Origin of the sequence: Rhizobium anhuiense bv. trifolii, from assembly GCF_024346605.1 — a bacterium.
GTDB classification, from domain to species: domain Bacteria; phylum Pseudomonadota; class Alphaproteobacteria; order Rhizobiales; family Rhizobiaceae; genus Rhizobium; species Rhizobium anhuiense.
Map to the genome: position 1 here is coordinate 302,501 of NZ_CP098803.1, position 227,859 is coordinate 530,359.

The window sequence follows — 227,859 nt, forward strand, 5'->3', positions numbered from 1 at the left end:
TGTTTGCAGTCTTCGGACTGCATCTGACGGACGATCGGATTACCGTTGCCTGACCGCGCGGTATCGGATTCAATCTCGAGAAGCTGGTCTTAAGACAGGCTGCAAGTGGGCTGCTCGGCGTAGCTCCAATAAAGCAGACCTGTCGAACACGTCGATGGCATTGTTGGATTGACTGGGTTGTAAAAGGTAACCCGGTCTGTTGCCGTTTCTTTGAAGCGGGCAACGAGATGATGAGCATTGGCAATGAGAACGATTAAGTGTCGTAAGGGCATTTGGTGGATGCCTTGGCATGCACAGGCGATGAAGGACGTGATACGCTGCGAAAAGCCGTGGGGAGCTGCGAATGAGCTTTGATCCATGGATCTCCGAATGGGGCAACCCACCTTAAATGCTTGGAAAATCATTCTGGTTGTTTGGCCTCTGGCCGGGCAACCCGAGTGGTTTCCAAGCATTGTGATAAGGTATCTACACCTGAATACATAGGGTGTAAGAAGCGAACGCAGGGAACTGAAACATCTAAGTACCTGCAGGAAAGGACATCAACCGAGACTCCGCAAGTAGTGGCGAGCGAACGCGGACCAGGCCAGTGGCAATTGTGATTAAAGTGGAACGCTCTGGAAAGTGCGGCCGTAGTGGGTGACAGCCCCGTACGCGTAGATATCACGATTGTCCTAGAGTAGGGCGGGACACGAGAAATCCTGTCTGAACATGGGGAGACCACTCTCCAAGCCTAAGTACTCGTGCATGACCGATAGCGAACAAGTACCGTGAGGGAAAGGTGAAAAGCACCCCGACAAGGGGAGTGAAATAGAACCTGAAACCGGATGCCTACAAACAGTCGGAGCCCGCAAGGGTGACGGCGTACCTTTTGTATAATGGGTCAACGACTTAGTGTAACAAGCAAGCTTAAGCCGGTAGGTGTAGGCGAAGCGAAAGCGAGTCTGAATAGGGCGATTTAGTTTGTTGCATTAGACCCGAAACCGAGTGATCTAGCCATGAGCAGGTTGAAGGTTGGGTAACACCAACTGGAGGACCGAACCCGCATCTGTTGCAATAGATTGGGATGACTTGTGGCTAGGGGTGAAAGGCCAATCAAACTCGGAAATAGCTGGTTCTCCGCGAAATCTATTTAGGTAGAGCGTCGAGCGAATACCCCCGGGGGTAGAGCACTGGATGGGCTATGGGGACTCACCGTCTTACTGATCCTAACCAAACTCCGAATACCGGGGAGTACTACTCGGCAGACACACGGCGGGTGCTAACGTCCGTCGTGAAAAGGGCAACAACCCTAACCTCCAGCTAAGGTCCCCAAGTCATGGCTAAGTGGGAAAGGATGTGAGGATCCCAAAACAACCAGGATGTTGGCTTAGAAGCAGCCATCATTTAAAGAAAGCGTAACAGCTCACTGGTCTAAATAAGGGTCTTTGCGCCGAAAATGTAACGGGGCTGAAGCCATGCACCGAAGCTGAGGATTTGCGAGCAATCGCAAGTGGTAGCGGAGCGTTCCGTAAGCTGATGAAGGGAGACCTGTGAGGGCTCCTGGAGGTATCGGAAGTGCGAATGTTGACATGAGTAACGATAAAGAGGGTGAGAGACCCTCTCGCCGAAAGACCAAGGGTTCCTGCTTAAAGTTAATCTGAGCAGGGTTAGCCGGCCCCTAAGGCGAGGCAGAAATGCGTAGTCGATGGGAACCACGTTAATATTCGTGGGCCTGGTGGTAGTGACGGATTGCACAAGTTGTTCTGGTTTATTGGATTATCAGGGCAGCGGAGCGGTTCCAGGAAATAGCTCCACCGTATAGACCGTACCCGAAACCGACACAGGTGGTCAGGTAGAGTATACCAAGGCGCTTGAGAGAACTATGTTGAAGGAACTCGGCAAATTGCACGCGTAACTTCGGAAGAAGCGTGACCCCATTTTACGCAAGTATGATGGGGTGGCACAGACCAGGGGGTAGCGACTGTTTATCAAAAACACAGGGCTCTGCGAAGTCGCAAGACGACGTATAGGGTCTGACGCCTGCCCGGTGCTGGAAGGTTAAGAGGAGAGGTGCAAGCTTTGAATCGAAGCCCCAGTAAACGGCGGCCGTAACTATAACGGTCCTAAGGTAGCGAAATTCCTTGTCGGGTAAGTTCCGACCTGCACGAATGGCGTAACGACTTCCCCGCTGTCTCCAACATAGACTCAGTGAAATTGAATTCCCCGTGAAGATGCGGGGTTCCTGCGGTCAGACGGAAAGACCCCGTGCACCTTTACTATAGCTTTACACTGGCATTCGTGTCGGCATGTGTAGGATAGGTGGTAGGCTTTGAAGCGGGGACGCCAGTTTCCGTGGAGCCATCCTTGAAATACCACCCTTATCGTCATGGATGTCTAACCGCGGCCCGTCATCCGGGTCCGGGACAGTGTATGGTGGGTAGTTTGACTGGGGCGGTCGCCTCCGAAAGAGTAACGGAGGCGCGCGATGGTGGGCTCAGACCGGTCGGAAATCGGTCGTCGAGTGCAATGGCATAAGCCCGCCTGACTGCGAGACTGACAAGTCGAGCAGAGACGAAAGTCGGTCATAGTGATCCGGTGGTCCCGCGTGGAAGGGCCATCGCTCAACGGATAAAAGGTACGCCGGGGATAACAGGCTGATGACCCCCAAGAGTCCATATCGACGGGGTTGTTTGGCACCTCGATGTCGGCTCATCGCATCCTGGGGCTGGAGCAGGTCCCAAGGGTTTGGCTGTTCGCCAATTAAAGCGGTACGTGAGCTGGGTTCAGAACGTCGTGAGACAGTTCGGTCCCTATCTGCCGTGGGTGTAGGAATATTGACAGGATCTGTCCCTAGTACGAGAGGACCGGGATGGACATATCTCTGGTGGACCTGTTGTCCTGCCAAGGGCATAGCAGGGTAGCTATATATGGACGGGATAACCGCTGAAGGCATCTAAGCGGGAAACCCACCTGAAAACGAGTATTCCCTATCAGAGCCGTGGAAGACGACCACGTTGATAGGCCGGGTGTGGAAGTGCGGCAACGCATGAAGCTTACCGGTACTAATAGCTCGATTGGCTTGATCGTTCTCATTGACTATGCTCATCCCCCGGCGAAGGCTTTGCCTTCGTCCGGATCGATGAAGTGAGTAGTGAATAGGCAGTAGTGAGCAGTGAAAACTCTCGCGGCTGCCCTCACAAGCCTCAAAAGACGTGTTCAAAACAAACCACGACCGACTAGTCACTAACTAGTCACTCAGTGTACCAGCTTCTCAAATCAATAAGTTGCGCTTTGCCGACCTGGTGGTTATGGCGGGGTGGCTGCACCCGTTCCCATTCCGAACACGGCCGTGAAACGCCCCTGCGCCCATGGTACTTCGTCTTAAGACGCGGGAGAGTAGGTCGCTGCCAGGTCTGCAAAGCGCAACTTATATCAATCAATCTTCTCAATCACGCCAAACGGCCCATAGCCGAGACAAAAGGGCCGCCCATAAAGCGGCCTTTTGTGTTAAATTATATCTCGCGGGGTGGAGCAGCCCGGTAGCTCGTCAGGCTCATAACCTGAAGGCCGCAGGTTCAAATCCTGCCCCCGCAACCAAATCTCACACAGACCGCCATACACACTGATACAAAAAGCCCGCCTCGTGCGGGCTTTTGGCGTTTCCAGATGGAATTAAGCCAAGGCTTCAGCACTCGCCCCAGAGCCGATGGCAGCGTGGAAACGGAAAATGTGTCGTGTCGGAACCGTCGGACCGCCTTTCCGCACCATGGCAAAACGTCCTCAATGCAGACGCGGTCGGCGTCGTTCGCTGAGCTGCCGTCCCCGGTTCCAGCGGGCGATGGTTTCCGGCACGATGTCCGTCTTGCGGGCCGCCGGCTCGGCACATTCGCGAATGCGTTCAAGCGCCGCACTTGCCTTGGCGGCATAATCCAGTGCGGCCGGATCGTCCGAATGCACTCCCTGGATCGCAGCGAAGACGGCTTCTGCTTCAGCCAGCCGTCTGCTGGCAGTAAGGGCGATGCCGCGCTTGTAATGCGCCTGGATGAGATGCGGCCCGATCTCGCCGACCTGGCGGAAAGTCTCTGCGGCCTGGTCGTATTGATGCAGGGCAAGCTGCGTGTCGCCAAGCCGCATCTGGATCGGTGTCGGATCGGGCGCTCGCTCGGTGAGCGCGTTGTAGGCAGTCAGTGCCTCCGTCAGCTTGCCGCGGTCGAACAGCAGATTGGCAAGGCCGAATTCCGCGCCGGTATGGCCGGGAGCCGATTGCAGGACCTGGTTGAAGGCAATCTCCGCCTTACCGCGGGCGCCGTTGCGGTACATATCGAGCGCCTGTTCATAGACGAAGCGAATGCTGCGCGGGTTGAGCACGCCATGCAGGTTCTGGCCGTTGCGGGTGCGGAACAGGGTGCAACTGATCCGCCGTTCCTCTACCCCGAACATATATTTGTAAGGTTCGTTGCCGCGCAGGAAGTCATAGGTCTTGAAACCGTCCTCGATCGCCCGCCGGATGCAGTAGCCATGCAGGATAAGGCCGGGAGACGGCGTCTTCCAGTTCTCGTCGCGGCCGGTGATATAGAAGAGGATGGCCTTCTTCTGCCGGTCGACGATATTCGCCAGCGCGCCGAGCGGCTGGTCGCCGTACCACAAGACCGGCACGTCGAGATTGCCGCTGTTGAAGCAGTCCATCAGCATCTCGCGCGTGGTGACGATTAGCCGCTCGGTCCGCTCCGCACCCTTGCGGGCGCTCCATTTGGTCCGCCAGAGATTGAAGAGGATGTTGAGGTCGCGATCGATGGTCTCGGGGGTTGCCATGGTGATCCGGTAGATATCGTCGCCTTCGACCTTGCGCAGGAACCGCCGGAGCTTCTGGCGTGTCTGGCTGCTCATGCGCTGTTCGAGATAATCGTCGAAGCTTGCCGGCAGCGGGACGATCGGGCAGATCGTGTTGTCGATGTTCTCGCTGTTCATCGGCGAGCTGTCGCGAAACATCACCTCCGGCCCTTGCAGCGCCTCGATCATCTTCTCACGCCGGCCCGCTGGGCCGCTGAAATATTCGATCTTCAGATCGGTCCAGTTCTGATGTTTGATAAACGAAGCAAAACCGGCAATGGCATGATGCTCGTAATCCGGCCTGACGATGAAGCCGGTGTAATCGGCCGCAAAATTCCCGGCCATTATGATTTCGTCGTAGAAGAGCCCGGTCTTCTCGTTCAGATGGGTGATGAGGCGCAGCGGAAAGAAGGCGACATAAGGTGCTGCGGGATCGCGCTCGCGAAGGGCAAGGATGAACCAGCGGCGCCGGCGAGAGAGATAATTCTTCAGCCAGATCCAGGAGAGGAAATGCTGCGCGTCGGGATCTTCCATGAAGACCCGATCCCAGTTGTCGCGTAGCGCCTCGAACCCGGCAATAGTGTCGATAACATCTATGCGCATGTCCGCCCCCCAATACCCCATACGTCACTCGGGAGGTTTCATTCTAATGGGAAACACCGATCTTCAAATAAACCGTCCGGATGATTTGCAGGGCTTAAATATGATTAGTCCTGAGCCGGCGCTTAACCCAAAATCGAAGTCGGTTTTCAGTAAAGATCACATATCAATTCAAAGACATAGAGCGCGATGCCCCTGTCGAATGCGACGCTTCAATCTATCTCGCCCGAAAGTGTGCAACGGTTTTGGAAAGAGATACTCGTAAGAGTTACTCAGAGCTCGCCGGCGATCCTCGGGCTCGCATGGATGAAGGCCCAGAGCGTCCGGCTGATGGCGACGATTTCGGCGATCGACTTTTCCAGAAGGTCGAGCTCGCGCGCGTCCATCTGCTCGATCTTGCCATAGCGGATCTCCTTGTCGTCCTCGACCAGCCGCATCAGCTGCGTGCTGGAGATCTCTCCCTTTTCGTCGAAGGAATAGATGCAGTGATTGTATTTGTTGCGTGTCTTGGATTCCTTCTTCAGCCGCGACATGGCTGAAAGGATCGCCTTCCGGTCGGAAGCTGAGGTCGAAGCGAGCTTGGCAAGCCGTTCGATGAGATCGATCCGGGCGCGCGTCGTATTGAGCGTCAGGAACACCACGATCGCCGCATCCTTTTCGACCCGGAGAAGATGGGCGATGATGTAGATCAGCAGGCTTTCGGTATTCGTCCAGACATAGTTCAGGCGGCCGACCCGCAACAGGACATCGGACATCGCCGCCATGCTCTACCCTTTCTCCCCCTGAGGGGACGACCCATCCCCAAGGGGATGATACGTGCCGACATTATATCAGAACAATGGACGAGGCCGTCATATTGCCGGACCGCTCCCTGCCTGATTGCGAGTGATCAGCGTTCCTTGAAAGCCCGTGACATGCTGTCGGTGATTGGTTTGCTCAGATATTCGAAAAAGGTGCGTTCCGACGTCTGGATCAGCACTTCTGCTGGCATGCCGGGAACGGGATGGAAATTGTGCACCCGGGAAATCTCGGAATCGGGTATTTCGACGCGGACGATATAGACGTCCTTGACCGAGACCCCGGAACTTTCCTCGATCGAGTCGGCCGAAACGTAGAAGACCCTGCCTTGCAGCACCGGCGTCGTGCGCCGGTTGAGCGCCGTCAGGCGGATCGAGGCCGTTTCTCCCTCGTGCAGCTGATCGATGGAGGTACGCAGCACCTGCGCCTCCAGGATCAGCGGCACATGCGCCGGCAGGATTTCCATGATCGGCTTGCCGGTCGTGATGACGCCGCCGGCGGTATGAAAATAGGAGCGCACCACTGTGCCCGTCACCGGTGAGCGGATGGTGGTGCGTTCGAGCACGCCGGCAGCCTCGCGCATCTGTTCGCGCACGCTGTCCAGATCGGATTCGGCGGTTTCGAGCGCATCGAGTGCCGCCTGTTTGTTGGAGTTGACGGCGATGATGGCTTCCTGGCGGAATTTGGCGATCTCCGCCTCGCTCTCGTTGAGCTCGCCGTTCAGGCGAGAAATATCGCCCATCGCATCGGCGATCGCCCGTTCGATTGCCAGGAGATCCGTCTTGCGCATATAGCCGACCTTGACCAGTCGCGCCTTGGAATCGCGTTCCTCGGTCAGCAGCGCCAATTGTCTCTCGAAGGATTCGCGTTGGCCTTTATAGCCGCCGAACCGGTATTCCAGCGACTTGATGTTTTTCTCGATCAGATTGAGCTGCTCTTCGAGCTTGATCTGCTTGCTGTGGAAGACGACGTTCTGGCTCTGGATGATCGCGTTGATGTCTGGATCGCTTGCTTCCTTCATGACGATATCGGGAACCTGGAATTCCCGCAGGCCCTGCGCTTCGGCACGGAGCCTTGCGACGACGGCTTCCAGGCGCAGGCGCCGAAGCTGCAGCATCCGTTCGTTCGAGCGGGATGCTGTCGGGTCGAGGGTCAGCAGGACGTCGCCTTCCTTCACCGTGTCGCCCTCGCTGACGCGCATCTCCTTGATGATGCCGCCTTCCAGATGCTGGACGATCTTGTTGTTGCCGGTCGCAACGAAGCTCGCCTGGGCAATGACGGCCGAGGCAAGCGGTGCCGTCGCAGCCCAGAAGCCGAACCCGCCGAACGAGGTGAAGAGAACCGTCAGGCCGACGATGCAGTGCACGCGGATCGAGCGCGGCACGTCGCTATACCATTCGAGCTGCGCCGGGCCTGATGTCTCCCGATTTTTGCGTCCCATGTCGTTCACCCTTCGATACGCGGTGCTTGTTGACCGTTATTGCCGTTGTTCTTGGAAAGCGCCTGCAGCACCTCGATCCTTTCCCCGAACATGGCGACAGTGCCCTCCTTGAGCACGAGGATCTTGTCGACGCATTGGAGAAGGGCGGGGCGCTGGGTGATGGTGACCGTGGTGATGCCCTGCTTCTTGGCGTGGATCAGCGCCTTGGCAAGCGCTGCCTCGCCCTGGGTATCGAGGTTCGAATTCGGCTCGTCGAGAACGACGAATTTGGGATTGCCGAAGAAGGCGCGGGCAAGCGCGATGCGCTGCTTCTGGCCGCCCGAAAGCGGAGCGCCGTCTGCCGCCACGATGGTTTCATAGCCCTGCGGGAAGCTTGCGATGAGCTCGTGCACGTCGGCGAGCACTGCTGCCTCGTAGATCTGATGATCGTCGACGTCGTCGCGCATGCGGCAGATATTGGCTTTGATCGTACCGGGAAAGAGCTGCACGTCCTGCGGCAGGTAGCCGATGCTTTCGCCGAACTGACGCTGATCCCAGTTGCGCAGATCCATCAGATCGAGGCGCACATTTCCCGATGTCGGAACGATCGAGCCGACGAGCATCTTGCCGAGCGTCGTCTTGCCCGATCCGGAATTGCCGATGATCGCAAGCGATTCCCCCTTCCTGAGCGAGAAGGAGATGCCGTTGAGAATGACTTTCTTCTGTGGCGGCGGCACGAAGAGAATGCGCTCGACATCGAGCCGGCCTTCCGGATTGGGAAGGCGCAGGCGCGGGAAGTTCAAGGGAGAGTTCAACAGCAGTCCCTTGATCCTGCCATAGGCGGCTGCCGACCGGTTGAACTGGTGCCAGCCTTCGATGGCGCCTTCGATCGGCGCCAGCGCGCGTCCCGAAATGATCGAGGCCGCAATCACCATGCCGCCCGTCAATTCTCCGGCGAGCGACAGATGCGCGCCCCAGCCGAGCAGGGTAACCTGGGTAATCATGCGGCAGGCCTTCGATATGCCCGAGAAGATAATGTTGCGGTCCTGAGCCTCGACTTGCGATTTCAGCGAGCCCGCCGTTTCCCGGCCCCACATCTTCACCGCCTCGGGGATCATCGCCATGGCGTTGATGATTTGCGAATTGCGCGACATGGAATCGAGATGGAAATTCGCCCGGCTGAGATAGCCGTTGGATTCGGCGAATTGCCGGGCGGTGAATTTCTGATTGAGATAGGCGATGAAAAAAAGCACCGCACAGCAGACCATGATGATGATGCCGAGATGCGGATGCACGAAATAGACGACGACCACGAAGAACGGCATCAGCGGCGCATCGAGAAATGCGATCAGCGTGCCTGACGTCACGAAGCCGCGCAGCAGCTGCAGGTCCTGCAGCGTCTGATAATCCTTGCCGCTGCCATGCAGCGACGCCCTCGCCGCAGCGCTGAGGATCGGCGCGCCGAGCTGTACTTCGAGCTCCACCGCGGTGCGCATCAGGATGAAGCGCCGCACCGAATCCATGAAGGCCTGCAGCAGCACGGCGCCGAGCACGGCGATCGAAAGCATGACGAGCGTGTCGATGGAGCGGCTGGTCAGCACCCGGTCGGATATCTGGAAGAGATAGAGCGGGATCGCCAACAGAAGCACGTTGATGGCGATCGTGAACATCATGACCACAGCCATGTTGCGTCGGACCGCCGCCATGCCGCGCGAGAGGCTGGCGGCGAAATTCACAGGCTCACTGCGCTTGTGAAAACCGCCGCCACTTCCCCCGCCCCCGCCCGCGCCGCCACCGGGATCGGAATCCTTGCCGGTTCCGCCGCCGCCGGTGCGCAGCCGTCTGTCATTCTCGCTGATCGGACCGCCCTCGCCTTCGATCGTCTTGCCGAAGGGCATCGTCGGGTTCGATTTGAGCTCGGTCGTCTCTTTCGGCAGTTCAGGCGCCGCCCGCGCTTCGATCTGCGGTTGGGCGGGCGCTTCCGCCGGTTTTGCTGTGGCCGGGGCCTGCACCACCCCGGCGAAAGGCGCCGTTTCCGCGGCCGAAGGTTTCGGCGAGGCTTCCGGCATCACCACCTTTTGCGCAGAGGGTGGCGGCGCTGTGTCTTCGCGCGCCATAGCGGCAGCCTCGCGTACTGCAACTTCGGCCGTCTTCTTGCCGCCTTCGGTCGATGAAGCAGCGGCGCCGCTGAGCCTGCGAAGGTTCTCGACCGCCTCGTCGATCGCAGAGATGCACAGATTGGCCGGCGCCGTTTCCGAAGGGGCAGCGGAGGGAATATTGCCCGACCTCAGATCGAGAGCGCTGCCTGCTGCAAAAACTTGTTTCGAAATCTGGTTCATCGTGGTTCCTTCGCAATACTTAAGGTCACGCGACCATGGCTTGCATTACGTCGGCGGGGTGCGCCGACGACCATGAAAGATCATGCCCGGCATTGATGACGCCATCGGCGGAACAGCCGCCCGTGGGATCGTCGTCATCGAGAAAGGCGATGACTTCGTTGGCGAGCCTGTCGTCGGCTGACTGCGGCTGCGTCGCATCATGCTCCACCAGCCCGCCTTGAATGAGGATGGCGTCTGAATAGAGCTGGCCTGCCAGATAGGTGGTCTGGCCGAAACTGTCGTAGTCGACGATCTCGGCGATGTTGATGACCGCATTGCTGCCAGTGTCGATCGTCACCGTCGCATCGGGATTGTTGCCGAGGAGCGTCGCCGCCGCCTGGGTCACATCGTCGGAATCGCCGAGGATGCTCACCTGCTTTATGATCGTCATGTCGTAGAGATTGCCGGTGATGTAGAGCACGTTGAGGCCGGCATATCCCTGAAAATTCACATCGAACGACAGCCCCTCCGGCATATTGGGATCGCGATCTTCGATCGCCTTCTGCGCTTCGATCATATAGTCCGGCATGGCCTCGAACGGGGTGCCCGTCCCGACATTGTGGATCGAGGCGAAATTCCAGATCAGGTTGTTGCCGGTCTGGATGTCGGCGCCCGGATCGACGCCGTCTTCCGCCCGCACCCAGTCATTGTCGTAGAGCAGCGAGATCTGCGTGATGCTGTTGATGTCGAGCACATTGCCGCCGATGATCACCAGGTCATACTGCATGCCCATCCCGAAAAAGGAGGATAAGTTGATGGAGGTATTGCCACCCGTCAGAACCGTGGCTTCGGATCCCGAGGTGGTGACCGTCATCGTGTCGTTGTCGCTGATGAAGTGATACTGCTCGATCCACTGTACGAAGGAGACGTCGCCATCGATGACGTTGACGCGCCAGCTGTTCGGGAATGTCGGGTCGGCAGCATCGGTGTCGGCGTGGCTCGATGCTGCGAAGGTGCTGTTTTCGAAGACGGCGATATTCTTGGCGATCGTTCCCGCCTCCTCGGCCGAATGGCCGGATGAGCGCAGCGTCGAGGCGATCTCGTCATTGTCGCTGTAGACGAAGGCCTGGGAGACCGCGTCGATCTGGTGGTAATTGCCCATGACAGCGGTGACCGAGGTGATGACGCCGGTATTGATCACCGAGGCGATGTTGACCACGAAATTTGCGCCGGCGGTCACATCAAGGCTGTTGCCGCTGGGATCTGTCTGCTCGACGGATGAATTGCTGTCGTCAGCTTCTTCCTGGAGCTTGGCGAGACCGCGGTCGGGCAGGAAGTCGTCGAGGACGGGGATGTCGGCTTGACGTTCGCCATTGACATAGATGATGGGGTCGTCGCCCACCAGATCGGTGGTGACGAAATGATGCGTCGGGTCGGTGCTGAGCGAGGTTGTTCCGCTGTCCTCGGTATTCTGGGCATTCTGGATATAGGTTTCGATATCCTCGGCAATCTTCAGCGCGCCATCATAGGTATCAATCCGGTGCAGGCTCGAAAAAGGCGTGAAGATCTCGGCTTTGGCGCTGAAATCCGCGAGCCGTTCGATGACGAAACTCGTGTCGCGAGGCGCATGGATGCCATTCGTCATGTCGAGATAGTCGTCGTCGTAGAGAACGTTGACCTGAAGGACATGGCTGATAGCCGAGCCGGGCCCGGCAAAGACGGTCAGTTCCGGCTCATCCGACAGCACGATATCCGTAGGATCGCCGAAATGCGGTAGCGGGATGTCCTTTGCGGCGATCGCCGCCAGCTTCTCAAGGCTTTCTTCGAGGACGCGGCCCACATGGCGCGTCGGACCATATTCGATCTCGTAACTGCCGCTTTGGTAAATGACGCCCGGATCGTAGTCCTTGAGCTGGAAATCGGAAGAAAAGGCGGCGGTAAAGGCATCCTGATCCGGCAGAGCCGGTCCATCCGCGCCGGGTCCTGCCCCTTCGGCATAATTGGTGCGCAACCTCATCTCGTCGATCGTCATCTCGAAGACACCGATGAAATGCGCAATGATTTCCGAAATCTTCTCGATATGCATGGTTCGGCCCTCCCATTCGAAATGACGATCGGCCTTATCAGGCGCCCCTCGTTGGGAGCCGTGGTGTGGTCGTCAAACCGTTTTCAAGCAGTCAAACTGCACCGGCCGGAGCCGGTGCAGTTCGTCTTGGTCGTTGGAGGTCAGTGTCAGGTGCCGGTATCCTCGCCGACGTCGGAGACATGAGAATTGCCGCCGATGACGCTGGAGTCGACTGTATTGCTGAGCAGGTTCGCACCCTGAACGAGCTCGAGGTGGAAGCCGGAATTGGCAAGGACTGCCGAAGCATCGGCCGTGCTCGAGCCGCTGGCATCGTCGCCCGCCTTGAGGTCCCAGCCCTTGCCGTCCATCTCAATGCCTTCGGCACTGTCGGCGTGACCGGCGTCCGCCTTCAGGTGGTTGTCGGCGCCGCCATTGTCCATCTTGATGTTCCAGGCCTGGTCCTGGTCGGCCAGATGGTTTGCCTGGACGGCACTGAAGCCGCTGTCATTGCCCTCGCCGGACAGCGAATTGTTCAGGATGCTGTCGACGTCGAGCGTGAAGGAGAAGTCGTCGCCGAGATTGAAGGTGAGGTCGTGGCCGGCAACGCCGAGGTTGTCGAAGTCCTTGACGTCCTCGATCACGGCGAAGTCGGTGTCCGTCTTGTTGAAGCTGTCGGAGGTGTTGTTGCTGTCGGAGACCGTCTTGGTATCCGTATCCGTGATGGTCTTGATATCGGTGTCGGTCACGGTCTTCGTGTCGGTATCCGTGATCGTCTTGGTGTCGGTGTCGTTGTCGCTGTACGACTTGCTGTCATAGCTCCAGTCGTAATCGGTTTTGGTGTCGGTGTCGGTGATCGTCGTGGTCTTGACGCTCGTATCGTCGTCGGACTTGTAGCTCCAGTCATAGTCGTTGTCACGGTTGTCGCCATTGCTGGCGGAGATTTCGGCCTTAACGTCGACGTCGACGCTGTTGTCCGTATTGTCGCGATTGTCGCCATTGGCGACGCCGACATAACCGGTCGAGCCGTCGTCGACTTCAGTTGAATTGACAGCACTGTTTGCAAAGCCGTCGGCCAGAGCCCCGACCTTCGTGATTTCGGTTTCGTCGCCCGAAGATTTCGGGGGCTTATAGTCGTCAGACATTGCAGTTACTCCAGAAAAAAACCGGAGCAGCTTTTCGAAATCCCTCTCATCTCAAATGGGATTTTGCTCGCGCTCGCTCCGATGCGGTGAACATCGGCAGATGTATTCGATACTAGTCATCTGCGGGTTTGTCGCGACTTGTTGATCAAATCGATAGTATTGGGAACGCACGTACTCAGTACAATGCCGCACATATCCGACTCCCTATCCTGAAGAGGATAAGGAGTATTCAGGTTTTCTTTTAGTTGAGTTGCCATAAATGGAAGTCATGCATCAAAAAGGCATGCAGATACATAGCTCTTCCATGTCACCACTTGGACGACGACCACAGATTGGTGGAAAAAATACGGATCCGATAGATATCAATTCGGGCTAAGGCGGATCTGCCACGTCCGGATAACCCCGTCGCGGGAGCGTTAAGACCTTGTCGGAATCGATGTTGCTGAGCAGCTGGAATGCGGGACGCCCGGCATTCGCGGCTGGGTTGAGAGGCGACTTTCGACACGTCTCTGCCTCATCCCGGTGCATCCCCGCATGACGAAAATATGACAATTTGTACTGAAATATTACATTCAGTCGATCATCTATAGTCACGACAAATATAACCTTGAAGTATCTATCGCAGTGAAAATACAACCAAAGCATTGTAACGTATCGTTTTTCGTCCGCGAAAACTAATCACTTTGGGCCATTTCCTTCCTTCTCAATCCGTATTAACATAATTAAGAAATGTCTAAAAAATAAAGCGGTGACATCAGGGGCCGGCATTTCATACTATTTAATACCCGCCATCGCTCCACGTTTGAGTAAAGTGTAACGCTAGGGGAGGCGTATATGTTCATGACAGGCTCAGGAATGGAGAATGCGGACCAGGGAAGGAAGTTGGGTTCGTCCGGAAATACTATACTAGTGGTGGCCAAGGCGGATCTGTTTTCAGAGTGCATGGTAGAGGCGCTCGCAAAGAAATTTCCGAACTGTGAAGTGACAAGTATAGCGAGTACAAATCCGATGCTGGAAAAAGACACCAGCGATATAAAGCTCGTTTTATTTTACCATATACCCGCCCCGGAGCTTCATGAAGCGCTGCAGGCTGCCCGCGAAAACCACCCCGAAACCTCAATCGGGCTCGTCGTTGAAGCGATCGACATGCTCGAACCCTATGTCAGCCGGCTGGTCGAGGCACGGATCATCGATGGTGTCCTGCCGCTCAATCTCCGGCTCGATGTCTTCATGGCCGCAGTGGATCTGCTGATGAAGGGCGGCGAACATTTTCCGTCAGCGCTTCTCAATCGTCTGACCAACAAGAATGCCCAGCTGGAACCTTCGCTCTATCAGACAAAATCGGTCGATGTGGCGCGCAGCAATGCGCTCAAGCTGAGACGTGACAGCATCTCCGCTTTGACAACCCGGGAGGTTCAGATCCTGGACCTCATTTGCAAGGGGACGCAGAACAAGATCATCGCCGACAAGCTGCATCTTTCCGAAAACACCGTGAAGGTTCACGTCCGCAACATCTACAAGAAGATGAACGTCCGAAACCGCACCGAAGCGGCATCGCGCTTCTTCAATGAGCATCCCGTCGGCGAAGACGACATGTCCGGCCGGTGGCGCAATTGATCTAATGGTTTTATTTCAGATCGAAGGACGCGCAAAGCAGCGCGACTTCTGTCCGAAGCCGCTCGGAGAGCAGATATAAGGCGCTGAGCCGTGATAGGCGACGGTGCGAACCGTTGCCGCAGCCCGGCGCTCGGTCCGGCTTGCCGGATAAGCATAGGCCTTCGAGACACGCGGTGCCTCGACCACGACGACATTCTTTTTCGCGACGACGGCGATATCGTCATCGACGGCCGTACAGGCCGTCGGCCCGGTCGCTAGAAGCGCCATTCCCCAGACAAACATTGTCGAGCGAAGACGCCAGCCTTTCAGCTGCGCTACATCTTGCTTTTTCAACATGGCCAAAACCCCTCGCATATCGCGCTCCCCGATGCAAGACCGGCCGTGCGGTCAAGCGCGGCCAAGCTGCACGCCGTCCGTTCTATATTAGTTTCATTGCGTGAAGCTTAAGCAATGGATGATAGGCGTTGCGGCGGAAAAGTGTCCGGAGTGATTAATCAATTGTTACTTTGAAGAATATTTGCGTAATTATTTTGGATATCTAGAATTTTTAAAGTTGACCTTGTCGGCAATAGACTTATCATTGAAATACTAATTCAGTTATCCGAAGAATAACTCAGAAAGTTATTCAAACTTGATAGTCATAATAATGAATATCAAGGCGGATAAGGGAGATATGACGGGCATACCCAAATCAAAAGACTAAAAACATGGGAAGGAGTTTGTAATGCGTAGTTTCGTTCCCAACGACGGCTATTCTCAAGTGTCAGGCATGCCGGTGCCCCAAGGCGCGCGCACCGTCCTTGTGAATGGTGGGGCCGGCTTCCTCGGCTCTCATCTCTGCGAAAGGCTTCTGCAGCGCGGCCACAAGGTCATATGCCTTGATAATTTTTCGACCGGCCGCCGTGTGAATGTCGATCACCTTCTATCGAATAGCCGCTTCCACATCGTCGAGCACGATGTTCGCCAGCCCTTCGATATCGACGCGTCACTCATCTTCAATTTCGCCTCTCCCGCCTCTCCGCCGGATTATCAGCGGGATCCTGTGGGAACGCTGCTCACCAACGTGCTCGGTGCGGTCAACACCCTGGACTGTGCGCGAAAGACCGGTGCGATTGTCGTTCAGTCGTCGACGTCGGAGGTCTATGGCGACCCGACCCACAGCCCGCAGCACGAATCCTATTGCGGCAACGTCAACCCGATCGGGCCGCGCGGCTGCTACGACGAAGGCAAGCGCAGTGCCGAAACCCTGTTCTTCGACTATCACAGGACTTACGGCGTCGACATCAAGGTTGGCCGCATCTTCAACACCTACGGGCCACGCATGCGCCTGGACGACGGGCGGGTTGTTTCCAATTTCATCGTGCAGGCCCTGCGCAATGCCGACCTGACGATCTATGGCGATGGCGAGCAGACCCGTTCTTTCTGCTATGTCGATGATCTTATCGAGGGTTTCCTGCGTTTTTCGGCTGCCGGCAGCGCCTGCAACGGTCCGATCAACCTCGGCAACCCGACCGAAATCACCGTTCGCCGCCTGGCGGAAATCATTCGGGACCTGACGAATTCCCGTTCGCGGATCGTCCACCTGCCTGCGGTCGCCGACGACCCTCGTCAGCGGCGGCCGGATATTTCCCGGGCCATGGCAGAGCTGGACTGGCAGCCCCGCATCGGGCTCGAAACCGGTCTGGCTCGCAGCGTCGACTATTTCGACGGACTGCTGGCGGGCACAGAGAAGGCGGAGATCGTATGAGATGCCCCGCTACATTCTGGTTACCGGCGGTGCCGGTTTCATAGGCAGTCATATCTGCAAAGCGCTGTCGCGCGCCGGCATGACCCCGGTTACCTACGACAATCTGTCGACGGGACATGCCGACAGTGTCCGCTGGGGCCCCCTCATTCGGGGCGAGCTTGCCGACGCCGCCATGCTGCGCCGGACTCTCGCAGAGTTTTCGCCCGATTGCGTTATCCATTGCGGCGCCAATGCCTATGTCGGCGAATCCGTCGACATGCCGAGGAAATATTACCGCAACAACGTCGTCGGCAGTCTGACGCTGCTCGAGGCGTGCCTCGACCAGGATATCGACCGGATCGTCTTTTCGAGCAGCTGCGCCACCTATGGCGTTCCCGACTCCTTGCCGATACGAGAGGAAAGCCCGCGGTTACCGGTCAATCCCTATGGGCGCACCAAGCTGATCTTCGAGATGGCCCTCGAGGATTTTGCCGCTGCCTATGGCATCCGCTTTGCCGCGCTGCGCTATTTCAATGCGGCCGGAGCCGATCCGGACGGTGAGCTTGCCGAGCGCCATGACCCCGAAACCCATCTCATTCCTCGCGCCCTTCTCGCCGCCGCCGGCAGGCTGGAGCGGCTCGATATTTTCGGCACCGATTATGCGACCGAGGACGGAACCTGTGTTCGCGACTATATTCATGTCAGCGATCTGGCGCAGGCGCATCTCGCCGCCGTCAACCACCTGATGGCGGACGGCGGCTCGCTCAGCGTCAATCTCGGCTCCGGCCGGGGCACCTCGGTGCGCGAGATTCTCGAAGCGATCCGTCGCGCGAGCGGCCGCGAAGTTCCCGTCCGTTATCGCTCCCGCCGCATCGGCGATCCGCCGATCCTCTTTGCCAACACGGCAAGGGCAAAGGCGGAACTCGGCTTCGTGCCGGTTTTCTCGGATATCGATACGATCATCCGCACCGCCGGTCCCACCTTCGGACTGGAGATGACCGCATGAGCGACGCTTCGCAAGTTGGCCACGGCGTCGGCATGGCGAAAGCCGCCACCGCGGCCGATGCATTCGATCCTGTTTTCACCGGCTGGAACCGCGTCGCCTATGGCTTCGGCATCCTCTGCTGGCTGGCGTCGCTCGGCTATTTCTGGATCTGGTGGTGCCAGTCCGCCCATATCATTTCCTGGGCGGCTTTCGTGCTCATCACCCTCGTGCTTGCCTGGATTACGCTGGTGCCGGCCTATTTCATCCTGATCTTCCTCGATGCGAGGACGATCAGCCCGCACGCACGGCTGCCGGAAGGGCGGGTGGCAATGGTCGTCACCAAGGCGCCGTCCGAGCCCTTTGCCGTCGTCCGCGCCACGCTGCAGGCGATGCTCGACCAGGTTGGCGTCGATTTCGATGTCTGGCTGGCCGACGAGGACCCTTCGGAGGAAACCAGGCGCTGGTGTGCGGCGCACGGCGTACTGATCTCCACCCGAAAGGGCGTGGCGGAGTATCATCGCACCATCTGGCCGCGTCGCACACGTTGCAAGGAAGGCAACCTTGCCTATTTCTACGACCACTTCGGCTATGAGCGCTACGATTTCGTCGCCCAGTTCGATGCCGACCATGTACCGACGCCGACCTATCTCCGTGAAATCCTGTGCCCCTTCACCGATCCTGAGGTCGGTTATGTCTCGGCTCCCAGCATCTGCGATGCCAACGCCGGGGCAAGCTGGGCGGCGCGCGGCAGGCTCTATGCGGAGGCAAGCCTGCATGGTTCGCTGCAGACCGGTTACAACAATGGCTGGGCGCCTCTTTGCATCGGCTCCCACTATGCGGTTCGCACATCAGCCCTTCGTCAGATCGGCGGCCTCGGTCCCGAACTTGCCGAAGACCATTCGACGACGCTGATGATGAATGCCGGCGGTTGGCGCGGCGTGCATGCCGTCGATGCGATCGCCCATGGCGACGGCCCGGCAAACTTCGCCGATCTCGTCGTCCAGGAATTCCAGTGGTCGCGCAGCCTCGTCACCATTCTGCTGCAACATTCCCGCCACCATGTCATGCACCTGCCCTGGCGGCTGCGGTTCCAGTTCGTGTTCTCGCAGCTGTGGTATCCGCTCTTTTCCGCCTTTATGGCCGTAATGTTCCTGCTGCCGGTTGCCGCGCTTCTGACGGGCCATGTCTTCGTCAATGTGACCTATCCGGAATTCCTGCTGCATTTCGTGCCGATCTCGATCGTGCTGACGCTGTTTGCCTTCTTCTGGCGGGCCACGGCGACCTTCCGGCCCTATGATGCGAAACTGTTCGGCTGGGAAGGGCTTGCCTTCATATTCCTGCGCTGGCCATGGTCGCTGGCCGGCAGCCTGGCGGCCGTTCGCGATCATATCTGCGGCTCCTTCGTCGATTTTCGCATCACGCCGAAGGGAAGGCAGCAGCAGCAGTTGCTGCCGCTGCGCGTCATCGCACCCTATATCGCGTTCGCCGGGATGTGCGCTGTCGCGATGGTGCTCGCCAGTGAGGCCGCTGCCGCTCAGGGCTTCTATATTTTCGCGGCGATGAATCTTTCGATCTATCTGTCACTGACGGTGCTGATCGTCATTCGCCACGCAATCGAGAACGATCTGCCATTACGGCCGCAATCACGCGGGCTGTGGCTTGCGACGGCCATGGGGTTTGCGATCTGCATCACCGGCGGCATGCAAGCGGGTACCCATGGTCTGCACAGCCTCGAGGCCCTTTCCCACGGCCAGACGCTCGTCAGTTTTACCCAATCGCAATTTGCCGTGGCCGGGGCCGGCCTCGGCGGCGGCAAGACCAGGATAGTGAAATTCCACTTGAGATGGAATGGTTTCGGCAGAACCGACCGAGACGAACGTGGTGTGTAAGCCGGCGGAACCGGCAAGTGTCGAGTATGGAGGATGTAATGAGTATCGGATCGAGACTATGGGGAGCAGCGCTTGCTCTCAGCCTGTGTCTGCCGGTGGCGGCGCACGGCGCCGAGATCGCCAAAACGAAGGCGCCGACGCCGCTGAGCGCCTATGAGCTCTATCGGATCTACGGCGACAAGACCTGGACCTGGAATACCGGAGGCGGCCGTTTCTTCGACGATGGTCGGCGGTTCGTCGCCTGGAGCAACGACAAGGGGAAACCGTCTTTCGCCGAAGGCAAATGGGTGGTCGACGATCTCGGCCAGCTCTGCATGCGCGCTACCTGGACGAATGCCGAGGGCGCGGCCCGCGCCAGCACCTGTTTCGGGCATCGCAAGGTCGGCAACACGATCTATCAGCGGCGCCAGCCGAGCGGCGAGTGGTACGTCTTCCGCCATGCATCGGTGCGCCAGGACGATGAGTTCGGGAAGCTTGTTGCCGCCGATACCGTAAGCGCGAAGGCAAGCGAACTGAAGCAGATCCTGCTGAGCCAGGAAGTAGCCCGAAAAGGAGGGTGAGCCATGAAGAAGCTAATGAAAAACCACCTCTCGACCGCCGCGATGGCGCTGCTGTTATTGTGTGTCGCGGATCTGCCGAGCCGAAGCGAGGTGCAATATGCCGGCATTGTCCCGAACCCGGCGGCGGCCGTGCGGACGATCATCGACAAACGCCCCGTCCTTCATGCCGACGGCATCAAGTTCGGGGCCTATGATCCGCACGGCGATTTCGGCGCGCAGGCGAATGTCGCGACCGAAGCCTTGTTCCTGCCCTGGGAGGACGTCGACCTCGAAACCTTGCGCGTCGCCGACGCCTATGCGCTGGCCAGAGGCCGCAACCTGCTGATAACAGTGGAGCCCTGGTCCTGGGACGTCGATTGGCGGCTGACCTCCGCTCAGCTTCGCGCAAAGGTCCTGCGCGGCGACTACGATGTCAACATGCGTGCGATCACGCAGATGATATCCCAGCTGAAAAGCCCGGTGATTGTCCGCTGGGGGCAGGAGATGGAAGACAAGTCGGGGCGGTTCTCATGGTCCGGCTGGAGCCCGCAGGACTATATCACGGCCTACAAGCGGATGATGGATATCGTCCGCGAGGAGGCGCCCGGCACACAGATCATGTGGTCGCCGAAGGGACTGCCCGGCCTCGAGGCCTATTATCCCGGCGACGATTATGTCGACCTCGTCGGACTCTCGGTCTTCGGCCTGCAGCGCTATGACGAGCTTGCCCACAATGAGCACCGCACGTTCTCGGAAGCGTTGAAGCAGGGCTATGATCTCGTCGCCGGCTACGGCAAGCCCATCTGGGTGGCGGAACTCGGTTATCAAGGTGGCGACGCCTATATGAAGCCGTGGATCGAAACTGCCACGTTGAAGCAGAGCGCCTTCCCGAATCTGCAGGAGGTGGTCTATTTCAACGATCGGGATGTGCACGCCTGGCCCTTCGATCTCGGCCGGCCGGATTGGCGCGTGGTTGAAAGCCTGGGCAACTGACACCACGCAATTCCAGCAAAAGTGTGTAGCGGTTTTGCGTCCGGAATTGCGTGAAAAAAACTATAGCATTTCTGTGAAAACGGAAATTCTCTAGCATAAAACAGAAAGGCCCGCCGGGGTTTTGCGGGCCTCTCCTCTCATATCCGGCAACAGATCAGCCTTTGATCGTTGCCTTACCCTCTTCGATGAGCCGGGTTGCCGCGTCGGCGGGCGAGACCCGTTCGAAGGCGAGTTCGTCACAGATGGGGCGAAGCACCCGCTGGTCGAATTGGGTTGCGCCCATCGGCACCGGCGGCGGATATTCGCCAACCTGATCCTTGAGCAGGTTTACGTACTTGACCGTTTCCTGCTCCGTCGGGTTGAGTTGCGGCAGGATGGCTTCGCGCACTGTCGTTGACATGGGCACACCGCGTTCCACACCGAGAATCTTGCCGGCTTCGGGATCGTTGACGAAGAAGCTGATGAACTTCGCGGCGGCTTCGCCCTGTTTGCTCGTCGCGCCCACACTCCAGATCAGTGCCGGACGGTAATAATGGCCGGATGGACCGCCCTTCTTTTCGCGCGGCAGCATGGTGATGCCGAGCTTGTTCTTGATGATCAACTGATAGCCGATCATCTGGTTGGAATAGGCCATGCCGATCACCGATTTGCCGAGACCGAGGCAATTGGTATCGATGGTATTCTGATCGAGCGTCTGCACGTCGGCAGCAACGGTGCCGCCCGCCTTGCGCAGCTTCTCCCAGTAGTCGAACCATTCCCTGGCATCGTCGGCCGTGAAGCCGAGCCCAGCGCTTTCCCTGGCAAAGAGGCTTTTGCCGCGCTGGCGCAGCCAGGCGTCGAATACATAGGCGTAGCGCGCCGCATAGGGGCCGCCGCCCTTGCCCGAGGACTTGGCGAGTTCTACGGCGAGCTTGGCATACTCATCCCAGGTGAGGTCGGCCGTCGGCAGCGGGATGCCTGCCTTCTCGAATTCGACCGTGTCGAAGAACATCGAGAAGGAGTTGAGACCGAGGCCGACACCATAGAGCTTGCCGTCGATGGTGGTCAGCTTCAGCATGTCGGCGCCGAAGCTGTCGACCTTCAGCGTCGAGGGGACGAATTCATCGAGCGGCAGGCAGGCGCCGCGCTTAGAATAGTCGGAAATCGTTCCCGGCTCGAGCTGAAAAATGTCGGCGATCGAGCGGCCGGCCATCTGCGTTGCGAGCTTCGTCCAGTAACCGTCGCCCGAAAGCGATTCACCAACAATGGTGACGCCGGGCGTCTTGGATTGATAGAGCTTGGCGACATCGAGCGTGCGCTTGGCGCGGTCGTTGGAACCCCACCACATGGCCCTGAGCTGCGCGTCTTCGGCAAAGGCCGGAATGGCGCTTCCGGCGCCGAAGGCGAGGCCGGCGGCCGCACCGGCTGAACCCATCAGGAATGAACGGCGATTGACCTGCATGATATCCTCCTTGTCCCAATATGCCCCGCTGCCATCCTCCAATGGCCTGTCGGGGCATTTCGGCAAACAGGGTACGCAAAAAAATATTTATTGCAAGAAGTAATCATTTTCTTGCAAATTTGCATAACTTGCATAATGTTTGCCTATGAACGACCAAAAGATCAGACGGCCGCGTCAGGCCGATATAGCCACATTGGCCGGCGTCTCCGTCTCCACGGTGTCGCGCGTGCTTGCCAACGAACCTGGTATCAGCGAAACCGTTCGCCGCCAGATCTTGAAGGTGGCGGCCGAGCACGGCTATCCGGTCAAGCCGGCTTCCGAAGCCGTTGCCGGGGGGCTGGCGCTGATTGCCAGCGACGGCGTCACGGGCGGTCTCAGCGTTTTCTATGAAGCGATCGTCGACGGCTTGCGTGCCGGAGCCGTCGACGCAGGCATGCCGTTCGAGGTCCGGCTGGTCCGGGAGGATCGCACCACGCCGGATGCCGTGCGCGACCATATGCAGGCGGCAGGCGCCGAAGGTCTCTTCCTCGTCGGCATCGATCCGAACGAGATGTTGCGCGGCTGGCTGCAAGCCGGCATGACGCCGACCGTTCTTGTCAACGGCACCGATCCCAGGATGCAGTTCGATGGCGTTTCGCCGGCTAATTTCTTTGGAGCCTATGAGGCGACCAGCCGGTTGACCAAGGCCGGCCATCGCCGCATCCTGCATCTGAGCGGCTCCCACCGCCATACGATCCGGGAGCGCGTGCGCGGTTTCGAGGCGGCGATCGCCGCCGTCCCCGGTGCCGAGGGCCGTTTTGTGTCCATGACGCTGCAGGGCAGCGCCAGCCGCGAGGCCCATGAACACACGGCTGCGATCCTTGCCGAAAATGCCGGTTTCACCGCCGCCTTCTGCATGAATGATTTCATCGCCGTCGGCGTGCTCGAGGCGGTCACCGAAGCCGGTCTGCGCGTGCCGGAAGATTTCGCGATCGTCGGCTTCGATGATCTGCCCTGCGCGCTGATGACCAATCCGCAGCTTTCCACCATGCGCGTCGACCGCGCCGCCCTCGGGCGCGAGGCCGTTTCGCTGATGCTGTCCCGTTTCCGCGACAGGACGGCACCGGCGCGCCACATCTGCCAGGCAGTCGTTCCCGTTCCGGGAGGGACCGTTGTGAACGTCGAACCCCGTGAGTGACGCCGATGACCTATGATCCCGCCAGCGCCAACCCGCTCGCAGGCAATCCGCTCGAAACCCGTGCCGATATGAGCCGCGCCCTCCTTGATCTGTTCGATCCGCTGCTTCCCTGCTTTTCGAAGGACAATGCCCGCGTCAGGTTGAGCGGCACCGCCGCCCATTTCGACCGGGCGGCGGCCGACCTCGAAGGCTTCGCCCGGCCGCTCTGGGGATTGGCGCCGCTTGGTGCCGGCAACGGCGACTTTGCCCATTGGCATCGTTTCGCCGAAGGCCTCGCAAACGGCACCGATCCCGCCCATCCCGAATATTGGGGAACGGTCAATGGCCGCGATCAGCGGATGGTCGAGCTTGCCGCTCTCGGTTTTGCCCTGGCGCTGGTACCGGAAAAGATCTGGGAACCGCTCGATGCGCGTGCCCGCGGCAATGTGATCGCCTATCTCAAGCATGTCAGGCAGTTCGACTATGCCGACAACAACTGGAAATTCTTCCGGATTTTCGTCGACATCGCGCTCGATCGTCTCGGCGCCGATTTCGACCGCAGCCTGACGCGGCAATATCTGCAGGAACTCGAAGGCTTCTATATCGGCGACGGCTGGTATCGCGACGGCAACGTGCGCCGCATCGACCATTACATTCCCTTTGCCATGCATTTCTATGGCCTGATCTATTCGAAGCTCGTCGACGACGATTATGCAAAGCGCTATCGCGAGCGCGCGATCCTTTTTGCCCGGGATTTCCGGCATTGGTTCGCCGCTGACGGGGCGACGATCCCCTTCGGCCGCAGTCTGACCTATCGCTTCGCCTGCGCCGGCTTCTGGTCGGCGCTTGCCTTTGCCGATGTCGAAGCCCTGCCCTGGGGTGAGGTCAAGCATCTCTGCCTGCAGCACCTGCGCTGGTGGAAGGACAAGCCGATTGCCGATCGCGACGGCGTGCTGTCGATCGGTTTCGGCTATCCAAACCTGCTGATGTCGGAAAGCTACAATTCCGCCGGTTCGCCCTATTGGGCCTTCAAGGCCTTCCTGCCGCTGGCGATCGCGGAGGATCATCCGTTCTGGACCGCGACGGAAAAAGCGCCGGAGCAGGCGCCCGAGGTCGTTCCCCAGCGTCATCCCGGCATGGTGATCATGCGGGCGGGCGGCGATGTCGTGGCGCTGTCCTCCGGCCAGGAAAACCTGCAGATGCGGTTCGGCACGGAAAAATACGCCAAGTTCGCCTATTCCGCCCGCTACGGCTTCAGCGTCGAGGCCGATGAACGTGCCTTTGCGCTCGCCGCCTTCGACTCGATGCTGGCCTTCAGCGATGACGGCCTGCACTACCGGGTGCGCGAAACGAACGAGGAGGCCAGGCTCGCAGGCGACGTGCTTTTTGCGAAATGGTCGCCTTTCCCGGATGTCGGCGTCGAAACCTGGCTCGTGCCCGCAGTACCTTGGCATATCCGCCTCCACCGGGTGAGGACAAGCCGGCCGCTGCGGATTGCCGAAGGCGGATTTGCCATCGGTCGCCGGGATTTCGAGCTGGATAGGCTGTCCGCCTCGAATGGGGTTGCCTATGCAATCGGCGAGGCCGATTTCACCGGCATTCTCGATCTCGGCTCTTCGGTGAAACGGTCCGGGCTCGTCCAGAAGGCAATGCCCAACACCAATGTGATCGTTGCGAAAACCCTCGTGCCGCAGCTGCGCGGCCAGATTCCGGCCGGCGAAACCATCCTGGTGACGGCGGTGCTGGGGCTTGACAATCCCGCTGCCGTTTCGTCTGCCTGGACAAGACCGCCGAAAGCGCCTGACATTACGGCGCTGGGGGCCGTGGTGAGGGAAAGGGGCGTGACGGTGAGCGCCATCGAAGCGCCGGGGCAGATGCCATGAGCCATCCGGCGATTGTCCTTGCCATGCAGCCGTCGCGCACCGAGCATGTCTTGCCGGATGAGGTTCTGCGCCGGCTGGACGGCATCGGCCGCCTGCTGGACGCTAAACCGCTGCAGCGTTTCGACGACGAGCGTGCGAGGCGTCTGCTGGCCCAGGCCGAAATCCTGATCACCGGCTGGGGCGGACCCTATGCCGGGACCGAAATGCTTACCGCGGCGCCGCACCTCAAGCTCATCGTTCATGCTGCGGGCACGGTCAAGGGCGTCATCGACGACGCCATCTTCGCGGCCGGTATCCCGGTCAGCCATGCGGCCGAGGCCAACGCCGTGCCGGTTGCCGAATTCACGCTTGCCGCGATCATCTTCGCCGGCAAGCGGGTCTTCCGTTTCCGCGATCTCTATGTCGCCGATCGCAACCGCGACCGGACCCATTCGATGCAGCGTCAGGCGATCGGAAATTACCGCCGCACCGTCGGCATCGTCGGCGCTTCGCGCATCGGTCGGCGCGTCATCGAGCTGTTGAAACCCTTCGACTACAGGCTGCTGCTCTCCGATCCCACGCTCGATGCCGCCGAGGCGGCCTGCCTCGGAGCGGAAAAGGTCGAGCTCGACGAATTGATGCGGCAAGCCGATATCGTTTCCCTGCATGCGCCGTCGCTGCCCTCGACGCAGCATATGATCGATGCGCGAAGGCTGTCGCTGATGAAGGACGGGGCGACACTCATCAACACGGCGCGCGGCATTCTTATCGATGAGGCCGCACTGCTCTCAGTGCTGAAGAGCGGCCGCATCGACGCGGTCATCGACGTCACCGATCCGGAGATCCCTGAGCCCGATTCTGCTTTCTACGATCTGCCGAATGTCTTTCTGACGCCGCATATTGCCGGCGCCGTCGGCCTGGAACGGGCGCGCCTCGGCGAGATGGCGGCTGACGAGGTCGAGCGCTTCGTGGCCGGTCGGCCGCTGCTCTACCAAATCCGCCGGGAGAATCTCGAAAACATCGCCTGACGCGCGCCTCGCCGAGCGAGCTTACACAGCAGGCGTCAGCGTGACGACCTCAGCGAATTCGGCGAACCGTCATTGGCAAGCTCAGGCATCAGCTCGGCGATGTCGACCACCTTGCCGGTGCGCGAGCTCGTCAGCGCGGCAATACCGCAAAGCACGGACATGGCGCCCGCCCGCGTGCCGGCGCGCTGCGCGAGCCTGTCTTCCATATCCGGCTTGAAGATCATGTTGCGCATCCGGTCGTCGCCGCCGTAATGGCCGCCGGTGAAATGCGGAACGACGATGCGCTCCACCGCCTCCTTGCCGTTCGGGAAATTACGGATCAGCAGAATCGTGTCCTGCTTCGGCTCTTCCCAGGGCTGGGCCTCGTATTGGCGAAGCTCGATCCGCCCCTTGGTGCCGTTGAAGGCCAGGTGATGGCCTTCGATCGGCTGGAAAGTGTTCAGCGAATAGGAGACGTGGACGTTGTTGCGGTAACGGAGCGACACCACCATCGTATCGGGAATGTCGATGTCCTCGCGGAAGACGCAGCCGTCGCGGAAGTAGCCGTCGATCTTCGAGGGATCCTCGTAGAGCTGGTCGAGGAAGGGATCGGCTTCAAGATCGAGATAGTAGTCGCATTCCTGCGTGTGCGGACAGAGCTTGCAGCGGGGCCCGCGGAACGGGCCCTTGCGGCCGTAATTCTGCAGGTCGGCAAACGAGGTGACGGACTCCGGATCGCTGTCGAGATACCAGTTCAGCAGATCGAAATGATGCGTTGCCTTGTGGACGAACAGGCTGCCGGAATTTTCCGTATAGGCGTGCCAGCGACGGAAGTAGTCGGCGCCGTGCTTGGTGTTGAGATACCAGTGGAAGTCGACTGAGGTCACCCGGCCGATCTCGCCGGCGTTCAGCAGTTCCTTGATCTTGGCGGCCGTCGGCGCATAGCGATAATTGAAGGAGACGTCGACCCGGCGGCCGGTGCGCTTTTCTGCGTCGAGAATCCGGCGAATTTTCTCGATCGAGGTGGTCATCGGCTTTTCGGTGATGACATCGATGCCGGACTCCAGCGCCCGCACAATGATATCGTCATGCGTATGGTCGGGCGTGCAGACGATGACCAGATCCGGCTTCTGCTCGACGAGCATGGAATCGATATTGTCATAGAGCGGCGCGTTGCTGCCGATCATGTTGCGGGCGCGCTCGCCGCGCAGCGAATTCTTCTCGACGATGGCTGTGAGGTCGACATGTTCGCGCCAGCCGGCCAGCAGATCCTTGCCCCACATGGTGGTGCCGCGGTTCCCGGTGCCGATCAGGGCAAAACGGCGTTTCTCCATCGAATGATCCTCCTGCATGCGTGATGAAACAAATATTGAAAATCAGATCTGGCAGCAGCTCCGGAAGCGTTCGACGCAGGTGGCGATCACCTCGTCGGCCGGGCGTTTCCACCAGGTCTCGGCCGAGAAGATCTCCACCTCCTGCGCGCCGAAGAAGCCGGCGGCCTCGATCATTCGTCTTATGCCTTTGAGGTCGATCACGCCATCGCCCATCATGCCGCGGTCGAGCAGCATATCCCGGGTCGGCACCAGCCAGTCGCAGATGTGATGGGCAAAGATGCGTTTCATGCGGCCCGCTCGAGCAATCTGGTTGGCAAGATCGGGGTCCCACCAGACATGGTAGACATCGATCGCCACCCCGACATCCTCGCCAAGCGGCTCGCACATGTCGAGCGCCTGACCGAGCGTGTTCACGCAGGCGCGGTCGGCGGCATACATCGGATGCAGCGGTTCGATCGCGAGCTTCATGCCGGCCGCCTGCGCATGCGGCAGCACGGCGGCAATGCCGTCGAACACCATCTGACGGGCCGCAACGATATCCTTCGAACTGCCCGGCAGGCCGCCGACGACGAGCACGAGGCAGTCGGCTGAAAATGCGGCCGCCTCGTCGATGGCGCGCCTGTTGTCGTCGAGATTTTTCTGCCAGTCGGCATTATTTGCCGCCGGGAAGAAACCGCCGCGGCAAAGCCCGGTCAGCTTGATGCCGTTCGATTTGACGATGCGCACCGCCTCGTCAAGACCGACCTTGGCGACCTGATCGCGCCAGGGCGCGATCGAGGTGATGCCGTGTTTCAGGCAGATGTCGACGGCTTCGGCAAAGCCACATTGCTCGCGGATCGTCGCCAGATTGATCGAAAGTCCTTCGACCTGCATGTCATTCTCCTCCCAGCCGGTGTCCCGCTTCAGTTGACGCCGTGGACGGCGAGCACCTGGCGCATGCGGCTTGCGGCGAGTTCGGGGTCGGCCAGCACCCGCGCTTTGTCGGCGAGACGGAAAAGCTCCGCCAGGTGCGCCAGCGAGCGAGTGCTCTGCTGTCCGCCGACCATGACGAAATGATCCTGCAGACCGTTGAGATAGGCGAGGAAGACGACGCCGGTCTTGTAGAAGCGCGTCGGCGCCTTGAAGATGTGGCGCGACAGCGGTACGGTCGGCTCCAGCAGATCGAAGAATTCATGGTTGCTCTTGCGGCCGAGCGCTTCGAGGGCCGCCGAAGCTGCCGGCGCGATCGCATCGAAAATACCGAGCAGCGCGTCGGAATGGCCCGCTTCGTCGCCGGCGATCAGTTCGGCATAGTTGAAATCGTCGCCTGTATACATGCGCACGCCCTTCGGCAGTTGGCGGCGCATCGCCACTTCCTTCTCCTTGGAGAGCAGCGAGATCTTGATGCCGTCGACCTTGTCGGCATGGGCCCTAATCACCTCGAGGCAGGTCTCCATGGCTTTCAGATGGTCGCCATTGCCCCAATACCCCTCGAGCGCCGGATCGAACATTTCGCCGAGCCAATGGATGATGACAGGGTCTTTCACCTGGCGGAGGATGCGGTCGTAGACGCTGACATAGTCGTCCGGCCCCTTGGCGGCGGCGGCAAGTGCCCGGCTCGCCATCAGGATGATGCGGCCGCCGGCCGCCTCCACCGTTTCGATCTGCTCCTCATAGGCCCTGAGAATAGTGTCGACGGTGACGTCGGGGCCAGGCGTCAGATGATCGGTGCCGGCCCCGCAGGCAATCATCGCATCCTTGCGCCCGGCCGCTTCATCAAGCGCCCGGCGGATCAGCTCGCGCGCTTCCGGCCAGCCGAGGCCCATGCCGCGCTGCGCCGTATCCATCGCCTCGGCAACGCCGAGGCCGAGATCCCAGAGCCGGTGGCGGAAGGCAAGCGTCCGCTCCCAGTCGATCGCCGGCGTCAGCCACGGATCGTTGTCGGCAAGCGGATCGGCAACGACATGAGCGGCGGCAAAGGCGATGCGCGGAAAGGCCTTGGCGTCGCGCTTGGCGACCGCGATCGGCGTGCCGGTCAGCGTATAGGGGACGATCTTGCCGTCGAGGGGGAGATTGATCGTCGTCACGGTTCAGAGCTCCAGTGCGGGAACGTCGAGCCAGCGGCGTTCGGCCCAGGATTTCAGGCCGAGCTCGGCGAGCTGCACGCCCTTGGCGCCGGCTTCCAGGCCATAGGGCCACGGCGCATCTTCGACGACATGGCGGATGAACATTTCCCACTGCGCCTTGAAGCCGTTGTCGAAGGCCTGGGTGTCCGGAACCTCGTCCCAGGTCTTGTAGAAGTCGATCGTCTGCGGTTGATCCGGGTTCCAGACCGGCTTCGGCGTGTTGACGCGGTGTTGGCTCCAGCATTTCGTCAGGCCGGCGACGGCCGAACCATGGGTGCCGTCGACCTGGAAGGTGACGAGATCGTCACGACGGACGCGCACCGCCCAGGAGGAATTGATCTGCGCGATCGCGCCGCCCTCGAGCTCGAAGGTCGCATAGGCCGCATCATCCGTATCGCAATCATAGGGCTTGCCCTGTTCGTCGATGCGGCGCGGAATATGCGTCGCGCCAAGACAGGAGACGGCCTTCACTTCGCCGAACAGATTGTCGAGCACGTAACGCCAGTGGCAGAGCATGTCGAGAATGATGCCGCCGCCGTCGCCCTTGCGGTAGTTCCAGGACGGACGCTGGGCGGGCACGCCCCAATCGCCTTCGAAGACCCAGTAGCCGAATTCGCCGCGCACCGAGAGGATCTTGCCGAAGAAGCCGGAATCCCTGAGCAGCGCCAGCTTGCGCAGGCCGGGCAGGAAAAGCTTGTCCTGCACGACGCCGTGCTTGAGGCCCGAGCGGCGCGCCTTGCGGGCAAGGTCGACCGCCACTTGCAGGTCGTCGGAGATCGGCTTTTCGCAATACACGTGCTTGCCGGCATCGAGCGCCTTGGACAGCAGCTCGGCGCGCATCAACGTCGTGCCGGCGTCGAAGAAGATCGTGTCGTCGGGATTGGCGAGCGCGGCGTCGAGATCGGTCGACCAGCGCTTGATGCCGTGCTTCTTCGCCAGCTCTTCCATCTTGGCGCCGTTGCGGCCGACGATGATCGGGTCGATCTCGAGTTTCTCGCCCGATTTCAATGTGATGCCGCCCTGGTCGCGGAAGGCGAGAATCGAGCGCACCAGGTGCTGATTGTAACCCATGCGGCCGGTGACGCCGTGCAAGATGATCCCCAAGCGTGCCATTTTATCCTCCCAGCAATCTTTTGCGGCGGGAGCGGGCATCGTCGCCCGGCCCTCCCGAGCCGGTAACTAAACAGTTACTTGATGGCAGAAGAGCGGCGCGGCTGTCAAGCGTCAAATCCGATTTTTGAAATTCAGCGCTTGATCGAGGCGAGCGTGACGTGGACGATATGCCTTTCCCAGGCATTGAGATGAGTCGGCTCGATCAGGTCGCGGCCGAAGATCGTCGAAAGCGTGTACTGGTTCGACAGGTAGAAATAACCGAGTGAGGCGATTGTCAGGTAGACATGCAGGGGATCGGCGGTTTCGATGAAGACACCCTGTTTCTTTCCCTGCTCGAGCACTTGAGAAAGCTCGCCGATCAGATGCGAATGCAGTTCCTTGAGCCGGACGGACTGGCGCAGCCAGCGGGCGCGATGCAGATTTTCTGTGCCGAGCAGGCTGAGGAATTCCGGGTGCTGGAGAAAATAACGCCAGGTGAACAACGCCAGTTCGCCGATGCCCTCCTCCGGGCTGCGGTCGCCGATATGAAGCGCGCGCTCGGCGGTACGGATGCCGACATAAGCTTCTTCGAGCACGCGGAGATAGAGCTGCTCCTTGTCGCCGAAATAATGATAGAGCATGCGCTTGTTGGTGCCGGCGCGTTCGGCGATTGCGTCGACGCGGGCCCCGCCCATGCCGTTTTCGGCGAATTCCCGGGTTGCCGCCTCAAGGATCGCGGCGCGCGTCCGCTCCGGATCGCGCTGCGTCGTCCGTTCCTGAGGTGGGCGTCGAGACCTTTTCTTCTCCCCATTCTCCCCGCTGTCGTTCATCGCTCCACCTCCGTCTCGCATGTTGCGCTCATAAGCCTTCGGTGCGAAATTGTAAAAACCGAATTTGCAGGGCTCAAACAGCCGGAGCACGATGTCGCCCGAAACCGCTCACACTTTTCGGCACCACGCTCTGGCCGACACCGCTTGACACACTTGCCGCTTTGCTCGTAGCTTGTAACCAATTAGTTATTTATGCAAGGGTAACTAGTTTCGGAAGCGTGTGGAGGCGCTTCCCTTTGGAGGAGGAAAAAATGACCCTACGTGTAAGCAGACGTAATTTCGTTGCGGGAGGGGCCACGCTCCTTTCGCTCTCGGCGCTTGGAACCAGCGCTTTGGCACAGGAAAAGCGCTTGCGTCTCCTGTGGTGGGGCTCGCAGCCGCGCGCAGATCGTACCAACAAGGTATCGCAGCTCTATCAGTCTAAGAATTCGGGCACGTCGATCACCGGCGAATTCCTCGGCTGGGGCGATTACTGGCCGCGCCTTGCGACCCAGGTCGCCGGTCGCAACGCGCCCGACGTGATCCAGATGGATTACCGCTATATCGTTCAGTATGCCCGGCGCGGCGCGCTTGCCCCGCTCGAATCCTATATGCCGGCCAAGCTCAACCTCGACGATTTCGACAAGGCGCAGATCGAAGGCGGCAGCGTCGACGGCCATCTCTATGGCGTCAGCCTCGGCGCGAATTCGGCCGCCACGGTCCTGAACACCACCGCCTTCAAGGAAGCCGGCGTCGATCTGCCGACGCAGGCGACCACTTGGGAAGAGTTCGCCCGCATGGGTGCGGAGATCACCAAGGCCGGTAAACGCAAGGGCATGTTTGGCATGGCCGACGGCAGCGGCGGTGAACCGCTGTTCGAAAACTGGCTGCGCCAGCGCGGCAAGGCGCTTTATACCGCCGACGGCAAGATCGCCTTCGGCGTGGACGACGCCTCGGAATGGTACGACATGTGGGCCAAGTTCCGTGAGGCCGGCGCCTGCGTTCCCGCCGATGTCCAGGCTCTCGACAAGAACGATATCGACACCAACACGGTCTCGCTCGGCAAGTCGGCTGCCGGTTTTGCCCATTCCAACCAGTTCGTCGCCTATCAGGCAATGAACAAGGACAAGCTGGCGCTGACCAACTATATGCGGATCAAGGCGGATTCGAAGGGTGGCCATTATCGCAAGCCTTCGATGTTCTTCTCGGTCTCGGCCCAGTCGCAAGCGGTCGACCTGGCCGTGGACTACGTCAATTTCTTCGTCAAGAACCCCGAGGCAGCGGTCCTCCTGGATGTCGAACGCGGCATTCCGGAATCGAGCGCCATGCGCGAGGTCGTCGCGGCGAAGCTCGATGAGAACGGCAAGGTTCCGCTGGAATATGTCAGCGGCCTTGGCGATCTCGCCGGCAAATTGCCGCCGCCGCCGCCCGCCGGCGCCGGTGAAGGCGAACTGATGCTGCGTAACATCGCCGAGCAGGTGGCCTTCGGACAGCTATCTCCTGCCGATGGCGGCAAACAGCTTGTCACCGAAATCACGCAGATTCTCGCACGAGGCTGATCCCGTATGAGCAATGCGATGCGCACGCCCGCAGGGGCCATAAATGTGGAAAGATATCAGGGGGCCGTGGCCGAAGGACGTTTCAGGCGTCTCTGGAACGCCAATGCTCCCGGCTATCTCTTCCTTCTTCCATGGCTCATCGGCTTTTTCGGGCTGACGCTCGGGCCGGCCCTGATTTCGCTCTACCTCTCCTTCACCGACTTCGACATGCTGCAGTCGCCGAGGTGGGTGGGAATAGCGAATTACGTGCGCATCGCCACGGCGGATCCGAAATTTTCGGCCGCCATGCACGTCACCTTGACCTATGTCGTCTTCTCCGTCCCGTTCAAACTGACCTTCGCCTTGCTGGTCGCCATGGCGCTGAACCGCGGCCTGCGCGGGTTGCCGATCTATCGCGCCATCTTCTATCTCCCCTCGTTGCTGGGCGGCAGCGTGGCGATCGCCGTGCTCTGGCGTCAGCTTTTCGCCAGCGATGGCCTCGTCAATGCCGCGCTCTCGCATTTCGGCATCGAAGGTCCGAGCTGGATCTCGCATCCGAACTATTCGATCTACACGCTGGTGGCACTGTCGGTCTGGCAGTTCGGCTCGCCGATGATTATTTTCCTGGCTGGCCTGCGCCAGATCCCGCAGGACATGTATGAGGCGGCCAGCCTCGACGGCGCCTCGAAATTCCGGCAATTCTACAAGATCACCCTGCCGCTTCTGACGCCGGTGATCTTCTTCAATGCCGTCGTCCAGACGATCGAAGCCTTCAAGGCCTTCACGCCGGCCTTCATCATATCAGGCGGCACGGGCGGCCCGATCAACTCGACGCTGTTCTACACGCTCTACCTCTATCAGGAAGCCTTCGGCAATTTCCGCATGGGCTATGCCTCGGCGCTTGCCTGGATCCTGGTGGTGATCATCGCGATCTTCACCGCTTTCTCCTTCCTGACCTCGCGTTATTGGGTGCACTACGATGACTGAGATGACCGCTTCCGTCACTGCGGCCAGGCCGCCATCGGATATCAACAAACGCAGCCTGCCGGGGTCGCTCATCATCCACGCCCTGCTGATCGCCGCGTCACTTCTCATGCTCTATCCGCTGTTGTGGATGGTTTCGGCATCGGTCAGACCGGAAAACGAGATCTTCTCCTCGACCTCGCTTATCCCGTCGTCGATCGATCTCTCCTCCTATGCGCGCGGCTGGGTCGGCCTCGATGTCAGCTTTGGCCGGTTCTTCTGGAATTCGCTCGTCATCTCGCTGCTGGTGGTGACCGGCAATGTTATCGCCTGTTCGCTGACGGCCTTCGCCTTTGCGCGGCTGCGTTTTGCCGGCCGGAACTTCTGGTTCGCGATCATGCTCGGCACGCTGATGATCCCCTATCACGTGACGCTGATCCCGCAATATGTGCTCTTCCTCAACCTCGGCTGGGTGAACACCATCCTGCCGCTCGTCGTGCCGAAGTTCCTGGCAAGCGATGCCTTCTTCATCTTCCTGATGGTGCAGTTCTTCCGCGGCATCCCGCGCGAACTCGATGAGGCGGCGATGATGGATGGCTGCAGCGCCTGGCGCATCTACTGGAAGATCATGCTGCCGCTGTCGCTGCCGGTGCTGGCGACGGCCGCCATCTTCTCCTTCATCTGGACCTGGGACGATTTCTTCGGTCCGCTGATCTACCTGAACGACATGAACACCTATACGATCCAGCTCGGCCTGCGCACCTTCGTGGATTCCACCAGCGCATCGGATTGGGGTGGCCTGTTCGCCATGTCGACTCTGACGCTGGTGCCGGTCTTCTTCTTCTTCCTGTTCTTCCAGCGCCTTCTGATCGAGGGCATCGCCACGACGGGCATGAAGCGCTGATGGCGGCAACGGGAAAGAACGAGATGAGCATCAGGACGGTCGCGATTGTCGGCTGCGGTATCGGCCGCTCCCATATCGTCGAGGGTTATCTGCCGCATGCAGACAAGTTCAAGGTCGCGGCAATCTGCGACCTGAATGAACAGCGTCTGGCGGCCGTCGGCGACGAGTTCGGCATCGAACGGCGTACCACCTCCTTCGCCGAGCTGCTCGCCGACGACACGATCGACATCATCGATATCTGCACCCCGCCGGGCATCCATCTGGAGCAGGTGGTCGCCGCGCTCGCCGCCGGTAAACATGTCGTTTGCGAAAAGCCGTTGACCGGTTCGCTTGCCGGCGTCGATACCATCATGGAAGCGGAAAGGAACGCCAAAGGCGTGCTGATGCCGATCTTCCAATACCGCTATGGCGACGGTATCCAGAAGGCCAAGCGGATCATCGACGCCGGTATTGCCGGCAAAGCCTATACGGCCTCGGTCGAAACCTTCTGGCTGCGCAAGCCGGAATATTACGCCGTGCCCTGGCGCGGCAAATGGGCGACGGAACTCGGCGGTGTGCTCGTCACCCATGCCCTGCATCTGCACGACATGCTGATGCATCTCATGGGTCCGGCGGCAAGGGTCTTCGGCCGCGTCGCCACCCGCGTCAACGATATCGAGGTCGAGGATTGCGCCTCCGCCAGCCTGCTGATGGAAAACGGTGCCTTCGTCTCGCTGTCCTGCACGCTGGGTTCACAGGAACAGATGAGCCGGCTGAGGCTGCATTTCGAGAATGTCACTTTCGAAAGCACCCACGAGCCCTACACACCAGGCAAGGATCCCTGGAAGATCATCGCCGCGAATGATGACGTGCAGGAAAAGATCGACCGGGTGGTCGGCGACTGGCAGCCGGTCGCGCCGCGCTTCACCACCCAGATGGGCCAGTTCCATGCCTTCCTCAGCGGTCAAGGACCGCTGCCGGTGACAACGACGGACGCGCGCCGCGCGCTGGAACTCGTCACCGCCATCTACCAGTCTTCCGACAGCGGCGCTGAAGTGCCGCTGCCGGTCGGTCCCGACAGTCCGAAATACGCCGATTGGCGCGCAAGAACGAAGTAACCGGCAAAAGAGAGGTTTTGAGAAGATGGCAACCAGTGTCGTTCTTCAGAAGGTCGAGAAGCGCTATGGCTCGCTGGACGTGATCCATGGCATCGACCTGACGATCGATCCCGGCGAATTCGTCGTTTTTGTCGGCCCCTCGGGCTGCGGAAAATCGACCCTTCTGCGCATGATCGCCGGTCTCGAGGAGATCTCGGGCGGCGCGTTGCTGCTCGACAGCGAGCGCATGAACGAAGTGGCGCCGGCCAAGCGCGGCATCGCCATGGTCTTCCAGTCCTACGCGCTCTATCCTCATATGTCGGTCTATAAGAACCTCGCCTTCGGCCTGGAGACGGCGGGTTACAAGAAGGCCGATATTCAGCCGAAAGTGAAGCGGGCCGCCGAGATCCTGCAGATCGAGAAGCTCCTGGAGCGCAAGCCGAAGGCGCTCTCCGGCGGCCAGCGTCAGCGTGTCGCGATCGGCCGCGCCATCGTGCGCGAGCCGCGTATTTTCCTGTTCGACGAGCCGTTGTCGAACCTCGATGCCGAACTGCGCGTGCAGATGCGCGTCGAAATCTCCCGCCTGCACCGCAGCCTCGGCAACACGATGATCTATGTCACCCATGACCAGGTCGAAGCCATGACGATGGCGGACAAGATCGTGGTGTTGAATTCCGGCCGCATCGAGCAGGTCGGCGCGCCGCTCGATCTTTACAACAACCCGGCCAACCGCTTCGTCGCCGGTTTCATCGGCAGCCCGAAGATGAATTTCCTGAAGGCCCGCATCGAGCAGGTCGGTGAGACCGAAACCAGCATCCATGTCTGCGGCAATTCCGTCCATCTGCCGCGCCGGTTGAAAGGCGCGGTCGGACAGGATGTCACCTTCGGCATCCGCCCCGAGCATCTTTCGCTGACCGAAGGCGCTATCACGCTCTCGACCGTCAATGTCGATCTCGTCGAAAACCTGGGCGGCGCCACCATGCTCTACACCACGACGCCGGACAGCCAGCTTCTGACTGTCGCGCTTGATGGCCAGCAGAAGGTGGAACGTGGCACCAATGTGAAGACCTTCTTCGATCCGGCCCGCTGCCACGTCTTCGATGCCGCCGGCAAGACGATCTAAGCGCTGCTTGACATAGGATCCTCCTCTGCCCATCATTTCGGAAGGGGCTGTAGGGGAATAAGCATGACGCCTGAAGATAGGATTCATGCGCTTGGCATCTGGCAGGGCCCGATCGATATTTCGCCGATAGCAGGCGGCATCACCAACAGGAACTACCTGGTCAGCGATGCCGTCGCGCGTTGCGTCGTCAGGCTCGGCACCGATATCCCGATCCATCACATCAGCCGGCAGAACGAGCTTGCCGCAAGCCGTGCGGCGCATGCCGCCGGTATATCGCCTGCCGTCATCCATCATTCGCCGGGCGTTCTGGTGCTCGAATATATCGAGGCGAGAGCGCTTTCGCCTGATGATATCAGGAGGCCGGAAACGCTCGCCCGGGTCGTGCCGCTGGTGCGCGCCTGCCACCGCGACATCGCCCGGCATTTCCGCGGCCAGGCGATGATCTTCTGGGTCTTTCACGTCATCCGCGATTACGCCGCCAATCTGAAGGCCGCGGGCAGTGCCTATCTGCCTCTGCTGCCGGCGCTGGTCGGCCGGGCTGAGGCGCTGGAAGAAGCGGCAGGGCCTTTCGAAATCGCCTTCGGCCACAACGACCTGCTGGCCGCCAATTTTCTCGACGACGGCAAGCGGCTCTGGCTGATCGACTGGGATTATGCCGGCTTCAACACGCCGCTTTTCGATCTCGGCGGATTGGCCTCCAACAATGAGCTCCCGCAAACGGCAGAACACACGATGCTGGAGACCTATTTCGACCGGCCGCTGACCGATGATCTCAGCAGGCGCTATGGCGCGATGAAATGCGCTTCGCTGCTGCGCGAGACGCTCTGGAGCATGATTTCGGAAATCCATTCCAGCATCGATTTCGACTATGCCGCCTATACGGCCGAAAATCTCGCGCGTTTCGAACGCGCCTATCAAGCCTTTGAACAGGATCAATAAATGACGAGGGAATTACCGAAGACGGCGAAAGCCGTGGTCATCGGCGGCGGCATCATCGGCTGTTCGACAGCCTATCATCTCGGCAAGCTCGGCTGGACCGATACCGTCCTGCTGGAGCGCAAGAAGCTCACCTCGGGCACCACCTTCCATGCCGCCGGCCTCGTCGGCCAGCTGCGCACCAGCGCCAACATCACCCAGCTTCTCGGTTATTCCGTCGATCTCTACAAGCGGCTGGAGGAGGAGACCGGCCTCGGCACCGGCTGGAAGATGAATGGCGGCCTGCGCCTTGCCTGCAACGAGGAGCGCTGGACCGAGGTCCGGCGCCAGGCGACCACCGCCCAGTCCTTCGGCCTCGAAATGCAATTGCTGACGCCGCAGGAAGCATTCGATCTCTGGCCGCTGATGACAACGGACGATCTCGTCGGCGCCGCCTTCCTTCCCACGGACGGCCAGGCCAATCCCTCCGACATCACCCAGGCGCTGGCGAAAGGCGCCCGCATGTCAGGCGTTTCGATCTTCGAGGACACCGAAGTCATCGACCTGGAAATCGACAAGGGAAGGATCCGCGCCGTCGTCACCGCTGAGGGACGCATCGAATGCGAGCGCGTCGTCGTCTGCGCCGGCCAGTGGACGCGCGCCTTTGCCGCCCGCTTCGGCGTCAACGTGCCGCTGGTCTCCGTCGAGCATCAATACATCATCACCGAATCCTTCGGCGTGCCCTCCAACCTGCCGACCCTGCGCGATCCCGATCGCCTGACCTACTACAAGGAAGAAGTCGGCGGCATCGTCATGGGCGGCTATGAGCCGAATCCCATTCCCTGGGCGCAAAACGGCATCCCCGACGGCTTCCACTACACGCTGCTGGACAGCAATTTCGATCATTTCGAGCAGATCATGGAACAGGCGCTCGGCCGCGTTCCGGCACTGGAAAATGTCGGCGTCAAGCAGCTGCTGAACGGCCCGGAAAGCTTCACGCCGGATGGCAACTTCATTCTCGGCGAGGCGCCGGAGCTGAAGAATTTCTTCGTCGGCGCCGGCTTCAACGCCTTCGGCATCGCCTCGGCCGGCGGCGCCGGCATGGCGCTTGCCGAATGGGTGACGAAGGGCGAACCGCCCTATGATTTGTGGCCGGTCGATATCCGCCGCTTCGGCCGTCCGCATTTCGATACCGACTGGGTGCGCACCCGCACGCTCGAAGCCTATGGCAAACATTACACCATGGCCTGGCCGTTCGAGGAGCATTCGAGCGGCCGCCCCTGCCGCAAATCGCCGCTTTACGACCGGCTGAAGGCGCAGGGCGCCTGTTTCGGCGAAAAGCTCGGCTGGGAGCGGCCGAACTGGTTTGCCGATCTCTTCGCCAACGAGGAGCCGAAGGATGTCTACAGTTATGCCAGGCAGAACTGGTTCGACGCCGTCGGCCGCGAGCACAAGGCGGTGCGTGAAGCGGCCGTCATCTTCGACCAGACCTCCTTTGCCAAATTCGTGCTGAAGGGCAGGGATGCCGAGGCAGCGCTCTCCTGGATCGCTTCCAACGATGTCGAAAGGCCTGTGGGATCGCTCATCTACACGCAGATGCTCAACGACAAGGGCGGCATTGAATGCGACGTGACGGTCGCCCGCATCGCCGAGAACGAATATTACATCGTCACCGGCACCGGTTTTGCTACCCATGATTTCGACTGGATCGCCCGCAATATACCGGCAAAGATGCATGCCGAGCTGGTCGACGTCACGTCAGCCTATTCGGTGCTGTCGCTAATGGGACCGAATTCGCGCGCCGTGCTGGAAAAGGTGACGGGCAGCGACGTCTCGAATGCGGCCTTCCCCTTCGGCCGGGTCAGGACCATCGGCATATCAGGCTGCCCGGTGCGGGCGCTGCGCATCACCTATGTCGGCGAGCTTGGTTACGAGCTGCATATTCCCGTTGAATATGCGACGACGGTCTATGACGTGCTGATGGCATCAGGTGGCGAATTCGGCCTGGTCAATGCCGGCTACCGCGCCATCGAGAGCTGCCGCCTGGAAAAGGGCTATCGCGCCTGGGGATCGGATATCGGTCCCGACCATACGCCTGTTGAAGCCGGTCTCGGTTGGGCGGTGAAGATGCGCAAGGCCATTCCCTTCCGCGGCCGCGAAGCGATCGAACGGCAGCTTGCAGGCGGGGTGAACAAGCGCCTTGCCTGCTTTGTTCCCGAAAATGCCGATACCGTGTTGCTCGGCCGTGAAACGATATATCGCGACGGCAAGCGCGTCGGCTGGCTTTCGAGCGGCGGCTTCGGCTACACGCTGGGCAAGCCGATCGGCTATGGCTATGTCCGCAGCCCCGAGGGGGTGACCGAGGATTTCGTCCTCTCCGGCACCTATGAGCTCGATGTCGCGCGGGAGCGTATCCCCTGCAAGGTGTCACTGTCGCCGCTCTACGATCCCGATATGGCGCGTATCAAGGCGTAGCGGGGGAGTCTAGAACAGCGGCAACCTATCGTCCTGGATCAGAATCTCCAGCTTGTCGGAGACATCCTGCGTCCACGCCCGGTGTCCTGTCAAAGCCGCCGGGAAAAGTCCAGGAAGGGTGAAGAGTGCCGCCGAAATCGCCAGACCGGTGCGCGGGACATCGGCGATGAGGGCGGCGATCTCAGCCGCACGGGGATCGCGCAACTCGTAGCGCTCGCCGTTGCCGTGTTCGCCGATCGCATAGCGCATCCACGCCGCAACGGCGATCGCATAGGTCTCCGCCCGGTCGCCATGCGAAAGCGCCTCGCATGCCGGTTCCAGCAGCCGCTGCGGCAGTTTCTGCGTGCCGTCCATGGCGATCTGATAGGTGCGATGGGCGATCGCCTTGTTTGCAAAGCGGGCTATCAATTCATTGGCGTAGGCATCGAGATCGATACCGGGCACAGCGTCGAGCGTTCTCGCAGCCGCATGCATGTGGCGGTAGGCGAGGGCCGCCAGGCCGGCATCGTCCATCACGTCGCGGATGAATTCATAGCCGCCGATATAACCGAGATAGGCGAGCAGCGAATGCGCGCCGTTCAGCATCCGCAGCTTCATCTTCTCGTAGGCGGAGACATCTTCGACCATCAGCGCACCGTGCACCTTTTCCCAGGCCGGCCGGCCATTGGCGAAATGGTCTTCGATGACCCATTGCGTAAAGGGTTCGGTCTCGATCGCCGCCATATCCGTGCGGCCCGTCAGCCGCTCTGCATCGGCATAGGTCGCGTCCGTGCTGGCCGGCGTGATACGGTCGACCATCGTGGAGGGGAAGGGTACATTCGCTTCGATCCAGCGATGCAGGTCGGGATCGATGCGGGAGGTGAATTCCAGCACGAGGCGTTTCAGCACGGCGCCGTTGCTCGGCAGGTTGTCGCAGCTCAGCGGCGTAAAGGGCGCTATGCCCTTCTTCCGCCGGCGTGCCAGGCCTTCGACGAGATAGCCGATGACGCCCCGCGGCGCATGCCGGTTGGCAAGGTCGGCGACAATATCGGGATGCTTCAGGTCGAGGCCACCCGTCGCAGGATCGAAGCCATAGGCCTTTTCCGTCACCGTCATGCTGACGATGCGGATATCAGGGTCTTCGAGCCGCGCCAGCAGGCCGGCCGGATCGCGCGGCGCCACATGCGCCTTCAGGATCGGCCCGATCACCTGCGCCGTCGTGCCTGACGTATCGCGGATCAGCATCGTATAGAGGCCATTCTGGGCAGTCAGATTATCCGCGACGTCAGGCGTGCGCAGGCTTGCCACTTCGATGCCCCAGTCACCGCCCGCGGCCGAGAGCGCATCATCCGTGAAGGGCGCGAAATGCGCGCGGAAGAATGCGCCCGGCCCGAGATGCAGGATGCCGCTCTTCAGCCGGCTGCGGTCATAGGCGGGAAGCTTCGCCGTCGGGGCGAGGCCGGAAAGGGTCTGCAGTCGTTCGCTCACAGCTTGTAGGCCTTCTTCGCATTGCCATAGGAGAGTTCGCCCGCGACGATCTCGGCGTCCCGTTTGGAAATCCGGTGCTCGGCGGCGAGCTGGGCGAGGAAGCGGCAGACTTCGCGGCGCCACACATCATGCCGCGCTGGGATCGACAACAGCGCGCGCGTATCATCGTTGAAACCCGCCATATTGGCAAAGCCTGCCGTCTCGACGACCTGGTCGAGATAGCGCCTTATGCCGTTCGGGCTGTCGTGGAACCACCAGGGCGGGCCGATCATCAGGCAGGGCCAATGGCCGACCATCGGCGCCATCTCGCGCGCATAGGTCGTCTCGTCGAGCGTGAAGAGCAGCACCCTGAGCCCCGGCGCATGGCCGTATTTGGAAAGCAGCGCATTCAGGCCGCCGACCCAGTCCGTGCGTGTCGGGATATCAGCGCCCATATTGGGGCCGCGCGCCGCAAAAAGCCCGCTGTCGGTATTGCGTCGGGAGCCGGCATGGATCTGCATCACCATGCCGTCTTCGGCCGAAAGCCCGGCCATCTCCGTCATCATCAGGCCGCGGAAGAGTTCGGCGTCTGCAGGCGAAAGCGGTCCCTTCAAGGCCTTGTCGAGCAGCGCCTGTTTTTCCGCAAGCGGCAGATCCGCGGTAAAGGCGGTGGGCACGCCATGGTCGGTCGCGGTGGCGCCGAACTGGCGGAAATAGGCGCGCCGGCGGCGATGCGCCTCGACCAGGCCGTCCCAGCGCGTTACGTCGGCGCCGGTGATCTCTCCGAACTTGACGAGATTGTCGCGGAAGCCGACGGCGTCGGGATCGGTGATGCTGTCCGGCCTGTAGGTGGTGCGCACCTTGCCGATCCAGCCGTCCGCCGCCATCTTCTGGTGATGCGCCAGCGGGTCGAGCGCGCCTTCGGTCGTCGCGATCGTTTCGATGCCGAATCGCTGATGCAGCGCCCGCGGGCGGAATTCAGGAAGAGCAAGCTGAGCATTGATATGGTCGTAGAGCGCATCGGCATTGTCTGGTGTCAGCGGCTCGGTGCAGCCGAGCACGGCCGACATCGCATGATCGACCCAGATGCTGGAAGGCGTCCCGCGGAAGAGATGGTAATGCGCGGCAAAGCTCCGCCAGATCGCCCGCCCCTCAGCCACCGGCTTGCCGTCGAGCCGCGGCACGCCGAGTTCGTCCAAAGTGACGCCGACGCTGTGCAGCATCCGGAAGAGATAGTGATCGGGAATGACCAGCAGCGAGGCCGCGTCTTCGAAGGGCTTGTCGTCGGCAAACCAGGAGGGTTCGGTATGCCCGTGCGGGCTGACGATCGGAAGGTTGCGCACTGTCTCGTAGAGGTCTCGCGCGATGGTCCGTGTTGCCGGATCAGCCGGAAAAAGCCGGTCCGGATGAAGAAAGCCGTTCCCTGCATCCATCAGTATTCCTCCCTGGTGGATAAGGGCCTACCCCACAACATCAGGCACGGCAAGGTCTTTTAGTAACCAAACGGTTCAGTTTTGCGCATGGCTGCATTGGGCATGGAAAGCATTGACGAGGTGGCCTATTTCCGCTTTGGGAGAACCATCTGTTCTGCCGGTTTCGGCAAAGGAGGATCGATGTCCGACGAGACGAACCGCATCACCCGGCTGGAAGAAATGCTGGCCTACCAGGCAAAGACGATCGAAGAGCTTTCCGATCAGCTCGCCGAGCAATGGAAGACGGTGGAGCAGATGCGCACCAAGCTCGACCGGTTGACCGAACGCTTCCTGTCGCTGGAGGAGCAGTCGCTGGAAGCTCCTGGTATCACCCGTCCGCCGCATTATTGACGACACGCGGCTGAATGCCGCGTGTCCCAGTGCTTCTTGTATCGTAGATGACCCGGATCAGACGCCGCCGATGCAGAGATATTTCATTTCCAGATAATCGTCGGCGCCGTGACGCGAGCCTTCGCGGCCGAGGCCGGATTGCTTGATGCCGCCAAAGGGCGCCGTCTCCGACGACATCAGGCCGGTATTGATGCCGATCATGCCGTATTCCAGCGCTTCCGCCACCCGCCAGACCTTCTTCAGGTCACCGGCATAGAAATAGGCGGCAAGACCGAATTCCGTATCATTGGCCTGGGCGATAACATCCTCGACCGTCTCGAAACGGAAGAGCGGCGCCACCGGCCCGAAGGTTTCCTCGCGCGCCACCTTCATGCCGCGCGCCACACCGGTCAGCACCGTCGGCGCAAAGAACGTGCCGGCGCCGTCGATGCGCTTGCCGCCGATCAGCACCTTGGCGCCCTTGGCAAGCGCGTCGCTGACATGGTCTTCCACCTTGGCAAGGCCCTGCTCGTCGATCAGCGGCCCGATCAAGACACCCGGCTCGAAGCCGTCGCCGACCGGCATCTCGGCGACCTTGGCGGCGAGCTTGGCCGCAAAGGCGTCATAGACGTTCGACTGGACGTAGAGGCGGTTGGCGCAGACGCAGGTCTGACCTGCATTGCGGTATTTGGAGGCGATCGCGCCCTCGACGGCGGCGTCGAGGTCGGCATCGTCGAAGACGATGAACGGCGCGTTGCCGCCGAGCTCCAGGCTCACCTTCTTGATCTGGTCGGCACACTGCCGCATCAGGATGCGGCCGACTTCCGTCGAGCCGGTGAAGCTGATCTTGCGCACCTTTTCATTGCCGCAGAGCTCGCGGCCGATCGCCGGGCCGTCGACGCCGACGATGACGTTGAAGACGCCTGGGGGAATACCGGCCTGCTCGGCGAGCACGGCAAGGGCGATCGCCGTCAGCGGCGTCTGTTCGGCGGGCTTCGACACCGCGGTGCAGCCGACGGCAAGTGCCGGCGCGATCTTGCGGGCAATCATCGCCGCCGGGAAATTCCACGGCGTGATCGTGCCGACGACGCCGACCGGCTGCCTGATGACGATCATGCGCTTGTCTTGGGAAGGCGCGGGAATCGTCTCGCCGTAGATGCGCTTGGCCTCTTCCGCATACCATTCGATATAGGCCGCGGCATAAAGGATCTCGCCGCGCGCTTCCGGGAACGGCTTGCCCATCTCGGCGGTCAGGATCGCCGCGAGCTCGTCGGCATTGGCGACCATCAGGTCGAACCATTTGCGCAGGAGCGCGCTGCGCTCTTTGGCTGGGCGGGCAGCCCAGGTCGGTTGGGCGGCATGCGCTGCATCGATCGCCGTCCGCGTCTCGCCCGCACCCATATCGGGCAGCGAAGCGAGCAACTCGCCGGTTGCCGGGTTGAGCACGTCGAAAGTCTTCGTGGCATCGCCTGATGTCCAGACGCCGTTGATATAGCCGGCATCGCGCAGCAAGGGCGAGGAGAAGGGAACGTGCCTGGTCAGTGCAGTGGTGAAAGCCATGTCATATCCTCCTGGGGAGTGCGGCTGCCGGTGGCCGGCAGCCATTGAAATCCGGTTCCGGTGCGCTTAGCTGGCCGCGCTCGCTTCCAGTATCGAGGCCTCGAGAATGTCGAGCGCCTCGCCGAGGATTTCGTCCTGGATGGTGATCGGCGCCAGGAAGCGGATGACGTTTCCGTGGGTGCCGCAGGTGAGCAGGATCAGCCCCTTGTCGAGCGCGATCAGCCGCACCCGGTTGGCGAAATCAGCACTCGGCAATCCCGTCGTCCGGTCATTGAATTCGACGGCGTTCATGAAGCCCGGCCCGCGGATATCGACGATCTCGGGCACCGTATCGCGCAGCGATTCCAGTCGCTGCTTCAGCCGGCCTCCGAGCTGGTTGGCGCGGTTGCAGAGATCTTCGTCCTTGATGACGTCGAGCACGGCATGGGCGGCTGCGATCCCCAGCGGATTGCCGCCATATGTGCCGCCAAGCCCGCCCGGCCCCGGCGCATCCATGATCGCGGCGCGGCCGGTGACGGCGGCGAGCGGAAATCCGCCGGCCAGGCTCTTTGCCATCGTCGTCAGGTCGGGCGCCACCTCGTGGTGATCCATCGCGAACATCCTGCCGGTGCGGGCAAAACCGGTCTGCACCTCATCGGCGATCAACAGGATGCCGTGTTGGTCGCAGAGTTCGCGCAGCGCCTTCATGAAGGCACCGGGCGCCGGGTAGAAACCGCCTTCACCCTGGACCGGCTCGATGATGATGGCCGCGACGCGCTGCGGATCGACATCGGCGGCGAAGAGTTTCTTCAGGGCTGCCAGCGACTGGTCGACCGTGACGCCGTGCAGCTCGACCGGAAAGGGAACGTGGAAGACATCGCCCGGCATCGCGCCGAAACCGACCTTGTAGGGCACGACCTTGCCGGTCAGCGCCATGCCCATGAAGGTGCGGCCGTGGAAGCCGCCGCCAAAGGCGATGACCGCCGAGCGGCCGGTTGCCGCACGTGCGATCTTGACGGCGTTCTCGACCGCTTCGGCCCCCGTCGTGACAAAGATCGTCTTCTTCTCGAAGTTGCCCGGCACCAGTGCGTTCAGCCGTTCGGCGAGATGCACGTAGCTTTCGTAAGGCACCACCTGATGGCAGGTATGGGTGAAGCGGTCGAGCTGGTCCTTGACCGCGGCGATGACCCGGGGATGGCGGTGGCCGGTGTTGAGAACGGCGATGCCGGCGGCGAAATCGATGTAGCGGTGGCCTTCCTTGTCCCAGATCTCGGCGTTCTCTGCACGATCGGCATAGATCTGGGTCGTCATGCCGACGCCGCGTGAAATGGCTGCGTTCTTCCGGTCCGTAAGGCTTGTCGCGGTCATCGATGCGCTCCTGCGCTGAAAAGGGGCTTGAGAACTATCTTGCATAAATTCTGCAAGACATGTAGAAAACTCCTACATTTTTCCTGCAAGAAAACAAGTGGGATTTTTTGCTTCAAACATCACGCCTTTTGATGAATGCTCGCGGGCGATTGGAATCAGGGATATTTCGGATGGGTGACAACGGACCTGTGCGCTACAAGGTGGCGGAGGCCGCGCGGCTGGCGGGCGTTTCGGCCTCGACCTTGCGCCTCTGGGAAAGCCAGGGTCTGCTGGTTCCCGGCCGTTCGCAAACCGGCCATCGGCAATACAGCGCCGACGATGTGGCGCGGCTGAAGCGCATCTCCTGGTATCGTGTCGAACGTGGCCTCAATCCCGCGGCAATCCGGGAGGCGCTGGAGAGCGAGGAACCTTCCGCCGATGGCGCCGAGGCGAGCCAGGATTCCGGCATCGGCCGCAAGCTGCGCAGCCTGCGCCATGCGAGCGGCAAGACGCTCGATCAGGTCGCCGGCGACATCGGCGTCACCGCGTCGACGCTCTCGACGCTGGAGCGCACCTCGCAGGGCGTGAGCTTCAAGACGCTGCACGATCTCGCCGAATATTACGGCACCACCGTCTCGCGCCTCTCGGGCGAGGAGCGCGCGGACGTGCCGACGCTGGTGCGCGCCGGCGAATGGCGGACATGGCCGGAAACGACGCCCGGCGTCACGGTGCAGCTCCTCGCCGAAGGCCGCAGGATGATGGACTGCCATCGTTTCGTGCTGGCGCCCGGTGCCGCCAGCGAAGGCGCCTATCGCCACGAGGGCGAAGAATTCATGCATGTCCTGTCCGGCCGGCTGGAACTGGTGCTCGACAGCGATCAGTTCTTCGATCTTGGCCAGGGCGATTCACTTTATTTCGAAAGCCGACGTTACCATTCTTGGCGTAATCGCCATGATGGTGAAACCGTGATTCTCTGGATCAACACGCCGCCGACATTCTGACCGCTGCACGAAGCGGAGATTGAAGATCAAAAGAGTAGAGCGTCCTTTGCGCGTCCGAGAGGACGGGAGGGCTCTGCGGCAGGAAAGCGGTTTCGCATTCTGCACCTTTGCGCTATAGCGCTGCTGCATAATTGCTTAAATCGGCATGGATTTAAGGATAAATTATACAGCCATTCAAAGCGCTACAGCGTCCTTTGCGCGTCTGAAAAGACGCACCGCGCTGTAGAGGATGCATTCGAACGAAAGATTGTCTCATGGCGGCTACCATACGTTATCACGAAGGCGATATTTCCGCGGCCGATGCCGCCCGCTACACTGGCGCGGTCGCGATCGACACCGAAACGCTCGGCCTGGTGCCGCGCCGCGATCGGCTCTGCGTCGTCCAGCTTTCGCCGGGTGACGGCACTGCCGACGTTATCCGTATTGCTGCCGGCCAGAAGCAGGCTCCCAATCTCGTCGCTCTGCTCGAAGACCCCACCCATCAGAAGATCTTTCATTACGGCCGTTTCGATATTGCCGTGCTATTCCATACTTTCGGCGTCACGACGAACCCGGTTTTCTGCACCAAGATCGCCTCGCGCCTGAGCCGGACCTATACGGATCGCCACGGCCTCAAGGACAATCTCAAGGAGATGCTCGACGTCGATATCTCCAAGACGCAGCAATCTTCCGATTGGGCGGCCGCGACGCTGTCCCCGGCCCAGCTCGAATATGCCGCTTCCGATGTGCTTTATCTGCACGCGTTGCGCGACAAGCTGACGGAACGCCTGATCCGCGACGGCCGCTTCGACCATGCGACGGCCTGCTTCGCATTCCTGCCGACCCGCGCCAAGCTCGACCTGCTCGGCTGGGAAGAGGCCGATATCTTCGCTCATAGCTGAGCGATTCATTCTTCGACAGGTGACCAAGGACCGTGGGCATGTTTGCCTGCGGCCGTTATCGATTCGTTAACGCCTCTTTCCTAAAATTCCAGTTAATATTTATGCATTCGATGACGCGAGAATGCGTCATGCGGACAGGAGGATCTGCTGGGATGCAAGGGGACCGGATGAGCGCGGTCCTTTTATAGAGCCTGCTTTCATCGTCACTTTGCGAAAGGAGCATGCCATGTTGACTCCCGTTCGTGCAGCGTCCAATGCAAGCTTTTCGTCCCAAGGCCAGACTGCGGCGATCGTCGCCGGTGGTCTCGGTCGTTCAGTGATTGCCCCCGCGCCTGTCAACGCCGTCGAAGCGGCTGATCTCAATTCCGCCATTGCCGGCAAGCTCAATATTCTGCTTCTGGCCGCGCGCGAGCGTATGGTCGAAGCGCTTTTCGATGTCATCGATGCGGCAGGCCGCTCGATCTCGCTGGATCGCGGCGAGGACGAGACCAATCTTGCCTTTGCCTCCCGGCTTGCCGATGCCATCCGGCGGCTGCCGGCTGTCAGGATCGACGAGGTCGAGCGCCAGCTGACCGATGAGGGCCATAGCCTGCCGTTGCGGATGATCGCCGAAGCCCTGAAGAACCCGGCAGGCCCGGAAGCAGCCCGCATCGTCGCCTATCTGGAAATCATCCGCTACAAGGATCGCGACCTCGCCGCCCGCGCCGTCGTCCGCTCTTATGGCCAGAACGACGCTTCGCCGATGCGCGCCGAAACCCGTCCCGAGATCCAGCTGCATGAGGACAGCCTGCCTGCCGCCATGCGCCAGCCTGCGGAAAAGGCGCCTGTGCAAGCCGATCCGCTGATCGAGGCCGCAACTTCGGCGACTGCCGAGGAAGCGGTCATCGCCGAAGCTGTGGAAGCTGCCGATCCGGAAACGCCGCAGGCTGCAAACCGGGCTCAGTCCGCCCCGGCGACGACAAGCGAGGTAGCACCGAAAAAATCGGCGCCGCAGGAGATCGAAGACCGGCAACCGCTGTCGACGAATGCCGCAGCGGCCGACGACGCGCAGGAAACGCCGGCGCCGCCTGCCATCCAACCCCACGCGACATCGGAAAAAGTCGATCCTGTCATTCCGAAGAACTGGACAGGCATTGTCGCCTCCATGACCGGAGAAGCCTCCGAGATGATCGCCACCATCATCCGCGAGCAGGACGTCGAAGCCCTGCTGGAGGATGTCCCCGTCGAGGCGGCGGTGGAGATCGATACGATCCTCGATGACGCCGTGATCAGCGATGCGACCGAGACCTTGACCCGGCAGCCGGCCGAATTCGTCGCTCCCGATGCTCGCCAATCCGCAGCGCTCCACCCCTCGCAGATGGATATCGAGAGCGCGGTCGCGGTCGCCCGTCAGCCGAAAGAAATCTCCGCGCAACCGCAAATCATCCCGATGTCCGAGACCGTCGAGGCTTCCTATATGCCGCTGGCGGCAAAGATGCCGGAGGGGTTTGCCTATGCCCAGCTGCCTTACCAGTTCGCCAAGGATACGCCACCGAACGAGACGGCAGGCGAAACGCATCACCAGCATCAGCACCATCGCGACGACGCGTCCGAGGATCAGCAGCAGGCGCAGTCCGGTGGCGAGGATGCCGAGCCTGATGCCGAAGAAACCGAGGCAGCGCCCGGGCGAAGAACGCCAAGGATGATCGATGCCGAGCCGTCCGTTTATCAGGCAGGCACGGCTGCCGACCCGGTCTATGCGCTCTATCAGCGCATGGTCGGCTGGGAATAAGATTTCTATCGCCTGAAAATGAAGAACCCGCCGGATCGCTCCGGCGGGTTCTTCAATTCAGAGGCGGATGCGAGGCTTATTCGCCGCCGCGGTTCTTCAGGGCTGCGCCCAGGATGTCGCCGAGCGAAGCGCCGCTGTCGGACGAACCGAACTGGGCGACGGCTTCCTTCTCTTCCGCAATCTCCAGAGCCTTGATGGACAGCATGATCTTGCGGTCCTTCTTGGAGAAGTTGGTGACGCGGGCATCGAAGACCTGGCCGACCGAGAAGCGCTCGGGGCGCTGCTCGTCGCGGTCGCGAGCGAGGTCGGCGCGGCGGATGAAGGAAGTGATGTCCTCGTGGTTGACGAGCTTCACTTCGACGCCGCCGTCGTTGACTGCGATGACTTCGCAGGAAACGACTGCATTCTTGCGCAGGTCGCCCGATGCAGCGGCTTCGCCGACCGCATCCTTGCCGAGCTGCTTGATGCCGAGCGAGATGCGTTCCTTCTCGACATCGACGTCGAGAACGACGGCCTTGACGACGTCACCCTTGTTGAACTCCTCGATGACCTGTTCGCCCGGACGGTTCCAGTCGAGGTCGGAGAGGTGCACCATGCCGTCGACATCGCCGTCGAGGCCGATGAACAGGCCGAATTCGGTCTTGTTCTTGACTTCGCCTTCGACTTCAGTGCCGGCCGGATGGCTGCGGGCGAATGCTGCCCACGGATTTTCCAGCGTCTGCTTGAGGCCGAGCGAGATACGGCGCTTGGACGGATCGACTTCGAGAACGACGACTTCGACTTCCTGGCTGGTGGACAGGATCTTGCCGGGGTGAACGTTCTTCTTGGTCCAGGACATTTCCGAGATATGGATCAGGCCTTCGATGCCCGGCTCCAGCTCGACGAATGCACCGTAGTCGGTGATGTTCGTGACGGTACCGGAAATCTTCTTGCCTTCCGGATACTTGGCCTGGATGCCATCCCACGGATCGCTCTCGAGCTGCTTCATGCCGAGCGAGATACGGTGGGTTTCCTGGTTGATGCGGATGATCTGAACCTTGACCTGCTGGCCGATGTTCAGGATTTCCGACGGATGGTTCACACGGCGCCATGCCATGTCGGTGACGTGCAGCAGGCCGTCGATGCCGCCGAGGTCGACGAACGCACCGTAATCGGTGATGTTCTTGACGACGCCGTCGACAACCTGGCCTTCTTCGAGGTTCTGAACGATTTCAGAACGCTGTTCGGCACGGGATTCTTCCAGAACCGTACGGCGCGAAACCACGATGTTGCCGCGGCGCTTGTCCATCTTGAGGATTTCGAAGGGCTGCGGGTTGTGCATCAGCGGAGTGACGTCGCGGATCGGGCGGATATCGACCTGCGAACGCGGCAGGAAGGCGATCGCACCGTCGAGGTCGACCGTGAAGCCGCCCTTGACCTGGTTGAAGATCACGCCTTCGACGCGCTCGCCGGCTTCGAACTTGGCTTCGAGCTTGATCCAGCTTTCTTCGCGGCGAGCCTTCTCGCGCGATAGAACGGCTTCGCCAAGCGCGTTTTCGATGCGCTCGACATAAACTTCGACTTCGTCGCCGACCTTCAGCGAACCGTCCTTGGCGCGTGCGCCGAATTCCTTGAGCGCGATGCGGCCTTCAACCTTGAGGCCGACGTCGACAACGGCGACGTCCTTCTCGATGCCCGTGACGATGCCCTTGGTGACATAGCCTTCGGCCAGGTCGTTCTTGGCAAAGGACTCTTCGAGAAGAGCCGCGAAATCCTCGCGGGAGGGGGTAGCTACTGACATAAAATCTCCTGCGTGCCCTAAACGGAAGCGGACACGTATGCGCCGGTTGGTTTGCGTTGAACGGGCCTGAACCCAGTCCGCCCTCTCTCGAAGGCAATCCGGCGCTTGGACGGAATTTCAGGCTGCTGCATTAGAAGCGATCCGTGCTCAGAGCACGCAAAATCGCTTGAATTTAGGCATTTCGGCTCAAGACCGCATCGATGATCGATTGAGCGGCATGAAACGCGGCCTCTATACTCATTTCCGACGTATCAAGCAAGTGCGCATCGACCGCTGGTTTCAAAGGGCTGTCGGCCCGTCCCATGTCACGTTCGTCGCGCCGCTTGACGTCCTCGAAAATCGCATCGAAATCCGCCGTCGCCCCCTTGCCGAGGATCTCGTCGTAGCGGCGTCTCGCGCGAACCTCGGGCGACGCCGTCACATAGAGCTTCACTGGCGCATCGGGGCAGACGACCGTGCCGATATCGCGCCCGTCGAGCACCGTCCCCGGCGCTTTCGCCGAAAACCGCCGCTGCGCCTCGACCAGCGCCCGGCGCACCGCCGGCATGACGGCAATCTTCGAGGCGGCTTCGCCGATCTCATGTTTGGAAAGTATATCGCGATCCAGTCCGGCGAGTTCAACCTCGCGCGCGATCTTTTCCGCCACCGCCTCGTCGTCGAGCGGCAGGCCGGCGTCGAGCAGCGCCTTGGCCGTGGCGCGATAGGTGAGGCCGGTGTCGAGATGATGGAAGCCATATCGCTCGGCGATAAGGCGCGAAAGCGTACCCTTGCCGGCCGCCGCCGGGCCATCGATGGCGATGATGAAAGTCTTGGTTGTCATGCGATCAATCCTGCGGCAGCGCATGGGAACGGCAAATGAGATCGTCTTTGCGGAAATGCGGGGCGTTGGTCCATCACTGCGGCACCTCCTCGATCTTTGCTCCAAGGCCGGCCATCAGCTGCATGAATTCCGGAAAGCTGGTCGCGATCATCGCCGCGTCGTCGATCGTCACAGCATGCTCCGATGCAAGCCCCAGAACAAGGAAGCTCATGGCGATGCGATGGTCGAGATGCGTGCTGACCTTGCTACCTCCAGCGCTGCCGAGGCCCTTGCCGTCCGGCCGGCCGCGGACGATCAGAAAATCCTTGCCTTCGTCGCAGTCGACGCCATTCAGCTTCAGGCCGTCGGCGACGGCGGAAAGGCGATCGGATTCCTTGACGCGCAGTTCCTCCAGCCCCTTCATCACGGTCGTGCCCTCGGCGAAACAGGCAGCAACCGCGAGGATGGGATATTCGTCGATCATCGACGGCGCCCGTTCTTCGGGAACGGCCACACCCTTCAGCTCGGAATGGCGCACGCGCAAATCCGCCACGTCCTCGCCGCCGGCAAGACGCGCATTCAGCACCTCGATGTCGGCCCCCATCTCCTGCAGTGTCAGGATCAACCCCGTGCGGGTCGGGTTCATCAGCACGTTGACGATGGTGATATCGGAGCCGGGCACGATCAGCGCCGCAACAAGTGGGAAAGCGGTGGAAGACGGATCGCCGGGAACGTCGATCACCTGGCCCGTCAGCCGGCCGCGGCCTTCGAGCCGGATCGTGCGGATGCCGTCCGCGTCGGTCTCGACGGCAAGGGCGGCGCCAAAGCCCTGCAGCATCTTTTCGGTATGGTCGCGCGTCATTACCGGCTCGATGACCGTGGTGATGCCAGGCGTATTGAGACCGGCAAGCAGGACGGCCGATTTCACCTGGGCGGAGGCCATCGGCACGCGATAGAGGATCGGGCTTGGGGTTCCCGGGCCTCGCAGCGTCACCGGCAGCCTGTCGCCCTCCGATGCGCTGACCTGCACGCCCATGTCGCGCAGCGGATTGAGCACGCGGCCCATCGGCCGTTTCGAAAGTGAGGCGTCGCCGATGAAGGTGGAGTGAAAGTCGTAAGTGCCGACGAGGCCCATGGTCAGCCGCACCCCGGTGCCGGCATTGCCGAAATCGAGCGGCGCGTCAGGCGCAAGCAGCGCACCATTGCCGGTGCCCTCGATCACCCACTCTTCGCCTTGCTTGCGAATCCTGGCGCCCATCGCCTGCATCGCCCGGCCGGTATTGATCACATCCTCGCCTTCGAGCAGGCCGGTGATCCGCGTTTGCCCGGAAGCAAGCCCGCCGAACATGAAGGAACGATGCGAGATCGATTTATCGCCCGGAATGCGGACGCGGCCCGTAAGGCCGGCGGATTTGCGGGCGGTGGCGGGCCTGGGCGCAGAGCCGTGAAGCATGGCGCAATCCTTTGCAAACGCAGTCTATTTTTACAGCAGGACACGCTTGGCCGGTCGCAATCCTCGCCCGGTTCTGTGGCTGCCGCGGCTCGTTAACATAAACGCGCCGGGCGGTCATCCGTCGGCGCGGGGAAAACCCCGCAGGGCGTTCATAAAGTTTGGCTTTGACATGGGAAGCCACAGCGATTAAGGGGACCGGCTTATAAATTCCGATGGAACGCCGGCTTGATCGGCATTTGCCGAATCTCGAATTCGGTCATTCTCACGAGGCTTATAGTGGCGAAAGCGGAACTTGGAACCAAGCGTACCGATCCGGAAACCGGCAAGAAGTTTTATGATCTGAACCGGGATCCGATCGTCTCTCCTTATACCGGCAAGTCCTACCCTCTGTCTTTCTTCGAGGAAACCTCGGCGATCGCCGAAGTTGCCGAGGAAGACGAGGTGGCGGAAGTCGATACTGAAAACACCGAAGTCGAACTGGTTTCGCTTGAGGATGCCGATGACGCCGCCTCTGGCGACGACATCCCGGATATCGGCGATGACGATGTTGAAATCGAAGGCGACGACGACGACGATACCTTCCTCACGCCTGACGAAGACGATGACGATGATGACATGAGCGACATCATCGGCGTGACCGGCGACGACGACGAAGTTTGACGATTGCATTTCGGCCCGGCGAGGAAAAAATTCTCCGGGCCGGATTTTTTAGGCTTGCTATCTCCGGAAACCGGAAGTAATAAGCCGCCACTCCGCAGGGCACGCCCTGAGGAGCATCCCAGGACCGGCCCTGCGCCGGACCACCTTGATGGGGCTATAGCTCAGCTGGGAGAGCGCTTGCATGGCATGCAAGAGGTCAGCGGTTCGATCCCGCTTAGCTCCACCAAACTCGTTAGCCAACCGATCTTCAATGTAAAGCTGTGGCCCGTAGGGCTTTGTTCCATTCAACCGAAGGGAACGGACCATCGAACCCTGGATCTAACAGCTAGGCTGCGGCTGACTCCCTTGGCAGGATCGAGGCTCCGGCCGATCGCCGATCTTCACGCGGCCTCTGGGCAGAAGTCCGAGAAGCCGAACATCGACGTCTGCAGTCCGTCGGGAAACAATATGCCGTTGAGGAGAGAGACGGCTTTCTCGCTTCGATGGCTGGCGAGCGAATAATAGATCGTTTGCGATTCGCGGCGCGCCTTGACGACCTGCTGACGTTTCAGCACGTTCAGATGGTGCGATAACGCCGACTGGCTGAGCCCGACACTTGTGGCGAGCTCCGTGGCTGAGATCTCACCCTTGGCCAGCCTCCGCAGCACCGATAAACGGCTGGCATTGGCGAGCGCGGAAAAATAGTCCGCCAGTTCACGGTCATTGACGATCATCGCCTGCCTCCTCTGGACACGAATGTACATTAGCGGCGCGCAAGACAGGCTCATTGACCTAACGCAAATCTCATAGCGAGAAGGCCGCGCTTGGCATGATGTATTCGCGGTATCCTTGGTGCCGTCAAAATGCACTGAGGGTCAGCGCGGCCGAGAACACCAGCAGGGTTGCGGATCCGCATCGCCGGGCCAGCAACGGCATTTCCTTTTCGCTTCCAAGAACAATTCTGCCTGTCGACAGCCAGATCAAGGATGCGAAAAGGACGACGAAGGCGAGCGCCGCGGTGGCGTCTATCCCAGACACCTCCTGCGCGGAGGGCATCATCGTAAGCCCGATGATAAGCGCCTTGGGATTCAACAGCGTCGTGATCGCCAACTGCCGTACTGTCACAACCTCGGTGGGACTGGATCCGGAGCCCCAGAGCCGTAGCGCGAGGTAGAATACCCAGGTTGCTGAGGCAAGCTTGACACCTTGCGCGACCAGAGGGTGCTGGTGGAGAAAAGGACCGGCCAGGCCGGACGCCGGAACGACAATGGCAAGATAGGCGGCGACCACCGTACCAAGCAGCATGATCGCGCGCCCGGCGGTCAGACCCTGAGAGGCCATCGCCAATATCGCGTTGGTCGGCCCAGGCAAAATGAGAAGCGCAAAAACGCCGGCTGCGAAAGGGAAGAGATGCACTGCTTTGGTCCCTCGGTTCCGTCCGCTTTTTGCATGGTCAGCCACGTCAGTCGTTGACAAAGATCAGTCCGCGGCCGGAACATTCTCGTGGCCTGGCCGTTGGCATGAGCTAACTCTGAGGTGCCGCCATGCCTCGCATGATCAGCTTCATACTCACTCGATTGGCCACGGGCTTTGCAATTGGATGCGCCACAGGATTCCTGGTCTGGCAGAACGGTTTTTTGTCCTCCAGCGCCGCGGCAGGCACTCTTGAGAATTACCTTGCCCAAGGGCTGTTCATGTATCTCTTCGCGAGCACAATAAGCATGGGCTACCTGTCCACAGCTCTTCTGCTGGAAGAGGATTAGCCGCTTAATCCCCATCAAAAGACCCCCGGCTTTTGTCGCGGTGTCCGATAGTCGCTGAGGATAGGTCCCCGCTCAGGCAACCATCCGCGCCAATGCACAGCGCGACCAGAGCGAATGCAGCGCCTCGACCAGATGGGCGATATCGGCATCGGAATGCAGCGGGGTCGGCGTGATGCGCAGCCGTTCGGTCTTCTTCGGCACCGTGGGGTAGTTGATCGGCTGGACGTAGACGCCGCAATTGTCGAGCAGCAGGTCGGAGATCCACTTGCACTTGGCCGCATCGCCGACCAGCACCGGCACGATATGGCTCGGATTGGGCATATGCGGAATGCCGCGCTGGTCGAGCAGCGCTCTCAGCTTGCGGACCCGGTCCTGATGGCGGGCGCGCTCGAACTGGCTGACCTTCAGATGCTGGATCGAGGCGACGGCGCCGGCGGCGAGCGCCGGCGGCAGCGCCGTGGTGAAGATGAAGCCGGAGGCGAATGAGCGGATGAAATCGCATAGGGCCGTCGAAGCGGCGATATAACCGCCCATCACCCCGAACGCCTTGCCGAGCGTGCCCTCGATGACGGTCAGCCGGTCCATCAGCCCTTCGCGCTCGGCAATGCCGCCGCCGCGCGGGCCGTACATGCCGACCCCGTGCACTTCGTCGAGATAGGTCATCGCCCCATATTTGTCGGCGAGGTCGCAGATCTCCCTGATCGGGGCGATGTCGCCGTCCATCGAATAGACGCTCTCGAAGGCGATCAGCTTCGGCGCCTTCGGATCGGCGGTCGCAAGCTTGGCTTCGAGATCGGCCACGTCATTGTGCTTCCAGATCACCTTGTCGCATTTGGCGTAGCGGATGCCCTCGATCATCGAGGCATGGTTCAGCGCATCGGAGAAGATGATCAGGCCGGGGATCTTCGCACCGAGCGTGCCAAGCGCCGCCCAGTTGGACACATAGCCCGACGTGAAGATCAGCGCCGCTTCCTTGCCGTGCAGATCGGCAAGCTCACGCTCGAGCATGACGTGATGGTGGTTGGTGCCAGAAATATTCCGGGTGCCTCCCGCACCCGCGCCACAGTGGTCGATGGCGTTCTTCATCGCCTCGATCACCTTCGGGTTCTGGCCCATGCCGAGATAGTCGTTGGAGCACCAGACCGTGACTTCCTTCTCGCCATCGGCCGTATGGCGCGTCGCGCGCGGAAAGTTGCCGCGGTGACGTTCGAGATCGGCAAAAACGCGGTAACGGCCCTCGGCATGAAGCCCGTCCAGCTCGTTTTTGAAAAACGCTTCGAAATCCATATGCACGCTCCCCTGTGTGGTCCGAGCAATACATTGTGAGGGGTTGGGCGTATTTGATCTTGATCAAGTCGGATGAAGCCCGCGCACCAGGCGGGCGGCTGACGCGCCGGGACCAGCCACGACGAACTGTCCCTTAGCCGCCTGCTGATCGCGGCGGCCGGTCATTCCAATCGTTGCAGCCGACAGGTCGGTTGTTTGATCAACATCAATTATCGGAACGGCGTCTGGCATTAAAGCTCGAAGGTATGAGCTCAATTCCACATCTTAAAAACGCAATCGTCGGCCTTGCACAGCCTGCCAGGTTCCTGGAACTGTCCGAACGCCTGCTTCCTGCACTTGCCGCCCTGACCGCATTCTGCTTCGCGATCGGCCTCTATCTGAGCTTCAGCTCCGACGTCGACTATCAACAGGGGGTAACCGTCAGGATCATGTATGTCCACGTCCCCGCAGCGTGGATGGCCATCCTCTGCTATACGACGATGACCGCCAATGCCATCGGCTCGTTGGTCTGGCGGCATCCCCTGGCCGACGTTGCGGCGCGCGTCGCCGCTCCCCTTGGCGCCGCCTTCACCTTCGTGTCGCTCGTGACCGGCGCGATCTGGGGCAAGCCCATGTGGGGCACATGGTGGGTATGGGACGCCCGCCTGACATCGATGTTCGTGCTCTTCATCATGTATCTCGGCATATTGGCGATCTACCGGGCGATCGACGATCCGGCTCGCGCCGCCCGTGTCACGGCGGTCCTGATCGTCGTGGGTTTCGTCAATATTCCGATCATCAAGTTTTCCGTCGATTGGTGGAACACGCTGCATCAGCCCGCCAGCGTGCTGCGGCTGGGCGGCCCCGCCCTCGACGTCGAGTTTCTACGCCCTCTGCTGGTCATGGGAGTGGCGTTCTCAGCGCTGTTTGCCACGCTCTACGTCGCATCGATAAGAAACGAGATCTGGCGACGGAAGCTGATCAGGCATGACAGGCTCGCAGCAAAAGCCGCTGCTCACCGGGAGACTTGAAATGAACCACGAACACTATGTTCTTGCGGCGTATTTGCTCACCTTCGTGGTCATGGTCACGGCGACGTTGAAGGTCTGGTTCTCAGGACGACGCTACCGCCGTCGGATCGAGGCGCTGGCACGACGTCGGCAGCCTCGCGGAGACCGCTAGGATGCGACGCTACGCCTTCGCTGCGATTCCGCTTGTCGCGTTTCTCGGGATTGCGGGTGCCGTCGCCAATACGCTGTATCGCGAATCCGTGGACGGATATTCCCCCGCCGCTATTCCTTCGGCGTTGGCGGGACGCCGACATCCAGCCGTCGATCTCGCGCCGCTTGCCGGTCTTCAAGCGCCTGGGCTGAACGATCACACAGTTGATGGCCACATCGCCATCGTCAACATCTTCGCGTCCTGGTGCGTTCCCTGTCGGCTCGAACACCCGGCGCTGATGAAACTCGCCAAAGATTCTCGCATAAAGCTGGTCGGCATCAACTATAAGGATGCTCCAGAAAAGGCCGCAGCCTTCCTTCAGGAAAACGGCAATCCGTTCGCGGCAATCGGAATCGACACCACGGGAAGAAGTTCGATCGACTGGGGAGTCTACGGCGTCCCGGAAACATTCGTTATCGATCGCGCGGGACGAATCTTCCTGAGACATGTCGGGCCGATCGACGAGAAAAGCCTCGCGACGGATATCCTACCCGCTCTGGAAAAGATCATCGCCGCCGAATAAGCGGGGCCTCTTCCAGCCGTGTTTGACCTCCATCAAAGAAACGGCCTCGCCTATTGCGTATGTCGGTTTGGCGGGTCGGGATTTTCCCGTGTCAAGGGGGGAAACTTGACAGAGGCTCGCTCGGTTTTGGGGCGCAACACCGAGTGAGCCTCCTCGCGTCAGATTACCCTCACCAATGAGCACCGTGCGGAGACGCCGAGAGCGACAGCCGAAGCCGCGCCGCTAATTCCAGCAAAAAGTGTGTCGCGGTTTTGCGTCCGGAATTGCGTGAAAACAAATGGGGCGCGGGATGAACTGTTTCCACGCCGTGGCAAAGATCTAGCTTGGACGTGCTGTTTCAGCCCCTTTCGGTTACGGTCAGCCGAGCGATCTGGAGCCGATCCCGATAGGCGCCGACGCCCAGGCTTTCGACCAGGGTGCGAACAGCCTTTTGCTTCAACTCCGACTCCACGTTGCCATCGAGTGTCACCTGGCCGTTCTTCACGGTCACTTGGACCTTCTGAGGCGTTATCCCCAACTCGGACCTCAGGCGCGTTCGAACCGCCAGCCTGATCGATTCATCTTCCTTTGGCAGCGGCGCCGTCTGGGCATTGATGATCAGGCCGAGGATGTCTCTGCGGCTGACAATCCCGACAAGACGTCCGTCCTCAACGATCGGTAGCCGCTTGATCCGGTGCGCCTGGAGGCTTTCGGCGATATCCGATACCTCGCTGTCGGGGCACGCCACGATCACATCCTGAGACATGACATCGGCGACACACCAGCCATTCCTGGAAATATATCGCTCAAGATCGATCTCCGATATCATTTCGGGCGCGCGGGCGGCGCGGGGGGAGAATCGGATCTCTTTCCGCAGCAGCAGATCGCCCTCCGTCAGCATTCCGCAGACGCGGCCTTCGTCGTCAATGACAGGAAGACCGCTGACGTTGTTTTGCATCATGACGGCGACGGCGTGGCGTATACCGACCGCTGGACCGATCGATACCACGTTGGTGGTCATTATGTCCTTCGCCTGCATTGTCCTGCCTCGTTTATAGGAATTGTTGCTGGAATGACGATAATGCGAGCTCGTCGAGCCGCCATTGATCTTCGTCAAACAATGCGATCTTCGCCAAGAAGCTCGCTCAGCTTCGCCTGTTCGTCGGCCGTCAGCTTGCTGCCGGTCGGCTTGCCGGCCCTGTTGCGCGCAAAGACCAGCAATGACAGCCCGCCGAGGGTCACCAGCAGCACCGGCGCGCCCCAGAGCAGCACCGTCTTCATGCCGATACGCGGCTTCAGCAGCACGAACTCGCCATAGCGCGAGACGATATAGTTCAGCACCGCCTCGTCGCTGTCGCCATCGGCGATGCGCTCGCGCACCAGCAGGCGCAGATCCTTGGCCAGATCGGCATTGGAATCGTCGATCGACTGGTTCTGGCAGACCATGCAGCGCAGTTCCGCCGACAGGGCGCGGGCGCGCGCCTCAAGCGCCGGATCGGCCAGCACCTCGTCCGGATTGACCGCAAAGGCGGGAGCCGCCATCAGCAGCAAAGCGAAAGCCAGCAAGAGACGCCGCATCATTCCGCCGGCTCCATTGCAGGCGCCGCAGGCTTCGTGGCTTTCGCCTTCCTGCGCGGGGCGCCGACGCGCAGGCGGCGGTCGGTGAGCGAGACGAGGCCGCCGAAGGCCATGATCACCGTTCCGCCCCAGATGCAGAGAATGAACGGCTTCCACCAGATGCGCACGACGATGCCGCCGTCCTTGGTGGCGTCGCCGAGCGAGACATAGAGCTGGCTGAACCCAAAGGTCAGAATGCCGGCCTCCGTCGTCGGCATCTGCCGGGCGGTGTAAAGACGCTTGGCCGACCAGGTATCGGCCACCGCGACACCGGCGCGCCGGATGGTGAAGTGGCCGCGCTCCTCGGTATAGTTCGGCCCGGTCGCCGGCTGCATGCCGTCGAAATGCAGGCTGTAACCGCCGGCCTCGGTGATCGCGCCGGGCTTCATCTCGATGACGTATTCGCTCTGGAAGGTCGTGACGGCGACGATGCCGAGCACGGTGACGCCGAGCCCGGCATGGGCAAGAGCGGTGCCAAAGGCCGAACGCGGCAGGCCGGAAAGCCGGCGCCAGGCGATACTGGCGGAAACCTTGCCGATACCGGCGCGATACCAGAGATCGGCGATGGCGCCGAGGATGAGGAACAGGCCGGCCGCCAGCCCGAGCACTGACAGCACCGGTCCTCCATGTTGGACATAGAAGAAGGCCACGGCGGCCAGGAAGGCGAGAGCTGCGACGACATAGAGCCGCTGCAGGGCGCCGAGCAGATCGCCGCGCTTCCAGGAAAGCATCGGCCCAAAGGGCACGATGACGATCAGCGGCGCCATCAGCAGGCCGAAGGTCAGGTTGAAGAAGGGCGGTCCGACGGAGATCTTGTCGCCGGTCAGCGTTTCCAGCAGCAGCGGATAGAGCGTGCCTGTCAGCACCGTGCCGCAGGCGACCGTCAGGATCAGATTGTTGACGACGAGCGCACCCTCGCGCGAGATCGGCGCAAACAGCCCGCCGGCAGCGAGCCGCGGCGCGCGGAAGGCAAACAGCGACAGCGCTCCGCCGATGAAGATCAGCAGGATGCAGAGAATGAAGACGCCGCGGGTGGGATCGCTGGCAAAGGCATGCACCGAGGTCAGCACGCCGGAGCGCACCAGGAAGGTGCCCATCAGCGACAGCGAGAAGGTGAGGATGGCAAGCAGCACCGTCCAGATCTTCAGCGCCTCGCGCTTTTCCATGACAAGCGCCGAATGCAGCAGGGCGGTGCCGGCCAGCCACGGCATGAAGGAGGCGTTTTCCACCGGGTCCCAGAACCACCAGCCGCCCCAGCCGAGTTCGTAATAGGCCCAGTAGGAGCCCATGGCGATGCCGAGCGTCAGAAAGGTCCAGGCGGCCAGCGTCCAGGGCCGCACCCAGCGCGCCCAGGCCGCGTCGATGCGGCCTTCCAGAAGGGCCGCGACGGCAAAGGAGAAACAGACGGAGAAGCCGACATAACCGAGATAAAGCAGCGGCGGGTGGATGGCGAGACCGATATCCTGCAGGACCGGATTGAGATCGCGGCCCTCGGCCGGCGCCGGATCGAGCCGCAGGAAGGGATTGGAGGTCAGAAGAATGAACAGCGTGAAGGCGACCGAGATCCAGGCCTGCACGGAAAGCACATTGGCCTTCAGCGTCTCCGGCAGATTGCGCCCGAAGACGGCGACCAGCGCGCTGAACAGCGTCAGGATCAGCAGCCAGAGCATCATCGATCCCTCGTGATTGCCCCAGACGCCGGAATATTTATAGATCAGCGGCACCAGCGAATGCGAATTCTCCCAGACGTTCTCGACCGAGAAATCCGAGACGACATGGGCATAGGTCAGCACGCCGAAGGCGAAGGCCACCAGCGAGAACATCGCCAGCGAGCCGATCGTCGCCACATCCATCATCGCCCGGTCGTGACGACGGGCGCCGATCACCGGCACGATGGAGAGGATGAGCGCCGTGGCCAGCGCCAGCACCAGCGCGTAATGGCCGATCTCGATGATCATGGCGTCGCCTTCACTTCCTGGCCCTGAGCTTGCTTGCCCGGAACGTCCTCGCCTTGCCCTTCCTTCCACAGCCCCTGGGATTTGAGCCGGTCGGCCACATCCTTCGGCATATAGGTCTCGTCATGCTTGGCCAGCACGGTATCGGCGACGAAGACATTCGTTCCCGGCGTAAACATGCCTTCGGTGACGACGCCCTGGCCCTCGCGGAAGAGATCGGGAAGGATGCCGGTATATCTCACCTTGACGGCATTGGCGCTGGCGTCGGTGACGGCAAATTCCACCGTCGAGCCGGTGCCGCGCACCACGCTGCCCTCGCCGACCAGGCCGCCGAGGCGGATGCGGGTTTGCGGCGCCACCGGCGTCTTCGCCAGATCGGCCGGCATGTAGAAATAGGCGACCGACTGGCTGAAGGCGAACATCACCAGCAGCACGGCGGCGGCGATGAAGCCCATGCCGCCGGCGATCACCGCCAGGCGCTTCTGCTTGCGCGTCATTGCGCCATTCCTTCCGTTGCTATGCCGAGTTCCCGGGCAAGCGCCAGCAATTGCCTGCCCTGTTCGCCGGCCGGCGGAAAGGCCGCAAGCCCGCGCTTCAGGGCGCCGGCAGCACGATCCCTATCGTTCAATACGGCGTAAGAGCGGACGAGCCGCATCCATCCCTCGAAATTGTTCGGATCCGCGCTGAGCTTGGCATCGAGGCTTTCGACCATGCCGCGGATCATCTGTTGCCGGTCGCCGGCGTTCATGATCTCGGCGGCTGCAACATCCTGCTGCGTGGGATTGCCCGGGGCAGCCGAAACGGCGCCCGGGGCAGCCGAATTGGCGCCCGGGGCAGCCGGATTGGCGCCATTCATGGCGATGTGTTGGTTGACCAGCGGCAGCCACGGCGCATCGGGCGGCGATTGCTTCGCCAGCGCCTCGAAGGCCTGGCGCGCCTCGTCGCGCCGTCCCGCCTGCTCGCTGCTGAGAGCGATGTAGAAGCGGGCGCGGGGGTTTTCAGGTTCGAGCTGAACGATCTGTCGCAGGACGTCTAACGTCTCCTTGTCCACCGAACCCTGCGCCTCCGCCATCAGGGCTTCGGCAAGGCCACCCAGGCGATGAATGTCCGGGCCTAACAGACGCAGGGCATTGCGGTAAGCCGACCGTGCGTCGGCGATCCGGCCGGCCCTGAGGTAGATTGGAGCGATCACATCCCATCCGCGGCCATCATCCGGCTGGCTCGCGAGGTGGCGCTCGGTTCTCGCGACCAGTATTGCAATGTCCTGGCCAGGATCCTCCAATCGCGCTTGCAACGGCAGCGACGGCATGTCGGGCGAACCCGCAAGACCATAGAGGCCAATGCTCGCCAAAGGCAGAAACGCGGCGATCGCCAACCTCAGCCACCTGTGCGGATGCGGCAACCTGCGGCATTCTTCTTGCATCTGCTCGCTTGCCTTAAAAAGGCGCCGCGCTGTTTCAGCCCGCGCGTATTCATACTCGTTGCAGCCGATTTCGTTCGCCAGCAATTCCCTGTCGAGTTCGAGAAGTTGATCCCGATAGACCCGGCCGGCTGCGGCCGCACCATCGTTGAACCGGACACGGCCTGACGCAAGTGGATGAAGAAGAGAGGCGATGATGGCAGTCGTGATGACCGCGAAAACAATCCAAATAACCATAACGTCCAGACGCCCTTTTGCGCTTGAACATACCGAGGCCGGGGGTCGGCACATTGATTCCGGTCAACGACGAGCTCTTCCATCCCAATTTTTCGGGTTCAGCACGCTTCGCGAAGCAGGTCGACGCTATCGACCAGGACGACCTTGCCTCTGACTTCGACGCCCGATGCCGCGAGCGTCGCAAACGCTCGCGACAGGGCTTCCGGCGCCAGACCCAATTTGCCGGCCAGGATTCTCTTCCGGTAAGGGAGGCGGAACGAGACCCGCGAGGTGGACGCCGAGGCGGGGCAGCGGCTCATCAGGTAGTTTGCCACACGTTGCGCCGCCGTGAGCAGCCGGTCACCGGCAATACAATCCATCGCGCCGAGCAGATGCCTGACCATGATGCGCATGACGTTCCGGTGAATGACCGGATGTTGGTCAGCAAATGCCTGCAACTCCGCAAGCTCGAACAGCGCGACCTCGGCCCCGTCGGCCGACCACGCGCTATAGGCATAGGAGCCGCCGCCTGAGAGAAGATATTCGCCAAACGTGTCGCCCGGCTCGCACACGCAGATATCAGCCTCGCGCCCGGCGGATTCCGATTTTGAAAGTCGGACAAACCCGTTCGTGACGCAGTAGACGAATGATGCCTGCTGGCCCTCGCTTATGATCTTCTCGTCAGCAGCGAAGGTGCGAACCTCAGCCGTTGCGGTGAATTGCTCCACGGTCGCCGGATCCAAACCAGCGAACAGGTCGGACTGCAGAAGGACTGAATTTTTCGCAAGCATCCATCTTCCTTTCGTGTTTGGACCCGGTTGCGGTTAGGGTTTTCTTCGATCGGTTTCGTCCTCGGCGAGAATTCGCCAGGCGGCCCCTTGAAGATCGTCATACTGGCCGCTCTTCAGCGACCAAAGAAATGCCAGCAGTCCCATTCCTCCCATCAGCAGTGCGATGGGTATGAGATAGATCAACATGTTCATGCGGCCTTGACCTCCGCACTCCGGCCGACCCGCCCCCGAATCTGCATAGCCGGACGCTTGCCGAACGCGTTCAGGCGCAGTGCGTTCATCACGACGATGATCGAAGATGTCGACATTGCCACCGCCGCTATGAGCGGCGTCGCCAATCCAGCGATGGCAATCGGCACCGCCAGGACGTTGTAACCGATGGCGAGAGCGAAGTTCTGCCGGATGAGGTTGGCGGAGCTTCGCGCAATGGCGATCGCTTCCGGCACAGCGTCGAGGCGATCGTTGAAGAAAACGAGGTCGGCGGCCTGTCTGCCGATATCGGAGGCCGTGGCCGGCGCCATCGAGACATGGGCCGCAGCAAGGGCAGGAGCGTCGTTGATCCCGTCGCCAACCATGAGCACGCGACGCCCTTCGCCGTTCAGCCTCTGGCATTCATCGACCTTCCGTTTCGGCGTCAGAGAGCCCAAAGCCCTCCCGATGCCCAGAGCATGCGCCGTATTGTCGACGACGATCTGACGGTCGCCGGACACGATCAGCGTTTCAAGGCCGGCTGCGTCGATCTGGCCGATGGCCTCGCGAGCGCCCGGGCGAAGCGTGTCATCGAAGAAGAAGTGGGCAAGATCGACGCCGTTCTGCGACAAGACCACTTCCGAGAACGGACTATCGGCGGTGCGGGGCACGAAGCTGGTTCCGCAGGCAAACGCCGTGTTGCCCAATCGATAGACGTCAGCGCCCTTCCTGGCTTCCAGTCCCCCGCCGGGGATTTCCGTGACGCTGTCGAAGGACATGGGGGCGGTTTCGGTGCCCCGCACCAGAGCCTGAGAAAGAGGATGCCGTGAATGCACGGCCAATCCGCGGGCGATTGCCGTGCTGTTCTCTTCCATGGCGTCCACTCTGACAAGGCGCGGCCTGCCCATCGTCAAGGTGCCCGTTTTGTCAAAGGCCACAGTGTCGGTCTCGGCCAGTCTTTCGAGTGCCGAACCGTCCTTCACCATGATGCCCTTGCGGAAAAGCTCCCCCGCGGCGACGACCTGGACCACGGGCACGGCAAGGCCCAATGCGCATGGGCAGGTAATGATCAGGACCGCAACCGCGACCAGCATTGCCTGTTTCCAGTCTCCGCCGAGGAGGCCCCAGGCAAGAAACGAGACCAGCGCCAACAGATGCACGGCCGGCGAATAGAGCGCCGCAGCGCGATCGGCGATCCTGCGATAGCGAGCTCTTCCACCCTCGGCTGCTTCCATGAGGCCGATGATCTCCGAAAGAAGCGAATTCTTGGCAATGCGCGTCGCGCGCAGGACGAGCGAGCCGGTCAGGTTCATCGCGCCCGAACTCACCTCGCTGTTGCTGGCGACGGCGACGGGGCTGCTCTCGCCGGTGACGATGGAGAGATCCACGTCGCTTTCTCCGCTGACCACTACGCTATCGACGGGAACCCTTTCGCCTGCCGCTATCGAAATTTCATCTCCCACCGCGATCTCTTCTACCGCAATGTAACGTCGGGACCCGTCCGGATTGATCAGCAAGGCCCCGCGCGGCGCCAGCCTTGCAAGTCCGTTGATCGCCGCCCGAGCCTTTTCCCGCATGATATGATCGAGGGTCCTGCCGATCAGCAGGAAGAAGAGCAGCGAAACCGACGCGTCGAACCATGCATGTTCACCGTGATGGATGGTCTCCCACAGTGAAACGGCATAGGAGAGCGTCACGGCGAGAGAGATCGGAACGTCCATGTTGGTGCGCCCGTGGCGGAGCGCATTCCAGGCCGATTTGAAGAAGAAACGCCCCGCATAAACCAGCGCGGGCGCTGCTATCATCGCCGAGATCCAATGAAACATGTCGCGTGTCGCGGCATCTGCGCCAGACCAGACCGATACCGAAAGCAACATGATGTTGGCGGCCGCAAAGCCGGAAACGCCGATCGCCAGGAGAAGCTGATTGCGGGTTCTGTCGTTTTCGGCGGCCGAGGGGGTAAAGAGATGCGCGCGATATCCGGCCGAGTTGATCGCTGCGAGGATCTCGGACGGATCGGCGGCATGTGTCTCCATCTCCTCCTGGTAGACGCAGGTTACCCTTCGAGCCGTAAGATTGACGCGCGCCGTCTTGACGAAAGGAAGTGTCAGCAACGCCCCTTCTATGGTCGAAATGCAGCCACCGCAGTGAATATCAGGAACGCTCAAGTCCAACTGGCGCAGTCCGCCGCCGAGCGGCTGGCTGGCAAGGCGGACCTCTTCGGCACTGGATGACGTCGTGCTGAGAGCAAGCACGCTTTCCGCGTCCATGGTGCAGCAGGTCATCGGTCCAACTCCTTGGTATCGATGCGTTTGGCCTCATGCATGACGACCAAGCCGTCGTTTCGCGAGATGGCCTCGACGATCCAGTCACCCTCGGCCAGGTTGTGATCTGCTTCGAACCGTCCCTCGGCTGTTTTTCTGAGCGTGAGGTGGAAGTCTTCGTGATCTCCGACGGGTCGCTTGAAATTCAGCACGACGTCGTCGACGGCCGCAGGCGCGCCGCTCTTGTCGTGAATGTCGTAGCGGATCTGATGCCCTCTTATGGAGAGATCGCCCGCGACGCCGGAAGCCGCCATTGCCTTCATCGCCGCCGCTTTGCGGTTGAACTCCTGACTGGCGACATAGGTATTTTCCACGACCAGACCGCTCCAGCTGGAGGAGGCATAGAAGGCCATGGTGACATTCACCGCGATCACCACAGCGAAGAAGGTCGAGGTCGCAACCAGCATGTGCAGGCCTGTAAAACCTTGGGCAGAGGTCTTCATTTGGTGTCTCCCGGTGCATTGAACGCCGCCCGGTAGGTTGCCCGATCGGCGCGATCCGTATCTTCGATCACGAACAGAAATTCACTGATTGCGGCGCCGGTGGGCTTGCGCGTAACGAAGACCTTGAGCGTCGTGGCTGCGTCCGGTTCGGCATGGACGGTAAAGCGGCGAGCGTCTTCCTTGCCGAACTCGGGAATACGCATCGTCGCCCCCTCCAGCCCGACCAGGCTTATGTTCACATCCCGCGGCGTCGGCACCATGTTCAGGATCCGAAGCGTGTAGCCATTCCGCAGTGAGCCGTCGCTTTCCAGAACATATTGGGGGTTTCGGTCGTGAACGACGTTGAGTTCAAGGCGCTCGCGAAAGGCGAGGTGGACGAGCATGGCCACGCCGACCGATGCCCAGGCGACCGCGTAAAAGACGATTCTCGGACGAAAGACGATGCGCCAGTTGAAGTGCCGGATCGCCGGGACGAAGCTTCCATCCTCGTTTCGAACCCTAGACGGCTGGACGGCCGTTCGCCCTTCGTCGGTCGCCAGTGACATGTTGCCCGCGTATTCGCTCAGCGTGGCATAGGCAATCAGGCCGCGAGGCTTTCCGAGTTTGTCCATGACACCGTCGCAGGCGTCGATGCAGAGCGCGCATGTGATGCACTCCATCTGCTGTCCGTCGCGAATGTCGATACCCATCGGGCACACCGCCACGCAGGCATTGCAATCGACGCAATCGCCCACCGGCAAGCCTTTGGCTTGCGCCTTTTTCGCGTGACGCGACCGCTGCTCGCCCCGCCAGTCATGATAGGTGACGACGAGAGAATTCTCGTCGAGCATCGCACCCTGGATGCGTGGCCACGGGCACATATAGGTGCAAACCTGCTCGCGCATGAGGCCGCCGAGCACATAGGTCGTCGCAGTAAGGACGGCGACCGTGGCGTAGGCGGCTGCAGGAGCGCGGCCAGTGAATAGCGAAACAAGCAGGCTCGGCGCGTCGGCAAAATAAAAAATCCACGCTCCGCCCGTGGCGACGCCGATCAGCAGCCAGATCGAATGTTTGACGACACGCTTCCTCAGCTTGGCAAAGCTCATGGGAGCGGCGTCAAGCTTCATTCGCGCGTTTCGATCGCCTTCGATCGCGCGTTCGACGACGAGAAAGAGATCGACCCAGACGGTCTGCGGACAGGCGTAGCCGCACCAGGCGCGGCCGACCGCGGAAGTGACGAGAAACAGGCCGAACCCCGCCATGACGAGGAGACCAGCCACATAATAAAATTCCTGAGGCCAGATTTCGATGAAGAAAAAGAAGAAGCGTCGTGAGGAAAGGTCGATGAGGATTGCCTGGTCAGGCGCGTAAGGACCGCGATCCCAGCGAATCCATGGCGCGAGATAGTAGATGCCGAGCGTGACCAGCATGACGATCCATTTGAATCGACGGAATCGCCCCTCTGCACGCTTGGGAAAAACCTTCTTCCGAGGTGCATAGAGAGGCTGCCGATTGCGACGGGCGTTGACCGGCTCGACGCTGAGCCGTTCGATGCTGTCGGGATCTGGTGCAGTGTAGAGGTTCATGGGACCTATCCGATTTCACCCGACCTTGTCCCATCCGCCGCGCATCCTTTCCTTGATACAGATCAAGACGAAGGTCTTCCCGCCAATGGAAAAGGCCACGCCCTGGAGAGAGGGCGTGGCCTGGAGGAACCGCGGGGAACGAACACCGCTGGGACGTCCTCGACAAGTCTGCAGCTAGCGGCTTGTCTGCTCGTGGTCTTTGAGGCAGGTCAAACTGATGATCGAACTGCCGATCTTTGCCGGATCATCCTGATCGGACGGTGGCGGCAGGGCCTTGGCGCGCGCCGACACACGTGATCGTATCGCTGCGCGCGGCGTGCCGTAGAGATCGAGGATCGGATTGTGGCCGTGAGCCGCCATAGCTCTGCTCCTTACGTTCCGCCGCCAAGCGAATGCACGAAGATCGTCAGTTCCTTGACCGTCGTATCGCCGAGGCGCCCTGCCCAGGCGGGCATGACGCCATGCTTCGGAGAAGCGACCTGGCGGATGATCGCATCCTCGCCGCGGGCCTTCAGCCAGATCGCATCAGCGAGATCCGGCGCGCCCATTTCGGCTTTTCCTTTGGCATCCTCGCCGTGACATGCGGCACAGTTGTCGACGAAGACCTGTTTTCCCGCCTCTGCGAGACCGGGGTCCGACGGTGTATTGGTCAGCCCCCAGACGTAAGCCGCGACCTGCCTTGTCTGGATGGGATCCAGAACATCGACAAAGGGCGGCATCTCGGAAGCATGAGTGTCCGTATCCCCGTCGAAGCGAATCCCATGCGCGATCGTCGTCTGGATGGCATCCAGGTCTCCGCCCCACAGCCAATCGTCGTCGTTGAGGTTCGGAAATCCAGGACCGCCGCTTGCTCCCGAGCCGTGGCATGGCGCACAATTCACCTTGAATGCTGACGCGCCGCCGGCGATTGCGAATTCGCGAAGGGCAGAATCGGAATCGATTTCCTGTACCGTCTTGGCGGCGATCAGATCATGAAATTGCATTTGCGATGCCTTGGCCTGGTCCAGGTTCTGCTGCAGTTCGGCGCGGCTGGAAAAACCGAGCATGCCCTTCGTAGCGTCGGTAATCATCGGGATCGCGGGATATGCGATCGCATAGCCCAACGCCCAGACAATGGTGGCGTAGAAGGTCCACACCCACCAGCGGGGCATCGGATTGTTGAGTTCGCGGATGCCGTCCCATTCATGTCCGGTCGTTTCGACGCCGCTAAATTCATCGATATGTTTTTCCGACATCTCAATCATCCTTCAAGGGAATATCGGCGGCCTCTTTCGCCGTCTGCTTGCTGCCTGGGCGAAGGGTGAACACAACCACGCCGACGAAGAATGCCGCCATTGCCAAAAGGCCCCAGCTGTCGGCGAAGTGTCTCATTGCAGTGTAGGTTTCCATGGATCACCTCACCGGTAGCCGGTCGCATCGTCGTAGGTCGAGAAATCGACCAACGTTCCGAGCATCTGCAGGTAGGCCACTAAGGCATCCATTTCGGTCAGCGCAGCGGGATCGCCGTCGAAATCGCCGGTCTTCGTCTTCGGATAGCGGGCAAGCAGGGCCGTCGTATCTGCGTTCGGATCGGCTTGGGCCTTCATGTCGGCTTCCGCATTCGCCAGCATGTCGTCGTTATAAGGTACGCCCACGTCCTCGTTGGCCTTCAGGTCCATTCCCACGTCCTTGACCGTGACCCGTTGCTCTTTGAGGAAGGCGTAACTCGGCATGATCGACTCCGGCACCACTGCCCGGGGATCGGCGAGATGCTGGACATGCCATTCGTTGGAATAGCGTCCGCCGACGCGGGCCAGATCCGGCCCGGTTCGTTTGGATCCCCATTGGAAAGGATGATCGTACATGGACTCGGCCGCGAGCGAGTAATGGCCGTAGCGTTCCACCTCGTCGCGGAACGGTCTGATCATCTGGCTGTGGCAGAGGTAGCAGCCTTCGCGGATGTAGATGTTTCGTCCGGCCAGCTCGAGCGGCGTATACGGCCGCATGCCTTCCACCTTTTCAATCGTGTTCTGCAGGTAGAACAGCGGTGCGATTTCGACGATGCCGCCGATGCTCACGACGAGCAGCGAGCCGACGAGAAGAAGCGTCGCGTTCTTCTCGAGAATCTTATGTTTATCAAGTATCGATGCCATGTCTCACCTCACTCGGCAGGCTGTGCTTGGGGCACGAAAGTGGTTGGGATCGCAGCTTCGTCACGCACGCGGCCGCGGATCGTCATGAACACGTTCCAGGCCATGACGAGACCACCCGCCAGGTAAAGCGTTCCGCCCACCGCGCGCAGCACGTAGTAGGGGAACATGGCCGCGACCGTCTCCGCGAAGGAATAGACGAGGAAGCCCTGGGAATTGTACTCGCGCCACATCAGCCCCTGCTGGATGCCGGCAACCCAAAGCACGGCGGCGTAGATGACGATTCCGAGGGTTGCGAGCCAGAAGTGCCAGTTGACCATCCGCGGGCTGTAGAGGCGCTCGCGTCCCCATAGCTTCGGCGTCAGATAATAGATCGCGCCGAAGGTGATCATTCCCACCCAGCCGAGCGCGCCGGAATGCACATGACCGATCGTCCATTCTGTATAATGGCTGAGCGAATTGACTGTCTTCACCGACATCATCGGACCTTCGAAGGTCGACATCCCGTAAAAGGCGATGGCGACGATCATCATGCGGATGATCGGATCGGTGCGGATTTTGTCCCAGGCGCCCGAAAGGGTCATGAGACCGTTGATCATGCCGCCCCAGGAGGGCATCCAGAGCATCACCGAGAAAACCATGCCGAGTGTCTGGGCCCAGTCGGGCAGTGCCGTGTAATGCAGATGATGGGGCCCGGCCCAGATGTACATGAAGATCAGTGCCCAGAAGTGGATGATCGAAAGCCGGTATGAATAGACGGGTCGGTTGGCCTGCTTCGGCACGAAGTAGTACATCATGCCCAGGAAGCCGGCGGTGAGGAAGAAGCCGACGGCGTTGTGGCCGTACCACCATTGGGTCAGCGCGTCCTGTACGCCCGAGAAGGCGGAATAGCTTTTGGAGCCGAGAAACGACGCCGGAACCGCCAGGTTGTTGACCACATGCAGCATCGCGATGGTGACGATGAAGCCGAGATAGAACCAGTTTGCCACGTAGATGTGCGGCTCTTTGCGCTTGAGGATCGTCCCAAGATACACGGCGAGATAGGCGACCCAAACGATGGTCAGCCAGAGGTCGACGTACCATTCGGGTTCGGCATATTCGCGGGCTTGGGTGATTCCGAGGACATATCCGGTCGCAGCCATCACGATAAAAAGCTGGTAACCCCAGAATACGAACCAGGCGAGGTTCCCGCCGAAAAGACGTGCGCGGCAGGTGCGCTGCACGACATAAAACGACGTCATGATGAGGGCGTTGCCACCGAAGGCGAAGATAACCGCCGACGTGTGAACCGGCCGCAGCCTTCCGAAATTGAGATAAGGCGCAATGTTGAGGTCGGGAAAGGCCAGTTGCAGCGCGACGATCACGCCCACCAGGAAGCCGACCACGCCCCAGAACACCGTGGCGATCAAGCCATAACGCACCACTTCGTCGAAATAGCCGGATATGTCGACTTTGCGTTGCTGGCCTGCCGGTGAAAAGTCAACGTTCCTGACCAGCAGCAAAGCGCCGATGACGAGGCAGAGGCAAAGTATGCCCATATGGATCGCAAAGAGATGATCATGGGCGAATGCGGCTCCTAGCAACGCTAGAAACGCCGCGACCGTGATCACCATCGTTTCCGTTGTGTAATTCATGATGTCGTCCCCAGTGCACAGACGACCGCGTCGCGGCCGGCTTTCTCGGCAGGACTGTCACGAAGCTGCGAATTACTCCTTGATCTACATCAACGAGCGGACAGTAAGACCGGCGCGGACCGCCGCAGTTACAAACTGTTACAAACTTTCACCCGTTGGCACCGTCCGCTCATTCCGGTGTGACGCAGGGGGTTCTAGTACATGTCCTGACAATGGGGGACACGACGATGCTGATGCAGAAAAACCAAGCGTTCGAACATGCCGAAATGACGAACGAAACGATCTATGCCGGTCGATCTTTGTCCGCGCTCTTCCTCTCCTCCGCAATGGAGTCCATCTCCGCCGGGAGAGCCATCTGCTGGGAGGGCGACGAGGCGAAACATCTCTTCCAGGTCGTGGAGGGGGTTGTTCGTCTCTATCGCATCGTCGGGGAGGGCCGCCGTGTGATAACCGCGTTTTGCTTCGCCGGCGACCTGATCGGTGCATCGCTGCAACGCGATTTCCTCTTCACCGCGGAAGCCGTGACCGAATGCCGGATTCGCCGCGTATCCCGGAAAAGCTTCCACGACGAAGTCGCCCGGTCGGATGCTCTTCACACCGCATACATTTCCCTGCTCTGCCAGGAGACGGCTGCCGCACACGAACAGATGGTACTGCTCTCGAAGAAGAATGCGGAAGAGCGCCTGTGCAGTTTCATCGCGAAGCTTGTATCCCGCCGCAATCCCCAGGAGCGGCAGAGCCTGCTGCGCGTCCCCATGAACCGGCAGGACATTGCAGACCATCTCGGTTTGACCATTGAAACCGTGTCTCGCACCCTCACCAAACTTGCATCGCGAAACGTCGTCGTTCCAGAGGGCAGGCATGACTTGCGAATCGTCAATCGCGCCCTTCTTAAGCAGTTGTCCGGCGACGCTGATGATTTTTCGGAGAAATCCTGTCATAGGGTCAGCTTGCACTGACGTAACGAAGCCGCAGGATCGACGTTCATGCCTCACCGCCTCATATCACCGCGAACCGTATCGTCCCAGGAACTGGATGCCATGGTGCACGTGCTGGACGGAGCCGACATCCTGATCCATCGTTTTGAGGGAACTGTCACGCATTGGTCCATTGGCTGCGAGAACATGTATGGCTGGGCAAGAGAGGAAGCGGTCGGGGAGGAGGTGCACGAATTGCTGGCGACGCAGTTCCCCGAACCGGTGGAAAACATCCGCAACCAACTGAAGTCGCGCGGCTTCTGGCAGGGTGAAATCATTCATCGTCACAAGAGCGGGCACGAGATTCATGTTGCCTCCCGTTGCGTGCTGGTCAATTTGCCGGATGGCGATCTTGCCGTCATCCAGACAAACAGCGACGTCAGCGCGTTGAAGCGAGCGCAAGAGGTAGTCAAATCCCGCGAAGCGCATCTGAGCTCGATCCTGGACACCGTGCCGGATGCCATGGTGGTGATCGATGACAAGGGAATGGTGCTTTCGTTCAGCAAGGCTGCCGAGAAGCTGTTTGGAATGTCTTCCGATCAAATTTGCGGCCGCAACGTGAGCAACCTGATGCCGAACCCCTATCGCGATGCCCACGACGGCTACATCGACCACTATATCGATACGGGCGAGAAACGTATCATCGGCTACGGCCGTGTCGTCACCGGTCAGCGGGCCGACGGTTCGCAATTTCCGATGGAACTCCACGTCGGCGAAGCGACGGCAAACGGAGAGCGGATATTCACCGGTTTTATCCGCGATCTCACCAGCCGTTACAAAATCGAGGAAGATCTTCGCCAGTCACAGAAGATGGAAGCTGTCGGGCAGTTGACCGGAGGCATCGCGCACGACTTCAACAACCTCCTCACCGTCATCAGCGGCAATCTCGAAATGATCGAGGACAAACTGCCGCCCGGCAACCTTCGTGAAATCCTGGGAGAGGCTCAGGCCGCGGCGGAGGACGGAGCTGTTCTCACGGCTCAACTGCTCGCTTTCGGTCGCCGACAGCCGTTGAATCCGAAGCACGCCGATCTTGGTCAAGTTGTGAGCGGCTTCTCGGATCTGCTCCGTCGAACGCTCGGCGAAAATATCAGGTTGTCGACCGTCATCGATGGATCTGGCCTGAACGTCCTTGTGGACAGCTCGCAGCTCCAGAATGCCATTCTGAACATCGCTTTGAACGCAAGGGACGCCATGCCCAGGGGCGGCAGTCTGACGACGACGATCTCGCGCGTCTATCTCGATGCCGACTATGCGAAAATGTATCCGGAGCTACGCAGCGGCAATTTCGTGCTGGTCACGATGACGGATACCGGTTCCGGCATGACGGAGGAGGTCAGGAAGCATGCGATTGAGCCATTTTTCACGACAAAGGAAGTCGGCTCGGGCACAGGTCTCGGACTGAGCATGGTCTACGGCTTCGTCAAGCAATCGGGTGGGCATCTGCAGATTTACAGTGAGGTGGGGCGCGGCACGACAGTCCGGATATATCTCCCCGCAACCAATGGCGGGAAGCCTCAAGAGGCGGCACCGGACCATGGCGCGGGTGAGAGCCAACTGCCGCAAGGGGACGAAGTCGTGCTCGTCGTCGAAGATGACGCCCGTGTTCGCCGCGTAGCCGTCGCCAGGCTCGCCTCGATGGGCTATACGGTGCGCGAAGCCGAAAACGGTCACCGCGCGCTCGATCTCCTCAAGGAAAACACTGACGTCGCGCTGCTTTTTACCGACATCGTGATGCCGGGCGGGATGACGGGTGACGAGCTCGCAAGAGAGGTGCGTATTTTACGGCCGGACATTGCCGTGCTCTTCACGTCGGGATATTCCGAACCGGGTCTCGCGGGCAATGATACGGTTCCGGGCGCCCGGTGGCTGCGCAAACCCTATACCGCCAAGGAGCTGGCGTTGAGGATCCGCGAACTTCTCGACGCAAGGTGACATCTGTCGGCGGTGCAAGCTCACCCGCTCTTGCGCCTTCGCCCGCGCGGTGCGTGTGGTTTCTCCCGCGTTTGACCCGCATCAAAGAACCTGCGTCCTGCATGTCTTAAAAAACGTCCGCGAGGCCGAACCGGACTCGGAGAACAGGAGATATGCAAATGCGTTTGAAATTCGGTCTGATCGCTGCAACGGCAGCCTTGATCGCTTCGGCTGCACCGTTGATGGCTGCTGACCACCAGGTTCAGATGCTGAACAAGGGCGCGGACGGCGCGATGGTGTTTGAGCCCGGCTTCCTGAAGATCGCTCCGGGCGATACTGTCACGTTCATTCCCACGGACAAGAGCCACAACGTCGAGACGTTCAAGGGTCTCATTCCCGATGGCGTTCCCGAGTTCAAATCCAGGCCGAGCGAGCAATATCAGGCGAAGTTCGATATTCCGGGCGCATATGTCCTGAAGTGCACGCCGCATGTGGGCATGGGCATGGTTGCATTGATCCAGGTCGGCGACAACCCGGCCAACCTTGACGCGATCAAGATCGCCAAGGTGCCGAACATGGCGCGCAAGAGGCTGGATGCCGACCTCGCGCAGATCACCCCGGCTCAGATCACCCAGTGATTGACCGACAGGTGCGGACGGCACGCTTGCGCGCCGTCCCGCACCGTCGCGTTCAGCGCGTGCTGCTTCGCGATTATCGGCACGGCAGCTCGCGGCAGCGTCGCATTGCTCAGGCCGCCTCCGTTTGCGCAGCTGCATCGGGACGCGACGGCGGTTCGTCCTTCATTGCCCGTTGAAGCAACCTGATGATCTCCCGCTCCGACTTGATATGCCGGCGCATCGAACAGCAGAACGAACGCAGCTGATATCCTACGGCTTCCCAGGAGAGCCGGCAGCGCCCCTCGCTCAGGGTTTCCAGCGTGAAGACGAGGTGTTGAGCCGCATCATGATCGAATAGGCGACCGGCTTGCCGGTGTTCCCTCGCATCGGACAGCTCCTCGACCTCCATGATCAGTCCGAGCGCAGACGAGACCAAGTGCTCTTCGAGCTGGTGAGTCGTCAGCAATAGCGGGATCAGACCGCGTGAAAGACGGCGGCAGAGGCCTTCATCGATATGGCAAGGCAGAAAGTCGGCAATTGCCTGCAGCACGTCGCACCACGACATAAGCTGCTCATAGCAGCTCTCGAGTTCTCCGAAACTGTCCGGGATTGGGTTCTTCATCCTATTACCTCTGCAGCAACAAGCTGGCGGGCCATGGCAGCGCGCCGAGCAAGGGCTGGTTTCTCGCTCAAGCGGCCTTGCTGTGCGTGCGTCCGTGCGAACCGAAATAGGCGTCGAATGCCGCGGCAACGGCGCGGACCATGAACCGTGCGTCTTGAGACACGACAATCCGATCTCCGCAAATCGCCGCGACGCCATCGGCGACAAGCTCACTGAGCCGATCGTTTCGGTCGATGAGGAATTCGATGTCAAAACCCGACTCTTTGCTCAATCCTGCGAGATCGACTTCGAAATCACACATAAGCCGTTCGATTATTTTGGCCCGGAGCTTATCCTCCTCGGTGAGAAGATATCCCTTGGCTGTCGGCAGGATGCCGGAAGCAACCCGCTCCTGATATAGCCCCAATGGCACATGGTTCTGGACATAGCCGATCGGCAGCCGCCCGATCGCCGAAGCACCGAGGCCGATCAGCGTATCGCAGTCATCCGTCGTGTAACCTTGGAAATTCCTTCTCATCGTGCCGTTGCGCGCAGCGATCGCGAGTTGATCGTCCGGCAGCGCAAAATGATCGAGCCCGATGCGCGCATATCCGGCCTTCGCAAGCTCTTCCGCGATGGCTTCGGCCTGCTCGTTTCGCTGTTTTGCATCCGGAAGCGACGCTTCATCTATGAGGCGCTGGTGCTTCTTGAAGGTCGGTATGTGCGCATAACCGAAAACGGCGAAACGCTCCGGACGCAGCTGCGCGGCCAGTCTGACGGTGTCGATGCAGGATTGCACGGTCTGTTTCGGAAGGCCGTAGATCAAATCGAAGTTGATACTGGAGATGCCCACGGAGCGTAGCCCGCTGACCGCAATCTCCGTCTGTTCGAAGGATTGTGTTCGGTTGATCGCGGCTTGCACGATCGGGTCGAAGCTCTGAACGCCGAGGCTTGCGCGATCGACATCGCTTTCACCGAGCGCCTCGATCATTGGAGCAGCCAATGTGCGTGGATCGATTTCTACCGCGATGCTCGTATCTGCCTCAAACCGGAAGGCGCTCCGCAGCTTGGCCATGATTGCGGCAAACTCCTGCGGCTTCATGATCGTGGGGGTGCCGCCACCGAAATGAACGTTCTTAACGGGGACGTCGTTTCCGGCCGCGAAGGATACAAGCTCGATCTCCTGGCTCATGACATCCAGGTATTCGCGAACCGGACCATCCTGCCGGGTGATGCTCGTGTGACAACCGCAGTACCAGCACATCGAGCGGCAGAACGGGACGTGGAGATAGACGGAGACGGGTCCGGCTTTTGCGATGTTGGCGAGTCCCCTCGCATATTCATCCGGCCCCACCGTGGCTGAAAAGGCTGGCGCCGTTGGATAGCTCGTGTAGCGCGGGAACCGCGCGTCGCCATACTTGGCGACCAGACAGTCGGACATTGTCGCATCCTTTGACAAAACAGAATGGTTTATGACGTCGAAGCGCGCGATCTTCCTTGTTCTAGGTCAATGTTGGCGTCCACCGGGGAAATCGTCGTCCATCTCAGCTCGGCGTCAAAGTCGGCCCGCTGATCCATCCGCTCGCGGGCAACGCGTTCCGACACACGCCGTCATGCCCCCAAGTTCCATGAGTTGCCGCACGGCAAATGATGTGGAGTTGACCGAGGTCAAAGTGTCTTTGTGCTGATCTCGTACCTTGAGAGGGAGCAGCACTGGCCGGCAGCAGTTCATGCAACGCAGGCTCCTGCTCAACGGAGATGCCGGCTCAAAGGAGATGAAAGTGCCGCACGATGTCGTCACAGCAAGCCTGAATGCGCGAGATAAGTCTGGGCGCATCGATGTGCGTTTCGGCGCAGACATGAAAACCGTCATTGTTTCCAGGCGCGCGCTGCTCTCCGTAGCCTCGCCACCTCGCGCAACCGAAGTCCGTTTCCTTCAATATGTCGACGCGTTCTGCGAAATCGCGGCGAACCGCCTCGGTTCAAAGGAGGCCGGCGGTGACGTGGTCATGATCACTGCAAATGATGTCCGCAGATGGCGTCGCGCGTGGCAATCGTCCGAAATGGCGGGGATACGAACCGCACATCGCTCGATGCCGCCGGACGCAGCGTCGTCAAAGCGCGTCGCATAAATTTGCGCCGCGCCGCTCGGCATTCCGGAAGTTTCATTCCGGCGCTTTCGTCATTTCAGGATCATTGGCGTTGCCTTCCAGCGTAAGCGAGCAAGCCGCGTTCGTCGCCATCATATTCGTCATCGTCGCCGGAGAGTTGCACCAGCATTCCATATTTCACGATGCGAACGCAATGACGGCCGGCCGATACCAGGATCCCCTTGTTCGCCAGCTTCGTCATCATTCGCGATACGGTTTCGATCGTCAGGCCGAGATAGTCGGCAATGTCGAGCCGGGTCATCGGCAGCTCGACAATGGCATTGGACCGGCCATGGCCCGGGTCACGATGAAGCTGCTTCAGCAGGAAGCTGCAGACCCGCTCCTCGGCGTTCTTGCAGGACAGCAGCACCATCTGGTTCTGGGCGGCGGCCATCTCGTCGCGAAGGCGGGCAAAGACCTCTGGCCGCAGCGCCGGCGAGTTGCCGACTTCGGCCTCGAAAGCCTTGCGCGAGAGGCGGCGGACCCTGGTGTCGGTGATGGCTTCGGCGCTGTAGAGATAGTGGTTCTTCAAAGACACGCCGACGATGTCGCCAGCTTGCAGAAAGCCGGTGATGACCCGGCGGCCATCGGAGATGATCCTGAAGATGCGCAGGTTTCCTTCCACCACTTCGAAGAGGTGTTTGGCGGCGTCGCCCTCGAAGAACAGCGATTCCCCGGCTGCCAGACGTTCGACCGGCTGCTTGTTGAAAAGCGCCTGCAGGCAGCTCTGTTCGGAGCCGAGAAGCACCGCATTGGCGATTTCCAGCGCGTGATGAAAATTGGTTGTCTGCAGCATGACCGTTCCCTCTGTGCTGTCGATGAGGACAACTAACCCGACGCTGGTGACACGCTGATGCCACGCGTGTTAAAGACGGTGCCATTGGGTAACAGTCTGTAACAAGCAGCGGCTTGACGGATGGGCGATGGCAACACTTCAGCATGACGCGCATCTTCTCGTCGTTGACGACGATCCGCGCATTCGTCAGATGCTGACGCGCTATTTCGAGGGCGAGGGTTACACCGTCTCTTCCGCTTCTGACGGCATCGAGATGCGGGTACGCCTGCGTCAGCAGAGTTTCGATGCCATCCTGCTTGACCTTGTCCTTCCCGGCGGCACGGACGGGCTTGATCTTGCCCGCGAAATTCGCGCCCAATCCGATGTTCCGATCATGATGCTGACGGGCCGCGACGACGTCGTCGACCGGATCGTCGGTCTGGAAGTCGGCGCCGACGATTACATCGCCAAACCCTTCCATCTCAGAGAAGTCCACGCACGGTTGAAGTCGATCCTGCGCCGCCGGCAATCTTCGGCACGCAATGCCGAGCCGGTCAGCGAGGAGATCATCGGTTTCGAGGATTGGAAGCTCAATCTCAGCCGCCGGCAGCTTCTCGATCCCGACGGCGCGGAGATCGAGTTGACGACCGGCGAATTCGACATGCTGGCAACCTTCGTGCGGCATGCCGGCCGGGTGCTAACCCGTGACGTGCTGATGGATCTGACCCGGGGCCGAAACCTCGAAGCCTTCGACCGGACGATCGATGCCCAGATCGTCCGGCTGCGCCGCAAGATCGAAACAGATCCGAAGAGACCGCAATTCATCAAGGCCGTACGCGGCGTCGGTTACGTCTTTACTGCCAGGCTGGATTGACGAGTTCAGGACATGGTGACGCTTGCGGCGGCCACTTCCGTCGTCGTCCGCCGATGGTTTCGTGAAGCAGTTGCATCGTCAGATGTTTTTGCGCACGGGATAGGATGACTCCGGCCCGCACTCCTCGACATATCGCAAGAGACGAGATCAGGCCGGCGTGCGTAATGTGCCATGAACGTCGTCAAGAACCGCTTTGCGATGAATCAATGCGCCGCCGGGCGCCGCCTTCATCATCCCCGCCGAACAAACATCGCGAAGGGATGAGATCATGATGAACAAACTGATGAAGGCCGCAGTGGTGCGCGAATTCGGCAAACCGCTCGCAATCGAATGCGTGCCGGTGCCTGTGCCCGGGCCGGGCGAAATTCTGGTGAAGGTCGTCGCATGCGGCGTCTGCCATACCGATCTGCACGCAGCCGAAGGTGACTGGCCTGTCAAGCCGACGCCGCCCTTCGTTCCAGGCCATGAGGCAGCGGGCATCGTGACCGCCCTCGGTCCCGGTGTCACTGATTTCAAGGAAGGCGATGCGGTCGGCGTCGCCTGGTTGCACGATGCCTGCCTTCGCTGCGAATATTGCGAAACCGGCTGGGAAACGCTCTGCGAACACCAACACAATACCGGCTACAGCTGCAACGGCGGCTTTGCCGAATATGTCATCGCCTCCGCCGCTTTCGCCGCCCGCCTTCCCAAAAATGTCGACTTCGCCGAGATTGCGCCGATCCTCTGCGCCGGCGTCACGACGTATAAGGGCTTGAAGGAAACCGAGGCGCGCCCAGGTGAGTGGGTGGCGATATCGGGGATCGGCGGGCTGGGCCACGTCGCGATCCAATATGCCAAGGCGATGGGCCTCAAGGTGGTCGCGCTCGACGTCGCCGCCGCCAAGCTCGACCTTGCCCGCCAGGTAGGCGCCGATCTCGCACTCAATGCGCTTTCCGAAGACACGATCGAGAAAGTGCTGAAGGTGACGAGCGGCGGAGCGCATGGCGTGCTTGTCACCGCCGTCTCGCCGCCCGCCTTCTCGCAGGCCCTCAGTATGGTACGCCGCAAAGGCACCATTAGTCTTGTCGGCCTGCCGCCGGGCAATTTCCCGACACCGATCTTCGACGTGGTGCTGAAGCGCATCACCGTGCGTGGTTCGATCGTCGGGACACGCCGCGACCTCGATGAAGCGCTCGCCTTCGCCGCAGAAGGTCGCGTCCGAGCCGAGATCGCCACCGCGCCGCTCGATGACATCAACGACATCTTTGACGGGCTGAAGGCGGGAACGATCGAGGGGCGCATAGTGCTCGACATCGCCGGACAGGCGAGCGCAGTCGCAACTCCGGGGCAGTCCGCGGCATAGCCGGCCGCTGCGCAGCGTTCCCGCCGGCCGAAGCGGCGGGGACACAGGCGGCGCGTCGCCCAATACCCTGTTCATCTGCCCGCGCCGTTTTCCTTGCCTTTTTGATTTTGACGCTGATCAAAGCATTTCGCTTTCATCGCAGTTACCTTCGTTCCACTGGTTTCGTCGGCAAATGCCGACGCGTTCGAAAGCTTCAGAGCGCCACCAGCATGATCCCAAACCTGTCTTTGTCAGGAGTTGAAAATGCTCGTTCAAGCCATCATGACCTCACCGCCGATCACCGTAACGGCATCCTGTTCCGTTGCCGACGCCGCGAAGTTAATGCTCGACAACAGGATCAGCGGCCTGCCGGTCGTTGATGCGAACGGAGCGCTCGTCGGCATCGTCAGCGAAGGCGATTTCCTGCGCCGCAGTGAACTGAACACGGAACGCAAGCGTTCCTGGCTGCTCGAATGGCTGACCAGCCCGGGCAAGATCGCCGACGAATATGTCCGCGCGCACGGGCGACGGGTCGAGGAAGTGATGACCGCCCCGGTCTCCGCGATCGCGCCAACCGCCTCGATCTCCGACGCCGTCAGGCTGATGGAGCGTCAGGATATCAAGCGCCTGCCTGTCGTCGCCAATGGCAGGCTCGTCGGCATCGTTGCCCGCTCCGACCTGCTGCGCGCACTCTCGCAAGCCCTGCCGGCCGCCGCCGTTTCCGCAAACGATGCGCAGATCCAGGCGGCGATCGACGCCGAGCTTGCCCGGCAGAGCTGGAGCCGTAACGGCTTCATCCATTGCCGGGTCACGAACGGCGTTGCCGAACTGAACGGCACCATCTTCGACGAACGCGAACGTCTCGCCGCGAAAGTCGCGGTCGAGAATGTCCCGGGCGTGACGTCGATCAAGGACCAGCTCGTCTGGGTCGATCCCTATTACGGCGTCGCAATCCCGCCGCCGGAGAGCGAGGCCAGACAGGCCTGAATTCGAGGGAAGATCATGGAACACCCGGCTCCCAACGTTCGCATGGCCCAACTGCTGGCCACCTCGATGCTCGCAACGTCGGCACCGTTCGTACTCGTTCCCGACATGGAAAAACTCGTCGTCTCAACGGAAGGGTGAGGGGTCAGGACGTCAAATGCCGAAAAACCTGTTCGGTTTCGTGCTCCTCATGGGTCGCCATCATCAGATCGCGATCGCCGCCCTTTCGATCCTCCTCTTCCTCGCCGGTACGGCGCCGCTTGAGGTGCAAAGGCGCATCATCAACGCGGCCACTGGGGGCGCTTCCTACCAGGCCATCCTGATTCTTGTTTTCGCTTACCTCGGCCTCGCCCTGCTGGAAGGTCTGACAAAGCTGGCGCTGAACCTCTATCGCGGATGGATCGGCGAGGTCGCGATCCGCTGGCTTCGCATGGGCGTGCTCGCTGCATCCGAGTGCTCTCGCGAATCTCCCGTCGATGCGCTCGCCGAAGGTGTCCAGCTTTCAATCGTCCTGGCCGAGGCGGAACCCGTCGGCGGCTTCGTCGGCACCAGCGTTTCGGAGCCCCTACTGCAGGCCGGCATCCTGATTGCGGTTGGCGGTTACATGATCTACCTGCAGCCGCTGATGGCGCTTGCCGTCGCCGTCGTCTTCTTGCCGCAGATCGGCTTCGTGCCGCTGATGCAAATGGCGATCAACCGCCGGGTCGAGACCAAGATCACGGTGATGCGACACGTCAGCGAGGGCATGGTTCGGCACGTCGTCACCAGCGATGCTCTCGATGCCCAGAGCGGCCGGGTGCAGCGGCTCTTCTCGACCAATATGAGCATCTACCGGATCAAGTTCACCATGAATTTTCTGATGAATCTGATGACGCAGGTCGGCTATGTCGGCATCTTCGCACTCGGCGGCTATTATGTCGTCACCGGCAAGACCGAGATAGGAACCGTCGTCGCGTTCATCTCCGGTCTGGCCAAGATCACTGATCCCTGGGGAGAACTGGTTGACTGGTATCGCGATCTCAAAGTCACTCAGGTCAAATACGCCCTGATCCGCGATGCGAGCGATGCCGCCACCACTTTGCGGGGCGAAGGCGTTTCCAGGGACGAAGTGCCGGCGCTGACGCGCTAAAGGCTTGAATCGCGGACAAGGTTGCCTGTTCGGGTGTCCGCCGCCTTCCCGATCTCGTTTCTACGAGTGTCACGGAATTTCTGAGGATGCCTTACGGCCACCTACGACAACATCCGTCCCGTTCGGCGCAGCTTATCGTGCCATCCCAAGGCTTCTTCGATCAGATGCGGCGTGTGCCCGCCGCGCAGCAGCGCCCGCCGATGATAATCCGCGAGTAGCTCGCGGTAGCTTGGGTGCACACAATTGGCAATAATGACTTTGGCGCGTTCCCGCGGCGCCAGTCCGCGAAGATCGGCAAGACCGATTTCGGTAACGAGGATGTCGACATCATGCTCGGTATGATCGACATGGCTGACCATCGGCACGACGCGTGAGATCGCCCCGTCCTTGGCAAGCGATTTTGTCACGAAGATCGACATATAGGCGTTACGGGCGAAATCGCCGGAGCCGCCTATACCGTTCATCATGTGTGTGCCGCCGATATGGGTCGAGTTGACGTTGCCGTAGATGTCCAATTCCAATGCCGTGTTGATCGCGATGATACCGAGCCGGCGGATGACTTCGGGATGGTTGCTGATCTCCTGCGGCCGCAGCACCAGCCGCTGCTTGTAATGCCCGATCTCGGAAAGCACGCTGCGATGCCTTTGCGCCGAGAGCGTCATGGAAGATCCGGAAGCAAAGGCGAGCTTGCCGGCATCGATCAGATCGAAGGTCGAATCCTGCAGCACCTCGGAATAGAGGGTGAGATCGTGGAAGGGCGTCGCGGTGAAGCCATAAAGCACCGCATTGGCGATCGTTCCGATGCCTGCCTGCAGCGGCTGCAGCCTTTCCGTCAACCGGCCACGCCGCACCTCGTGCGACAGGAATTCTGTCAGATGGCCAGCGATCGCGTTGGTCTGCGCATCCGGCGGCGCCACCGTAGAGGCACTGTCGCTGCTTTGCGTGACGACGATTGCCGCAATTTTTTCCGCAGGGATAGGAATGAACGGTACGCCGATGCGGCAGTCGGGCGCCACGATCGGGATTGCCTCGCGGCTCGGCCGCTTGGTCGGAATGTAGACGTCGTGGAGTCCCTCGAGAGCTTCCGGCTGAGAGAGGTTGATCTCGACGATCACTTTCGGGGCGAGAATCGCGAAACTCGCCGAATTTCCGACGGAGGTGGTCGGCACGATGCCGCCATCTTCTGTAATCGCGGTTGCTTCGACGACGGCGACGTCGACTGGCGGGACTTGTCCGCTGCGCAGGGACTCGACGGTCTCGGAAAGATGCTGGTCGATGAACATCACCTCGCCGGCATTGATCGCCTCGCGCATGACTGGGTCCGATTGGAAAGGCAGGCGCCGCGCGACGGCATGCGCCTCGACGAGGGTTCGATCGAGATTGTGGCCAAGCGAGGCGCCAGTCATCAGCGTAATCCTCAGCGGATCGCGCCTTGCCCTTTCCGCCAGCGCCAGCGGCACGGCCTTGGCCTCGCCGGCCTGCGTAAAGCCGCTCATGCCGACGGTCATCCCATTGGTAATCAGGAGCGCCGCTTCCTCGGCGCCGACAATACGATCCCAGAGCTTCGCGCTGCGGAGACGGTTTCTGAACATAGCGAGCGATCCTCAATGCGACATTGGAACGGGGAGGTTGATGTCCCTGACGGCGTCTCGGCCGTCATGTCATTCTGGCGGCGTAGCGGCCTTGCACATTGACACGGCTCAAAAACCTGACGGGGATCGTGCGTGGGACATGGCGATACCTTCGCCGGCGTCACAAAACTCTTGGAATTCGCTTTATTGACCCGGATCAACGACGTCCCGGCTATTGCGGCCTATCGCTGTTCATGTCGATGAAACCAAGTGGAGAGAAGGCTATGAACAACATTGCGTTGAGACAGGCCATTCTGGACGAACTCGAATTCGAGCCAAGTGTCGATGCGGCCAATATTGGCGTGGCCGTTGATAATGGCATCGTTTCCCTCACCGGACATGTCCGCACGTATTCGGAGAAGGAGGCGGTCGAGCACGTGGTCAAACGCGTGAAGGGGGTTCGCGGCATCGCCCAGGAAATCGAGGTTCGTATCTTTGGCGCTCGCATCACCGACGACGACGATATCGCGCAGCGGGCGGTAAAGATGATCGACTGGAATGTCTGCATCCCGAAAGAAGCGGTGCAGGTGCGGGTCCTCAAGGGTTGGGTAACCTTAACCGGCGCGGTCGAGTGGCAATATCAGAAGGACGCTGCGTCAGATGCCGTCAAAGACCTGGCCGGCATTGTCGGCCTCTCGAATCTGGTCGAGGTTAGACCCAAGGCCAGCGCGGCCAACGTCAGGAAACGCATCGAGGATGCTTTCGAGCGCGATGCGGAGTTGCAGGCCGAGGCAATCCGAGTCGATGTTTCCGGCGGCAAAGTGACGCTGAAAGGCAAGGTCAGGACCTGGGCAGAACGACGCGCTGCCGAGCGAGCCGCTTGGTCGGCGCCCGGGATCACCACACTCGATGATCAGCTCTCGGTCGGTTGATCGACGTCTGACATCGATGGCGGCCCCCTGGCCGCCGTCGGAGCGCTGAAACAGGTTATATTTGTCATGGACACGATACCCACCCGGACGGGAGAAGCACTGCTTGCGGCGGCGGGCAGCCCTCCGCCCTATCATTCCGACTGTGATTTCCGGCTTGAGCGAAGCACGGATGATGAATGGCGAATCGTCATTCTGTCGGCCCGCGCCCGAGCGTGGGTCCACGAACAGTTCTGTGGTCCGCTATGCCAATGTCTTGGTGACAGCATCGCCCTCGACATGCTGAGCGCCGATCGTTTTCTCAAGCAAGCGCACGATCAGGGCCTTCGAACGGAGTTCGTTGGGCGAAGCGGCAAAGATCTGTACTGATCAATGAAGAAGATCACTGTCTGATGCGGAAGAAAAGCTGTCGCTGTCGTCTGAACCGCTGACGGCAAAGCCGAAACCGGCGCCCGCGAAGGTTCTCAACACTTGCTCGCGAGAGAGCGTTTTCGCAAACTTCCTTGCCCAGAGGCACCGTCCTCCGCACTGGCCGCCGTGCGATGTCGGCTCGTCCCGATCCACCTGCCTCAAAGCCTCGTGTTGCACCTATGCATGGGCGATTTTGCTCTGCCGTCTCACGGAGATTGCCCGGGCATCGCGGCGAAACACACATTGACGGCGATCAATGCCGCGTTGCCCGTTATCGGCTTTGATCGGTCCGTTGCCGAACGCGAAGTTCGGTTATTGCGGCGATCGTCTGCCGACCCCGCCGCGAAACGGTCCCACACGTTACGACAGAGGAGCAAGAACATGGCCAACACAGCCACCAAACTGCCGATCAAGACCGATGAGAAGAACAAGACCCCGCAGAGGGGCCTTTCCACCTTCGAGAGCCTGCGCTCGGAGATCGATCGGCTCTTCGACGATTTCACGCCGAGCTTCTGGCATCGCCCCTTTTCGAGACTGTCCTTCGACAAGGCGCTCTCGACGATCGTCTCTCCGGCCGTCGATCTCGTCGAGAGAGACAATGGTTATGAAATCACGGCTGAACTGCCGGGTATCGACGCCAGCAATGTCGACGTGAAAGTCACAAACGGCATTCTCGCCATCACGGCCGAAAAGCAGGAGACCAAAGAGGAGAAGGACAAGGAGTATCATCTTTCCGAACGCCGTTACGGCGCCTTCCACCGCGCATTCCAGCTTCCGCCGAGCGTCGACAGCGCCAAGATCGATGCGTCTTTTGCCAACGGTGTGCTGACGGTAAAGCTGCCGAAAAGCAACGACGCCCTGAAGAGCGAACGCAAGATCCCGATCAAGGCGGGCTGACTCTTCCGATGAGGGCGCGCCGTAACGGCGCGCCCTCTCTTGGGACGAGTTCCTTGATGAAGATCAAGGCGAGGCTGCCGGACATCCCGTCCTATGAGGGCATGAACCACGCCGCTCAAATCCGCTGCGATGAGACAGGGCTTTCGCAAGCCGAAGCCGAAGCGCTGCTGCGTCGCTTCGGCCGCAACGAGTTGCCGAAATCAATTGCTCCCGGCTTCCTGCTCGTCTTCGCGCACCAGTTCCTGAGCCCGCTGATCTACATCCTGATCTGCGCCGCGGCGGTTTCCGCCATTGTCAGCGATCTAAAGGACGCGGCCTTCATCGCGGTAGTCCTCATTCTCAACGGCGCGATCGGCGCTTTCCAGGAATACTCGGCCGGCAAGGCTGCCGCTGCCCTGCGTAATCTCGAACAGCCCAGCGCGCTGGTGATCCGCGATGGAATGCAGCAGACCATTGCCGCAACCGACCTTGTTCCGGGAGATCTTCTCGTGCTGGAATCCGGTAGGCGCGCGCCGGCCGATCTCACGCTCTTTGCCTGCGACGACCTTCAATGCGACGAATCCCTGCTGACGGGAGAATCCGTGCCGGTGTGCAAGTTCGCAAACGGCAGCGGCTCCTCCCAGGTCTTCGCCGGAACCATGATCGTCAGAGGGCGCGGTCGCGGCCGCGTTTCGGCGACAGGGTCGGCCACCGAACTCGGCAGGATTGCAACCAGTATCGGCGAAAGATCACGTTCGCAGCCACCGTTGCTGATCCGGCTCGAGTATTTCTCGCGCAACATAGCCTACTCGGTCGCCGTTGCCACGGCCTTGCTTCTTGCTGCCGGCCTGGCGCGGGGCCTTTCACTTCACGATCTTTTCCTGATGAGCGTCGGTCTTGCCGTCAGCGCGATTCCCGAAGGTTTGCCCGTCGCCATCACCGTTGCGCTGGCGATCAGTATGCGCCGCATGTCGAAGGCCAATGTCATTGTCCGCAACATGACGGCCGTTGAAGCGCTCGGCTCGTGCACGATGATTGCCACCGACAAAACCGGCACCCTGACCATGAACGAGTTGACGGTGACGGAAATGATCCTGCCGGAAGGAACCCGCCTCTTCTTCGACGCCGGCCATGACCTCGATCGCTGCGAGTTGCACGCACCCGGCGTCACCCGCGAAGTTGCTGCCGAAAGAGCCTTTTCGCTGCTGAAGGCTGCCGCCCTGCCGAATGAGGCGACCCTTCAGCAGCAGGCTGATGGCTGGAGCGGCACCGGCGACACCGTCGACATCGCACTGCTGGCGGCGGCCCGAAAGGCCGGCATCGATCACAGGCATCTGCGCGCCGATTTTCCCGCCCTCAGCGCCATTCCCTATGAGCCGGACCTGCGTTATGCCGCCTCCTTCCACGACGCGGAAGACAGCGTCCATGTCTTCGTCAAGGGCTCGCCCGAGACGGTGCTCGCCATGGCCGATCGAATGGACACAGGCAAGGGTTTCGTCGCTCTCGACAAGGCAGCGCTGATCAAACAGAAGGAAGAACTTGCCGGCCGCGGTCTGCGCGTGCTCGCCTTCGCCTATGGCGAGATGGCAGCGGCTTCCGACGACATCTATGGCCGCCATCATCTCGTCAACCTCGTCTTTCTGGGCTTCGTCGGTATGAAGGATCCGATCCGGCCCGAAGTACCCGATGCCATTCGTCGCTGCCGCACCGCGGGCATCGCGGTCGCCATGATAACCGGCGACGATCCCCGCACGGCGACCGCCATCGCCGCCGAAGCCGGCCTGGATTTCGAGGGCGACCAGATCGCAACCGGCGCCGAAATCGCCAAAGCGGAGCAGGAGGGGCCGGCGATCCTCGATGCTTTGACCGCCCGCACGCGGCTCTATGCGCGCGCGCAGCCGGCACAGAAGCTTTCGATCGTGCTGTCGCTGGCGCGGCAGGGCCATTTCGTTGCCATGACCGGCGACGGCGTCAACGATGCGCCGGCGCTGAAACACGCCCATGTCGGCGTTGCCATGGGTCGCAAAGGCACGGATGTCGCCAAGGACAGCGCCGACATCATCATCACCGACGACAATTTCTCCTCCGTCGTCGCCGGTATCGGCGAGGGCCGGGTCGCCTATGCCAATATTCGCAAGGTGATCTTCATGCTCATCTCGACCGGCGCGGCTGAAGTGCTGCTCTTCATGCTGGCAATTCCGCTCGGCCTGCCGATGCCGCTGCTGCCGGTGCAATTGCTGTGGTTGAACCTGGTCACCAACGGCATCCAAGATGTCACGCTCGGTGCCGAAAAGGCCGAAGGCGACGAATTCTGCCGTCCGCCACGCAAGCCCTCGGAACCGATCCTCGACCGGCTGATGTTGCGCCGTGTGCTGCTTTCTACCCTCGTCATGGGTCTTGGTGGTTTTGCCATCTTTTACTGGCTGCTGCAGAACGGCTATTCGGAAGGGGCGGCTCGCAACATGCTGCTCCTGCTCTTCGTCCTCTTCGAGAACGTCCAGACCTGCAACAGCCGCTCGGAATATCAGTCTCTCTTCAGGCAAGGTTTTGGCGGTAACCTGCTGCTGCTTGTCGCTGTGCTCGTCGCCCAGGCGGTCCACATGCTCGCTATGCACCTCCCCTTCCTCAGCGACATACTCTCCCTGCAACCGGTATCTCTTGGCGAATGGGCAACGCTTCTGGCGCTCGCCTGCGCTCTGCTTGCGGTCTCCGAGGTGGACAAATGGTGGCGCAGGCAGCACCGCGACAACTGACGACAAGACGCGGCGGCCAGCCATGGCGGTAATTTGCGTGCGCCCGTCTGAAATCCCATCATGCAGTGGCCAGCGATGACCCATCGGCTCAGGGCTTCAAGACAGCCGCTCCGCTCAATCGGCCGGCACGCAGGTCGTCGAGCGCCGTATTGGCTTCGGCAAGCGGATAGACGGTCGTGTGGGTCCTGACGCCTGCCTGGCGGGCAATGGGGAAGAATTCCTCCGCATCTTCACGCGTCAGATTTGCGACCGAAACAACGCTTCGCTCCCCCCAGATCAGCGCATAAGGCATGGCCGGAAGCTCACTCATGTGGATACCTCCGCAGACGACCCTTCCGCCCTTTCGCACCGCCTTCAGTGCAGCCGGTACGAGTTCGCCGACAGGTGCGAAGATGATTGCGGCGTCGAGCATGACAGGCGGAGCTTCCTCCGAACCCCCTGCCCAGGCAGCGCCAAGGCCGAGCGCAAAACCTTGCGCTGCAGCGTCGCCGCTGCGTGAGAAAGCGTAGACCTGACGGCCCTGCCAGCGGCATATTTGCGCGATGATATGGGCGGCTGCGCCAAAGCCGTAAAGCCCGATCCGGGCGCCGTCTCCAGCCTTCTTCAGCGAACGCCAGCCGATCAGTCCCGCGCATAGCAGCGGCGCAAGAGCGACCGGATCGGCCTCGCTGTCGAGCGCAAATGCGTAAGCTGCATCGGCCACGACATGGGTGGCAAAACCTCCGTCGCGCGTATAGCCGGTAAATTGCGGCTGGTCGCAGAGATTTTCCTCTCCGCTGCGGCAGAACGAGCAGCGGCCACATGTGTGGCCGAGCCAGGGTACGCCGACCCTTTGCCCTCTGCGTGACGCCGCGACACCTTCTCCGACCGCCTCGACGACGCCGACGATCTCATGGCCGGGAACGAGGGGAAGCTTCGGGTTCGGAAGATCGCCGTCACAGACGTGAAGATCCGTCCTGCAGACGGCGCAGGCTTCGACCTTCAACATCAACTGGCCTTTGCCCGGCGCGGGATCGGCGCGCTCCACCAGACGTAAAGGGGTCCCGATCGCCTCCAAAATCATCGCCTGCATCAGCGTCTCCTCATTTCGCAAACCGTTACGGTCTTGAAAACGCGACGATCGGCATGGACGAACGTCAAGCCTACGTCCTGCCCATTCTCGTTCGCCGTTTTCGTCATGTGACGGTGGGGTAGATTGATCCTTCTCAATGCAACGGCAGCCCGATGTCACATGGTATATAATTGAAATGAAATATTGGGCGCGGAGGCCACTTATGAATGACCCTGTGAACGAGGCATGGATGCCGAGCATTTCCCCGGAGACCGTCCGCTATCTCATCCTCAAGGCTAAGGAGTTCGACGTCAAGGATGTCATCACCGAGCCGGATCCGGGCTCGAACCCGAGCGACGACAACATGATCGGAGTGCTGGAAGATCATGACGACGATCCCGTCGAGACCGAACTCAGGAGTGCAATCTGGGCTCTCAACGAAGACGAACAGATCGATCTGGTCGCCTTGGCGTGGCTCGGTCGAGGCGATGGGAATGTCAATGATTGGGATGAGCTTCGCAGCCGAGCAGCGGATGCGCACAATAGACGCACAGCGGCCTATCTTCTCGGCATGCCTCTCCTGCCGGATTATCTCGAGGAGGCGCTCGACCAGTTCGGTGAGACGTCCACAGACGATGCGCTGGGCCGGCTCTGACATTGCCGGCGCATGATTCGAAATGAACGGCAACGACATAGACGGCACAGGTACCTTCCGCGATGGATGGACCGGCACGTCTGGACCATCAGATGATGACATCATTGGTAACGACAGAAGCATTCCAGCGCCTCAGCCTCGCGCTTGCGATCGGCATCCTGGTCGGTATCGAGCGCGGCTGGCAGGATCGTGAGGCCGCGCCAGGCAAAAGGGTGGCGGGAATCCGCACCTATGGCCTGTCAAGTTTCCTGGGCGGCTTCTGCGGTTTCCTGCAGCCCGTCACGGGGCCAATTCTGCCGACGGCTATCTTTGTTTCCTTTTGCGTCACAATCCTCGTTTTCAGCCGCATGCAGGCAACACATGACGAAGACTACAGTGCAACCGGCACGATTGCCGCAATAACGGTCTTCGCACTGGGTTTCGGCGCGGTCGTTGCAGATATGACGGCAACGGCAGCAAGCGCGGTTGCAATAACGGCCCTTCTCGCCGCGCGGGAACCCTTGCATGGATTTCTTCGGCGCCTGACCTGGCTCGAGCTGAGGGCCGCCCTGATCCTGCTGACGATGACGGTCGTCATCCTCCCGATCCTGCCCAATGAGCCGGTCGATCCCTGGCAGGCGATCAATGTCTTCGAGCTTTGGATGATGACGATCCTGGTGGGAGCCGTTTCCTTTGTTGGTTATATCCTGATCAAGATTGGCGGCGCCCGTGCCGGAATCCTGTTGACCGGCGCCAGCGGCGGTATCGTCTCGTCGACAGCCCTGACGCTTTCCTTTGCCCGCCAGTCGATACAGATGCCCGCCCTCTCACCGCTCCTTTCAGCCGGAGCGATGCTGGCGGGAGCCGTTTCTCTCGCCCGGGTGCTTTTGATTTGCGGCCTCATTGCACCGGCTGTACTCAAGGAGCTGGCTCCATCGCTCGCTCCCGCTGCCATGATCTTCGCCATCGGAGGCGGCCTTGCCGCATCGTTGCGGCGCCCGGACGAGAGCACTGATTTTTTGCCGCGAAACCCGCTTGAGGTCATGGTCGTGCTGCGTTTCGCGCTTGTTCTCGCCGTCGTGACCGTCCTGACACGCTTGACCCTGATCGTCTTCGGAACCCAGTCATTGGTCGCCCTTGCGTTCATCACCGGACTGGGCGATCTCGATGCGATAACACTTGCCGTGGCGAAACTGTCATCCATCCAGGTGCCTGCAGATGCAGCCGCTCGCGCCATAGCGGTCGCGGCGTTCGCCAATATGCTTGCGAAGGCCGTTCTTGCGGCAAGTGTTGGGAGCATCGCCTATGCAATTCGTTTCGCGATCGCAGGCTGTGTCGCGACTTTTGCTGGGATTGCCGGCTTGGTTCTGGCATGAGTGCTTCTTCGCGTATCAATTACCGCCTTCCAATAACCTTCACGGTTATTCACCGCATTTGGCCTCTTTCGCTCGCGGCTATCGCAATCACAGGCCTCATCGTCGGCGGTCTGTTGCGGTGGTGGCATGGCGATCTGCTTTTCTGGTCCACCACCGCTCTGGTCAGCGCGACGATCACTGTCATCGTCGCGCTTTCTGTTGACGTCGCACTCAGTTTGAGGCGTGGCGATATCGGCCTGGATCTTATCGCGGCCCTGTCCATGAGTGCTGCGCTCTGGTTTGGCGAATATTTTGCCGGCGCCATCGTTGCTGTCATGTATGCAGGCGGGCAGTTTCTGGAAAGCTTTGCTCAAGGGCGCGCAGAGAGCGGTATGAGCGAACTTCTGTCTCGCGCCCCCCGTAGCGCTGTTCGTGTCACCGCATCCGGCCTGTCCCAGGTTCCCATCGCGGCACTTGCCCCGGGAGACAAGCTGCTCGTCCGAAAGGGCGACGTGGTCCCTGTCGATGGCAAGGTTGTAGCCGGTCACGCGCTCTTGAACGAGGCGGCTCTCACCGGCGAGCCGTTGCCGGCGCGGCGGGAAAGCGGTGAATTGATCATGAGCGGGTCTTCCAATCTCGGCGATGCTTTTGAAATGATCGCCTCCGGCTCAGCAAGCGAAAGTACATATGCCGGAATAATCCGCATGGTGAGCCAGGCCCGAAGCTCGAAAGCGCCAATATCGAGATTGGCCGACCGCTTCTCCCTCGCCTTCCTGGCGATGACCCTGGTGATCGCCGGCCTGGCCGCATGGTTGTCGGGCGATCCCACGCGGATTGTTGCAGTTCTGGTCGTCGCGACACCTTGCCCGCTGATTCTCGCCGTTCCCGTCGCACTCGTGGCGGGAATGTCGAAAGCTGCCCGTGCAGGCGTCCTGGTCAAAGGAGCTCATGTCCTCGAGGTCCTCGCGACCATCTCGGTCGTCGTCTTCGACAAGACAGGCACGCTGACGACTGGAGAGCCTGCTGTTGTCAGAATCGAGACCGATCGGGATGCCGAGGAGATTTTGCGTCTCGCGGCATCTGTGGATCAAGCCTCTGGCCACGTGATTGGTCAAACGATTGTCGAAGAAGCGAAGCGACGTGGCCTGAGGCTTGCCAAACCTGCCCAACTCGCAGAAGTGCCAGGAGAAGGCATCGAGGGATATGTGGGCGGACACAAGGTAGCCGTTGGCGGATGGGATTTCATTGCCGGCAAGACAAGGTCCGCCACTCGCCCTGGCCCGAAGGACAACAGCACGGTCACAGCCTATGTCGCGATCGATGACGCTCTCGCTGGTACGATCGTCATGGCCGACCCGGTTCGCAAGGATGCTGTCCCGGCGATCGCGGATCTTCGACGTTTGGGCGTCAAGCGGCTTAGCCTTGCGACCGGTGACAGGGCCGAAGTCGCGGACGCCGTCGGCCTTGCTCTTCGTCTTGATCAGATCAGTGCCGAGCTTGAGCCGGCCGAGAAAGTTCAGAGGGTGACGGCGGAAAGATCCTACGGGCGCGTCATGATGATCGGTGATGGCGTCAACGATGCACCTGCACTTGCTGCTGCCGACGTCGGTGTTGCCGTTGGCCGGCGCAATCTTGCCGCCGCCGCTGAAGCGGCGGATGTCGTGTTGCTGCGGGATGACCTGGGGCAGATTGGAACTCTGCTGCAAATCGCGCGGCGGTCCCGTGCGATCGCTCTTCAGAGTGTCGCTTGCGGTGTCGGTCTATCGGTGATCGCGATGGTTTGTGCGAGCCTGGGATACCTCACGCCTGTGCAGGGCGCCCTTCTCCAGGAGGTGATCGATGTTGCCGTGATCGGCAACGCACTCCGCGCTCTCTAGTTAGTGGCAAACGAGAGCGGGCATTTCAAGGCGCGTCAACAGTGACCGTGTGACCCCACCCAGAACGAATTCGCGCAGCCGCGAATGACCGAACGCGCCGGCGACCAGCAAATCAGCCTTGCGTTCCAGCGCCGCAGCTTGGATGACGCCGGCTGACGGTTCTCCGTTCGCCTGGACGGCCGTGACATCGACGGCAAGGCCGGCCTTTCGAAGTGCAGCCGCAAGGTGGTCTCGCCTGCGCTCGTCAATCTGCTTGTCGTCCGTCACGGAAATCAGGACGACACGCGAAGCCTGTTCCAGCAGGAATCTGGCACCTGTCAGTGCCCGCGCGACGGTGGCTCCCCCATCCCAGGCGACGGCGACAGCATCGATCCGCCCGGAGAAATTGTCCGTGGGAAAAAGCAGGAGCGGTCTACCGCTTTCAAACAGCACGCTCTCGATCAGCGGCATCATTATTTCGGATGCTTCCAGAATCGAAAGATCATATGCGCGCGACATCTCGGCAAGAGCTTGGGCGACAAACGGTTGCCTCGCGTCGAATGGCTGTATCTCAACCTCGATCTCGGCTTGCTTCGCATAGTCACGCAGCGTCTGCCCGAGAACGGCGCCATTGTCTCTGCTGACGTGCTCGGCATCCGCACGCATTTTTTCCACGTCAAGAAATGACGGAAGTCGCGGTTGCACGGGTTCAATTCTGACCAACGGTATACTTGCCGTTAAATCAGCCTTTTGGTGAAGGGAAACAGCGACAGCATTCTGAAGGAGGGAAAAGGAGCTTGCGTCTGGATAGGTGACGAGGGGCAAATGAAATTGCGCTTTCATGGGTGATGTCCTCCCGATGATTGGAGCTAGCATCGCCTGTTCGTGCGGCCCGCGCTTTGACGAAAATCAAGGTGATAAATCGCAGAAGCGCGAGCATGATTTGAATGTCCTCACGAAGGAGGGAGCCAGCCATGACTTTCAAATCCATCCTTACGCATTTCGATATCGATGCCCAGCCCGATCATCGCTTCACCTTTGCGATAAACCTCGCTGAGCGTTGCAATGCTGAACTCGCCTGCATATCCGCGGCCCAGCCGCTATTCGTGATCGAGCCAAGCATCGGACCGACATCCGGAACCAAAATCATGCGTGAAGAGATGGAGGCGGTCGAGACGCGACAACGCGACCTGCACGAGCGGATCATGCGACATGCGCCGTTCAGGAACCACGTCTCCTGGCAGACAAAGGCTGCCGACCCGGCAACCTTTGTCGTTGAAAATGCACGAGCGGCCGACCTTATTGTCCTCTTTGATGTCGAGAAGGGTCAGGCACGCGATTACCGACGCACGGTTAACATACCGGACGTTTTGCTGTCGGCGGGCAGACCGGTGCTGCTACCTTCGGCCTCCCGGGCTCCTCTGGAAGCTCAGACGATTGTGATTGCCTGGAAGGACACGAAGGAATCGCGGCGGGCAATTGTCGACGCGATGCCTCTGTTGATCTTGGCGCAAGACGTGGTCGTCCTTTCGATCGAGGAGAGCCACCCGATCGATGAGCAAGCGCTGAATGATGTTGTTCGGTTTCTCTCCCGCCATTCGGTTCCAGCCCGGAGCATCATCGAGCCGCGACAGACAGGCGATGCAGGGATGACGATCATCGAAGCTGCAGATAGGTTGGCGGCAGATCTGATCGTCGCAGGCGCATATAGCCACAATCGATTTCGGGAACGTGTCTTCGGAGGGATCACCCGCACGCTGCTCCATAACAACGCCATCAACCGGCTTTTGTCGAATTAACCGGTACTCCAAGGTGGGAGAGTCTCGCCTCTGTGGGAGTTTCAGTCATTGCGCTCCATCAACGACAGGGTGTGATCAGGTGGTAATATATGAACTTGTCGCGGCAAGGAGAGTTATCGATGAGCTACATCCTGAAAGACTTGACGCAAGCAGAATGCTTCGCCGTTCTTGAGCATTCCCGGTTTGGCCACCTGGCCTGTTGCAAGGATGACAAGCCCTACTTGGTGCCGATCTACTTCGCTTATGCAAAGGGTGTGATCTACAGTTTTTCCATGCCCGGCCGGAAGGTCGACTGGATGCGCGCGAACGAAAACGTCTGTCTGCAAATCGACCAGCATGGCGCGGGCAAGGGCTGGACGAGCGTCGTCGTCGATGGGCGCTTCGAAGAGTTTCCGGATACAGACCTTTGGCGCAATGAAAGGCTGCAAGCCTGGTCGTTGCTGCAAAAACACTTCGATTGGTGGGAAATCGGTGCCTTGAAGCCGCAGCCGCAGGCAACGGCCTCTGAGTCCGAGCACATATTTTACGGCATATTTGTCCGTGAGGTTACCGGTCGAACGGCGCTTTCCGTTGATTGAAAGCCGGGCCGTTGATTGAAAACCGGGGGAGGACGCCCGGGATGAACCCGGGCGTTTTGCTCAATGGGCGAGGAACAGGGGAATTTTTGTTTCCTCCAGCATCGATCGCGTTACACCGCCAAAAAGACGCTGCTGAAGCCGGGGATGATTATATGCGCCCATGACGATCATGTCGGCAGCGACATCGGCGGCATGCTGCCGCAGCACCTCATCGACGCGGCGGCCGCCGCTTGCGACGCAATCCACATCAACTTTCACCCCGTGGCGTGCCAGAAAGGTGGCAACGTCAGCGCCTGGTTCTTCACCATTCGCCGATGATGATGCCAGCGGATCGACGAGCGTGATATGCACCGATTCAGCAGCCTGCAGGAACTCGATCGACTGACGTGCCGCGCGCGAAGCCTCGTCGCTGGAGTCCCAGGCCAGCAGGATCGCTTTTGGAGCAAGCCCGACATTGGACTTTCTCGGGTTGATCAGCATCGGTGTCGGCGACCGGAACAGGGCACCATCGATAACCCTGCGCCGCAGTTCCTGGTCACGGGCGGCCTGAGGGCCGACCAGGACGAGATCGGCATAGAGTGCCCGCTCTGCAATATCTTCGTCCGCCCAGGCGAATTCGGTGTAGATCTCCTGCACCTCGAAAGAGACCTCGCTCCTTGCGAGGACTGCTTTGATCTCGGAACTCTTATCGGCCAGGCGATCGATTTCGCGCTGACGTTCTTCGACCCAGACCGTCGAGACAACCTCGTAGGAACCGATAGGGGGCGCTGCGCCCATCGAAATCGCCATTGCGGTGAGATGGGCGCCGTGGGTTTCGCAAAAGTCGATGGCGCCCTTCAAGTCTTCGTCGAAGTGATTGACGCCGAGGACGCTCAAAACAGTTTTGATGGTCATGACCAGTTGCCTCTCTTGTTGGAATTGACCAACCCTAATCTCCCTTGCTCCCCCATTCATTGATCTGCCGCAAAGCGGTCGGTCTTCCCGCCGGCTAGGATGTGTGAACAATTGGGGGGCAGGCCATGTCAGATCCTGTTTTATATTTTCACGGTGCAGCCGGATCGGTGACCGGCTCCTGCTTTCTTTTGGACCATCGTGGTGTTCGGATCGTGATCGATTGCGGCATGTTCCAAGGATCGAAAACGGAGAAGGAGCTGAACTATCGTCCTTTCCCTTTCGAGCCGGCGGCCGTTGACGCTGTCATTTTGACCCACGCACATATCGATCATTCGGGCCTAGTCCCCAAGCTGGTGAAGGCCGGGTTTGCCGGACATATTTACTGTACCGCTGCCACCTTGGACCTGTGCGGGATCATGCTCCAGGACTCCGGCCATATCCAGGAATCGGAGGTCGAGCAGCTCAATCGCCGCAATCGCTGGAGATCACGCGACGCCATAGAACCAATTTACAACGCGGATGACGCACGAGTCGCGATGACGCAATTTCAAGCCGTCGCTCATAAGGAATGGCACGAGCTTTCTGGCCACCTCCGCTTCCGGTTCTGGGACGCCGGCCATCTTCTCGGCTCCGCATCGGTCGAAATCGAGCTTTCGGGAACGGATGAACCGATCCGAATGCTGTTTTCGGGCGATATCGGGCCTCAGCATAAATTGCTGGAGGCTGCACCCGAAGCGCCCCAGGGGTTCGACTATGTCATCTGCGAAAGCACCTATGGCGATCGCGAGCGGGACGAAGTTTCGGATGAAGCACGGCGCGGGCTGCTCCTTGAAATTGTGCTGAAGGCCCATCATCCAAGCGGCGCTTTGCTGATCCCGTCCTTTGCGGTCGAACGAACCCAGGAGCTTCTGGCTGATCTCAACATCTTGATGGACGAAGGCAGTCTGCCGCGCTGCCCGATCGTGATCGACTCGCCGCTCGCGTCGCGCGCCACTGCGATATTCAAGCGTTACGCGCGCGCCATGGCGAACGGAAATTTGCTGGTCAAAGCATTGAATTCGAAGAACGTGCGCTTCACGGAAACCGCCGAGCAATCGAAGGCGCTCGACCTTATCCGTGGCTTCCACATTATCATCGCGGCAAGCGGAATGTGCGAGGCGGGCCGGATTCGTCATCGGCTCAAGAACTGGCTTTGGCGCGATGAGGGCAGTGTTCTCATCGTCGGTTTTCAGGCGGAGGGAACGCTCGGACGTCTACTCCAAGACGGAGCGCGCACGGTCAGGATCCAAGGCGATGAAATCGTCGTGCGTGCAACCATTCACTCTCTGGAGGCGTATAGTGGTCATGCCGATGCGACCGAATTGATGCAGTGGGTGGCAGCGCGCAAACCGGTTCGAACAGGATTGTTCCTGGTTCATGGCGAAGATGCAGCGCGCGACCAGTTGAAATCCCGTTTGGCATTGGAGCAGCCGGATATCACGGTCCTTATCCCCTCGCTCGATGCTTGTTACCGCCTGACGAGGCAAGGCGCGGAACTCTTGGGCCCTGCTTCCCCGCGCCCGCGTCTTGCACCACAAGAGGTTGGCCATCCTGATTGGCACAATGAGTACCAGTCGATCGTTATCGACTTGGAAGAGCGCTTGCGCCGTCGACCTGATCGAAAGGGACGAGCGGTGATCCTGCGTCGGGTGAAAAGAGCGCTCGATGATGAAATGGGAGAACAATGATGTTGGTTACAGATCGTGACTGCCAGAGCGGAGGAGCGCGATTTGCCGTGCCGACGCTCGGCGAAATCGAAGGAAAACTTCTGGTTTCGGAAGTGGTCGCTACCAGCTGCCTGCGGCACCTTTTCGCTCACACGAACGATGCCGTTGTGCCTGCCATCAAACGCCGGATCAGACGATCGCTCGAAACCCGCTGCCAGGCGGAAAAGCTCTGCCACGATGATACGGAAGCGGCCGTGGAATATGCTTTTCAACTGGTGGAGGCGGCAGCCGAAGCGGCCGGCAGGAAGCGGACGGTTTCATCGAAACCTGGCGGCTGCGAGACGATTCGTCGGCTGAGGGCGATGCATGGTCCTTCCGGTCGTTAGGTTGGAAGGGAGAATAACCGGCGTGCATATGTTCCATGCCTTCGATTGTTCTGGCGATACGAGTTCGGAGCCGTTTTCTCCGAATTCGATCGTTGAAGATGGCGTGCCAGTGCTCAATGCGACAGCAGGATAGGCAGGCTGATATTGGTCAGCACGGCTTGAGTAGCGCCGCCGAGCACGAATTCGCGCAGACGCGAATGGCCGAACCCGCCCATGACGAGAAGGTCTGCCCGCAATTCGAAGGCTTTGGTCTGCAGCACCTCTCCGACTGGTTCGCCGCGCGCACGCACGCGCGTCGCCTCCGCGACGACACCGCTCTTCAGCAGATTCTCCACCAGACAATCGCCGGTCTCGAATTCCACCGGCTTCTCGTCGATGACGGAAAGCAGGCAAACCTTGGAAGCCCGTTCCAGGAAAAACGAGGCATCATGTGCCGCCCGTGCGGCAGCGCGGCTGCCATCCCAGGCGATGGCGACGTGATCCATCCGGCCGCCGAAAGGTGCAGACGGATATAGGATGAGCGGCCGACCTGACGCAAACAGCACCGCCTCGACGATCGGACGGGAGATCCCGGCCGATTCCAGAAGCACGAGATCGTAGGCGCGCGATGCTTCCGAAAGGACCTCGACGACGAAAGGCTCCGCAGTCTTGATCTCGCGCGTGCGCACATCCACGGAAGCGCCTTTTGCCGCATCCACCGCCATCCGGGTCAGCGCCGAGGCACGCTTGCGGCTGAGCGCCCCGGCATCCCGCGCCATCTTCGCCGCATCGATGATCAGCGACGACAGGGCATTGGACACGTCGGGAACGGTAATCTCCACCGCACAGACGGTCAGCGTCGCCTGCATGTGGTGCGCAAGTGCGACGGCGTTGGCGATCATGAATTCCGAAGTCGCATCCGGATAGGTGAGGAGCGGAAGAAAGAGGTGTTGCTTCATGCTGATCTCCAAACGGAAAGAGGCGATAGCTGATATTCGCCACACTCTCGCACTGCCCTGGAATTATGAATTGACGTACGTCAAAGATGGCGCCCTTCTGCGTGACGACGGTGTTGATCGATAGGCTTGCCGGCGCAAGGTATGGACCGATCAAGCTATGCTTGCCGGCTTGCTTTTGACATGCGCACTCTGCCGCCATGCAATCAGATCGTCCGCGCCAATTCGGATGCGCCCATCCGGTTCGACGTCGCCGCAATCATATTTCGCGGAGGCAATCCGGCTGAACAAATCGATATTTTCCTGAAGCCGGCTTTCGTCGCAGCGTCGTGGTTCTGCGACCTCCTGAAGAGCTCCCCTGTCAATGACGACCATCTGATTTGCGCCGCCCGCATCCATCGCAAGCAACGCTTCCTCGCCGGACGACTTCATCATTCCACTGATCAGTTTTAATGGCATCACCCTATCTCCGGACCGATTGATCTCTTTGGAAAACCTGCCGCAGGAATGTTGTTGGACTGCCTGGGCAAGTTGCCGGACCTTATCCCTGCTCGAAAAGCATGCCTTGATACACATCAAAAGAGACGGCTTGCTGAACGAATGGCAAGGTCCTGGAGGGTGGGAGCTACGCGTGCGCGGCGGAACGCTTCCGGCAGGCCGCTTGCGCAGCCCGCCGGCGCCTCGCGCTCCTCACGCCTCAACGATCACAGCCGTCAGCCGCTTGACCACCGGCAGCACCAGTAGCAGGACAGGAAAGGCGATCGCCCAGGAGAGCGCCCATGCGGAGGGCCACATAGCAAGGGCAGGCGCGGTCAGGCCTTGGGCTCTCACGATACTGATCGCCGAGACGACTGATGTCATCAGCAGCGAGAGGATGAACGGCATGATGATCGTATTGTAACGTTTAGGGAGTTTGCCTTTGAGCATTTCGATCTCCGTAAGGTGCCGATCAGACAATTGCGCAGCGCCGACCGGCGGGTTGCGCGTTGATTGACGTAAACGCTTACGGAGCTTCGATCTGAAGCAACGCCGTCTCTATGGCCGAAAATGTCTTGCCGTTCAAGTCCGCCTCACCTCCTTCCGATCGTCTTTGCCAATTCCTCAACGAAAGGAATTATCCTTGTTGCCGCAATCTCAGCGATTCGGCTCCAGGACCTCAGCCAATGACCAGAGCAAGACGCCGCCGCATCATCCGGACCAGACGAACCCTGACCGGGCTCGCCCTCGTCGGCTCGATTTCGTTTCTCGCCGGTATGACTGATGCAACCGGTCTTCTGCTCACCGGCGATTTCGTTTCCTTCATGACCGGCAATACGACGCGGGCCGCACTCGCCTTGAGTGAGGGCAATCTTTATCACGCGGCAGTCCTGGTCTCTGCCATCATCGTCTTCGTGCTCGGCAATGCGGCAGGCATCGTCATCTCTCATCTTTCGCAACGCCGCATCTTCGTGGTGCTTGGCTGCGTCGGCCTCGTCCTGGCGCTCGCCTCGATGATGACGGTGCAAAACATGCTCTTCGCCCGGTTCTACCTGATCGTTTTTTCCATGGGCATGGTGAACGCCGCCGTTGAGCACATCGAGGGTCTGCCGATCGGCCTGACCTATGTAACCGGTGCCCTGTCGCGCTTCGGCCGCGGGATCGGCCGCTGGATCATCGGTGATCGTCGTGTCGAATGGACGATCCAGATCGTACCTTGGGGCGGCATGGTGCTTGGTGCAATTGTCGGCGCCGTCCTGACGCGGCTGACCGGCGCGCATGCGCTGTGGCTGGTCTCCCTCTTTGCCATGGCGCTGGCGCTTGTCGCCATGCTCATCCCGCGGCCGCTCCAGCGCCGCTTCAATCAGAAGATCCCGCCGCACGGATCGGCCGCGCGGCGCGCGAAATAGACCGTCGCATTCCTGTTACCGTCGAATCGGATAGAAGGGACCGCCGCCAATCCTCAAGGAGTGGGTCTTGTTCCTGATTTCGAAGCTTGTCTGGATTTTCGCTCAGCCGCTGTCGCTGGCATTCTTCCTCGTCTTCTTGACCCTCATTGCCGGCCTTCTGCGCTGGCGCACCTTAAGTATCCTCAGCGCAGCTGGTTCGGCCCTCATCCTTTTCGTTACGCTCTACACCACGGCTGGCAACCTCGTGATGCAGGGTCTCGAGCAGCGCTTCGCAAAGCCGGCCGCCGATCCCGACAACCTGCAATGCATGATCGTGCTCGGCGGCGCTTTCGAAAACGAGGTGAACACGGCGCGCCACGGCATAGAATTCAATGGCGGAGCCGACCGCTTCGTCGAAGCTCTGCGGCTCGCGCAGAAATTTCCGCAGTCGCGCATTCTGGTATCGGGCGGCGACGGTTCCATCTCGGGCGTCTACGAAGGCGATGCGGCGGCATCCGAGCGGTTCTTCCCGCTCTTCGGCGTTGGCAAGGATCGCCTGATCGAGGAGAGGCAATCGCGCACGACCTTCGAAAACGCGATCAATACCAAGGAATTCCTGGCAAGCCAGGGGCTTTCCCATTGCCTGCTGATCACCTCGGGTTTTCATATGCCGCGATCCGTCGGCATCTTCCGCAAGCTCGGCATCGATATCGTGCCCTGGCCGACCGATTATCGCACCGACGGCCAGGTGAGACTTGGATTGGATTTCACCCAGCCGAACCTCAATGCCCAGAACTTGGCAACCGCCATCCGCGAATGGTACGGCCTGGTCGGCTATTATCTCGCCGGCCGCACGTCGGAACTTTATCCGCAATAGAGCGCCGCGCGTCCAACAGAACGCGCCAAGGACGCTCGATCGCTTTGACTTTGCGCATGACCCGAATATCGATTCCGATTTCGGGTCATATGCTGAGCTATTTCTTCGAGATGGTGACGAATTTCGTGCCGCGGACGCGGGCCGTCACGATGCAGGGATCGCCCTCCGTGCGGTCGCAGAAACGCGGATGCATCTTCATCGCCAGCACCATATTGCCGAAGCGCTGGACGAAGTCGTAGCCATAGATCTGCGCCGTCGCGATCATGAAATAACCGCCTTCGGCAACCTGCAGGTAGAAATTATAAGTGCAGCCGTCGTCATTGCATTGCGGCCCCTTCTGCCCGTCGCAGGTCAGCTGACCCTCATTGACCACCGCGTCGATCAGACCGTCATTGTTGATGTCCTGCCGGGTGACGAAGCCGTCGGCAAATTCGGCCGTCTTGCACTGCTCCTGGAAATGTTTCTTCTCGTAGATCTCAGGATCGGAAATCAGCGATTGCTGGCCGAAGGCGACAGCCGGCATGACAAGCAGCAGGACGATATTCAGAACGGCGAGCACCAGCGTTTTCACGGCTTTCCTCTTTGGATAAAGGCTCTGTGGCCCAATGCATGTCGCCAAAACTGTGCAGCGGTTCTAGGACAACGACATGCATCACGTAAAGACTCTAGCTTTATGGCGCCCCCGCCTTGCGCCGCCCTTGCCGCCGTGGTTCTGTTCTCGAGAACAGAATGATTTTAGGCCTAATTGGCCTAAAATCTGAATCCTGTTGTCAATTCAAGAGTTAGAGCATGATGTCATGAGAAAACCGCTCACACTTTTCGGCATCATGCTCTGAACGTCTGCCGGTTCGGGGTTCGCATGTCCTTGCTCGTCTATCTCGATTATGCCGGCATTGCGCTGTTTGCCGCGACAGGCGCGCTCGCCGCGTCACGCAAGCAATTGGACCTCATCGGTTTTTTGTTTTTCGCCATGGTGACGGGAACGGGCGGGGGTACGGTACGTGATATCGTGCTCGGCCGCGTTCCGGTCTTCTGGGTGCTGAACCCAGGCTATATCCTCGTCTGCTGCATCATGGGCGTCATCGTCTTTTTCACCGCCCACCTGCTGGAATCGCGCTATCGTCTGCTGATCTGGCTGGATGCGATCGGCCTTGCCGCCTATTGCGTGATCGGCGCCGCCAAGGGCCTTGCCGCCACCGGCTCCCCGACCATCGCGATCGTCACCGGCACGCTGACGGCGACCTTCGGCGGCATCCTGCGTGATCTGATGGCAAACGAGCCTTCGGTGCTGTTGAGGCCGGAAATCTACGTGACCGCGGCCCTCATCGGCGCCGGTGTGTTCACGGCGGCCAATGCGCTCGGAATGCAGCTCTATCTGGCGTCTGCCTGCGGCGTCGTGGCGGCCTTTGCGGTGCGCGGCGGAGCCCTGTGGTTCGGCTGGACCTTCCCGACCTACAAGCACAAGCCCGGCCGGCATCCCGACGATGTCATGTGAAGCGGCGGTGTCGTCAGCCCTGCTTTGCCCGCAGCCGGATCACCACGTCGACATGAGCGATCTCCATGCCCTCTGGCGGTTCCGGCAGATTGCCGATCGTCAGGTTGCTGACGGGAATGTCGAGCACCTCGTTCTCGCCTTCGATGAAGAAATGGTGATGGTCGGACACATTGGTGTCGAAATAGGTCTTGGCGCTTTCGACGGCGAGGACGCGGATCAGACCGGCTTCCGTGAACTGGTGCAGCGTGTTGTAGACGGTTGCCAGCGAAACCGGCACACCGGCGGCAACCGCCTCCTCATGCAGTTCCTCGACGGTCAAATGCCGGTCGCCCTTGGCAAACAGGAGGTCGCCGAGCGCCACACGCTGGCGGGTAGGGCGCAGTCCTGCACCGCGCAGCCTTACCTCTATTGCGATCGGGAGCGTACCCGTCATCAAGACCAACTCCGGTTATTCTGGCATAAAGCAATCATGTTTCTTCAAGCGGTATAACTTTTGCACCGGAGCGTTTCAATAGTTCAATGAGGGCAAGAGCCTGATAAACGCGGCAAAAACCGGCTTTTGACGCAAATAGGTCTGGTCGCGGCCCTGGCCTTCCTGTATGCGACCACCAAATAATGGCGCAAGCCTGGTCCGGGGCGATGAATGAAGCTGCCTTGCTCGTGCTTCATTTTCTGAAGAACTTGGACTACACGTTCACATCCATCGGCTTCACGCGGGGGGAAAAAGAAACTTTATGACGACCAGACAGTCCAGCTTCTCGTACGACGAACTCATCGCTTGCGCACATGGCGAGCTGTTCGGCCCCGGCAATGCGCAGCTGCCCCTGCCGCCCATGCTGATGGTTCATCGTATCACCGACATTTCCGAAACCGGCGGAGCCTTCGACAAGGGCTACCTCAGGGCCGAATATGACGTGCGCCCCGACGACTGGTATTTTCCCTGCCATTTCGAAGGCAATCCGATCATGCCGGGCTGCCTTGGTCTCGACGGCATGTGGCAGCTGACCGGTTTCTTCCTGGGCTGGCTCGGCGAGGAAGGCCGCGGCATGGCGCTTTCGACAGGTGAAGTGAAATTCAAGGGCATGGTCCGGCCGCATACGAAGCTGATCGAATATGGCATCGACTTCAAGCGCGTCATGCGCGGCCGTCTGGTCCTCGGCACGGCCGACGGCTGGCTGAAGGCGGACGGCGAAACCATTTATCAGGCGGCCGACCTTCGCGTCGGTCTATCGAAAGACAAGACGGCCTGAAACCGCATTTCGAGCGACGGACGAAAACAACAAAGGTTTGATCAGATGAGACGGGTAGTTGTCACGGGTCTGGGTGTCGTGTCCTCGATCGGAAACGACGCGGCCGAAGTCACCGAATCCTTGCGGCAGGCAAAGTCGGGTATCTCCTTTTCGAGCGATTTCGCCGAACATGGGTTCAAATGCCAGGTATGGGGCAGTCCAAAGCTCGGTTCGGCGGAACTTGCCGAACTGGTCGACCGCCGCGCCATGCGTTTCCTGTCGCAGGGCGGCGCCTGGAACCATGTCGCCATGAAGCAGGCGATCGCCGATTCCGGTCTCGAGGACAAGGATATCGGCAACAACGAGCGCACCGGCATCATCATGGGTTCCGGCGGTCCGTCTACCCGCACCCTGATTGAGGCTGCCGAGATCACCGTGAAGAACAACAGCCCGAAGCGCATCGGCCCCTTCGCCGTGCCGAAGGCGATGTCCTCGACCGCATCGGCGACGCTTGCCACCTGGTTCAAGATCCACGGCGTCAATTATTCGATCTCGTCGGCCTGCTCGACCTCGGCGCATTGTATCGGCAATGCCGCCGAAATGATCCAGTGGGGCAAGCAGGACGTGATGTTCGCCGGCGGCCACGAAGATCTCGACTGGACGATGTCCAACCTCTTCGACGCCATGGGCGCCATGTCCTCCAAATATAACGACACGCCGGACAGCGCCTCGCGCGCCTATGACGTCAACCGCGACGGTTTCGTCATCGCTGGCGGCGCCGGTGTGCTGGTGCTCGAGGAACTGGAGCGCGCCAAGGCCCGCGGTGCAAAGATCTATGCCGAAATCGTCGGCTACGGAGCAACTTCGGACGGCTACGACATGGTTGCCCCCTCGGGCGAGGGGGCTATCCGCTGCATGCGCCAGGCGCTCGCCACCGTCAAAGGCGACGTCGACTACATCAATACCCACGGCACCTCGACGCCGGTCGGCGACAGCAAGGAAATCGGCGCCATCCGCGAGGTATTCGGCTCCAGGATTCCGCATATCCAGTCGACCAAGTCATTGACCGGCCATTCGCTGGGTGCTGCCGGCGTGCAGGAATCGATCTATTCCCTGTTGATGATGCAGCAAGGCTTCATCGGCGAAAGCGCCCATATCGCCGAGCTCGATCCGGAATTCGAAGGCGTGCCGATCGTGCGCAAACGGATCGACGACGCGAAGATCGACATTGCCCTCTCCAACTCCTTCGGCTTCGGCGGCACCAACGCCACGCTGGTCTTCCAGCGTTATAACGGATAACAACATGTCGGGAATCATGCAGGGTAAGCGCGGGCTCATCATGGGCGTCGCAAACAACCACTCGATCGCCTGGGGGATTTCAAAAGCTCTCGCCGCACAGGGTGCGGAACTCGCCTTCACCTATCAGGGCGATGCGCTCGGCAAGCGCGTCAAGCCGCTGGCTGCCGAGGTCAATTCGGATTTCGTGCTGCCCTGCGACGTCGAGGACATCGCCTCGGTCGATGCCGTGGTCGACACGCTCGGTGAGCGCTGGGGCAAGCTCGATTTCATCGTCCACGCCATCGGTTTCTCCGACAAGAACGAGCTGAAGGGTCTCTACGCCGATACGACGCGGGAGAATTTCAGCCGCACCATGGTCATTTCCTGTTTCTCGTTCACCGAGATCGCCAAGCGCTGCGCTCCGTTGATGGAAGATGGCGGTGCGATGCTGACGCTGACCTATAATGGTTCGACGCGCGTCATCCCGAACTACAACGTCATGGGTGTTGCCAAGGCCGCGCTCGAGGCCTCGGTGCGCTATCTCGCCGCCGATTACGGTCCGCGCGGCATCCGCGTCAACGCCATTTCCGCCGGCCCGATCCGCACGCTTGCCGGCGCCGGCATCTCTGATGCGCGCGCGATCCTCTCCTGGAACCAGCGCAATGCGCCGCTGCGCAAGACCGTGACCATCGATCAGGTCGGTAATTCGGCGCTCTACCTGCTCTCCGACCTGTCCGCCGGCGTCACCGGCGAGATCCACTTTGTCGACGCAGGGTTTAACGTCACCTCCATGCCGACGCTGGAAACGCTGCGCAAGGCGGACGTCGAATAAACAACGACCCGATTGAAACTCAAAGGCCGTGCGCAGATGATGCGCACGGCCTTTTTGTTGTATCGGTTGGGATGATCGGTATCGAAGCCGCTTGAGCCCTATTTCTTCGCCCACAGCACCTTGAAGCGGGCGTTGCGGCAGGTTTCACCGCTTTCCCTGAAATTCGCTGCCAGAACCGGCTCGTAAGGCAGGCCGCGATTGGCGACGAGCATCAGGCGGCCGCCGCCGCGCAGGGCGGATGCGGCGGTCTTGATCATGGCCTGGCCGAGCGAAGGTTCGGCGGCGTGACCTTCGTGGAAGGGCGGGTTCATGATGACGAGATCGTATTTGTCCTTGACCGGTTCGCCCGCCAGATCGTGCCAGAAGAAGCGCGCAGGCGCGTTCGGGCAGTTCTCCGCCAGATTGTCCCTGGCCGCCTCCAGAGCCGCGTGATCGGCCTCGTAGAGGTCGAGGCGGGTCAGTCCACGCGATCTCCGCGCCAGTTCCACGGAGAGATAGCCCCATCCGGCGCCGAAATCCGCAACGTCGCCGGTGAAATCCTCAGGCAGGCGCGAAGCGAGCAGTTCCGATCCGGCATCGATCCGGTCATGCGAGAACATGCCGGCGGTCGCATGGAAACGGCCGTCGACGCGCACCGGCGCCTTTGCCAGCTTCGAGATGATCTCGCCGGCATCGGCAGGGCGGCCGAACCAGAAGGCGACACCGTGATATTTCGGCATATGGTCGACGGCGAGATTGAAACCTTCCAACCGCTTGCGCAGCGGCTGGATGCCGTCTTCCTTCGCACCGGCGACGACGATCAGGGCGCCGACCCGTGTGCGCGCGATCGCCGCGGCGAGGTTGGCTTCGTTCTCGCCCTTGTGCTTCGTGCAGAGCACCAGAGCCGCATCGTAGTCGTCGCCGTCGATCTCCGGCTTCGCTTCGATCCGCTGCGCCAGCAGCTGCCGATAGAGCGGCCGGAAGCCCTGGACGGCGCTGAGCGAGGCGGCAAAGCCGTCCGGCAGCGCAAAGCCTGCCTCGGCGCCGAGGAAGAGCACGCGCTCGCCCTCGCCGGGCGCCTCGACAGTGCCGCTGGCAAAGGGATGGAACAGGGTCTTCAGCGTCTCGCGGCTCATGGATCTCGTCTCGACTTCGGATACAAAAAGGGCGCGGAAGATTCCCGCGCCCGGAATCAAATCTGGGAGATGCGGCTTATTCGGCCGCTTCTTCCTTCTTCTTGTCGTTCGCAATTTCCTGGCCGGTGGCCTGGTCGACGACCTTCATCGACAGGCGAACCTTGCCGCGTTCGTCGAAACCGAGCAGCTTGACCCAGACCTTATCGCCTTCCTTGACAACGTCCTGCGTCTTGGCGACGCGTTCGGAAGCAAGCTGCGAGATGTGGACGAGGCCGTCACGGGCGCCGAAGAAGTTGACGAAGGCGCCGAAGTCGGCGGTCTTGACAACAGTGCCTTCGTAGATCTGGCCGATCTCAGGTTCGGCAACGATCGAGTGGATCCACTTGCGGGCCGCTTCGATTTCCTTGCCGGAGGAGGAGGCGATCTTGACGGTGCCGTCGTCCTCGATGTTGATCTTCGCACCGGTCTTTTCGACGATTTCGCGAATGACCTTGCCGCCGGAGCCGATGACTTCACGGATCTTGTCGACCGGGATGTTCATGACTTCGATGCGCGGAGCGAATTCGCCGAGCTGGCCGCGGCTTTCGGTGATGGCCTTGGCCATTTCGCCGAGAATGTGGGCGCGACCGCCCTGGGCCTGGCCGAGGGCAACCTTCATGATCTCTTCGGTGATGCCGGCGATCTTGATGTCCATCTGCAGCGAGGTGATGCCGTCGGCGGTACCGGCGACCTTGAAGTCCATGTCGCCGAGGTGGTCTTCGTCACCGAGAATGTCGGAGAGAACCGCGAAGCGATCGCCTTCCAGGATCAGACCCATGGCGATACCGGCAACCGGCTTGGCCAGCGGAACGCCTGCGTCCATCAGAGCCAGCGAGGTGCCGCAGACGGTCGCCATCGAGGACGAGCCATTCGACTCGGTGATCTCGGAGACGACGCGCAGCGTGTAGGGGAACTGCTCAGCCGTCGGCAGCATCGGACGGATCGCGCGCCATGCGAGCTTGCCGTGGCCGATTTCGCGGCGACCCGGGGAGCCCATGCGACCGGTCTCGCCAACAGAGTAGGGAGGGAAGTTGTAATGGAGCAGGAAGCGCTCCTTGTACATGCCCGTCAGGCTGTCGACATACTGCTCGTCTTCGCCGGTGCCGAGGGTGGCAACCACGATCGCCTGCGTTTCACCACGGGTAAACAGCGCCGAACCATGCGTACGCGGCAGAAGGCCGACTTCCGAAACGATCGGACGGACGGTTTCGAGGTCGCGGCCGTCGATGCGGCTCTTGGTGTCGAGGATGTTCCAGCGGACGATTTTCGCCTGCAGATGCTTGAAGATCGCGCCGACTTCCTCGGCCGTGTACCTGGCTTCGCCTTCCTCGGGGAGGAAGTGTGCCTTCACCTTCGCCTTGACGGCATCGACGGCGGCGTAGCGGTCGGCCTTCTGGGTGATCTTGTAGGCTTCGCGAAGTTCACCTTCGGCAAGGCCGAGCATTTCGGTTTCGAGAGCGGAGTAATCTTCCGGCTGGAAGTCGCGCGGCTCCTTGGCGGCAACTTCGGCGAGCTTGATGATCGCGTCGAGAACCGGCTGGAAGCCCCTGTGGCCGAACATGACGGCACCGAGCATGACGTCTTCGTTGAGTTCCTTGGCTTCGGATTCCACCATCAGCACGGCGTCATAGGTGCCGGCGACGACGAGATCGAGGCTCGATTCGTCCATCTCGTCGAGATGCGGGTTGAGAACGTATTCGCCGTTGATGTAGCCGACGCGTGCACCACCGACCGGGCCCATGAAGGGAACGCCGGACAGCGTCAGCGCGGCCGAAGTGGCGACCATCGACAGGATGTCCGGATTGTTTTCAAGGTCGTGCTGGATGACGGTGACGACGACCTGCGTGTCGTTCTTGTAGCCTTCCGGGAAGAGCGGGCGGATCGGGCGGTCGATCAGGCGGGAAACGAGGGTCTCGTTCTCGCTCGGACGGCCTTCGCGCTTGAAATAGCCGCCGGGGATCTTGCCGGCTGCATAGGTCTTTTCCTGGTAGTTGACGGTGAGCGGAAAGAAGTCCTGGCCGGGCTTCGGCGCCTTGGCCGAGACGACGGTGGCAAGAACGACGGTTTCGCCGTAGGTGGCGAGAACCGCGCCGTCGGCCTGACGGGCAATCTTGCCGGTTTCAAGCTTCAGCGGGCGGCCGGCCCACTCGATTTCCACGGTGTGTGTATCAAACATGTCTTGTCCTTCAATGCGGGAGCACGCGCCATCGCCGATATCAAGGCGCAGCGCACAGTCGACCGCAATCAATGTGACGTATCACGGGCAAGACAACGGGAGGCTTTTCATTCCTCGGGTTCCCGGGAAATCCGAAGATTTCCAGCAACCCGAAGGTTCCCTGGGGAACCGGGCCAGCACTCACTGATGAGCCTTGGCCGAAAGCATCCGGCAATCCTGCCCCATGACAGGTCAACGGTTGGTTTGGCAGATCCGGCCCATCCGGGTCTGCCGGTCGTTCCACCGCTTAGATAGGGCGCGGCTGGAACATTTCATCGGGAGCCTTGTCCCGAAACAGATCCGGCGGACGCTCGGAAGCGCCCGCCGGACAATCTTAGCGGCGGATACCCAGGCTGGCGATCAGCTTGGAATAGCGGCCTTCATCCTTCTTCTTGAGATAATCAAGAAGCGAGCGGCGGCTCGAAACCATCGTCAACAGGCCACGGCGGGAATGGTTATCCTTCTTGTGGTCCTTGAAGTGTTCGGTCAGGTTGTTGATGCGTTCGGTCAGGATCGCGACCTGGACTTCCGGAGAACCGGTATCGCCTTCAACGGTCGCATATTCCTTGATCAGCGCAGCCTTGCGCTCAGCAGTGATCGACATCGGGTGATCCTTTCTAAGAGAGGAGATAAAGGTCGCCAAAAGCCGGGATGTCGTCCAGCTTTGGCCGCGAATGCAATCGGGCGTACCCGATGCTGGCGCTGCCTATAAACCATTCAGGCAGCAAAGGGAAGAGGCGTAAAACTGTGCCTCTCTAAAGCGCGTCGCGTCAATCCGGATTCATGCGACGCGCTTTAGGTCTTTGATTTATGCATGTCGTTATCCCCAAAACCGCTGCGCACTTTTGGGCGACATGCATTGGGATAGCCGATCAGCCGAAGACGCGCTTCGGGCGAAACTCGCCCTGGCCGATTTCGCCGATTGCGATCAGCTTGCCGCGGGCCGTCGCATAAGCTTCGCTTTCGGCAACCGGCGCATCGCGGCCACGCACCAGGATCGGGTTACCCATCTTCAGCCGGTGTGCCTGGTCGTCATTGATGACCAGATGGGGCAGGGACGAGAGCGCTTCGCAGGTGTCGATCAGCAGCGCGTCGAGGGCCGCAAGCCGCTCGTCCATATCCTCGATCGCCTCCAGTGCCACGAGATCGGCAAGCGGCACCATGGCCTCTTCCGCAAAGGGCGCGACGAAGGTGCGCCGCAGCCCCGACACATGGCCGAAGCAGCCGAGCTCTCGGCCGAAATCGCGCGCGAGCGCTCTGACATAGGTGCCCTTGCCGCATTCCACTTCGAAATGCGCGCGATCGGCATCCGGGCAGGCGAGCAACGTCAGCCGGAAGATATCGACCTCGCGCGACGGGATTTCGACGGCTTCGCCTTCGCGCGCCAGATCATAGGCGCGTTCGCCCGCTATCTTGATAGCGGAAAACTGCGGCGGCACCTGGTTGATGGTGCCGATATATCCAGGCAGGATATCGCGGATCTGCTGTTCGCTTGGGCGCTTGTCCGAGCTTTCGGTCACCTCGCCCTCGAGATCGTCCGTCGCGCGCTCTTCGCCCCAGCTCACCGTGAATTCGTAGATCTTGCGGCCGTCCATCACATAGGGAACGGTCTTCGTCGCATCGCCGAGCGCGATCGGCAGCATGCCGGAGGCGAGCGGATCGAGCGTTCCGGCATGGCCGGCCTTCTGTGCCTTGTAGAGCCACTTGATCTTGGAGACGGCTTCCGTCGAGCCGAAATCCACCGGCTTGTCGAGGATCAGCCAGCCGGAAATCGGCCGGCCCTTGGGTTTGCGTGGTTTGGACATGCGTCTCTTCTGTTTATTGTTCGTCATTATCGCCGTCGAGGTCGCGTTGGACCTCGGGCGAACGCAGCAGCTCGTCGATCTTCTTGTAATTGTCGAAGCTGGTATCGTCGCGGAAGCGCACCTCCGGCATGTATTTCATCTGCCGAAGCTGCGGCCCGAGCCGGCCGCGGATGAACTTCGCATGACGGTTCAACGCCTCGATGACCACGCTATGGTCGGAAACGCCGAGCGGCGTCACATAGGCGGTGGCGATCTTGAGATCCGGCGACATGCGCACTTCCGAGATCGAGATCACGGTCGCCTCGATGACGTCGTCGCGCACTTCGCCGCGTTGAAGCACCTGGGTGATAGCGGCGCGAACCTGTTCGCCAACGCGCAGCATGCGCTGCGAAGGCGCGGAGGAAGTTGGTCTGGTCATTGTTATCTCTATTTGCCGATGCGGCTGGGAATCGAACCCGTCAAAGGAGAGCGTCCATGACTCTTTTGTTCCAAAAGGTCAAGTCGGCAGATGCCCGAACGCCATCCGCCGGCTGGCGAATGGCGTTCGGGCTGATATATCGTGCGCAGCGGTTTAGAGCGTGCGCGTGATGTGTTCCACGCGGAAGCACTCGATGACGTCGCCGGCGCGCATGTCTTCGTAATTTTCGAAGGCCATGCCGCATTCCTGACCCATCGGCACTTCGGAGACTTCGTCCTTGAAGCGCTTGAGGGTCTTGAGCTTGCCTTCGTGAACGACGACGTCGTTGCGGATGAGGCGGACGCCCGCACCGCGTTCGACCTTGCCTTCGACGACACGGCAGCCTGCGACCTTGCCGACCTTGGTGATGTTGAACACCTCGAGGATCTCGGCGTTGCCGATGAAGGTTTCGCGGCGTTCCGGAGACAGCAGGCCCGACATCGCTGCCTTCACGTCATCCACGAGGTCGTAGATGATGTTGTAGTAGCGGATTTCGATGCCTTCGCGTTCGGCGAACTGGCGTGCCTGCGTATTTGCACGAACGTTGAAGCCGATGATGGCCGCGTTCGAGGCTTCGGCGAGCGAGATATCTGACTCGGTGATGCCGCCGGCGCCCGAATGGACGATGCGGGCGCGGACCTCGTCGGTGCCGAGCTTCTCCAGCGCGCCGGCAATCGCCTCGATCGAGCCCTGCACGTCACCCTTGATGACAAGCGGGAACTCCTTGATGCCGGCGCTCTGGCGCTGCATCATCATCTGTTCCAGCGAACCGCGCTGTCCCGACTGGCGGGCAGCCGCCTTGTCGCGGGCCAGACGCTGACGGTATTCCGAGATCTCGCGGGCGCGGCTTTCGCTTTCGACGACGGCGAACTTGTCGCCCGCCTGCGGCGTGCCGGACAGGCCGAGCACTTCGACCGGCATTGCCGGACCGGCTTCCTTCACATGGTCGCCCTTGTCGGTGACGAGCGCGCGCACGCGGCCCCAGACGTCGCCGGCGACGATGATCTGGCCGGGACGCAGCGTACCCTTCTGGACGAGCACGGTCGCGACCGCACCGCGGCCGCGGTCGAGCTGGGCTTCGATGACAGTGCCTTCCGCCGTCCGGTTCGGATTGGCCTTGAGGTCGAGAATTTCCGCCTGCAGCAGGATCGCCTCGAGCAGCTTGTCGAGGTTCTTGCCGGTCTTGGCCGAAACTTCGACGTCGAGCACTTCACCGCCCATGGATTCCACGAAGACTTCGTGCTGCAGCAGCTGGTTGCGGACCTTCTGCGGATCCGCTTCGTGCTTGTCGACCTTGTTGATCGCAACGATGATCGGAACACCGGCCGCCTTGGCGTGGTTGATCGATTCGATCGTCTGCGGCATTACGCTGTCGTCGGCTGCGACGACCAGGATCGCGATGTCGGTCGCCTGGGCGCCGCGGGCACGCATAGCCGTGAAGGCGGCGTGGCCGGGGGTGTCGATGAAGGTGATCTTCTGGCCGTTCTGCTCCACCTGATAGGCGCCGATATGCTGCGTGATGCCACCGGCTTCACCAGCAACCACGTTGGCATGGCGGATGGCGTCGAGCAGCGAGGTCTTGCCGTGGTCGACGTGACCCATGATGGTAACGACGGGTGGGCGCGAAACCAGTTCGCCATCTTCGTCGGACACGTTGAAGATGCCGAGTTCGACGTCGGATTCCGATACGCGCCTGACCGTATGGCCGAATTCGCCGGCGATGAGTTCGGCAAGATCGGCGTCGATGACGTCGCCCGGCTTCATCATCTGGCCTTCCTTCATCAGGTACTTGATGACGTCGACGGCGCGTTCGGACATGCGCTGCGACAGTTCCTGAATGGTGATGGTCTCAGGCAGAACGACTTCGCGGGAGATCTTCTCGCGGGTTTCCTGCATCTGGCTGCGGCGGAACTTCTCCTGCCGGCGGCGCATCGCCGAAAGCGAACGGCCACGAGCATTGTCGTCGCCATCTGCATCAGCGGTGGTGATCGTCAGCTTGCCGCGGCGGCGCTCTTCTTCCGTCTTCGGACGCGTCGTGACCGGCTTTGCCGGTTCCGGGCGAACGACACGGCCACGGGCCGGACCGCCGCGCGCAGCGCCGCGATCGTCATCCTCGGTGTCGTTGCGACGGCCACGGACACCGGCCGGTGCGGCGGCGCCCGGCGCCGGACGGGCGTCAGCGGGTGTTGCGGCATCGGGCCGGCGCGCAGCAGGCGCCGATGATGCCGGCCGCGGAGCGTTGGAGCGAGCTTCGGCCACAGCAGGAGCCGGTGCGGCCGCGGCGGCTGCCGGTTCGGCAGCAGCGGGCGCTTCTGCCTGTCGGACAGCTTCTTCGGCGGCCCTGCGGGCTGCTTCTTCCGCTTCGGCCGCCTTGCGGACAACCTCTTCGGCCGCACGGCGCTTTTCTTCCTCGGCGCGGCGAATGGCGTCCTGGGCGTCGCGCGCCTGGGATTCGGCCAATGCGCGGCGGCGGGCGTCCATCTCTTCCGGAGACAGATGGTTCAGCACCACCGGACGCGGACGATCGTTCGAGCGCGGCTGCTGATAGGGCTGCTGCGGACGCTGATTGGTCTGGCTGTTGTTGCCCTGCTGAACCCGCGGTGCCGGCGTCGGCTGCTGCGGGCGTGCCTGCACGGGTGCAGGCGCCGGTTCGGCTGCGCGGACGGGCGCGGGAGCGACAGGTGTGATCGGCTTTTCGTCTTCCGGGCGCATCGGGCGCCGCTTACGGGTCTCGACGACGACCGCTTTGGTGCGACCTCGACCCATATCCTGGCGAACGGTGCCCTGGCTCATCCCCGATGGTTTCAGGGTAAGCGTCTTTTTGCCCGTCACGCTGATTGTCTTGTCGTCGTTACTATCGGTCATTCGTTCCCGTTCCTTCGGACAGGGAGCGATGACTAGATCAGACCCTGTCGTTCAATACTGTCGATCAATGAGAATGGGACCGGCCGATGCCGGTGACCACGTCATTGTTTTTGCCGGCCAGCGCCGCCCGCTGCCCGGGACTGACCGCCAATACGGTACTGTTCGAGCATCTTTGCGCGCTTCACTACACCCTCACCCGCCTGCCCTGCAAGCACTGCGGCATGGATAAAAGCATTCTGGCCCATCAGGCCTTCCATTTCGCTCTCCGAGAAGAGACGGAAGGAAGGTATCTCCTCCTCGGTCTCCATTCCGAGGTGCCAGGCCTTGCGGGCCTGGTCGATTTTCCGGACGCCGTCGTCCGCTGCGTCAGTCGAGTGGAACACCGCAAGCGCTGCTCCGCTTCTGACCGCGGCATCCACTTTCGCGGACCCGCTGACGAACTGGCCGGCTTTCCGCGCCATGTTCATCATCTGCATCAATTGCGCCGCGAGCAGCCGATCGACGCTCGCGCCGAGATCGTCCGCCGCCTTCACATCCATTTTCAGTGCGCGGGCGAAGAGCTTCTTCGCCACCGCCCGGTCGACCAGCGACCGGTCGATCTTCACCCAGCATCCGCGTCCCGGAAGCTCGCGCTTCAGGTCGGCGACAATAGTTCCATCGGGAGCGGCAACGAAGCGGATCAACTCTTCCGGCGATCCGCTTTCGCGCGTCACGATGCACATGCGTCCGTTCACGTCATAACCTGCAAGATCGTCGTCCTCATCAGGGAGAGCGTCCGGCTCATGCACGGTCATCATGCTTCTTGTTCGGCTTCGGTGACCTCTTCTTCGGTCCCCTTCGCCAGGTCCTCTTCGGTAATCCAGCCGGCCGAGAGGCGGGCCTGGACGATCATCTGTTCCGCCTCGACGCGCGAGACGTCGAATTTCGAGAACAGACCCTCGAACTTCTTCGTTTCGCCGTTCTTGCGTTCCGTCCAGCCGACGAGATCGTCGGCCGCACAACCGGCAAAGTCCTCGATCGTCTTGATGCCGTCTTCGCCGAGCGCCACCATCATCTGGGCGGTCATGCCGTCGATTTCACGCAGCTCGTCCTGGACGCCGAGCGCCTTGCGCTTCTCGTCCATCTCGGCTTCGAGACGCTCGAGGAATTCGCGGGCGCGCTGCTGGATTTCCTGCGCCGTCTCCTCGTCGAAACCGTCGATCGAGGAGATTTCGTCGAGATCGACATAGGCCAGTTCTTCAACCGCGGCAAAACCTTCGGAGGCCAGAACCTGGCCGACCATCTCGTCGACGTCGAGCGAATCCATGAACAGGTTGGTGCGCTCGTTGAATTCCTTCTGGCGGCGTTCCGATTCCTCGGCCTCCGTCATGATGTCGATGTCCCAGCCGGTCAGCTGCGAGGCGAGCCGGACGTTCTGGCCGCGGCGGCCGATCGCAAGCGACAGCTGCTCGTCGGGAACGACGACTTCGATGCGCTCGGCATCCTCGTCGAGAACGACCTTGGCGACTTCGGCCGGCTGCAGGGCGTTGACGACGAAGGTCGCCGGGTCCTGGCTCCACGGAATGATATCGATCTTCTCACCCTGGAGCTCGCCGACGACGGCCTGGACGCGCGAACCGCGCATACCGACGCAGGCGCCGACCGGATCGATCGAGCTGTCGTTCGAGATCACCGCGATCTTGGCGCGCGAACCCGGATCGCGGGCGACCGACTTCACCTGGATGATACCGTCGTAGATTTCTGGCACTTCCATGGTGAACAGCTTCACCATGAACTGCGGATGCGTGCGCGACAGGAAGATCTGCGGGCCGCGCTGCTCGCGACGGACATCATAGACATAGGCACGGACGCGATCGCCATAGCGCACGTTTTCGCGCGGGATCATTTCGTCGCGGCGGATGATACCTTCGCCGCGGCCGAGATCGACGATGACGTTGCCATATTCGACGCGCTTGACGGTACCGTTTACGATTTCGCCGACGCGATCCTTGAATTCGTCGAACTGGCGGTCGCGCTCGGCTTCACGCACCTTCTGCACGATCACCTGCTTGGCGGACTGGGCGGCAATGCGGCCGAAATCCATCGGCGGCAGCGGGTCGGCGATGAAGTCGCCGAGTGCGGCGTCCGGATTGCGGTCGCGGGCCAGCTCCAGCGGGATCTGCGTCGAATAATCCTCGGCCTTGTCGACGACTTCGAGCAGGCGCTGCAGGCGGATTTCGCCGGTCTTCGGATTGATGTCGGCCCGGATGTTGGACTCGGTGCCGTAACGGGAGCGTGCCGCCTTCTGGATAGCGTCGGCCATTGCGGCCAGCACGATCTCGCGGTCGATGACCTTTTCGCGCGCCACTGCATCTGCGATCTGCAGAAGTTCGAGCCGGTTCGCACTGACTGCCATTGTCTTGTTTCTCCGTCTTTACTCCAGGGTTCCCGTCCCTGGAGCGGTCTGTTGATCGGTTATTCTTGGTCGTCCGCTTCGTTCTGGTTGGCGGCCTGTGCTTTTGCCAGCTTGTCGGCGCGCAACGCATCGCGGATCAGGTCGTCGGTCAGAATGAGCTTCGCATCGCTGAGCGCCGTAAAGGGAATGGTGACCTTCTGCTCTTCCCCATAGGCGACCTGGTCACGCTCGAGCGTGAAACCATCTGCGCCTGCTTCGACGATCTTGCCGCGGAAGCGCTTGCGATTGTCGATCAAGATCGACGTCTCGCATTTCACAAGGTGGCCCTGCCAGCGGACGAAATCGGATTTCCGCACCATCGGACGATCGATGCCGGGCGAAGACACCTCGAGATGATACTCTTTATCGATCGGATCTTCCACATCGAGGACGGGAGAAATCGCCATCGAGATTTCTTCGCAGTCCTGAACCGTCATCGTGCCGTCGTTGCGTTCGGCCATGACCTGCATCGTCGCGCCGTTCTGGTTCAGCATGCGGACGCGGATAAGCCGGAAGCCCAGGCCGACGAGGACGGGTTCGATGATATCGGCAAGACGCTGGTCGAGCCCGGTTTCGGTAATCAGCCGCGGCTCAAGTTCGTTGTCTGCGTTTGTCATGTCCGACAAGCGGTGCGCTCCTCGCAATTTCAAGCTGTTCGGGCGATCGCGCTAATAAAAAAGAGCGGGTCCTTGCGGCCCACTCTTCATCAAGCGATCAAGAATTTGAGAGGCATATAGTCGGGTTTTTCCGAAATTGCAAGGTCCGCGACCGATTCCGCCAATTCGCTTGCCGCGCGTGAACAGGCCTATGGCCAGCGCCGGTCTTGCGCATATATTGCCGCTGGGGCGCAATAACAAAAGCGGGAGAAATCGTGGCCTACACTTCCTCGACATTGGCGCTTTTGCGGCACGATACCTACCGCACCATCTGGTTCGCGAGCCTTTCCTCGAATTTCGGCGGCCTGATCCAGGCGGTGGGCGCTGCCTGGATGATGACGACCATTACCGCCTCGGAGGACATGGTCGCGCTGGTGCAGACCTCGACGGCGCTACCGATCATGCTGTTTTCGCTGATATCGGGCGCGCTGGCCGATAATTATGACCGTCGCCGGGTCATGCTGACGGCGCAATGCATGATGCTCACGGTTTCGGCGCTGCTGACGGCCTCGGCCCTTCTCGGCTGGATCACACCCTGGCTGCTGCTCTTCTTCACCTTCCTGATCGGCTGCGGCACGGCGCTCAACAATCCCTCCTGGCAGGCCTCGGTCGGTGACATGGTGCCGCGCGCCGATCTGCCGGGCGCCGTCACCCTGAACAGCATGGGCTTCAACATCACCCGCAGTGTCGGCCCGGCGATCGGCGGCGTCATCGTCGCCGCTGCCGGCGCGGCCGCGGCCTTTGCGGTGAACACGGTGAGTTACTTCGCCTTGATCTATGCCCTGCTGCGCTGGCGGCCGGCCACGCCGGTCTCGACCCTGCCGCGGGAGGCGCTCGGCAGCGCCATCTTTGCCGGCCTGCGCTATATTTCGATGTCGCCCAATCTCGAAAAGGTCCTCGTCAGGGGCCTGCTTTTCGGCATCGGCGCCAGCTCGATCCTGGCGCTGCTGCCGGTCGTCGCCCTCGATCTCGTTGCCGGCGGGCCGCTGACCTATGGTTTCATGCTCGGCGCTTTCGGCATCGGCGCGATCGGCGGCGCGGTGATGAATGCGAGGCTTCGCCAGATGCTTTCCAGCGAGACGATCATCCGCCTGGCCTTTGCCGGCTTCGCGATGAGCGCCGTCATCGCCGCCGTGAGCCCGAGTGCCGTCCTCACCTCCGCCGGGCTGCTCGTCTCCGGCGCCTGCTGGGTCTCCGCACTTTCGCTGTTCAACACCATCGTCCAACTTTCGACGCCGCGCTGGGTGGTCGGCCGGGCGCTGTCGCTCTACCAGACCGTCACCTTCGGCGGCATTGCCGGCGGCAGCTGGCTGTGGGGCGTTGCCGCCGATCGTTATGGCGTTGCCGATGCGCTGCTGATGTCATCGGTCGTCATGCTGCTCGGCATCGCGATCGGCCTGCGTTTTTCCATGCCGGCCTTCGCTTCGCTCAACCTCGATCCGCTGAACCGCTTCATCGAGCCGGCCCTCAGCCTCGACATCACGCCGCGCAGTGGCCCGATCGTCATCCTTGTCGACTACGAGATCGCCGATACCGACCTTGCCGAATTCATGACGCTGATGGGTGAGCGCCGCCGCATCCGCATCCGCGACGGCGCCCGCAACTGGGCGCTGATGCGCGATCTCGAAAATCCCGGGCTCTGGACGGAGACCTACCATACGTCGACCTGGGTCGAATATATAAGACACAACCAGCGGCGCACGCAGGCCGATGCCGAAAACATCGACAGGCTTCGCGCGCTTCACCGCGGCGAAGGTTTGCCGCATGTTCACCGCATGATCGAACGCCAGGCTATTCCGCCTGATAACGACGTCTTCCACAAGGCGCCGATCGATCTGCATCATTGAGATCGGCCATGTATAGGTTCAGGCTCGCCCGCCAATCCGATCTTGCCGCCATCGTCCGGCTTCTGGCCGATGACGATCTCGGCGGCGCCAGGGAGATCGTTACCGATCCCGTCGACGCACGGTATCTCTCGGCCTTCGCGGCGATCGAGGCGGACGCCAATCAGCTGCTGGCCGTCGCAACCGACGCGGCCGATCGTGTCGTCGGCTGCCTGCAGCTGAGCTTTCTTCCCGGCCTTTCGAGAACAGGCATGTGGCGCGGTCAGATCGAAAGCGTGCGTGTTGCCAGCGACCTTCGCGGCTCGGGCCTCGGCTCTGAATTCATCGCATGGGCGATCGCCCAATGCGTCGAGCGTGGCTGCGGCCTCGTGCAGCTGACATCGGACAAGACGCGGGCGGATTCGATCCGCTTCTACGAGAAGCTCGGTTTTGTGGCCAGCCATGAAGGGCTGAAGCGCAGTCTCTGAAGCCGGTTACTTCAGCTTGCCCTTCATCGTCGCTTCGGGAAAACATGTCGGCTTCATGCCGTTCTTGGCCTGCCACTGGCCGATCGAACGCCGCGTCTTGTAGCCTGGCAGACCATCGGAACCGCCGACATCATAGCCCTGCCGTTCCAGCGCCCTCTGCATGGCGGCGACATCCGAGCGCAACATCTTGCCGACATCGCCCCATCTGCCCTCAAAGGCGCCGCCATTATAGGCGATCCGATCGGCGAGATTGCCGATATAGAGCGCGTAGAGATCGGAATTATTATATTCCTTGATGATGTAGAAATTCGGCGTGACGATGAATTCCGGCCCGTCGCGGCCGGCCGGCACCAGCATCATGCCTTCAGCCTTCATCTCGCTGGAGGGAAACCCCTTGCCGGAGATGCGGTCGATGCCGAGCGAGGCCCAGTGCGACAGCGGCTTTGCCAGATCGGGCCCCTCCTGCGCGCAGGAAACCGCCTCCGGGATCGACACCTCGAAGCCCCAGTCGCGGTCGCGCTGCCAGCCCTTCTTGACCAGGAAATTGGCGATCGAGGCGAGCGTATCGGGCACCGAGGTCCAGATGTTGCGATGGCCGTCGCCATCGAAATCCACGGCATATTTCAGATAGCTGGTCGGCATGAATTGCGGCTGGCCGAGTGCGCCCGCCCACGACCCCTTGAAATCGGCCGGTGCGACATCACCGCCATCGAGAATATGGAGTGCGGCCACCAGCTCGGTACGGAACATCTCCTTGCGCGTTGACATGAAGGCCTTGGTCGCCAACACCTCGATTGCCGAGTTCGGGATCTTCGCCGCACCGAAGCCTGTCTCCCGGCCCCAGATGGCCAGCACGATCGAGCCGGGCACGCCATAGGTCTTCTCGATGCGTTTCAGCGTCGAATCATATTGCGCCGTAAAGCCGCGCCCCGTTGCGGCAAGCTTCTTCAGCCGGTCCTCGTTGAAATAGGGACCGGGCGAGGAAAATTCGGCCTGCGTCTGCTTCTGCTCCTTCGGCGGCGGGAAGCCCGGCGGGGCAAGATCGGGCAGGTTCCAGTTCAGCGTGATGCCGGAAAAGGCAGCCTGGAAGGTCTTCTCGGAAATCCCGCCCGCCTTCGCTTCCGGCCAGAGGTCTTTCCGTACCCATGTCTCGAACTGCGCTTCGACATCGGCTTTCGAAGGGGCTGCGAGGGCGGAGAGGGGGAGGAGGGCGGTCGCTAGGGCGAGTGCGAATAGCCGCCGTGGAACTTCTTTCGGCATAGGCAAACCCCTCATATCACTGTCCGCGCCCGAAGGGCCGCCGCGAGTGTTCCCTCGTCGAGATAGTCGAGTTCGCCGCCAACCGGCACGCCATGCGCCAGCCGGGTGATCTTCACGTCCAGCCCCTGCAGCTGGTCGGTGATATAATGCGCCGTCGTCTGCCCCTCGACGGTGGCGTTGACGGCGATGATCAGCTCGCGGATACCGCCTTCGCCGACCCGGTCGATCAGCCCGCGAATGTTGAGATCGTCGGGCCCGACCCCGTCGAGCGGTGACAGCGTGCCGCCGAGGACGTGATAGGCGGCGTTCATCGCGCCCGCGCGCTCCAGCGCCCAGAGATCCGATACGTCCTCGACGACGATGATGACGGATTGATCGCGCTGCGTGTCGGTGCAGACGGTGCAGGGATCGACCGTATCGACGTTGCCGCAGCGCGAGCAAATCTTCACCTTGTCATAGGCCTCGCCCATCGCATTCGACAGCGGGCCGAGCAACTGGTCCTTCTTCTTGATCAGATGCAGTGCCGCCCGGCGCGCCGAGCGCGGCCCGAGGCCCGGCACCTTCGCCAGAAGCTGGATGAGTTTTTCGATTTCGGGGCCGGTGACTCGTTTTGCCATGCGCCGTTCTTAACTGATATGGAACGGAAACGGAATCGCGGAAGGATTGGCCATCCCATGAAAATCCTGGCGCTGTGCACCGGCAATCCGGAAAGACTGCCGGGCAAGAGCTACAAGACCGGCATCTTCAAACATGCCGTCAACGGCGCGGTGATGATCGATGCCGAAGGTCTGGTCGGCGATGCCATCTGCAACCGCAAACACCATGGCGGTGTCGATCAGGCTGTTTATGTCGAGGGATCGCTGACGCTCGACTGGTGGAGCAGCGAGCTCGGTCGGCCATACGAGCCCGGCACTTTCGGCGAAAACATGGTGATCTCGGATCTCGACAATCGCGATGTCGCCGTCGGTGACCGCTTCGTGATCGGCGCTCTCGTCCTCGAAGTCACCGCGTGCCGCATCCCCTGCGCCACGTTTGCCGCCAGGATGGCCGATCCGAAATTCGTCAAACGTTATACCGCCGCCGCCCGTCCCGGCATCTATTGCCGTGTCATCCGGAGCGGCGTGGCCAAGGCCGGAATGTCGGTGGAATGCACGCCCTTTCACGGAGCCAAGATCACCATGCCGGAGCTGATGGAGACTTTCGGTCGACGGCTTCGGGCGGCAGATCGGGCGCGATATCTCGCCGCCCCAATTCACTACAAACTGCGGGCTATGTTGGAATCCGAGAGCGACGAAGCGCGCTAGATCGGACTTTGGGCCTTGAATAGGTGCGCCCGTCTCAGAACGGCAGCTTGAAGCCCGGCGGGATCGGAAGGCCGGCGGTCAGCGCCTTGGTCTTTTCGGCGGCGAGCGCCTCGGCCTTGTCCTTGGCGTCCTTGTGAGCGGCGACGATCAGGTCCTCGAGGATCTCGACATCGTCTTCCTTGAACAGCGACGGGTCGATCTTCAGGCTCTTCAGCTCGCCCTTGCCTGACATGACGACGGCGACGAGGCCGCCGCCCGCCTTGCCTTCGGCCGTGAGCTCGGCGATCTCCGCCTGCATCTGCTCCATCTTGGCCTGCATTTCCTTGACTTTGCCCATCATGCCCATGATGTCGCGCATCGTCTCGCTCCTTGTTGAACTTTTAGAATTCTATGTCGTCGCCGGGCAGGATGTCACCTTCCTCGGATTCGGCGGCAGCCGGCGGCGTCGCCTCGCCTTCCTGGTCCGGTTCGGGCGCCCGCACGCGCACGTCGATGATCTTGGCGCCCGGAAAATGCGCCAGGATCGCCGCGACATCGGGATCTTGACGCGCATCGCTGACGCGCTGTTCCTGCGCCTTGGCTTCCGCCTCCACCATCGTCGGCCCGCCCTCTTCGCGGCTGGTGCTGACGATCCAGTGGATTCCGGTCCATTCCTTGAGCTTGACGGCGAGTTCGTTAAGCAGCGTGTTCGGGGCACCCTCGGTGAGGTTCACGTCCAGCCGGCCCGGCTCGAGCCGCACCGGCCGCACGAAGTTGCGCACCAGTGCTTTCAATTTGACATCGCGCTTCTCGCCCGCGAGGTCGACGATGTCGCCGATCGAATTGACACGCACGAGCGGCTTCGGAGCCTCTGCAGGCTTTGCCTCGGTACGGCCGATATTCTGCGGTTCGGGATTGGGCACGGCGCGCAGCATCGCCGTCGGCCCTGAGGGTAGTGGCCGTGGTGTCGGCTCGGGTGCGCGCGCCGCGACACTGCTCTGATAGGGGACCCGCGTTCCGCTGCCGCCGCCGTTGCCGGAAGGCGAAGGGGAGGGCCGCGGACCGGCATTGTCGCCGGAAAATTCGGCAAGCCGCCGCGCCGCATCCTCGGGCGCTGGCAGGTGTGCGGCATGTGCAAGTCGGATCAGCACCATCTCGGCTGCTCCTGCCGTCCGCGACGAGCCTTCCGTTTCCGGAATGCCCTTCAGCAGCATCTGCCAGATGCGCGACAGCGTCGTCACCGCAACACCCTTGGCGAATTCCGCCGCCTTGGTGCGTTCGATCTCGCTGAGCGACGGGTCGTTTGCCGCATCCGGCACATATTTCAGCCGCGTCACCAGATGGGTGAAATCGGCAAGGTCGGTCAGCACCACCACCGGATTGGCGCCGGCCTCGTACTGGCTCTGGAACTCGCCGAGTGCGGCGGCCACGTCGCCTTTGATGACGTGCTGGAAGAGATCGACGATCCGGGCACGGTCGGCAAGTCCGAGCATGCCGCGCACGGCTTCCGCCTGCACGGCGCCGGCGCCATGGGCGATCGCCTGGTCAAGCAGCGACAGGCCGTCGCGCGCTGAGCCTTCGGCAGCACGCGCAATCATCGCCAGCGCGTCCGCTTCCGCCTCGATGCCTTCCTTGGCGGCGATAGTTGAAAACAGCCCGACAAGATCGGAGGCGCTGATGCGGCGCAGGTCGAAGCGCTGGCAGCGCGACAGCACGGTGATCGGCACCTTGCGGATCTCGGTGGTGGCGAAGATGAATTTCACATGCTCCGGCGGCTCTTCGAGCGTCTTCAACAGGCCGTTGAAGGCCTGCGTCGACAGCATGTGCACTTCGTCGATGATATAGACCTTGTAGCGAGCCGAAACCGGTCGGTAGCGCACCTGCTCGATGATCTCTCTTATATCGTCGATACCGGTATGGGAGGCGGCATCCATCTCGATCACGTCGACATGCCGGCCTTCCATGATTGCCTGGCAGTGTTCGCCGGGCACGCGCAGATCGATCGTCGGCTTGTCGATGTCGGCTGTCTTGTAGTTCAGCGCCCGCGCCAGGATGCGCGCCGTCGTCGTCTTGCCGACGCCGCGCACGCCGGTCAGCATGTAAGCCTGGGCGATGCGGCCGGTTTCGAAGGCATTGGTGAGGGTGCGGACCATCGGCTCCTGGCCGACCATCAGGTCCGTGAAATCCTTGGGGCGGTATTTGCGAGCCAGCACCCGGTACCCGGTGCCCGTCGAGGCGGCATCTTTTGATTGTCGCTCGGTGTCGCTCATCGCCCTGCTTGTCGCCCGGATCGTCGGGCACTTCGTGGAGAGAAGGTGGGAGGCTGGCACGATGACCCGTGCCGGGCTCGTTAGGGCTGCTTCCTTCCGGACCTGACCCGGTTGGCGAGTGGCTCGTCCACCACCAACCTCCCGGATGCACATATCGGCAATATCGTCATCAAAAGCAAGCCAACATGCAAAAAAACTGCTAGTCGTTGGAAAACATGAGGAGAATGCCCTTTGAACGGTTTCGTGCTCGACCCCCGGCTGGAAAACGATAGCGTCAGCATCATGGTTACCGGTCTCTGCGATCTGAGATTGTCGAGGGATGCCCGCTGGCCCTGGCTCATTCTTGTGCCGCGCCGGGCCGATATCACCGAAATCTTCGAACTGACGCCGCTCGACCAGGTGCTGCTCGCCTTCGAGACGGAACTGGTCTCCAAAGCCCTGAAGGAGATCACCGGCGCGACAAAAATCAATGTCGGGGCTCTTGGCAATATCGTCCGCCAGCTTCATGTTCATGTCATTGCCCGCTTCGTAGGCGATGCCAACTGGCCGGGTCCCGTCTGGGGCTTCGGGCGCGCGGAACCCTACGAAGACGGAAAGAGAGATGAATTCACAGTGAAGCTGCGGGAAGCCCTTTCATCATGAGTCATTCGCTTTTCGATTCGGATGTGCCGCATCCGGAACCCAGCAATCTCACGGCCTTTGCCGCCAATGACCTCAATCGCGATTCCGAGCATCGCGACGAACAGTCCGTCGAAAAGGCGCTGGCCAAGGACGGCACCCATATCTTCGCCTTCGCCGGGGATAAGCTGGTGCTGAAGCATGACGGCCAGGTGCTTGATCCGCTCTTTGCCCGCTATGAGCTCCAGGAATTGCAGCCGGATTGGGATGAGACGGTGCTTCTCGGTTATCGTAAATCAGGCGAGCCGCGCCTTGCCGTTCCCGTCGGCATCGGCGTCGACGACCTCACCAGCCAATACAAGCCCGCCGATGGTCGCACGCTGTTTCGCGAAATGCTGATCGACGAGGTGTTGCTCGGCGAATTCGCCCAGGCCGCCAGCCTCATCCGCTGGAATGGCGACAACCGCTTCTGCGGCCGCTGCGGCTCGGCGATGGAGATCCACATCGGCGGCTACAAGCGTGTCTGCGCCGCCTGCCAACACATGATCTTTCCCCGCACCGATCCCGTCGTCATCATGCTGACGATCGACGAGAAACGCGACCTCTGCCTGCTCGGCCGCAGCCCGCATTTCGCGCCCGGCATGTATTCCTGCCTTGCCGGCTTCGTCGAACCCGGCGAGACCATCGAGAATGCCGTGCGTCGCGAAACGCTGGAAGAATCCGGCATCCGCACCGGCCGCATCCGCTACCACGCCTCGCAGCCCTGGCCGATGCCGCATTCCCTGATGATCGGCTGTTACGCCGAGGCGAAATCCACCGAAATCAACCGCGACGAGACGGAACTCGAGGATTGCCGCTGGTTCACCCGCGAGGAAACGATCGAGATGCTGGAACGCCCGAGCGCGACAGGCAAGGCCTCGCCGCCGAAAGGGGCGATCGCCCACCGCCTGATGCGCGACTGGGTGGAGTGGAAGCGCTAGCGTCATGCCGGTCGCCCGCTCGGAACGGCTGCTGACGCTGCTGCAGACGCTCCGGCGTTACCGCCGGCCGGTGACCGGCACGGTGCTGGCTGAGGAGACCGGCGTCAGCCTGCGCACGCTGTATCGCGATATTGCCAGCCTGCAGGCGCAGGGCGCGATGATCGAAGGCGAAGCCGGCATCGGTTATGTGCTGAAGCCGGGGTTCATGCTGCCGCCGATGATGTTTTCAGAAGAAGAGCTGGAGGCATTGGTGCTTGGCTCGCGCTGGGTGGCTCGCGCCGCCGAGCCGCGCCTTGCCGGCGCCGGCGCCGACGCGCTGGCCAAGATTGCCGCCGTGCTGCCGGCCGATATGCGGGAGATGATCGATTCGGCAGCCCTTTTCGTCGGCCCCAAACGCCGGGACGAGGACAAGGCCGATGTTTCGGCCATCCGCAAGGCGATCCGTCTGGAGCGCATCCTCGAACTGCATTATGGCGACGAGCAGGGCCGAATCTCGCGCCGTCGCGTCTGGCCTTTTGCGCTCGGTTATTTCGAGCATGTGCGTGTCCTCATGGCCTGGTGCGAACTGCGCCAGGATTTCCGCCATTTCCGCACCGACCGCATTATCGACATGGCGTTGCATGAGGTGCGTTATCCGCGCCGCCGCACGGTACTGCTCAAGGAGTGGCGTGAGACGCAGGACGTTCCGGTCGAGAACTAACGCTGCTGCCAGAAACTGTCAGTAGGCAGGGTTATTATGAGTACCATTCCACCAGGAAGGAGTACTGATCATGGTAACGCCTCCAGCCATTCATTTGACCAACGACCGCTTTACGGGCGACACCTTTGCCGATGTCATTTCGGCCGAAACTTTTGCCGATGTCCGCCAGTCGGCGCGCTCCGGCCTGCTGCATCTGGTCATCAATATTTTCAGGTTTCCCAAGGGGAACCGCACCAGCCTCGACCTTGAAGCAACGCCGGATTATCTAAAGCGCGACCTCGGCTTCATCGACGGACGCGGCCCGCACTGCGAGGACCGTTTCCCGCTTTAGGTCGCCTATCCCTTCCAACAATCTGCCTGACGAGAACGGGGCGTTGCGATCGCTACGCCCCGTCGCACCCTGCTGCCATGAATTGGCAGCAGGCGATCCCTCGCGGATTTATTTCACAACAACGGGAGAACCGAAATGACCAGCCCCAATCTCATAATCCTTTACGTCAAGGACCCGGCCGAAAGCGCCAGTTTCTACCGGAACCTCTTGAACCGCGAACCGGCCGTGGAAGCGCCGAATTTCGTCGCTTTTCCGCTCGAGGGCGGCTTCACGCTCGGCCTCTGGCGGCGCAGCAAGGTCGAGCCGCAGCCCTCCGCCATCGGCAACCGCGGCGAAGTGGCTTTCATGGTCGAGGGAGAAAATGCCGTCGCCAGGCACTATGAGGACTGGCGTCAACGCGGCCTGCCGATCGCCCAGGAACTGACCGAGCTGGATTTTGGCCCGACCTTCGTCGTGCTCGATCCTGACGGTCATCGCCTGCGCGTCTGTGAGCCGGATAAATAATCGCCGAATGACGAGGTCTGTTTAGGAACGGGGCCTGTTTAAAGCAGGCCTCGCATCGCGTGCCCCTTGTAGACGCCGAGAATCCTCACTTTCTCGGAGAAGAAGCGCAGTTCCTCCAATGCCCGGCGCACGTTCGGATCGTTCGGATGGCCTTCGATATCGGCGTAGAACTGCGTCGCCACGAATTTTCCGCCGAGCTGGTAGCTTTCCAACTTGGTCATATTGATATTGTTGGTGGCAAAACCGCCAAGCGCCTTATAGAGCGCGGCCGGAATGTTGCGGACGTTGAAGACGAAGGTGGTGACGACCTTTTCTTCCGCCGAATTCCGTTGTGCCCATTCTTCGTCACGGGACAGGATAACGAAACGGGTGACGTTGTTTTCAGTATCCTCGACATTCTCGGCGATGATCTCCAGACCGTAGAGATCGGCGGCAAGGCGCGGTGCCAAGGCGGCCATCGAGCGGTCGCCGGTTTCCCTCACGAGCTTTGCCGCCCCGGCCGTATCGCCGGCGATCACCGGCTTCCAGCCATTGGCGCGAACGATCTTGCGGCACTGGCCGAGCGCGTGGATATGGCTGTGCACCGTGCGGATCTCGTCCTTGGTCACCCCGGGCAGCACCATCAGCTGGAAACGGATCGGCATGAAATATTCGCCGATGATGTGCAGCCGCGATTCCGGCAGCAGATGGTGGATATCGGCGACGCGCCCGGCAATCGTGTTCTCGATCGGGATCATCCCGATGTCGGCGTCGCCGTTGTCGACCGCCGTGAACGCATCCTCGAAGGTCTGGCAGGGCAGCGGCTCCATGGTCGGAAACATGTCGCGGCTGGCCATGTCGGAATTGGCGCCGAACTCGCCCTGGAAGGCGATCCTGTTGGTCTTGATATTCATGATGGTTCCGTCAATTCGACTTTGCGGAGAGGATGCGCCGCGCTTTTTCGAGGTCGGCGGGAGTATCGACACCAAGCGGAACCGTGTCAACGATCTCGGCATCGATGCGCATGCCGGCCTCCAGTGCCCGCAATTGCTCCAGCGATTCGCGCTTTTCGAGCGTCGACGGACCGAGCGAGACGAATCGTTCGAGCGCTGCCCGCCGATAGGCATAAAGGCCGATATGGTGATAGAGAGGCCCCTGACCGTAAGGCGCGGTTGCCCGGGTGAAATAGAGCGCATGCAGACGGGCGTCGGAAAGCGGCGAGCCGACGATCTTGACGATGTGCGGCGCGGTCTTGTCCTCCTCATTGTCGATTATGGTCGTCAGCGTCCCGATATCGACCGCCTCGTTTTCGAGAGGGCGCAAGGCTGCGCGCACCGTTTCCGGATCGATCGTCGGCAGGTCGCCCTGGACGTTGACGATGATTTTCGCCTTTCCGTCCGGATCGACTTTCGTCAGCGCCTCGAAGATCCGATCGGAACCCGACTGATGATCCGTGCTGGTCATGACGACCTCGAAGCCGGCCGCGGCCACGGCATCGAACACTTGATCATCGTCGACGGCGACGACGACCCGGCCGATGGCCGCTTCCCTGGCGCGCAGCGCCACCTGAACGATCATCGGCAGGCCGCAAATATCGGCAAGCGGCTTGCCCGGAAGCCGAGTGGAGGCCATGCGCGCCGGGATCAATACGAGCACGCCGTCTAAATTTGAATCACTCATTGTTCGGGCCTTCTATTCCGGGCTGAAAAGTGTCAAAAAGTCTCACGCACAAGACCATTTAGACAGTTGCAACGATCCACCAAAAGACATAGGTTCCGCGCGATTTCAAGATGGTCCGGTTTATGGTCTGCCGGCTGCAAGGGGAGCATTGCAGATGAATTCATACGTCAATACGGCCGTGGGGGCGCTGCTCGGGACGATTTTCGTTCTGATGTCTGTCTCCATCGCGTCCGAAGGGATCTTCCATTCCGAAGCGCCGGAAAAGGAAGGTTTCGCGATCGTTGCCGAAGAGGCGCCCGCCGCTGGTGGTGAGGCTGCGCCTGCCGTTGCCGTTCCGATCGCGCAATTGCTCGCTTCTGCAGATGCCAAGGCCGGTGAAACGGTCTTCAAGAAGTGTCAGGCCTGTCATGACGGCACCAAAGGGGGACCGAACAAGGTCGGTCCCAACCTCTTTGGTGTCGTAGATCGCCCGATCGCCTCGCATGAAGGCTTCGCCTATTCCGCTCCCATGAAGGATTTCTCCAAGGGCGGCAGCGAGAAGTGGACTTTCGAATATCTCAACAAGTTCCTGCTGGCGCCGAAGAAGGACGTTCCCGGCACTGCGATGGGCTTCGCCGGTCTGGCGAAGGATCAGGATCGCGCCAACGTCATCCTCTACCTGCACACGCTGGCCGATTCGCCGGTGCCGCTGCCGGATCCGAAAACCGCGACGCAGTGACGCAGCAGGACAATCGCATGGTATGGAAGCCCGGCCCGCAAGCCGGGCTTTCGTTTTGCGGAGATCCGCCAAAGCAATTCCAGGAAAAGTGCGAAGCGGGTTCCCGGAATTGCGTCAAAACAAGAGGTTGGAGCGGTTCAGCGTTTCCATGAAAAGCTGAACCGCTCTAGGCGCCGAGGAAATAGGCCCAGAGCGAGACCGTGATGGCGCCGAGCGCCGTCGTCACCGTGATAGTCGAGGCGGCGAGGCTGTGACCGACGCCGAAGCGGTTGGCGATCAGCCAGGCGTTGACGCCCGTCGGTACGGAGGAAGTCAGCACGATCGCTGCCGTCCATTTGGGGCTGAGGCCGAGGAGATGGCTCGCCGCCCACACGCAACCGGGCAGCAGCAGCAGCTTGCATGTCGAGGTGACGCTGGCGATGCCGACATTGCCGGAGACGCCGTATTTCTCCAGCGCCATGCCGAGCGATATCAGCGCCGCCGGACCGGCGATGCCGGCGATCTGCCCGACGACCGATGCCACCGCCGTCGGCATGGTGAGACCGGAAAGATGCACGGCCATGCCGGCCGCAAGCCCGATCACCAGCGGGTTGCGCACGAGATTGATGGCGATCTGGCGTAGCACGAACATCATGCTGCGGTCGCTTTTGCCGTCGATCTTGCGCTCGGCATGCTCCATCAGCACCGTGCCCGCGACCATCATGACAGGCAGATGCACGGCAAGCAGGATCGACAGCGCCACCAGCCCCTCGTCGCCGACGGTACGCTCGACCAGCGGCAGTCCGATAAAGACATTGTTGGCGAAGGCCGAGGAAACGCCGGCCAAGACACCGATGCGTTCGTCGCGGCCGAAGAGCCGCGTGGCGGCGAGATGGCCGGCCGTCCAGGTGATGGCGACGCCGGAAAAATAGACGATCCAGAGCCGGAAGGGCGAGGCGCCATGAAAATCCGCCTCGGCGATGGTGCGAAAGAGCAGCAGCGGCACGGCGATCTTGAAGACGAATTCGCCGAGCGCATCGCCGACATTCGATGCCATCAGGCCGCTGCGGACGATCACCCAGCCGATGAGAATCAGGAGGAAGATGGGAAGGACGTCGAGAATGATGGCTGACATGAGGGAGGTTGCTCTGCGCGGGGAGTATCCGACATCTACAGCGTCGCGCGCTTTTCAGATGCGCAAAGGACACTGCAGCACTTTGAATTCCTGCATAATTCCGTAAAGCGGAATCGATTTACGGAATTATTGAGTACCAGCAAACTGTTTGGATTGAAAAGGCCATCACCGCCCGATCCGGCAGCCGGGGCACCCAAAGGCAAAAAAAGCGGGCTCAGCCCGCTTTTCCGCTCCGGCCCTGCCGGATATCCGGATCACAAAGCTGCCAGTTCATCCGTGGTCAGCATCGCGCCGGTAAGATCGAAGGGTCATCCCTCGTGCGCCCGGCTGCAACTGAAAGCTGCTCATGCCGGTCTTCCTGCGAGTATTTCTAGATTTTGAAAATGACAGCGACATGACGAATAGGCGGCACTTTTGCGAAGAAATAGAAGCGTCGTCCCATTTATCCTTCCAAACCGCGGAAATTTCGCTAAGACCAAACCCCGGCTATCACAAATCCGGGGACTTCCCTTTTCATGACAAGATTCGATGTTCTGACAGTCGGCAACGCAATCGTGGATATCATTGCCCGTTGCGACGACCAGTTCCTCATTGACAACCAGATCACCAAAGCGGCGATGAACCTCATCGATGCCGAACGCGCCGAACTTCTATATTCGCGCATGGGACCGGCGCTCGAAGCCTCCGGCGGCAGCGCCGGCAATACCGCGGCGGGCGTGGCTAACCTCGGCGGCAAGGCTGCCTATTTCGGCAATGTCGCCGCCGATCAGCTCGGTGACATCTTCACCCACGACATCCGCGCCCAGGGCGTCCACTATCAGACCCGGCCCAAGGGCACGTTCCCGCCGACGGCGCGCTCGATGATCTTCGTCACCGAGGACGGCGAGCGTTCGATGAACACCTATCTCGGCGCCTGCGTCGAGCTCGGCCCCGAAGACGTCGAGCCCGACGTCGTCGCCGACGCCAAGGTCACCTATTTCGAAGGTTATCTCTGGGATCCGCCACGCGCCAAGGAAGCGATTCTCGACTGTGCCCGCATCGCCCACGAAAACGGCCGCGAAATGTCGATGACGCTGTCCGACAGTTTCTGCGTCGGCCGCTACCGCGGCGAATTCCTCGATCTGATGCGCTCCGGCAAGGTCGATATCGTCTTCGCCAATCGCCAGGAAGCGCTGTCGCTCTACGAGACCGATGATTTCGAGGAGGCGCTGAACAGGATCGCCGCCGATTGCAAGATCGCTGCCGTGACGATGAGCGAGCATGGCGCCGTCATCCTGAAGGGCAACGAGCGTTTTTACGTCGATGCGATCCGGATCAGGGAAGTTGTCGATACGACGGGCGCCGGCGACCTCTTCGCCTCCGGTTTCCTCTATGGCTACACCCAGGGGCGCTCTCTGGAGGATTGCGGCAAGCTCGGCTGCCTGGCCGCCGGCATCGTCATTCAGCAGATCGGCCCGCGCCCGATGACCTCGCTTGCCGAGGCCGCCAAACAGGCAGGGCTTATTTGAAGGCTTCGCCGGGATAGGCGCCCCAGATCTCCGACTGCGCCACCCAGCCGGAGGCACCTTCGGTTTCGGCCCGGCACCAGTCGCCGTTGCATTCGCCGATCGTGATCATCACGCCGGGTTCCAGCTTGGCGACGATCGAGGCGGAGGGCAGCGCCTCGCGGCGCAGATTGACATAGACGCCCTTGCCTTTCGTCTTCATCCAGGGGGCGGCGATCGCCGCGCGCTGACCCGATAGCAGCGACTGGTTGACCCAGCCTTCGGTGCCGTCGGCATCGCGGATGCGGCGCCAGTTGTCGTATTCCTGGATGATTTCCACCGGCAGGCCGGATTTCAGGTACATCCACGAGACGGCGTAATCCGTTCCCGGGCCGATGCGCAGATTGACGCGCTTGGATTTCAGGGTGACGAAACGCGGCAATGGCAATCCGCTTGGACCTTTGGCCGCCTGCGCATGGGCGAATTCGACGGTTCCCATGGATGTAGCCAGAGCGATGGCAAGGGCGAGGCAGGACTTCAGAACTTTGCTGCGCATGGAGGTTTCCGTTTGCTCGAATTCGCGGGCAGGCCCGGCCTGCTCGCGGTCCGGGCTCTGACATTCCCCGGCTGCACCGCGAGTTTTGTTTGTCTTCGCGTGCGGGTCTGGTAGAAAATGCCCGGAATGGGAAAATTATCACCCCTCTTGGTTAAAGACCTCTGAACAAGGCACTACAGCCAGCCATGACAGCGAAGAAAAAACCGAAGGTCTACATCACCCGCAAGCTGCCCGATGCCGTCGAAACCCGCATGCGCGAGCTCTTCGACGCCGAGCTGAACATCGACGATGCGCCGCGTTCCGTTCCCGAGCTTGTCGCCGCGGTCAAGACCGCCGACGTGCTGGTGCCGACCGTCACCGACCGCATCGACGCGGCGCTGATCGAACAGGCGGGGCCACAGATGAAGCTGATTGCGAGCTTCTCCAACGGCACCGATCACATCGACGTCGAGGCGGCGGCGCGCAAGGGCATCACCGTCACCAACACGCCGAACGTCCTGACCGAGGACACCGCCGACATGACCATGGCGCTGATTCTCGCTGTTCCGAGAAGGCTTGGTGAGGGCGCGCGTGTGCTGACCGACAAGCCGGGCGAATGGGCCGGCTGGTCTCCCACCTGGATGCTCGGCCGGCGCATTCACGGCAAGCGCATCGGCATCGTCGGCATGGGCCGCATCGGTACGGCGGTGGCCCGCCGCGCCAAGTCGTTCGGCCTGTCGATCCACTATCACAACCGCAAACGCGTCAATCCAGCCGTCGAGGACGAGTTGGAGGCGACCTATTGGGAAAGCCTCGACCAGATGCTCGCCCGCGTCGACATCGTTTCGATCAATTGTCCGTCGACGCCGGCGACCTTCCACCTGATTTCGGCGCGCCGTCTGGCGCTGCTGCAGCCGACGGCCTATCTCGTCAACACCGCGCGCGGCGACGTGGTCGATGAGGCTGCGCTGATCAAATGCCTCAGGGAGGGCCGGATTGCCGGCGCCGGCCTCGACGTCTTCGAAAACGAGCCTGCCGTCAACCCGAAGCTCGTCAAACTCGCCAATGAGGGCAAGGTCGTGCTGCTGCCGCATATGAGTTCGGCGACGATCGAAGGCCGCATCGATATGGGCGACAAGGTCATCATCAATATCCGCACCTTCATCGACGGTCACAGGCCGCCCAATCGGGTGCTGCCGGGCCGTTGAAGCCGTGCATTTGACTCAGCGTGCACTTGATTTAGACGGCGCGAATCGTCGGCGCAATGGCCTTCCGCATCTCGATGAACGTCGTCCGGGCAAAGCCGGGATGCGCTTTCTCGGCGGTTCTGGAAAATCCCCAGGCGGCAAAGACGGTATGATTTTCCGTGAGCTCGATCCGCGTTTCCAGCCGCAAGGCGGGAAGGCCGAGGGCCGCGGCCGTTTCCTCGGCAATCGTCAGCAGCCGCTTGCCGATGCCCTTTCCCTGCGCTTCAGGCAGAACGGCGAGTTTGCCGACATAGAGACAATCGGCCTCCGGCCGCAGGAAGAGGCAGCCGATCAGCTTTTCGCCGTCGATGGCGACATGGCCGATCTCGGCCCTGGCCTTTTCGGCCAGTGACTCGGTCGTGAGCTTGAGCGCCGAGGATGGCGGGTCGATCCTGCCGTTCATGGAAGCGAAGGCGGCGAGGATGAGCGCGAGCAGTTCGTCCCAGCGCGTGAAGCTCTGGTCGAGAGGGACGATTGTCATCCGGTCTGCCTCTCCCGCGTGCGGCGTCTTCTGTAGCGGACCGTGTCGAAGCGGGCCGAGAGCGCGTCGTAGAGCAGCAGCCGTCCGACCAGTGGTTCGCCGGTGCCGGTGATGAGCTTGATCGCTTCCATCGCCATCATCGTGCCGATGACGCCGGTCAGCGCGCCGATGATGCCGGCCTCGGCGCAGGCAGGAATGAGCCCCGCCGGCGGCGCTTCCGGAAAGAGGTCACGATAACAAGGGTAGAGTGTTCCGTCCTCGGTACTCTCATAGGGCTTGAGAACCGTCAGCGAACCGTCGAAACGGCCGACGGCGCCGGTGACGAGCGGAATGCGCGCTTCCTCGGCCGCATCGGCGGCGGCATAACGCGTGTCGAAATTGTCGGAGCCGTCGATCAGCAGATCGAAGCCGGAGAGCTGACGGCGGGCGGCCTCCGGGGAAAAGCGTTCCTCGAAGCGGATCAGCCGGACATGCGGATTGAGCCGGGCGATGGCGAAGGCAGCACTCTCCGTCTTCAACTCGCCGATCGTTCCGGAATCATGGATCACCTGGCGCTGCAGGTTGGAGAGCGACACCCGGTCGTCGTCGACGATACCGAGCGTGCCGACGCCGGCTGCGGCCAGATATTGCAGGATCGGCGCGCCGAGGCCGCCGGCGCCGATCACCAGCACGCGGGCGGCTTTCAGCTTCTGCTGGCCGGCGCCCCCGATCTCGGGGAGCAGGATGTGGCGGTGATAACGGGCGATTTCGTCCGGGCTGAGCGGTTCCATGGCACCGATGTTATCATGACGGCCGACGTCGGGAAAAGCTGCCTCGGTCATTCGAACACCCGTCCCTCCGCCACCGCGAAAAACTGCGCCCTGTCGCCCAGCGCCGAAAACATCGAGCGATCCGTTCCGGTCATGAAGGCCTGGCCGCCGAGCCCGTCGATGAGATCGAACAGCGCGGCGCGTCTATTCTCGTCGAGATGCGCTGCGATTTCGTCCAGCAGCAGGATCGGTGCATGGCCGGTGAGATTGCCGACGAGGCGCGCATGCGCAAGCACCAGGCCGACAAGCAATGCTTTGTGCTCGCCGGTGGAACAACGCTCCGCCTCCATCGCCTTTTCGCGGTGATGCACGATGAGATCGGCCCGGTGCGGCCCCTCGAGCGTGCGCCCTGCGCCGGCATCGCGATAGCGGCTCTCTGCCAGCATCGCCGCGTAATCGTCCTCGAGGTCGACCGAGGGGCGCGAAAATTGTCCGTCCATGAAGCCCGAGAGCTGCAGCGATGCCGAAGGGAAGGGCGAAGTCTCCCGCGTTTCTTCGATCAGCCGGGTCAGCAGGCCGAGCATCTCCTGGCGGGCGAGCGCCATGGCGATGCCGAGGCTTGCCATTTGCTCCTCGATGCCGGCGAGCCAGGAGGGATCGAAGCGGCCCTCGTCCAGCAATTTGTTGCGGCTGCGCATGGCGCGCTCGAAATCGCTGGCGCGGCGGCCATGGGCGGGATCGAGCGACAGCACCAGCCGGTCGAGAAAACGGCGCCGGTCGGAAGAGGCGCCGGTAAAGAGGCCGTCCATCGCCGGCGTCAACCAGAGAAGGCGCAGGTGGTCGGTCAACTCGTCGGCAGTCTTTGCCGGGGTGCCGTTGATGCGCAGCCTGCGGGTGGTGGTCTCCTCGCCTGTTTCGATGCCGGTGCCGATCTCGACGTCGCCCTCCATGCCGTCGAGTGCGGCGAAGATCGAAAAGCCGCCGGCCGCGCCGACCCGGGTTATATCGCCATAGGCGGCGCGGCGCAGACCGCGGCCGGGCGAAAGCAGCGAGACGGCCTCCATGAGATTGGTCTTGCCGGCGCCGTTGTCTCCCGTGAGCACGGCGTGTCGACCGTCAAGGGTAAGGGCCGCCGCCGCATAATTGCGGAAGTCGGTCAGCTTCAGACGGGAAAGAGAAACCTTGTGCGGCATCGAATGTCCGGAATCGTGAAGCGTGACAGCTAAGCCTAAGCGGCGTTGATGGCAAGGCTGACAGCTTGACGGCCGTGGATCGCGTGCCCTGGTGGTGTCGCAGCGAGGCTTGGGGGCCACATGGGGATAAGTTCAGGGCGCGAAATACCGCGGGGGCATATTTTCCGGCAGATCCCGTGACCGAGGTCCTGGCGTCCGGCATCCTTCCGATGTAACGGTCAGCATGCCGCCCTCTAATCAGCTAAAAATACAACCTGAGAGAGGATGATCCGATATCGCTGGACCGATACCGTCGACGGTCACGCTCAATGTCGTCAAGCGCCAGATATTCGGGCTTTTGCCGCATTCCCTTGAGGCCACTGACGTAACGTAAGGTCCAAAAAAAGTCGGTTGAAATTTGCAACTGTAGGGTTGAGTTATCCCGTGAAAACGATATGGTAAACGAACCGTTTACGTATCAGAGAGTGATGAAGTGCCAGATCCGGTTGATATTATCGTTGGTCGCAACGTAAGACAGTTTCGCGCTCTTCGCCGTGTTTCCCAGCTCGAGCTTGGCGAAGCACTCGGACTGACTTTCCAGCAGATCCAGAAATACGAAAAGGGGACGAACCGCGTTTCCGCCAGCAAGCTGCATCAGATCGCGGTTTTTCTCGATGTCGATATCTCTGCTCTTTTCGAGGGAGCCGGCATATCGCAATTCGGCAGCCGTATCGAACTCAGCCCCGACGCCTATGCGCTTGCGCTGAGCTACGACAAGCTGAGCTCACCGGCAGGCAAGGAAGCGGTCAAGACCATTGTCACCCTCATGACAGGCGAAGCGGCAGAAACCGCCGTCTGATCCCTGCCGCCGGCTCACCGAAAAGCACGATCTGTTCCGGGCCTGAATTTTGTCCGGATAGATATGGCTGTGCAGCGGTTGGGGAACGGCGTGCATCAGGACAGAGACTGGAAGCAGGTCACCTGAATGAGGTTCGATATCGCGTTTTAGTGAATCTCGCATTCGTGCAGCGCCATCAGCAGGTCGTCCTGCGTCTGGTGGCCGGCATGATAGAGGTCGATCGCGATGCTGGCGATCGAAAGGCCCTGCTGGCTGCGAAGCTTGATATTGCGCTCGGCGCACCATGTGTAGATGGCGCCGGCGAGAACGTCGACGTCTTCGGACTGAGAGGAAAAGGCTGGCGCCATGGTCGATACCCTTGGTTTGGTTGTTCCCACTAGAGCATTTCCGTTTTTCTCCGATTCACGGAAATGCTCTATCTTTTTGTTTATTCCCGGCAAAAGCGTTTCACGCTTTGCCTGGCAAAACCGCTGCGCACTTTTGCTGCAATTGCTCTAAAGCACGTCGCGTCGAGCAAAGGATGCTCTATCGCTTCGAACCTGGGCATCGTCTCTTCCGAATATCGCTTCCGGTTTTCGGTGTTGTGCGCTGACGGCAGAGACTGAATTCATTTGGAAAACTTGCAAGCGGCATCATCTGGCTGCGTTAATGCAAGTCGTCTTCCCTCGCGCCGCCGTGTCGTTCTGGAACAGATTTCCCGGCACGAGCGGCGAATGTCGCAAATTGGGACTCGCGCAACAAAAAGCCGGAGACGTTTCCGTCCCCGGCTTTAGAGATAGGCGTATCGATCGCCGCTCAGCCCTCGAAGAATTCCTTCATCCGGGCAAAGAAGCCCGTCGATTCAGGATTGTTCTCCTTGGAGGAAAGCTGCTCGAATTCCTGAAGCAGTTCGCGCTGGCGCTTGGTGAGCTTCTGCGGTGTCTCGATCTGGATCTGGATGTAGAGGTCGCCCGTCTGTGCCGAACGCAGCACCGGCATGCCCTTGCCCTTGAGGCGGAACTGTTTGCCGGCCTGCGTGCCCTCGGGCACGCTCACGCGCGACTTGGTGCCGTCGAGCGTCGCCACGTCGAAGGTGCCGCCGAGCGCGGCCGTCGTCATCGAGATCGGAACGGCGCAATAGAGATCGGCTCCGTCGCGCTGGTAGAATTCATGCGGTTTGACGGACAGGAAGATATAGAGGTCACCGGCCGGTCCGCCGCGGGCGCCGGCTTCGCCTTCGCCCTGCAGGCGGATGCGCGTACCGTCCTCGATGCCGGCGGGAATGTTGACCGAGAGCGAACGCTCTTCCGTCACCCGGCCCTGGCCATGGCACTTCGGGCAGGGGTCGGGAATGATCTGGCCGCGGCCGTGGCAGGTCGGGCAGGTCCGCTCGATCGAGAAGAAGCCCTGGGCCGCGCGCACGCGTCCCGATCCCTGGCAGGTGCCGCAGTTCTTCGGCTGTGTGCCGGGCTTGGCGCCAGAGCCCGAACAGACGTCGCAGGTGATCGACGTCGGAACGCGGATCTGCGCCGTCTTGCCGGAGAAAGATTCTTCCAGCGTTATTTCCATGTTGTAGCGAAGATCGGCGCCGCGCTCGCGGCCGCCCGACGAGCGCTGGCGCGCGCGCCCTCCACCCATCATCTCGCCGAAGATATCCTCGAAAATGTCGGAGAAGCCGCCGCCTGCAAATCCGCCGCCACCGCCGCCCATGCCGCCCTGCTCGAAGGCCGCATGGCCATAACGGTCATAGGCCGCCCGCTTCTGCGGGTCCTTGAGCATCTCGTAGGCTTCGTTGATTTCCTTGAACTTGCGTTCGGCGTCCTTGTCATCCGGGTTCTTGTCCGGATGGAATTTCATCGCCAGTTTGCGGAAGGCGCTCTTCAGCTCTTTCTCGTCCGCCGTCTTGGCTACACCCAGAGTTTCGTAATAGTCCGCTTTTGCCATTAAGGATTAAACCCCGGAAATGGATTTCCGGCTGCCATGGTGAGCAGCCGGATCAAGTGTTGAAGCATAACCACGCCGTCGCGGATTACGCGGACTTCTTGCGGTCGTCGTCCTTGATTTCCTCGTAGTCGGCATCGACGACATTGTCGCCGCCTTCCGCGGAGGCATCGCCGGCAGCGCCGCCTTCGGCCTGCTGTGCTTCATAGATCGCCTGGCCGAGCTTCATCGACACTTCCATCAGCGTCTGGGTCTTGGCCTTGATGTCGTCGGCATCCGGCTCGGAGGCTTCCGAAGCCGTCTTCAGCGCGGCGATCGCATCCGAGATCGCGGTGCGGTCGGCCTCGGAAACCTTGTCGCCGTAATCCTTCAGCGACTTTTCTGTCGAATGGATCAGGCTTTCGGCCTGGTTCCGGGCTTCGACGGCCTCGCGGCGCTTCTTGTCCTCGGTGGCATGGGCTTCAGCATCCTTGACCATCTTCTCGATGTCGGCGTCGGAAAGGCCGCCGGAAGCCTGGATGCGGATCTGCTGCTCCTTGCCGGTGCCCTTGTCCTTGGCCGAAACCTGCACGATGCCGTTGGCGTCGATGTCGAAGGTGACTTCGATCTGCGGCATGCCGCGCGGCGACGGCGGCAGGCCGACGAGGTCGAATTGGCCGAGCAGCTTGTTGTCGGCGGCCATTTCGCGCTCGCCCTGCGAAACGCGGATGGTGACGGCCTGCTGGTTGTCTTCGGCGGTCGAGAAGGTCTGGCTCTTCTTCGTCGGGATCGTCGTGTTGCGTTCGATCAGGCGGGTGAAGACACCGCCGAGCGTTTCGATGCCGAGCGACAGCGGCGTCACGTCGAGGAGCAGGACGTCCTTGACGTCGCCCTGCAGAACGCCGGCCTGGATGGCGGCGCCAAGCGCCACGACTTCATCCGGGTTGACGCCCTTGTGCGGCTCCTTGCCGAACAGCTGCTTGACGACTTCCTGGACCTTCGGCATGCGGCTCATGCCGCCGACGAGAACCACTTCGTCGATTTCGGCAGCAGTGACGCCGGCATCTTTGAGGGCTGCCTTGCACGGCGCGATGGTGCGCTGGACGAGATCGTCGACCAGGCTTTCGAGCTTGGCGCGGGTCAGCTTCAGCGTCAGATGCTTCGGACCGGAGGCGTCGGCGGTGATGAACGGCAGGTTGATTTCGGTCTGCTGCGAGGACGACAGCTCGATCTTAGCCTTTTCGGCAGCTTCCTTGAGGCGCTGCAGGGCAAGCTTGTCGTTCTTCAGGTCGATGCCGTTGTCCTTCTTGAACTCGGCGACGAGATATTCGACGAGACGCATGTCGAAGTCTTCACCGCCGAGGAAGGTATCGCCGTTGGTGGATTTCACTTCGAAGACGCCGTCGCCGATCTCAAGGATCGAAATATCGAAGGTGCCGCCGCCAAGGTCGTAGACAGCGATGGTCTTGCCGTCCTTCTTGTCGAGGCCGTAGGCGAGGGCTGCAGCGGTCGGCTCGTTGATGATGCGCAGGACTTCAAGACCGGCGATGCGGCCGGCATCCTTGGTTGCCTGGCGCTGCGCGTCGTTGAAGTAGGCGGGAACGGTGATGACGGCCTTTTCGACCTTTTCGCCGAGATAGGATTCGGCGGTTTCCTTCATCTTCTGAAGGATCATCGCGGAAATCTGTGCGGGCGAGTAGCCCTTGCCATTGGCTTCGACCCAGGCATCGCCATTGTCGCCCTTGACGATGGTGAAGGGAACGAGGTGCTTGTCCTTCTCGACGGTCGGATCTTCGTAGCGGCGGCCGATCAGGCGCTTGACTGCAAAGAGCGTGTTCGTCGGGTTGGTGACTGCCTGGCGCTTGGCCGGCTGGCCGACGAGGCGTTCGCCATCATCGGAAAATGCCACCATGGAAGGGGTCGTGCGTGCACCTTCCGCATTCTCGATAACCTTGGCGTCCTTGCCGTCCATGACTGCGACGCAGGAATTTGTCGTTCCAAGGTCGATACCAATTACTTTTGCCATGTCATTCTCTCCTTGAAGCAAGCTGTCGGAACCCCGAGAAGGCATTTCCCTGACAGCCCCTTACGGGATGGGTCTACTTAAGATTACGCAATCGTGATTGCGGTGATGCGGCGTATATAAGGAGCGGTTTTCTGGACTGCAAGGCGAGAAATGGCCCGGAATCCGGCAAAACGAATGTGTTGCATTCAATTTTGACAGTCGCCGGGAAAGAGCTTGCCTCATGTCCGCAAAGCGGTCGATATCTAGAGCATCGGCCTTGCGCCGGGCATGCAGCAAAGGATCTCACTGGCCCATGATCAGATCGAGCAGCGTCGTGCGCCGCGGTTGCACGGAAGAGGTCGTCTGCGGCCCGCCGACATCGCCCGGCGGCACCATGCCCTCATAGCCGGAACCGCCGCCTTCGGCGATGTCCGCAGGCGGAACCGGGCCGTTGCCGGAGGGCGCCGCCGGCTGCCGGGCAGGCGCTTGCGGATAGCGGTTTGCATTGTCGTTGCCGCCGAAGACGCCGGAAATGATGCCGCCGATCGTCGACGGCGGCGCCTCCGCTGTCATCGGTTGCCCGCCGCCCGACTGTGCACTACCCCCTTGTCCATCACCGGGGGCCGTCTGTGCCATCGGCTGACCACTGTTCGGATCGGCAGTCAACTGGCCGTTGCCGAAGAGCGGCGCCGGCGAAAGACCTTTGTGGGCGGCGATCATGAATTCCTTCCAGGCCTTTGCGGGCAAGCCGCCGCCGGTCACCTTCTTCATCGGCTTGCCGTCGTCATTGCCGAACCAGACGCCGGTGGTGAGGTTGCTGGTGAAGCCGACGAAGAGCGCGTCGCGCGAATTCTGCGTCGTGCCGGTCTTTCCGGCGGCCTGCCAGCCGGGGATCTTGGCGCTCTTGCCGGTGCCGTTGTCTATGACGCCCATCATCATTGCATCCATCTCGGCGACGATCTGCTCGGAGAGCACGCGCGGCGGGCTGTCATAGGTATTTTCGTACAGAACCTTGCCCTCGGCGGTCGTCACCCGGCGGATGACGTGCGGCGTCGCCTTGTAGCCGCCGTTCATGAAGGCGGCATAGGAGGCAGTGAGTTCCATCAGCGACACTTCGGACGTGCCGAGCGCGATCGAGGCGTTCGGCTGCAGTTCGCTTTCGATGCCGAGCCGGTGGGCAAGCTTGATCACCTGATCCGGCCCGTCATACATCACCAGTTGGGCGGCCACCGTGTTCAGCGACTTGGCAAGGGCGGTCGCCAGCGTCACTTCGCCATTGTATTTCTTCTCATAATTTTCCGGTGTCCAGTCGCCGATCCGGATCGGCGCGTCGTTGAACACCGAGTAGGGCGTCAGCCCTTTCTCGAGTGCGGCGGCATAGACGAAGGGCTTGAACGAGGAACCCGGCTGGCGCTTCGCCTTGACGGCGCGGTTGAACTGGCTCGTCGCATAGTCCCTGCCGCCGACCAGCGCCCGGATCGCGCCGGTGCCGTCGATCGAGACGAGGGCCGCCTGCGAGGCGTCGAGCTTGCCGCCCTCCTTGTCGAGCACGTCGACCAGCGATTGCTCGGCCTTCTTTTCCAGCGATTTGTCGATCGTCGTATCGACGATGACGTCTTCCTTGACGTCGCCTATCAGGCCCGGCAGCTCGTCCATCACCATGTCGGCGACATAGTGCCCGGCGCCCGACCAGTAACTCTTGGCCGAAGCCGGGGTCTGCGACATCGCGGTCTTGACTTCGGAATCGGTGATGAAGCCCTGTTCGCGCATTGCCGCGAGCACAAGCTGCGCGCGTGCATTCGCCGCTTCCGCATCGCGGGCTGGCGAAAGCCGCGACGGCGCCTTGAGCAGGCCGGCCAGCACCGCGGCCTCGCCGAGGTTCACGTCACGCGCCGATTTGTTGAAATAGCGGCGCGAGGCCGCCTCCACGCCATAGGCGTTCGATCCGAAGAACACCCGGTTGAGATACATCGCAAGGATCTGGTCCTTGGTGTATTTCTGCTCCAGCCAGAGCGAGAGCAGCACCTCCTGCACCTTGCGTTCCAGCGTCCTCTCAGGGGAGAGGAAGAGGTTCTTGGCAAGCTGTTGTGTCAGTGTCGAGCCACCCTGCACCATGTGGCCGGCCGTGAAGTTGGTCACTACAGCCCGGCCGAGGCCGAGCGGATCGACGCCGAAATGCGAATAGAAACGCCGATCCTCGATGGCGATGACGGCTTCCGGAATATAGGGCGACATGTTTTCGAGCGACAGCGCCTCGCCGCCGGTGGCGCCGCGATTGGCGATGACGCTGCCGTCGACGGCGGTGATCTTGACGTTCGGCGGCCGTTCCGGGATCGCCCATGTGCTGGCGCTCGGCATGCGCGAGCCATAATAAACCACCAGCCCGGCAACGCCGATGCCGGCCCAGATGAAAAGCACGACGCACCAGTAGATCACGCGGCGCATGAAACCGAAAAGGCCGCCGCCGTCACGCTCCCGCGGCTCGCGCCGCCGCCGGGGGGCGGCACGCTGCGGCGGCGGTTTTGAACCGCCGCGGCGCTGGGATCGGCTGCCGGCGATGCGATCGTCGGCATCGAGCGAAAATTCGTCATCGTCGCGTGCCGGGCGGCCGCTGAAGGACGGTTCTATTCTGTCGCCTGATCTGCCTCTGCCTGCCATCGCGGACCGGTCATACCCCATGTTCGATCGCGAAGCTTGGCTTCGCACAACGGTGCACTTGCGGGCGCCGTGATCATCCGACTGAACTGTAAATGCGGCGATTTAACGGGGTGTTAATAATGGAAATCAAAGCAGATCGCGCAGGTAAAGCGCGTCGCGTCAAACCGCATTGATACGGTGCGCCGTAAGTCCCAAACCGCCACAGATTTCTCTGCGACATGCATTGGCCTTCAAAACTGCCGGGCCTCGTAATCGTCGAGCGTTTCCGGGTCCTGCTTATATTCCCACTCGCCCAGATGAAAGCGGCGCCAGATCTGGCCGGAAGGATTGAGCTTCGCCCCATCGGTAAGGCGGACAGGCAGGAGTGGGTTGTGTTTATGCCAAACGGTAACATCTGTGGCGGCTGCCCGGGGGGCGAAAAGCCCCAGGAAAGCCAGGTAGTCTTGCGTCATCAGGGTCCAGCCTCGAACGGATTACGATCAATCCGCAACGCCACGAAATTGCAATAAACAACCCCGCAACACAAGAGCATCACGATACCCTCACATCAAATTGTCGTCGGCCTCTTGCGCGCATCCATGCCAATTTTCATGACTGTCGCAAATCTGACATAGCGCGCGCCGATTTGCGCTCGCCGGCGAGGCGGGCAGACGCACACAGGCGTCATATCTGCGCAGGCGGTAACGGTCGATTCGACAAAATTGAATGAAGCCGGCCTTGGAGAAATCCGGGGATGGAGGAAAGCCGGCTGAGGATGGCTCGTGGCCGTGAGGCGGAAATGCACACGCTGCTTTCGGCGTTGCGTTGAACATCTTCCGTCTGGTCGGTGGAACCAATAGGCTCGGCGATTGTTTAGGGAGAAGCGGGACAACCCCTCACGTCCCGCGCATGATCGGCCGTCTCCCCTCAACACGCGCCGATCGACATCAGGCCCGGTGCATCCCTCATGGGAGCGCCGGGCTTTTTCTTGGATGGTTGCCTTGGCTGGCAAACCTCGAGAGAGGACGGCGCTGCCGCCCCTTCTGTTTCATTGGTCGCAGGAGGGATCGCCGGGGCGGCAATCAAAATCCCTACGGCCCGGTCTGCGATCATCGCCCCTCCGGTCGGCTCCTTGCCGGTCGTACCTTTGCCGATCGTCTCGTTGCCGATCGTCCCTTTGATTGACGCCGCGCCGATCCCGGTCACCATCACGCCAATCTCGGTCGCGATCCCGCTCGCGCCAGTTCCGGTCGCGATCCCGGTTATCCCGCTCGCGATTTAGGTTATCCCGGTCGCGATCTACGTTATCCCGATCCCGATCCCGATCCCGGTTGTCGCGGTCGCGGTAATAATAGTCCGGACCGCGGCTCCAGCGGTCACGCTCGCGATAGAAATCGCGGTTGCGGTAATAGCGGTCCCAATAATTATCGACGCTGAAGCGGATAACCGGAATGCCGAGCGGACGGTAATATTGCGGACCGACATAGATGCGGCGTTGCTGGTAGAGGGCCTGCACGTACTGGCCGGAGACCCAGCCGCGGCCGCCGTAGAACTCGACGTCGCACCAGTTGACGTCGGAAAGGCATCCGCGGATCTCGACCGAGGAACCGGCCGGTATGACTGCGACGGCAGGATATCGGGTGCTCGGACCCGCACGCATGTTGACGTTCGCCGTCGAGTAGCCCTCGGCAGCCTGCGCTATGGCGGGCGCCAGCATGAACAGGCCGGCCGCTGCGATTTTAACAAAGAGATTTTTCACGCTTCTCAGCCCTCGTTGGCACGTTTTTCAGGCAGCAATTGGCCGTGTTTCCGTGGCATGTGCCCTTGAAACAAAAGATAGAGCGATCGCCCGCAGCTGTTAGGGCGCTATCATTCATCTTATCTTTCAATGGCTTATATGTCGTCCGCGATGAACGTAGCTTGAACGGCAAATCCGCGGCGCCTGAAGCTGCAACCAATGTTTCCGACTGGAGTTGGTGCCGTTAACGCCCCGTTAACCTTTCGCGGGCAGTCTCATTGCAATACCGCTTTCTCCTTGACCACGGATGAACTGGCACTGAGATGAGCGGACGACGAAAGGCCGGTTCGAACCGGCCTTTTTGTTGTCGCGATTTTCGCATGGCGCATCCTGAAGGCGCGCCTTTCCCTCTCAGGCGGCGAGCGCCTGCAGGATCCGTACCCAGGAGCGGATGCCCTTGTGGTAGGAGACAAGCTCGTATTTCTCGTTCGGCGAATGGATGCGGTCGTCACTGAGGCCGAAGCCGACCAGCAGCGATTCCATGCCGAGCATCTTCTGGAAGTCCCCCACGATCGGGATCGACCCGCCCATGCCGATGACGATGGCGGGTTTCGGCCATTCGTCGGACAGCGCGTTCTTCGCCTTGGTCAGAACCGGCGAATCATAGGAAAGGTGGATCGCCGGCGAGCCCCCATGCGGATGGAACTCGACCGAGCAATCGGCGGGAATCTTCGTGCTGATATAGCTACGGAAAGCCCTGCGGATGGCGTCTGGATCCTGCGTGCCGACAAGCCGGAACGAAACCTTGGCCGAAGCCTTGGCGGCGATCACCGTCTTGAAGCCTTCGCCGGTATATCCGCCCCAGATGCCGTTGATTTCGGCGGTCGGCCGCGCCCAGGTGAGTTCCAGCACCGAACGGCCCTTTTCGCCGGACGGAATGGAAAGGCCGACTTCGCCGAGGAAGCTCTCCGCGGTCCTGCCGAGCGTCTCCCAGGACGCCTTGATATTGTCGGGTGTTTCCTCGACGCCGTCATAGAAGCCGTCGAGCGTGATGCGGCCTGTCACGTCATGCAGGCCGGCAAGAGCCTCGACGAGAATATGGATCGGATTGGCCGCAGCGCCTCCGAACAGACCGGAATGCAGGTCGCGGTCGGCGGCCGTCACGATCACTTCCTCGCCGACGAGGCCACGCAATGCGGCGGCGATTGCCGGCGTGTCGCGGTCCCACATGCCGGTATCGCAGACGAGCGCATAATCGGCCTTGAGCTCGGCGGCATTGGCTTCGAGGAAGGGCTTCAGGGATGGCGAGCCGGATTCTTCCTCGCCCTCGAAGAGAATGGTGATGCGGCAGGGAAGCGCGCCGTTGATCTCCTTATAGGCGCGGCAGGCCTCGACGAAGGTCATCAACTGGCCTTTGTCGTCCGAGGTGCCGCGGCCGGTCAAAATCTTGCGACCCTCGCCGAGATCCTTGATCGACGGCTGGAACGGATCGTTTTCCCAGAGCTCGATCGGATCGACCGGCTGGACGTCGTAATGGCCGTAAAAGAGAACATGCGGTGCATCGGAAGCAGCGCCGGCATGGTGGGCGACCACCATCGGATGGCCAGGCGTGTCGCGCACCGAGGCCGTAAAGCCGAGCCCTTCAAGATAAGCGACGAGCCATTCCGCCGCCTTTCGGCATTCGGCCTTATAGGCGGGATCAGTGGAAATCGACTGGATGCGCAGAAGTTCGAATAGCTTGTCGAGGCTCGATGGAAGGTTCTGGTCCGCGCGCGCAAGCACCTGATTGATATCGGTCATTTTCGACTCCTTTTGAAATTCGGCCGGACGATAGACCAAACCAGAAAGGCAGGCGAGGCGGAAAAACAAAAAATCGGCGGCGCGAAAGACCGGCGGGGCATGGATCAATATCAGGAAGATTTACTGAATAATATAGAAGAGAATACTAATTCAATTTACGGTTATTTAGCATAACCTAAATAACCTGATCGAATTCAGCTGTGGGAGGGGCAGATGTTTTCGGTCATCGCATGTATTCGGGACAATCACGATTGGCGGCTGGTGCTTGCGGCGGCAGCGGTCTGTCTGGTCGGCGCGATGGCGGCGATGCTGCCGCTTTCCCGCGCCCAGGAATGCGATGCCGGGCGGCGCAAACTCTGGATTGGCGCCTCGGCATTTGCTTTCGGCACCGGCGTATGGGCAACGCACTTCATTGCGATGCTGGCTTATGACGGCGGCATGCCGATCGGCTACCAGCTGGGCCTGACGGCGCTTTCCTTCCTCTTGTCGGTTGCCGGTTCGTGGGCGGCGATCCTCGTCGCTTCGGAAAGCCGCGGCAGGCTTTCTCGCGTGCGCGGCGGCGTTCTGATGGCGCTCGGCATCGCCTCCATGCACCTGACCGGCATGCAGGCGATCGAAACGCCGGCGGTAATCGTTTATGATCCCTTCATGACGCTGACTGCGGTTCTCGCAGGAGCGCTGTTGTCGAGCGCCGCCTTCCACGCTTTTTTCGAATTGAAGGGGCCGAGGCGGCTCCTCGCCTCGTCCATCACTTTCGTCCTCGCGATCTGCGCTCTCCATTTCATCTCGATGGCCAGCATCACCCTCGTACCGGATCCCGGCAAAGAGGTTCCGGCAACGGTGCTCGACGCCAGCCTGCTCGCCGCGATCGTCGTGGCGGCGGCGACGACGCTCATTCTGATTGCGCTCGCGGTGGTCTTTATCGAAAGCCACCTGACGGATCTGAGGGGGCTCGCGAATGCCTCGCAGGAAGGACTGCTGATCCTGCGGGAAGGCCGGATCATCGATGCCAATGAACGCTTTCAGGGGCTTTCCGGCTGGAAGCTTGCCGATCTTGCCGGCAAGGCGCCCTCGGCTGTTTTGACCGCTATTCAGGGGACTGGGCAGAACAAGCCAGGCGAAACGCTGCTCAACACCAGGAACGGCAAGGAGATTGCCGTCGAAGTGACCGCGAGCAGGATTGTTTATCGCGGACACAATTGCGAGGTGCTGGCGGTGCGCGATCTCACCGAGCGCAGGCAGGCCGAGGAGATGATCGAGCATCTCGCCCACCACGACGTGCTCACCGATCTGCCGAACAGGTCATTGTTCGATACCCGCATCCGGCAGGCGTTGCAGATGGCCGAACGAAAGAACAGCGAGGTTGCTCTCTTCTATCTCGACCTCGATCGCTTCAAAGCCGTCAACGATATCTTCGGTCATGCCGAAGGCGACCGCATTCTCGGCAAGGTCGCCTCGATCCTGCGCCGCGTGGCCGATGAGAGCGATACGATCGCCCGCCTCGGCGGCGATGAATTCGCCATCCTTCAGCCCGCCGGACAGCAGCCGGCAGCGGCGCAAAAGCTTGCGGCGGCGATACTCGACGAATTCGCCGCCGAGATGGACACGGCGCGTGACCCCACAGCCGTTGGTGTCAGCGTCGGCATCGCACTCTATCCGGCGGACGGCGCTGCTGCTGAAGAACTCTGCAACAATGCCGATATTGCACTTTACCGCGCCAAGCATGACGGTCGCGGCAAGGTCTGTTTCTTCGACGCGGAAATGGATAAGGCGGCACGGAACCGCCGCCAGATCGAAAGCGAACTGCGCCATGCGATCATCCGCAACCAGATCCATGTCAGCTATCAGCCGATCCTCGATGCGCTGAGCGGCGAGATTGGCGGCTATGAGGCCCTGATGCGCTGGAACCGGCCAGGTCACGGCTTGACCGAGCCCGATATCTTCATCCCGATCGCCGAGGAAAGCGGCTCGATCGTCCAACTCGGTGAATGGGTGTTGCAGCAGGCCTGCAGGGAGGCCGTGCGCTGGCCGCTGCCGTTGATGATCGCCGTCAATCTCTCGCCGGTGCAATTCATGCTGCCGAACCTCTGTGAGCGGATCGAGGCGATCCTCGCCGAAACCGGGCTTGCACCCAGCCGGCTGGAGCTCGAGATCACCGAGGCGGCCCTCATGCGCGATCGCGACCGGGTGATGACGATGTTGCTGCGGCTGCACAAGCTCGGCGTGCACATCGTCATGGATGATTTCGGAACCGGTTTTTCCTCGCTTTCCAACCTGCGTTCATTCCCTTTCGACAAGATCAAGGTCGACCGCAGTTTCACCGGCCTGTTGGAACATGATGCGGCGGCGCGCTCGATCGTGCGCGCCATCATTGGTCTTGGCCACAGCCTCGGCATGCCGGTGGTGACGGAGGGCGTGGAAACCGAAATGCAGCGCCGGATCGTCGTCGAGGAAGGCTGCGCGCAAGTACAGGGCCTTTTGCTTGGCAAGCCGGATATCGAACCGAGCGTCAAGCTTGCCGCCCACGAAAACGTCCTGACCGCGCAGATTGAAACCGGCGTGTTCTCGTTACGACACGCACACAGTGCTGGCGAATGAGCTTCTTCACAGCGCCTTGGCGTTTTCCAGAAGCCGGCGGATATATTCGAGCGTCAGCTCGCGCTCGAAGACCCGAAAACCTTTAAACAGCGCAAGGTCGGCCTCCCGCGCGATCTCGATCGCCTCGGCCTCCATGGCACGGGCCTTCGGCGTCAGGAAGAGCAGTTGCGCCCGCCTGTCGGAGGGATGTGGACGGCGTTCGATCAATCCGTCGCGGACCATGCGCGAAAGCGTATTGGCCATGGTCGCCTGCTCGATATCGACCCGCTCGAGAAGCTGTTTCTGGGTCAGCCCGTCTTCGGCCCAGAGTTCCAGCAGAATGGGGAATTGGCCCGGAGAAAAACCCAGACCGACCGCGCGCTGGTGCAGCGAGCGGGCAAAACCCTTCGCCAGTTGGCTGGCAAGGTAGGCTCCCGAATCCATGCGGTTAAATCCCATGATTGCAAGTTAGGCTCAAAACCATGCTGGAGACAATGCAGCAAATCGCAGGCGATGCTTCATAAGATGCAAGCCGCGACGATAATTTCGAGTGGCTGGAAAAAACAAAAGTCGCCATGGCCTGGAGGTTGGCCATGGCGACTTTAAAGTGGGGACAAAGGCCCGGAGAGGGGGATAAGGCCTTTGTCCAAGCCTGACGCGGCGGGGGACAAGCCGGTAATCAGACCCGCGGCGCGATCAAGCGCCGGTGACATGGATTTGTGGCTGCGAATGTGGTTTTTCAAGGGAGAGCGATCGTTACAAATCGGTAACAGTTTGGTGAGCAGGAATAGACGGCGCTGCGCACGCTGAATCCTTTTTGCGCGCCGAACTTTATATGGACCTCGTCCAATGCCCGCGCTATCCATGCACGCATGAAAAAAGGCGATCACCTCTTCCTAATCGATGGTTCCGGATTCATCTTCCGGGCGTTTCATGCATTGCCACCGCTGACCCGCAAGACGGACGGCTTGCCGATCGGCGCCGTGTCCGGTTTCTGCAACATGCTGTGGAAGCTCTTGAGGGATGCACGCAATACCGATGTCGGCGTGACGCCGACACATCTTGCCGTCATCTTCGATTATTCTGCCAAGACGTTTCGCAAGGATCTCTACGACGCCTACAAGGCGAACCGCTCCGCCCCGCCGGAAGAGCTCATCCCGCAATTCGGCCTCATAAGAGAGGCGACCCGCGCCTTCAATCTGCCCTGTATCGAGACCGAAGGATTTGAGGCCGACGACATCATCGCCACCTACGCCCGCCAGGCCGAGGCAGCAGGCGCCGATGTCACCATCGTCTCCTCCGACAAGGATCTGATGCAGCTCGTCAGCCCCAATGTCCATATGTATGACAGCATGAAGGACAAGCAGATCGGCATTCCCGATGTCATCGAGAAATGGGGCGTGCCGCCTGAAAAGATGATCGACCTGCAGGCGATGACCGGTGATTCGGTCGACAATGTCCCCGGCATTCCCGGCATCGGCCCGAAAACCGCCGCCCAGCTCCTCGAGGAATACGGCGATCTCGACACGCTGCTCGAGCGCGCCACCGAGATCAAGCAGGTCAAGCGCCGCGAGACGATCCTCGCCAATATCGACATGGCCAAGCTCTCGCGCGACCTCGTGCGGTTGCGCACCGACGTGCCGCTCGATCTCGATCTCGACGCGCTGGTGCTCGAGCCGCAGAATGGCCCGAAGCTGATCGGCTTCCTCAAGACGATGGAATTCACCACCCTGACGCGCCGGGTCGGCGAAGCCTGCGATTGCGATGCCAGCGCCATTGAACCGGCGGTCGTCCACATCGAATGGGGCGAGGCGGCCCACGGCCCCGATCTCAGTGCGGCGGAACCCGAACCCGTTGCCGGCGGCATCCCCGAAGTCTCGGGCGAATCCGTGCCGGTGCCGCCGCGCGCCAAGGCGAAGGCTGCCGTCGAAGGCGCCTTTTCGCCCGCCGATCTTGCCAAGGCGCGGGCTGAGGCCTTTGCGACGCTGCCCTTCGATCATACGGCCTATGTGACGATCCGCGACCTGGCGACGCTCGACCGGTGGATCGCCGATGCGCGCGCGACCGGCCTCGTTGCTTTCGATACCGAGACGACCTCGCTCGATGCGATGCAGGCCGAGCTCGTCGGCTTCTCGATGGCGATCGCCGACAATACGGCCGATCCCACCGGCACGAAGATCCGCGCCGCCTATGTGCCGCTCGTCCACAAGAACGGCGTCGGCGATCTGCTCGGCGGCGGCCTTGCCGAAAACCAGATCCCCATGCGCGATGCCCTGCCGCGGCTGAAGGCTTTGCTGGAGGACGAATCGGTTCTCAAGGTCGCCCAGAACCTGAAATACGATTACCTGCTGATGAAGCGCTACGGCATCGAGACCCGGAGTTTCGATGATACGATGCTGATCTCCTACGTGCTCGACGCCGGCACCGGCGCGCATGGCATGGATCCGCTCTCGGAAAAATTCCTCGGCCATACTCCGATCCCCTACAAGGACGTGGCCGGCAGCGGCAAGGCGAACGTCACCTTCGATCTGGTCGCCATCGACCGCGCCACCCATTATGCCGCCGAAGATGCCGACGTGACGCTGCGCCTCTGGCTGGTGCTGAAGCCCCGGCTGGCGGCGGCAGGGCTGACCAGCGTCTATGAGCGGCTGGAGCGACCGCTATTGCCGGTGCTGGCGCGCATGGAAGCGCGCGGCATCACCGTCGACCGGCAGATCCTGTCGCGCCTGTCCGGCGAGCTGGCCCAGGGGGCCGCGCGCCTCGAGGACGAGATCTACGTGCTGGCCGGCGAGCGTTTCAATATCGGCTCGCCGAAGCAGCTGGGCGACATCCTGTTCGGCAAGATGGGCCTTGCCGGCGGCAGCAAGACGAAAACCGGCCAATGGTCCACCTCCGCCCAGGTGCTCGAAGATCTGGCTGCCGCCGGTTTCGAGCTGCCGCGCAAGATCGTCGACTGGCGCCAGCTCACCAAGCTGAAATCGACCTACACCGACGCGCTCCCCGGCTATGTCCACCCTGAGACCAAGCGGGTGCATACCTCCTATTCGCTGGCATCGACGACCACGGGGCGCTTGTCGTCCTCTGAGCCGAACCTGCAGAACATTCCCGTGCGCACCGCCGAAGGCCGGAAGATCCGCACCGCCTTCATCTCGACGCCCGGCCACAAGCTGATCTCTGCCGACTACAGCCAGATCGAGCTGCGCGTGCTTGCCCATGTGGCCGAAATCCCGCAGCTGACCAAAGCCTTCGAGGACGGCGTCGACATCCACGCCATGACGGCGTCGGAAATGTTCGGCGTGCCGGTCGAAGGCATGCCGGGCGAGGTCCGTCGTCGCGCCAAGGCGATCAATTTCGGCATCATCTACGGCATCTCGGCCTTCGGCCTTGCCAATCAGCTTTCGATCGAGCGTTCGGAAGCCGGCGACTACATCAAGAAATATTTCGAGCGTTTCCCCGGCATCCGCGACTATATGGAAAGCCGAAAGGCCATGGCGCGCGACAAGGGTTATGTCGAGACGATCTTCGGCCGCCGCATCAACTATCCGGAAATCCGCTCGTCCAATCCGTCCGTGCGCGCCTTCAACGAGCGTGCGGCGATCAACGCGCCGATCCAGGGCTCGGCTGCCGACGTCATCCGCCGGGCGATGATCAGGATGGAGCCGGCGCTTGCCGAAGTCGGCCTTGGCGATCGCGTCCGCATGCTGCTGCAGGTGCATGACGAACTCATCTTCGAGGTCGAGGATGACGATGTCGAAAAGGCGATGCCGGTCATCGTCTCGGTCATGGAAAACGCCACCATGCCGGCGCTCGAAATGCGCGTGCCGCTGAGGGTCGATGCGCGCGCCGCCACCAATTGGGACGAGGCGCACTAATGCATGTCGCCCAAAAGTGCGCGGCGGTTTTGGGACAACGACATGCATCAAACAAAGACCCGAAGCACGTCGCATCAATCAGATTCGACGCGACGCGCTTAGCCACCTCTTCAAAATTGGCAAAGATTTTTCCGCTTAGCGCAAGCCATTGAAAGTGCAGCAATTTGCCACCAGGAGCCGTGTCGGAACGGTACGGAAGGAAGGAACTTATTAACCTTCCTTTTCTATCCCGGTAGGGTCGTAATTTGCCAAGCATGAGTGAGTAGCGGACGCATGCGTTTTCCCAGAACCAATTTGACGGACGCCGGGGACTTTTCCAGCGGGATTGAAACTGAGCTTCCGGAGGAAAATCCAGGAGAAAAGCCGGCAGCGCCCATTTGGCAGAGCAATTTTTCCCTCGCGCCGAATGTTCGTTTCACCCGCACGCCGGAAACGCTGATCAGCAAACGGCGCGCGCCGAATGAGCCCGTTCGCGATGATTCGCAGCTTGCTCAGCAGGCGATACGGATAGAGCCGGTTGCCGTCGACGTGCCGTTCGATATCTATCTGCCGGAGCCGGAGGAAATTTCCACGGCACCCGACATGGTCGAACTGCAGCAGGCACCGTTGCCTGATGAGGTCCGCGCGCCTGCCTTCCGCGCCACCGCTGAGCTTTCCTCCATTTCGGATTTCGCCTTCTGGGAAGTCATGGCCTTCGAAGAGGCCGAGCCGGTTCGCGCGCCCCCCGTGATCTCGTTCCCGAAGGCTGAGGCCACGCCCGAATCGATCACTTCGCTGTTCAAGATCATGGAATGGCGCCCCGGCCGGCCGGCTGTCGCTCCCGTGCCCTCCCGCCCGGTCTCGCCGCCCGCTGCGATGTCCGCAAAGGTCGCCGTGCGTCCTCCGGCCGCCCCATCCCTGGAAAAGCCGAGGCGCATTATTGTCGAGGCGCCGGTCGTGCAGGCTCAGATTGCACCCGCACCCCAGGTCACGCCAGCCCCTCAAATTGCATCAGCCCCTCCGGCAGCGCCCGCGCCGCAGCGTACGCCGCCTGTGGCTGCGGTTCTGCCGTCGCCGCGTCTGGCCGTGAGGCCCGAAAGGGTCGACGCATCCGGCTACGAATTCCCGCCGCGCGCCCTGCTGCAGGAACCGCCGGAACGCCTCGGCGAGATCATGTCGCAGGAGACGCTGGAGCAGAATGCCGGGCTCTTGGAAAGCGTGCTGGAAGATTTCGGCATCAAGGGCGAGATCATCCATGTCCGTCCCGGCCCCGTCGTCACCCTCTATGAATTCGAGCCGGCGCCAGGCGTGAAGTCGTCGCGCGTCATCGGACTGGCCGACGATATCGCCCGCTCGATGTCGGCGCTCTCGGCACGTGTCGCCGTCGTCCCCGGACGCAACGTCATCGGCATCGAATTGCCGAATGTGACACGTGAAACCGTTTATTTCCGCGAGATGATCGAAAGCCAGGATTTCGAGAAGAGCGGTTACAAGCTGGCGCTCGGCCTCGGCAAGACGATCGGCGGCGAGCCGGTGATTGCCGAGCTCGCCAAGATGCCGCATCTGCTTGTTGCCGGCACCACCGGCTCGGGCAAGTCGGTCGCCATCAACACGATGATCCTGTCGCTGCTCTATCGCATGACGCCGGAACAGTGCCGCCTGATCATGGTCGACCCGAAGATGCTCGAACTCTCCGTCTATGACGGCATCCCGCATCTGCTGACGCCCGTCGTCACCGATCCGAAGAAGGCGGTGATGGCGCTGAAATGGGCCGTGCGCGAAATGGAGGAGCGCTACCGCAAGATGTCGCGCCTCGGCGTGCGCAATATCGACGGTTACAACGACCGCGTGGCGCAGGCCCGCGAAAAGGGCGAGACCATCCACGTCATGGTCCAGGTCGGCTTCGACAAGGGCACCGGTGCTCCGATCGAGGAAAGCCAGGCGCTGGACCTGACGCCGATGCCCTATATCGTGGTCATCGTCGACGAAATGGCTGACCTGATGATGGTCGCCGGCAAGGACATCGAAGGCGCGATCCAGCGCCTCGCCCAGATGGCCCGCGCCGCCGGCATCCATCTGATCATGGCCACACAGCGCCCGTCGGTCGATGTCATCACCGGCACGATCAAGGCAAACTTCCCGACCCGCATTTCCTTCCAGGTGACCTCGAAGATCGACAGCCGCACCATCCTCGGCGAACAGGGCGCCGAGCAGCTGCTCGGTCAGGGCGATATGCTGCACATGCAGGGCGGCGGGCGCATTTCCCGCGTCCACGGTCCCTTCGTTTCGGATTTGGAGGTCGAAAAGGTCGTCGCCCATCTGAAAACACAGGGGCGCCCCGAATATCTCGACACCGTCACCGCCGACGAGGAGGACGAGACGGAAGAGGAGGAAGCCGGCGCCGTTTTCGACAAGAGCGCCATGGCCTCCGAGGATGGCAACGAACTCTACGAGCAGGCGGTCAAGGTCGTCATGCGCGACAAGAAATGCTCCACCTCCTACATCCAGCGCCGTCTCGGCATCGGTTATAACCGCGCCGCCTCATTGGTGGAACGCATGGAAAAGGAAGGCCTCGTCGGCCCGGCCAACCACGTCGGCAAGCGCGAGATCGTTTCTGGGCGGGGCGACGGGGATTGATCGGCAGGAGCCGCGCCATCGCGGCTCAGCGTGAGGGCGCGGTATTCCAGTGGCCGAACATCACCCCGCGACTGCGGAACGGGCGGCGCGTTTGTGCACGATGGCAAGCAGGCCTCCGAGAAAGATCGTTCCGAGGATGAAGAGAAATGCCGCGGCAACGATGGCCGGGCTGATGTTTTCGCGAATGGACGAGAACATCTGGCGCGCGAGCGTCAACTGGTTTGGGCCGGCGACAAACAGGGTCAGCACGACTTCATCAAGCGAGGTGGCAAAAGCAAGCACCGCGCCCGACAGTACACCCGGCATGGCGAGCGGCAGCGTTATTTTCCAGAAGACCTTTGCGGGAGAAGCGCCCAGGCTCGTCGCCGCCCGTTCGACTCGATAGTCGATGCCGTCAAGCGACGCGGTGATGCTGATCAACACGAAAGGTACGGCGACAACGGTATGCGCTATGATGACGGCCGCAAAGGTGTTCGGAAATCCGAGCTTGGCAAACAGAATTTGAAGCCCGACTCCGAGCACGACCGCCGGAACGACCATCGGCAGAAGGAACATTGTCCGCAGTGTAGAGCCGAAGACAATGCGCCTGCGCAATGCAAGTGAGGCCAGCATGCCGAGCACGGTTGAAAGCAGTGTGGTCCCCGTGCCGATCAGCAAGCTGTTGACGATGGACCGCCGCCAGGCGTCCGCGTTTGCGAGTTCCGCAAACCAGCGGGTCGAAAAAGAAGGGATGGGATAGGACAGGAAACTGCTGGAGGTAAATGCGATCGGAAGGATCGCCAAAAGCGGGGCCAGCAGAAAAATCACCGTTGCCGCACCATACAGAAATTTAAGCAAACGAACTGTCATGTCAGGCACCTGCCGTCTTCGTTGAGAGCCGGCCATAGACGCCGTAGAACACGATGGTCGCGGCGAGCAGCACGATGCCGAGCGCGCCGGCCATCCCCCAATTGGCGGAGCCGGTGGCATAGAAGGCAATCACCGAACTGATCATCTGGTCTTTGGGCCCGCCGATGAGCGCCGGTGTGATGTAGTAACCGAGGGCTGCCATGAAGACGAGCAGTCCGCCGGAAGCGATACCGCGCAATGTCAGAGGCAACAGGATTTGCAGGAAGGCCCGGATCGGCCGCGCGCCGAGAGAGGCTGCCGCCGGCATGAGATTTCGGGGCATTGCGATGAGGACACTGTAGATCGGCAGGACCATGAAGGGCAGCAGAACATGCGTCATGGCGATAATGACACCCGTTCGGTTGAAGAGAAGCGGCAACGGGTCGCTGAAGAGGCCGAGCGACATGAGGAAGGAATTGATAAGTCCCTTGTCCTGCAGGAGGATGTACCAAGCCGCGGTGCGCACCAGCAACGACGTCCATAGCGGCAGGAGCACCGCGACAAGGAGGAGCTGTCGCCGCCAGCCGCTGGAGGCTGCGATCAGCATCGCATATGGCAGGCCGATGAAGCATGTCGCCACGGTCACGACAGCGGCCACAGTGAATGTTCTGAGAAGAATCGCCTGATTGGCCGACTCCCCGGCCGGCATCGCCACGATCGCTCCCGATGCGTCATGCTGAAGATCGACTGCGGCAAGGAGATTGCGATCGGTATAAGGATAGGTCGCCTCGGCAATGGCCCGCCAGAACGAGGGATCGTTCCATCGCGAGTCCACCTCTCCAAGTTTTGTCGGTTCGGCGCTGCCTTCCACGGCGGCGACGGTCTTTCGCATCAGCGTGCGGAAGCCCGGTTGGGCGCTGTTGAGTCTTCGAACCACCTCGCCCAGTTTCTGATCGTCGTCGATCGATTTCAGGTCTTCGACAAGCGCAATCTGCATCTCGTCGGAGGGCTCGGAATTACGGTTCCAGGTGGAGATCGCGGCCGTCGTCCGGGGCAGGTTTTGGCTGACGACCGGATCGGACACCGCCTGCTCAAGCACCGTCAGAAGTGGCCAGATGAAGAAGACACCCAGGAACAGAGTAAGAGGAAGGACAAGCGCGAAGGTGCCGATGCTCTGACGGAACGCGCTCATGCCGCAATCACCCAACAATCGTCCGGCGCGAAATGAGCCACCACATCGGCGCCCGCTGCCCACTCCGCCGATCGCCTGTCGGTCCGGACTATGAAGCGGAAGGCATCGTGGTCAAGCTGCACCCGCAGGTGATCGCCCTGATACACGCTGTCGAGTATTTTCGTCGGCAAGGCATTCGTCGCAGACCCAGTCCCGCGGGCCGCAAGAGAAATCCGCTCAGGACGGACCGAAATATGGACGCGGCTTCCGACGGAGAGGGAGCCGCTGCCCGATACGATCAGATGCCGCCCATCGGCGAGCTCGACCGAGGCCCCGGTTTTTCCCGTCGCCGTCACCGTTCCTTCTATCAGATTGGTTTCGCCGATGAATTCGGCGACGACGCGCGTTTGCGGGCGATCGTAAATATCGCGCGGCGAGCCGATCTGCTCGATGTTCCCATGATTGAAGACTGCAATCCGATCGGACATGGTAAGCGCCTCGGCCTGATCGTGGGTCACGAACACCACGGTCAGCTCCAGCCGCTTGTGCAGTGCGCGGATGTCGAGTTGCATCTGTTCCCGCAACTGTTTGTCAAGCGCCCCCAGCGGCTCGTCCATCAGCACAACGGCCGGCTCGAACACCAGAGCGCGGGCAAGTGCCACACGCTGCTGCTGACCACCGGAAAGCTGGGCCGGCTTTCGGCTGCTCATTGCAGACAGTTGCACCATGTCGAGCGCCCGTTTTACTCGGCCTTCGATCTCGCTGCGTCCGATACCGCGCATCTTCAGCGGAAAGGCGATGTTGTCGGCGACCGACATATGCGGAAAGAGCGCATAGTTCTGGAAGACGACGCCCATTTCGCGCCGATACGGTGGCAGATGGTCGATACGGCGGCCGTCGAGAAAGATGCTGCCACCGGTGGGGTTTTCGAAACCCGCAGCCATCATCAGCAAGGTTGTCTTGCCGGAACCCGACGGTCCGAGAAGGCTGACGAATTCGCCCCTCTCGATGTCGAGCGACAGGTCTTTGACGACCTGAAGCGTGCCAAAGGATTTGGAGACTCTTTCAAAGCGTATGCGCGGCGTAGCCACGGCGGCCCTCCGTTCGGATTGTCTGTTCTCAAGGAGACGAAGTGACGAGGATAGGCGGAAGCCCCCATGGATCCTCGGCAGGAGCGATCCGTGGGGGCGATATCGTGCCGCTACTGTGCCAGCCAGGCGTCAAATCTTTTGGTCAGCGCTTCCGAATTGTCGATCCAGAAGTCCGTATCAAGGCTGACGGCTCCCTGCATGTTGGCCGGGGTCGTCGGCAGGTCGGCCAGTTGATCGGGCGGCAGGGTCTTGCCGGCTTCGGTGTTCGTGAGGCCGTAGGCGATATATTGCGGCAGCTTTGCCTGATTTTCCGACTTGCTAGCGAAGGCAACAAAGTCAAAGGCCGCATCCTTGTTTTCAGCGCCCTTCAGGACGACCCAACTGTCGACGGCATAGATGCTGCCCGGCCAGACAACCTTGAACTTCCTGCCTTCCGAGCGGTTGATGCCGGTGATGCGGCCGTTGTAGGCGCTGGTCATGGCAACCTCGCCGGAGGCAAGCAGTTGCAGTGGCTGGGCGCCCGAGGTCCACCAGACCAGGCTCGGCTTCAATGCGTCGAGCTTGGCAAAGGCACGGTCGATGCCTTCCGGCGTCGCCAGGACCTCGTAAACCTTATCGGCCGGCACGCCATCGGCCATCAGCGCGGATTCGAGCGTGTATTTCGGCCCCTTGCGCAGGGCGCGCTTGCCGGGGAATTTCTTCACGTCCCAGAAGTCGGCCCAGGATTCCGGGCCGTTGGCAATCTTTGCGCCGTCATAGGCGATCGCAGTCGACCAGACGATGGAGCCGACGCCGCAATCGCTTACGGCGGAAGGGAGGAATGCATCCTTGCCGCCGAGCTTGCTCCAGTCCACCTTTTCAAAAAGACCGTCGGCACAGCCGAGCGCAAGCTCATCCGCCTCGACCTCCACCGCATCCCAGGAAGGATTGCCAGCCTTGACCTTCGCCTGAAGGACACCGATGCCGCCATCCCAGGCCTCATCGAGCAGAGGCTTGCCGGTATCCTCGGCGAAGGGTTGGAAAAAAATCTTTCGTTGAGCATCCTGAAAGTTGCCGCCCCAGGAAGCTATGGTGAGGTCCCTGGCCACGCTCGGCCCCGTAGCAACCGCCAGTGACAGCAATCCCAGAGCTGCAATCGTCGACGTGTTCTTGAGTTTCATTCGCTTTCCCCTGTTTGTTGAGCATCTGCCCGATGCTTGGTTGACAACCACGATCTTCGGGATCGGGGGCGATCGCCGGCCGCGTCCGTGGGGTAGGCAAGGCCGGCTTCAGCGGGCTTGCCGTGTGTCATCTCCAACAGGCGGACGGTTTTGCTGCGAACAATGCTGGCGTATGTCCCAAGGGGCGGAAAGGCGCTTTTTGTTGCCCCCGGTGGACACGTCGATGCACCACTCCCAACCGGTGTTTCCGGCCAGGCGTCGCACCAGCCGGCAAATTCGACACGACTCGCCTATGAAAAGGTCGGATTTGGCAATTGCCAATCGATAGGTTAGTGGTGCACCATATGCACCACCGTGCACCACTCTTCGTTACACCCAAGTTCCGAAGCCTATGGCATATGGATGTGTACACGGCATTCCGATTTTGGTTTTCCTTTGGGGGACGGGATTGCGCAGAGGGAAATCGTTAGCAGATGAACCGGAAGGTGCTCGGAAACGCGGACGTTTACCGCCGTTATCCATGGTGCGCGCCTTCGAGGCGGTCAGCCGGCTGGGCTCAATGCGCAGGGCCGCGGACGATCTCAATCTCAGCCATACCGTCATATCCCGCCACGTCCGTAACCTCGAAGCCTGGCTTGGCACGCGGCTTGTCGATGCCGGACCGCGCGGCATCAGGCTGACGGCGGAAGGCAGGGTTTTTGCCGAGACCGTGGGAACGGCTTTCGACCTCATTGCCAAATCGACGGCGGAATTGCGCCCAGCAGTCAACCGCACTGTCTTGCGCATCTGGTGCGTGCCCGGCCTCGCAACGCGTTGGCTGACACCGCGCTTCAATCAGCTCCAGCTTGCGTTGCCCGGGATCGATTTCGTGATGCGCGCGACCGATCTCGAACCGGATTTCACGCGCTATGAGGCCGATGTCGACATCCGCTACTCGGAGGAGCCAAGAGGGAATGTCCGCTGGATCCTGCTGGAAAGGCCTCGCATGTTTCCGGTCACAAGCCCCGAATGGATCAGCAGGAATGCGCCAATACGCACCCTCGACGATCTGGTGCGCCAACCGTTGATCCACGAGGAAAGCCGCGATCAATGGCGGCAATGGTTTCGCAAGGCTGGCTTCGAGCATGAAGTAATTTTGAATGGTCCACGGCTGTGGTCGGCCAATCTGACGGTCGATGCGGCTGTCGCAGGCCAAGGAATAGCCCTTGCCACACGTTTGATCGCTGCCGACGACCTGCGTGCCGGGCGGCTCGTCGAATTGCTCGGAACGGATGTCCGGCTTGGAGGCTATTACTTCGTCGGATCACGAGAGCGCTGGAATGAGGTGACATTGGCGCGTTTCCGCGCATGGATGCAACAGTCAATCGGTGAAACCATGGGCGGTCACGCCTCTGATGAAACCAGCCGGCCGGGGTGAAAGAGCAATCCAGCAAAAGTGTGCAGCGATTTTGCCAGGCAAAGCGTGAAACGCTTTTGCCGGGAATTGCGTGAAAACAAAAGAGATAGAGCAATTCCGTGATTCGAAGAAAAAACGGAATCGCTCCAGGAGAGGGCCGGACACGCTTTGAAGATAGGGGCGCAGCCCAATTTCACAGCCTCAAGCTTGCCAATCGCAGCGTCTCGCGAACAAATTTGGTCTTTCCGCCGGTGTAAAGGCCCCAATCGCCGTCTGCCTCCGCGGCCAGCCTACGTTTCAGATCGGCATAGGCTTTGGCTCGCTCCGGGTGATCCCTGAGATAATCGCGATACAGAACGCGCTCGCGATGCGCGCGATTATCGGGCCCGCAAAGATAGAGCTTGAAGCCATAACCTTCACAATCGCGCGTGAAGGCCCATCGTTGTTCACCGGTATCGCCGTGGAAGACGAAATCCGCAGCGCGCACGGCCTCGATCGCCACCGGCAGGACGTCGTCGGATATGGCGACGGCATCGAGGTCGATCTTCGGCTTGGCCGCCAGGCCGGGCACGGACGTACTGCCGATATGATCGGTGGAAAGCACGAGGTCGCCGAGCAGGATGGACACCTCGGCGCTGATTTCGGCAAAGAGCCGCGGCCAGGAAGGATCGTAGTCGACCACTCTGATGGCGCGCATGCCCTGCCTCTCCCGTCAGTGCGTCTCCGCCAGCAATCCCTCGAGGATCGCGATCATCTTCTGCTTGGCCTCTTCGAGCGAGCCGCTATTGTCGAGTTCCGTCACGTCATATTCGCCGCGCACCGTCAGCGGTCCGCGGGCGAGCCGGGCCATGATATCCTCATGCGTCTCGCGTCCGCGCGCCTCCAGCCGGCCGACGAGCACTTCGGGGCGGGCGGTGACGTTGATGACCTTCAGCCGCGGGAAGGCGGCCTGGAAACGGTGAAGCGCCGAGCGCGAGCCGTTGGCGACGACGACATGGCCTCTGGACAGCGCCACCGAAACCTCGGCGGGAATTCCATATTTCAGGCCGTGCGCCTCCCACCAGACGGCAAAGGAGCCTGATTGCTCCATGGCGGCGAAGCCTTCGAGGGAGATGGACAGATGATCCTCGCCGCCGGCGTCACGGTGACGGGTGATGACGCGGCGGGTGAAATGAACGTCGGTGCGGCCGGTGAAATGCCGGGCGGCAAGGTTCATCAGGGTATCCTTGCCGGCGCCGCTCGGCCCGACGACGACGACCATGATGCCGCGCTCGGCTCCGGCTCCGGGATGGGGTTCGTGCGGCATCATGCGACACGGCGTCCTTGGCGCCAGACGGAGCGTGTCACCGGCACGCCATGCGCGCGGTGGACGCGGACGAGATCGGCGCGCAGTCCCGTCGCGATCCGGCCGCGATCGTCAAGGCTGACGGTGCGGGCAGGCGTCGACGTCACCATGGCGATCGCCTTCGGGAGCGTGATGCTCTCCACCTCGTCGGCGAGAATGAAGGGTGCATGCAGCAGGCTGAGCGGCACGTAATCGGAGGAAAGCACGTCGAGTACGCCCATTTCGGCAAGGTCGCGGGCAGCGATGTTGCCGGAGTGGGATTTGCCGCGCACGATGTTCGGCGCCCCCATCAGCACGCTCATGCCATGTCCGTGCGATGCCCGGGCGGCATCGAAGCTGGTCGGGAATTCGGCCAGGCGCACGCCGTTGTCGATCGCCTCGTCGACATGGGAGAGTGTGGCGTCGTCATGGCTTGCCACGGTGATGCCGCGCTCGGCGCAGACCTTGGCGATGGCGTTGCGGTGCGGCGTCGAATTGCGGGCCGATTCCGCCTGGCGCTTGGCGACGAAACGGGCGAAGGCCTCGTCGCTCAGGCCGCGCTTCTTCTGGTAGTAGAAGATATATTGGTCCATCGTCTGGAACTGACGCTGGCCGGGCGCATGATCCATCAGCGAAACGAGCCGCACATGCCGGTCGTTTTCGAAATCGGCGAAATGTTCGAGCACATTGTCGGCCGAGACCTCGCAGCGCAGGTGGAGCAGGTGCTCGGCGCGCAGCCTGCCCTCCTTCTCCGCCGACTGGATGGCATCGGCCATCTCACGCATCTCGCCATGTTCGAAGCCGCCGTCCTCATCCGCACCCATGCGCAGGCAGTCGAACACCGTGGTGATGCCCGAGGTGACGATCTGGGCGTCGTGCGCCTGGACTGCGGCGGTCTTGTTCCAGCGTATGCCGGGACGCGGCTGATAATGGCCTTCGAGATGATCGGTGTGCAGCTCGACGAGGCCGGGAATGACGTAGTCGCCTTCGAAATCTTCGCCGGCTACCGAGCTGCCCTCGGAGATATCGGCGATCTTGCCGTCGCGAATGAGGATCGATCCTGAGAGGATGTCATCCTCGAGAACGATGCGGGCATTGGAAAACACGGTCTCTTTGCTCATCTCGTCAGGTCTTTCAGCGTTTGGCGCCGGCAAGCGGCAGCCAGGAATGAACTTTGAACGGGGCACCGCGCGTCTCCTCGGTGAAGACGGCAAGGCCGGAAATTGGAAGCGGACGGCCGGTGAAATCGGCAAAACGCTCGGTCAGAATCGCTTTCATCACCGCGGCGCGCGCTTCGGGCACCTGGCCGGTCAGCGTCATGTGAAAGCCGAAATCCTCCATGACGTAGGGATAACCCCAGCGCTGCAGATGGGCGCGCTGGCTGTCGCTGAGCTTATCCGGGTTGCGCCGCGCCATATCGGCCTCGGAAAGCGCGGCACGGAACGGTTCGAACGACCTTACCACCTTCGCGGCGAAATCCTGAAGAGGTTGATGAAGAGAACCGGGAACGAGGGCAAAAAAACGGCCGAGCTGGCCGAGCACGAGTTCCGGAATCTCGAAGGCTGGCGTGCGCTGGGCAAAATCCTCGGCAACCCCCAGGAGATCCTTCTCGGTGACGGAGGCAGCGAGCGAAAACGGCGCCTTGATCGTGGCGTGAAAGCCGTAGCGGCGCGGGTCGGCGGTCAGCTCGAACTGATCTGCCGCACCCAGTTGCTCATAGGCCGGTGCCGGATAGGTCTCGCCGGTGAAAGCGTCGCGGCCGAGCCAGAGCGAGGCCGCGCCGGTCAGGGGATGATCCTTCGGCGGCGAGAAATAGAGAGCGTAGCGCAAGGCTTTTATCCTGGGGATCGTCGAAACGAGGGAGCGCAATGTGCAGTGATTTGGCGGCGAACCGCAAGCAGGCTCCGGCTAAAAGATTTCCGTGACAGAATGATGATGGCGGCAGCGCCGCCGCCGCCTTTGATGGGTGGATCAGTGGGTTTTTGTGCCCATCAGCCGGTGGCGCAGCGCGTTCGAGGCCGTGTCGAAAAGGAAGACGACGATCAGGATCAGGATGACCATATAGGCGACATTTTCCCAGTTGGCGTTGGTGCGCATGGCCTCCCAGAGTTTGAGGCCGATGCCGCCGGCGCCGACAGCGCCGATGATGGTCGCGCCGCGCACGTTTGATTCCCACTGGTAGAGCGTCTGGCTGACGATGACCGGAACGATCTGCGGCATAATGCCGTAACGATGAACGAGCACCGTCTGAGCGCCGGTCGATTTGATGCCCTCCCGCGGCTTGTTGTCGATATTCTCCAATCCTTCGGAATAGAGCTTGCCGAGCGTGCCGGTCTCGGTGAGGAAGATCGCGCCGCTGCCGGCAAGCGGGCCGGGGCCGAAGGCGCGCGTCAGGAACAGCGCCCAGATCAGCATGTCGACCGAGCGCAGGAAATCGAAGAAGCGCTTCAGGATCTGGTTCAGCAGCCGGTTCGGCGTGATGTTGCGCGCTGCCAGGAAGGCGAGCGGAAAGGCGGTAAGCGAGCCGAGCAGCGTTCCGAGGAACGCCATGACGATTGTCTGGAAAAGCTTGGTCCAGACGTCGCCGTGCTGCCATTCGCTGTTGTTCCAGATATCGTCGAAGGCGAGCGACAGGTTGGACTGGTCGAGCTTGATGCGCGGACCGGAGACGATGAGGCTGACGACTTCGCTGACCGGCTTGTCGAAGAAGGAGGATTGCGTGTCGAAGATGAAATTCGCCCAGCCGATGAAACGCTTGCGGATCTTCACCCGGTCGACGGATATGCTGACATTGCCGGCAAAGCCGAGATCGGCCAGCACGTTGTCGTCATAGACCGTCATCCAGCCGGGCACCGGTCCGACGACTTTCGGCGCACCGCTGGAAAGCTCAATCGGGACGCTGACGCCATGCGCGGTGACGATCGTCTCGCTCTTCGAGACAGTGACGCTGCGGCTGGTGCCGCTGATCGAAACGCTGATGCTGCCGTCGGGATTGTTGACCAGCCAATCCGGATGCGGATTGTCGCCGAGCGGCGAGAAACGCGGATAACGCACCTCGATCGAGCCGTCGTCCTGAATGCGGAGTTCCGGCTGGACGTCGTAGCTCACCCATTGGCTGAGATAGATGCCGACGCGCTCCCAATGCGCTTCGGCAAAGAGCTTGGACAGGTCGAAGAACCAGGCGGCGTAGAGGCCGTAGAGCAGCGTCGCCATAAGGATCATCAGCCCACCGAAACGCTGGCGGAACGAGCGATGGAAATATTCCGGATAGCGCGTCTCTATCTCGTGCATGCGGTTTGCGTCGATCACCGTCATGGCGGCCTCAATGTTGCAGGAGGAAGGCGTGCTCGCCGACAAGGCGGCGGCGCAGCCAGGCGGAGAACTGGTCGACGGCGACGATCGTCACGAACAGCAGGAGGACGAGCGCCATCGTCTTGGCGCCGAATCCCCGCGAGATCGAAAGCTTCAGCTCCTCGCCGATGCCGCCGCCGCCGACGGCGCCGATGATGGTCGAGGCGCGCACGTTGATCTCGAGGCGTAAGAGCGCGTAGGAGGTGAAATTCGGCAGCACCTGCGGCAGGGCGGCGAAGCGTACGCGCTCCCACCAGTTGGCGCCGACGGCTTTCATGCCCTCATCGGGCTTCATGTCGATATTCTCGGCCACTTCGTAGAAAAGTTTGCCGAGTGCGCCGACCGTGTGCAGGCTGATGGCAATGATGGCGGCGACCGGTCCGATCGACAGGATCGCCGAAAACAGCCCGGCAATGACGATCTCGGGGAAGGCGCGCAGGAACTCCATCAGCCGCTTGGAGAAGATGCGCAGCGGCCATGAATTCGTCAGGTTGCGGGCAGCAAAGAAGCTCAAGGGAACGGCGAAGACGAAACCGATGATCGTCGACATCAGCGCCACGTTGATGGTGACGATCATCAGTTCGAAATATTCGGGAATGTAGAAGGCGCCCCAGACGTAGACGCGGCCCTTGTCGAAATTGAATTCCTCGCCGCCCTTGTCGTTGACGCTCGCAATGTCGAACAATGCCCGCCAGACATCATGCCAATCCTTGGGGATGAGCCAGCTCAGGAAGTCGAAGAGATGCGGCAGGCGGTCGAAGAAATGGCCGGCGTTGCTCTCGTCAGCGAAACGGACGGAGCTGACGAAAGCCGCAATCAGAATGACCAGGCCGAGGATGGTGTAGAAGCGCCGTTTGGCGACCATGCGGTCCCAGGCGGTGCCGATGTCCTTGGTGCTCTGCATCTGCGGCTGTGTGTCGGCAATGGTCATCAAGGCCTCGTCCGGTTACAAGGGCGGCCGTTCCCGGCCGCCCGCATTCAAGGATCCGATCAGCCGCCGATGGCAGCTTTGCGGACTTCAACGACAGCGTTGTAGAAGTCGTGCTTGACGGGCGAGTAGCCCTGGTAGTCGCCGCCTTCGACGGCGGTAAAGCACTTGTGATCCTTGGCCGGCAGAGCCGTGAAGAAGGCTGCAAGCTTCGTCTGCCACTCCTGACCGAGAGCGTTGCGAACGACGAGCGGGCCGTTCGGGATCAGCGGCGAACGCCAGACTTCGACCAGCTTGTTCGGATCGACGGCGCCCTTGTCGACTTCCTTGCGGAAGGTGCCGGAGGTGTAGCCGTCCTTGAAATCGCCGATGCCCGACGAGTCGTCGACGGCGATGTCGACCTTGCCGTCATAGGCAGCAAGCAGGTTGTTCTCATGGCCGCCGTTGAACTGGGTCGAGGCGAAGAACTTGTCGTTCGGCATGCCGGTGTCCTTCGGGATCTGCGTCAGCGGAACGAGGTAGCCCGAGGTGGAATCCGGATCGGCATAGCCGAGCTTCTTGCCCTTGGCGTCCTTGATGGACTTGATGCCGGAGGACTTCAGGGCGAGGCCGATCGAGTAGTAGCCCGTCGAGCCGTCCTTCTGCTGCGTCGTCAGGATCGGCGTGACAGCCTTCGGATCCTTGATGTAGACGGCGGCATAGCCGGAGGCGCCGAGTTCGGCGAAGTCGAGCGTGCCGCCGAGCAGGCCCTGGATCACGCCGTCATAATCAGCAGCCGGGAAAAGCGAAACCTTCTCGAAGCCGAATTCCTGCTTCAGGTGGTCGGCAAGGCAGGCATAATTGCGCAGGCGGTCGGTTTCGTTTTCGCCGCCGAGGATGCCGATGCGGAATTCCTTGAGGTCGACAGCATGGGCAGCGCCGGCGAGCGCGAAGAGCGCCGTTGCTGCAAAGAGTGCTTTCTTCAACATATGTCTCTCCTATTGACCGGTGTCCCCGGTCTTCCCGTTACGAAGAAGTGTGCCCTTGACGCGGGCGCTCGATCGCGGCCGCCTCTCTCAGAGACCGGCCAGCGCCAGCGGTTGGGTGCCGGCGGATTGATTGTCTGCCCGCTCGGGGGCGATATTGATGGATGTCGAGGTCACCGTTTCGTCGATGCCGGCGCCGTCCTTGTCCGTCCCGTAGATTTCCTTCACCGCCTCGGCGGTGAGCTCCGAGGGCTTGCCGTCGAAGACGACGCGGCCGCCGGCCATGCCGACGATGCGCTCACAATAGCTGCGGGCGGTATCGAGCGTGTGGAGATTGGTGATGACGGTGATGCCTTCGCGCTCGTTGATATCGCGCAGCGCATCCATGACGATCTTGGCGTTCAGCGGATCGAGCGAGGCGATCGGCTCGTCGGCGAGAACCATCTTCGGGTTCTGCATCAGCGCCCGGGCGATTGCCACGCGCTGCTGCTGGCCGCCGGAAAGCGTGCCGGCTGCCTGCAGCGCCGTCTGCTCGATGCCGAGGCGTTCGAGCGCGGCGATGGCATGCACACGTTCCTCACGGGTGAAGATGTTGAGCAGGCTCATCAGCGTCGAGCGGTGGTTGAGGCGGCCGAGCATGACATTGGTCAGAACGTCGAGGCGCGGCACTAGGTTGAACTGCTGGAAGATCATCGCGCAGTCGCGCTGCCAGTTGCGCAGCGCCCGGCCGCGAAGCCCGGAGACCGCGACGCCGGCGAAATGAATGGTGCCGGAGCTCGGCTCCTGAAGGCGGTTGATCATGCGCAGCAGCGTCGACTTGCCGGCGCCGGAGCGGCCGATGATGCCGACCATCTGGCCCTGGGGAATGGCGAGCGTGACGGAATCGACGGCGAGCTTTTTTCCGAAACGACGTGTGACATTCTTCAGCTCGAACATCATGCTCTTCCCTTGCGATCCAGGCCTTGGTCAGCATCGCATTAGTCCCGCTTGATGAACCTCGCGTGTCACATTTGTGTAAGTCCTGTCACAATTCTCCGCCCCTATATCGGGGGTTTAGCCGCCGTAGCGGGACAGGAAATCTTCCGCGCTCAGGTTGCGAAAATCGGCTAGCGCCAGACGCAGCCGATCGTGCTCCCAGTCCCACCAGGCAAGGCTGTCCATCCGTTCGCCGACCTCTTTCGGAAAGCGTTCGCGGATGAGCTTGGCCGGCACGCCGCCGACGATCGTGTAGGGCGCAACATCCTTCGACACGACGGCGCCGGCCCCGATCACCGCACCGTTGCCGACGGTCACACCCGGCAGGATGGTCGCACCGTGGCCGATCCAGACGTCGTGGCCGATCGTCACCCGGTTTGCACGGCGCCAGGCGAAGAAGTCGGTCTCCATGTCGCCGTCCGGCCAGTAGTCGGCGGCGCGATAGGTGAAATGATGCAGCGTCGCCCGCCAGGTCGGATGTTTGGTGGCGTTGATGCGCACGGCGGCGGCGATATTGACGAACTTGCCGATCGTCGCGCACCAGACGGAGCCGTCCTGCATGATGTAGGAATAATCGCCGAACGTAGCCTCGCTGATGCGGCACCGTTCGGAGACCTCCGTATACCGCCCGAAGGTGGAATCGCTGATGGATGCCGTCTCATGAAAGTAGGGTTCGATACCAAGCTTGCGGCTCATGCGGCGATCTTTCTCGGTGAGAACTGCTGGACGTCGAGGATCCGGTCGGCGACCGCTTCGCGCACTTCCTCGTCGTGGAAGATGCCGAGAAGGGCGACACCCGCCTTCTTCTTTTCCGCGATCATGCCAACGACGACGGCACGGTTCCTGGCATCGAGCGAGGCTGTCGGTTCGTCGAGAAGCAGGATCGTGTGTTCGGTGATGAAGCCGCGGGCGATGTTGACGCGCTGCTGCTCGCCGCCGGAGAAGGTGGCGGGCGGAAGCTGCCAGAGGGCTTCCGGCAGGTTGAGCCTGGCCAGCAGAGCGCCGGCCTTTTCCCGTGCCGTGCCGGCGTCCTCGCCGCGCGCCACCAGCGGCTCGGCAACCACGTCGATCGCCGCGACGCGCGGCACGGTGCGCAGGAACTGGCTGACATAGCCGAGCGTATGGCGCCGCACCTTGAGCACGGTGCGCGGATCGGTGGCGGCGAGATCGACGATGCGGCCGTCGTGGCGGATGAGAATCTGGCCGGTGTCGACGGCATAATTGCCGTAGATCATCTTGAGCAGCGAGCTCTTGCCGATACCCGACGGGCCGCCGAGCACGACGCATTCGCCAGACGCGACCGAGAAGGCGACATCGGAGACGACCGGCAGCCTGATGCCGTCGCGCAGATGCATGGTGAAGCTCTTCGAGACTTCGGAAACGACGAGGGGCGTTGCCATGATTTCTTCTTCCTTGGTTTCGGAGCTCAGACCTGCAGGATCGAGGAGACGAGCAGCTGCGTATAGGGTTCGCGCGGATCGTCGAGCACGCGGTCGGTGAGTCCGTGCTCGATGACGTAGCCGTCCTTCATCACCATCATCCGGTGCGACAACAGGCGGGCGACGGCGAGATCATGGGTGACGATGATGGCCGAGAGACCGAGATCGTTGACGAGGCCGCGCACGAGATCGAGCAGGCGCGCCTGCACCGAGACGTCGAGGCCGCCCGTGGGTTCATCCATGAAGACGAGGCGGGGGCCGGTGACGAGGTTGCGGGCGATCTGCAGTCGCTGGCGCATGCCGCCGGAAAAAGCGCGTGGCTGGTCGTCGATGCGATCGGCGTCGATCTCGACGCGCTCGAGCCAGTCGATCGCCGAGGCGCGGATCTTGCCATAGTGGCGGTCGCCGATCGCCATCAGCCGCTCGCCGACATTGGCGCCGGCCGAGACCGTCATGCGCAGGCCGTCGGCCGGATTCTGGTGCACGAAGCCCCAGTCGGACCGCATCAGGAAGCGCCGCTCGGCCTCGTTCATCCGGTAGAGATCACGGTAGCTGCCGTCGCGCATGTGATACTCGACGCTGCCGGTGCTCGGCAGCAGCCGGGTGGAGAGGCAGTTGAGCAGCGTCGTCTTGCCGGAGCCGGACTCGCCGACGATGGCGAGCACTTCGCCGGGCCAGAGCTCGAAGGAGACGTCGCGGCAGCCGATGCGGTTGCCGTAGAATTTCGAAACGTCATGGACTTTGAGAAGCGGAATATCGCTCATTCTGCAGCCTCCCGGGCCAGCATCTCGCCGGCATGTCCCTGCGCCCGGCGGTCTTCGCAATGATCGGTGTCGGAGCAGACGAACATGCGCCCGCCCTTGTCGTCGAGAACCACTTCGTCGAGATAGACATCCTCGGCGCCGCAAAGGGCGCAGGGCTTGTCGAAGCGCTGGATATCGAAGGGATAATCCTCGAAATCCAGGCTGACGACGTCGGTATAGGGCGGAACCGCATAGATGCGCTTCTCGCGCCCGGCGCCGAAGAGCTGCAGCGCATCCGACATGTGCATCTTCGGATTGTCGAATTTCGGCGTCGGCGAGGGATCCATGACATAGCGGCCGTGGACCTTCACCGGATAGGCGTAGGTCCGTGAGATCCGGCCATTATGGGCGATGTCCTCATAGAGTTTCACATGCATGAGCCCGTATTCTTCGAGCGCGTGCATCTTGCGGGTTTCGGTCTCGCGCGGTTCGAGGAAACGCAGCGGCTCGGGGATCGGCACCTGGTAGACCAGCACCTGCCCGGCAGCGAGCTTTTCTTCCGGAATGCGGTGGCGCGTCTGGATGATCGTCGCATCCTTGGTATGGGTCGTCACCGCGACATTGGCGACCTTCTGGAAGAAGGCGCGGATGGACACGGCGTTGGTCGTGTCGTCGGCACCCTGGTCGATGACCTTCAGCACGTCATCCGGTCCGATGATCGAGGCCGTCACCTGCACGCCGCCGGTGCCCCAGCCATAGGGCATCGGCATTTCGCGCGAGGCGAAGGGCACCTGATAGCCGGGAATGGCGATCGCCTTCAGGATGGCGCGGCGGATCATCCGCTTGGTCTGTTCGTCGAGATAGGCGAAGTTGTAGCTAGCCAGATCGCTCATTCGGCGGCTTCCTTCATGTCTTCGCCGCCGTTGCGGGCGGCTTCGAATTCGCGGCGCATGCGGCGGACGAGATCGAGTTCAGCCTGGAAGTCCACATAATGCGGAAGCTTCAGATGCTCGACGAAGCCCGTCGCCTGGACGTTGTCGGAATGCGAAATGACGAATTCCTCGTCTTGGGCCGGCGCGGTGATATCCTCGCCGAGCTCTTCGGCGCGCAGCGCCCGGTCGACCAGCGACATCGCCATCGCCTTGCGTTCGCTCTGGCCGAAGACCAGGCCGTAGCCGCGGGTGAATTGCGGCGGCGCCTTAGCCGAACCCTTGAACTGGTTGACCATCTGGCATTCGGTGACCTGGATTACGCCAAGCGAGACGGCGAAACCGAGTTCCGGCACGTCGAATTCCACCTCGACATCGCCGATGCGGATTTCGCCGGTGAAGGGGTGGTTGCGGCCATAGCCGCGCTGGGTGGAATAACCGAGCGCCAGCAGGAAGCCCTCGTCGCCGCGGGCAAGCGCCTGCAGGCGCAGATCGCGGGTCATCGGGAATTCCATCGGCTCGCGAGTCAGGTCGCCGATCTCGTGATCTTCAGGCATGTCGCCGTCGGCCTCGATCAGGCCCTCCTCGCCGAGGATTTCGGAGACGCGCATGACGCGGCCGGTCTCGGCTGGGCGCAGCGCGGGCTCTTCGATCGCCTCGTCCGAAAGCAGCGAGGGATCGAGCAGGCGGTGGGTATAGTCGAAGGTAGGTCCTAGAAGCTGGCCGCCCGGCAGATCCTTGTAGGTCGCCGATATGCGGCGCTCGATCGTCATATCAGCCGTGTCGAGCGGCTCGGAATAGCCAAAACGCGGCAGCGTCGTACGGTAGGCGCGCAGCAGGAAGATCGCTTCGATCATATCGCCGCGCGATTGGCGCACGGCGAGCGCTGCGAGCGTGCGGTCGAAAAGCGAGGCCTCGGCCATGACGCGGTCGACGGCGAGCGCCAGTTGCGCCACGATCTGGTCGATGCCGATCGCCGGCAGCGAACGGTCGCCGCGGCGGCGGTCGGCGAGCAGCCGGTGGGCATTGGCGATGGCGGCCTCACCACCCTTGACGGCAACATACATGAGCTCAGATCTCCGTTGCTGTGATCTTGGTGGTGCGCGGCAGGCAGAGGAAACGTTTGCCCGCCGTCAGCACGATGTCGATGCCGCGCGGAAAGAGCGCGCGGTTCTCGGTCCAGAGCCGCAGGAAGGTCTCCGGCAGACCAACGGGGGCGATCTCCGTCATGCTCTGAATGCCCGGACCCATCAGCGCCAGCCTGCGGCCGCCTTCGAGTTCGGCGAGCTCGATGACGACGGTCGTCGAGCGGTCGGGATATTCCTGCGTGCCGGAGGCAAACAGGCCGAAGGAGGATAGGGCGATGCCGGCCTCGGTGAAGGCAAAGCGCGCCTCGGCCTTTTCGGTGGTCAACGGCGCGCCGGCGTGGAAGCCAAGCCATTCCGGCACGGCGGATTTCGCCAGTCCCTGCGAAAGCCAGACCGGCGTGTCGTGGTCGCAAAGCGTCAGCGCGATCGCGCCGGCGGCGATGCCGAGTGGCGTCGGCGGCGCGGCATCGGGCTGAACGGTCTGGATCGCGCCGGGGCGGGCCATGCCGTCCATCAGCATCTTGAAGACGCTCTGGGCGTGGAAGACCGGCTCGGCAAAGCCGCCGGTGAGAGCTTCTGTCTTCAAACCCATCAGTTGTCTCCCCGCACCATGGTGAAGAAATCGACGCGGGTGGCCGCCGTCTCGTCCGCCTTGCGGCGTTCGGCATCGGCGATCCGCTCAGTGATCGGCAAAAGCAGCGCCTGTTCGACGAAATCCTTGGTCGCGTCTTCCTGCCAGAGCGCGTCGAAGATCGCCGCCAACCGGGCCTTTTTACGGTCGGTGCCGAGCGCCTGGGCATGGCCGACCGCGCCGGAATCGAGCCGGACCGTGGCCCGCGTCACCGTCACCTCGCCAAGATTGAAGGGAGCGCCGCCGCCGCCGATGCGTCCGCGCACCATCACCAGCCCGGTCTCAGGTCCGCGCACCTGATGTGCTACGGGCTTTTCCGGCAATGCGTCCCAGACCGCCTGAAGTTCGCTGCGTTCCGCCCGCGCCAGCAGATCGGCGGCGCGTTTGCGCCCGGATGCCGTCTGTGACGCAGCGTCGTTTCTGTCCGCTGAGATCATCGCCGCTTCCCTTCAAATGTCTATTGATATAGACAACCATACAAGATACAATTACGCTTAAATCGATGTCGTGACAAGCGTGTGACATCGTGAGTGTAAATGGCGGGGCGGAATGGCGGGATTGAAGCAGGTGCAAAGACAGACCGGCGTGGCGCTCTGGCGTCAGATCGCCGATCGGATTCGCGAGGCGATCAGCAGCGGAGCCTATGATGAAACGGGTATGGTGCCGCCGGAAACTGTCCTGGCGCTGCAATTCGGCGTCAACCGGCATACGGTGCGCAGCGCGCTTGCCGCACTGGCGCAGGAAGGAATCGTGCGTGCGGTACAAGGCCGCGGCACGCTGATCGAGCGCAAGGAGCGTCTGAATTTCCCGATCACCAAGCGCACGCGCTTCAGCGCCGGTATCGGCGACCAGGCGCGTGAGATGCGCGGCCTTCTGCTTGATGAGGCGAGGGAAGAAGCGAGTGCCGAGATCGCCCGTTGGCTGCACCTGAAACCGGGAGACCAGGTGATCCGCCTGGAAACCTTGCGTCAGGCGGACAAGCGGCCGGTTTCAAGGGCAACGAGCTGGTTTCCCGCCGAGCGCTTCGCCGGTATCGGTGCGGCCTATCGGAGGGGGGAATCGATCACCAAGGCTTTCGCCGAACTCGGCCTGTCGGATTATGTCCGCGCGACCACCGAAGTGACGGCCGCGCATGCAGGTGCCGCCGACATGGCCGACCTCGAACTCACCCCCGGCGCGATCCTGCTGATCACCAAGGCGATGAATACCGATCTTGAGGGTGTCCCGGTGCAATATTCGATCAGCCGCTTTGCGGCCGACCGGGTGCAGTTCACGATCGAGAACTGAGGCCGGAAATTGAGGAAAGGCGTGCCGACCTGTTTCGGCGGCACGCCGTACCGAATTCAGTGTGCGCCGGACATGTCGCCGAGCACTTCCTTGGAGGCGACGGTGGAATCCGCCTTCAGCGTGTAGACTATCGGAACGCCGGTCGCGAGGTTGAGCGCGAGCACGCCTTCTTTGCTCAGCTTATCGAGCACCATGACAAGCGAACGCAGCGAATTGCCGTGTGCGGCGACCAGCACCTTTTCGCCCCTGAGCACGCGCGGCAGGATTTCTGTGAGGTAATAGGGCCAGACGCGGGCGCCGGTGTCGCGCAGGCTTTCGCCGCCGGGCGGCGGCACGTCATAGGAACGGCGCCAGATATGCACCTGTTCCTCGCCCCATTTGGCGCGGGCATCGTCCTTGTTGAGGCCGGAGAGATCGCCATAGTCGCGCTCGTTCAGCGCCTGGTCGCGGATCGTCTGGAGATCGGGCTGGCCGACCTTGTCGAGGATGAGCTTCAGCGTGTGCTGCGCGCGCACCAGCGCCGAGGTGTAGGCGATGTCGAATTTGATCCCGTATTCGGCGAGCGCTTCACCGCCTGTTTTGGCTTCCTGGATGCCGAGCTCGGTCAGATCGGGATCCTTCCAGCCGGTGAAGAGATTCTTCAGGTTCCAGTCACTCTGGCCATGGCGAACGAGGACGAGGGTACCGCTCATGAATATGCCTCCGTAGTATCGTTATGAGGAAGAAAGCCCGAGCACGTCGAGCATGGAATAGAGACCCGGCTTCTTGTCGCGCGCCCAAAGCGCTGCCTTGATGGCGCCGCGCGCGAAAATCGACCGGTCGGCCGCACTGTGCGACAAGGTGACGATTTCGCCTTCGCCGGCAAAAAGCACGGAATGCTCGCCGATGACGGAGCCGCCGCGCAGCGTCGCAAAGCCGATCGTGCCTACCTCGCGGGCACCGGTATGGCCGTCGCGCACCCGGACCGATTTCGAGGCGAGATCGATGCCGCGCCCCTTGGCCGCCGCCTCACCGAAGAGAAGGGCGGTGCCTGAGGGCGCATCCACCTTGTGCTTGTGGTGCATTTCCAGGATCTCAATATCCCAGTCGGCCGGGTCGAGCGCCCGCGCTGCCTGCTCTGCGAGCACGCTGAGCAGATTGACCCCGAGGCTCATATTGCCCGATTTGACGATGCGGGCATGGCGAGCGGCTGCGGCGATCCTGGTATTGTCGTCGGCTGAACAGCCCGTCGTGCCGATGACATGAACGATGCGCGCCTGTGCGGCGAGGCCCGAGAATTCCACTGTTGCGGCAGGCGAGGTGAAGTCGAGCACGCCTTCGGCATCGAGAAAGGCATTGAGCGGATCGTCGCCGATGATGACGCCTGTCGGGCCGAGACCGGCGATCTCGCCGGCATCCTTGCCGACGAAGGGCGAGCCGACGCGCTCGACTGCGGCGTGCAGCCTCACGCCCTCGATCGAATGGATGAGCCGGATCAGCGTCTGGCCCATGCGCCCTGCTGCGCCAACCACCACCAGTTTCATCGCAGCATCGTTCATCTCAGTCTCACCAGGTCAGTTTGAATCGGAGGCCGAAGGCCTCTGCAGATTGTTGAGGCGAGCGTAAAGACCGTCGCTGACCTTCGCAAGCGTCTCGTGATTGCCTTCCTCGACGACGCGGCCCTGCTGCATGACGACGATCTTGTTGGCGCGCACCACGGTCGAAAGCCGATGGGCGATGACGACGACGGTGCGTCCGGTCATCGCTTCGTCGAGCGCCTTCTGCACGGCCGCCTCGGATTCGGTGTCGAGGGCGGAGGTCGCCTCGTCGAGAAGCAGGATCGGCGCATTGCGCACCAGGGCGCGCGCAATCGACAGCCGCTGGCGCTGGCCGCCCGATAGCGTCACGCCGTTTTCGCCGACCGGCGTCTCGTAACCCTGCGGTTGCGCCGAAATGAAATCATGCGCATAGGCAAGCCGCGCCGCCTCTTCCACCTCGGCATCGGTCGCTTCCGGCCGACCGTAGCGGATATTGTCGCGGATCGTGCCTTCAAACAGGTAGGGCTGCTGCGAGACATAGGCGAGCTGCTGGCGCAGCGACTTCTTGGTGATGTGGGCGATGTCCTGGCCGTCGATCAGGATTTCTCCCTCGCGCGGATCGTAGAAGCGCGGAATGAGGCTGATGACGGTGGATTTGCCGGCGCCCGATGGGCCGACCAGTGCTGTGGTCGCGCCACCCTCGGCAATGAAGCTCACCCCGCTGAGCACGCTCTCATTGCCGTAGGCGAAGGACACATTGCGGAATTCGATCCTCGCCTGCGTCACCGTCAGCGGCTGGGCATCCGGCAGGTCGCGCTGGCGCGGTTCCATGTCGAGCAATTCGTAGATCATCCGCGCATTGACGACGGCACGCTCCATCTGCACCTGCAGGCGCGCAAGCCGGCGGGCCGGGTCATAGGCAAGCAGCAGCGCGGTGACGAAGGAGAAGAAGGCGCCGGGCGGCACATTGAAGTAGATCGAACGGTAGGCGGCGTAGGCAAGCACGCTGGCGACGGCAAAGCCCGCGAAGCTTTCCGTCAGCGGAGACGTGCGTTCGGAAAGCCGGGCAATCCGGTTCGCCCGGCTTTCGGCGCCCTCGATGAGTTTGTTGACCTTGCGCTCCAGTTCGTCCTCCATCGTGAAGGCCTTCACGATGGCGATGCCCTGGATCGTCTCCTGCATGGCGCCGAGAACGTGGCTGTTCAAATGCACGGCCTCGCGGGTGGCCGAGCGCAGCCGCTTGGACACATAGCGTAGGGCATACAGCAGCGGCGGCGCCATGATGAATACGGCAAGGCTGAGCAGCGGATCCTGCAGGATCATCACGCCGAGCAGCGAGATGAAGGTCAGCAGGTCGCGCACTGTCGAGGTGATCGTCAGGTTGAGCACGTCGCGGATACCGCTGACGTTCTGGCTCACCTGCGCGGCGATATGGGCAGAGCGCGCCTCGCTAAAGAAGCCGACCGAAAGCGTCATCAGATGCGAATAGAGCCGGCGCTGGTAACGCGCGACGATATTGTTGCCGACCTTGGAAAGCGCCACCGCCTGGCCGTAGCTCGCAAAACCGCGCAGCACGAAGGCGATGAAGATAGAAAGACAGATGATCCAGACGACGTCGGCGCGGCGGTTGGCGAAGGCCTCGTCGATGATCGCCCGCATGATCCAGGCGGTAAACGCGGTCGAAAGCGCTACCACGATGAGACAGACGATCGCAAAGACATAACCCCAGAGATGGTCGCGGCCGTTTTCAGCAATGATGCGTTTCAGGATGCCGGTTACGGTATCGCTGCTGACGCTCTGCGCTCTGCTTTCCGCCGCTTCCAAAAATGAGGTTTCCTGTCTCGGACCAAGCGCCCCGCGAAGGCGACGCGCACTTTTGCCGGGGTCTATAAAGAGTTGGGACCGGTTTGGCTAGAGCGCCGCGCGTCCCCGCAGAGGACGCGCCAAGGACGCTCTAGCGCCGCCAGCGGCGGCCTTCCGTCGAGACGCCGAAGTTCGCCGGCATCCGTGCGTAGGAGGAAAGCCCGGCAAGTGCTGCCAGCGGATGCGTCACCACATAAGTCGGGATGGTGCGAAGCAGCGCGGTATGCGGCGCCTTGTCCTCGAAGGCAATGCGGAATTCCGGCTTCTTCAGCGCCGGGATGATCTTCTGCGAGATGCCGCCGGAGAGATAGACGCCACCGCGCGCCATGAACACCATCGCCATGTCGCCCGCCACGCGGCCGAGATAGGTGGCAAACAGCGAGACGGTCTCGATAGCCGCCTTGTCGGTGCCGGCAAGCGCGTGCGAGGTGATATCGGCGGGATCCTTCATCGTCGGCTGGATGCCATCGACGATGCAGATGGCATTGTAGAGATTGACGAGGCCGCGGCCGCAGAGGATTTGCTCGGCCGAGACGCGGCCCTCGATCGTCTCGATATGCGGGAAGATCTCATAGTCGCGCTTGCTGCGCGGTCCGAGATCGACATGGCCGCCTTCGCCGGGAACCGGGATCCAGCTGTGCTGGGCATGCACGAGCCCGCCGACGCCGAGGCCGGTGCCCGGGCCGAGCACGACGCGCGAGGCGATCATGTCGCCGGTGGCATCGCCGATGCGTTCGCGGTTTTCATCCGACAGGGCGGCGATCGCCAGCGCCTGCGCCTCGAAATCGTTGACGACCAGCACGTCCTCCATGCCGAGGCCTTCGATCATCGTCTTTGGCCGCACCACCCAGTCGCAATTGGTCAGCGGGATCTCGTCGTCGTTGATCGGGCCGGCGACGGCGAGGATCGCCGAGCGCGGCTGTACGGCCGTCTTGTCGAGCACGCCTTTCTGGATCGCTTCGTCGATCGTGGCGAAGTCAGCCGTGCGTACGTTCGGAAACTGCTTCGGCTCGGCATAGGCATCGGTCAGGATGGAGAAGCGGGCATTGGTGCCACCGATATCGCCGATCAGGATCGGGAAAGGCAGCGGAGCGGTGCTGTTATTCGGTTTTGGCATGGCCGGTCCCGTGCTGATCAGGCTTCGAGTGTGGGAAGAAGTTTTATAGCGGTCGCGTGGTTGAGCGCCATCGGAATATCATAGACGATCGCAAGCCGCATCAGCGCCTTTACGTCGACATCGTGCGGCATCGGCGTCAAGGGGTCGACGAAGAAGATCAGGGCATCCACCTCGCCGGTCGAAATCAGTGCGCCGATCTGCTGGTCGCCGCCGAGCGGCCCGCTTTTCAGCCTGACAACGTCGAGGTCGGGGGCGGCATCGAGCACACGTCCGCCGGTCGTACCGGTGGCGACGATCTTCCAGCGGGAGAGAATGTCCCGGTTGGTGCGGGCGAATTCCGCCATGTCGTCCTTCTTCTGGTCATGCGCAATCAATGCAAGGCATTTGCCGCCGGCCATCAACCCCTCCGCCCGAACAATTCAATCGATTTGATGGCTTCTATACCAAGAGTTTGCGATTTGAAAGACAACGCACCCCAGGCCTGTTTCATTGGATCGCCGGCTTGTCGTTCGGAACCGGACCGACATCGGGCAAAGCGCCGTCCGTGCCGGCGGCGGGTTCCGCGGCCGGCGCGGCAGTGAGCGCGCTTGCAGCGGAAGGTCCGCCATAGGTGGCGGCCTGCATCGAGGCGACGGAAGCACCATCGAGCACGGCGGCGCAGGCCTTCGGCAGGTCGGAGACCATCATCTCGCGCGGCGGCTTCGGGGGCTTGGCGCCGGGCTTCGGCGGTTTCGGCGGCGCCCAGGGCGCCGGCGTGAACCACCAGGCGAGCGATTTGTCGCAGCCGTCGCCGGCAGGAACAGAAGCCTGAGGCGTGCATCCGGCAGCACCGGGCGGGCATTTGATGCGGATGTGGAAATGCGAGTCATGGCCATATTCCGGCCGGAGCTTGCCGAGATTGGTGCGGTCGCCCGTCCAGGTGTCGCACATCTTCTTCTTGATCGCCGGGTTGACGAAGATACGCTCCACCTCGGGGTAGCTTGCCGCCAGCATCAACAGACGCGCCCGCGATTGCGTCCAGACCTTCGGGTCGACGGTCAGGAACTTGTCCTTCTGCAGCATGGTGGTGAAGGGCAGATCCTCGCGCTCCTCGGCCGTCAAGCGGCGCGCCGGCATCGGCGTAAACCAGACATCGGCATCGAGGCCGATCTGATGGGAGGCATGGCCGTTGAACATCGGCCCGCCGCGCGGCTGCGCAATGTCGCCGACGAGAAGGCCCGGCCAGCCGGCATATTTGACCCCATCCTCAGAAAGACGTTCGAGCAGCGCGATCATCGCCGGATTGCCCCAGCGGCGATTGCGCGAAAGCCGCATCGCTTCCCAGGTCGGCCCGTCGGCCGGCAGCGCCACCGCACCTGTCATGCAGCCCTTTGCGTAAAAGCCGATCGGTTGCGCCGGTCCCTGCGTCGGCAGGCTGACGGCGCCGAACTGCCCCTTGGCGCTGCCCGGGCTCGGTGTCTTCTGCTGAGCTCCGACATCGCCGGCGGCAAGGCTTGCGCCGATTGCGCCGGCAAGCGTCAGTTTGCCGAATGTCCTGAAAGCCTGAGCGAAGCCGAAAGCCATGCTATTTCCTTGAACCGCTGCCGAAGTGATTTGCGTCAAATCTATCGTGAAAAGCGATTTTGGTGAATCGATGTTTTGGCTGGTGGTGGGAAGCGGCGGTGACGGATCGCCGCAGAGTTGCGCCGCATATTGCGAAGGCGACGCATCGAGGCGAGACGATGGCTCAAAATTTCGCGAGCCCGGCAAAAACCAAACTCTCTCCTGTTTTTCGCCCCTATTTTTCGTATTGTCGAATCAATGAAAAAACAGGGGAAAGTGTGAATGACGGCTCTATGGTCGAAGATCGGTCTGTTTCTGTCGCTTGCTGCTGTGGCGCCACTGACGGCAACGGCCCAGGACCAGCCGTTTCAGATCGGAAGCTCGGTCGTCAGCCAGATGAAGTACAAACCGGGCTTTGCGCACTTCGACTACGTCAATCCCGATGCGCCGAAAGGTGGAGATCTCCGTCTTTCCGCAAGCGGCGCCTTCGACACTTTCAATCCTCTGCTTGCAAAGGGCCAGACAGCCGTAGGTCTGTCGCTTGTTTACGACACGTTGCTGAAGCCGGCCGATGACGAACTTCTCGTCTCCTACGGCCTGCTTGCCGAAGGCCTCTCCGTTCCCGATGACGTGTCGAGCGCGACCTTTCGGCTGCGGAAGGAAGCGAAATGGGCCGATGGTCAGCCGGTAACGCCCGAAGACGTCATCTTTAGTCTGGACAAGACCAAGGATTTGAACCCGCTCGCCGGCAATTACTACCAGCACGTTGTCAAAGCGGAAAAAACCGGCGAGCGTGACGTCACCTTCATCTTCGATGAGAAGAACAATCGCGAACTGCCGAACATTCTCGGCCAGTTGATGGTCGTCCCGAAACATTGGTGGGAGGCGCCCGGACCGGACGGCAAACCGCGCGACATTACCAGGACGACGTTGGAGCCCGTGATGGGGTCCGGACCTTACAAGATCGCTTCCTTCTCGCCCGGCGCCACAATCCGTTATGAACTGCGTGGCGACTATTGGGGCAAGGACCTCAATGTGAATGTCGGCCAGAACAATTTCCGCAACGTCATCTACACCTATTTCGGTGATCGGGACGTCGAGTTCGAAGCTTTTCGCGCCGGCAACAGCGACTATTGGCAGGAAACCACCGCTGCCCGTTGGGCGACGGGATATGATTTTCCCGCAGTGAAGGAAGGACGGGTCAAGAAGGAGGAGGTTGCAAACCCGCTGCGCTCCACCGGCATCCTGCAAGCGCTGGTGCCCAATATGCGGCGTGACCTCTTCAAGGACATCAGAGTCCGCGAAGCCTTGAACTACGGGTTCGACTTCGAGGAACTGAACCGCACTGTCGCCTTCAACAGTTACAAACGCATCGACAGCTATTTCTGGAACACCGAGCTTGCCTCTTCCGGCCTGCCGCAGGGCAGGGAACTGGAAATTCTGCAGGGCATGAAGGACAAGGTGCCGGCAGAAATCTTCACCACGCCCTATACCAATCCGGTCGGCGGCGATCCGCAGAAGAGCCGTGACAACCTCCGCAAGGCAATCGCGCTACTGAAAGACGCTGGCTGGGAGCTGAAGGGCAATCGCATGGTCAACAGCAAGACCGGCCAGCCGATGAGTTTCGAGATCCTGTTGTCGAGCCCGATGTTGGAGCGCTGGGCGGTGCCTTATGCCAGCAATCTCAAGAAAATCGGCATAGATGCGCGGGTTCGGACGGTCGATGCCTCGCAAGCTGTCAACCGCGAACGCAGCTTCGACTATGATATGATCTGGAATGTCTGGGCTGAGACCATGAACCCGGGCAACGAGCAAGCCGACTATTGGGGATCCGGCTCTGTCAACCAGCAGGGCTCTCGCAACTACGCCGGTATTGCTAACCCGGCGGTCGATGAGCTCATTCGCATGATTATCTTCGCGCCGAACCGCGATGAACAGGTTGCTGCGATCAAAGCCATGGACCGCGTATTGCTGGCAAATCACTACGTCATCCCGCTGTTCTACCGTGATACCTATAACATCGCCTATTGGAACACGGTCACGCATCCGGCCGAATTCCCGGCCTACAGCCTTGGCTTCCCGGAAGCCTGGTGGTCGACCTCGGCAAAATGAGCGGGCTTGCAATGAAGGGGCCCTCGGCTCCAAATGGCACGAGCGAATCACGACAAGCCGGCAGGGCCGGCAAGGGAAGGCTGGCGGATTGAGCGGCATTAGACTGGACGGCGGGCAGACAGGAAAAACATTCCCGGAGGCTGAAGGCTGATGGGCGCCTATATCCTTCGCCGCCTGCTTTTGATGGTTCCAACCATTGTCGGCATCATGGCGATTTCCTTCATCGTCATTCAGTTCGCCCCCGGCGGTCCCGTCGAGCAGGTGATCGCCCAACTGACCGGTCAGGCCGATAGTGCCGACCAGCGACTGTCCGGCGGCGGCGATCTTCTCGGCGGCACCGGCAGCGATGAAGGCTCGAAATATCGCGGCGCCCAGGGGCTTGATCCGGAACTGATCGCCAAGCTCGAAAAACAGTTCGGCTTCGACAAGCCGCCGCTGACCCGTTTTGGCGAGATGATGTGGAACTACATCCGCTTCGATTTTGGCGAGAGCTTCTTCCGCAACACCTCGGTGCTCGAGCTCATCAAGGAGAAGCTGCCGGTGTCGATCTCGCTCGGCATCTGGATCCTGATCTTCTCCTATGCCATCTCCATTCCGCTCGGCATCCGCAAGGCGGTCAAGGATGGATCGACCTTCGATGTCTGGACATCGGGCGTCATCGTCGTCGGCTACGCCGTGCCGAGCTTCCTCTTCGGCATTCTCCTGATCGTGCTTTTTGCCGGCGGCTCCTTCTACGACTGGTTTCCGCTGCGCGGCCTGGTCTCCGATAATTTCGACCAGCTGGCCTGGTGGCAGAAGCCGCTCGACTATTTCTGGCACCTGACCCTGCCGTTGATCTCGCTTTCCCTGTCCGCCTTTGCCACGACGACGCTGCTGACCAAGAATTCCTTCATCGAGGAGATCAAGAAGCAATATGTCGTCACCGCCCGCGCCAAGGGCCTGAACCAGCGCCAAGTGCTCTACGGCCATGTCTTCCGCAACGCCATGCTGATCATCATTGCCGGTTTTCCCGGCGCCTTCATTTCCGCTTTCTTCACCGGCTCGCTGCTGATCGAAAACATCTTCTCGCTGGATGGCCTCGGCCGTCTCGGCTATCTCTCGGTCATCAACCGGGATTACCCGATCGTCTTCGCCACCCTCTATATCTTCTCGCTGCTCGGCCTCTTCGTCAGCCTGGTTTCCGACCTGATCTACACCTGGATCGATCCGCGCATCGATTTCGAGCGGAGGGATGTCTGATGGACGCCGCCGCAAATCCTGCCGTCGCCACGCCCGTCAAGCCGCCGCGCAAGGGCCTGCTGTCGCCGACCAACATCCGCCGCTGGCAGAATTTCCGGGCAAACGGCCGCGGCTACTGGTCGCTGTGGCTGTTCCTGGTGCTGTTCGTCCTCAGCCTGTTTGCCGAGTTCATTGCCAACGACCGGCCGATCATCGCCTCCTACAAGGGCGAGATCCTGTTTCCCGTGCTGGTCGACTATCCCGAGGAGAAGTTCGGCGGCTTCCTCGCCGAAACCGATTACCGTTCCTCGGTGATTGCGGATGAGATCGATGCCAATGGCTGGATGATCTGGCCGCCGATCCGCTATTCCTACCGCTCGGTCAATTCCAACATTCCCCATTCGGCACCCACCGCCCCGTTCTGGCTGATGACCAAGGAGGAGCGCTGCGCCGGTTATCCGCAAGGCGTGAACGATCCCGATTGCACCTTCGGCAATCTCAACTGGCTCGGCACCGACGATCAGGCGCGCGACGTGCTGGCGCGGGTCATCTACGGTTTCCGCATATCGGTGCTCTTTGGCCTGATGCTGACCATCTGCTCGGCGATCATCGGCGTGACGGCGGGTGCGGTGCAGGGCTATTTCGGCGGCTGGACCGATCTGCTGCTGCAGCGCTTCATCGAGATCTGGTCGTCGATGCCGGTGCTTTACATCCTGCTGATCATCGCGGCACTCCTGCCGCCCGGCTTCTTCGTGCTGCTCGGCATCATGCTGCTCTTCTCCTGGGTCGGCTTCGTCGGCATCGTGCGCGCCGAATTCCTGCGGGCTCGCAATTTCGAATATGTCCGCGCCGCCCGCGCCCTCGGCGTCAACAATCGCACCATCATGTGGCGTCACCTGCTGCCCAACGCCATGGTGGCGACGCTGACCTTCCTGCCTTTCATCCTCTCCGGCTCGATCACCACGCTGACCTCGCTCGATTTCCTCGGCTTCGGCATGCCGCCGGGCTCCCCCTCGCTCGGCGAGATGATCGCCCAGGGCAAGACCAACCTTCAGGCCCCGTGGCTCGGGCTGACGGCTTTCTTCGCCATGTCGATCATGCTGTCCCTGCTGATCTTCATCGGCGAAGCCGTGCGCGATGCCTTCGACCCGAGGAAGACGTTCCAATGAGTGACATGAAAGAACCGCTGCTTTCCGTCCGCGATCTCTCGGTTGCCTTTCATCAAGGCGGCGAAACCTCGCTGGCCGTCGATCACATCTCCTTCGATATCGCCAAAGGCGAGGTCGTGGCGCTGGTCGGCGAATCCGGCTCCGGCAAGTCGGTCTCGGCCAACTCGATCCTGCGGCTTTTGCCCTATCCCTCGGCAAGCCATCCCTCCGGCGAAATCCTGTTCAAGGGCAAGGACCTTCTGAAGGCGTCGGAGCGGGCGCTGCGGGAAGTGCGCGGCAACGACATCACCATGATCTTCCAGGAGCCGATGACCTCGCTCAATCCGCTTCATACGATCGAGAAGCAGATCGCCGAGATCCTTGCCCTGCACCAGGGACTCACCGGTGAGCCGGCGCGCCAGCGTGTGCTGGAATTGCTGAACCAGGTCGGAATCCGCGAACCGGAGAAGCGGTTGAAAGCCTATCCGCACGAGCTCTCCGGCGGCCAGCGCCAGCGCGTCATGATTGCCATGGCGCTCGCCAACCGGCCGGAGCTGCTGATCGCCGACGAACCGACCACGGCGCTCGACGTCACCGTACAGGCGCAGATCCTCGAATTGCTCCGGCAGTTGAAGGCCGTACATGGCATGTCGATGCTGTTCATCACCCATGATCTCGGCATTGTCCGCAAATTCGCCGATCGCGTCTGTGTCATGACCAAGGGCAGGATCGTCGAAACCGGAACCGTCGAGGAGGTTTTCGCCAACCCGAAGCACGAATATACCCGCCATCTTCTCGCTTCCGAACCGCGCGGCGAGCCGCCGCTGGCCGATCCGTCGAAGCCGGTGGTGATGGAAGGGTCCGATATCCGCGTCTGGTTCCCGATCAAAGCAGGGCTGATGCGTCGCGTCGTCGATCATGTGAAGGCGGTCGACGGCATCGATCTGTCGCTGCGCGCCGGCCAGACGCTCGGCGTCGTCGGTGAGTCCGGTTCCGGCAAGACCACGCTCGGCCTGGCGCTCACCCGGCTGATTTCCTCGCAAGGACGGATCGCCTTTGTCGGCACGGATATAGCCGGCTATTCATTCAGCGAGATGCGGCCGCTGCGCAACCAGTTGCAGGTCGTCTTCCAGGATCCCTATGGCTCGCTCAGCCCCCGCATGTCGGTCGGCGACATCGTCGCCGAGGGGCTGAAGGTGCACGAGCGCTCCTTGACCGCGGAGGAGCGCGACCAGCGTGTCTGCTGGGCGCTGGAGGAGGTGGGTCTCGATCCCCTGACCCGCTGGCGTTATCCGCACGAATTCTCCGGCGGCCAGCGCCAGCGCATCGCCATCGCCCGGGCCATGGTGCTGAAGCCCCGTTTCGTCATGCTCGACGAGCCGACTTCAGCGCTCGATATGAGTGTCCAGGCCCAGGTGGTCGATCTCCTGCGCGACCTGCAGAAGAAACACGATCTCGCCTATCTCTTCATCAGCCACGACCTCAAGGTGGTGAAGGCGCTCGCCAACGATGTCATCGTCATGCGTTTCGGCAAGGTGGTGGAACAGGGGCCGTCAGCGGAAATCTTCCGCGCGCCGAAGGACGATTATACCCGGGCGCTGATGGCCGCCGCTTTCAACATCGAGGCGGTGCCGACGCCCGCTGTGCAGCAATAAAGAAGATCATGTCCGCAAGTCCTCCTGTTCTCGTCGATATCAAGTTCAATGCCGAAGGCGTCGTCCGCGTGCTGAAGACGGCCTTTGCCGATCGCGGCAGCATCAATCTCGCCGATCCGGCCAATCAGGCACGCGATCTCCGCGCGGTCGAATACGCCCTTCTCTGGAAGCCGGATGCCGACCTTTTCGCGCGGGCGCCGAATCTCAAGGTCATCTTCTCGGGCGGCGCCGGCGTCGACCACATCATCGGCATGGCCGGCCTGCCCGAGATCCCGATCGTCCGCTTCGTCGACCGCAGTCTAACGACCCGTATGAGCGAATGGGTGGTCATGCAGTGCCTGATGCATCTGCGCGGGCAATACGCCCATGACAGCCATCAGCGGCAGCGTGAATGGGCCAAGCTGATCGCGCCTGAGGCGGCTGAGGTGACGGTCGGCGTCATGGGCCTCGGTATTCTCGGGCAGGATGCGGTCGCCAAGCTGAGAGTGATGGGTTTCAACGTCATCGGCTGGTCGCGCAGCCGCAAACAGATCGATGGCGTCGAAACCTTCGATGCCGGCGGATTGGACAGTTTTCTCGCAAGGACGGATATCCTCGTCGGTCTGTTGCCGCTGACGCCCGAAACCTCCGGCTTCTATAACGCAGGGCTGTTTGCCAAGCTGCGCCGCAACGGCGCGCTCGGGCAGCCGGTTTTCATCAATGCCGGCCGCGGCAAGAGTCATGTCGAGGCCGATATCGTTTCCGCCATTCGTGACGGTACCCTCGGCGGCGCTTCGCTGGATGTCTTCGAGGTGGAGCCGCTCGCCGCCGACAACCCCTTATGGGAATTGCAGAACGTCTTCATCACGCCGCATGACGCGGCCGTCTCCGAAGAAAATGCGCTGTTTCGCCATGTCGAGACCCAGATCGCCCGTTTCGAGCGCGGCGAGCGGCTGCAATTCGTGGTCGACCGCGCCGTCGGCTATTAGAGCCGCACGGAACCTTCCAGACGGCAACCCGTTTTCTCCTTCGAGTTCTTGACGGCCGGATCGGTCCGTCAAGACAGCCGAAGGAGACGATCATGGCGCATCAGACGGAAACACGCTGGGAAAAGTCCGATGGCAAGCTTCACAAGGAAGAGCAGATCCCGCCTGTAAAGGCCAGGCAGGGCCGCACGGGCTATCGCATCCTACTGGTGCTGCTCGCGGCTCTGGTGCTCGCTTTCGTGGTCTGGATACCGGTCGAGATCTGGGGCCAGCGTGAGGCAAACGACGTGGCGCCGCAGCAGCCCGGCCAGCAGTTGCAGTCGCAACAGTCAGGCACCGCGCCAGCGCCGAGCCTTCAGAACGGCACTGCGGTTCCGACCGAGACTCAGAACACGACGCCGGCCGCCCCTGGTGTCGCGCCTGCAGCGCCAGCCCAACCCGCCGCACCGGCCCAATAAGCGTGAGGATGCGCGCTCGCATCCCGCCGCCGTGCAGGCCGCGGGGTGCGTATTGTTTTATCTGGACTTTGTCTGCCGATTTTTCGATAAGAAGGCGCACGAGCCGGTTTCGTGCGCCGGCCGGGAACGTGGCACGACCCGGGAATTTGGCAGCGCCTGACCGGAGTGGACAGGGGCGGGAATTTCATGGCCAAGACGGATATCGCAAGACGCGTTTACAATCACGCTTGGAAACTTGATCCGATCATCCGCAGCCTGATCGATACCGATTTCTATAAGCTGCTGATGCTGCAGATGATCTGGAAGCTCTATCCGGACGTGAACGCCTCCTTCACCCTCATCAACCGCACCAAGCGCGTGCATCTTGCCGAGGAGATCGACGAGGGTGAATTGCGCGAACAGCTCGATCACGCCCGCACGTTGCGGCTCTCGAAAAAGGAGATGATCTGGCTTGCGGGTAACAGCTTCTACGGCCGCGCCCAGATCTTCGAGCCGGAATTCCTTGCCTGGCTTTCCAATTTCCAGCTTCCCGAATACGAGCTGTCGAAGAAGGACGGGCAATATGTTCTGGATTTCCACGGGCCGTGGAAGGAAACCACCATGTGGGAGATCCCGGCGCTCGCCATCGTCAACGAACTGCGCTCACGCTCCGCGATGAAGGCGCTCGGCCCCTTCACCCTTGATGTGCTCTATGCCCGGGCCAAAGCGAAGATGTGGTCGAAGGTCGAGCGGTTGAAGGAACTGCCGGGCCTACGCATCTCCGATTTCGGCACCCGCCGCCGTCACAGTTTCCTCTGGCAGCGCTGGTGCGTCGAAGCGCTGAAGGAAGGCATCGGCCCGGCCTTTGCCGGCACCAGCAACGTATTGCTGGCTATGGATTCCGATCTCGAGGCCGTCGGCACCAATGCCCACGAGCTGCCGATGGTGGCCGCCGCCCTTGCCCAAACCGATGAGCAACTGCGCAACGCGCCCTACAAGATCCTGCGCGACTGGAACAAGCTCTATGGCGGCAATCTTCTGATCGTCCTGCCGGATGCCTTCGGCACTGCCGCCTTCCTGCGCGACGCGCCGGAATGGGTCGCCGATTGGACCGGCTTCCGCCCGGACAGTGCTCCGCCGATCGAAGGCGGCGAGAAGATCATCGACTGGTGGAAGAAGATGGGCCGTGATCCACGCCAGAAGCTGCTGATCTTCTCCGATGGCCTCGATGTCGATGCCATCATCGATACCTACCGGCATTTCGAAGGCCGTGTGCGCATGAGCTTCGGCTGGGGCACGAATCTGACGAACGATTTTTCCGGCTGCGCGCCGATCGAAATCTCCGGCCTCAACCCGATCTCCGTCGTCTGCAAGGTCAGTGACGCCAATGGCCGTCCGGCGGTGAAGCTCTCCGACAACCCGCAGAAGGCGACGGGCGAACCGGCAGAGGTCGAACGCTACCTGAAATTCTTCGGCGCCGAAGACAGGGTCGATCAGACCGTTCTCGTATAGCTCCGGGACGAGGTGCCGCCATCCCGAGGCGCATTGGTATGCCCCGACATCGCATCCTCGATCGACCAACCGAAGCGCCAGGCGTCGAACATCGAGTACCATTCCTGAAAATCGGTGATCGGCAGGATATCCGGCTTCGACATCGGATTGTCGGCCAGGCTGCGGCCACGTGCACGGTCCCGTGCGCCACGCTCCTGCATCTCAAGCAGATTCTCGAACATCATTACCCCCCGGGTCTTCATCCGATGCATTTATGCAATCATGCTAATAAAGCATTGTCGAGTCCTGATGCGATGATTTGGGTTTTTCACAGGATTAGCCCCAATGCGCTAATCCAGGGATGGCGGAGCCCGAACTGGCCGAGCGTGACAACGCTCGGCTTGCGCTCCATGAACGCCTAGTGACGGGGAGGCTCGGCTTCCTGGCTGGGGTCCGCCGCCGAGCCTCCCGGCTTGCCGACCTTGAACCAGCCGGCAGCGCCGACAAACTGCCGCTTTCCGGCAGGCGTGATCCAACCCAGATGACATCAATGGCTAACGACAGGTTAATATCCACCGGCCTCGTCCCGATCCTACGCAATCCTGCAACGTAGGCTCGCGGCATTCCTCGGGGTTTCAGGCCGCCAATCTGCGAAACCGGGTTCTGATCCGGTCGAGATAGTAGTGGCCGGGAGACGGCGCTGCCGTCATCGCATGGGCTTCGGAGGAGGGCACGCCTTCGAACAGACGTTCCTCGCCATTCTTGAAACAAATCCTGAGCCGCCCGTCATCCTGGCTGAAATAGACGGATTTGATGATCTTCGACTTTACCGAAAGTTCTTCCACCTGTTTTACCTCTGTTTTTTTAAATTTGGCAGACGGTAAACCCAAACGTGCAAAGACGCGGTGAACTCGCATGGTAAAAAATCAGGAATCTTTCGACGTTTGAAACCCGCAGCACCATCGCAGCGCCGGGTTCGAAAGCCTCGAACGCACGCTTGTGAGCGGTGTATTTCGTTGCCCTCTCTCGCACGCGTCCCGCACACGCAAAGGCCTGTGTCAGTCATTTGATCCGTGAAGCCGGAAACAAGATCAAGCCCGATCAGATTTTGCCAATCCGGCGGAGAACGCCGTCAGCAGAGCCCTTCCCGGGCCCCAATCCTCAAGGCCGCTTTGCCCGTTGATATGGCCGAAAGGGCCGATCTCGACAAGGCCGCTGCCCCACAGATCGGCTCGTGCACGGGCATAGCCTGGCGTGCCGAAGGGATCATCGGCGCTTGCGATAATCAGCGTGGGAAAGCGCATTCGTTGCAATGGCGGATCTGCGAATCCGGCGGCCTCCTCAGGGAATGACACGGACTGCGGATCGGGGACCGCTACAAGAAACGCTCCGGCAACGGCAAGTGAGGAAATCTGCTGCCAATGAGCGACCAGCAGACAGGCAAGGCTATGAGCGACGAGCAGGGGAGGGGTTGCCGATGCGCCGACGGCGCGCTCCAGGGCTGAAATCCAGTCCGCCAAGTCGGGCTTTTCCCAATCGGCCGGTTGAAAACGCCGCATTTTGGGGTTCGACCTTTCCCAGCGCGTTTGCCAATGAGCCTCGCCCGAACCGCCAATCCCCGGCAATATAATGATGTCCCTCATGTCTTTTCCTCTGATCATCCGTGCAGGTGAAAATGATGCATTTTCATTTGCTTCGGAATGAATGATCATCGGAAAACCGCGCCGCTCTCCGATGATTTCAAGGTGATCCCATGGCTTTTCAGGAAAACAATCGGGTTTTGCTCGATCCAACCGATATCGCCATTATTGAAGCGATGCAGGAAAACGGCCGCATTGCGATTTCCGAACTCGGCCGACGGGTCGGGCTCTCTCAGCCGGCGGCATCGGAACGGGTCAAACGACTGGAAGACCGCGGCATCATTACCGGTTACTCCGCTCGTATCGACCCTGCCGCTCTGGGAATTGGAATGACGGCTGTGCTTCGCCTGCGCACGACGCATGAGCATATCAAACCCTGTCTGAAACAGTTCGCCGAGATGCCGCAAGTCATGGAAGTATTGCGCCTGACCGGAGAGGACTGCTTTCTCTTGAAGGTGCTGGTTCCGTCGCCTGGAGAGCTGGAAACGATCGTTGACACGATCGCGCGTTTTGGGGCCGTGACGACATCCCTGGTGTTGCGCGGCGAGAATCCGAAGCCGATTGGACGCGCCCTGCTGCAGCGCGTTTGAGAATATGCGGACGACCAGTGAAGCGCGCCGCCAAAAACGCTTCCGCGTCCCGCTCGCGATACGGTTTGAAATCTATATTGAGAAACGGGGATATGGCGGACAGGGTGGGATTCGAACCCACGGTACGCTTTCACGTACACACGCGTTCCAGGCGTGCGCCTTAAACCACTCGGCCACCTGTCCTTTTTTGGCGTTCGCGCCCGGATAGGAGCAAATCGTCGGAACGGCGCGATATATACCGATGAATTTTCGCCGATCAACCGAAATCTAACAGTTTTTTGACTTCTTTCGATAAAACTCGCCGCGGCCCGTCCATTGTGCTTCACCTCATCGATGACTATGTAATTCTCCGAGGTGGAGAATGGCGCGGCCGGCCGGAATTGTCCGGCATATCGAGCGTCGGAGGAATTGATGCGTTTCCTGTTGCGTCTGGCGAGTCTTGTCGCGCTTGCGGCGGCCGTTATTGCCGGGACCATCGATTCGATCCAATCGGTTGCGGCCTCCTCCGTGGTGATGACGCCGATCTCCGATGCCTGGGAGGATGTGAGCCCGACCACACTGACCTCGCTGCAAGCGGCCCTTTCCTATTACGTCCACCCGCGTTTCTATACCTTCATCTTCCAGTGGCTGATGCTCCAGCCGGCCTTTGCCGTTTTCCTGGTAATCGCACTGCTTCTGTGGATGATCGGCTACAAGAAGCCGCCCATCGCCGGTCGCTTCACCGCATAGAAAAGGCGGTTTCGCCCGCACCATCCGGCGAGAAATCCGCATGGGCATCGGCCCTCTACAGCCTCGATATTTGTCACCGGATTGGCTAGAAAATCTGCATCCTGACGGAAAGAATGTCCAAAAATCAGCCCCGAAGAGCGGATTTTCGGCAATTGTTGCAAATCTTTACCAGCTGAAAAATTTCTGGTGAATTTTTCCGTGAGCCATGCAAGGATGCGCGCAGCCAGGCCTCCGGGGGGAGGTCGGTGGTTCCGCAGACATGCCCGGAAAGGGCTTGCGGGAGGACCCCTAACGAATAGCAACAACAGGGCTGCACAATGAAAAAATCCCTTCTCACTCTCTTTGCCGTGGCTGCCATGTCGACGACGGCGCTTGCCGCCGATGTCAAGCCGGCGCTGGTTTACGGCACCGGCGGGAAGTTCGATAAGTCCTTCAACGAGGCGGCCTACAACGGTGCCGAGAAGTTCAAGGCCGAGACCGGCATTGCCTATCGCGATTTCGAGCCGACGGGCGACACCCAGGGCGAGCAGGCCATCCGCAACTTCGCAAGCCGCGGCTTCAATCCGGTGGTTGCCGTTTCCTTCGCCTGGACGTCGGCCATCGAGAAGGTTGCAGCCGAATTCCCGGACACCAAGTTCATCATCGTTGACTCCGTCGTCGACAAGCCGAACGTCCGCTCGGTTGTCTACAAGGAAGAAGAAGGCTCCTACCTCGTCGGCGTTCTCGCCGGCATGGCGTCGAAGTCAGGCAAGGTCGGCTTCGTCGGCGGCATGGATATTCCGCTGATCCGCAAGTTCGAATGCGGCTACGAGCAGGGCGCACGCTCCGTCAAGGCCGATATCGAAGTCTTCCAGAACATGACCGGCACGACGGGCGCTGCCTGGAACGACCCGGTCCGCGGCGGCGAACTCACCAAGAACCAGATCGACCAGGGCGCTGACGTCGTCTATGCGGCAGCCGGTGCCACCGGTCTCGGCGTTCTGCAGACTGCGGCCGACAACAAGAAGCTGTCGATCGGCGTCGACTCCAACCAGAACTACCTGCATCCGGGCTCGGTCCTGACCTCGATGGTCAAGCGTGTCGACCTCGCCGTCTACAATGCCTACAACGACACCAAGAACGACAAGTTCACCGGCGGCGTTCAGGCGCTCGGCGTCAAGGAAGACGGTGTCGGCGCTGCGATCGACGAGCATAACAAGTCGCTGATCACGCCGGAAATGCAGGCTGCCGTCGACAAGGCCAAGGCCGACATCATCGCGGGAACCGTCAAGGTTCACGATTACACCTCGGACAACGCTTGCCCGAAGTGATCCGCGCCCGAATGTGATCGACGATTGAGATCGGGCGTATGGCGGAGGGGATTTTCGCCATACGCCCTTTTCTTATTTGGAGCCTGCAGTGACAGATAAGCCCGCTATCGAGCTTGTCGGCATCGACAAGAAGTTCGGTGCCGTCCACGCCAACAAGGACATCAACCTCACCGTTGCCAAGGGGACGATCCACGGCATTATCGGCGAAAACGGCGCCGGCAAATCGACCCTGATGTCGATCATCTACGGTTTCTACCATGCCGACAGCGGCGAGATCCGCGTCAACGGCAATCCCGTCACCATCCGCGACAGCCAGGCGGCGATCGCCACCGGCATCGGCATGGTGCACCAGCATTTCATGCTGGTCGATAATTTTACGGTGCTCGAAAACATCATGCTCGGCGCCGAAGGCGGCATGCTGCTGGCCAGAGGCGTCGCGTCGGCCCGGGCCGAGCTCAAGCGGCTGGAAACGGAATATGGCCTGGAGGTCGATCCCGATGCGCTGATCGAAGAGCTTCCGGTCGGCCTGCAGCAGCGTGTCGAAATCCTGAAAGCCATGTATCGCGGCGCCGAGATCCTGATCCTCGACGAGCCCACCGGCGTGCTGACGCCGGCGGAAGCCGATCATCTTTTCCGCATCCTCAAAGTGCTGCGCGACCAGGGCAAGACGATCATCCTCATCACCCACAAGCTGCGCGAGATCATGGCGATCACCGACACGGTCTCGGTCATGCGCCGCGGCGAAATGGTCGCCACCCGCAAGACGGCGGAGACGACGGTGGAGGAACTCGCCGAGCTGATGGTCGGCCGCCGCGTGCTGCTGCGCGTGCAGAAGGGCGAGGCGAACCCGGGAGCCGCCGTCCTGTCCGTCCGCAACCTGACGGTCAAGGACAATCGCGGCGTCACCATGGTCGACAACGTCTCCTTCGATGTGCGCGCCGGCGAAATCGTCGGCATCGCCGGTGTCGCCGGCAATGGCCAGTCCGAACTGCTGGAGGCGATTGCCGGCATCCGCAAGCCGACCTCCGGCGAAATTCTTCTCGACGGCAAGACGATCGACAAGGCCGATCCCGCCCGCCTGCGCGATCTCGGCCTCGCTCATATCCCCGAGGACCGCCACCATATGGGCCTGGTGCTGAAATTCGAGGAGTACGAAAATTCCGTACTCGGCTACCATCGCCGCCCGGGCTACAGCAAAGGTCCGCTGCTCGATCTCGAAGCGATCCGCAAGGATGCGATGGAGAAGATCGAGAAATACGACATCCGCCCGCCGAACCCGCGTCTGAAGACGGCGAATTTCTCCGGCGGCAACCAGCAGAAGATCGTTGTTGCCCGTGAGATCGAACGCGATCCGAAGATGCTGATCATCGGCCAGCCGACCCGCGGCGTCGATATCGGCGCCATCGAATTCATCCACCGCCGGATCATCGAAATGCGCGACGCGGGCAAGGCGATCCTGCTCGTCTCCGTCGAACTTGATGAAATCCGCGCCCTTTCGGACCGTATCCTTGTCATGTTTGCCGGCCATGTCGTCGGCGAGAAGACGCCCGATGCCGGTGAACAGACCCTCGGCCTGATGATGGCCGGCATTGCCGCGTGAGGCCTTTATGAGCACAGCTTCCGTTCCGCTACCAAACTGGATCAACTACGGCCTCATCCCGCTTTTGAACCTTATCGTCGCCTTCCTGATCTCCGGCTTCGTCGTCTGGCTGATCGGCGAGAGCCCGCTCGATGCGCTGTCGCTGCTGATCCAGGGCGCGCTCGGCAATGGCGAAGGCATCGGCTTCACGCTGTATTATGCGACGAGCTTCATCTTCACCGGCCTCTCCGTCGCGGTGGCGATCCACGCCGGCCTTTTCAACATCGGTTCCGAAGGCCAGGCCTATATCGGTGGCCTCGGCTGCGCGCTGGTGGCGCTTTCGCTCGATCGTTACGTGCCGTGGTATGTGACGATGCCGATCGCGGTCGTCGGCGCCGGCCTGTTCGGCGCAGCCTGGGCCTTCATTCCGGCCTTCCTGCAGGCAAAACGCGGCAGCCACATCGTCATCACGACGATCATGTTCAACTATATCGGCGCCGCACTGATGGTGTACCTCCTGGTGCATGTGCTGATCGTGCCGGGCAAAATGGCGCCGGAAACCCGGACCTTCCTCGACGGCGGCCAGTTGCCGAAGCTCGGCTGGGTCATGCAGCTGTTCGGCGCCAAGCTGGGGGCTGCCCCGTTCAATGTCTCCTTCATCATTGCGCTCGTCGTCAGCTATCTCGTCTGGCTGCTCGTCTGGCGCACCAAGCTCGGTTTCGAGATGCGCACGCTGGGCGTCAGCCCGACGGCTGCGGCCTATGCGGGTATCCCCTATGCCCGCACGGTCATCATCGCCATGCTGCTGTCCGGCGCGCTCGCCGGCATGATGGCGTTGAACCCCGTCATGGGCTCGTCGGCCCGCCTGCAGGTGGAATTCGTCGGCGGTGCCGGCTTCGTCGGCATTGCGGTCTCGCTGATGGGCCGCAACCATCCGCTCGGCATCATCATGGCAGCGATTCTCTTCGGCATCCTCTACCAGGGCGGTGACTGGATCTCCTTCGAAATGCCGAATATCACCCGCGAGATGATCCTCGTCATCCAGGGTCTGGTGATCCTTTTCGCCGGCGCGCTGGAATATATGTTCCGGCCGGCGATGGTGCGTCTCTACCAACAGTTCAAGCGCGGTTAAGGAGCGGGCGATGGATTATTACGACATCTTCATCAGCGTCCTGAGCTCGACCATCCGCCTGTCGATCCCACTGATCTTCACCGCTCTTGCCGGTCTGTTTTCGGAGCGCGCCGGTATCTTCGATATCGGCCTCGAGGGCAAGATGTTGGGCTCGGCCTTTGCCGCCGCCTGCGTTGCCTATCTCACCGATTCGGCCTGGCTTGGGCTTGGCGCCGGCGTTATCTGCTCGGTGGCGCTGAGCCTGGTGCATGGCTTTGCCTCGATCACCAACCGCGGCAACCAGATCGTCTCCGGTGTCGCGATCAACTTCTTCATCGCCGGCATCACCATCGTGCTCGGCCAGGCCTGGTTCGGCCAGGGCGGCCGCACGCCGCAGCTGTCGCCGGATTCACGCTTCGCGCCGATCATCCTGCCGGGCGCCGATGCCGCGCGCGACATACCGATCATCGGTCCGATCTATGCCAATGTCATTTCGGGCAACAATATCCTCACCTACCTCGCCTTTCTTGCCGTGCCCTTCTCCTGGTGGGTGCTTTACCGCACGCGTTTCGGCCTCAGGCTCCGCGCCGTCGGCGAAAACCCGGGTGCGGTCGATACGGCTGGTATCTCGGTCGCCTGGCTGCGGTACCGCGCCGTCATGTGTGCCGGCATTCTCTGCGGCTTTGCCGGCACCTATCTGGCAATCGCCCAGTCCGCCGCCTTCATCAAGGACATGTCGGCCGGCAAGGGCTACATTGCGCTCGCTGCTCTGGTCTTCGCCAAGTGGAAGCCGGTGCCGGTCATGTTTGCCTGCCTGCTTTTCGGCTTCCTCGATGCGCTGGCAAATTTCATGCAGGGAAAGCAGGTGCCGCTGATCGGGGAGGTGCCGGTTCAGGTCTTCCAGGCGCTGCCCTATGTCCTGACCTGCGTCCTGCTTGCCGGCTTTATCGGCGTCGCGACCCCGCCGAAGGCAGGTGGCGTGCCCTATACGAAGGAGCGTTGATATGTCTCACGATCTGTTCGAAGCCGCCCGCGGCGCCATGGCCTTTGCCCATGCGCCCTATTCGAAATTCCCGGTCGGTGCGGCGATCCGCGCCGAGGACGGCAAGGTCTATACCGGCGCCAACATCGAAAACCTCTCCTTTCCGCAAGGATGGTGCGCCGAGCCGACGGCGATCGGCGCCATGATCATGGGCGGCGCGAAGAAGATCGTCGAAATGGCGGTCATAGCCGAAAAACTGCCGCTCTGCCCGCCCTGTGGCGGCTGCCGCCAGAAGATCTCGGAATTTGCCTCGAAGGAGACGAGGATCTACCTCTGCGATGAGGCGGGCGTGAAGAAGACGATGACGATGGAAGAGCTTCTTCCCTTCAGCTTCGAGACCGAACTCGGATGAAGGCGACGGTCAGCCTGCTCGCCGCATTGCTTGGTGGGATCAAGCCGCGCCACGGCATCGTGCTCGGCTCCGGTCTCGGCTCTCTCGTCGGTGAGCTCGACGGCGCCGTGCGTGTTCCCTATCGTGACCTGCCGGGCTTTCCCGTCAGCGCCGTCTCCGGCCACGCAGGCGAAGTCGTCGCCGGCCGCCTCGGCGGTGTGCCTGTCGTCATGCTCTCCGGCCGCGTACATTATTACGAGAAGGGCGATGCCAACGCCATGCGCGTGCCGATCGAGGTGCTGAAGGCGCTCGGCGTCGAAGTGCTGATCCTGACCAATTCGGCCGGATCGTTGCGTGACGACCTGCCGCCCGGTTCGGTGATGCAGATCACCGACCATATCAACTATTCCGGCATGAACCCGCTGATCGGTGAGGAAAGCGATCAGCGTTTCGTCGGCATGACCAATGCCTATGATGCCGGCCTTGCCGCGGCGATGCAAAGGGCGGCGGCAAAGCTTAAAATCGACCTGGCGCAGGGTGTCTACATGTGGTTCTCCGGTCCCAGCTTCGAAACGCCGGCCGAAATCCGCATGGCGCGCATCCTCGGTGCCGATGCCGTCGGCATGTCGACGGTGCCCGAGGTGATCATCGCAAGAATGCTGGGCCTGAGGGTTGCCGCCGCCTCCGTCATCACCAACTATGGGGCAGGCATGACCGGCAATGAGCTCAGCCATGAGGAAACCAAGGACATGGCGCCCGTTGGCGGCGCCCGTCTCGCCGCCATACTGAAAGACATGATTGCGGCTGGAACAGGATGATTTTAGGCCGGGTCGGCCTAAAATCTGAATCCTGTTCTACATTATAGAGTTAGAGCATGATGTCATGAGAAAACCGCTCACACTTTTCGGCATCATGCTCGAGAGGAAGCGAAGATGAATAGCCATTCCAACCGGGAAACGGCGGCGGTCGCCCTTTCTCTCCTCGATCTCACCAATTTGAAGGATGATTGCACCGAGGCGCAGATCGACGCGCTCTGCGCCCGCGCGCAGACGCCCTACGGCAACAGCGCTGCAATCTGTATCTGGCCGCGGTTTGTCGCCCAGGCCCGCAATATCCTCGGCACCGGGCATGCCGTGCGTATCGCGACCGCCGTCAACCTCCCCTTCGGCGATATGGAAGTGGCCGATGTCGCCGCCGAAGCACGCGAGGCGATTGCCGATGGCGCCGATGAGATCGATCTGGTCATTCCCTACCGCAAGCTGCTCGCCGGCAACGAGAAGGCGGTGACCGACATGGTCAAGGCCGTGCGCGCCGAATGCGCCAACCCCGTTCTGCTGAAGGTCATCATCGAGACCGGCGAGCTGAAGGATGCGGCATTGATCCGCCGCGCCTCCGAACTCGCCATCGAAGCCGGCGCCGATTTCATCAAGACATCCACCGGCAAGGTTGCCGTCAACGCGACGCTCGAAGCCGCCGACATCATGATCCGCACTATTCGCGAAAGCGGCCGCAAGGTCGGCTTCAAGCCGGCCGGCGGCATCGGCTCGGTGGCCGATGCCGCACTCTATCTGAGCCTTGCCGAAACCATCATGACACCGGATTGGGCGATGCAGTCGACATTCCGCTTCGGCGCTTCCGATCTGCTCGACGATATCCTGGCGGTTCTGAGCGGAATCCCGTCGGCCTCTGTTGCGGCGTCGAGCTATTGAAATGATTCCGCAGGAAATCATCCGGCGTAAGCGCAATGGCGACGAACTCGACGCCGCCGATATCAGCGCCTTCATCGCGGCGCTCGCCGCCGGCCGACTGTCGGAAGGCCAGGTCGGCGCATTCGCCATGGCCGTCTGGTTCAAGGGCATGTCGCGGGCCGAAACCGTGGCTTTGACGCTGGCGATGGCCGACTCCGGCGACAGGCTGCAATGGGCCGATATCGATCGCCCGATCGCCGACAAACATTCGACCGGCGGCGTCGGCGACAATGTTTCGCTGATGCTGGCGCCGATCGCCGCCGCCTGCGGCCTGGCTGTTCCGATGATCTCCGGGCGTGGCCTCGGCCATACCGGCGGCACGCTGGATAAGCTCGAATCCATTCCCGGCTATATGATCACCCCCGATGCGGACCTGTTCCACAAGGTCGTGAAGGAGGCGGGATGCGCCATCATAGGCCAGACCGGCGCCTTGGCGCCGGCCGACGGCAGGCTCTATGCCGTGCGCGACGTGACTGCCACCGTCGATTCCATTCCCCTCATCACCGCCTCGATCCTCTCGAAGAAACTTGCGGCCGGGCTCGAGACGCTGGTGCTCGACGTCAAGGTGGGCAACGGCGCCTTCATGGTCGAGCGCGACCAGGCGGAGATCCTGGCGCATTCGCTGGTGGAGGTGGCCAATGGCGCAGGCGTGAAAACCTCGGCCCTGATCACCGATATGAACCAGCCGCTTGCCGATAGTGCCGGCAATGCGGTCGAAATGCGCAACTGCCTGGATTTCCTGGCGGGCCGAAAAAGCGACACACGACTTGCGACCGTCGTTCTTGCCTTCGCCGGCGAAATGCTGGTGAAATCCGGCATTGCCGCTTCGTCTGATGAAGCCGAGAGGATGGCGCGTCAGTCCCTGTCATCGGGCAAGGCGGCCGAGGTCTTCGCGCGCATGGTGTCCATGCTTGGCGGCCCGGCCGATCTCATCGAAAACCCCGACCGGTACCTGGCCAAAGCGCCTGTGGAAAAACCTGTCCCGGCCGCCCGGTCCGGCTGGCTTGCTGCCTGCGATGCGCGTGGTATCGGCGTCAGTGTCATCGATCTCGGCGGTGGTAGACGCCATCCGGCTGACCGGATCGATCATCGCGTCGGCTTCTCCGACCTCCTGCCGCTCGGAACCCGCGTGACCGCCGGCGAACCGATCGCTCTCGTTCATGCCGCCGACGAAGCCGCGGCGGAGAGGGCAGCTGCAGCACTTGCCGCGCACTACCGCATCACCGAGGACAGACCGGAGTTGACGCCGGTGATTGCCGGCCTGATCTGATGCGATTTACTGCTTGAGGCTGAGCGAACCGTCGGCGACGGAATAGGAGGCGAGCTTCTGCAGGAAGCTCATGCCGACCAGCGTCGTCGTCAGCGCATCGTCCTTGAGGACGAAGGCTTCGACATCGCGCACACGAATACCGCCGATTTCGATCCGGTCGAGCGTCACATGCGCGGCTTTCGTCTGGCCGTTCGCAGTGTTCACCCCATAGCGGAAATCGAGCTGGCTGGCGGTGAAGCCCAATCGGCGGGCGAGCGTCTCGTTGAGCGCCACATAGGTCGCACCGGTATCGATCAGGCCCTGCACCGGTTTGCCGTTCATCTTGAAGCTGCCGGTATAGTGGCCCTGCGCATCGGCCTGCAGGCGGATCGCATTGCTGCCGGAGACCGGCGCGGATGTTGCGGGCTTGTCGCTCTCGGTCGATAGGTAATTGGCAGACAATGCATCAGCAGGCTGCTGGCTGGAGCCTTCGAGGAAGGAAGGCACTTGTGTGGCGAGCACCGCGGCGATGCTGGCGAAAAGGACGGTACGCACGAGCATGAAACAGAAATCCTTCCTGTATAAACCCGGCTTCATGCAGGGCCTCATGCTCCAAGCTTGCTAAGCCTCAAGTGCTGACAAGTTGCTAATATCGATAATGAAAAGGCCCGGAATGAACCAGCCGGGCCGTAAAGTCTTTCGATTTGGTAAAGAAAGGCTGAAACTATTTGGTGCCGTACATGCGGTCGCCGGCATCGCCGAGGCCGGGCACGATGTAGCCCTTCTCGTTGAGATGACTGTCGATCGATGCGGTGAAGACCGGAACATCGGGATGGGCGGCGCGGAAGTTGCGGATGCCTTCCGGGGCGGCAAGCAGGCAGAGGAAGCGGATATTGTGGGCGCCGCGCTCCTTGAGCTTGTCGATTGCCGCGATCGAGGAATTGCCGGTTGCAAGCATCGGGTCGACGACGATGATCAGGCGCTCGGCCACGTCCTCCGGCGCCTTGAAGTAATATTCGACCGGCTGCAGCGTCTCGTGGTCGCGGTAAACGCCGATATGCGAAACGCGGGCGGAAGGCACGAGATCGAGCATGCCTTCGAGCAGTCCGTTGCCGGCGCGCAGGATCGAGGCGAAGACCAGCTTCTTGCCCTCGAGGATCGGCGACTCCATCGTCTGCAGCGGCGTTTCGATCGTTTCCATCGTCAGTTCGAGATCGCGGGTCACCTCGTAACAGAGCAGCGTCGAGATTTCGCGCAACAACCGCCGGAAACTCCCCGTCGATGTCTCCTTGCGTCGCATGATGGTGAGCTTGTGCTGCACCAGCGGGTGATCGATGACCGTGACGCCGTCCATGGGGAAGCCTTTCATTCTTTCTATCGACTGTTTCTTTCACGGAAATCGGCCCGACTGCAAGAGTGGAGGCCAATCTTCCCCAGCCTCTCGTCCTTAAATCCGGGCAAGCAGGGCCTTGCGTGTCTCCTCGTCGACGAAGGCCGCTTCGATCGCCGTTTGTGTCATGCCGTTGATCTCGGCGTCGCTGAAGCCGAAGGCTCCGGCGGCAAGTTCGTATTCCCGCTCCAGCGAGGTATGGAAGAAGGGCGGATCGTCCGAGCTGATCGTCACCCTGACGCCTGCTTCCTTCAGCCGGCGCAGCGGATGGGAGGCGAAATCGGGAAAGACTCCGAGCGCGATATTGGAGCCCGGGCAGACCTCGAGCACGGTGCCGAGATCGGCAAGCCGCTTCACCAGATCGATATCCTCAACGGCGCGCACGCCATGGCCGATGCGCGAAGGACGCACCGCATCGAGCGCGTCGGTAACGCTGAACGCGCCGCAGACCTCACCGGCATGGATGGTCAGCCCCAGGCCGGCATCCCGGGCGATATCGAAGGCACGGGCGTAGTCGGCGACGCGCCCCATGCGCTCCTCGCCGGCAAGGTTGAAGCCTGTTATCAGAGGATTGCCGGCCTTAACAGCATATTCGGCAGCACCTATCACGCTCTCCGGGCCGAAATGCCGCTCGCCGGTGACGATCAGCCGAGCCTCGATGCCGCTCTTTTCCCTGGCCCGCCGGATGCCTTCGCAGATACCTGACATATAGGCGTCGGCCCCCAGTCCGATGCGCTTGCCGTGGTCGGGCGAAACGATGAGTTCGCTGTAGATCGTATTGATGCCGGCGAGTTCGTCGAGATAGGTCTCGGTTAGAAGCGCATAGTCCTCTTCGGTTCTGTAGACCTCGGAAATCTTGTCATAACATACGAGGAAGCTTGCGAAATCATGCCAGACATAGGCCCCGTCGCGAAGCTCCGCGCTGATGTCGACGCCGTATTTCCGTGCCTGCGCCGCGGTCAGAGCTGGCGGCGCCGCACCCTCCAGATGGCAGTGCAGTTCGACCTTCTTCAAATGCGATGTCACAGAAAACTCCTTCCGTGCGGTCCGGTTGGAATGCCCAGATGCCGTGCGATACTCTCGCCAATATCGGCATAGCTGCGGCGCACGCCGATCGAGCGCGACCGGATGCCGGGGCCGTAGGCGATGACAGGCACGCGCTCGCGCGTATGGTCCGTGCCACGCCAGGTCGGATCGCAGCCATGATCGGCGGTGAGCACGACGAGATCGCCAGGCTTCAGTTTCTTATGGACTTCGGGCAAGCGCGCGTCGAAAGCTTCGAGTGCCGCGGCATAGCCCGGCACATCGCGGCGATGGCCGTAGATCATGTCGAAATCGACGAAATTGGTGAAGACGAGATCGCCGTCCTCAGCCTCGTCGATGGCCGCGAGCGACGCATCCATCAGCGCCTCATTGCCGTTTGCCTTGATGACCCTGGAAATGCCCTGATGTGCGAAGATGTCACCGATCTTTCCCACAGCATGCACATGCCGGCCGTGTTCGATCAGCCGGTCGAGCAGTGTCGGCTCGGGCGGCAGCACGGAGAAGTCACGCCGGTTTCCGGTACGCTGGAAGGTAGAGGCGGACTGACCGATAAAGGGTCGGGCGATGACGCGGCCGATATTGTGGGAATCGAGCAGCCCCCGGGCCAAACGGCAAAACGCCAGCAGGCGATCGAGGCCGAAATGCTCCTCGTGCGCCGCGACCTGGAAGACGGAATCCGAGGACGTGTAGCAGATCGGCTTGCCGGTGCGGATATGGTCCTCGCCGAGCCGGGCGATGATCTCCGTTCCCGAGGCATGGCAATTACCGAGAATGCCGGGCACATCGGCCGCCATGCACAGCGCCTCGATGAATTCGGCAGGAAAGGCGTCGCCCTCCATCGGGAAATAACCCCAATCGAAACTGACAGGTGTTCCCGCGATCTCCCAATGGCCTGACGGCGTATCCTTGCCGCGGGAGATTTCGGTGGCGGCGCCATAAATGCCGTAGACCTTCTCCGGGATAGGCATGCCGGCCGGAAAACGGCCTGAGGCGGATCGCGCGATCTGCATGAGCCCGAGTTCCGACATATTGGGCAGGGAAAGCGGTCCTTCGCGCAAACCAGCGCGGTCTCCGGCTCCGGCGGCGCAGAACTCGGCGATATGGCCGAGCGTATCGGCGCCCTCGTCACCATAGGCCGCCGCATCCGGCGCCCCGCCGACGCCGAAGGAATCCAGAACGAAAAGAAAGGCACGCGCCATTTTACACCCGAAAGAGCCGATCGCCGCAATATCGAAGGCGGTTGAGATCCAGCCATATAATGCTGGGGCCGGCTTGGCAAATTGCAGCGCCGCGCATCTGTTTCAGACGCGCAAAGGACGCTTCAACACTTCGCAGAGAAGAAGGGAAGGGCGGTCAGCAGTCGCCGCAGGGGATCGAGTCGCCTTGCCGCTGGCGATAGTAATAGCTGCGGCTGATGGTGATCGTGCGCATGCCGTCCGGCATGAAGTTCGGCGCGAACAGGAACATCGTATAGGGAATGCTAACCTCGGTGCGGACCAGGAAGCTGTTTGCCGTCTTCATGTCAGACGGCACGTTGCTCACTGTGGCGTTCTTGGCATAGGGCACAGTCCCGTCCTGGGCCCAGGACCAGAGCACTTTCGCATTGGCGCCGGCGTCGATGGTAATCCCGGTGATCTTCATCGTCAGCGTCGTCGCGCTGTAGGGCACGAAGATCGCGGTTGCGACCGATGGCATCTGCGCGAGCGCGCTCTTGGTAACAGACTGCTGCTGGGTGATGAGGTCGGCCACTGACCCCGCGGCGCGCGTCACACGCTTGCTGACGCTGAGGCCGATCGTGATTTCGAAAGCACCGATATAGAGCATGACGAGTACGGGAAAGAGGATCGCAAATTCGATCGCTCCGGCACCTTTGCGGTCTCGGATGAGTCGCCGCGCCGTCAGTACGAGTCTGGTGAATGGGTTGCGCAGCGCCATTATGGATACTGCTCGTTCTGGAAGGCCGCGGTCGCGACGATCAGATATTGGCTGGGCATCGAACCGTCGGAGGGACGTATCGTGGTGATATAGGGCCTGACCAGATCCGTGATGATTTCCCAGCGGTAGTAGGCGCGCACCATGTTGATGGTGCCGGCGCCACCTGGCGCGTATTTGAAGGCAGCCGGGTTGATGTCGGCATATCTGTCGGTGGAAAGCTTGGGGATCGTCGTCGGAATGGCCGAGAAAGTGCTGAACGTCTGTACATCCAGATACAGCTTGCTCGGCGTGGCGACCTCGCTCGCCGAGCAGCTGATCAGGATCGAGATTTCATCGCAGAAAGCCTGGCGGAATTGCGCCTGGTTCATATCGGTCGTGCGGCCGAGATTGTAGGTGATCTGCCCGGTCCGCATCCGGCGGCTCATCGTATCGACGGCGTTGGACACGAGTTCCTCGGCGGCGAAGGCGACGAAGGTTTCGAGGATTGCGAAAATCACCAGAAAATAGGGAATGGCGAGCAGGGCGAATTCGATCGCCGCTGCGCCATCGCGCGAACGGGCGAGACCGCGAAACCATGAGAAACGGATTGGCGCGGAGACGCGCGCTTTATCCGTTTTCTGATCAATTACCGTCATTACCTGGATCCGAGCGACATTCTCCGTCCGCCACACTAGGAGCCGTTCGTTGATTTTCCGTTTCAACCTGACACGACGATTTTAACGAATGGTCGAAGAACTGAAGTAAACCGATCAGGGCGAGGCGGCGGCGGTGGTCGCTTGCTGTGCGTGCTGCTCGCAATTCGGCGTGCACGACAGCACGGAGCGCTCGGTCTGCCGATAGACGCGCACCGTATTGCCTTCGTCAATCGACACCAGGATGCGTTCGTCGAGGATCGCATTGCCGTCGGCATCGAGAAGGACCAGATTGGTGGTGCCGAAGCTGCGTCCCGTCAGCACGATGGTCTTGGCGTCGGCGACGGTCGCATCGGCGACCTTGGCGTTGCCGACGATGACCTTGCTGACGGGGCGGTCGAGTTTCAATACGCGCGCGTGATCCATATAAACACGCAGCATGTCATCGTCTGCGGCCGCGGAAACTCCCGAAACACCGAAAACGGCGATCATGCCGGCAAAGAAAATGGTTTTGCCGCTCGATGACATTTGGTCCTCTTTCACGATCACAGCGCAATATCCGCATAGAATGGAAAAAAATGGTGAACGAAGCCTTAAGCCTGGCATCCTGTTCCGAGATGAAGCGCAATGATCCGATTTGGCACGGGTTTAGAGTGATACACGTCTCGGTTGGAGGTGGAATCTGCGCTATTTCCGGATGAACGCACCTGTTATTCCAGGAATATCATTAAATATTGAGGTAAGTGTGCAAGAAAATACTGACTCTACAAAGGCCTGTTGCCTCATTCGCATCTCGTTAACTCTTTTCCTTAAGCCGATGGAAACGGCCATTCGCTAGGTTGCAGTCATCCGATCAACGGCAACAGTTGGCGGACGTGCTGAACATCAACTGGAGTTAGGAGTTACCATGACCAAGCTTTTTAGCCGTTTTCTGAAGGACGAATCCGGCGCGACCGCAATCGAATACGGCCTGATCGCCGCTCTCATTTCCGTAGCGCTCATCACCGGCGCAACGAGCCTGGGCAACAGCATCAGCACCACGTTCAACAATCTCAGCACCAAGATGAATACCGGCGTTACCGCGTCGAACTAAGACAAAGGCCGTCGGGCGGCGACCAATAATACGGCCGGATTCGCTCTGACCGATCTATCGAGTGGGCTCACAGGCTGAACGGCCGTGAGCCTTTTCGCATCAAGTCACGATCGGGGTATACGCATGATCGCAACTGCAGTCTTCGTGATACTGCCATTCTGCCTCGCTATGGCCGCGTTCTCGGATCTGTTCACCATGACGATCCCGAACCGCGTATCTCTGATCCTCATTGTTTCCTTCTTCCTCCTTGCACCGCTCTCTGGCCTGGCCTTGGGTGCGATCGGCATGCATCTTGCGGCCGCTGCCATCGTGTTTTGCGCCTGCTTCGCTCTTTTTGCATTCAATGTGATGGGCGGCGGCGACGCCAAACTGTTGAGCGCCACCGCTCTCTGGTTCGGCCTGAACCAATCCCTCGCCTTCCTGATGCTTGATGTCGCCGCCATCGGCGGCCTGATCACCTTGCTGATCTTGCTGGTGAGAGCGCAATCGAACACCATCCTGGCCATCGGCCTGCCGGTTCCGAATTCGGTCCTTCTCGCCAAGAAGATCCCCTACGGCATCGCGATCGCGATCGGCGGCTTCATGGCCTTTCCTTCGTCGCCGCTGTTCCTCGCCGCGTTGGAAAGCCTGAAATAACGGCATTTTAAATGCTCGTTAACTTAAAATGTAAGCGTTCCATTAACCATAATTATACCAATTGCTGAGCATTCTGCAGGGCGAACATATCGTGCCCTGAGGAATGATCGATGAAACCGGCCCGCCTTATAATCCTAGCTGTCGCCGTGGTGGCGGCCGGCCTTGCCGGCCTCTTGGCGATGCAGATGGCAGGCCGTGGTGGTGTCGTCACCCAGGTCCAGTCGGTCATCGAGAAGGAACCGACCGTCAACATCCTCGTCTCGAGCGCCAATCTGCCGGTCGGCGCAAGGCTGGATGAAAAGTCGATACACTGGATGGCCTGGCCGCAAGGCGGTGTCGTCCCGGGCCTCATCACCGAAGCCGACAAGCCGGATGCGATCAAGGATCTGCAGGGCGCCGTCGTGCGTCTTCCGATCTTCGAAGGCGAACCGATCCGGCCGGAAAAGGTTGCCGATTCCAACAGCCGCATCCTCTCCTCACTGTTGCCGGCCGGCAAGCGCGCCGTCGCGACCGAGATATCGGTGGCAACAGGCGCCGGCGGTTTCATCCTGCCGAACGACCGTGTCGACGTCATCATGGTCCGCAAGGGCGCTGAGGCCGACAAGCTCATCACCGAAACCGTGCTGAGCAATGTCCGCGTTCTCGCCATCGACCAGCAGATCCAGGAAAAGGACGACGGCTCGAAATCGGTGGTCGGCACGACCGCGACACTCGAGCTCACGCCCGACCAGACGAAGGTTCTCGCCGTCGCCCAGCAGATGGCGGACCGGCTGTCGCTGGCGCTGCGCTCGGTCGCCGATGCGCAGGAGCAGGATACCAGTGCAGCCGACTATCTCCTGAGCGGCGACAACGGCAGTGCGATCATTCAGGTCATCAAATCAGGCGCCATCGTCACGGATGCCAGCGCAGCACCGAAGGCGGAGTAAAAGGACGTGCAAATGGGCAATTCAACGCGGCGCGGCGGACTTCTCCTGACAGGTTGCCTCTCGCTGGTAATCGGCGTCTCCGGTATAGTGCCGGCCTCGTTCGTTCCAGTTCTCGGGGCAGGCGAGGCGCGTGCCGATTCCGAAAGTCTGATCCGCATCTCGCAGACCGGCCCTGATGCCCATCGTCGGCTGAAGCTCGGGCTGAACAAGGCCGTCGTCGTCGATCTGCCGGAGGATGCGCACGATATCCTCGTATCCGATCCGACCATGGCCGATGCCGTGACCCGCACCTCGCGGCGAATCTACTTGTTCGGCAAGAAGGTCGGCCAAACCAATATCTTTGTCTTCGGCGCCGGCGGGCAGGAGATCGTCAATCTCGACATCGAGATCGAGCGCGACGTCTCCGGTCTCGAAGTCAATCTCCGCCGCTTCATTCCCGACTCCCGCATCAACGTCGAAATCGTCTCCGACAATATCGTGCTGACCGGCACCGTGCGCACGCCGCAGGATGCCACGCAGGCAGCCGATCTGGCGCAGGTCTTCCTGAAAGGCGGCGAGGCGACGACCAGAACCGAGACGGCATCCGGCACCGGCGGCGACAGCTCGGTGGCGCTCTTTGCCGAAGGCCGTCAGACCTCGCAGGTCGTCAATCTCTTGCAGATCGAGGGTGAGGATCAGGTCACCCTCAAGGTGACGATCGCCGAGGTTCGCCGCGAGGTGCTGAAGCAACTCGGCTTCGACAATCTGGTTTCCAGTTCTTCTGGAATGACCGTCGCCCAACTCGGCAGTCCGAGCGCCGACGTCGCGACATCGACGGTTGGAGGCGGCCTGGCGGCGCTCTTCAAGAGCTCTATCGGCAAATACGACATTTCGACCTACCTCAACGCGCTGGAGCAGGCCAAAGTCGTCAAGACGCTCGCCGAGCCGACGCTGACGGCGATATCGGGCCAGGCCGCGACCTTCAATTCCGGTGGCCAGCAGCTTTATTCGACGACCGACAGCGACGGCAATGTCACCGTCACGCCGTTCAACTACGGTATCAACCTGGCCTTCAAGCCGGTCGTGCTGTCCTCGGGACGAATCAGCCTGCAGATTAAGACCAATGTCTCCGAACCGGTGGCCGGCAGCGGCAACGCCACTTACCAGCGCCGTTCGGCGGAGACTTCGGTGGAACTGCCGTCGGGCGGTTCGATCGCGCTGGCCGGCCTGATCCGCGACAATGTTTCTCAGACGATGGGCGGCACGCCCGGCGTCTCGAAGATCCCGCTGCTCGGGACGCTCTTCCGCCAGAAGGGTTTCGAGCGTCAGGAAACCGAACTCGTCATCATCGCAACGCCCTATCTGGTGCGTCCGGTGGCACGCAATCAGCTCAACCGGCCGGACGACAATTTCAGCCCTGAGAATGACGGTGCGACCTTCTTCCTCAACCGTGTCAACAAGGTCTATGGCCGCCGCGAGGCGCCCGTCGCCGACGCGCAGTTCCACGGCTCGATCGGGTTCATCTACAAATGAGCGGGGCACGATCGGCAGCAATGGCACAAAACAGAGATCAGGCGATGGCCCATATGAATTCGACGACACCCCGCCTCGGACTCTCGAAGGCACTTCTGGCGGCAGCCGGCGTTTCGGTGGCGATCCTTTCCGGATGCGCCGGCCCCCATGACCAGCTGACAACAGGCGGCATCCCCGACGATTACCGCGCCCGTCACCCGATCATCGTGACGGAAGCGGAGCAGACGGTGGATATACCCGTCGCCTCGACCGATCGCCGCCTGACCATCGCGCAGCGCGACCTCATCCGCGGTTTTGCAGCAAACTACCGCATGCGCGCCTCAGGCCCGGTTTACGTGCTGTCGCCGCAAGGTTCGCCCAATTCGGCGGCGGCCTACCAGCTGCGCAACCAGGTCCGCGCCGAACTGGCCTCGAGGGGGATCGCAAGCTCGAAAATCGTCAACACCTCCTATGCCGCTGCCGGTTCAGGCGATGCGGCGCCGATCCGGCTGAGTTTTACCGGCACCACGGCGGTCACCACGCAATGCGGCCAGTGGCCGAAGGACATCTCGAGCGATCTGACCAACCAGAATTACTATAATTTCGGCTGCGCCTCGCAGAACAACCTTGCCGCCCAGATCGCCAATCCGGAGGATCTGGTGGCGCCCCGCGGCATGACCCCGATCGATGCGCAGCGGCGCAACAATGCCATCCAGGAATACCGGACGACGACGTCGACGATCGAAGATATCGCCGACAGCAACAGCGGCTTCTGAGGCGGAACGGGACGATGAGCGCGATCGAATACGAAATCAGGAATCCCAGCGAGCTTCGCATCGCCGATGAGGCGGTGCGCATGGCGGATCTGGAAAATATGCGGCCGCTGCCGCGTATCTCCGTCCACGCCTTCTGTGAGAGCGAGGCCCTGCAGCAGGTCATGGAACGCTGCGCCAATGATCGGCGCGTGGCGAAGGTCAGCATGCGCATCACCAGCGGCGGTATTGCCGCTGCCGCCAATATGTTTTCCGGCGCCCCGACCCCGAACCTCATCATCCTCGAGAGCAAGGCCAATGCCGCAAACCTGCTCGGCGAACTCGCGCCGCTCGCTGCCGTCTGCGATCCGACGACCAAAGTCGTCATTATCGGTTATTACAACGATATCGGGCTTTATCGCGAGCTGATCCGCAACGGCATTTCCGAATACATGGTCCAGCCCGTCGCCATGCCTGATATCCTGGCGGCGATGGCCTCGATCTTCGTCGATCCGGAAGCCGAGCCTCTCGGCCGCAGCATCGCCTTCATTGGTTCGAAGGGTGGCACCGGCGCTTCGACCATCGCGCATAATTGCGCTTTCGGCATTTCCAATCTCTTCTCCACCGAGACGATCCTCGCTGATCTCGATCTGCCCTATGGCACGGCCAACATCGACTTCGACCAGGATCCGGCGCAGGGCATCGCGGAAGCGGTCTTCGCGCCTGATCGTCTCGACGAGGTCTTCCTCGATCGCCTGCTGACGAAGTGTTCCCAGCATCTTTCCCTGCTTGCTGCACCCTCGCTGCTCGACCGCGCCTACGATTTTGACGGCCAGGCCTTCCAGCCGGTGCTCGATGTCCTGCAGCGCAGTGCGCCCGTTACCGTGCTCGATGTGCCGCATGCGTGGTCGGAATGGACGCGGTCGGTGCTGTCGAGCGTCGACGAGGTGGTCATCACAGCGGTTCCCGATCTCGCCAACCTGCGCAACGCCAAGAACATGCTGGATGCGCTGCGCAAGATGCGGCCGAACGACAAGCCGCCGCATCTCATCCTCAATCAGGTCGGCATGCCGAAACGTCCGGAGATTTCGCCGTCGGATTTCTGTGAACCGCTGGAGATCGATCCGATCGCGATCATCCCCTTCGACATCAATCTTTTCGGCAATGCCGCCAATAGCGGCCGGATGATCTCGGAAGTCGACCCGAAATCGCCGACGGCGGAAACCTTTTCGCAGATATCGCACATCGTCACCGGCCGTGTCGCGATCAAGAAGGCGAAGAAGGGCGGCCTGCTGGGCCTCCTGAAACGCAAGTAGACAAAGAGCAATTCCAGCAACAGCGGTTTTGCGTCCGGAATTGCGTGAAGACAAAAAGATAGAGCAGATTGGATCGAGCGGTATGTTTGGAAAACGCGGAAACGAAGGTTTCGGAAAGGCCGGAGGGGCGATTGCTCCCCCGCCGCCGGCTCCGGCCGCCGTCCCCGCGGCCTCTTCACCCTCCGTTTTGGTCGAACCGTCGCGCGAGCCCGCTCGCCAGCAGGTGACGCCGCCGCCGATGCAGACGCCGCAGCGCAAGCGCCCCGTCCGCACCGATGAATATTACGACACCAAGGCGCAGGTCTTTTCCGCGCTGATCGATACGATCGATCTCTCGCAGCTTTCCAAGCTCGACGGCGAAAGCGCGCGCGAGGAAATCCGCGACATCGTCAACGACATCATCACCATCAAGAATTTCGCGATGTCGATCTCCGAGCAGGAAGAGCTGCTCGAGGATATCTGCAACGACGTGCTCGGCTACGGCCCGCTGGAGCCGTTGCTGGCGCGCGACGATATCGCCGATATCATGGTCAACGGCGCCGGCCAGACCTTCATCGAAGTCGGCGGCAAGACGATCGAATCGGAAATCCGCTTCCGCGACAATGCGCAGCTTCTCTCCATCTGCCAGCGCATTGTCAGCCAGGTCGGCCGGCGCGTCGACGAATCGAGCCCGATCTGCGACGCACGCCTGCCTGACGGTTCGCGCGTCAACGTCATCGCGCCGCCGCTGTCGATCGACGGACCGGCGCTCACCATCCGCAAGTTCAAGAAGGACAAGCTGACGCTCGATCAGCTCGTCCGTTTCGGCGCGATCACGCCGGAAGGCGCGACCGTGTTGCAGATCATCGGGCGCGTGCGCTGCAACGTCGTCATTTCGGGCGGCACCGGCTCGGGCAAGACGACGCTTCTGAACTGCCTCACCAATTATATCGACAGGGACGAGCGCGTCATCACATGCGAGGATACGGCTGAACTGCAGCTGCAGCAGCCGCATGTCGTCCGTCTCGAAACGCGCCCGCCAAATATCGAAGGCGAGGGCGAGATCACCATGCGCGATCTCGTCAAGAACTGCCTGCGCATGCGTCCCGAGCGTATCATCGTCGGCGAAGTGCGTGGACCTGAAGTTTTCGACCTCTTGCAGGCGATGAACACCGGTCACGACGGCTCGATGGGCACCATCCACGCCAATACGCCACGCGAATGCCTGAGCCGTATCGAATCGATGATCGCCATGGGCGGCTTCACCCTGCCGGCAAAGACGGTGCGCGAGATCATCTCCACCTCGGTCGACGTCGTCATCCAGGCGGCGCGCCTCCGCGACGGTTCGCGCCGCATCACCCAGATCACCGAGGTGATCGGCATGGAAGGCGACGTCATCATCACTCAGGACCTTATGCGCTACGAGATCGAAGGCGAGGATGCGGGCGGCCGCCTGATCGGCCGGCACATGTCGACCGGCGTCGGTAAGCCGCATTTCTGGGATCGCGCCCGCTACTTCAACGAGGAAAAGCGCCTTGCCGCCGCCCTCGACGCGATGGAAGCGAAAACGAAGGAATAGGCGAGATATGTTCGGGTTCGATCCGATAGTGCTGGCAATCGTCGTCCTCGCCGCCGTCTCCGCGGCGGCGGTCGCCTATACCCTGATGTTTTCCCGGATCGAGGCCGACAAGAAATCGGCAAGCCGTATCAACCGCGTCAAATCGGCCGAAAGCGACCGGGTCAAGGTCAAGGCTGCCCGCGATCGGGTACAGGAGCTGTCGAAGCGCCGCAAATCGGTGCAGGACAATCTGAAGGATCTGGAAAAGCGCCAGCACGAAAAGACCAAGAAAACCCTGTCGCTGAAATCCCGGCTGGTGCAGGCCGGCCTGTCGATCTCGGTGGCGAAATTCTATCTCTTCAGCGCCATCTTCGCCTGCGTGTTGCTGCTCGTGGCTCTGGTCGTCGGTGCTTCCTTGATGGTCATGGTCGGTATCGCCGTTGTCGCCGGTCTCGGCCTGCCGCGCTGGATCCTCGGTTTCCTGATCAAGCGCCGCCAGAACAAGTTTCTCAACGAGCTCCCCAATGCGCTTGACGTCATCACCCGCTCGATCAAATCGGGGCTGCCGCTCAACGATGCGATCCGTCTCATCGCAACCGAAGGCACAGAACCGGTCAAGAGCGAGTTCCTGCGGGTGATCGAGGCGCAGCAGGTGGGACTCAGCATCCCCGACGCCTGCGCCCGTATGACGACCCACATGCCGCTCCAGGAAGTCAACTTCTTCGCCATCGTCATCGCCATCCAGTCGCAGGCTGGCGGCAATCTGTCGGAAGCGATCGGCAACCTCTCCAAGGTGCTGCGTGAGCGCAGGAAGATGAAAGCCAAGGTCTCGGCGCTCTCGATGGAAGCCAAGGCGTCTGCCGTCATCATCGGCGCTCTGCCCTTCATCGTCGCGACTCTCGTCTACCTCACCTCGCCGAACTACATGATGATCCTTTTCACCGATCCGCGTGGCCATTTCATCATGGGCGTCTCTGCGATCTGGATGTCGATCGGTATCTTCGTCATGCGTAACATGGTCAATTTTGACATCTAGCCGGAAGGAAGCACCATGTCGCAGGATCTTGCCGCAACGCTGACCAATCCGAGCATGCTGATTGCGCTCTTCGTCGCGATCGCCGTCTTCGCCACCTTTTACACGATCGCCATTCCATTTTTCGAGCGCGGCGATCTCAACAAGCGCATGAAGGCCGTTTCGACCGAGCGCGAGCAGATCCGCGCCCGCGAACGCGCCCGCATGAACATGGAAACCGGCGCTGGCAAAGCCTCACTCAGGAGCCAGAACAACCGCTCGGTCCGCCAGATCGTCGAGCGTTTCAATCTGCGTAAGGCGCTCGTCGACGAGAATACGGTCAACAAGCTGCGCGCCGCCGGTCTCCGTTCGGAGAATGCGCTGAATACCTTCCTCGTGGCGCGTTTCCTGCTGCCCTTCCTCTTCTCGACGCTTGCCGCCGTCTGGGTCTTCGGCCTCGGCAATCTCGCCGGACGGGGCATGCCCATCCGCCTCTTTGCCGTCATCGGCATCGGTTATCTCGGTTTCTACGCGCCCAACATCTATATCTCGAACCGCATGGGCAAGCGCCAGCACTCGATCAAGCGCGCTTGGCCGGATGCGCTGGACCTGATGCTGATCTGCGTCGAATCCGGCATCTCGATCGAGGCCGCGATGCGGCGCGTGTCGGAAGAACTCGGCGAGCAGTCGCCGGCGCTCGCCGAGGAGATGGTGCTGACCACGGCCGAGCTCTCCTTCCTGCCGGATCGCCGCGTGGCGCTCGAAAATCTTGCCACCCGCACCCAGATCGAGCTGGTACGCTCGGTAACTCAGGCGCTGATCCAGGCCGATCGCTACGGCACGCCGGTCGCGCAGGCGCTGCGCGTTCTCGCCCAGGAAGGACGCGATGAGCGCATGAACGAAGCGGAAAAGAAGGCGGCCGCCCTGCCGCCGAAACTGACGGTGCCAATGATCCTGTTCTTCCTGCCGGTGCTGATCGCCGTCATTCTCGGTCCGGCTGGCATCCAGGTGGCAGACAAGTTCTGACGGTTGAGCTGGAAACAGGCTACCGCTTTCGGCAGAAGGCGATGTGCATCAAGGACTATTGGTCTGATCCGCAGTCAGCCAACGCGCGTGACCGGCGCCGGCATAGCTGGTAAACGGGATGAGAGACTATCGCAGGCGCGGATGCAACCGCAGGCCCCCTGGCGCTCATTCAATCCAAAGGGAGGTTCTCCGATGTCTTCTGCAGGCATTTTCATCAGCATCATGGCAGCCTTGGTGGTCGGTGCGATGAGCCCCGGCCCGAGCTTCGTCGTCGTTTCCAGGATTGCCATCTCGCGCTCACGGCTGGATGGTCTCGCGGCGGCACTCGGCATGGGCGCCGGCGGCGTCGTTTTTGCGGTCCTGGCGCTTGCCGGCCTGACGGCGCTGCTGTCGCAATTCGAATGGCTCTATGTCCTGCTGAAGGTCGCTGGCGGCGCCTATCTCGTCTATATCGCCGTCAATATCTGGAGGAGTGCCGGTCAGCCGCTCGAGATCTCCGATGCCGCCAACGGCAATCGCGCGCCCATGCGCAGCTTCGTGACCGCGCTGCTGACCCAGATCAGCAACCCGAAGACCATTATCGTCTATGCCAGCATCTTTGCCGCACTTCTGCCGAGGACGGTTCCGTTCAGTCTCATTGTGGCGCTGCCACTCGGTGTCTTCGCCGTGGAGGCGGGCTGGTATTCGATCGTCGCCCTTGCCTTTTCGGCACGCCACCCGCGGCGGCTCTATCTTGCCGCCAAGCACTGGATCGACCGCACGGCAGGTGCCGTCATGGCCGGCCTCGGCCTACGGCTCATTCTTGCGGGCGTGAGTGATCGGTAGGATGTCGCGCGATTGACTTCGGGTGCTCTCAAGCTTGGAGGAGATCCGGTCAGTTCGTATTGCTGTCGCCCGGCGTCTTGTCCTTGGCGGCGAGCTTCTGCCAGGAATTCTGCTGCGACAGCATCCCTCTGAGATAGGCGACGTTGGCATCGGCCTGCTGCGGCGAAAGTTCGCGCCGCGCGATCTGCTCGGCTTCCGGGAAGCGTCCCTGCAGGCCGACGACGAGGGCAAGGTTCTGCCGGACGCGGCTGTCGGCCGTGGGTTGGCCGGCGGCGGAGCGCAGGTAGGTTTCGGCCGTGCGCAGATCGCCGGTCAGCACGTAAGACATGCCGAGGTTGGACAGAATGGAAGGCTCGTTCGGCTGGATGTCGAGCGCGTCGCGGTAGCGCTGCCGGGCATCGCTTGCCCGGCCCATCTGATCGAGGATCGCGCCTTCGGCCGAGATCAGTCTCCAGTCCGGACGGTCCGGCGTCTGGGCGCGGCCGATCGTGTCGAGTGCCTGCTGGAACTGACCGGCCGCTGCCTGTGCCTTGCCATAGGCGGCCAGCACGGTACGGTCGCCCGGGTTGGCGATCGCCACCTGCTGCATGACGGCGAGCGCCTGCGTGTCGCGGCCGTTCATCCGCAGCAGATTGGCATAGCTGACGCCGGTGATGGGATCGCGCGGATTTTTTTCATAGGCCTGGCCGAGCCGGTCCGTCGCCGAGCGCAGTTCTGTCGCGTCCATCTCTTCAACCGGCTTGGTGAGCTTCGGCACCGAGCCTGTGGTCATCCGGTCCTTGGTCGTCGAACAGCCGGCAAGGGCCAGGACGAGCAGCGATGCCGCCGCACCCTGCAGGATACGATTCGTGAATGTGGTGGCGAGTGAGGCAGGCATGACGCGTTCCTGATTCCGAAATCGGCGCCTGACCTCGAAGCGGAACAGGGAAAGGTTTGACGCAATCTTCGCTCCAGCAATAGTCTGTTAACCCTAACAGACCGTTAAGGAACGATTCCTTACGACCGCCGAAGGACAATCATGGCCCCCTATCAGTTCATCGAAAGACCGACCCCATTCAACACGAAGGGCGGTTCGACGCTGCCGATCTTTGCCGTCACGCCTGCCCATATCGAAACCGGCACGATCGATCCGATCGCGCTCGATTGGGCGCGCAGGGCGGGCTATAAGGCCGAAAGCGGGTCGCTGCTGTTGATCCCGACGGCCGAAGGCCATCTCGGCGGCGCGCTTTACGGTCTCGGCACCAATCCCTCCGAGCAGCCTTACATCACCGGCAGGCTCGCCCGCACGCTGCCGGCCGGCGACTGGCACATCGAAACCGCGCCGCTGACGGCCAATCGCCTCGCTCTCGGCTTCGGGCTCGGCAGCTACCGTTTCGATCGTTACAAATCCGAAAAATCACCAGCGGCGACGCTGATGATCCCCCGCGATGCCGATGGCGCCGACATCAAGCGCCAGCTTGCCGGCGTCTTTCTCGCCCGCGACCTCATCAATACGCCGACGAACGACATGGGGCCGAACCAGCTCGAGGCCGTTTTCCGTGGCCTGGCCGCACATTACAAGGCGGAGGTATCGGTCATATCGGGCGACGACCTGCTCACGCAGAACTTTCCGCTGGTCCATACTGTCGGCCGCGCCAGTGCCGACGCGCCGCGCCTTCTCGAGCTGCGCTGGGGCAAGAAGGGTCATCGCAAGGTGACGCTGGTCGGCAAAGGCGTCTGCTTCGATACCGGCGGTCTCGACATCAAGCCTGCGGCCTCCATGCTCTTGATGAAGAAGGATATGGGCGGCGCGGCGAATGTCATGGGGCTTGCCCTGATGATCATGGACGCCAAGCTGAAGGTCGACCTGCGCGTCATCGTGCCCGTCGTCGAAAATGCCATCTCGTCCAATGCCTTCCGCCCCGGCGACATCTACCGGAGCCGCAAGGGTCTGACCGTCCAGATCGACAATACCGACGCCGAAGGCCGTCTGATCCTTGCCGATGCGCTGGCCTATGCCGATGAGGAAGAGCCCGAACTGCTGATCGACATGGCGACGCTGACAGGTGCAGCCCGCGTTGCGTTGGGCCCGGATCTCCCGCCGTTCTTCACCGATGACGCCAATCTGGCGCATGACCTGACCGAAGCGAGCCTGGAAACCGATGATCCGATCTGGCGACTGCCGCTCTATTCCGGCTACGAAAAGGATATCCGCGCCAAGTTCGCCGACCTCACCAATGCCCCGGCCGGTGGCATGGCGGGGGCAATTACCGCGGCCCTTTTCCTCAAGCGTTTCGTCAGCAAGACGAAGAGCTGGGCGCATTTCGACATTTACGGCTGGGCCCAGTCCGAACGGCCGCATTCGCCGGGCGGTGGCGAGGCACAGGCGATCCGCGCACTCTTTCACCATATTCGTCAGAGCCTGCGCTGAGGCCATACGCAAAAGGCGCTGAGGCGTCGCGTGTTCACGCGCTGCGCCTCGCCGCCGATCATTAAAATTTTATTCACCTTGCCATGCGGCAGTTCCCGGCCGCCCTTGCATGTGTATGGCAACTGCCGGAAAATGGAACGTTAGCGTAACGATCTTCCGGAGGGGCCGTGCCGATCGAACTGACCGCCTCGCAGGCGCTGGGGCTCTGGCATGGCGTGGCGCTCGATCAGGTCCGCCACGACGACCGCGATTTGACGTTGCGCCAAATGGCGATCCTGCTGCATATTTATCTGGTGCCGCCGCCGCACACGGTGCGTGGGCTTGCCGCCACGCTTGAGGTCACCAAGCCGGTTATCACCCGCGCCTTGGATACGATGGGCGAGATGGGTCTGGTCGATCGCGTGCGCGACGATGCCGACCGGCGCAACGTGATCATCAAGCGCACCGTCGGCGGCGCGCTTTATTTGGAAAAGCTCGGCGATCTCGTGCGGGATCAGGGCCGCCGACTGCCGCTCTGAAAGGAATGCCAATGACGATGCTCGACCGCCGCCTGCATGCCTACCGGCCGGATCTCGCGGAAGCGGGGCTCGAAGGCAAGGTAGAGGCTTTGCGCTTCGTGGAAGGTGCGGCGGCGCGCGTCGCCGTTCCGGTGGCGGCATTGCGGCCCGCACCGGATCTTACGCGCGGCATCGATACCGAGCTGCTCCTCGGCGAAGAGGTGACGGTTTTCGATCGCGCCGACGGCTGGTGCTGGGTCAAAGCCGCCTCGGACGGCTATGTCGGTTATATCGAGGCAGACGCGCTCGTGGAAGGCAGGCCGGCGCCGACCCATATCGTCACCGTGCAGCGCAGCTTCCTCTATCCGGAACCGGAACTGCGCAAGCCCCACCAGGCCATCCTGTCGATGGGAAGCCGCGTCCATGTTGCCGGCGAGGCGGAAGCGCGCGGCAATCGCTATGTCGTGCTCGAGAACGGGACGGCGATCTTCGCCAAGCATGTCCAGCCGATCGGCGCGCTCGACGGCGCCGATTATGTCGGCATCGCAGCCCGTTTCCTGGAAACGCCCTATCTCTGGGGCGGACGGTCCGGCCTCGGCATCGATTGCTCCGGTCTCGTCCAGCTGGCGATGCTGATGACAGGCAGAGCCGCACCGCGCGATACCGACATGCAGGCGGCGGGCCTCGGCGAGCCGATCGACCGCTCCGACATCCGCCGCGGCGACCTGGTATTCTGGAAGGGCCATGTCGCCGTCTTCGAGGATCCGGAAACCATCCTCCACGCCAACGGCCATAGCATGACGGTGGCGCGCGAGAATTTCGAGGCTGCCGTCGAACGCATCGGCTGGCTCTACGAACAGCCGACCGGCTATCGCCGGCCGATCAGCTGATCAGATATCCGGCGGCTGCGGCCAGGATCTCACCCCGCCCGTCCAATCCTCGAAGGCTTTCGACAGTCTCAGCACCAGCATGTCGTCGAAGCGCGGCCCGACGATCTGCAGGCCGATCGGCATGCCCGAGCGAGAGAAACCACAATTGATCGAGGCGGCCGGCTGCTCCGACATGTTCCACGGCACTGTGAAAGCAATATGCTCGAAGGGCAGGGCCGGATCATTGGTCGGCGATGCCCATTCGGCCGGATAGGAGATAATCGGATTGGTCGGCGAAAGCAGGGCGTCGATCTCGGTGAACAGCCGTCCGCAGCTCTTGCGCATTTCGATCGTCTGGTTGAAACCCTTGACCGCATCGACGCCGCGGATGTCGGCGCCGCCCTTCGCCCAATCCCTGATATAGGGCAGGATGCTGTCGCGGCGTTCTTCGTCGAGATCGGCGATATCGCCCCAAAGCCGGGACCGCCAGAAATTGTCGAGCCCATCCAGCATCGTGCGTGTCAGCACCGGCTGGACTGATACAATGGTCGCGCCGGCCTTCTCGAAGCATCTCGCCGCCGCTTCGACCGAGACCCTGATCTCGTCCTCCACCGCAAGCCCGCAGCCGGCATCGAGCATCAACCCGATCGTCATGCCCGACATGTCGATGTCGAGATCCATCCAGTTGAAATCGTTCGGCGGCAGGCTGGTGCCGTCGCGCCAGTCCGGCCGCGACAGCGTTGCCATCGAAAAGGCCGCATCCTCGACCGTGCGCGCCATCGGCCCGACGCAGCGCCCGACATAATAGGGATCGGCCGGAATGCGCCCATGGCTCGGCTTGAAGCCGAAGATGCCGGTCCAGCCGGCGGGAAGGCGCACTGAGCCGCCGATATCGGTGCCGATATGCAGCGGCCCGT

Annotated in this window: 212 protein-coding genes, 3 tRNA genes, 2 rRNA genes and 1 other RNA gene (1 of these 218 running past the window's edge); 101 read left to right on the top strand and 117 right to left on the bottom strand. The window is 61.2% G+C overall.

Features of this window, described 5'->3' with window-relative positions:
- The first annotated feature begins 251 nt into the window (after window positions 1-251).
- The 3 genes from NE851_RS10055 (at window position 252) to NE851_RS10065 (ending at window position 3,576) form a co-directional block, all read left to right on the top strand.
- A 23S ribosomal RNA gene (locus tag NE851_RS10055) occupies window positions 252-3,066 on the top strand.
- A gap of 211 nt (window positions 3,067-3,277) precedes the next feature.
- A 5S ribosomal RNA gene (gene rrf, locus NE851_RS10060) occupies window positions 3,278-3,392 on the top strand.
- A gap of 107 nt (window positions 3,393-3,499) precedes the next feature.
- Window positions 3,500-3,576: transfer RNA gene (locus tag NE851_RS10065), tRNA-Met, on the top strand.
- Between the two features lie 183 nt (window positions 3,577-3,759).
- Here the strand turns inward: NE851_RS10065 and NE851_RS10070 are convergent.
- From NE851_RS10070 to NE851_RS10095, 6 genes are all read right to left on the bottom strand, one after another.
- Window positions 3,760-5,412: a GNAT family N-acetyltransferase gene (locus NE851_RS10070; RefSeq protein WP_254960174.1), complete on the bottom strand. Its 1,653-nt coding sequence runs from the start codon at window positions 5,410-5,412 to the stop codon at window positions 3,760-3,762.
- Between the two features lie 269 nt (window positions 5,413-5,681).
- The gene (locus NE851_RS10075) at window positions 5,682-6,173 is read right to left on the bottom strand and encodes a hypothetical protein (RefSeq protein ID WP_028756241.1); all 492 of its coding nucleotides are present in this window, start codon (window positions 6,171-6,173) and stop codon (window positions 5,682-5,684) included.
- 125 nt (window positions 6,174-6,298) lie between these two features.
- Complete coding sequence (locus NE851_RS10080; RefSeq protein ID WP_127431881.1) at window positions 6,299-7,648, bottom strand: HlyD family type I secretion periplasmic adaptor subunit; 1,350 nt, start codon at window positions 7,646-7,648, stop codon at window positions 6,299-6,301.
- A 5-nt stretch (window positions 7,649-7,653) separates the two neighbouring features.
- Window positions 7,654-9,966: a type I secretion system permease/ATPase gene (locus NE851_RS10085; protein ID WP_183906596.1), complete on the bottom strand. Its 2,313-nt coding sequence runs from the start codon at window positions 9,964-9,966 to the stop codon at window positions 7,654-7,656.
- 25 nt (window positions 9,967-9,991) lie between these two features.
- Entirely contained in the window at window positions 9,992-12,031 is a 2,040-nt protein-coding gene (locus NE851_RS10090; RefSeq protein ID WP_127431879.1) for a hypothetical protein, read from the bottom strand.
- A 146-nt stretch (window positions 12,032-12,177) separates the two neighbouring features.
- On the bottom strand, window positions 12,178-13,152 hold the full coding sequence (locus tag NE851_RS10095; RefSeq protein WP_052215224.1) for a hypothetical protein: 975 nt from the start codon (window positions 13,150-13,152) through the stop codon (window positions 12,178-12,180).
- An 834-nt stretch (window positions 13,153-13,986) separates the two neighbouring features.
- Here NE851_RS10095 and NE851_RS10100 point away from each other — a divergent pair.
- The gene (locus NE851_RS10100; protein ID WP_028756235.1) at window positions 13,987-14,769 is read left to right on the top strand and encodes a helix-turn-helix transcriptional regulator; all 783 of its coding nucleotides are present in this window, start codon (window positions 13,987-13,989) and stop codon (window positions 14,767-14,769) included.
- A 15-nt stretch (window positions 14,770-14,784) separates the two neighbouring features.
- Here the strand turns inward: NE851_RS10100 and NE851_RS10105 are convergent, their stop codons facing one another.
- Window positions 14,785-15,105, bottom strand: a complete 321-nt coding sequence (locus NE851_RS10105; RefSeq protein WP_028756234.1) for a hypothetical protein — start codon at window positions 15,103-15,105, stop codon at window positions 14,785-14,787.
- Between the two features lie 388 nt (window positions 15,106-15,493).
- Between NE851_RS10105 and NE851_RS10110 the strand changes: the two genes are divergently transcribed.
- The 5 genes from NE851_RS10110 to NE851_RS10130 are packed head-to-tail and all read left to right on the top strand — an operon-like array spanning window position 15,494 to window position 20,901.
- Window positions 15,494-16,516: a UDP-glucuronic acid decarboxylase family protein gene (locus NE851_RS10110; protein ID WP_028756233.1), complete on the top strand. Its 1,023-nt coding sequence runs from the start codon at window positions 15,494-15,496 to the stop codon at window positions 16,514-16,516.
- Window position 16,517: 1 nt separating this feature from the next.
- Window positions 16,518-17,501, top strand: coding sequence for a UDP-glucose 4-epimerase GalE (gene galE / locus NE851_RS10115; RefSeq protein WP_183906594.1), 984 nt, complete (start codon window positions 16,518-16,520; stop codon window positions 17,499-17,501).
- Window positions 17,498-19,369, top strand: coding sequence for a glycosyltransferase family 2 protein (locus NE851_RS10120; RefSeq protein WP_254960182.1), 1,872 nt, complete (start codon window positions 17,498-17,500; stop codon window positions 19,367-19,369). The genes galE and NE851_RS10120 overlap by 4 nt, the downstream gene beginning before the upstream one ends.
- 38 nt (window positions 19,370-19,407) lie before the next feature.
- A complete protein-coding gene (locus NE851_RS10125; protein ID WP_028756230.1) occupies window positions 19,408-19,929 on the top strand; it encodes a DUF995 domain-containing protein in 522 nt (173 codons plus the stop codon).
- A 3-nt stretch (window positions 19,930-19,932) separates the two neighbouring features.
- The gene (locus NE851_RS10130; protein ID WP_183906592.1) at window positions 19,933-20,901 is read left to right on the top strand and encodes a glycoside hydrolase family 26 protein; all 969 of its coding nucleotides are present in this window, start codon (window positions 19,933-19,935) and stop codon (window positions 20,899-20,901) included.
- A 154-nt stretch (window positions 20,902-21,055) separates the two neighbouring features.
- On the opposite strand, the gene NE851_RS10135 is transcribed toward NE851_RS10130, so the two are convergent.
- Window positions 21,056-22,342 carry an ABC transporter substrate-binding protein gene (locus NE851_RS10135; RefSeq protein WP_127431875.1) on the bottom strand — a complete coding sequence of 429 codons (1,287 nt, stop codon included), beginning with the start codon at window positions 22,340-22,342 and terminating at the stop codon, window positions 21,056-21,058.
- Window positions 22,343-22,487: 145 nt separating this feature from the next.
- Between NE851_RS10135 and NE851_RS10140 the strand changes: the two genes are divergently transcribed.
- Genes NE851_RS10140 through NE851_RS10150 form a run of 3 tightly spaced genes read left to right on the top strand, consistent with a single transcriptional unit; the run spans window position 22,488 to window position 26,388 of the window.
- Window positions 22,488-23,519 (top strand): LacI family DNA-binding transcriptional regulator, encoded by a 1,032-nt coding sequence (locus NE851_RS10140; protein WP_029868038.1) that lies wholly within the window; start codon window positions 22,488-22,490, stop codon window positions 23,517-23,519.
- 5 nt (window positions 23,520-23,524) lie between these two features.
- Window positions 23,525-25,381 (top strand): DUF2264 domain-containing protein, encoded by a 1,857-nt coding sequence (locus tag NE851_RS10145; RefSeq protein WP_183906591.1) that lies wholly within the window; start codon window positions 23,525-23,527, stop codon window positions 25,379-25,381.
- Window positions 25,378-26,388 carry a hydroxyacid dehydrogenase gene (locus NE851_RS10150; RefSeq protein WP_029733081.1) on the top strand — a complete coding sequence of 337 codons (1,011 nt, stop codon included), beginning with the start codon at window positions 25,378-25,380 and terminating at the stop codon, window positions 26,386-26,388. Before NE851_RS10145 ends, NE851_RS10150 begins: the two co-directional genes overlap by 4 nt.
- A 35-nt stretch (window positions 26,389-26,423) precedes the next feature.
- Here the strand turns inward: NE851_RS10150 and NE851_RS10155 are convergent, their stop codons facing one another.
- From NE851_RS10155 to NE851_RS10175, 5 genes are all read right to left on the bottom strand, one after another.
- On the bottom strand, window positions 26,424-27,701 hold the full coding sequence (locus NE851_RS10155; protein ID WP_028758435.1) for a Gfo/Idh/MocA family protein: 1,278 nt from the start codon (window positions 27,699-27,701) through the stop codon (window positions 26,424-26,426).
- Between the two features lie 42 nt (window positions 27,702-27,743).
- Window positions 27,744-28,574, bottom strand: a complete 831-nt coding sequence (locus NE851_RS10160; protein ID WP_029733083.1) for a sugar phosphate isomerase/epimerase family protein — start codon at window positions 28,572-28,574, stop codon at window positions 27,744-27,746.
- Between the two features lie 29 nt (window positions 28,575-28,603).
- Complete coding sequence (locus tag NE851_RS10165; protein WP_183906590.1) at window positions 28,604-29,767, bottom strand: dihydrodipicolinate synthase family protein; 1,164 nt, start codon at window positions 29,765-29,767, stop codon at window positions 28,604-28,606.
- Between the two features lie 3 nt (window positions 29,768-29,770).
- Complete coding sequence (locus tag NE851_RS10170) at window positions 29,771-30,919, bottom strand: Gfo/Idh/MocA family protein (RefSeq protein ID WP_029733084.1); 1,149 nt, start codon at window positions 30,917-30,919, stop codon at window positions 29,771-29,773.
- Window positions 30,920-31,050: 131 nt separating this feature from the next.
- Window positions 31,051-31,728 carry a TetR/AcrR family transcriptional regulator gene (locus NE851_RS10175; RefSeq protein WP_127431870.1) on the bottom strand — a complete coding sequence of 226 codons (678 nt, stop codon included), beginning with the start codon at window positions 31,726-31,728 and terminating at the stop codon, window positions 31,051-31,053.
- Window positions 31,729-31,979: 251 nt separating this feature from the next.
- Here NE851_RS10175 and NE851_RS10180 point away from each other — a divergent pair, with 251 nt between their 5' ends.
- From NE851_RS10180 to NE851_RS10210, 7 genes are all read left to right on the top strand, one after another.
- On the top strand, window positions 31,980-33,266 hold the full coding sequence (locus tag NE851_RS10180) for an ABC transporter substrate-binding protein (protein WP_029733086.1): 1,287 nt from the start codon (window positions 31,980-31,982) through the stop codon (window positions 33,264-33,266).
- A 6-nt stretch (window positions 33,267-33,272) separates the two neighbouring features.
- On the top strand, window positions 33,273-34,232 hold the full coding sequence (locus NE851_RS10185; RefSeq protein WP_028758429.1) for a carbohydrate ABC transporter permease: 960 nt from the start codon (window positions 33,273-33,275) through the stop codon (window positions 34,230-34,232).
- Window positions 34,225-35,112 (top strand): carbohydrate ABC transporter permease, encoded by an 888-nt coding sequence (locus tag NE851_RS10190; RefSeq protein ID WP_028757923.1) that lies wholly within the window; start codon window positions 34,225-34,227, stop codon window positions 35,110-35,112. The genes NE851_RS10185 and NE851_RS10190 overlap by 8 nt, the downstream gene beginning before the upstream one ends.
- Window positions 35,112-36,209: a Gfo/Idh/MocA family protein gene (locus NE851_RS10195; RefSeq protein WP_028757924.1), complete on the top strand. Its 1,098-nt coding sequence runs from the start codon at window positions 35,112-35,114 to the stop codon at window positions 36,207-36,209. Before NE851_RS10190 ends, NE851_RS10195 begins: the two co-directional genes overlap by 1 nt.
- A gap of 25 nt (window positions 36,210-36,234) precedes the next feature.
- Window positions 36,235-37,311: an ABC transporter ATP-binding protein gene (locus tag NE851_RS10200; RefSeq protein ID WP_029868036.1), complete on the top strand. Its 1,077-nt coding sequence runs from the start codon at window positions 36,235-36,237 to the stop codon at window positions 37,309-37,311.
- A gap of 63 nt (window positions 37,312-37,374) precedes the next feature.
- Window positions 37,375-38,250 (top strand): phosphotransferase, encoded by an 876-nt coding sequence (locus tag NE851_RS10205; RefSeq protein WP_183845621.1) that lies wholly within the window; start codon window positions 37,375-37,377, stop codon window positions 38,248-38,250.
- Complete coding sequence (locus NE851_RS10210; RefSeq protein ID WP_028757927.1) at window positions 38,251-40,701, top strand: GcvT family protein; 2,451 nt, start codon at window positions 38,251-38,253, stop codon at window positions 40,699-40,701.
- 9 nt (window positions 40,702-40,710) lie between these two features.
- On the opposite strand, the gene NE851_RS10215 is transcribed toward NE851_RS10210, so the two are convergent.
- Both NE851_RS10215 and uxaC read right to left on the bottom strand, forming a co-directional pair.
- On the bottom strand, window positions 40,711-42,168 hold the full coding sequence (locus NE851_RS10215; protein WP_047619818.1) for a mannitol dehydrogenase family protein: 1,458 nt from the start codon (window positions 42,166-42,168) through the stop codon (window positions 40,711-40,713).
- On the bottom strand, window positions 42,165-43,580 hold the full coding sequence (gene uxaC / locus NE851_RS10220) for a glucuronate isomerase (RefSeq protein ID WP_029868032.1): 1,416 nt from the start codon (window positions 43,578-43,580) through the stop codon (window positions 42,165-42,167). The genes NE851_RS10215 and uxaC overlap by 4 nt, the downstream gene beginning before the upstream one ends.
- A gap of 180 nt (window positions 43,581-43,760) precedes the next feature.
- On the opposite strand from uxaC, the gene NE851_RS10225 reads away from it, so the two are divergent.
- Window positions 43,761-43,970, top strand: a complete 210-nt coding sequence (locus NE851_RS10225) for a SlyX family protein (protein WP_028757154.1) — start codon at window positions 43,761-43,763, stop codon at window positions 43,968-43,970.
- A gap of 57 nt (window positions 43,971-44,027) precedes the next feature.
- Here the strand turns inward: NE851_RS10225 and NE851_RS10230 are convergent, their stop codons facing one another.
- Together NE851_RS10230 and NE851_RS10235 are read right to left on the bottom strand one after the other, a co-directional pair.
- Window positions 44,028-45,509 carry an NAD-dependent succinate-semialdehyde dehydrogenase gene (locus tag NE851_RS10230; protein ID WP_047619844.1) on the bottom strand — a complete coding sequence of 494 codons (1,482 nt, stop codon included), beginning with the start codon at window positions 45,507-45,509 and terminating at the stop codon, window positions 44,028-44,030.
- A 66-nt stretch (window positions 45,510-45,575) separates the two neighbouring features.
- Window positions 45,576-46,856 (bottom strand): 4-aminobutyrate--2-oxoglutarate transaminase, encoded by a 1,281-nt coding sequence (locus tag NE851_RS10235; protein WP_028757152.1) that lies wholly within the window; start codon window positions 46,854-46,856, stop codon window positions 45,576-45,578.
- A gap of 170 nt (window positions 46,857-47,026) precedes the next feature.
- On the opposite strand from NE851_RS10235, the gene NE851_RS10240 reads away from it, so the two are divergent.
- The 3 genes from NE851_RS10240 to NE851_RS10250 all read left to right on the top strand — a co-directional run bounded on the left by NE851_RS10240 (window position 47,027) and on the right by NE851_RS10250 (window position 50,488).
- Window positions 47,027-47,836 carry a MerR family transcriptional regulator gene (locus NE851_RS10240; protein ID WP_028757151.1) on the top strand — a complete coding sequence of 270 codons (810 nt, stop codon included), beginning with the start codon at window positions 47,027-47,029 and terminating at the stop codon, window positions 47,834-47,836.
- Between the two features lie 254 nt (window positions 47,837-48,090).
- Window positions 48,091-48,717 carry a ribonuclease D gene (locus NE851_RS10245; protein ID WP_028757150.1) on the top strand — a complete coding sequence of 209 codons (627 nt, stop codon included), beginning with the start codon at window positions 48,091-48,093 and terminating at the stop codon, window positions 48,715-48,717.
- Between the two features lie 226 nt (window positions 48,718-48,943).
- Window positions 48,944-50,488 (top strand): hypothetical protein, encoded by a 1,545-nt coding sequence (locus NE851_RS10250; protein WP_254960189.1) that lies wholly within the window; start codon window positions 48,944-48,946, stop codon window positions 50,486-50,488.
- 76 nt (window positions 50,489-50,564) lie between these two features.
- Here the strand turns inward: NE851_RS10250 and rpsA are convergent, their stop codons facing one another.
- The 3 genes from rpsA to aroA all read right to left on the bottom strand — a co-directional run bounded on the left by rpsA (window position 50,565) and on the right by aroA (window position 54,520).
- On the bottom strand, window positions 50,565-52,268 hold the full coding sequence (gene rpsA, locus NE851_RS10255) for a 30S ribosomal protein S1 (RefSeq protein ID WP_028757934.1): 1,704 nt from the start codon (window positions 52,266-52,268) through the stop codon (window positions 50,565-50,567).
- Between the two features lie 172 nt (window positions 52,269-52,440).
- Window positions 52,441-53,088 carry a (d)CMP kinase gene (cmk, locus tag NE851_RS10260; RefSeq protein ID WP_183906587.1) on the bottom strand — a complete coding sequence of 216 codons (648 nt, stop codon included), beginning with the start codon at window positions 53,086-53,088 and terminating at the stop codon, window positions 52,441-52,443.
- A gap of 73 nt (window positions 53,089-53,161) precedes the next feature.
- The gene (gene aroA, locus NE851_RS10265; protein ID WP_183906586.1) at window positions 53,162-54,520 is read right to left on the bottom strand and encodes a 3-phosphoshikimate 1-carboxyvinyltransferase; all 1,359 of its coding nucleotides are present in this window, start codon (window positions 54,518-54,520) and stop codon (window positions 53,162-53,164) included.
- A gap of 276 nt (window positions 54,521-54,796) precedes the next feature.
- Between aroA and NE851_RS10270 the strand changes: the two genes are divergently transcribed.
- Both NE851_RS10270 and NE851_RS10275 read left to right on the top strand, forming a co-directional pair.
- On the top strand, window positions 54,797-55,180 hold the full coding sequence (locus NE851_RS10270) for a TIGR02300 family protein (protein WP_028757143.1): 384 nt from the start codon (window positions 54,797-54,799) through the stop codon (window positions 55,178-55,180).
- A 150-nt stretch (window positions 55,181-55,330) separates the two neighbouring features.
- Window positions 55,331-55,406: transfer RNA gene (locus tag NE851_RS10275), tRNA-Ala, on the top strand.
- Window positions 55,407-55,560: 154 nt separating this feature from the next.
- Here NE851_RS10275 and NE851_RS10280 read toward each other — a convergent pair.
- Entirely contained in the window at window positions 55,561-55,893 is a 333-nt protein-coding gene (locus NE851_RS10280) for an ArsR/SmtB family transcription factor (protein WP_028757144.1), read from the bottom strand.
- A gap of 124 nt (window positions 55,894-56,017) precedes the next feature.
- Entirely contained in the window at window positions 56,018-56,575 is a 558-nt protein-coding gene (locus NE851_RS10285; protein ID WP_028757145.1) for a threonine transporter RhtB, read from the bottom strand.
- Between the two features lie 128 nt (window positions 56,576-56,703).
- On the opposite strand from NE851_RS10285, the gene NE851_RS10290 reads away from it, so the two are divergent.
- The gene (locus NE851_RS10290; RefSeq protein ID WP_210304419.1) at window positions 56,704-56,922 is read left to right on the top strand and encodes a hypothetical protein; all 219 of its coding nucleotides are present in this window, start codon (window positions 56,704-56,706) and stop codon (window positions 56,920-56,922) included.
- Window positions 56,923-56,994: 72 nt separating this feature from the next.
- On the opposite strand, the gene hemA is transcribed toward NE851_RS10290, so the two are convergent.
- A complete protein-coding gene (gene hemA / locus NE851_RS10295; protein ID WP_254960196.1) occupies window positions 56,995-58,209 on the bottom strand; it encodes a 5-aminolevulinate synthase in 1,215 nt (404 codons plus the stop codon).
- A gap of 245 nt (window positions 58,210-58,454) precedes the next feature.
- Here hemA and NE851_RS10300 point away from each other — a divergent pair, with 245 nt between their 5' ends.
- From NE851_RS10300 to NE851_RS10310, 3 genes are read left to right on the top strand one after another with little or no spacing between them, the layout of a single operon-like run.
- Window positions 58,455-59,219, top strand: coding sequence for a heme ABC transporter permease (locus NE851_RS10300; RefSeq protein ID WP_183906617.1), 765 nt, complete (start codon window positions 58,455-58,457; stop codon window positions 59,217-59,219).
- Between the two features lies 1 nt (window position 59,220).
- Window positions 59,221-59,370 (top strand): heme exporter protein CcmD, encoded by a 150-nt coding sequence (gene ccmD / locus NE851_RS10305; RefSeq protein WP_048338558.1) that lies wholly within the window; start codon window positions 59,221-59,223, stop codon window positions 59,368-59,370.
- Between the two features lies 1 nt (window position 59,371).
- The gene (locus NE851_RS10310; protein WP_047619827.1) at window positions 59,372-59,932 is read left to right on the top strand and encodes a DsbE family thiol:disulfide interchange protein; all 561 of its coding nucleotides are present in this window, start codon (window positions 59,372-59,374) and stop codon (window positions 59,930-59,932) included.
- A 337-nt stretch (window positions 59,933-60,269) separates the two neighbouring features.
- Here the strand turns inward: NE851_RS10310 and NE851_RS10315 are convergent, their stop codons facing one another.
- The 15 genes from NE851_RS10315 to ccoN all read right to left on the bottom strand — a co-directional run bounded on the left by NE851_RS10315 (window position 60,270) and on the right by ccoN (window position 74,194).
- Window positions 60,270-60,950: a CBS domain-containing protein gene (locus NE851_RS10315; RefSeq protein ID WP_047619852.1), complete on the bottom strand. Its 681-nt coding sequence runs from the start codon at window positions 60,948-60,950 to the stop codon at window positions 60,270-60,272.
- A 74-nt stretch (window positions 60,951-61,024) separates the two neighbouring features.
- Window positions 61,025-61,492 carry a cytochrome c-type biogenesis protein gene (locus NE851_RS10320; protein ID WP_183909627.1) on the bottom strand — a complete coding sequence of 156 codons (468 nt, stop codon included), beginning with the start codon at window positions 61,490-61,492 and terminating at the stop codon, window positions 61,025-61,027.
- A complete protein-coding gene (locus NE851_RS10325) occupies window positions 61,489-63,486 on the bottom strand; it encodes a heme lyase CcmF/NrfE family subunit (RefSeq protein ID WP_254960202.1) in 1,998 nt (665 codons plus the stop codon). The genes NE851_RS10320 and NE851_RS10325 overlap by 4 nt, the downstream gene beginning before the upstream one ends.
- Window positions 63,483-63,980, bottom strand: a complete 498-nt coding sequence (gene ccmE / locus NE851_RS10330; RefSeq protein WP_063473311.1) for a cytochrome c maturation protein CcmE — start codon at window positions 63,978-63,980, stop codon at window positions 63,483-63,485. The genes NE851_RS10325 and ccmE overlap by 4 nt, the downstream gene beginning before the upstream one ends.
- Entirely contained in the window at window positions 63,977-65,140 is a 1,164-nt protein-coding gene (ccmI, locus tag NE851_RS10335; protein ID WP_183906379.1) for a c-type cytochrome biogenesis protein CcmI, read from the bottom strand. Before ccmI ends, ccmE begins: the two co-directional genes overlap by 4 nt.
- A gap of 98 nt (window positions 65,141-65,238) precedes the next feature.
- Complete coding sequence (locus NE851_RS10340) at window positions 65,239-65,910, bottom strand: Crp/Fnr family transcriptional regulator (protein WP_047617299.1); 672 nt, start codon at window positions 65,908-65,910, stop codon at window positions 65,239-65,241.
- Window positions 65,911-65,943: 33 nt separating this feature from the next.
- Window positions 65,944-66,102, bottom strand: coding sequence for a cbb3-type cytochrome oxidase assembly protein CcoS (gene ccoS, locus NE851_RS10345; protein ID WP_028757950.1), 159 nt, complete (start codon window positions 66,100-66,102; stop codon window positions 65,944-65,946).
- Window positions 66,099-68,384, bottom strand: coding sequence for a cation-translocating P-type ATPase (locus tag NE851_RS10350; protein WP_097595816.1), 2,286 nt, complete (start codon window positions 68,382-68,384; stop codon window positions 66,099-66,101). The genes ccoS and NE851_RS10350 overlap by 4 nt, the downstream gene beginning before the upstream one ends.
- On the bottom strand, window positions 68,381-68,866 hold the full coding sequence (locus NE851_RS10355; RefSeq protein WP_097544498.1) for a FixH family protein: 486 nt from the start codon (window positions 68,864-68,866) through the stop codon (window positions 68,381-68,383). The genes NE851_RS10350 and NE851_RS10355 overlap by 4 nt, the downstream gene beginning before the upstream one ends.
- Complete coding sequence (gene ccoG, locus NE851_RS10360; protein ID WP_183906380.1) at window positions 68,863-70,431, bottom strand: cytochrome c oxidase accessory protein CcoG; 1,569 nt, start codon at window positions 70,429-70,431, stop codon at window positions 68,863-68,865. Before ccoG ends, NE851_RS10355 begins: the two co-directional genes overlap by 4 nt.
- Window positions 70,432-70,605: 174 nt before the next feature.
- Complete coding sequence (locus NE851_RS10365) at window positions 70,606-70,791, bottom strand: hypothetical protein (protein ID WP_028757954.1); 186 nt, start codon at window positions 70,789-70,791, stop codon at window positions 70,606-70,608.
- Between the two features lie 11 nt (window positions 70,792-70,802).
- The gene (gene ccoP, locus NE851_RS10370) at window positions 70,803-71,666 is read right to left on the bottom strand and encodes a cytochrome-c oxidase, cbb3-type subunit III (protein ID WP_028757955.1); all 864 of its coding nucleotides are present in this window, start codon (window positions 71,664-71,666) and stop codon (window positions 70,803-70,805) included.
- Between the two features lies 1 nt (window position 71,667).
- Window positions 71,668-71,820: a CcoQ/FixQ family Cbb3-type cytochrome c oxidase assembly chaperone gene (locus NE851_RS10375; protein ID WP_017969139.1), complete on the bottom strand. Its 153-nt coding sequence runs from the start codon at window positions 71,818-71,820 to the stop codon at window positions 71,668-71,670.
- Between the two features lie 8 nt (window positions 71,821-71,828).
- Window positions 71,829-72,563: a cytochrome-c oxidase, cbb3-type subunit II gene (gene ccoO, locus NE851_RS10380; protein ID WP_097631138.1), complete on the bottom strand. Its 735-nt coding sequence runs from the start codon at window positions 72,561-72,563 to the stop codon at window positions 71,829-71,831.
- 8 nt (window positions 72,564-72,571) lie between these two features.
- A complete protein-coding gene (gene ccoN, locus NE851_RS10385) occupies window positions 72,572-74,194 on the bottom strand; it encodes a cytochrome-c oxidase, cbb3-type subunit I (protein ID WP_097544496.1) in 1,623 nt (540 codons plus the stop codon).
- A 227-nt stretch (window positions 74,195-74,421) separates the two neighbouring features.
- Between ccoN and NE851_RS10390 the strand changes: the two genes are divergently transcribed.
- From NE851_RS10390 to NE851_RS10400, 3 genes are all read left to right on the top strand, one after another.
- Window positions 74,422-75,153 carry a Crp/Fnr family transcriptional regulator gene (locus NE851_RS10390; protein WP_254960220.1) on the top strand — a complete coding sequence of 244 codons (732 nt, stop codon included), beginning with the start codon at window positions 74,422-74,424 and terminating at the stop codon, window positions 75,151-75,153.
- A 27-nt stretch (window positions 75,154-75,180) separates the two neighbouring features.
- Window positions 75,181-77,106 carry a PAS domain S-box protein gene (locus NE851_RS10395; RefSeq protein ID WP_063473413.1) on the top strand — a complete coding sequence of 642 codons (1,926 nt, stop codon included), beginning with the start codon at window positions 75,181-75,183 and terminating at the stop codon, window positions 77,104-77,106.
- A 158-nt stretch (window positions 77,107-77,264) separates the two neighbouring features.
- Entirely contained in the window at window positions 77,265-77,723 is a 459-nt protein-coding gene (locus NE851_RS10400) for a pseudoazurin (protein WP_063473412.1), read from the top strand.
- Window positions 77,724-77,832: 109 nt separating this feature from the next.
- Here NE851_RS10400 and NE851_RS10405 read toward each other — a convergent pair whose 3' ends face one another.
- Together NE851_RS10405 and hemN are read right to left on the bottom strand one after the other, a co-directional pair.
- On the bottom strand, window positions 77,833-78,324 hold the full coding sequence (locus NE851_RS10405; RefSeq protein WP_063473411.1) for a hypothetical protein: 492 nt from the start codon (window positions 78,322-78,324) through the stop codon (window positions 77,833-77,835).
- Between the two features lie 67 nt (window positions 78,325-78,391).
- Window positions 78,392-79,744: an oxygen-independent coproporphyrinogen III oxidase gene (hemN, locus tag NE851_RS10410; protein ID WP_183844867.1), complete on the bottom strand. Its 1,353-nt coding sequence runs from the start codon at window positions 79,742-79,744 to the stop codon at window positions 78,392-78,394.
- A 289-nt stretch (window positions 79,745-80,033) separates the two neighbouring features.
- Between hemN and NE851_RS10415 the strand changes: the two genes are divergently transcribed.
- The gene (locus NE851_RS10415; RefSeq protein ID WP_254960221.1) at window positions 80,034-80,435 is read left to right on the top strand and encodes a hypothetical protein; all 402 of its coding nucleotides are present in this window, start codon (window positions 80,034-80,036) and stop codon (window positions 80,433-80,435) included.
- Between the two features lie 61 nt (window positions 80,436-80,496).
- Here NE851_RS10415 and NE851_RS10420 read toward each other — a convergent pair whose 3' ends face one another.
- Complete coding sequence (locus tag NE851_RS10420) at window positions 80,497-81,249, bottom strand: Crp/Fnr family transcriptional regulator (RefSeq protein WP_254960223.1); 753 nt, start codon at window positions 81,247-81,249, stop codon at window positions 80,497-80,499.
- A gap of 127 nt (window positions 81,250-81,376) precedes the next feature.
- Here NE851_RS10420 and NE851_RS10425 point away from each other — a divergent pair, with 127 nt between their 5' ends.
- The 4 genes from NE851_RS10425 to NE851_RS10440 all read left to right on the top strand — a co-directional run bounded on the left by NE851_RS10425 (window position 81,377) and on the right by NE851_RS10440 (window position 85,536).
- On the top strand, window positions 81,377-82,102 hold the full coding sequence (locus NE851_RS10425) for a response regulator (RefSeq protein ID WP_028757964.1): 726 nt from the start codon (window positions 81,377-81,379) through the stop codon (window positions 82,100-82,102).
- A 268-nt stretch (window positions 82,103-82,370) separates the two neighbouring features.
- On the top strand, window positions 82,371-83,444 hold the full coding sequence (gene adhP, locus NE851_RS10430) for an alcohol dehydrogenase AdhP (RefSeq protein ID WP_028757965.1): 1,074 nt from the start codon (window positions 82,371-82,373) through the stop codon (window positions 83,442-83,444).
- Window positions 83,445-83,687: 243 nt separating this feature from the next.
- Window positions 83,688-84,410 carry a CBS domain-containing protein gene (locus NE851_RS10435; protein ID WP_028759093.1) on the top strand — a complete coding sequence of 241 codons (723 nt, stop codon included), beginning with the start codon at window positions 83,688-83,690 and terminating at the stop codon, window positions 84,408-84,410.
- A gap of 154 nt (window positions 84,411-84,564) precedes the next feature.
- The gene (locus tag NE851_RS10440) at window positions 84,565-85,536 is read left to right on the top strand and encodes an ABC transporter ATP-binding protein (RefSeq protein ID WP_028759092.1); all 972 of its coding nucleotides are present in this window, start codon (window positions 84,565-84,567) and stop codon (window positions 85,534-85,536) included.
- A 101-nt stretch (window positions 85,537-85,637) separates the two neighbouring features.
- Here the strand turns inward: NE851_RS10440 and scpC are convergent, their stop codons facing one another.
- Window positions 85,638-87,128: a succinyl-CoA:acetate CoA-transferase ScpC gene (gene scpC, locus NE851_RS10445; protein ID WP_183906381.1), complete on the bottom strand. Its 1,491-nt coding sequence runs from the start codon at window positions 87,126-87,128 to the stop codon at window positions 85,638-85,640.
- A 263-nt stretch (window positions 87,129-87,391) separates the two neighbouring features.
- On the opposite strand from scpC, the gene NE851_RS10450 reads away from it, so the two are divergent.
- The 4 genes from NE851_RS10450 (at window position 87,392) to NE851_RS10465 (ending at window position 92,076) form a co-directional block, all read left to right on the top strand.
- Entirely contained in the window at window positions 87,392-88,039 is a 648-nt protein-coding gene (locus tag NE851_RS10450; protein ID WP_063473405.1) for a BON domain-containing protein, read from the top strand.
- Window positions 88,040-88,105: 66 nt separating this feature from the next.
- Complete coding sequence (locus tag NE851_RS10455) at window positions 88,106-88,405, top strand: hypothetical protein (RefSeq protein WP_179869530.1); 300 nt, start codon at window positions 88,106-88,108, stop codon at window positions 88,403-88,405.
- A gap of 423 nt (window positions 88,406-88,828) precedes the next feature.
- Window positions 88,829-89,344 (top strand): Hsp20/alpha crystallin family protein, encoded by a 516-nt coding sequence (locus NE851_RS10460; RefSeq protein WP_047617325.1) that lies wholly within the window; start codon window positions 88,829-88,831, stop codon window positions 89,342-89,344.
- A 56-nt stretch (window positions 89,345-89,400) separates the two neighbouring features.
- A complete protein-coding gene (locus NE851_RS10465; RefSeq protein WP_097631135.1) occupies window positions 89,401-92,076 on the top strand; it encodes a cation-translocating P-type ATPase in 2,676 nt (891 codons plus the stop codon).
- 88 nt (window positions 92,077-92,164) lie between these two features.
- On the opposite strand, the gene NE851_RS10470 is transcribed toward NE851_RS10465, so the two are convergent.
- The gene (locus NE851_RS10470; protein ID WP_097631134.1) at window positions 92,165-93,148 is read right to left on the bottom strand and encodes a zinc-dependent alcohol dehydrogenase family protein; all 984 of its coding nucleotides are present in this window, start codon (window positions 93,146-93,148) and stop codon (window positions 92,165-92,167) included.
- Window positions 93,149-93,350: 202 nt separating this feature from the next.
- Between NE851_RS10470 and NE851_RS10475 the strand changes: the two genes are divergently transcribed.
- The 3 genes from NE851_RS10475 (at window position 93,351) to NE851_RS10485 (ending at window position 96,993) form a co-directional block, all read left to right on the top strand.
- On the top strand, window positions 93,351-93,782 hold the full coding sequence (locus NE851_RS10475) for a DUF3775 domain-containing protein (RefSeq protein ID WP_063473402.1): 432 nt from the start codon (window positions 93,351-93,353) through the stop codon (window positions 93,780-93,782).
- A gap of 92 nt (window positions 93,783-93,874) precedes the next feature.
- Window positions 93,875-95,137, top strand: a complete 1,263-nt coding sequence (locus NE851_RS10480) for an MgtC/SapB family protein (protein ID WP_063473415.1) — start codon at window positions 93,875-93,877, stop codon at window positions 95,135-95,137.
- A 260-nt stretch (window positions 95,138-95,397) separates the two neighbouring features.
- Window positions 95,398-96,993, top strand: coding sequence for a heavy metal translocating P-type ATPase (locus NE851_RS10485; protein ID WP_254962426.1), 1,596 nt, complete (start codon window positions 95,398-95,400; stop codon window positions 96,991-96,993).
- On the opposite strand, the gene NE851_RS10490 is transcribed toward NE851_RS10485, so the two are convergent.
- Window positions 96,994-97,815 (bottom strand): universal stress protein, encoded by an 822-nt coding sequence (locus tag NE851_RS10490; RefSeq protein ID WP_254960225.1) that lies wholly within the window; start codon window positions 97,813-97,815, stop codon window positions 96,994-96,996.
- 131 nt (window positions 97,816-97,946) lie between these two features.
- Between NE851_RS10490 and NE851_RS10495 the strand changes: the two genes are divergently transcribed.
- Both NE851_RS10495 and NE851_RS10500 read left to right on the top strand, forming a co-directional pair.
- A complete protein-coding gene (locus NE851_RS10495; protein ID WP_063473400.1) occupies window positions 97,947-98,771 on the top strand; it encodes a universal stress protein in 825 nt (274 codons plus the stop codon).
- A 119-nt stretch (window positions 98,772-98,890) separates the two neighbouring features.
- A complete protein-coding gene (locus NE851_RS10500) occupies window positions 98,891-99,349 on the top strand; it encodes a pyridoxamine 5'-phosphate oxidase family protein (protein WP_254960228.1) in 459 nt (152 codons plus the stop codon).
- Window positions 99,350-99,409: 60 nt separating this feature from the next.
- On the opposite strand, the gene NE851_RS10505 is transcribed toward NE851_RS10500, so the two are convergent.
- Window positions 99,410-100,243, bottom strand: a complete 834-nt coding sequence (locus NE851_RS10505) for a universal stress protein (RefSeq protein WP_097544487.1) — start codon at window positions 100,241-100,243, stop codon at window positions 99,410-99,412.
- A 125-nt stretch (window positions 100,244-100,368) separates the two neighbouring features.
- Here NE851_RS10505 and NE851_RS10510 point away from each other — a divergent pair, with 125 nt between their 5' ends.
- Both NE851_RS10510 and NE851_RS10515 read left to right on the top strand, forming a co-directional pair.
- Window positions 100,369-101,970 carry an MBL fold metallo-hydrolase gene (locus NE851_RS10510; protein ID WP_029868360.1) on the top strand — a complete coding sequence of 534 codons (1,602 nt, stop codon included), beginning with the start codon at window positions 100,369-100,371 and terminating at the stop codon, window positions 101,968-101,970.
- A complete protein-coding gene (locus NE851_RS10515) occupies window positions 101,970-102,335 on the top strand; it encodes a hypothetical protein (RefSeq protein WP_029868359.1) in 366 nt (121 codons plus the stop codon). Before NE851_RS10510 ends, NE851_RS10515 begins: the two co-directional genes overlap by 1 nt.
- A 113-nt stretch (window positions 102,336-102,448) precedes the next feature.
- Here NE851_RS10515 and NE851_RS10520 read toward each other — a convergent pair whose 3' ends face one another.
- The 3 genes from NE851_RS10520 to NE851_RS10530 all read right to left on the bottom strand — a co-directional run bounded on the left by NE851_RS10520 (window position 102,449) and on the right by NE851_RS10530 (window position 104,197).
- Window positions 102,449-103,273 carry a universal stress protein gene (locus NE851_RS10520; protein WP_183906385.1) on the bottom strand — a complete coding sequence of 275 codons (825 nt, stop codon included), beginning with the start codon at window positions 103,271-103,273 and terminating at the stop codon, window positions 102,449-102,451.
- A 150-nt stretch (window positions 103,274-103,423) separates the two neighbouring features.
- Window positions 103,424-103,729 carry a hypothetical protein gene (locus NE851_RS10525; protein ID WP_254960232.1) on the bottom strand — a complete coding sequence of 102 codons (306 nt, stop codon included), beginning with the start codon at window positions 103,727-103,729 and terminating at the stop codon, window positions 103,424-103,426.
- Between the two features lie 231 nt (window positions 103,730-103,960).
- Window positions 103,961-104,197 carry a DUF2798 domain-containing protein gene (locus NE851_RS10530; protein WP_168333935.1) on the bottom strand — a complete coding sequence of 79 codons (237 nt, stop codon included), beginning with the start codon at window positions 104,195-104,197 and terminating at the stop codon, window positions 103,961-103,963.
- Between the two features lie 236 nt (window positions 104,198-104,433).
- On the opposite strand from NE851_RS10530, the gene NE851_RS10535 reads away from it, so the two are divergent.
- Both NE851_RS10535 and NE851_RS10540 read left to right on the top strand, forming a co-directional pair.
- Window positions 104,434-105,156 carry a YoaK family protein gene (locus NE851_RS10535; protein ID WP_168333934.1) on the top strand — a complete coding sequence of 241 codons (723 nt, stop codon included), beginning with the start codon at window positions 104,434-104,436 and terminating at the stop codon, window positions 105,154-105,156.
- A gap of 67 nt (window positions 105,157-105,223) precedes the next feature.
- Window positions 105,224-106,012: a YdcF family protein gene (locus tag NE851_RS10540; RefSeq protein ID WP_168333933.1), complete on the top strand. Its 789-nt coding sequence runs from the start codon at window positions 105,224-105,226 to the stop codon at window positions 106,010-106,012.
- A gap of 97 nt (window positions 106,013-106,109) precedes the next feature.
- Here NE851_RS10540 and NE851_RS10545 read toward each other — a convergent pair whose 3' ends face one another.
- Window positions 106,110-106,583: a hypothetical protein gene (locus NE851_RS10545; RefSeq protein WP_029868354.1), complete on the bottom strand. Its 474-nt coding sequence runs from the start codon at window positions 106,581-106,583 to the stop codon at window positions 106,110-106,112.
- Between the two features lie 288 nt (window positions 106,584-106,871).
- Here NE851_RS10545 and NE851_RS10550 point away from each other — a divergent pair, with 288 nt between their 5' ends.
- Window positions 106,872-107,507, top strand: coding sequence for a trimeric intracellular cation channel family protein (locus tag NE851_RS10550; protein WP_063473397.1), 636 nt, complete (start codon window positions 106,872-106,874; stop codon window positions 107,505-107,507).
- 13 nt (window positions 107,508-107,520) lie between these two features.
- Here the strand turns inward: NE851_RS10550 and irrA are convergent, their stop codons facing one another.
- Entirely contained in the window at window positions 107,521-107,940 is a 420-nt protein-coding gene (gene irrA / locus NE851_RS10555; protein WP_047617346.1) for an iron response transcriptional regulator IrrA, read from the bottom strand.
- A 301-nt stretch (window positions 107,941-108,241) separates the two neighbouring features.
- Between irrA and fabA the strand changes: the two genes are divergently transcribed.
- Genes fabA through fabI form a run of 3 tightly spaced genes read left to right on the top strand, consistent with a single transcriptional unit; the run spans window position 108,242 to window position 110,846 of the window.
- The gene (fabA, locus tag NE851_RS10560) at window positions 108,242-108,757 is read left to right on the top strand and encodes a 3-hydroxyacyl-[acyl-carrier-protein] dehydratase FabA (RefSeq protein ID WP_047617348.1); all 516 of its coding nucleotides are present in this window, start codon (window positions 108,242-108,244) and stop codon (window positions 108,755-108,757) included.
- Between the two features lie 45 nt (window positions 108,758-108,802).
- Window positions 108,803-110,035: a beta-ketoacyl-ACP synthase I gene (fabB, locus tag NE851_RS10565; RefSeq protein ID WP_047617350.1), complete on the top strand. Its 1,233-nt coding sequence runs from the start codon at window positions 108,803-108,805 to the stop codon at window positions 110,033-110,035.
- A 4-nt stretch (window positions 110,036-110,039) separates the two neighbouring features.
- The gene (gene fabI, locus NE851_RS10570; RefSeq protein WP_168333932.1) at window positions 110,040-110,846 is read left to right on the top strand and encodes an enoyl-ACP reductase FabI; all 807 of its coding nucleotides are present in this window, start codon (window positions 110,040-110,042) and stop codon (window positions 110,844-110,846) included.
- Window positions 110,847-110,944: 98 nt separating this feature from the next.
- Here the strand turns inward: fabI and NE851_RS10575 are convergent, their stop codons facing one another.
- From NE851_RS10575 to rimP, 9 genes are all read right to left on the bottom strand, one after another.
- Window positions 110,945-111,961, bottom strand: coding sequence for a class I SAM-dependent methyltransferase (locus NE851_RS10575; protein WP_063473414.1), 1,017 nt, complete (start codon window positions 111,959-111,961; stop codon window positions 110,945-110,947).
- Between the two features lie 76 nt (window positions 111,962-112,037).
- Window positions 112,038-114,176 carry a polyribonucleotide nucleotidyltransferase gene (gene pnp / locus NE851_RS10580; RefSeq protein ID WP_127431376.1) on the bottom strand — a complete coding sequence of 713 codons (2,139 nt, stop codon included), beginning with the start codon at window positions 114,174-114,176 and terminating at the stop codon, window positions 112,038-112,040.
- 373 nt (window positions 114,177-114,549) lie between these two features.
- Window positions 114,550-114,819, bottom strand: coding sequence for a 30S ribosomal protein S15 (gene rpsO / locus NE851_RS10585; RefSeq protein ID WP_047617353.1), 270 nt, complete (start codon window positions 114,817-114,819; stop codon window positions 114,550-114,552).
- A gap of 268 nt (window positions 114,820-115,087) precedes the next feature.
- Window positions 115,088-116,020: a tRNA pseudouridine(55) synthase TruB gene (truB, locus tag NE851_RS10590; RefSeq protein ID WP_063473395.1), complete on the bottom strand. Its 933-nt coding sequence runs from the start codon at window positions 116,018-116,020 to the stop codon at window positions 115,088-115,090.
- Window positions 116,021-116,033: 13 nt separating this feature from the next.
- The gene (gene rbfA, locus NE851_RS10595) at window positions 116,034-116,438 is read right to left on the bottom strand and encodes a 30S ribosome-binding factor RbfA (RefSeq protein WP_047617355.1); all 405 of its coding nucleotides are present in this window, start codon (window positions 116,436-116,438) and stop codon (window positions 116,034-116,036) included.
- Between the two features lie 153 nt (window positions 116,439-116,591).
- Window positions 116,592-119,342, bottom strand: a complete 2,751-nt coding sequence (gene infB / locus NE851_RS10600) for a translation initiation factor IF-2 (RefSeq protein WP_097544483.1) — start codon at window positions 119,340-119,342, stop codon at window positions 116,592-116,594.
- A gap of 101 nt (window positions 119,343-119,443) precedes the next feature.
- Window positions 119,444-120,139 carry an RNA-binding protein gene (locus tag NE851_RS10605; protein ID WP_127431377.1) on the bottom strand — a complete coding sequence of 232 codons (696 nt, stop codon included), beginning with the start codon at window positions 120,137-120,139 and terminating at the stop codon, window positions 119,444-119,446.
- The gene (nusA, locus tag NE851_RS10610) at window positions 120,136-121,737 is read right to left on the bottom strand and encodes a transcription termination factor NusA (RefSeq protein ID WP_047617359.1); all 1,602 of its coding nucleotides are present in this window, start codon (window positions 121,735-121,737) and stop codon (window positions 120,136-120,138) included. Before nusA ends, NE851_RS10605 begins: the two co-directional genes overlap by 4 nt.
- 59 nt (window positions 121,738-121,796) lie before the next feature.
- The gene (gene rimP / locus NE851_RS10615; protein ID WP_047617361.1) at window positions 121,797-122,402 is read right to left on the bottom strand and encodes a ribosome maturation factor RimP; all 606 of its coding nucleotides are present in this window, start codon (window positions 122,400-122,402) and stop codon (window positions 121,797-121,799) included.
- A gap of 197 nt (window positions 122,403-122,599) precedes the next feature.
- On the opposite strand from rimP, the gene NE851_RS10620 reads away from it, so the two are divergent.
- Together NE851_RS10620 and NE851_RS10625 are read left to right on the top strand one after the other, a co-directional pair.
- On the top strand, window positions 122,600-124,279 hold the full coding sequence (locus NE851_RS10620; RefSeq protein ID WP_254960244.1) for an MFS transporter: 1,680 nt from the start codon (window positions 122,600-122,602) through the stop codon (window positions 124,277-124,279).
- An 8-nt stretch (window positions 124,280-124,287) separates the two neighbouring features.
- Complete coding sequence (locus NE851_RS10625) at window positions 124,288-124,743, top strand: GNAT family N-acetyltransferase (protein ID WP_047617364.1); 456 nt, start codon at window positions 124,288-124,290, stop codon at window positions 124,741-124,743.
- Window positions 124,744-124,749: 6 nt separating this feature from the next.
- Here the strand turns inward: NE851_RS10625 and NE851_RS10630 are convergent, their stop codons facing one another.
- Both NE851_RS10630 and recR read right to left on the bottom strand, forming a co-directional pair.
- A complete protein-coding gene (locus tag NE851_RS10630) occupies window positions 124,750-126,003 on the bottom strand; it encodes a lytic murein transglycosylase (protein ID WP_097544482.1) in 1,254 nt (417 codons plus the stop codon).
- An 11-nt stretch (window positions 126,004-126,014) separates the two neighbouring features.
- On the bottom strand, window positions 126,015-126,620 hold the full coding sequence (recR, locus tag NE851_RS10635; protein WP_047617368.1) for a recombination mediator RecR: 606 nt from the start codon (window positions 126,618-126,620) through the stop codon (window positions 126,015-126,017).
- A gap of 57 nt (window positions 126,621-126,677) precedes the next feature.
- Here recR and NE851_RS10640 point away from each other — a divergent pair, with 57 nt between their 5' ends.
- Window positions 126,678-127,307 (top strand): MOSC domain-containing protein, encoded by a 630-nt coding sequence (locus tag NE851_RS10640; protein WP_174824510.1) that lies wholly within the window; start codon window positions 126,678-126,680, stop codon window positions 127,305-127,307.
- A gap of 34 nt (window positions 127,308-127,341) precedes the next feature.
- Here NE851_RS10640 and NE851_RS10645 read toward each other — a convergent pair whose 3' ends face one another.
- The 3 genes from NE851_RS10645 to ffs form a co-directional block, all read right to left on the bottom strand.
- Window positions 127,342-127,665 (bottom strand): YbaB/EbfC family nucleoid-associated protein, encoded by a 324-nt coding sequence (locus NE851_RS10645; RefSeq protein ID WP_063473528.1) that lies wholly within the window; start codon window positions 127,663-127,665, stop codon window positions 127,342-127,344.
- 22 nt (window positions 127,666-127,687) lie between these two features.
- Window positions 127,688-129,556, bottom strand: coding sequence for a DNA polymerase III subunit gamma/tau (locus NE851_RS10650; RefSeq protein ID WP_254960249.1), 1,869 nt, complete (start codon window positions 129,554-129,556; stop codon window positions 127,688-127,690).
- A 45-nt stretch (window positions 129,557-129,601) separates the two neighbouring features.
- Window positions 129,602-129,698: signal recognition particle sRNA small type (ffs, locus tag NE851_RS10655), an RNA gene on the bottom strand.
- Window positions 129,699-129,787: 89 nt separating this feature from the next.
- Between ffs and NE851_RS10660 the strand changes: the two genes are divergently transcribed.
- From NE851_RS10660 to NE851_RS10680, 5 genes are all read left to right on the top strand, one after another.
- The gene (locus tag NE851_RS10660) at window positions 129,788-130,198 is read left to right on the top strand and encodes an HIT domain-containing protein (RefSeq protein ID WP_047617373.1); all 411 of its coding nucleotides are present in this window, start codon (window positions 129,788-129,790) and stop codon (window positions 130,196-130,198) included.
- On the top strand, window positions 130,195-131,154 hold the full coding sequence (nudC, locus tag NE851_RS10665) for an NAD(+) diphosphatase (RefSeq protein WP_028755667.1): 960 nt from the start codon (window positions 130,195-130,197) through the stop codon (window positions 131,152-131,154). Before NE851_RS10660 ends, nudC begins: the two co-directional genes overlap by 4 nt.
- Window positions 131,155-131,158: 4 nt before the next feature.
- Window positions 131,159-131,854, top strand: a complete 696-nt coding sequence (locus NE851_RS10670; protein WP_028755668.1) for a helix-turn-helix transcriptional regulator — start codon at window positions 131,159-131,161, stop codon at window positions 131,852-131,854.
- A 70-nt stretch (window positions 131,855-131,924) separates the two neighbouring features.
- Entirely contained in the window at window positions 131,925-132,185 is a 261-nt protein-coding gene (locus NE851_RS10675; protein WP_028755669.1) for a hypothetical protein, read from the top strand.
- 135 nt (window positions 132,186-132,320) lie between these two features.
- A complete protein-coding gene (locus NE851_RS10680) occupies window positions 132,321-132,689 on the top strand; it encodes a VOC family protein (RefSeq protein ID WP_017962745.1) in 369 nt (122 codons plus the stop codon).
- Between the two features lie 38 nt (window positions 132,690-132,727).
- On the opposite strand, the gene NE851_RS10685 is transcribed toward NE851_RS10680, so the two are convergent.
- Entirely contained in the window at window positions 132,728-133,582 is an 855-nt protein-coding gene (locus NE851_RS10685) for a prephenate dehydratase (RefSeq protein WP_097544478.1), read from the bottom strand.
- A gap of 10 nt (window positions 133,583-133,592) precedes the next feature.
- Complete coding sequence (locus tag NE851_RS10690; RefSeq protein ID WP_028755671.1) at window positions 133,593-134,348, bottom strand: 3-deoxy-manno-octulosonate cytidylyltransferase; 756 nt, start codon at window positions 134,346-134,348, stop codon at window positions 133,593-133,595.
- A gap of 154 nt (window positions 134,349-134,502) precedes the next feature.
- Here NE851_RS10690 and NE851_RS10695 point away from each other — a divergent pair, with 154 nt between their 5' ends.
- Window positions 134,503-135,066: a c-type cytochrome gene (locus NE851_RS10695; RefSeq protein ID WP_028755672.1), complete on the top strand. Its 564-nt coding sequence runs from the start codon at window positions 134,503-134,505 to the stop codon at window positions 135,064-135,066.
- Between the two features lie 166 nt (window positions 135,067-135,232).
- On the opposite strand, the gene NE851_RS10700 is transcribed toward NE851_RS10695, so the two are convergent.
- The gene (locus tag NE851_RS10700) at window positions 135,233-136,180 is read right to left on the bottom strand and encodes an AEC family transporter (protein WP_254960259.1); all 948 of its coding nucleotides are present in this window, start codon (window positions 136,178-136,180) and stop codon (window positions 135,233-135,235) included.
- 515 nt (window positions 136,181-136,695) lie between these two features.
- On the opposite strand from NE851_RS10700, the gene NE851_RS10705 reads away from it, so the two are divergent.
- A complete protein-coding gene (locus NE851_RS10705) occupies window positions 136,696-137,688 on the top strand; it encodes an adenosine kinase (RefSeq protein WP_028755674.1) in 993 nt (330 codons plus the stop codon).
- On the opposite strand, the gene NE851_RS10710 is transcribed toward NE851_RS10705, so the two are convergent.
- Window positions 137,681-138,220 carry an SH3 domain-containing protein gene (locus tag NE851_RS10710; RefSeq protein WP_028755675.1) on the bottom strand — a complete coding sequence of 180 codons (540 nt, stop codon included), beginning with the start codon at window positions 138,218-138,220 and terminating at the stop codon, window positions 137,681-137,683. The two genes, NE851_RS10705 and NE851_RS10710, sit on opposite strands and share 8 nt — an antisense overlap.
- 185 nt (window positions 138,221-138,405) lie before the next feature.
- On the opposite strand from NE851_RS10710, the gene NE851_RS10715 reads away from it, so the two are divergent.
- The gene (locus NE851_RS10715; RefSeq protein ID WP_097544477.1) at window positions 138,406-139,407 is read left to right on the top strand and encodes a 2-hydroxyacid dehydrogenase; all 1,002 of its coding nucleotides are present in this window, start codon (window positions 138,406-138,408) and stop codon (window positions 139,405-139,407) included.
- 31 nt (window positions 139,408-139,438) lie between these two features.
- Here the strand turns inward: NE851_RS10715 and NE851_RS10720 are convergent, their stop codons facing one another.
- The 3 genes from NE851_RS10720 to recF are packed head-to-tail and all read right to left on the bottom strand — an operon-like array spanning window position 139,439 to window position 141,869.
- Window positions 139,439-139,927: a GNAT family N-acetyltransferase gene (locus tag NE851_RS10720; protein ID WP_254960262.1), complete on the bottom strand. Its 489-nt coding sequence runs from the start codon at window positions 139,925-139,927 to the stop codon at window positions 139,439-139,441.
- Complete coding sequence (locus tag NE851_RS10725) at window positions 139,924-140,748, bottom strand: molybdopterin-synthase adenylyltransferase MoeB (protein ID WP_132573923.1); 825 nt, start codon at window positions 140,746-140,748, stop codon at window positions 139,924-139,926. Before NE851_RS10725 ends, NE851_RS10720 begins: the two co-directional genes overlap by 4 nt.
- Window positions 140,745-141,869 (bottom strand): DNA replication/repair protein RecF, encoded by a 1,125-nt coding sequence (gene recF / locus NE851_RS10730; RefSeq protein ID WP_254960265.1) that lies wholly within the window; start codon window positions 141,867-141,869, stop codon window positions 140,745-140,747. The genes NE851_RS10725 and recF overlap by 4 nt, the downstream gene beginning before the upstream one ends.
- Before the next feature lie 472 nt (window positions 141,870-142,341).
- On the opposite strand from recF, the gene NE851_RS10735 reads away from it, so the two are divergent.
- A complete protein-coding gene (locus tag NE851_RS10735) occupies window positions 142,342-142,707 on the top strand; it encodes a helix-turn-helix domain-containing protein (protein WP_028755680.1) in 366 nt (121 codons plus the stop codon).
- Between the two features lie 146 nt (window positions 142,708-142,853).
- Here the strand turns inward: NE851_RS10735 and NE851_RS10740 are convergent, their stop codons facing one another.
- The 7 genes from NE851_RS10740 to NE851_RS10770 all read right to left on the bottom strand — a co-directional run bounded on the left by NE851_RS10740 (window position 142,854) and on the right by NE851_RS10770 (window position 152,786).
- Window positions 142,854-143,054 carry a hypothetical protein gene (locus NE851_RS10740; protein WP_003544370.1) on the bottom strand — a complete coding sequence of 67 codons (201 nt, stop codon included), beginning with the start codon at window positions 143,052-143,054 and terminating at the stop codon, window positions 142,854-142,856.
- Window positions 143,055-143,502: 448 nt separating this feature from the next.
- Window positions 143,503-144,630 carry a molecular chaperone DnaJ gene (gene dnaJ, locus NE851_RS10745; protein ID WP_028755681.1) on the bottom strand — a complete coding sequence of 376 codons (1,128 nt, stop codon included), beginning with the start codon at window positions 144,628-144,630 and terminating at the stop codon, window positions 143,503-143,505.
- An 85-nt stretch (window positions 144,631-144,715) separates the two neighbouring features.
- On the bottom strand, window positions 144,716-146,632 hold the full coding sequence (gene dnaK, locus NE851_RS10750) for a molecular chaperone DnaK (protein WP_028755682.1): 1,917 nt from the start codon (window positions 146,630-146,632) through the stop codon (window positions 144,716-144,718).
- Window positions 146,633-146,914: 282 nt separating this feature from the next.
- Complete coding sequence (locus NE851_RS10755; RefSeq protein WP_097544474.1) at window positions 146,915-149,269, bottom strand: transglycosylase domain-containing protein; 2,355 nt, start codon at window positions 149,267-149,269, stop codon at window positions 146,915-146,917.
- A gap of 230 nt (window positions 149,270-149,499) precedes the next feature.
- Window positions 149,500-149,721: a hypothetical protein gene (locus NE851_RS10760; protein WP_028755684.1), complete on the bottom strand. Its 222-nt coding sequence runs from the start codon at window positions 149,719-149,721 to the stop codon at window positions 149,500-149,502.
- A 575-nt stretch (window positions 149,722-150,296) separates the two neighbouring features.
- Window positions 150,297-151,007 (bottom strand): SH3 domain-containing protein, encoded by a 711-nt coding sequence (locus NE851_RS10765; protein ID WP_254960278.1) that lies wholly within the window; start codon window positions 151,005-151,007, stop codon window positions 150,297-150,299.
- Between the two features lie 390 nt (window positions 151,008-151,397).
- Entirely contained in the window at window positions 151,398-152,786 is a 1,389-nt protein-coding gene (locus tag NE851_RS10770) for a M20/M25/M40 family metallo-hydrolase (RefSeq protein WP_028755686.1), read from the bottom strand.
- Between the two features lie 213 nt (window positions 152,787-152,999).
- Here NE851_RS10770 and NE851_RS10775 point away from each other — a divergent pair, with 213 nt between their 5' ends.
- The gene (locus NE851_RS10775) at window positions 153,000-155,384 is read left to right on the top strand and encodes a bifunctional diguanylate cyclase/phosphodiesterase (protein WP_254960281.1); all 2,385 of its coding nucleotides are present in this window, start codon (window positions 153,000-153,002) and stop codon (window positions 155,382-155,384) included.
- 6 nt (window positions 155,385-155,390) lie between these two features.
- Here NE851_RS10775 and NE851_RS10780 read toward each other — a convergent pair whose 3' ends face one another.
- A complete protein-coding gene (locus NE851_RS10780) occupies window positions 155,391-155,807 on the bottom strand; it encodes a MarR family winged helix-turn-helix transcriptional regulator (RefSeq protein WP_028755688.1) in 417 nt (138 codons plus the stop codon).
- Between the two features lie 428 nt (window positions 155,808-156,235).
- Between NE851_RS10780 and polA the strand changes: the two genes are divergently transcribed.
- Window positions 156,236-159,235 (top strand): DNA polymerase I, encoded by a 3,000-nt coding sequence (gene polA, locus NE851_RS10785; RefSeq protein WP_097544472.1) that lies wholly within the window; start codon window positions 156,236-156,238, stop codon window positions 159,233-159,235.
- A gap of 273 nt (window positions 159,236-159,508) precedes the next feature.
- Window positions 159,509-161,851 (top strand): DNA translocase FtsK, encoded by a 2,343-nt coding sequence (locus NE851_RS10790; RefSeq protein WP_132573911.1) that lies wholly within the window; start codon window positions 159,509-159,511, stop codon window positions 161,849-161,851.
- 60 nt (window positions 161,852-161,911) lie between these two features.
- Here NE851_RS10790 and NE851_RS10795 read toward each other — a convergent pair whose 3' ends face one another.
- The 4 genes from NE851_RS10795 to NE851_RS10810 form a co-directional block, all read right to left on the bottom strand.
- Complete coding sequence (locus NE851_RS10795) at window positions 161,912-162,700, bottom strand: ABC transporter permease (RefSeq protein ID WP_028758150.1); 789 nt, start codon at window positions 162,698-162,700, stop codon at window positions 161,912-161,914.
- 1 nt (window position 162,701) lies between these two features.
- On the bottom strand, window positions 162,702-163,871 hold the full coding sequence (locus NE851_RS10800) for an ABC transporter permease (RefSeq protein ID WP_028758151.1): 1,170 nt from the start codon (window positions 163,869-163,871) through the stop codon (window positions 162,702-162,704).
- Window positions 163,868-164,941, bottom strand: a complete 1,074-nt coding sequence (locus NE851_RS10805) for an ABC transporter ATP-binding protein (RefSeq protein ID WP_028758152.1) — start codon at window positions 164,939-164,941, stop codon at window positions 163,868-163,870. Before NE851_RS10805 ends, NE851_RS10800 begins: the two co-directional genes overlap by 4 nt.
- Before the next feature lie 110 nt (window positions 164,942-165,051).
- Window positions 165,052-166,101, bottom strand: a complete 1,050-nt coding sequence (locus tag NE851_RS10810) for an ABC transporter substrate-binding protein (RefSeq protein ID WP_254960285.1) — start codon at window positions 166,099-166,101, stop codon at window positions 165,052-165,054.
- Between the two features lie 559 nt (window positions 166,102-166,660).
- On the opposite strand from NE851_RS10810, the gene NE851_RS10815 reads away from it, so the two are divergent.
- Entirely contained in the window at window positions 166,661-167,518 is an 858-nt protein-coding gene (locus NE851_RS10815; protein ID WP_246714019.1) for a LysR substrate-binding domain-containing protein, read from the top strand.
- Window positions 167,519-167,690: 172 nt separating this feature from the next.
- Here NE851_RS10815 and NE851_RS10820 read toward each other — a convergent pair whose 3' ends face one another.
- The 15 genes from NE851_RS10820 to phnG form a co-directional block, all read right to left on the bottom strand.
- The gene (locus tag NE851_RS10820; RefSeq protein WP_047617402.1) at window positions 167,691-168,194 is read right to left on the bottom strand and encodes a GrpB family protein; all 504 of its coding nucleotides are present in this window, start codon (window positions 168,192-168,194) and stop codon (window positions 167,691-167,693) included.
- A 15-nt stretch (window positions 168,195-168,209) separates the two neighbouring features.
- Window positions 168,210-168,803, bottom strand: a complete 594-nt coding sequence (phnN, locus tag NE851_RS10825; protein WP_174824512.1) for a phosphonate metabolism protein/1,5-bisphosphokinase (PRPP-forming) PhnN — start codon at window positions 168,801-168,803, stop codon at window positions 168,210-168,212.
- Window positions 168,803-169,942, bottom strand: a complete 1,140-nt coding sequence (locus NE851_RS10830; RefSeq protein WP_028756293.1) for an alpha-D-ribose 1-methylphosphonate 5-triphosphate diphosphatase — start codon at window positions 169,940-169,942, stop codon at window positions 168,803-168,805. The genes phnN and NE851_RS10830 overlap by 1 nt, the downstream gene beginning before the upstream one ends.
- A gap of 13 nt (window positions 169,943-169,955) precedes the next feature.
- Entirely contained in the window at window positions 169,956-170,651 is a 696-nt protein-coding gene (locus NE851_RS10835) for a DUF1045 domain-containing protein (protein WP_254960289.1), read from the bottom strand.
- A gap of 141 nt (window positions 170,652-170,792) precedes the next feature.
- Window positions 170,793-172,136, bottom strand: a complete 1,344-nt coding sequence (gene phnE / locus NE851_RS10840) for a phosphonate ABC transporter, permease protein PhnE (RefSeq protein WP_254960291.1) — start codon at window positions 172,134-172,136, stop codon at window positions 170,793-170,795.
- A gap of 7 nt (window positions 172,137-172,143) precedes the next feature.
- Window positions 172,144-173,103, bottom strand: a complete 960-nt coding sequence (phnE, locus tag NE851_RS10845; protein WP_254960293.1) for a phosphonate ABC transporter, permease protein PhnE — start codon at window positions 173,101-173,103, stop codon at window positions 172,144-172,146.
- Window positions 173,104-173,162: 59 nt separating this feature from the next.
- Entirely contained in the window at window positions 173,163-174,068 is a 906-nt protein-coding gene (gene phnD / locus NE851_RS10850; RefSeq protein WP_028756932.1) for a phosphonate ABC transporter substrate-binding protein, read from the bottom strand.
- An 87-nt stretch (window positions 174,069-174,155) separates the two neighbouring features.
- Entirely contained in the window at window positions 174,156-175,001 is an 846-nt protein-coding gene (gene phnC, locus NE851_RS10855; protein WP_049813432.1) for a phosphonate ABC transporter ATP-binding protein, read from the bottom strand.
- A 117-nt stretch (window positions 175,002-175,118) separates the two neighbouring features.
- A complete protein-coding gene (locus NE851_RS10860; protein WP_254960296.1) occupies window positions 175,119-175,736 on the bottom strand; it encodes a DapH/DapD/GlmU-related protein in 618 nt (205 codons plus the stop codon).
- Window positions 175,733-176,440, bottom strand: coding sequence for a phosphonate C-P lyase system protein PhnL (phnL, locus tag NE851_RS10865; protein WP_028756930.1), 708 nt, complete (start codon window positions 176,438-176,440; stop codon window positions 175,733-175,735). The genes NE851_RS10860 and phnL overlap by 4 nt, the downstream gene beginning before the upstream one ends.
- Before the next feature lie 26 nt (window positions 176,441-176,466).
- Window positions 176,467-177,243 carry a phosphonate C-P lyase system protein PhnK gene (gene phnK / locus NE851_RS10870; RefSeq protein WP_254960299.1) on the bottom strand — a complete coding sequence of 259 codons (777 nt, stop codon included), beginning with the start codon at window positions 177,241-177,243 and terminating at the stop codon, window positions 176,467-176,469.
- A complete protein-coding gene (locus tag NE851_RS10875) occupies window positions 177,240-178,115 on the bottom strand; it encodes an alpha-D-ribose 1-methylphosphonate 5-phosphate C-P-lyase PhnJ (protein ID WP_028758164.1) in 876 nt (291 codons plus the stop codon). The genes phnK and NE851_RS10875 overlap by 4 nt, the downstream gene beginning before the upstream one ends.
- Window positions 178,112-179,218, bottom strand: a complete 1,107-nt coding sequence (locus tag NE851_RS10880; protein ID WP_063473518.1) for a carbon-phosphorus lyase complex subunit — start codon at window positions 179,216-179,218, stop codon at window positions 178,112-178,114. Before NE851_RS10880 ends, NE851_RS10875 begins: the two co-directional genes overlap by 4 nt.
- 4 nt (window positions 179,219-179,222) lie before the next feature.
- The gene (phnH, locus tag NE851_RS10885; protein ID WP_047617419.1) at window positions 179,223-179,831 is read right to left on the bottom strand and encodes a phosphonate C-P lyase system protein PhnH; all 609 of its coding nucleotides are present in this window, start codon (window positions 179,829-179,831) and stop codon (window positions 179,223-179,225) included.
- Window positions 179,831-180,307, bottom strand: a complete 477-nt coding sequence (gene phnG, locus NE851_RS10890; RefSeq protein ID WP_063473517.1) for a phosphonate C-P lyase system protein PhnG — start codon at window positions 180,305-180,307, stop codon at window positions 179,831-179,833. Before phnG ends, phnH begins: the two co-directional genes overlap by 1 nt.
- Window positions 180,308-180,419: 112 nt before the next feature.
- Between phnG and phnF the strand changes: the two genes are divergently transcribed.
- Complete coding sequence (gene phnF / locus NE851_RS10895) at window positions 180,420-181,157, top strand: phosphonate metabolism transcriptional regulator PhnF (RefSeq protein WP_097544469.1); 738 nt, start codon at window positions 180,420-180,422, stop codon at window positions 181,155-181,157.
- 56 nt (window positions 181,158-181,213) lie between these two features.
- Here the strand turns inward: phnF and NE851_RS10900 are convergent, their stop codons facing one another.
- The 6 genes from NE851_RS10900 to mepA all read right to left on the bottom strand — a co-directional run bounded on the left by NE851_RS10900 (window position 181,214) and on the right by mepA (window position 187,217).
- A complete protein-coding gene (locus tag NE851_RS10900) occupies window positions 181,214-181,849 on the bottom strand; it encodes a 2,3-bisphosphoglycerate-dependent phosphoglycerate mutase (protein ID WP_063473516.1) in 636 nt (211 codons plus the stop codon).
- Window positions 181,850-181,870: 21 nt separating this feature from the next.
- The gene (dapB, locus tag NE851_RS10905) at window positions 181,871-182,695 is read right to left on the bottom strand and encodes a 4-hydroxy-tetrahydrodipicolinate reductase (RefSeq protein WP_097544468.1); all 825 of its coding nucleotides are present in this window, start codon (window positions 182,693-182,695) and stop codon (window positions 181,871-181,873) included.
- A 15-nt stretch (window positions 182,696-182,710) separates the two neighbouring features.
- Window positions 182,711-184,498 carry an ABC transporter ATP-binding protein gene (locus NE851_RS10910; RefSeq protein ID WP_047617422.1) on the bottom strand — a complete coding sequence of 596 codons (1,788 nt, stop codon included), beginning with the start codon at window positions 184,496-184,498 and terminating at the stop codon, window positions 182,711-182,713.
- 130 nt (window positions 184,499-184,628) lie between these two features.
- Window positions 184,629-185,654 carry a glucokinase gene (locus NE851_RS10915; RefSeq protein ID WP_028756083.1) on the bottom strand — a complete coding sequence of 342 codons (1,026 nt, stop codon included), beginning with the start codon at window positions 185,652-185,654 and terminating at the stop codon, window positions 184,629-184,631.
- Between the two features lie 17 nt (window positions 185,655-185,671).
- Window positions 185,672-186,052, bottom strand: coding sequence for a methylglyoxal synthase (locus tag NE851_RS10920; RefSeq protein ID WP_028756082.1), 381 nt, complete (start codon window positions 186,050-186,052; stop codon window positions 185,672-185,674).
- A gap of 88 nt (window positions 186,053-186,140) precedes the next feature.
- On the bottom strand, window positions 186,141-187,217 hold the full coding sequence (gene mepA, locus NE851_RS10925) for a penicillin-insensitive murein endopeptidase (RefSeq protein ID WP_183906396.1): 1,077 nt from the start codon (window positions 187,215-187,217) through the stop codon (window positions 186,141-186,143).
- 261 nt (window positions 187,218-187,478) lie between these two features.
- Here mepA and NE851_RS10930 point away from each other — a divergent pair, with 261 nt between their 5' ends.
- The 7 genes from NE851_RS10930 (at window position 187,479) to pncB (ending at window position 196,243) form a co-directional block, all read left to right on the top strand.
- Window positions 187,479-189,308: an extracellular solute-binding protein gene (locus tag NE851_RS10930; protein WP_132573881.1), complete on the top strand. Its 1,830-nt coding sequence runs from the start codon at window positions 187,479-187,481 to the stop codon at window positions 189,306-189,308.
- A 150-nt stretch (window positions 189,309-189,458) separates the two neighbouring features.
- A complete protein-coding gene (locus NE851_RS10935; protein ID WP_047617429.1) occupies window positions 189,459-190,547 on the top strand; it encodes a microcin C ABC transporter permease YejB in 1,089 nt (362 codons plus the stop codon).
- Window positions 190,547-191,695: an ABC transporter permease gene (locus NE851_RS10940; RefSeq protein ID WP_028758175.1), complete on the top strand. Its 1,149-nt coding sequence runs from the start codon at window positions 190,547-190,549 to the stop codon at window positions 191,693-191,695. Before NE851_RS10935 ends, NE851_RS10940 begins: the two co-directional genes overlap by 1 nt.
- On the top strand, window positions 191,692-193,329 hold the full coding sequence (locus NE851_RS10945) for an ABC transporter ATP-binding protein (protein WP_028758176.1): 1,638 nt from the start codon (window positions 191,692-191,694) through the stop codon (window positions 193,327-193,329). Before NE851_RS10940 ends, NE851_RS10945 begins: the two co-directional genes overlap by 4 nt.
- A gap of 8 nt (window positions 193,330-193,337) precedes the next feature.
- Complete coding sequence (locus NE851_RS10950) at window positions 193,338-194,297, top strand: 2-hydroxyacid dehydrogenase (protein WP_183906397.1); 960 nt, start codon at window positions 193,338-193,340, stop codon at window positions 194,295-194,297.
- A 92-nt stretch (window positions 194,298-194,389) separates the two neighbouring features.
- Window positions 194,390-194,752 carry a hypothetical protein gene (locus NE851_RS10955; RefSeq protein ID WP_183906398.1) on the top strand — a complete coding sequence of 121 codons (363 nt, stop codon included), beginning with the start codon at window positions 194,390-194,392 and terminating at the stop codon, window positions 194,750-194,752.
- A 186-nt stretch (window positions 194,753-194,938) separates the two neighbouring features.
- Window positions 194,939-196,243 carry a nicotinate phosphoribosyltransferase gene (gene pncB, locus NE851_RS10960; RefSeq protein ID WP_028758179.1) on the top strand — a complete coding sequence of 435 codons (1,305 nt, stop codon included), beginning with the start codon at window positions 194,939-194,941 and terminating at the stop codon, window positions 196,241-196,243.
- Here pncB and NE851_RS10965 read toward each other — a convergent pair.
- From NE851_RS10965 to NE851_RS10975, 3 genes are all read right to left on the bottom strand, one after another.
- A complete protein-coding gene (locus tag NE851_RS10965; RefSeq protein WP_028758180.1) occupies window positions 196,225-196,464 on the bottom strand; it encodes a CrpP-related protein in 240 nt (79 codons plus the stop codon). The two genes, pncB and NE851_RS10965, sit on opposite strands and share 19 nt — an antisense overlap.
- A gap of 393 nt (window positions 196,465-196,857) precedes the next feature.
- On the bottom strand, window positions 196,858-197,067 hold the full coding sequence (locus tag NE851_RS10970) for a KTSC domain-containing protein (RefSeq protein WP_028758181.1): 210 nt from the start codon (window positions 197,065-197,067) through the stop codon (window positions 196,858-196,860).
- 246 nt (window positions 197,068-197,313) lie between these two features.
- On the bottom strand, window positions 197,314-197,934 hold the full coding sequence (locus NE851_RS10975) for an RBBP9/YdeN family alpha/beta hydrolase (RefSeq protein WP_028758182.1): 621 nt from the start codon (window positions 197,932-197,934) through the stop codon (window positions 197,314-197,316).
- A gap of 41 nt (window positions 197,935-197,975) precedes the next feature.
- Here NE851_RS10975 and NE851_RS10980 point away from each other — a divergent pair, with 41 nt between their 5' ends.
- Window positions 197,976-198,452, top strand: a complete 477-nt coding sequence (locus NE851_RS10980; protein ID WP_028758183.1) for an Lrp/AsnC family transcriptional regulator — start codon at window positions 197,976-197,978, stop codon at window positions 198,450-198,452.
- 93 nt (window positions 198,453-198,545) lie between these two features.
- Here NE851_RS10980 and NE851_RS10985 read toward each other — a convergent pair.
- A tRNA-Ser gene (locus tag NE851_RS10985) sits at window positions 198,546-198,635 on the bottom strand.
- Window positions 198,636-198,863: 228 nt separating this feature from the next.
- Here NE851_RS10985 and NE851_RS10990 point away from each other — a divergent pair.
- The 9 genes from NE851_RS10990 (at window position 198,864) to deoA (ending at window position 207,572) form a co-directional block, all read left to right on the top strand.
- The gene (locus tag NE851_RS10990; RefSeq protein WP_028759164.1) at window positions 198,864-199,181 is read left to right on the top strand and encodes a hypothetical protein; all 318 of its coding nucleotides are present in this window, start codon (window positions 198,864-198,866) and stop codon (window positions 199,179-199,181) included.
- A gap of 317 nt (window positions 199,182-199,498) precedes the next feature.
- Window positions 199,499-200,491 carry a BMP family lipoprotein gene (locus NE851_RS10995; RefSeq protein ID WP_003544460.1) on the top strand — a complete coding sequence of 331 codons (993 nt, stop codon included), beginning with the start codon at window positions 199,499-199,501 and terminating at the stop codon, window positions 200,489-200,491.
- 88 nt (window positions 200,492-200,579) lie between these two features.
- Entirely contained in the window at window positions 200,580-202,091 is a 1,512-nt protein-coding gene (locus tag NE851_RS11000) for an ABC transporter ATP-binding protein (RefSeq protein ID WP_048338302.1), read from the top strand.
- 7 nt (window positions 202,092-202,098) lie between these two features.
- A complete protein-coding gene (locus tag NE851_RS11005; RefSeq protein ID WP_047617449.1) occupies window positions 202,099-203,202 on the top strand; it encodes an ABC transporter permease in 1,104 nt (367 codons plus the stop codon).
- A gap of 10 nt (window positions 203,203-203,212) precedes the next feature.
- A complete protein-coding gene (locus NE851_RS11010) occupies window positions 203,213-204,184 on the top strand; it encodes an ABC transporter permease (RefSeq protein WP_048338271.1) in 972 nt (323 codons plus the stop codon).
- Window position 204,185: 1 nt separating this feature from the next.
- Window positions 204,186-204,575, top strand: a complete 390-nt coding sequence (locus NE851_RS11015; RefSeq protein ID WP_028757711.1) for a cytidine deaminase — start codon at window positions 204,186-204,188, stop codon at window positions 204,573-204,575.
- Entirely contained in the window at window positions 204,572-205,372 is an 801-nt protein-coding gene (locus tag NE851_RS11020) for a purine-nucleoside phosphorylase (protein WP_097544461.1), read from the top strand. The genes NE851_RS11015 and NE851_RS11020 overlap by 4 nt, the downstream gene beginning before the upstream one ends.
- A 114-nt stretch (window positions 205,373-205,486) precedes the next feature.
- Window positions 205,487-206,263 (top strand): deoxyribose-phosphate aldolase, encoded by a 777-nt coding sequence (deoC, locus tag NE851_RS11025; protein WP_127431392.1) that lies wholly within the window; start codon window positions 205,487-205,489, stop codon window positions 206,261-206,263.
- A gap of 1 nt (window position 206,264) precedes the next feature.
- Window positions 206,265-207,572, top strand: a complete 1,308-nt coding sequence (gene deoA / locus NE851_RS11030; RefSeq protein WP_028757043.1) for a thymidine phosphorylase — start codon at window positions 206,265-206,267, stop codon at window positions 207,570-207,572.
- Between the two features lie 6 nt (window positions 207,573-207,578).
- Here the strand turns inward: deoA and NE851_RS11035 are convergent, their stop codons facing one another.
- The 7 genes from NE851_RS11035 to NE851_RS11065 all read right to left on the bottom strand — a co-directional run bounded on the left by NE851_RS11035 (window position 207,579) and on the right by NE851_RS11065 (window position 213,080).
- Complete coding sequence (locus NE851_RS11035) at window positions 207,579-208,148, bottom strand: TIGR02281 family clan AA aspartic protease (protein WP_028756112.1); 570 nt, start codon at window positions 208,146-208,148, stop codon at window positions 207,579-207,581.
- A gap of 127 nt (window positions 208,149-208,275) precedes the next feature.
- Window positions 208,276-208,905, bottom strand: a complete 630-nt coding sequence (gene upp, locus NE851_RS11040) for a uracil phosphoribosyltransferase (RefSeq protein ID WP_012759721.1) — start codon at window positions 208,903-208,905, stop codon at window positions 208,276-208,278.
- A 93-nt stretch (window positions 208,906-208,998) separates the two neighbouring features.
- Window positions 208,999-209,967: an adenosine deaminase gene (locus NE851_RS11045; protein WP_028757044.1), complete on the bottom strand. Its 969-nt coding sequence runs from the start codon at window positions 209,965-209,967 to the stop codon at window positions 208,999-209,001.
- The gene (locus NE851_RS11050) at window positions 209,964-211,184 is read right to left on the bottom strand and encodes a phosphopentomutase (protein ID WP_028757045.1); all 1,221 of its coding nucleotides are present in this window, start codon (window positions 211,182-211,184) and stop codon (window positions 209,964-209,966) included. The genes NE851_RS11045 and NE851_RS11050 overlap by 4 nt, the downstream gene beginning before the upstream one ends.
- 154 nt (window positions 211,185-211,338) lie before the next feature.
- Window positions 211,339-211,920: a TadE/TadG family type IV pilus assembly protein gene (locus tag NE851_RS11055; protein WP_028756115.1), complete on the bottom strand. Its 582-nt coding sequence runs from the start codon at window positions 211,918-211,920 to the stop codon at window positions 211,339-211,341.
- Complete coding sequence (locus NE851_RS11060) at window positions 211,920-212,555, bottom strand: TadE/TadG family type IV pilus assembly protein (RefSeq protein ID WP_028757047.1); 636 nt, start codon at window positions 212,553-212,555, stop codon at window positions 211,920-211,922. Before NE851_RS11060 ends, NE851_RS11055 begins: the two co-directional genes overlap by 1 nt.
- Window positions 212,556-212,669: 114 nt before the next feature.
- The gene (locus tag NE851_RS11065; RefSeq protein WP_028756117.1) at window positions 212,670-213,080 is read right to left on the bottom strand and encodes a pilus assembly protein N-terminal domain-containing protein; all 411 of its coding nucleotides are present in this window, start codon (window positions 213,078-213,080) and stop codon (window positions 212,670-212,672) included.
- Window positions 213,081-213,459: 379 nt separating this feature from the next.
- On the opposite strand from NE851_RS11065, the gene NE851_RS11070 reads away from it, so the two are divergent.
- The 10 genes from NE851_RS11070 (at window position 213,460) to NE851_RS11115 (ending at window position 223,166) form a co-directional block, all read left to right on the top strand.
- A complete protein-coding gene (locus tag NE851_RS11070) occupies window positions 213,460-213,645 on the top strand; it encodes a Flp family type IVb pilin (protein ID WP_047617466.1) in 186 nt (61 codons plus the stop codon).
- A gap of 123 nt (window positions 213,646-213,768) precedes the next feature.
- Entirely contained in the window at window positions 213,769-214,281 is a 513-nt protein-coding gene (locus NE851_RS11075) for an A24 family peptidase (RefSeq protein ID WP_183906429.1), read from the top strand.
- A gap of 110 nt (window positions 214,282-214,391) precedes the next feature.
- Window positions 214,392-215,207 carry a Flp pilus assembly protein CpaB gene (gene cpaB / locus NE851_RS11080; RefSeq protein ID WP_047617469.1) on the top strand — a complete coding sequence of 272 codons (816 nt, stop codon included), beginning with the start codon at window positions 214,392-214,394 and terminating at the stop codon, window positions 215,205-215,207.
- A 12-nt stretch (window positions 215,208-215,219) separates the two neighbouring features.
- Complete coding sequence (locus NE851_RS11085) at window positions 215,220-216,719, top strand: type II and III secretion system protein family protein (RefSeq protein ID WP_028757051.1); 1,500 nt, start codon at window positions 215,220-215,222, stop codon at window positions 216,717-216,719.
- A complete protein-coding gene (locus tag NE851_RS11090) occupies window positions 216,716-217,474 on the top strand; it encodes a CpaD family pilus assembly protein (RefSeq protein ID WP_028757052.1) in 759 nt (252 codons plus the stop codon). Before NE851_RS11085 ends, NE851_RS11090 begins: the two co-directional genes overlap by 4 nt.
- A 14-nt stretch (window positions 217,475-217,488) precedes the next feature.
- On the top strand, window positions 217,489-218,766 hold the full coding sequence (locus NE851_RS11095) for a CpaE/TadZ family protein (protein ID WP_097544457.1): 1,278 nt from the start codon (window positions 217,489-217,491) through the stop codon (window positions 218,764-218,766).
- Window positions 218,767-218,848: 82 nt separating this feature from the next.
- The gene (locus tag NE851_RS11100) at window positions 218,849-220,324 is read left to right on the top strand and encodes a TadA family conjugal transfer-associated ATPase (RefSeq protein WP_028756124.1); all 1,476 of its coding nucleotides are present in this window, start codon (window positions 218,849-218,851) and stop codon (window positions 220,322-220,324) included.
- Between the two features lie 7 nt (window positions 220,325-220,331).
- Window positions 220,332-221,339 carry a type II secretion system F family protein gene (locus NE851_RS11105; protein WP_047617475.1) on the top strand — a complete coding sequence of 336 codons (1,008 nt, stop codon included), beginning with the start codon at window positions 220,332-220,334 and terminating at the stop codon, window positions 221,337-221,339.
- Window positions 221,340-221,354: 15 nt separating this feature from the next.
- Complete coding sequence (locus NE851_RS11110; protein ID WP_047617477.1) at window positions 221,355-222,341, top strand: type II secretion system F family protein; 987 nt, start codon at window positions 221,355-221,357, stop codon at window positions 222,339-222,341.
- Window positions 222,342-222,533: 192 nt separating this feature from the next.
- Complete coding sequence (locus NE851_RS11115; RefSeq protein WP_047617479.1) at window positions 222,534-223,166, top strand: LysE family translocator; 633 nt, start codon at window positions 222,534-222,536, stop codon at window positions 223,164-223,166.
- Between the two features lie 49 nt (window positions 223,167-223,215).
- Here NE851_RS11115 and NE851_RS11120 read toward each other — a convergent pair whose 3' ends face one another.
- Window positions 223,216-224,043, bottom strand: coding sequence for a tetratricopeptide repeat protein (locus tag NE851_RS11120; protein ID WP_047617481.1), 828 nt, complete (start codon window positions 224,041-224,043; stop codon window positions 223,216-223,218).
- Window positions 224,044-224,184: 141 nt separating this feature from the next.
- Here NE851_RS11120 and NE851_RS11125 point away from each other — a divergent pair, with 141 nt between their 5' ends.
- From NE851_RS11125 to NE851_RS11135, 3 genes are all read left to right on the top strand, one after another.
- Complete coding sequence (locus NE851_RS11125) at window positions 224,185-225,576, top strand: leucyl aminopeptidase family protein (RefSeq protein WP_063473509.1); 1,392 nt, start codon at window positions 224,185-224,187, stop codon at window positions 225,574-225,576.
- 167 nt (window positions 225,577-225,743) lie between these two features.
- Window positions 225,744-226,094: a MarR family transcriptional regulator gene (locus tag NE851_RS11130; protein WP_047617485.1), complete on the top strand. Its 351-nt coding sequence runs from the start codon at window positions 225,744-225,746 to the stop codon at window positions 226,092-226,094.
- Between the two features lie 11 nt (window positions 226,095-226,105).
- On the top strand, window positions 226,106-226,963 hold the full coding sequence (locus NE851_RS11135; RefSeq protein WP_168332498.1) for a C40 family peptidase: 858 nt from the start codon (window positions 226,106-226,108) through the stop codon (window positions 226,961-226,963).
- On the opposite strand, the gene NE851_RS11140 is transcribed toward NE851_RS11135, so the two are convergent.
- Window positions 226,964-227,859: the 3' portion of an amidase gene (locus NE851_RS11140; RefSeq protein WP_047617489.1), read on the bottom strand. The gene runs 496 nt beyond the window's last position; 896 of the gene's 1,392 nt are visible here — the last part of the coding sequence; its start codon lies off the right edge, out of view — the gene reads right to left on this strand; its stop codon occupies window positions 226,964-226,966.

Coding starts and splice junctions, on each gene's coding strand:
- NE851_RS10070 (WP_254960174.1), bottom strand. CDS start 5,412: ATGCGCATAGATGTTATCGACACTATTGCCGGGTTCGAGGCGCTACGC.
- NE851_RS10075 (WP_028756241.1), bottom strand. CDS start 6,173: ATGGCGGCGATGTCCGATGTCCTGTTGCGGGTCGGCCGCCTGAACTAT.
- NE851_RS10080 (WP_127431881.1), bottom strand. CDS start 7,648: ATGGGACGCAAAAATCGGGAGACATCAGGCCCGGCGCAGCTCGAATGG.
- NE851_RS10085 (WP_183906596.1), bottom strand. CDS start 9,966: ATGAACCAGATTTCGAAACAAGTTTTTGCAGCAGGCAGCGCTCTCGAT.
- NE851_RS10090 (WP_127431879.1), bottom strand. CDS start 12,031: ATGCATATCGAGAAGATTTCGGAAATCATTGCGCATTTCATCGGTGTC.
- NE851_RS10095 (WP_052215224.1), bottom strand. CDS start 13,152: ATGTCTGACGACTATAAGCCCCCGAAATCTTCGGGCGACGAAACCGAA.
- NE851_RS10100 (WP_028756235.1), top strand. CDS start 13,987: ATGTTCATGACAGGCTCAGGAATGGAGAATGCGGACCAGGGAAGGAAG.
- NE851_RS10105 (WP_028756234.1), bottom strand. CDS start 15,105: ATGTTGAAAAAGCAAGATGTAGCGCAGCTGAAAGGCTGGCGTCTTCGC.
- NE851_RS10110 (WP_028756233.1), top strand. CDS start 15,494: ATGCGTAGTTTCGTTCCCAACGACGGCTATTCTCAAGTGTCAGGCATG.
- galE (WP_183906594.1), top strand. CDS start 16,518: ATGCCCCGCTACATTCTGGTTACCGGCGGTGCCGGTTTCATAGGCAGT.
- NE851_RS10120 (WP_254960182.1), top strand. CDS start 17,498: ATGAGCGACGCTTCGCAAGTTGGCCACGGCGTCGGCATGGCGAAAGCC.
- NE851_RS10125 (WP_028756230.1), top strand. CDS start 19,408: ATGAGTATCGGATCGAGACTATGGGGAGCAGCGCTTGCTCTCAGCCTG.
- NE851_RS10130 (WP_183906592.1), top strand. CDS start 19,933: ATGAAGAAGCTAATGAAAAACCACCTCTCGACCGCCGCGATGGCGCTG.
- NE851_RS10135 (WP_127431875.1), bottom strand. CDS start 22,342: ATGCAGGTCAATCGCCGTTCATTCCTGATGGGTTCAGCCGGTGCGGCC.
- NE851_RS10140 (WP_029868038.1), top strand. CDS start 22,488: ATGAACGACCAAAAGATCAGACGGCCGCGTCAGGCCGATATAGCCACA.
- NE851_RS10145 (WP_183906591.1), top strand. CDS start 23,525: ATGACCTATGATCCCGCCAGCGCCAACCCGCTCGCAGGCAATCCGCTC.
- NE851_RS10150 (WP_029733081.1), top strand. CDS start 25,378: ATGAGCCATCCGGCGATTGTCCTTGCCATGCAGCCGTCGCGCACCGAG.
- NE851_RS10155 (WP_028758435.1), bottom strand. CDS start 27,701: ATGGAGAAACGCCGTTTTGCCCTGATCGGCACCGGGAACCGCGGCACC.
- NE851_RS10160 (WP_029733083.1), bottom strand. CDS start 28,574: ATGCAGGTCGAAGGACTTTCGATCAATCTGGCGACGATCCGCGAGCAA.
- NE851_RS10170 (WP_029733084.1), bottom strand. CDS start 30,919: ATGGCACGCTTGGGGATCATCTTGCACGGCGTCACCGGCCGCATGGGT.
- NE851_RS10175 (WP_127431870.1), bottom strand. CDS start 31,728: ATGAACGACAGCGGGGAGAATGGGGAGAAGAAAAGGTCTCGACGCCCA.
- NE851_RS10180 (WP_029733086.1), top strand. CDS start 31,980: ATGACCCTACGTGTAAGCAGACGTAATTTCGTTGCGGGAGGGGCCACG.
- NE851_RS10185 (WP_028758429.1), top strand. CDS start 33,273: ATGAGCAATGCGATGCGCACGCCCGCAGGGGCCATAAATGTGGAAAGA.
- NE851_RS10190 (WP_028757923.1), top strand. CDS start 34,225: ATGACTGAGATGACCGCTTCCGTCACTGCGGCCAGGCCGCCATCGGAT.
- NE851_RS10195 (WP_028757924.1), top strand. CDS start 35,112: ATGGCGGCAACGGGAAAGAACGAGATGAGCATCAGGACGGTCGCGATT.
- NE851_RS10200 (WP_029868036.1), top strand. CDS start 36,235: ATGGCAACCAGTGTCGTTCTTCAGAAGGTCGAGAAGCGCTATGGCTCG.
- NE851_RS10205 (WP_183845621.1), top strand. CDS start 37,375: ATGACGCCTGAAGATAGGATTCATGCGCTTGGCATCTGGCAGGGCCCG.
- NE851_RS10210 (WP_028757927.1), top strand. CDS start 38,251: ATGACGAGGGAATTACCGAAGACGGCGAAAGCCGTGGTCATCGGCGGC.
- uxaC (WP_029868032.1), bottom strand. CDS start 43,580: ATGGATGCAGGGAACGGCTTTCTTCATCCGGACCGGCTTTTTCCGGCT.
- NE851_RS10225 (WP_028757154.1), top strand. CDS start 43,761: ATGTCCGACGAGACGAACCGCATCACCCGGCTGGAAGAAATGCTGGCC.
- NE851_RS10230 (WP_047619844.1), bottom strand. CDS start 45,509: ATGGCTTTCACCACTGCACTGACCAGGCACGTTCCCTTCTCCTCGCCC.
- NE851_RS10235 (WP_028757152.1), bottom strand. CDS start 46,856: ATGACCGCGACAAGCCTTACGGACCGGAAGAACGCAGCCATTTCACGC.
- NE851_RS10240 (WP_028757151.1), top strand. CDS start 47,027: ATGGGTGACAACGGACCTGTGCGCTACAAGGTGGCGGAGGCCGCGCGG.
- NE851_RS10245 (WP_028757150.1), top strand. CDS start 48,091: ATGGCGGCTACCATACGTTATCACGAAGGCGATATTTCCGCGGCCGAT.
- NE851_RS10250 (WP_254960189.1), top strand. CDS start 48,944: ATGTTGACTCCCGTTCGTGCAGCGTCCAATGCAAGCTTTTCGTCCCAA.
- rpsA (WP_028757934.1), bottom strand. CDS start 52,268: ATGTCAGTAGCTACCCCCTCCCGCGAGGATTTCGCGGCTCTTCTCGAA.
- cmk (WP_183906587.1), bottom strand. CDS start 53,088: ATGACAACCAAGACTTTCATCATCGCCATCGATGGCCCGGCGGCGGCC.
- aroA (WP_183906586.1), bottom strand. CDS start 54,520: ATGCTTCACGGCTCTGCGCCCAGGCCCGCCACCGCCCGCAAATCCGCC.
- NE851_RS10280 (WP_028757144.1), bottom strand. CDS start 55,893: ATGATCGTCAATGACCGTGAACTGGCGGACTATTTTTCCGCGCTCGCC.
- NE851_RS10290 (WP_210304419.1), top strand. CDS start 56,704: ATGCCTCGCATGATCAGCTTCATACTCACTCGATTGGCCACGGGCTTT.
- hemA (WP_254960196.1), bottom strand. CDS start 58,209: ATGGATTTCGAAGCGTTTTTCAAAAACGAGCTGGACGGGCTTCATGCC.
- NE851_RS10300 (WP_183906617.1), top strand. CDS start 58,455: ATGAGCTCAATTCCACATCTTAAAAACGCAATCGTCGGCCTTGCACAG.
- ccmD (WP_048338558.1), top strand. CDS start 59,221: ATGAACCACGAACACTATGTTCTTGCGGCGTATTTGCTCACCTTCGTG.
- NE851_RS10310 (WP_047619827.1), top strand. CDS start 59,372: ATGCGACGCTACGCCTTCGCTGCGATTCCGCTTGTCGCGTTTCTCGGG.
- NE851_RS10315 (WP_047619852.1), bottom strand. CDS start 60,950: ATGCAGGCGAAGGACATAATGACCACCAACGTGGTATCGATCGGTCCA.
- NE851_RS10320 (WP_183909627.1), bottom strand. CDS start 61,492: ATGATGCGGCGTCTCTTGCTGGCTTTCGCTTTGCTGCTGATGGCGGCT.
- NE851_RS10325 (WP_254960202.1), bottom strand. CDS start 63,486: ATGATCATCGAGATCGGCCATTACGCGCTGGTGCTGGCGCTGGCCACG.
- ccmE (WP_063473311.1), bottom strand. CDS start 63,980: ATGACGCGCAAGCAGAAGCGCCTGGCGGTGATCGCCGGCGGCATGGGC.
- ccmI (WP_183906379.1), bottom strand. CDS start 65,140: ATGGTTATTTGGATTGTTTTCGCGGTCATCACGACTGCCATCATCGCC.
- NE851_RS10340 (WP_047617299.1), bottom strand. CDS start 65,910: ATGCTTGCGAAAAATTCAGTCCTTCTGCAGTCCGACCTGTTCGCTGGT.
- ccoS (WP_028757950.1), bottom strand. CDS start 66,102: ATGAACATGTTGATCTATCTCATACCCATCGCACTGCTGATGGGAGGA.
- NE851_RS10350 (WP_097595816.1), bottom strand. CDS start 68,384: ATGACCTGCTGCACCATGGACGCGGAAAGCGTGCTTGCTCTCAGCACG.
- NE851_RS10355 (WP_097544498.1), bottom strand. CDS start 68,866: ATGAAGACCTCTGCCCAAGGTTTTACAGGCCTGCACATGCTGGTTGCG.
- ccoG (WP_183906380.1), bottom strand. CDS start 70,431: ATGAACCTCTACACTGCACCAGATCCCGACAGCATCGAACGGCTCAGC.
- NE851_RS10365 (WP_028757954.1), bottom strand. CDS start 70,791: ATGGCGGCTCACGGCCACAATCCGATCCTCGATCTCTACGGCACGCCG.
- ccoP (WP_028757955.1), bottom strand. CDS start 71,666: ATGTCGGAAAAACATATCGATGAATTTAGCGGCGTCGAAACGACCGGA.
- NE851_RS10375 (WP_017969139.1), bottom strand. CDS start 71,820: ATGGAAACCTACACTGCAATGAGACACTTCGCCGACAGCTGGGGCCTT.
- ccoO (WP_097631138.1), bottom strand. CDS start 72,563: ATGGCATCGATACTTGATAAACATAAGATTCTCGAGAAGAACGCGACG.
- ccoN (WP_097544496.1), bottom strand. CDS start 74,194: ATGAATTACACAACGGAAACGATGGTGATCACGGTCGCGGCGTTTCTA.
- NE851_RS10390 (WP_254960220.1), top strand. CDS start 74,422: ATGCTGATGCAGAAAAACCAAGCGTTCGAACATGCCGAAATGACGAAC.
- NE851_RS10395 (WP_063473413.1), top strand. CDS start 75,181: ATGCCTCACCGCCTCATATCACCGCGAACCGTATCGTCCCAGGAACTG.
- NE851_RS10400 (WP_063473412.1), top strand. CDS start 77,265: ATGCGTTTGAAATTCGGTCTGATCGCTGCAACGGCAGCCTTGATCGCT.
- NE851_RS10405 (WP_063473411.1), bottom strand. CDS start 78,324: ATGAAGAACCCAATCCCGGACAGTTTCGGAGAACTCGAGAGCTGCTAT.
- hemN (WP_183844867.1), bottom strand. CDS start 79,744: ATGTCCGACTGTCTGGTCGCCAAGTATGGCGACGCGCGGTTCCCGCGC.
- NE851_RS10415 (WP_254960221.1), top strand. CDS start 80,034: ATGCAACGCAGGCTCCTGCTCAACGGAGATGCCGGCTCAAAGGAGATG.
- NE851_RS10420 (WP_254960223.1), bottom strand. CDS start 81,249: ATGCTGCAGACAACCAATTTTCATCACGCGCTGGAAATCGCCAATGCG.
- NE851_RS10425 (WP_028757964.1), top strand. CDS start 81,377: ATGGCAACACTTCAGCATGACGCGCATCTTCTCGTCGTTGACGACGAT.
- adhP (WP_028757965.1), top strand. CDS start 82,371: ATGATGAACAAACTGATGAAGGCCGCAGTGGTGCGCGAATTCGGCAAA.
- NE851_RS10435 (WP_028759093.1), top strand. CDS start 83,688: ATGCTCGTTCAAGCCATCATGACCTCACCGCCGATCACCGTAACGGCA.
- NE851_RS10440 (WP_028759092.1), top strand. CDS start 84,565: ATGCCGAAAAACCTGTTCGGTTTCGTGCTCCTCATGGGTCGCCATCAT.
- scpC (WP_183906381.1), bottom strand. CDS start 87,128: ATGTTCAGAAACCGTCTCCGCAGCGCGAAGCTCTGGGATCGTATTGTC.
- NE851_RS10450 (WP_063473405.1), top strand. CDS start 87,392: ATGAACAACATTGCGTTGAGACAGGCCATTCTGGACGAACTCGAATTC.
- NE851_RS10455 (WP_179869530.1), top strand. CDS start 88,106: ATGGACACGATACCCACCCGGACGGGAGAAGCACTGCTTGCGGCGGCG.
- NE851_RS10460 (WP_047617325.1), top strand. CDS start 88,829: ATGGCCAACACAGCCACCAAACTGCCGATCAAGACCGATGAGAAGAAC.
- NE851_RS10465 (WP_097631135.1), top strand. CDS start 89,401: ATGAAGATCAAGGCGAGGCTGCCGGACATCCCGTCCTATGAGGGCATG.
- NE851_RS10470 (WP_097631134.1), bottom strand. CDS start 93,148: ATGCAGGCGATGATTTTGGAGGCGATCGGGACCCCTTTACGTCTGGTG.
- NE851_RS10475 (WP_063473402.1), top strand. CDS start 93,351: ATGAATGACCCTGTGAACGAGGCATGGATGCCGAGCATTTCCCCGGAG.
- NE851_RS10480 (WP_063473415.1), top strand. CDS start 93,875: ATGATGACATCATTGGTAACGACAGAAGCATTCCAGCGCCTCAGCCTC.
- NE851_RS10485 (WP_254962426.1), top strand. CDS start 95,398: ATGAGTGCTGCGCTCTGGTTTGGCGAATATTTTGCCGGCGCCATCGTT.
- NE851_RS10490 (WP_254960225.1), bottom strand. CDS start 97,815: ATGAAAGCGCAATTTCATTTGCCCCTCGTCACCTATCCAGACGCAAGC.
- NE851_RS10495 (WP_063473400.1), top strand. CDS start 97,947: ATGACTTTCAAATCCATCCTTACGCATTTCGATATCGATGCCCAGCCC.
- NE851_RS10500 (WP_254960228.1), top strand. CDS start 98,891: ATGAGCTACATCCTGAAAGACTTGACGCAAGCAGAATGCTTCGCCGTT.
- NE851_RS10505 (WP_097544487.1), bottom strand. CDS start 100,243: ATGACCATCAAAACTGTTTTGAGCGTCCTCGGCGTCAATCACTTCGAC.
- NE851_RS10510 (WP_029868360.1), top strand. CDS start 100,369: ATGTCAGATCCTGTTTTATATTTTCACGGTGCAGCCGGATCGGTGACC.
- NE851_RS10515 (WP_029868359.1), top strand. CDS start 101,970: ATGTTGGTTACAGATCGTGACTGCCAGAGCGGAGGAGCGCGATTTGCC.
- NE851_RS10520 (WP_183906385.1), bottom strand. CDS start 103,273: ATGAAGCAACACCTCTTTCTTCCGCTCCTCACCTATCCGGATGCGACT.
- NE851_RS10525 (WP_254960232.1), bottom strand. CDS start 103,729: ATGCCATTAAAACTGATCAGTGGAATGATGAAGTCGTCCGGCGAGGAA.
- NE851_RS10530 (WP_168333935.1), bottom strand. CDS start 104,197: ATGCTCAAAGGCAAACTCCCTAAACGTTACAATACGATCATCATGCCG.
- NE851_RS10535 (WP_168333934.1), top strand. CDS start 104,434: ATGACCAGAGCAAGACGCCGCCGCATCATCCGGACCAGACGAACCCTG.
- NE851_RS10550 (WP_063473397.1), top strand. CDS start 106,872: ATGTCCTTGCTCGTCTATCTCGATTATGCCGGCATTGCGCTGTTTGCC.
- irrA (WP_047617346.1), bottom strand. CDS start 107,940: ATGACGGGTACGCTCCCGATCGCAATAGAGGTAAGGCTGCGCGGTGCA.
- fabA (WP_047617348.1), top strand. CDS start 108,242: ATGACGACCAGACAGTCCAGCTTCTCGTACGACGAACTCATCGCTTGC.
- fabB (WP_047617350.1), top strand. CDS start 108,803: ATGAGACGGGTAGTTGTCACGGGTCTGGGTGTCGTGTCCTCGATCGGA.
- fabI (WP_168333932.1), top strand. CDS start 110,040: ATGTCGGGAATCATGCAGGGTAAGCGCGGGCTCATCATGGGCGTCGCA.
- NE851_RS10575 (WP_063473414.1), bottom strand. CDS start 111,961: ATGAGCCGCGAGACGCTGAAGACCCTGTTCCATCCCTTTGCCAGCGGC.
- pnp (WP_127431376.1), bottom strand. CDS start 114,176: ATGTTTGATACACACACCGTGGAAATCGAGTGGGCCGGCCGCCCGCTG.
- rpsO (WP_047617353.1), bottom strand. CDS start 114,819: ATGTCGATCACTGCTGAGCGCAAGGCTGCGCTGATCAAGGAATATGCG.
- truB (WP_063473395.1), bottom strand. CDS start 116,020: ATGTCCAAACCACGCAAACCCAAGGGCCGGCCGATTTCCGGCTGGCTG.
- rbfA (WP_047617355.1), bottom strand. CDS start 116,438: ATGACCAGACCAACTTCCTCCGCGCCTTCGCAGCGCATGCTGCGCGTT.
- infB (WP_097544483.1), bottom strand. CDS start 119,342: ATGACCGATAGTAACGACGACAAGACAATCAGCGTGACGGGCAAAAAG.
- NE851_RS10605 (WP_127431377.1), bottom strand. CDS start 120,139: ATGATGACCGTGCATGAGCCGGACGCTCTCCCTGATGAGGACGACGAT.
- nusA (WP_047617359.1), bottom strand. CDS start 121,737: ATGGCAGTCAGTGCGAACCGGCTCGAACTTCTGCAGATCGCAGATGCA.
- NE851_RS10625 (WP_047617364.1), top strand. CDS start 124,288: ATGTATAGGTTCAGGCTCGCCCGCCAATCCGATCTTGCCGCCATCGTC.
- NE851_RS10630 (WP_097544482.1), bottom strand. CDS start 126,003: ATGCCGAAAGAAGTTCCACGGCGGCTATTCGCACTCGCCCTAGCGACC.
- recR (WP_047617368.1), bottom strand. CDS start 126,620: ATGGCAAAACGAGTCACCGGCCCCGAAATCGAAAAACTCATCCAGCTT.
- NE851_RS10640 (WP_174824510.1), top strand. CDS start 126,678: ATGAAAATCCTGGCGCTGTGCACCGGCAATCCGGAAAGACTGCCGGGC.
- NE851_RS10645 (WP_063473528.1), bottom strand. CDS start 127,665: ATGCGCGACATCATGGGCATGATGGGCAAAGTCAAGGAAATGCAGGCC.
- NE851_RS10650 (WP_254960249.1), bottom strand. CDS start 129,556: ATGAGCGACACCGAGCGACAATCAAAAGATGCCGCCTCGACGGGCACC.
- nudC (WP_028755667.1), top strand. CDS start 130,195: ATGAGTCATTCGCTTTTCGATTCGGATGTGCCGCATCCGGAACCCAGC.
- NE851_RS10670 (WP_028755668.1), top strand. CDS start 131,159: ATGCCGGTCGCCCGCTCGGAACGGCTGCTGACGCTGCTGCAGACGCTC.
- NE851_RS10675 (WP_028755669.1), top strand. CDS start 131,925: ATGGTAACGCCTCCAGCCATTCATTTGACCAACGACCGCTTTACGGGC.
- NE851_RS10680 (WP_017962745.1), top strand. CDS start 132,321: ATGACCAGCCCCAATCTCATAATCCTTTACGTCAAGGACCCGGCCGAA.
- NE851_RS10685 (WP_097544478.1), bottom strand. CDS start 133,582: ATGAATATCAAGACCAACAGGATCGCCTTCCAGGGCGAGTTCGGCGCC.
- NE851_RS10690 (WP_028755671.1), bottom strand. CDS start 134,348: ATGAGTGATTCAAATTTAGACGGCGTGCTCGTATTGATCCCGGCGCGC.
- NE851_RS10695 (WP_028755672.1), top strand. CDS start 134,503: ATGAATTCATACGTCAATACGGCCGTGGGGGCGCTGCTCGGGACGATT.
- NE851_RS10700 (WP_254960259.1), bottom strand. CDS start 136,180: ATGTCAGCCATCATTCTCGACGTCCTTCCCATCTTCCTCCTGATTCTC.
- NE851_RS10705 (WP_028755674.1), top strand. CDS start 136,696: ATGACAAGATTCGATGTTCTGACAGTCGGCAACGCAATCGTGGATATC.
- NE851_RS10710 (WP_028755675.1), bottom strand. CDS start 138,220: ATGCGCAGCAAAGTTCTGAAGTCCTGCCTCGCCCTTGCCATCGCTCTG.
- NE851_RS10715 (WP_097544477.1), top strand. CDS start 138,406: ATGACAGCGAAGAAAAAACCGAAGGTCTACATCACCCGCAAGCTGCCC.
- NE851_RS10720 (WP_254960262.1), bottom strand. CDS start 139,927: ATGACAATCGTCCCTCTCGACCAGAGCTTCACGCGCTGGGACGAACTG.
- NE851_RS10725 (WP_132573923.1), bottom strand. CDS start 140,748: ATGACCGAGGCAGCTTTTCCCGACGTCGGCCGTCATGATAACATCGGT.
- recF (WP_254960265.1), bottom strand. CDS start 141,869: ATGCCGCACAAGGTTTCTCTTTCCCGTCTGAAGCTGACCGACTTCCGC.
- NE851_RS10740 (WP_003544370.1), bottom strand. CDS start 143,054: ATGGCGCCAGCCTTTTCCTCTCAGTCCGAAGACGTCGACGTTCTCGCC.
- dnaJ (WP_028755681.1), bottom strand. CDS start 144,630: ATGGCAAAAGCGGACTATTACGAAACTCTGGGTGTAGCCAAGACGGCG.
- dnaK (WP_028755682.1), bottom strand. CDS start 146,632: ATGGCAAAAGTAATTGGTATCGACCTTGGAACGACAAATTCCTGCGTC.
- NE851_RS10755 (WP_097544474.1), bottom strand. CDS start 149,269: ATGGCAGGCAGAGGCAGATCAGGCGACAGAATAGAACCGTCCTTCAGC.
- NE851_RS10760 (WP_028755684.1), bottom strand. CDS start 149,721: ATGACGCAAGACTACCTGGCTTTCCTGGGGCTTTTCGCCCCCCGGGCA.
- NE851_RS10770 (WP_028755686.1), bottom strand. CDS start 152,786: ATGACCGATATCAATCAGGTGCTTGCGCGCGCGGACCAGAACCTTCCA.
- NE851_RS10775 (WP_254960281.1), top strand. CDS start 153,000: ATGTTTTCGGTCATCGCATGTATTCGGGACAATCACGATTGGCGGCTG.
- NE851_RS10780 (WP_028755688.1), bottom strand. CDS start 155,807: ATGGATTCGGGAGCCTACCTTGCCAGCCAACTGGCGAAGGGTTTTGCC.
- polA (WP_097544472.1), top strand. CDS start 156,236: ATGAAAAAAGGCGATCACCTCTTCCTAATCGATGGTTCCGGATTCATC.
- NE851_RS10790 (WP_132573911.1), top strand. CDS start 159,509: ATGCGTTTTCCCAGAACCAATTTGACGGACGCCGGGGACTTTTCCAGC.
- NE851_RS10795 (WP_028758150.1), bottom strand. CDS start 162,700: ATGACAGTTCGTTTGCTTAAATTTCTGTATGGTGCGGCAACGGTGATT.
- NE851_RS10800 (WP_028758151.1), bottom strand. CDS start 163,871: ATGAGCGCGTTCCGTCAGAGCATCGGCACCTTCGCGCTTGTCCTTCCT.
- NE851_RS10810 (WP_254960285.1), bottom strand. CDS start 166,101: ATGAAACTCAAGAACACGTCGACGATTGCAGCTCTGGGATTGCTGTCA.
- NE851_RS10815 (WP_246714019.1), top strand. CDS start 166,661: ATGCGCAGGGCCGCGGACGATCTCAATCTCAGCCATACCGTCATATCC.
- NE851_RS10820 (WP_047617402.1), bottom strand. CDS start 168,194: ATGCGCGCCATCAGAGTGGTCGACTACGATCCTTCCTGGCCGCGGCTC.
- phnN (WP_174824512.1), bottom strand. CDS start 168,803: ATGCCGCACGAACCCCATCCCGGAGCCGGAGCCGAGCGCGGCATCATG.
- NE851_RS10830 (WP_028756293.1), bottom strand. CDS start 169,942: ATGAGCAAAGAGACCGTGTTTTCCAATGCCCGCATCGTTCTCGAGGAT.
- phnE (WP_254960291.1), bottom strand. CDS start 172,136: ATGACGGTGATCGACGCAAACCGCATGCACGAGATAGAGACGCGCTAT.
- phnE (WP_254960293.1), bottom strand. CDS start 173,103: ATGACCATTGCCGACACACAGCCGCAGATGCAGAGCACCAAGGACATC.
- phnD (WP_028756932.1), bottom strand. CDS start 174,068: ATGTTGAAGAAAGCACTCTTTGCAGCAACGGCGCTCTTCGCGCTCGCC.
- phnC (WP_049813432.1), bottom strand. CDS start 175,001: ATGTTCGAGCTGAAGAATGTCACACGTCGTTTCGGAAAAAAGCTCGCC.
- NE851_RS10860 (WP_254960296.1), bottom strand. CDS start 175,736: ATGAGCCGCAAGCTTGGTATCGAACCCTACTTTCATGAGACGGCATCC.
- phnL (WP_028756930.1), bottom strand. CDS start 176,440: ATGGCAACGCCCCTCGTCGTTTCCGAAGTCTCGAAGAGCTTCACCATG.
- phnK (WP_254960299.1), bottom strand. CDS start 177,243: ATGAGCGATATTCCGCTTCTCAAAGTCCATGACGTTTCGAAATTCTAC.
- NE851_RS10875 (WP_028758164.1), bottom strand. CDS start 178,115: ATGAGCGATCTGGCTAGCTACAACTTCGCCTATCTCGACGAACAGACC.
- NE851_RS10880 (WP_063473518.1), bottom strand. CDS start 179,218: ATGTATGTTGCCGTCAAGGGTGGTGAGGCCGCCATCGCCAATGCCCAC.
- phnH (WP_047617419.1), bottom strand. CDS start 179,831: ATGGGTTTGAAGACAGAAGCTCTCACCGGCGGCTTTGCCGAGCCGGTC.
- phnG (WP_063473517.1), bottom strand. CDS start 180,307: ATGATCTCAGCGGACAGAAACGACGCTGCGTCACAGACGGCATCCGGG.
- phnF (WP_097544469.1), top strand. CDS start 180,420: ATGGCGGGATTGAAGCAGGTGCAAAGACAGACCGGCGTGGCGCTCTGG.
- NE851_RS10900 (WP_063473516.1), bottom strand. CDS start 181,849: ATGAGCGGTACCCTCGTCCTCGTTCGCCATGGCCAGAGTGACTGGAAC.
- dapB (WP_097544468.1), bottom strand. CDS start 182,695: ATGAACGATGCTGCGATGAAACTGGTGGTGGTTGGCGCAGCAGGGCGC.
- NE851_RS10915 (WP_028756083.1), bottom strand. CDS start 185,654: ATGCCAAAACCGAATAACAGCACCGCTCCGCTGCCTTTCCCGATCCTG.
- NE851_RS10920 (WP_028756082.1), bottom strand. CDS start 186,052: ATGGCCGGCGGCAAATGCCTTGCATTGATTGCGCATGACCAGAAGAAG.
- mepA (WP_183906396.1), bottom strand. CDS start 187,217: ATGGCTTTCGGCTTCGCTCAGGCTTTCAGGACATTCGGCAAACTGACG.
- NE851_RS10930 (WP_132573881.1), top strand. CDS start 187,479: ATGACGGCTCTATGGTCGAAGATCGGTCTGTTTCTGTCGCTTGCTGCT.
- NE851_RS10935 (WP_047617429.1), top strand. CDS start 189,459: ATGGGCGCCTATATCCTTCGCCGCCTGCTTTTGATGGTTCCAACCATT.
- NE851_RS10940 (WP_028758175.1), top strand. CDS start 190,547: ATGGACGCCGCCGCAAATCCTGCCGTCGCCACGCCCGTCAAGCCGCCG.
- NE851_RS10945 (WP_028758176.1), top strand. CDS start 191,692: ATGAGTGACATGAAAGAACCGCTGCTTTCCGTCCGCGATCTCTCGGTT.
- NE851_RS10950 (WP_183906397.1), top strand. CDS start 193,338: ATGTCCGCAAGTCCTCCTGTTCTCGTCGATATCAAGTTCAATGCCGAA.
- NE851_RS10955 (WP_183906398.1), top strand. CDS start 194,390: ATGGCGCATCAGACGGAAACACGCTGGGAAAAGTCCGATGGCAAGCTT.
- pncB (WP_028758179.1), top strand. CDS start 194,939: ATGGCCAAGACGGATATCGCAAGACGCGTTTACAATCACGCTTGGAAA.
- NE851_RS10965 (WP_028758180.1), bottom strand. CDS start 196,464: ATGTTCGAGAATCTGCTTGAGATGCAGGAGCGTGGCGCACGGGACCGT.
- NE851_RS10975 (WP_028758182.1), bottom strand. CDS start 197,934: ATGATCATTCATTCCGAAGCAAATGAAAATGCATCATTTTCACCTGCA.
- NE851_RS10980 (WP_028758183.1), top strand. CDS start 197,976: ATGGCTTTTCAGGAAAACAATCGGGTTTTGCTCGATCCAACCGATATC.
- NE851_RS10990 (WP_028759164.1), top strand. CDS start 198,864: ATGCGTTTCCTGTTGCGTCTGGCGAGTCTTGTCGCGCTTGCGGCGGCC.
- NE851_RS10995 (WP_003544460.1), top strand. CDS start 199,499: ATGAAAAAATCCCTTCTCACTCTCTTTGCCGTGGCTGCCATGTCGACG.
- NE851_RS11005 (WP_047617449.1), top strand. CDS start 202,099: ATGAGCACAGCTTCCGTTCCGCTACCAAACTGGATCAACTACGGCCTC.
- NE851_RS11010 (WP_048338271.1), top strand. CDS start 203,213: ATGGATTATTACGACATCTTCATCAGCGTCCTGAGCTCGACCATCCGC.
- NE851_RS11015 (WP_028757711.1), top strand. CDS start 204,186: ATGTCTCACGATCTGTTCGAAGCCGCCCGCGGCGCCATGGCCTTTGCC.
- NE851_RS11020 (WP_097544461.1), top strand. CDS start 204,572: ATGAAGGCGACGGTCAGCCTGCTCGCCGCATTGCTTGGTGGGATCAAG.
- deoC (WP_127431392.1), top strand. CDS start 205,487: ATGAATAGCCATTCCAACCGGGAAACGGCGGCGGTCGCCCTTTCTCTC.
- deoA (WP_028757043.1), top strand. CDS start 206,265: ATGATTCCGCAGGAAATCATCCGGCGTAAGCGCAATGGCGACGAACTC.
- NE851_RS11035 (WP_028756112.1), bottom strand. CDS start 208,148: ATGAAGCCGGGTTTATACAGGAAGGATTTCTGTTTCATGCTCGTGCGT.
- upp (WP_012759721.1), bottom strand. CDS start 208,905: ATGGACGGCGTCACGGTCATCGATCACCCGCTGGTGCAGCACAAGCTC.
- NE851_RS11050 (WP_028757045.1), bottom strand. CDS start 211,184: ATGGCGCGTGCCTTTCTTTTCGTTCTGGATTCCTTCGGCGTCGGCGGG.
- NE851_RS11055 (WP_028756115.1), bottom strand. CDS start 211,920: ATGGCGCTGCGCAACCCATTCACCAGACTCGTACTGACGGCGCGGCGA.
- NE851_RS11060 (WP_028757047.1), bottom strand. CDS start 212,555: ATGACGGTAATTGATCAGAAAACGGATAAAGCGCGCGTCTCCGCGCCA.
- NE851_RS11065 (WP_028756117.1), bottom strand. CDS start 213,080: ATGTCATCGAGCGGCAAAACCATTTTCTTTGCCGGCATGATCGCCGTT.
- NE851_RS11070 (WP_047617466.1), top strand. CDS start 213,460: ATGACCAAGCTTTTTAGCCGTTTTCTGAAGGACGAATCCGGCGCGACC.
- NE851_RS11075 (WP_183906429.1), top strand. CDS start 213,769: ATGATCGCAACTGCAGTCTTCGTGATACTGCCATTCTGCCTCGCTATG.
- cpaB (WP_047617469.1), top strand. CDS start 214,392: ATGAAACCGGCCCGCCTTATAATCCTAGCTGTCGCCGTGGTGGCGGCC.
- NE851_RS11085 (WP_028757051.1), top strand. CDS start 215,220: ATGGGCAATTCAACGCGGCGCGGCGGACTTCTCCTGACAGGTTGCCTC.
- NE851_RS11090 (WP_028757052.1), top strand. CDS start 216,716: ATGAGCGGGGCACGATCGGCAGCAATGGCACAAAACAGAGATCAGGCG.
- NE851_RS11095 (WP_097544457.1), top strand. CDS start 217,489: ATGAGCGCGATCGAATACGAAATCAGGAATCCCAGCGAGCTTCGCATC.
- NE851_RS11100 (WP_028756124.1), top strand. CDS start 218,849: ATGTTTGGAAAACGCGGAAACGAAGGTTTCGGAAAGGCCGGAGGGGCG.
- NE851_RS11105 (WP_047617475.1), top strand. CDS start 220,332: ATGTTCGGGTTCGATCCGATAGTGCTGGCAATCGTCGTCCTCGCCGCC.
- NE851_RS11110 (WP_047617477.1), top strand. CDS start 221,355: ATGTCGCAGGATCTTGCCGCAACGCTGACCAATCCGAGCATGCTGATT.
- NE851_RS11115 (WP_047617479.1), top strand. CDS start 222,534: ATGTCTTCTGCAGGCATTTTCATCAGCATCATGGCAGCCTTGGTGGTC.
- NE851_RS11120 (WP_047617481.1), bottom strand. CDS start 224,043: ATGCCTGCCTCACTCGCCACCACATTCACGAATCGTATCCTGCAGGGT.
- NE851_RS11125 (WP_063473509.1), top strand. CDS start 224,185: ATGGCCCCCTATCAGTTCATCGAAAGACCGACCCCATTCAACACGAAG.
- NE851_RS11135 (WP_168332498.1), top strand. CDS start 226,106: ATGACGATGCTCGACCGCCGCCTGCATGCCTACCGGCCGGATCTCGCG.